The sequence below is a fragment of the Aeoliella straminimaris genome, assembly GCF_024054565.1.
Lineage (GTDB): Bacteria > Planctomycetota > Planctomycetia > Pirellulales > Lacipirellulaceae > Aeoliella > Aeoliella straminimaris.
Genome location: NZ_JAMXLR010000092.1, coordinates 634,387 through 808,781 on the forward strand (window position 1 = coordinate 634,387; position 174,395 = coordinate 808,781).

The following is a 174,395-nucleotide window of genomic DNA, read 5'->3' on the forward strand; positions in this document are numbered from 1 at the left end:
CGACCTGACGGCCGTCAGTCCGGCGGATATCGGCTGGCTGCAGGCGTTTCGGTCGGCGAATTCCAACCCCTTGGCTGTCAGCTCGGGTGCCTATGTCGACCTTGGCTACAGCGAGTTGCATCGCGAGTACATTCGTCGTACGACCGGCTCGAACCCTTCGGCGGAATTCCCCGTCACGCCGTTTTCCGGATTGCCTCATGGCAAATCGCAATTGGCCGACGCTGGTCTCACCCGCACGTACGACACCTGGAACTTCGCCTACGAGAACGATGCCGTGAATCAGGATGGCGACGTGGATGTGAACGGCAACCCGTTGATAGACGAAGGGACCGACGGCTTCGACACCCCCGAGGACTACGGTTCCGGACTCCAGGTGCGATACGGTGCAGACGATAACACCGAGCGCGAAACGTCGCCCCCCTACCCTGCTCCGATGCGTGCGGTGCAAGTGAAACTGCGCGTCTACGAACCCGACAGCCGGCAGATCCGCGAAGTGACCGTCCGTCAACACTTCGTTCCGGAATAAGCGGACAGGAGCTCCGACTCCTGAGCCCCGACCCCTGAATCCTCCCCCATGCACTGCATTCGTCTCCGCGGTCCCTGGCGATACGAAGTGCTTGAGCAGATCGCAGGCGACGAACCTCCCGCCCGCGAAGGCAAGCAGAAGATGCCGGGCGACTGGTCGCTGGTGCTCGGCGCGGGCTTTCGCGGCACGGTTCGCTATCGACGAGTGTTTCATGAGCCGACTGGGCTAGAAGAAGGGCAAGAAGTCTGGCTCAGCATCGAAGGTGTTCACTCGTCCGCCGAAGTTTCTCTTAACGGAACCACGCTACCTGCCGTCACAAGCGACCTCTGGCGGCACGTAGTTCGCGATTTGCTTTTACCCGAAAGCGAACTCATAATCGACGTCTCGCACCCGGCAACCGCGGGCGAGCCCGGCGGGCTGACTGGTTTGGTTCAGCTCGAAATCCAAACCGTGCGGCCGCGGCCGGTGGACTAAATTTCACTTCCGAACGATTGGTAGGCATTTTCATGTATCGCGTGACCTACACGGCGCTAGCCTGCTTGTTGCTCGGTTCACTCTCCGCACAGGCCGAAGTGCCACCGCCTCTTGGTTTCGAACGCGTGCAGGTCGACGAACTGAATACGCTCCAGAAAGTGTGGCTCGACGACGATTTGCTCGCGGAGGGTTGGATTCAGCTTACCGGCTCCAAGGAGCTATTCGGTTGGACCTCGACCAACGGCACTCCCTGGAACGTGTGTAGCGGAGCCGACGCCTTCCTATTCGACGAGGGCGAGTATTGGCTCATGAGCAACACCGAGTGGGGCGACTTCGAATTAATTGTCGACTTTTCGATTCGAGGCAAGAACTGCAATAGTGGAGTTTTCATCCGCAGTGCCGATGTGCCCACAGACCCCACGAAGGATTGCTACGAGATCAATATCGCACCGCCGACAAATGGCTATCCGACCGGCAGTCTGGTGGGGCGCCAGCGAGGCGAGTACAGCGAAGGTCAGCTCAAGACACTGGACAAACTGTACGCGACGCACCGTCTGCATATCATCGCCGAAGGGGGGCATATTCAGGCGAAGCTCGATGGCAAAGTGGTAACCGACTACACCGACCCCAATCCGATTCCCAAGGGTCGCATCGGGCTGCAGCACAAGGAAGGGAATGTGTTGTTCAAACGCGTCCTCCTCAAACCCCTCGGCGAAAAATCCATCTTCAATGGCAAAGACCTCACCGGCTGGAAGACCGACCTTGCTGGCCCTGCAAAGATCTCGGTGACCGATGCGGGTGAAATGCAAATCCTGGGCGGCTCGGGGCAGGTGGAGTCCGAAGGCGAGTACGGCGACTTTGTGATGCAGTTTGAGTGCAAGGTCAACGGCGACGGGGCCAACTCGGGCGTGTTCTTTCGTTCGATCCCTGGCGACAAGATGAACGGCTACGAGTGCCAGATTCAGAACTCCTATCTCGATGGCGACCGCACCAAGCCGAAGGATTGTGGCACCGGCGGCATCTACCGCCGTGTGAACGCCCGGTTGGTAAACGCCAAGGACCACGAGTGGTTTTATGTGACGCTAAACGCCAACGGCCCTCACTATGCTGTGTGGGTCAACGGTATCCAGGTCACCGACTGGACCGACACCCGCGAGCCGGACGAAAACCCCCGCCGCGGTCTGCGCCTCAAGCCCGGCACCTTCTGCCTACAGGCTCACGATCCGACGACCGACCTGCTGTTCCGCAACCTGCGGGTGGCGGAGCTGCCGTAGCTATAAAGCCGCGACTGTAGGTCGTGGTTCGGAGGGGCATTGCCATTACCTTCCCAGCGTAGCGACGTAGCCGCAACACTGGGCTGAAAGCCGAAATCCCTCCGGGATAAGCTCGCGATTCTCCTCCTATGCCGAAGGCACTCAGCCACCCAGCGAAGGGTCGCGGCTCCGCCGCTACCCGGGACGGATTGGTCGTTGGGTATTTCATCATTCGACCTTCCCAGGTCCTGCCGCTTGCCAATCGCCCCGTAGCGAACCACAATCGTGGGCGGAGCGTCGTACGTTTGGCGGCCGAATTCCCCACAATTTTCACGTTTGGCAGGTTTGAATCTCATGGCTAGTTGCGTGCTCGCTTACTCGGGCGGTTTGGACACCTCGGTCATTCTCGGTTGGCTGCAGGACGAAGGGTGGGACGTCCACTGCGTGTATGTCGATCTGGGCCAGCCCGGTGAAGACCGCGATGCCATGATCAAGAAGGCCAACGACTGCGGAGCGGCCTCGGCACGCATTGTCGACGTGCAGGAAGAGCTGTGCCGCGACTATGCCTTCCCCGTTCTGCAGTGGCAGGCCAAGTACGAGGGCATTTATCTGCTGGGTACCTCGATCGCCCGCCCGCTGATCAGTAAGGCCATCCTCGAAGTGGCCCGCGAGGTCGGCGCCGAGGCCTACGCTCATGGCGCCACGGGCAAGGGCAACGACCAGTGCCGCTTCCAGCTGGCGGCCGAAGCCCTGGAGCCGGATATCAAGATCATCGCTCCTTGGCGAATTAAGAAGTTCCGCGAGCTGTTCCCCGGCCGCACCGAGATGATCGAATACTGTGAGAGTAAGGGCATTCCGGTCAAAGCCTCGAAGGCCAAGCCGTACAGCAGCGACGAAAACTGCTTGCATATCAGCTACGAGGCGGGCGATCTGGAAGATCCCGCGGTCAATGGCGTGTCGATTGTCGACTTTGGCATGGGTGTTTCCCCCCAAGATGCGCCCGACAAGACCGAAGAAGTCACCATCGGGTTCGAAGCGGGCATTCCTGTTTCGGTAAATGGGAAGAAACTTTCGGCCCTGGAAATCGTCAAAACGATGAACGAAATCGCCGGCCGCAACGGTGTGGGCCGCATCGACATCATCGAAAACCGATTCGTCGGCATGAAGAGCCGTGGCGTGTACGAAGCCCCCGGTATGACCGCCCTGTACGCCGCGCACCTGCAGATGGAGCAACTGACCCTGGACCGCGACCTGGTACACCTTCGCGACCAACTGAGCCCCGAAGTGGCCGAGATGGTGTACTACGGGTTCTGGTTCGTGCCGAAGATGGACGCCCTGATGGCGTTCATCAAGGAAGCCCAGAAGCCGGTCACGGGCGAAGTAACGCTCGGACTGTACAAAGGCAACATCGAAATACATGGCCGCACCAGCCCGAATAGTCTGTACGACGCCGAAGTCGCCAGCATGGAAGGCGGCGGCAGCTACGACCAGGACGACGCCGAAGGCTTCCTGCGACTACATGGCCTACCGAGCCGAGTGCTGGGGAAGGTGCGACCAAGGGAGTACTAGGAACAAGGGGGTAGGATCGAGGATCGCGGGGCTAGGGATATCTGAGATTGCATCTGCACTTCGGGGGAAGTAGTTTTCATGGGGCGTATTGATAGCTACCGCGATCTCAAAGTTTGGCAGTTGGGCGTTGAGATCACCCTTTCGGTATACAACTTGACCAAGGAGTTCCCGACTGAAGAGCGATACGGGCTTTGTAGTCAGCTCCGTCGATGTGCGGTCTCCATCCCTTCCAATATCGCAGAGGGGCACGCACGGGACTCGAGCAAGGAATACCTTCACCACCTATCGATTGCGAGCGGCTCGCTCGCCGAACTAGAGACTCAACTTATTATCGCGAAGGAGTTGGGGTATTTGATCGCCGAGCACTTAGCTTCGCTATTGGACCGATGCGACGAGGAGAGTCGCATGCTCAGTGGACTTCAACGATCCATCCGCCACCGAATTTCTGCTGCTACTCGCCCCTAGCCCCTCGATCCTCGCCCCTTCTATGTATCTCACTCAAAACCCCGTCCTCCAGTACGAACTGCTCAGCAACCTCCGCTTGTTTCGGGCGTTTGTGCTGTTGTTTGCTTATATCGCTTTGTTGGGCGGCGTGGTTTATCTGGCCTGGCCGCAGACCGAGACTCTCGACTTCGCCCAGCCGGAGGAAGCGAAGCGGCTGGTGAACCTGTTTTTCTTTGGGCAGTACATGCTGGCCTCGCTGATGACGCCCAGCTTCGCCGCCGGGGCGATTACTGGCGAGAAAGAACGGCAAAGCTACGAGATGCTGCTGGCCAGTCCGCTGAAGCCCGGCGCCATTGTGCTGGGTAAGCTCCTGGCCGCTTTGTGCCACCTGGCGATCCTGATGCTCTGCTCGTTGCCGATTGTGATGCTCTGCCTGCCGCTGGGCGGGGTGTCGCCTCTGGAGGTGTTGGCCGCGTACATCGCCATGATCTCGTCGGTCACGCTCTCGGGCATGATCTGCCTGTGGGCCAGCAGTTTTTTCAGCCGCACTTCGGCGTCGCTGTTGGTGAGTTACCTGATGATCCTGCCGCTCGCGCTGCTGGGCGTGCTGGTGTGGAATGGTCTGGGGACCCAGGGTACCGCGCGGGTGTTCTTTGCCATAACTATTGTGCCGGCCGTCTGTTTCACGCTATCGGTCGTGTTCTGGTTTGCCACCACGCGGCGACTGTTGCATCCGGCCGACTTTGGCAGTGGCGGCAAGGACGTGGTGGATCTGGACAACGAAGCCCGCGAGGCGGTGGGCCTGTACATCAAACGCGACGAGTTCCCCGACCGGTTGTTCGCTCCGCCAAAACGGACCACGCTGCTGGAAGATGGCGCGAATCCCATCTACGACAAGGAGATGCGGAGTGAAATCTTCAGCCAGGGCACGTTGATGCTGCGGCTGGTGATTCAGATTTCGATGCTGCTGGCCCTGCCCATCATGGCGGTGTGCCTGTACATCTTCCCGCAGTACGCACCGTGGTATATCTGCTACGTGTTGTTGTTCAACGTGCTGGTCGGTCCTGTGTTCTCGGCCGGCAGCGTTTGTAACGAACGGGAACGCGAGACACTCGACCTACTGTTGACCACGCTCATCACACCGTGGCAAATGCTGTGGGGCAAACTGCTCAGCGGTCTGCGGGTTTCCAGCGTGCTGTCCAGCTTCCTGATGTGGCCGGTGCTGCTGGCGTGCCTGATGCCGGTCGGCTATTGGGCAAACATCGGCAGCATGGCCGGCTACTTTCTGATTTTTGGGCTCACCTGCCTTACCACAGCAATGACGGCCCTGTTCTGCTCGACCATCTTCCAGAAGACGTCGCAGAGCCTGATGGCCAGCTACCTGGTGATCGTCACGTTGTTTATTGCCCCGCTGGCCGCGCGGTACTTCTCCGAGACGTTCTTCGCCGGCACCCAAGGGGCGGCCGTCACCCGCATGGCGAGCGTCACCAGCCCCTTTGCGGCGACCTTCGCCTTGCCGCTGGAGTTCGACACCGATGTTCGCAGCGATGCCGACACGGGCCGCGACAGCAGCGACCTGGACATCTTCTTCGGCTACCTCATCGTTACACTGCTCTACAACGCCACGCTGTTGGCCATCATCGTGTGGCTGTTCCAAGCACGGTGGCGCGTGGCGGATTAGCTTGGCAAACGACGAACGACAAAGTGTCCAATGACCAAGGTTAGCGACCTTTGGTCATTGGGCACTTCGTCTTTCGACACAACCGGTTGACTCTCCCCCACGCCGTGTGCGATAACTTGCGGAGTGCAGCCCACACACCCTTCCAAGGCCCGCGCGATGACCGCCATCATGTCGCCCGCCAACAGCGAATCGACTCCCGCCCAGACTCAAGACGACCGCGATCTCCTATTTTACGAGGGTCGACTCAATCGGCCGACCAAGGCCAAGACACCCGAGCTCGAACGCTCCGGCCGCCTGCGGCACGTGATTTTTTCGGGGCAGTTTTCGGTCGACCTGCTCGAGGAACTGGCCGGTGTGGCCGACGCCATTCGCAAGCTCTCGAAGCATCGCAGCGGCCAGGATTTTCTGATCAACCTGCTGCACCACAAACGGGCGATGCTGTACTTCACGCAGCCCTCGACGCGCACCTTCCTGTCGTTTATGGCGGCCTGCCAGATTCTTGGCATCACCTGCAACGAGGTCCGCGATCCGCAAACTTCCAGCGAAACCAAGGGCGAAACGCGGTTCGATTCGATCCGCATGTTCAGCAGCTACTTCGACCTGATCATCATGCGGTCGCCCATCGCTCGGCTGGCCGAGAGTTGTGCGTACCTGATGAACGACCTGGAGCGCTCGGGCAATCGCAGCGTGCCGATCGTCAACGCAGGTTCGGGCGCCGATCAGCACCCCACGCAGGCGCTGTTGGACATTTACACGCTGCAGCGGACCTTCAATTTCTCCGGACCGAACGACTCGGAGCACAACTCCCGCTTCGATGACCTTCGCCGATTGCCGGGATGCGAGAACCTGAGCAAAGGGCTCGCCGGCAAGACTTACGCCTTCTGTGGCGACATTGGCCGCGGCCGCACGGTTCGCTCGTTGGCGCTGTTGCTGTCGAATTACCCCGATGTGCGGCTGGTGTTCATCGCCCCGAATCACCCGACGCTCGTCATGCGAGACGATTTGCGGCAAGCCCTGGCGGCCAAGAACGTGCGGTTCTACGAGTTCGACTCGTTCGAGCAACAGTTGGACGGCCGGCCGGTCATCGAAGCGCTCGACGCCCTGTACATGACCCGCATCCAGCGCGAGCACGACACAGGCGACGACGCCGAGCGATACGCCGCGCTCGATTTCTCGCGGTACTGCCTCGACATGGATCTGGTGTCGCGGATGAAACCGTACGCCCCGATCCTGCATCCTTTCCCTCGCGATCAACACTTCGGCGAGATCCCTCAAGAGATCGACAACGACCCGCGGGCGATGTACTTCCGCCAGGCCCGCAACGGCATGTGGATTCGCTCGGCCCTGTTGGCGCACCTATTCGACGTCGACGGGCAGATTCTGCGGTATTTCCACCGCGAATTTTCGGCGTAGCAGCCAATTGAGGCCCATCTGCTAGCGGCTAACCGGTCTGCACCTTCTCGGGCCATTGGCGTACAATACGCCCAACAGGCCCCGCCCCACCCGCCCCCTGTCCCCCCACCGGCCTTGCTGGCCACAAGAGTTTTTCGATGTCGACAGCTGCCGCGTTGCGCGCTGACGCAACCTACGAGAACAACGACCCCCGCTACGCCTGGGTAATGCTGCCTCTGGCGATGATGATGCAGATCGGTACCAGTCCCGGGCAGACGTTCGGCGTCTCGGTGTTCAAAGAGCAGATTCGCCAGTCGCTGGGGCTCAGCGAGACGCAGTTGGCCACTGCGTACCTGGTAGCCAGCTTGCTGGCCGCGGTGCCGCTGATGACCATTGGGCGGCGGATGGATCGGCATGGGTTGCGGCTGGTTTCCATCGCATTGGTCACCATGGTGGGCGTTGCCTGCATGGTGGTCGCCAGCGCCACGAGCCTGTTGGCGATTACGATCGGTTTTCTGATGCTTCGCACGTTTGGCCAGGGTGGCCTGTCGATGGCCGCTGGCAATACGCTCGGCATGTGGTTCAATCGTCGGCTGGGGCTCGCTTCGGGCATTGCCGGTGTCGGCATGTCGGGGGCCATTGCGGTCATGCCGATGGCCTATCTGTACTTGATTCACTCGGTTGGCTGGCGGACCGCTTACACGGCGATCGGGCTCGGTACGATCGCAGTGCTGCTGCCGGCTTTGTTGCTGTTCTATCGCAATAGTCCTGCGGTGGACGATGACGAAACCACCGAAGCGTCCAGCGCGCAGCTGGCCGCAATGGGCCTTGCTCCGGCGCCGAGCTTTACGCTTCGCGAAGCCATGCGAACGCCCGCCTATTGGATCGCCAGCATCTGCACGGCGCTGATGGGCATGATTTGTACGGCCGTGATCTTCAACCTGGTGACCATCTTCGAGCGGCACGGCATGACTGCCACGCAGGCGGCTTCCATTTTCCCTGTGATGGCTATCGCCATGGCCATGATGCAGGTGAACGGTGGCCTGTTGGCCGATCGACTGCCGCTGCGGTGGTTGCTGGCTGCGGCCATGGCCGCTCTGGCCGGTGGTATCACGTTTATGGGCAACGTCGATTCGATGCTGATGGCCCAGATCGGAGCGGCCATGCTCGGCTGGGGCCAAGGCATGATGGCCGTCACCGGCAACACGCTGTGGCCACGATTCTTTGGCCGCCGCCACCTGGGCAGCATCCGCAGTTCGGTCTGGACCGCCACGGTGGCGTCCTGCAGCATTGGCCCGTTCATCATGGGCGCAACGATGGACCTGACCGGCAGCTACGCCCCGGCTATCTGGCTGTTCGTAAGTCTGTTGGCCGTGGCGGCCGTGGCCGCTGCCATTGCCGCCAAGCGGCCAGTGGTGTCGCAAGACGTCGATCTGGCTGAACAGGACAACGTCGAGCAGCCGTGCGAAGCGGTCGCGGACGTGGCGTAAACTCGATCGTCGCTGCGTGCTACAATGCACCAATGCGACTGTTGATCGATGGCTACAACCTGCTGCACGTGACTTATCTGTTTGGCTCCGGCAAGACGGCCGGTACGCTGCAGGGTTCGCGCGACGCGTTGTTAGCCTATCTGGCCTCCGCCCTGTCCGCCGGCGAACGGCGCGAGACAACCATCGTGTTCGACGCCGCCGGCGCGCCGCCGGGCCTACCCAAAACGGTGCATCACGATCATCTGACGGTCCGCTACGCTCGCGAGTATGCCGACGCCGACGCGCTGCTGGAGGAGATCATCGAACGCCATCGCGCGCCGCGGGGCTTGGTGGTTGTTTCAGGCGACCACCGCGTCCAAAGGGCTGCCCGCTCGCGAGGGGCAAAGTACGTCGACAGCGACGTCTGGTACCGCGAACTCGGCGCCCGCCATGCCCGCCGGTCGGGGCAGAACCACCAAGCCAAGCCAAAACCTGGCGGCAGCGTCGACTACTGGGTGCAGCAGTTCGCCGATGACGAAGTGGCGAACTTGGAAGCCGAACTCCGCGCCATCGAGTCCCCAAAGCTCAAACCGAAGACCAGCAAACGCACGCCCCATGCCCCACCGACGGCCGAGGGGACGTTTGAGAATCCCTTCCCGCCGGGGTATGGGGAAGATTTACTGGAGGGGGATACGTAACTCGACCACGGCGGCTGCTAAGGCTAGGCGCGGGGCCTTCTGCTTGGGTGCTGCGTCGGCCGACGCGAATTTTTGCACGCTGAGCGTCAGAATTTGAGCCGCACACGAGTACGGTAGACGAGGGCCTCGTTGTCCAGAACCGGAAGCGGGCCGATCATCGCGCCGGGCATGTAATCTGTCTCGTATCGTCCCAATTCCACACCGATGTCGAGACTCTTCGTCGCATCCCAGATTAGATTGACGAAGGAGAATTGATTGCGCGACCTCATTCCGGGGCTGAGTGACGCATTGCGGGGATCGTCTATTCCGAATCCCAGGTGAGAATGCAGCGAGTCGGTCCAGTTGACGTAGAGTTCGCACCAGCCGCCCGTCGTGGGCACCGCCTCCAAAGTGACGGGGTTGAAGATCTGCAAGACCGCCGCGTTGTAGTTGCCGAGTGCCTGACCATGAAACGCCTCCGCTTTGACACCGCACCACTCGGACAACTCGATTCTCGCGTCGGCACCAATGGCCCACACGTCAAATATCGTCAGCTCCGCGCCAGTCCGACGAATCTGTCCCACAAGTCCCGACATGGCGATCTCAAACGGCCTCATCTTAAGCGGCCCCCGCTGGGTGAGTGGTCCCAAACCTAGCATGATGCGGCTTTCGAGGTTGGGCCATCCATTGTCTTCGACCAGGGTTCGAATATCGCCCACAAACGAGGTGGTGAGTGGGTTTCCCAATCCGGTTTGAACTGTCAGCTGAGCGTTTTCATCGAAGTGATAGTAGCGTTCGGCACGAAACTGCCCGCGAAAGGCTCCCAGGTTTCCGCCCCCTTGTCCCGTGACGAAGTCGAGGCTTCCCGGGATGCGGGGATTGATGATGTCTCCCAGGGCGCCGGCCGCGAACCGCCAGTCCTCGTTCTTCAACTCCGCGTAGCCGCGAGGAATAAACAGGCCTTGCTGGTCTTCCAGCAGGCTCTCTCCGTAGAAGTAAGTGAGCACGAATCCCCCCGACTGCATACCACAGATTTCCGGTCCCTGTAGCTCCAAGCCGAGGCTGCTTTGTTTGCCGTGGACGTCGATCGTCGGAGTGTTTCGACCCCCAGAGGGCGTAAGAAACAAGACGGCGGAGGGAATCACCGCTCGTTGTTCGGCGTAGATGATCTCCCCAGCCAGGGCCCCGAAGGCAGTCACCTTCCAGTCTTTGTCGCGAGTGGTGAGCGTAATGCTATCGCCGAGATCTTCGACCTCCGACTGCAACTGGTAGAGAGAGGTTTCGAGCTCCATCAACCGGAGATCGCCCGCAGAGTCGGTATCGTCACTGGCTGGGTGGGGCGCGGAATCGGCGAGCTCCAGGTCATTAACGGCCAGGGAGATCTCATCCGGCCAGCGGAGTGGATCTTGGCTATGAGCGGTCACTCCAACGGTGACTGCTGCTAGCAGTATCGCCAAGCGACTCCAGATTCGCATACGAACGCCCTCGATGCATGCATAACTTCCTCATCCCAATTCGATGCGCGGTAACATGTGTTTCTTCGGCTGTTAAATTGGGTTGACTTTAACGGTTCCGGAGTTTGTTGCGACAAGCGACCACGTGGTGGCCGCCGACAGGTTCACCCTTCATTGCCTCGTCCAACGCGAAAAGATGGCTGAATCCACTGGTGGCAACAGGCCTTGCAGCTGTAAACCTGTAAATGTCAGCGATTCGAAGTCGTTTCAGGCCGCGAATCGGGCTCCGCCTAAATCAGTCAGCCCGCTTATAAACCCGAATCCAATCCACCTCCATCCCCGCCGGATAGTCGGCCGGATCCGTCGCGCCGGTTTGGTTCACCCAGCCGCCGCCGATTTGCATCGACAGGATGAAGTAGAACTTCTGCTTGAACGGCCACTGCTCGTCGCCCAGCTTCTCGACGCGCGGATAGGTGTGCGACGGCTTGCCGTTGACGGTCATCACGATCTTGTCGGCGTCCCACTCGCAGCCATAGGTGTTCCAGTCGTCACGCTCGATCTTGGCGGTGGAGCCGTGCTTCGGTTCGTCTTTCACGCCGGGGGTGTGGGTGTATTTCGAGTGTACGGTCTGGTAGACGATCGAGTCGAAGTTCAAATGCTCCATCAGGTCGATCTCGCCACCAGCCGGCCAGCCACCGTTGTCGCCCAGCATCCAGAGGGCGGGCCAGGCACCTTGGGCCGACTTGAACCGGGCGCGAATCTGTACCTTGCCGTAGCGAAACGAAAATTTCTTCTCACTGGTGACGCCCGCGGTCAGGTAGGGCGCGGAGTCTTCCTGGGGCTTGTCGTTCTCGATGCCACGAAGGTGCAGGATGCCGTCCTTCAGCTCGAGCAGTCGTGGGTCGTCCGACATGGTGTTCATCCAGTCCGCCGTACCCCGTTTGCACCGCGACCATTTTGACGAGTGGAGCTCGTCGCCGTTGAACTCATCGTGCCAGATGAGTTTCCAACCCGCGAGGTCGAACTCTTCGGTGACAGGAGCTTGGGCGCCTGCCGGGGCGGTTGCCAGGATCAAAGCCGAAACGAGCGAGAGCGTGCGGAGTGTTGGGAGCATTGTCTTATCTTTACCGAGTAGGACCCAGGTGCGAACTACCAATCACCAATATAGACGATTCGTTGGCCCTATTGGACTGGTTTTACCGGCCACAACCACGACCTCTCTGTCAGCGTTGTCTGGATTAATTGCCCTAGTTAGCTAGTTGCGGTCGGCTCGGGACAACCCCATACTGAGGGGGACAGCGCCGAGGGTTTCGACGCATCATTTCCAAGTGGTAGGGAGTGAAGTCCGATGAAGATTATTGCACTGATCGCTGTTCTGACGGGTGCTTTCTGGCTATCGGGGAGCCAGGCCAATGCCCAATGTGGTTGTGAAGCATCCTACGCACCGGTGTATCAACCGACCGTTGTGTATCGCCCGGTCATGCCGGCGACCACGTACTACGCTCCGACCGCGCCCGTGTATGGTCCGGCTGTGGTTCCCACGACGTACTACACCACCCGCTATCGCCCCCGCCGCGCGGTGACTCGCGTGCGCTACGGTTATGCTCCCGCGTACTCAGCGTACTACCCCGTCTGGTAAGTCTAGCGCGATGTTGTGTTGCCCATCATCGAATCGGGTAGCACGGACAGCCGGCCGGAGTTGATCGGGCCACTTGGCAAGTTCTCCACGGCCGGTTGTCCGTGTGCGCAGCACAAGAGGTATTGGAGACGATCAAGTGAGCTTGTGCGATAGAAGCTCTCGCCCTACGTTGCAGTCTCGCGATCCAGGGCCTCGCCCCAAATGCAGATCTCACTGGCCAACTTCTTTGCCCCAGAAGCCTCGATCTTCACGGCCATGGGGACGAAACTGCGTCCTCTGTATTCAGGAGTCGCGGCATAATTTTCAATGTCGCCGGACTCAACCAAAGGCGCGATAATATTGAGGTCCGTGTCGCGCTTTACCTCTGCAATGCCAACTGGAACGTATACAACATTGCGTGGATCGTCAGGACCACCAAACTCTTGAGGCATGAGGTAGAGAGGCTCGAGCACCCCCTCTTCGACTAATTGAATCGCCTTTTCTCGACTATCCACATCGGAAAAATCAGGCCCATGTAATGGCGGTCCAGGTTCCTTCGGTTTGCGTTTCCAAAATGGCATAAGTTTGAACCCTCGTGGCGGGTAATGGGTCGCAACAGCTATACCTACTCTACCCGCTGCAAACTAAACTCGCCCGTTGCCCGCAGGTCGAGTTCGTAGGTTGCCCCCTCCTCCATGCGGATCGAGGGCGCCTGGGCGTGGGTGGCGCGGATGCCTAGTTCGGCCGCTTTTTCGCGGTCGTTGGCGATGGTCCAGAAGTCGTCCCAGATCTTTTGTTCGAATTCGCTCGTGACCGAACCTCGGGCGTAGGAGTTGGGCCGCGAGCCGACTTCGTCGATCACGAACCCTTCGTCCGGCTCCTGCTTCTCGCCAAAGATGCGTTCGAACAGGCAGATGGCTGTACCGCGCTCGAGGTCGGCGTCTTCGATGTACTGGTCGTCGAATTTTACCACCAGGTACTCGACGTAGATGCGGTCGCCTTCGATGTCGAACTCCGCCGGTTCGCCCACCGGCTTGCCATCGTCGGCCACCTCGGTGAAGCGAACCTTGGTGGTCACGGCCCCTGCCTCGTCGGTCGTCTGGTCGAGCACATCGATCTTGGCCAGGCGGCGACGGAGTTTCAGCAGACGGACGGCTGTTTCCACACGGTCGAGATTCTCAGCGAGCTCGTCGATCTTCACATCGCGTTCGGCGACGTCGTCTTGGAGCCCGGTAATCGTCTTGTCCTGCTGGACAACGGTGGCCTTGGTTTCGTTGAGGTCGGAAATCACTGACTCGAGCTCGCGCTCCCGATCCGCCAGCGCCCGCCGCGGCGCGTCGTAGGCCTGGTACGCCTGAAAACCACCAAGCCCAAGTAAACCCACCACCACGGCCATAATGATCGTGCGGACGGTGGAATTGAAGTGCGAGATGGCTTCGCCGGTCTTGCCCATGTGAACTTGCTCGAACGATAGGGGAACTGAAGGAAGTGTTTAGTTTACCCGCAACGGCACCAGGCCGCGACCTCGATGAAAGTGGCTGGAAATCGGTGGTGAATGAATACGAATGAATACGGATTCTCTTTGCTGGCCGACAATTGCTGCTAGTGGTTCTCGGCCTGAACCCACCGCCCCGGCGTTGGTCGTATTAGCCGGACGCCTGTACCAGGCGCTTGGCCAGCTCGCCCACGCGGACCGCGGCGTCCCAGCGGGCTTGATTTTCATTCCACAGGTCGCGCAGCCCGCTGCGTTTTTTGAATAGCATGCCCGCCAGTACGCCGGTCTTTCCGGCCAGCGATTGCTGGTGCTTGAGCGCGGCGGTTTCTTTGGATTGTAGTTCGGTGGGTGGCTGCAGGACCACGGCGGCTACCATTAGCGGCAGGCCAGTGGTACCACATGCCCTGGCAAGTGGCAGGCTCCACGTGTCTTCGCATTGCGGTGCGTGTTCGGGATCGGTCAGTTCGCCGCCGCGGGTGACGCCGGAGTGCAGGATGCTGCCGCGGATCAAACCGCTGCCGGTGGGCGACTGGCCGTCGATCCGCAAGGTGTGCCCCTGCCCGTCCATCACGCGGGTGGCCATCACCACGGTGGCGGGTGCAATATCCCGGTTCAGCGCGGTGGCTTCGGACAGCGTGAGGGCAAAGCGAGGATGATGCCCGTCCACGGTGGCGGCTACCAGGTGCGGCACGTCCGGCGAGCTCGCTTGTGACCGCACAATCACCACGGGCCGTCCGGTCAGCTTGCCGGTACAGACAACCAGGTGATTCGCCTCGAAGTGGCGTTTGCTGGCAAGTTCGTCGGCCACGGCGTCGAACAGAAACTTGGTCTGACACAGAAATGCCACTGGGTTTGGTGCGTCCTCTGCCTGCTCGTCGGGCTCTTCCTGGTCGCCCAGAAACTCGTTGGTCGCGGCACGCTTGGCTTCGTCCACGACGCGCGAAGTCGCCCACCGAATACCATGTTGCCAAAGCCAACGCACGCTCAGCTCTCCTCGATCACCAGGGGCAGCCGCGCGGCGAATAGACTGCCAGCGGGACTCGTGCTTTCGAGTTTCACGGTGCCGCCATGCAGCGTGACGATCCGCCAGCACTTCGAAAGGCCAAAGCCCAGCCCGCGGCCCGCTTCGCGACCGCTGTAGAAGGGCTCGAACATGTGCTGCCGGACCTCGTCGGCAATGCCCGGTCCGGTGTCGGCAACTCGAAGCACCACTTGATGGGCTTCACGAGCGAGCGACACGCTCACCCGACCGCCGTGCCCGATGGCGTCCATGGAGTTCTGCACCAGCGCTTGGATAGCGACCAGAATCTGCGTGGGGTCGATCGACGCGATCGGCGATTCGCAGGCGGGTTCGATCACCAGGTCGATGGCGCGATCGGCGGCTTGGCTGGCCAACTCGCTGACGACCTGGTCGACCAGCTTGGCCAATTCGGTTGGTTCCAGCTCGAGAGCCGGAGGGCGGGCGAACAGCATCAGGTCGGAGATCATCTCGTGCGCCCGCAGGGCTTGGGCGTCGATCGAGGCGAGCATTCGCCGCCGCTTCGAGTCGGTCTCGTCGCGTAGCAGTGCCTGGGCGCGGCCGGAGATATTGGCCAGCGGATTATTGACCTCGTGACTGGCACCATAGGCTAGTTCCTTCATGGCGTCGAGCTTCGCCTGCTCGAGTGCGGTGTCGAAGTCGCTCTCGAGCTGCTCGTACCACGCCAGACGCTGTACCAACCGAGGCAGCCGCCAGCCGATGCCGGCCGCCACGCGGAGGTAGTCGATGGAAGCCCCCATCGATTGGCTGGGGGCCTGAGTCACGGCGCGAAAGAAGTGCGGCGAGTGCACCGCAGCCTCGCCGTGCGGCAAAGACTGTGTTGCGCCAGCCAGCAGCCCCGCGGCCTGCGCGGCGAAGTCGCCAGCGGCCAGGTCGTCCACTTGGGTGTACGCCAGCGGATGCGCAGCAGCACTGGCCAGGCGACTCGAGAGCCGTTGGGACACGTGAGCGGCCAGTTCGGCCACGGTCGAAGCATGCGTCGTGGGGCAGCAGTTCGCCCACCGCACCAGCCATGGATCGATCAACAGCGCCGACGAAAGAATGTCGACGGCGCCGTCCGGTTCCAACAGCGCACTCTCCAACGCCACGGCCGAAGCATCCGCCACGGCGACGGGCAGGGTGCCCGTAGACGAACAAAGAGCGGGCAACCACAACATGGCTCAAGTCTACTCAGGTCTAACGGCCACCAGCGGTGGACTCATCGAGCAACAACAGCCGGACCGCCACGCGGCCCGCAAGACCTGCTGCTAGCTGGCTGCGGTTTCGAGTTCCAGCAGTTGGCACACGCGTGCCGACAGGGCGTCGATGTCGAACGGCTTCTTCATGAAGTCGTTGGCGCCGGCGTCGCGGAGTTGCTGAATGCGATCCTGCTCCACCATTCCGGAGATGCAGATAATCTTCACCTCGTCCATCGACTTGTCACTGCGGACCAGTTGGCAGACTTCCATGCCGTTGATGTCCGGCAGCATGACGTCGAGCACCACCAGGTCGGGGCCGAATTCCTTGATCAGCATGCCAGCACCAAAGCCGTTGTTGACGCTGCGAACGTCGAAGCGGCCGTCACGCTCGAAGTGGTCGACCAGCAGGTCTACCAGATCTTCGTCGTCGTCGACAATCAGAATCTTCCGCTTACCGCTATCCAGGGCATCGGTGGGAATGCCGTTGTCCCGCATGAAGGCGTACAGTTGGTCCCGCGGGATGCGGCGGAAGCGGCTACCCGGTACGCGGAAGCCCTTGAGCTGTCCCGAATCGAAGCAGCGAATGATAGTCTGCTGGCTAACTTTGCATATCTTCGCGGCTTCGCCGGTTGTGAACACGGTTTTCATACGCTCAACCACCTCTCTCCTTAGTCATGTGAGCGGAACGACTCCACCGTACATTGCTAGCCTCATGCGGGGCAACAACAATCGCGGTCGGTTTTCGTTCCTGTATTCTGCCGCAGCGACAAAGCCCCCTTAGCTCCTGTCTGCCGCAAAGTGCAAATGTTTCATGATTTGCACAATTCTACACGTCTCTGCAAACAACAACATCCGCCGCTTTCGCCGAGGTTGCCTGGTTTGCCAGGTGTGAGCGGATTATATCGGGTCAGGCGGGCCAGTCAAGATTGATTCTTTTATCCTAAGTGCATGCCAATAAATGACTTAAGAGGATGCTTGCCTTTCCAGAACTCATTCCGGTTTTTTTCCCGCTTGGTCGCTGCAGGTGGACGTTTGGGCGCGACAGGGAATCAAGACAATTCACCGAAACTGGGGATGCTGAGTTGATCGTTGTTCAATCGGGTTGCTCGCCCGGCGTTCTGGTCGGCTAGTGAGAGGGAGTTTACCCAAGTTGCTAGACCCTATAAATGCCGATGGATTTGCGATCCTATCCAATGGCAGAGCTATCGGCACGCCGCTTGCTTATAGCGGGTCGGCTCTGTGCCACTGCTGTTAATACTGGTGCAGACGAACGTCACCCCCGGAATTCCCTAGATGACCGCAGCCCCCACTTCGCAGACCAATCTGTTTACTTCGCTCACGCTGGAAAAGCACCACCACGGCATGGGGTGCATTAAGCACGAGAAGGGCGCCGCGTTTCGTGTATGGGCGCCGCACGCCGAAGAGCTTTACCTGATCGGCACCTTCAACGACTGGGACGAAACTGCCACGCCCATGCAGCCCGAAGGCAATGGCCATTGGTACGTCGACGTGCCGGGCGTGGAGTACGGCGCGGAGTACCTGTACTTGATTCATAACGGCGATGAGTCATTCAGGCGCATTGATCCGTATGCCCGCGAGGTAACCAACTCGGTGGGCAACGCCATGGTGCACGATCCATCGTTCGATTGGCAAGGGGACGACTTTCAGCTAGCACCGCTGAACGAGCTGGTGATCTACGAGATGCACGTCGGCACGTTCAACGCCACTGACGAGAGCGGTCCCGGCACCTTCGCCGAAGCGGCCAAGAAGCTCACCTACCTCAAGCGCCTGGGCGTGAACGCCATCCAGTTGATGCCGCTCGCCGAGTTCGCGGGCGACTACTCGTGGGGGTATAACCCGGCGCATATTTATGCGGTGGAGTCGGCCTACGGCGGACCCAAGGCGCTCAAGCAATTGGTGCGGCTCGCCCACCAGCATGGCATCGGTGTGATCCTGGACGTTGTCTACAACCACTTCGGCCCCAGCGACCTCGACATCTGGCAGTTCGACGGCTGGAACGAAAATGGCAAGGGTGGCATTTACTTTTACAACGACTGGCGGTGCAGCACCCCATGGGGCGACACGCGACCCGACTACGGCCGCGGCGAGGTTCGCAGCTACATCCACGACAACGCCATGATGTGGATGGAAGACTATCACATGGATGGGCTGCGATACGACATGACGCTGTTCATTCGCTCGGTCGACGGCACCGAGCAGTCGTCGATTCCCGAAGGCTGGTCGCTTGCCCAGTGGGTGAACCGCAGTATCGCCGACCGCTTTCCTGGCGCCATTACCATCGCCGAAGACCTGCAGAACAACGAGTGGCTGACCAAGCCGGTCGATTTTGGCGGCGCGGGATTCAACACGCAGTGGGACGCCGGCTTTGTGCACCCGGTCCGCGCCGCGGTGCAGGCGGCCAATGACAGCGATCGTTCGATGCAAGCGGTCCGCGACGCCGTGTGCCATCGCTACAACATCGACGTGTTCGAACGAGTCATCTACAGCGAATCGCACGACGAGGTCGCCAACGGCAAGCAGCGGGTGGTGTCGGAGATCGATCCCAACGACCCAACGGGGCTGTTCGCTCAGAAACGCTCGGTGCTGGCCGCCACGCTGGTGTTTACCGCGCCGGGCGTGCCGATGTTATTCCAGGGGCAGGAGTTCCTGCGTTACGGCTGGTTCGACGATAGCAATCCGATCGACTGGGATCAGGCCGAGGAGTTTAGCGGCATTGTCCGCCTGTATCACGATCTGATTCGATTGCGACTCGACCGCGATGGCAACTCGCATGGGCTTACCGGACAGTACGTGCATGTGAGCCACTTGAACGATAGCGACAAGGTGATCGCTTTCCGGCGGTGGCGGAACGACGATCCGCAGCGCGATGTGATGGTGGTGCTCAACTTTGCCAACATCAACCACCACGCCTATCGCATCGGTTTTCCCACGCCGGGCGAGTGGAAGTGCCGCTTCTCGAGCGACGCGAAGATCTACAGCGACGAGTTCGGCGACGCCCCGATTGGCGATGTGGTGACCGACGACGAGCCCTGGGACGGCATGTCCGCCAGCGCCGAGATTGTGCTTCCCCCCTACACGGCGGTGATGTTCAGTCGTGAAACAGCAACGGAGTAAATTGCCAAATCGCCTCACCAGCTGGCTGCCAGTGCCCTGAGCCAGCGTTCGGGCAGCGACAACTCTCGCCGCTCGAGCAGCACTTGTTCGGCCAGCGGGACGTCGTCGGTGATCACGTAGTCGACGCCGCGGCTGATCATCCGTTCGAGCGACTCGCGACTGTTCAAGGTCCAAGCGGCTACTTCGCGATCGCGAAAGTGCGCTCGGGCGATGAACGATGGCGTGGCCAGGTCCTTGCGCACCGCCAGCAGATTGGCGTCGACTCGCGTCAGATCGCCCAGCTTCACGGCCGTCAGTAAACCGACTCGCCACTGAGGGCGAAGCTGGCGGATCTTGGCGATCATCTTCGAGTCGAGCGAAATGATCATCACGTCGTCGGCCAGGTCGTACTGTTCGACCAGGTCGACCACTCGCTGTTCGAGTTGCTTGTCGAATCCGTACTGCTTCAGCTCGATGACGACCCCTACCCTGCCCTGGCACAGCTCGAGCACCGCGTCGAGCGTGGTGACCTGCTCGCCCTTGAAGTCGGGCGAGAAGCGATTGCCGATGTCGAGTTGCTCGAGCTGCTCGAGCGTCGAACTGTGCACTTCGAGCGCCGAGCCGGCAAGGCGTTTCAGATCGCGGTCGTGCACCACGGCCAGCCGGTCGTCGCTGGTTTCTTGTACGTCGATCTCCACCCACTGCGTGCGATCGAGAATTGCCTGGCGAATGGCGGCCAGCGAATTCTCTGGACCGTGTGCGCCGCCGCCGCGATGGGCGATGATCTGGACGTCGTCGGTCAGTTTGAGTCCGGCCAGCGACGCGGCGCCAATCAGACCGGCGATGCCGATGGCCACGATAGCCACAGCGCCAAAACGCCAGCGATTCCACACCAGCCAGGCTGCGTTGGTCGATTCCTCCTCGGGCGGCGTCTCGCCAATCACCTCGGTCGACGATTCGTCCAAATGCCGCCATAGCTTCCACACGATCAGGGCGAATCCAATCACGGTGATCAGGTGTACCACAAATGACAGAGCTAGGTGCACCATCGTCAACACGCCTACCACCACGGCCAGGGCCGCAAGCGATTCGAACTGCCCCGCTAGCCAGTTTCCCACGGCGAGGTAGATAGCGAACAACGCAGCCGGGGCGAGCACCACCACCGCCAGCCAGCCGAGCAACCAGCGGCCGATTTGCCACTGCTTGCCGGTGGTGAGCTTTCGGCTTTCGGCAATCGACTCGCGGACGCCGAGTCGCCGCACCACTAGTAGCGGGATGCTCATCACCCGCGCCGCAAACCACCAGCAGAGCATTACCGCCGCCGCCACCGCGATCACGCCACCCAGCGCGACCGCCACCCAGAACGCGGTGGGCTTTTCGGCCAGATAGAAGTTGATGTCGTGCCCGGTTAACAGCCACCAGTACACCAGCCCCAACGCCACCACGTACGGCAGCGCGAGCACCACGGCCGAGGCTACCAGCAGCGCGCCGAGCTTCACGGTGGTCCACGTGTCGGAAGCTGCGCCAGAGATAGCCGAGATGACGTGCGGCCGGCGTCCCGCCGCATCCGTCCACAGGATGCGCAGCAGCACGGCCTGCTCGAGCACCACGGTTGCGAGCACCAGGCCACCCACACACAGCAGGCACAACGCGCCGATGGGGCTGGCGACGAAATTCAGAATGTCTTCATCGGCCAGCACGGTCCGGCCCGAGGCTTCGACGAATGCGCGAAACGCCAGGGCCACGATGGGCGCGATCACGATTGTGGCTGCCAGCTTGAACACAATGTCCGCCACCACGAGGGGACGCCAGCAACGCAGGAACGTTTGAAATAATTCGGAGAACATGCCGCATAGTGTAACCGAAGAGTGGCGCGGATGCTCCCGGTGGCCGTAGCTGCTGTTGCCAGAGGGTGGTTGCGGTTCCACGAACATCGACCGATCACCACGCAGCCCGTGGCGATGAGTTCATCCACGCTCTGGCCAGCATAGCAACGGTCCGATGCCGGCTAATGCTGCGGCTGAGAACTTGTGATGGACTTGGAGTTGATGGCCAGTCGCGTGAAGGTCAGCCGCTGGTGATAGTTCTTGTCGCCCTGTTCGTACAAAAGACCTACGACTCCACTAGGCAGTTGAGCAAGCTCCGAGTAGCCCGCATGCGTGTTGTTGATCGACGTGAGGCGCTTCCATTTGACGCCGTCGGGGCTGTACCACAGTGCCAGGTTCTTTCGTCCCGGTCCTTCGGGGGCGGCGAGCACCAGACCGTTCAGGTCGCAGTCGCCTTTGGCCTCGATGGCAGCGAGTCCCGCCTTGATGGGTGTCATGTCGCTGTCGATATCGGGCACCAGTTGCGAGTCGGTCCACGTGGCCCCATCGTCGCGGCTGATGCTCATCGCGCGATGGGGCTCGCCTCCGTTGGTCCGCTGCGTCATATACAAGTCGCCTTTGGGAAGCGGTGCGACGGTGCTTTCGTTGATGCCGGCGATGGCCGGGGGCACGTGGGGGGCGCCGCCCACCTGCCAGGTGGTGCCTCGATCGTCGCTAAACACCACTCCTGCTCCGTACTCGTTTGCCACGCCAATGGTCCCGTTCACCCACACCGGCGCGAGCAGTCGCCCGCTGGCCGTCTGCAGTCCGGCGGTGGGGCCGGCGCCCATGCGTGTGATCTTGAATGGCACGTCGAGCGACTTGGCTACCGATGTGATATCGATGGGCTCGGCCAACAGGCCGGTCTCGCGGTCGAAATGCGTCGCGAACATCTCGCGGTTGTTCCGGCAGAACAGCAGATGCAGCGTGCCGGTGCGGCGATCGAGTATCGGCGTGGGCTGCCCCATCGTGTTCGCGCCATCGTCCAGCAGCACTTCCTTGGGCGACCAACTGACGCCGCCGTTGGTGCTGCGCCGCACGACAATGTCGATATCGCCCCGGTCGCTGTGCGATTTCTTGCGGCCTTCGGCGAAGGCGTGCAGCACCCCGTCGGGTGTTCGAACCATCGCCGGAATGCGATAGGTGTGGTACCCCCCTTCCCCGCCGATGAACAAGTCTTGCGAATCGAGTTCCAGTTCTGCGTCGCGAGGTTGAGCCGCAGCGCACGTTACCACGGCCATGGCGAAGAGCGAGAGTACAAAGACCTTAAGGCAACGAAGGCTCAAGTGTTGGCGATCCATGATGCTGCGAAACGACCCAATGAGGTGTAGGTGGAACGGTGACTACGCACCAATAGAACCTGCCCCAACGACCGTTTCAACAGAGTGAAGCGAGTGAACAAGCGGCAGAATTATTTCTGCTCCGCCTCATCGGCCGCGTCTAGCAGTTTGGTGGGCTCGTCCGCGTAGAACTCCACGAATCCGCAATCGCCACAAACCCAAGCCGACACGGTGCTGTTCTCCTGCCCTTTGAAGATCCACGCACTTGGATTGCGATCGACGCCCACACGCATGGTCTCTTGCACGCCGTAGTCGTAATAGTCAATCGCTTTGGCATCGTGGATGATGTTGGTCGAGCTGCACTTGGGGCATTGGCCGGATTGTTTCATGGCACTGTGTTGAGTGAAAGTCCAGCGAGCGGGGGCCGTGAGGCCCGTGGTCGTGTGAGTTTGCCGCTGCGTGTGGAAGTGTTTCGCTGGAGGAGGGTGGATCTTGGGAACTGCAAGTAAACGTAGAAACCGTCTCCAGACGGTGGATGCTCGTACATGTCCTCAAAGATCAGCCGCATCCAGTACGCCGAACATGAAATAGATCAGCGCTGCTTCTTCATGGTCCGTGATCGAATACTCGTCGAACCAATCGTCTAACAGCTTGTAAAGGCTCTCCTCTTTGCCAAGCGCAGCACGGACGGCCACGAGTTCCTCCCGCTGTTCGGCCGTCATCGACTCGACGAAGTCATATCGCTCGTCATCGAACTGGTACTTGCCGTACTTGATTGCTGGGTCTTTGAGAAAGGCCAGCTTTTCAGGCAGGTGGTCCCAATTGGGTTTGCGGTTTCGGGAGAGTAGTTGTAGGCGTTGGCTACTGAAGGGCTCTTTTGATTGTTCGTAGAGATAGTCCATCACCAGGAGCAGTCGGAAGCAGGCTCCGGCAAAGCTCCCGCTGCGGTTGGGGAGTGGGGACTCATAGTACCATTGGGATATTGCGGCCAAATCCTCCTTGCGGACGATTTCATGATGGGCGAGGGCAAGCACGCCGATATCAGTCCCATTGAAACTGTCCACCAGATCATCGCGTTTGGCCGGGTTTCCTAGATCTTGGTCCGCGCACAACAGCAGAGCGTCACGAAGGTACTCAAAGTCTTCGGGCAACTCTCCGGTCGGTGGTCTCATGGCATGGGGCTCCGGCATCTCGGTCCTAAAAACGCTCAGTCTACCACTCGTGGCAGGTCTATGTCCCAATTATTGCGAATCCGGCTATCCTCGTAGCACGGGATCTATTCCGTTGGATAACGTCCCGGCAAGTCAATTAACGGAATAAATTCCGTTCTACCAGTTTTTCCCCAATTTTCGTCCGGCGAGGTAGGAATTTTACACCCAGCGAGGGACAATGCTTGAGGTGGTGCTCTGCGCTCGTTTGCGGAGCAAACGGCCACTATCGTGACCCCTATTGGAGTTTTGATCATTTTGGCTCATTTAGCGCCCCAAAACTCGGGGAGTTTTGGTCCCCCTCGAATGGTGAGAGGCCTGTTTTTCTCGGCCAAACCAAACGGGGGGTGGTTCAAAACGCCTTGGGTTTTGGAACCTAAAATCGTTTTCCGTATTGGCGCGCCAAAACTATCAAAACCCAAGCTGGCTGAATTCAGCTGGGAGTGCGGGCAGAGCGTGCATGGAGCATCGCCCGGGCAGATTCCGCACTCCGAACTCCGGATTCCGAATTGGAAAAAGCCCCCCACCCTGGCCCTCCCCCAAACGATTTCGCAGTGGAGGTGGTGGGTAAGATGGAGCCCCCGAGCGCGAAATCGCCCGGGGGAGGGGAAATTCTGGCCACTAGCTGCGGAGGATGGCGTTCATGTTCTTCTTGTACGCCTCGACGCCGGGTTGGCCGTAGGGGTTGATGTCCAGCAGGCGGCCTTCGACCACGGTGGCCAGCATCAGCATTTGCAGCAGTTGGCCCAGGTGGTATTCGTCGAGCTTCGGCAGCATCAGGTCGGCTGTCGCGCGGTTGTCGTCGCGGTAGGCCTTGTTGGTGCCGGCGATGGCGGCCGACAGAACCTCGGGCAGCGTCTTCTTCGCCAGTTCGTTGAGCTGATCCTGATTGTGATCGCTCTCGCCGATGGCCAGCGGTTCGCGCGAACCTTCTTCGACGATCAGGTTCGTGATGTACTTGTCGCGTTTGCCTTCCTGGTGCTGCTGGCCGCGGGAGTGCAGGTCGCGAGTGTTGACGATCGTCAGCGGCATCGCGCCCTGCTCCTGCTTGCCGATGCTCTCGGCCAGCAGTTGGTCGTACCACAGACCGACCGCCTCGAGCCGCTTGCCCCAGGTCGACAGGATGCGGATGTCGGCGCCGTGCTTGGTTTCCATGGCGTGCGCGGCGGCCACGTACTGCAGCACGATGTTCTTGTCGAACGGCTGGCTCGCGAAGTGTTCGTTCATCTCGGTGGCCCCGTGCAGCAGGGCTTCGATGTCGAGACCCATGATCGCCGCCGGCAACAGTCCAACGGCCGACAGCACACTGAACCTGCCCCCCACGCCATCGGGCACGGGGAACAGTTCCTTGCAGCCGAGTGCCGTGGCCAGGTCGAACAGTTTGCCGCTCGAACCGGTGACCGGCACAACGTACTTGCCCACCGATTCCTCGCCCACCGATTGGGCCAGTTCGCGGAGGAAGATGCGGAAGGCGGCCGCGGTCTCCAGCGTGCCACCGCTCTTGCTGATCACCACGATACCCCAATCGCCCGACTCGCCAGCCAACAGGTCGAGCAGCCCCTGCGTGGCGTCGTTGTCGACGTTGTTGCCTTCGAAGTAGATTTCAGGGCGACCGTCACGCAGCGTGGGCGCGACCTGGTTGTAGTACGGATGGCAGCAAGCTTCGAGCAGCGCCCGAGCGCCCATGTAGGAACCGCCGATGCCGAGCACGACGACCTTGTCGACCAGCTCGGTCATGCGATCGGCCGTGGCTTGCAGTCGAGCGAGCTCGCTGGAATCGCCTTCGCTGGCGAGCTCGTCGAGCAGCCGGTTGGGCATCAAATGGAATCCGGCGTCCAAGGGTTGTTTTGCCTCGGGCACTTCGCCGCCTGCGGCCCACAGGTCGGCTTCGGCCAGCACCTCTTCGCGAATCGAAGTGAGCGGCTTGGCGAGTTTCTCCAAGTCGGCAGCTTTCAAACCACCGGTGCCAATAAGCGTGCCATCGAGATTGTATTTAAGCATGGGATGAGTGGGGTTCGGGGAACAAGAAGCCTGGAGAATCTACGACGTCCATCGTCGCGAACTTTTCCCGCTTGGCAAGTGCCCGCCCGTGGCCCCTGACGGTCTGCAAATCGCGCGGTAAAATCGGGGTCGCAATGTTGCCCTCCCCTCTCCCCTGAATCCTGACCCCCGACGTCTACTATGGACCCTCAAGACCTGCTCCGCGGCCTTCACACCAAGAACGACTCGAAGATTGTGCTATTGGTGGGCGATGGCCTGGGGGGCCTGCCGCAGCAGCCGGGCGGGAAGACGGAACTCGAAACGGCCGCGACGCCGAATCTGGACAAGCTGGCGAAAGAGGGCGTGCTGGGTAGCAGCATTCCGGTATTCCCAGGGATCAGCCCCGGTAGTGGCCCCGGTCACTTGGGACTGTTCGGCTACGACCCCATCAAGTACCTCATCGGTCGGGGTGCCCTGGAAGCGACCGGCATCGGGTTTGAACTGCAGCCAGGCGACGTGGCGATTCGGGCGAACTTCTGCACGCTGGACGCCGATGGCAAGATCAGCGACCGCCGCGCCGGCCGCATCCCCACCGAAGAGAGTGCCCCGCTGGCGATCAAGCTTCGCGAGGTCTCCATCCCTGGTATCGAGCTGTTCGTCGAGCCGGTCAAGGAGCATCGTTTCGTGATCGTGCTGCGTGGCGAAGGACTCGAAGACGACGTGGACGACACCGATCCGCAGGCCACGGGCGTACCGCCGCTCACCCCCACGGCCAACACCCCCGGCAGCAAGAAGACCGCCGAGGTGTGCCGCGAGTTCCTGAAGCAGGCGTTCGAGCTGCTGAAGGACGAGAAGAAGGCCAACGGCTGCACGCTGCGGGGCATCGCCGCCAAGCCGTCGCTGCCGAGCTACGAGGAAGTGTACGGCCTGAAGGCCGCCGCGATTGCCGTGTACCCGATGTACAAGGGCCTGGCCCGATTGGTGGGCATGGACATCGTGGGCGATGCCAAGACGCTCGACGAGCAGATGGAGGTGCTGAAGGAGAACTGGGACAAGTACGACTTCTTCTTCATCCACTTCAAGTACACCGACTCGACCGGCGAAGATGGCAACTTCGAAGCCAAGACCAAGCGGACCGAAGAGCTCGACACCTGCGTGCCGAAGATCATGGAGCTGGGCCCCGCGGTGTTCATCTGCACGGGCGACCACTCCACGCCGGCGATGCTGGCCAGTCACAGCTGGCACCCAGTACCCACGCTGCTGTGGGCCGAGAACTGCCGCACCGACCCGTGCGAAGCGTTCGGCGAAGCCGAATGCTTGAAGGGCGGACTCGGTCAGTTCGAAGCGAAGTTCCTGATGTCGCTGGCCCTGGCCAACGCCGGCCGGTTGGGCAAGTTCGGCGCTTAATAGAAAAAAGAGCTGGGGGTGGCCGGGGTCGAGTGTTGGTTGCAGCGTTTAGCGATTGTCGCGAAACTTCTCGTGGCACTGCTTGCAGCTCGCCTTGAGGCTGGCCACTTGTTGGGTGGCCGCCTCGAGATGGCCGGCTTCGATCTCGGTGCGGAGTTGGTTAGCCGCGGCGACAGACGACTGGAGCATCGACTCGAGCTGCTTGTGGCCATCATCATCGGCGGCGGCGAAGCGGGCCGACTCGCGGAAGCCTTCCCACAGGATCACGGCCTCCGGCTTCGGCGCCAGGTCGGGATGCTCGGCCAGCGGTTGCCACTTGTTGGCCGAGAGCAGCTGCAGGTGCTCCATCGCGGCGTCGATCGACGACATCGCCTGCACCATGTTGTTTACTTTGGCAGTCTCGACCAGCGGGGGGAGCTTTTCATCGGGCCCTGCTTGCTGGTACTCGGCCACGTCGCGCCACAGGCCGTGGTAGTTCGCGCCGGTGCCGGCGGTCTCCAGAATGTGCGCGGCTGCGGTGTGGTCGATCGCGCCGTTGGACATGCAGGCCACCGCCGCCGCAGCGGGACCGCGATGCTTGCCATGATGGCAGTGGATGTAGAGCGTTCCCTCGGTATCCTCGACCACCCGGCCCAGGGCCAGCTGCGCTTCGCGCGGCAGACCATCGTAGCCGATCGGGATGTGCACGTACCGCAGGCCATGTCGCTTGGCGAGTTCGACCTTGGGCCTCGCGCCATCGACGCTCACCACGGTCTTCACTCCTTGCTTGGCAAGCTCGGCGAAGTCCGCGTCGGTCTCCGGACCACTGCCGCTGGTGATTCGCTGGGTGTGCTGGAACACGTTGTGCAGCTCGCCCCAGTGTAGCGGTTCGGGGCTCTCCGGCGCCGATTCGTCTGGGGTGGATTCGGTGGATTGATCGGTCGGAGGCTCATCGGCAACCAGGCATGGCGTGAGAATCAGCAAGCCAACCAGCATCCCGCACGCGAGACAATATTGAGTGTTTTGAGTACGGGAGGTCGCCTGCAGCATCTCGATGGGTCCTTGGCGGGATGGCGTGGGTTCTCCTCGACAGTTTACCCGAGTGAGAACGCGACCGCCAATTCGGCGATCCACAAGCGGGATGGCTGCACAAAGGCGGAGCGACGGGCGTTACGGTACAAATCGGGCGTCGAGCCAGTTGGCGTGGTCTTGCTGGTCGCCATAGTCGGCGTAGTCAACCACCAGCACGATGGCCGCCGCATCGTCAAGCGGCACCTGCACTGGCTGGGGGGCGTCGCCGCTGCGGACGACTTCGCTCTCGAAAGCCTGCTCGGCTCCATCGGCGGAGACCCGGTAGATCCGGAACACTACGCTGCCCGACTGGCCGGCTGAATCGTCGAGGGCGATGTCCGCGGCGAACGTCGTCATACCCGCCGGTACGCGATAGACCGCGCGAGCAGCCGAGTGCATCGCCAGGCCTTTGGCGTACCGCTCACCGGCCACCTGCAGCGGCGAACCTTGCAGGCTGCGATCGCGGGCGAGCGGCCACTCGCCGGAGAAATAGGGCGTATGGCGAAAGTCGACCGCGTCGAGGTCCGAAAGGTACTGCACGCCGCCGGCGAGTGATTGCAGGAACACGAGCTTCTTTGGCGATTGGGAGGTCCACTCGCCGAGCGACTCAACGGATAGCTGCTCGGTGGTGAGCGTGCAGCCTGCGGCTTCGATCAGCGAACCATCGTCCAGGCCCACCAGGTACTTTGCGTCCAGGTTGGCCGGAGTCTCGTCGCCAGCGAACGCCACGGCCGCAATGGTGGAAGCCAGCACCGGAAGCGTCTGCCCGCTGAACTCGAGGTGGAGCGTCGTGCCGTCGAAGTCGACAACGGTACCCGCGAGCAAATCGCCCTCGACCAGCCACACACGGTCGTCGCTCGAATCGGTGGCTGCCTGGTCGAGTAACCGGGCGGCGGAACCGGGTTCCTTCGCGGCCGCCAGCAACAGGCACCGCACCTTGTCCCGGGGGAGATTTACCTTGCCGAACGCCGATGTGGCGATGGTCACGGTGCGGTCGTCGATCGTCATTGGTACCTTGCCGGTCCAGTCGGTCTTGGACACCAGCACCGACTGCTCGCCGAAGTACAACGCCGGCCGCGCATCGGGCTTCGTGGGGTGTCCCCAGCGGAACCACTGCCCGGCAGCGAACGACTGCTCTTCGCCGGCCGCGGTGGCGAATGTCAGCGCGCCGTCTTTCAGTTGGGTCGGCCGCCCTACGGCGCGCTGGCCATCGAGCAGCACCAGTTCTTGAGGTTCTGCACAGTTGGCCGGCGCGGCCAACGTGGCCAGCAGCAATCCCAGCAAGGTCAGACGCATCATCGTTGGAAAATGGGGAGAGCGTTATTGGGAATCTGCAGGATGATGCACGACATGGCCGTGGCGTACTCGGGACCCACCGAATCCTGCCAGGCGCCATCGGCCCGCTGCGAGCGAACCAGCGTGTCGCGAATGGCCGGGTACCAGCGTTGCCAGCGATTGCCTCCTGCGTGCCACATTGCTTGAATGGCGTAGTAGTGACCATAGAAGTAGTGCGATTCGCGGCCGGCCTGTGCGGCATTGGGTAGATGTCGATCGAGATACGCAAGGCCTCGCTCGATTTCGGGGCCCTCGTAAATGCCGGCGCTGTAGAGTGCCACCACGCCGGCCGCCGAGCGGGGAAACATGCTGCCGCGGTTGTCGAGCATGTAGCTGAACCCGCCGTCGGGCTCTTGGCATTTCTTGACGTACTCCTCGCACTTGTCGATGGTTTCCTTCGGCACGTGCAACCCCGCATTGCGGGCCGCTCGCAGGGCCATGATCTGGCAGATGGTTACCGAAAGGTCGGCGTCGGCGGGCACGGGATTGTATCGCCAGCCACCTTCGCTGTTTTGCGTCCGTACGATCAGCTCGATGGACCGCGACAGGCTGTCGCGCAGGTCTTCGCGGGGCGTCATGCCGTACACTTCGCCCAAGAACAACGTGGCGAACCCATGTCCGTACATGGGGCCGTGTCCCTGTCCGCCGGGCGGGCAGATGAATCCATCGGGGCGGGTATTGGCAATCAGGTAGTCGACCGCACGGCTTACTTCGCGACCGTAAGGACCGCGATCGGGCGTGCTGCCGCTGGCCAGAAAGGCCATGCCCCCCAGGCCCACCACGGCCGGGTTGCGTCCCATGCTGTTGGAACGAAACGAACCGTCTTCGTTCTGCTGCGAAGCCAGAAACTCCAGCCCCTTGTCGATGGCGCCGCCCGCCGGCCGCATCATTTCGGCGGCCGACTGTTCGGTGTCCTCTGGTTGGGCTCTAGCTCCGTTTGCGAAAAGTACCAGCGCAAGCACCAGCATTCCTCGACAGCTCTTCATCTCGCGCCTCCTGACTATTGCGAGCGTGCGGTCGTTATTCACTTGGTGCCTGGGTGCCCTGCTCTTCGGCCAGGCGGCGGAAGTACTGCTCCAGTTCGGCACGATACTTCGGCAAGAACTCATCGGCCGTCGATTGCAGCAATTGCTGACGCAGCCGCTCGGGCAGTTGTCCCCACAGTTGCTTGACGACTTCGCCGTCGGCTACTTCGCCAGGCTGGGCCTCGCCACCACCGCCGGCTGACACGCGCGACTCAGTAGCGCCGGCGCTCTTCGCCTGACTGGCGCTCGGTTTGCTTGCGCCTGGCTTGGGGGTCGAGCTCTGCGTCTGCTGACTGCCTGGCTTATTGCACTGGCCCCCCTTCTTGCAGTTTTGGCATTGCTTGTTGAGCTTCTCGATCAGTCGGTCGAGTTCCGAGACAATCTCCTCCTGCACCTCGCGGGTCTCGCCATTCAGGTTCTGCTTGGCGATCAACTGGCTGGCCGAGGCCATGCGTCCCGAGATGCGAGCCAGCGGCGATTCGCCCACGTCCTCGCCTTCGGCCGGCGCGGGCTGTTTCGGCGGATCGAGCATCCGCCGCAGTTCGTCGACCTTCGGCACCAGACGGGGGGAGCTCTCTTGGGGCTGGGGCTTGTTCTCGGTCTTCTTCGAGTCGCCCTTCTTGTCGCGGGCCGAGTCGATCAAGTCGCCCAAGATCGCATCGTCTAGCAGCGAGTCGCCAAGGTCCTCCAGCGCCTTCGGCTTGGCGGGCGTGGGGGCGGCCTGCAGACGTTCGCCGGCGGTGGCCAATCCGATGGCCAGGACGGCTGCAGTTAGAACGAGTTGTCGTGCACCTGATCGCATGGAGTTTCCTTTTCGCGATGGGACGTGAAGTTCGCCTGACATTATAGGTCGACCGGCCGCTGCATGTTTCTATTATTACGACGCATCATTTCGCGGACCAGTTCCTCCAGCCGCTGCTGTTCGTCAGCCAATCGGCGGGCGGCCTCCCGTTTTTCGGCCGCTGTATTGGGATTATCTGCCAAATCGGCCTCAAATTGCCGGGTGCGACTGTTCAGCTCCACCTGCAACCAACGTAGCATTTTTACCTCTGCCAGCTCAATCAGTGGCGGCTGCTGAGGGGGCTGCTCACCGCCGCCACTGCCTCCGCCTTCGGACGATTGGTCATCTTCGGGGGGCGGCGGAGGGGGATCTCGCAAGATATCCAGCACGTGACGCATGCGGGCCAGTGCGTTTAGCTCCAGGTTTTGCGTGACGCGGCCCGTTTCGGCGGATTCCAACGCACTGGCCGCTTGCCGCATATCTCCCGCCGCGCCACCCAGCGCGAGTTGGAACACGGCCCGCTTCTCGACATCGGCCATGGCATCTTCCAGTTCATGGGCGATTTGTGTTTCCGTGGTGGCCAGTTTGCCAGCCTGCTCGACTTGTTGCTGGTCGAGCGCCCCAGACGTATCGCGAGCTCCATCGAGCTTCAGCGTATCTTCGAGCGCGACCTGCTGGCGGGGAATCAGGTCGTCCAGCACTTGGGCCAGTCGTTCCAGCAAGCGTTGCTGCCGCTCGCCTTCCAGTTCCGCAATCCGCTGCGCGAGCTCTCGCTGAGCCTGCTCAATGTCCTTCTTCGCCTGCTCCATGTCTTGCTTCGACTGCTGTTTCGACTCACCCGGCTTGGGGGCCGAGTTGGCGCTGGCGCTTTGTGCACTTTGGCTGGCCGCCTGGGCAGTGAGGCGATTGAGTTCGCGGGAGAGTTGCTCCAATTTCTTGGCCAATTCGTCACGCTGCTGGTTCTGCTGCGCTTCGTTGGCTTGCTCCGCGGCATCGTTGGCTTGTTGAGCCAGTTCGTTGAGTTGTCGTTGCAGATCGCGAAGCCGCGAGGCCAGCTCGCCGGGATCCGTGGGGGCGCGGTCGCGCAAGCGATCCACCAGCTCGCGGAGGGCGTCGGCAGCCGACTCCTGTGTTTCGGCAGCGCGGCCAAACTGCTCCTGGTTCAGCTCGCGGGAAGCATCGGCCAGTTGAGCCGAAAGGTTGGCCGACTCGGCCGCCTGTACGGCATCCTGCAGCCGCGCGGCCAAGTCGCTGGTTACCGATTCGCTGCCGGCCATTTCGTTCATCGCCTGCGTCATCTTGTCAAACCGCCGGGCCAGGTCGGCCTGAGCGGCTGTCAGACGATCGATCTCCTGTTGGTCGGGCGGGGCGACGTCGCGGTTGGTTCGCGACTCGAAGCTCCGTCGTAACAACTCGAGTGATCGTTCGCGGAGTTCGCGCTCTTCCTGCTCCAGCCGCGCCAGCTCGCGGATAAACCGATCGGTGTCCGACCAGGCGTTCGCTTCGTCGATGAGCTGTTCGAGGGCCGCGATGATTTCTTGCTGCGTAGCGTCGAGCGAGTTGAATTCACTGGTGAGTTGTTGCTCCTCGTTGGCCGAGACTGCTCGATTGGCGAGCGACTCGACCGTTTTGCGAAGCTCGGTCAACTGTTGCTCGGCTGCCGGCAGCGGTCCCTTGCCCAACGTAGAGACCACGTCGATGATCCGCTGGAGCTGCGTGACCAACTCGGGGTGCGACACCCGATTCATCGCCAGGCGGTCGATGAGCGCATCACAGCGATCGACCACACCGGCCGACTTTTCGGTCAGCGTGCGGCGTACTCCTTGCTGGGTGAGGCGAGTGTTCAGCAGCCCATCGAGCGCGGGGCGGCTCGCTGGATCGCTCGCGGCCACATCAGAGGCTTGCTGCCGGGCGAGTCGCTCGTCGGCTAGCGCTTGCTCCAGCAGACGGAGAATCTCCGCCTGATCGCCAGCGAGTCGCGAATCGAGCTCGGCGGCCGTGATGATGCTCAGTCGCCGGGGCGTCGGTGTGCTGCCGGATTGGCCCGCAAAGTCCGTCGCCCGCACCGTCAGTTCCAGCACGGTGCCGGGCGCGAGTTCCAGCGGGGCGACCTCCAACGTGTACTCGGTCGTTTGCCTGTCGAGTGGTTGGCCATCGGCTGCCAGCGCATCGCGCTGCGGTGGCTGAGCTTTGGGGTCAAACAGCGGTGTTTCCCATGGCTCCGGTGGCGCCTCATCGCCGGTCATTGCGGCCGTGGCCGTTAGTTCGATGCGGGCGATGGACAGGTCGTCGCTCACTTGTGCTGCCACCGGCACCTGCGCCGTTGGCACGACGAACAAGTCTTCGCTGGGCTGCTGCCAGGCCACTTCGGGCGGCTGATCGGCCACAACCTCCAGCGGGGGCAGTGTCACCTCGCCGGAGAGCCCACTCTTCGCCACCAGCTTCAGCACGCCACGCAGTGGTCGGGTTCCAGATTCCGCCCGAGGCGTCCAGTTACCATTCGGCAAATGAACGTCTGCCGCGTCGTCGCCAGCAATCTCGACAGTAAGTGGTTCCTCGTCTTCAAGCTGCAGTTCGACCTTGGAGAGCGCTTCACTGGCAGAGGCCGTCAGCTCGATCGACGAGCCCGACAGCAGTCGCGTATTGGCACTCGCCACACCGGAATCGAGGCCGCTGTACGCGGGAGGATGCACCGTTACGACTAGCTGCCCGAGCGTAGGGCGATCGACCACCTCGACCTTGTTCCATTGCATCGAATGGTGGTCGCCCCCCGTGGCGCGGAACTCGAACGAGCGCCGCACGTTCTCGCGACGGGCCACCATGGTGTTGCCGACTCGTTGCATCCAGGTTTGTTCGGTACGCCGGCGGCCATCCACCTGGTAGCGGTACTCGATGGCCACGTCCGCCGGCAGGCTGTTGCCTTCGTCGACCAGCGACACCTCGAATGCGTCGCCGCGGGCCAATAGCGCGGGTGGATCGACAAATGCCAGGTCGTTCTGTCGTGGCCATTCCACATTGTTCCAAGGCCCAAGCAAGCGTTGCGTCGCCGTGAGGGTCGACTGCGGTGCGGCCACCGCTACGATCCCAGCGACCAGCAGCGCACCGATCGCGACGGCCACGGCGCGGTTGGTGCCGCGTCGTTGAGCCACTTGCTCGGCTGGCATCGTTTCCAGTTCGGAGGTTGCCTCGCTTACCACCGCCCGTCGCAGCGGGGCCGAGCCGGCCGTTGGGTCGTCTTCCTCCTGGCGGAGGAACTCCAGCGAGCTGGCCAGGCGGTCGCCCAACGCCGGAAATGCCCGCTGCAAGGCCTGGGCCGCGCCCATTTCGTTCCAGGTTTGCTTCCGCCACCAACGCATCAGTCGCACGGCAGCCGCACCAATGGCCAGCACCAGGGCCACGGATAGCAGCACGCGCAGCCCACGGTCCGTGGCTCGTACCAAGTAGTCGACCAGGCCCAACGCTAGCACGATCGCAATGGCCGTTGCCAGAATCCAGCAGCACACCTCCACCAGCGCGCGGCGGTTCCACCACTGACGTATCTGGCCGACGCGTTGCTGAAGTGGATGCATAAAGGGCTGGAGGGAGTCGTTAATCGGTTAGTGACGGCCGACCGCGTTTTACTATCATGCTACAGCATGGCGCGGCGTTTACGCAAAATCCATTCGGTCGACAGGCAGGCGGTGATGGCGGCCAGCATCCACCAGCGGTTCCATAGCTCTACCGGCGGCATGACTTCCAGCGGAACTCGATCGCCGACCGGCAGGTCGCCAGCCAACTCGGCGGCGGTGTCTGCGGTGTAAAACTTGCCATAGGTCGCATCGGCCAGTTGCTTGAGCGCTGCCTGGTTCATGGTGGTGTCGGCCAACTCGCCGGGCGGGGCCAGCACGGTGAACTCGCCGGCGGTCGGCAACTCGGTTAGTCCGCCCCCCGCTACCGAAACGCGATAGTGCCCGGGCGGAAGATCGCTGACCGTGGCCTGCAACTGCCCCGCCGAGATGCGGCTGGCGCTCAGTGGCACCCTGCGATTAGGCTGTCCCTCGGTTGTTAGCAACAGCTCGAGTTGCCGATCGAGCGTTGCCAGTTCTTTGCCATCGAGCCGCAGTCCAAGTCGCACGGGTTGTCCCAGGTCGTATTCTTCTCGGTCGACCAGGATCTCGGCTGCCTCGTTGCCCTCCAGCAGCTTGGTGCGCGCCAACTGCCGAAGTGTTTGCCCCCAGTAGCGAGCGAAGAACACGTCGCCCACGCGGAAACGCCACCGCCAGGTGGAGTCGACACCGTGATACAACACGCGCCCTGCGCCCACGTATTGTGTGGCCACCAGAGGCAGTGGCGACCCATCGGCCCCGCGGGCCGTTGGATGCACGGCCAGCGCCCGGGCGGCCGGCTTCAAGTTCTCGGCGCTCGCGTACCAGTAGAATGGTGGCAACTGCTGCCAGATGGCGGCCGACTCGGCCGGCGTGGCGCCTAGCTGCATGGCGGGCGTATCGAGCCCCAGTGGGGTAAGTTCGAGGTCGAAGCCCGCATCGTACATGCCGCCGGCCCGGCCTGCCGAGCGAAGTTCCACTGGCGAGAGCGTGGCGATCGGGCTGTTGCTGGCGTACTGCCAGGGGAAGTGCCGAGGCCCGGCCACCAGCACGAGTCCCCCGCCCTGCTCCGCCACGTGGCGTTCGACATTCTGCCACCATCGCGGAGGCAGCAACCGCGGATTGAGGTCGAGCAGCACCAGCACGTCGAAATCGTCGAGTGCTTGCTCATCTACCGGCAGCGTGGCAATCGCCGAGGCGTCTTGCGTGGCGTAGTCGAGATCGGCTTCCTGCATGTAGCTGGTCAGCTTGAACGACGAATCGCGATCCAGCAAGTTCTTGAGGTAGCGGAACTCGTAGTTGGGATAACCGCCGGCCAGCAGCACGCGGACCTGGTCGTCGCGGACGTCGACCACGTGCGTCAGGCGGTTGTTCTCGGTGTCGCGTTCGCCATCGACCACGTCCGCTTCAATGGCGTAGGTGGTCTCCCCCTGATGCTCGGGCTTCACCACCAGTTGCAGTGGGTCGATGGACGAATCGTCCGCAATGTTCACCGTCTGTTCGGCAGCGACATTGCCGGTGGCTGTATCGCGAACCTTCACGGTAATCGACTTGCCGGCCAGCGAGGTGGTCTCGAGCGTCACGCCAATGGCCACCAGGTCGTCCACAAACGCCCGGCGGTCGGCCAGCAGGTTGGTGAGCCGCGCATCGGGCGGGGCGTTGGTGGCACCGTAGCCCACCGCGTAGATTGGCACGCCCCGTCGCCGGGCCAGTTCGCGGACCTCGTCCAGCGATCGTCCGGCGGTGGTTCGGCCGTCGGTGGCGATCACCACGGCTGCTGGCAGCGTGCCCTGGCGGGCGTCGATTGCCCCGGCCACGGCATCGCCCAGTCGCGATTGAGACGCTTGCGTACCATCTGTCGTGAGGTTGGCCAGCGCCTCGGCAATTTCCGCCGTGTCGCCGGCTTCGATGCGCTGCGTGCCATCGGCCACCGCGGCGAAATCGACGACATAGGTCTGTTGCCACTGTTCGATCAGCTCGGCATTGTTGGTGAGAAACAGTTCGCGGGCTGCCTGCAAACGCGTTTCGCGACTGCGCGCATCGCCCGGCTGCTCGAGTCCCATGCTGGCCGAGGTATCCAGCAGCACCACCAGGCGTGGCAGGCCGCTGCGGGTGGCCGACAGCAACAGCTCGCTCAGCATCACCAGCACCAGGGCGATGGTTGTCAGTCGCAGTACACCCAGCAGGCCGCGATACACTGGGCCAGCGGGAGAGTTCTCACGCGAGTACAAATAGACCACGCCCAGCACCACGGCCACCACAAACAGCACCGTGAACCACGGCGCCCAGGTCCAGTGTGTCTCGAGTTGCCACTGCGTCTGCTGGGCAGCATCGATGGATTGGTCTGGCATCAGGCAGCCCTCCCGGCAAACGCCCAAGCCATGATCGGTTCGATGAGCAATAGCGCGAGCACTGCATAAAGCAGCGTGCGATGCAGCGTGGTATCGGTCACCAGCTCACCGCTCACGTCGCCCAGGTCGGTGGTCGCCGTGTGAACCGTGAAGGCCGACGGCAGCATCGTGGCGTCGATTCGCGTCAGGTCGCTCTCGCTTACCGGCACGTTCACCGCCACTTCGGCTAAGGTTTTCTCTCCCTGTTCGGCCGCCACGGTGTACACACCGGGCCGGTCGCTCGAGTTGTAATCCCACTTCGCTCCGCCGGAAGTCCGCTCGACGGGCACCGAATCGGTGCGATCGTCCGGCCGGGTGACGCGAATCATGTTCTCTGGCCAACTTGCCGGTAGCGTACCATCGAGCAATTCACCCACGGTCCGCGCGTTGTGGCCGCGACTCTCGCCAATGCCGTAGGCCACCAGCTCGCGGACGATGGGCAAAAAACTTGGCCAGGCTGGCAGCATGGTCCAGGGCTGCGATGTGGCCGCGTCCACCGTGTCGAGCGTTGCCGACGTCGCCACCACGGCCACCATACCGCGACCGTGGGCGGCAGTGACCAATAGCGGATCGCCCGTCGGCAGCGCGAGTGCCACCTCGGCATCTTCGTCCGGCACCAGTTCGAAGTATCGCGAGACGGGTGTCGAGAGCAGCCCGGCTCGTTCGCTACCGCGAAATGCCGCGGCGATAGGGTGCTGGTAGTCGAGCGGATTGATGCCGCTGGTGCCGGAGGACTTGAGTGGTCCAATCGTGGCGGGCAACAACCTATCGGTGGCCTCGTCCGCCGTGGGGTTGTTGGTGTTCTGGATGAGGTTCATCTGCGGAGCATCGCCCGTGTACAGTAGTGGCGATGTCCGCGGTGGCTGCGGACGATCTGCGCGAGCAAGCACTTCGTTGTACGCCTCGGGCAGCACGCGATCGCCCAAGAAGAATACCAGCGTGCCGCCCCGTTCGGTGTAGCGATTGAGCAGTTCGCTTTCGCTCTGGGTCAGTCGCGCCACGTTGCATAGAAAGATGGCTTCAAAGTCGTCCAGCGGCGTATCGACCAGCGCCCCTTCGGGCACGACGGTTGCCTCGATGGGCGAAGTACCGCCGCCCGGTTCCAAGGCGTGACGCAGGTAGCGGGCGGCACCGGGCTGGCCTTCGACCAGCAGGGCCCGCACCCGTTGGCGAACATCCACGGCCAGCCACGCCTCGTCGTCGGCCGCCAGGTTGTCGCCGGTGGTCCGCACGGCCACTGCCTGCCAACCGGGCTGCGAGAAGCGGGCGTCGAACGACAGGGTCGTATGGCCTCCGGCGGGTAGCGAGACGGTTTGTTCGTCGACGCTGGTGCCGCCGACGATGAGTTGCACCACCACATCGGAGGCGGCTGCGGGGCCGTGGTTGGTGATGTCGCACTCCACCAGCAGTGGCTCGACCGTCGTGGCCAAGGTGCCGGCGATGCGCAGGTCGCTGACCGCTACGTTGGCGGGATCCACCGCACCGACGTCCACCACGGTGAGCTTCGCCCGCTCGCCGAGTTTCTCCACCTGTTCGGCCGTGGCGGTGCCCGCGGTGGCCCCGCGCCAGGTGCCTGCGGTCAGGTCGGTGAACAGCAGCACTTCGTGGGCGGCCAGATCGCGCTGCGCCGCGGTGGCCTCGGAGACCAGGGTATCGACGGTGGTCAGCGTGTCGGCCAGCGTACCACTGCCATAGGTGGGCTCGAGCGATGCGAGCTGAGCGCTCACCCGGCGGGCATCGGCCACCGGGCCGGCGACGATGGTTTGCGGCGGATCGGATAGCACGACTAACGAGTAAACATCGCCTGGCCGACCTTCGTCCAGCGTTTCGGCCGCCAAACGCTTGGCACGTTCGAACACGCTTTGGTCGCCCGCGGTGTACTGCATCGACATCGATCCGTCGAGCACCAGGATGCGATGCACCTGGGGCCCTCCGGTCAGGATGTTCCAGCCACTCAAGTAAGGCTTGGCCGCTGCCAGGGCCAGTAGCAATAGCAGCAAGGTTCGCACGGCCAGCAGCAACCACTGCTGCAGCTTCAGCCGCCGGGCGTTACGTTTGATCGCCTCGCGCAGGAACTCCATCGCCGCCCACCGCGTGTCGCGATGCGTGTGCCGCATCCACAGGTGAATCAAAATCGGCGCAGCCGCCGCCCCCAACCAACCAAGCATGGCGAGGTTGCCGAATCCGAAGGCTAGGGGTGGTGAAGGGAGATTAACCACGGAGGGCACGGATTGGAGTAGTGGGGACGTTGTTCAATGACAGTCCCGTAGGGACGAACTTCGATAGCCCAGGGTAAGCGGAGGCGAGGGACGAGCCGAAGCGCCACCCTGGGTTGATGAAGGTGACAAACGGCGGTCGAGTGGGAGATTCTCCATTAGCCGGAGCGCAATCGAGACCGCAATTGTGCCGCGGTACAGATTCAGGAGATCCGTGTTTCATCCGTGTTCATCCGTGGCAAAAACTAAATGTTAACATTCGAGTTGATTCTGCAGTAGTTCCGCGGTTTCATCTGTGATCTCTGTGCCCTCCGTGGTTGATCAGCGAACCCGGCGGCGGCGATGGGCCAGGTAAGTTGATAGGGCCACGTCCAGCGGCATGTCGGTACGCACTTGGACGTAATCCGCGCCCTGGGCCAGGCAGCCGGCTCGCACCTTGGCCGTGAAGCGGTTGATTTCTTCCTGGTACGCCCGCCGCAGTTGGGCTGGTTCGACCAACAAGTCGCCCAGCTCCTCCATGCCGTGGAACATCGTGGCGTTCTGGAACGGGAACTCGAGTTCCGCTGGGTCCAGCGTGTGCAGCACCACCACGTCGTGCCGGCGGTGACGAAAGTGCTTCAGCCCGGCCAGCATCTCGTCGGCGTCGTCAAACAGGTCCGAAAGAATAAACACGATGCCGCGTCGGGTAAGCCGCTCGGCCAGTTCGTGAAAGATCGGCCCCGTGCGGGTCTTGCGGACCGGCTCGACCTGCTCCATCACACCAATCAGCTGCGACAGGTGCGTGGCGCTCGAACTGGGCCGCACCAGTTGCCGCACCGCGTCGTCGAACGTCACCAGGCCCACGCTATCGACTTGATGGATCACCAAGTACGCGAGCGAAGCCGCCGCGCACTGGGCGTACTCCAGCTTGCTCATCGCGGCCATTTCGCTCTGGTACTGCATGCTCTCGCTGGTGTCGAGCACCAGGTAGCAGATGAGGTTCGTCTCCTCCTCGTACTGCTTCAAGTAAACCTTGTCGGTCTTGCCAAACACCTTCCAGTCGACATACCGCAAATCGTCGCCCGGCACGTACTCGCGATGCTCGGCAAACTCGACCGAGAAGCCTTGGTAGGGACTGCGGTGCAGCCCCGACACGTACCCTTCCACGATCCGCGCAGCCCGGAGCTGCAAGCCTTCGAGCTTGGCCAGGACGGCGGGGTCGAGGAAGTTGAGGGTTTCGGGCATAGGGGAGAGACCAAATATGCAGTGAGGGATTAACCACGGAGGGCACGGAGTTCACGGAGCGAATTTCATAGCGGCGTCAGGCTGGGTTATTCGACTCGTCCTCCAAAGCACCATTCCTCCAGAATTGAAAGTCGACAGGGTGCTGAAACTCTAACCAGACTATCAGTGACTTCTCGTGGGGTGCTACACGGAAACTCCCTGCTCCAGGATCACCAATCGCTACTATTTCGATGTCGTCCTCTGGTTGCACGACATATTCATCCGCCCATGGCTCGAGAATCAGTAGGAACGATTCGTTGTCCCCAACCACATTGCTGCCGCTGATTCTCAGAGTATGCTGCGGGCGATTTTCCAACGCTTCCTCCTCACTGCTCCATGTGCTGCTATTATCCAAACCGCTTGCTTTGCACCTCGCAAGGATAGGCACTGCAATGCATATTGGAGACGGTACTCTTCCACGATCCGCGCAGCCCGGAGCTGCAAGCCTTCGAGCTTGGCCAGCACAGCGGGGTTGAGGAAGTTTAGGGTTTCGGGCATCTTTTGGTACTAACCAGGGAGGTCACAGAGGTCACAGAGTTTACTCGGCATCTTTCCAATTGTTCCAAGCTTCTAAAGCCAACATGGTACCTTGGCTGGGGTATCGGTCGAACATGACTTCCAGGAAGGCGGCAATTGCCTGACGTTCTTTGGGATTGAAAAGTTTTCCTCGCTCGGACACGGTAATCCGCTTCCTCTTGTGGCTTGGCTTTTCAGTGAGGAAGTATTGAATGGACTCACCAATGATGTCTGCTCCTCTCGGGTCGTCGAGCTCAGCTATCATGTAGGCTGGCAGGAAATAACGAAATGCTGCATTGCTGAAGAAGCAAAGCGACGAACTGTGTTGCCGCAATTGTTCCACGCTGTGATCTTCCCACTTCGTGAACCGAAAGTGCTCCGTAGTTCCCTCATCATCATAGGTTTCAACGGCAAGATCTTTGCGCCCATTCCCAGGATGCGGTGTGTCGGCAAACGCCTCTTGAATCAGTACTTTGGCTTCTTGAGGACTCATCAGCCTCTATCTTCTATTCCTCCCTGCATCCTCGGGAACTCGCGGCTCATTGCGGTCTCGGTCACACGCCGGCTGTTGGACGATCTTCCACTCGACCGCGAAGGCACCTATTTCTACTCCCCAGGGTGGCGCTTTGGCTCGTACCTCGCCGGCGCTTACCCTGGGCTATCATATTTCGCTCCTTCGGAGCTTCTCTCGGTCGACACAACTCCTGCTACAATCCGTGACCATCAGTGTTCATCCGTGGCCAATTCATGATCCCTCCAATGGCCACGTAGATCCTTCAGTCGCTTAGGCTCCCTCAGGATGACACAAGTTCGCGATCGCGGTTTTGTTTTCTCTGCTTCCTCCGTGCTCTCTGTGTCCTCTGTGGTTAATTCCAAAAACCCTAGGCCGCCGATTCGGCTTCGACGCTGGTCGTCTTCACCAGGTGGTCGATCACGTCGTCGGTGGTGATGCCGTCGGCTTCGGCGTTGAAGTTGGTGATCAGGCGGTGGCGGAGCACCGGGCGGGCGATGGCCTCCAGGTCGTCGCGCTCCACGCAGTGGCGGCCGGCTAGGGCCGCGCGGGCCTTGGCGGCCAGCACCAGGTACTGGCTGGCACGGGGGCCGGCGCCCCAGCTGATGTACTTGGTCACCAGTTCGTCGCCGGCGCCACGCGAGACGCGGGTCTTGCGAACCATGGCAATCGCATACTTGGCCAGGTGGTCCGCGATGGGCATCCGCCGTACGACGTGGCTGAACTTCAGGATCTCCTCGGCTGTCAGGGCCTCGGTCACGGTGGCTTCGAAGTCGGCCGTCGTCTGTTTGACGATGGCCAGCTCCTCGTCGGCGTCCGGGTAATCGACCTTGACCATGAACATGAACCGGTCGAGCTGCGCCTCGGGCAGCGGGTAGGTGCCTTCCTGCTCGATGGGGTTCTGGGTCGCCAGCACAAAGAACGGCTCGGGCAGCGCGTAGCGTTTGCCCCCAGCGGTGACCTGTTTCTCCTGCATCGCTTCGAGCAGCGCGGCTTGCGTCTTCGGCGGAGTGCGGTTGATCTCGTCGGCCAGCACGATGTTGGCGAACAGCGGGCCTTCCAGAAACCGGAACTCGCGCGTGCCGGTCGACTTGTCTTCCTGAATTACCTCGGTGCCGGTGATGTCGGCTGGCATCAGGTCGGGGGTGAACTGCACGCGGCTGAATTTGAGCGATAGCGCATCGGCCAGCGTGCGAATGAGCAGCGTCTTCGCCAGGCCCGGCACACCCACCAGCAGGCAGTGACCGCGGGCGAACATGGCGATCAGCAGTTGCTCGACGACGTCGTGCTGACCGACGATCACTTTGCCGAGCTCGGAGGTGAGTCGCTCGTAGGTTTGTCCCAGATGCCGAATGTCGTCGAGGTCGTTATCGCCAAGCATAGATTGGTTTTCTGAGTTTCTGAACTTATGAAGAATGATCGCTGGAGTGACTTCGATGGATTGCTCCATCAATCATAGATCATCAGTCATAAATGTCGGTAGGTGGGAGGGATTGGGAGAGTTTTGGTTCGGCAGGCGGAGTTTTCGGAGCGACCGGAGGTTTGTCGCCCAGCAGGATCAACTCCTTTTTGGTGGCCACCAGCAGTCCGTCGCCGCAGGGAATGAGATTGGCGCCACCGACGCCGCCCAAGTTGTCCAGGGCGATCGGATTGCGCGTCTGCTGGCCCGTGGCGGCGCTGAACACGTGGATGGAGCGCTCGGTGGGCCAGAACACTTCGTCGCCGGCCAGGCAGCCACGGCCGCTACCCGTCACACCGGCGGCGGGCGAATCGGGCCACTGGAATTCCGTTTGACCGGTCGCCGGATCGATCATCCACAGTTCGCGTCCGCTGGCGATCAACCGGCCGGCCGCCACGCCCAGCAATTGGTCTACGCTCCACGCCTGATCGTTCACCCACAGGGTGCGGCCACTTACCGGATCGAGCGCAAACAGCGACGGCGAGTCCGAAGGCATGCAAACCAGGGCGCCGGGGGCGAACATGGCCGTGCCGTGCTGCCGACTGGTGACCTGCGACAGGTCGTTGGGCTTGATGGAGTTCCATCGCTTGTAGGTGCGGGCCCACATCACGCGTCCGTCGCTCGCCCGCACGGCCACGATCACGCCCGCATCGGTCGACAGATACAGCATGCCTTCGCCCGCCACGAGTACGTCGCTCTGGTCCGCACCATCGGCTGTGATCGAAGCGACCTCCGAGTGCCAGAGCGGCCGCCCCGTAGTGCGGGCGTAACAAGCCATGGCTATCCGGCCACCGGCGGAAGCGTCGCGCAGCGGCAGATAGATGTGCTCCTCGGTGACAACTGGCGGACCGCTGAACTCTCTGCCTTCGCCGGCTTCAATCTGCAGTCGCAGTTTCCCCTCGGCCGACAGATCGGTCGCTTCGAGTCGGTACTGTGGTGCACCCGTCCGAGAGTCCTCTGAAGTGACGTGATACAGCAGCGAACCGGAGATGGCCGCCGGTGGTACGGGCTGAAGATACGTCGACTGAAACCCGCGAATTGCGTTGCCCAGCACCACAGGACCATTCACGGCCCGACCTTGGATGATGATGCGCTGCTGGGCGGGGCCATTCTGGATGATCACACCACCGCGGCCGCCGGCCTGAACGCGGAGCTGCAGCTGTGCTTGCCCCAGCGGGCGTTGCACGGGATTGTTGCGATTCTCCACTCGCGCTATGGGCTGGTCGGCTTGTTCGCCGGCCAGGGGCTCGTCCGTTTCGCCATACAGCAGCTTGCCCGTCTGGGGATCGAGGGCCAGCCACTCCCCCTGTTGCTCGATAGTAACGGCCGAGCCAGCAAATAGTGGGTAGACGAACAGTTGCTTCGGCGCCATCGCGACGGGGCGCGCAAACCGCTCGTTGAGGTTAATCAAGACTTGCGATTGGGCGACACGCGTGGGGGCTTCTACCAGCGGGCGACGCCACTCGACTTGGGATAGGTCGCCGAACGACTGGGCCACGCCACTGCGAGCGGCATTACCACCAAAAGTGGGCCAGTCGGATAGCGGCGCCGCAGCGGGCCACTCGCGGGCCGCCTGCAGCGTGGCCGTGAGGGCCTCGGCCAGGTTGGCTTGCCGGCCGCCAATCGTTGCCTCGGCAGTAGGATCCGCCAATTGCAGGACGGCCAGCTCTCGCGCGGCGCGATCGAACGCCCGTTCGCGAATCGACACCATCGCCAGTCGAGCCATGATTTCGGCCACCGGAATGTCCGTATCGGGGTAGACCAGCGATGAGTCGGTTGGAACCTTCGCTGAGGTTACCTGTGCGAGAACAGCGTCTCGCACCTTGTTGTCTTCGAGGTCGAGTTCGCCGAGGGCTACGCCCCACGGAAGACCGTTTGGCGCGAGCGTGGCGGCAGACAACTGGAGTAAATAGCCACGAGCTTCGTTCGTGCGCCCCGCTTCGAGCGCCATGTCGGCCAGGGCGAGTAGTGCGTCGTCGCCTGCACTGCTGGCGAAGTACTCGTCGACCACGGCCGCCAGTGCCTGAGAGTCTCGCTCGCGGATGCCCCGCTCGTAGAGGCTCCGGGCCGCTGCATCGGCGCGTTGGCGATATACTGCCAGCCCTGCGGCGGGCCACCGCGCGATTCGCATGCCGGTTGCCGTTTGCACGGGCAGGTAGTAGTTGTCGGTGATCGCCAGCATCTCGTCGGCCGATTCGTCCGACAGCCGCAGCAGAGCGTCGACCGCTTCGCCCCATGCGCCCGCCTCGACCAACGTGTCGATCTGCGCCAGCTCGCGCTCGACATTGCTCGTGACGGCCAGCACGCGAGCTTCGGTTGTCGACACCGGGGGCACAGGCCAGAACTCCTCGAAGGCGAGAACCTGCGAGGCCAGCAGCAGCAACGGCAGTGGCAGCAATCGGTGCATGCGGGGATTATATCAGGTTAGGGTCGGGAGGTTAGATGCGTGCAGCAAGTTCTTAGTTCCCGGGAAGTGCGTGGGAGATATGGGCGATTTAGGCCACCGTAGGCCATCGATTACAGAGTTTGCCGGAATTGGCCCTCCTCGAGTCCATCGGCTGCTTCACGGTTTCGGTCCCCCATTTGCATCAATCTGATCAATCGGTCGAGGGCTGGAGTTCTGACCTCTGGAATTCGTGCAATTGCTCGTGCGTCACCCGCAACGGGCACCACTCGACCACTCCATTGCTCAATTGCCGTACGGCGGCGAAAGGAGACTATGATGCCTCGAGCCTGGACCAACAAAGACGAACGTCAATTCAAGCACGTAAAACAAAGCGCCATGGATAGGGGCCGTAGCGAGGACCGAGCGGAGGAGATTGCCGCTCGGACCGTGAACAAGCATCGCAGGCAGTCTGGCGAAACTTCGAATCGCACGACCCAAGGCACAGGGAACCCGAACATCAAGTTGGAGGACCGCACCGTGGAGGAGCTCCGCAATCTGGCTTCGGAGCTCGATGTCGAGGGACGCAGCAAGATGAAGAAAGCCGAGCTGGTTTCCGCGATCCGAAAGCGACGATCGTAGGTGTTGTCATCCGCAGGACGGGCCACTGGCACGGCAAATCAGGCGTGGCGGCTGGGCATTCCGAGCATTTTCCCAGCGAACCTTGACCGGTCCCGGTGGGTCAGCTACCCTACTGACATGAATGCAGCCACCCTTCTCAACCTGGTTCTACTATTGCTTGCCCCGCGCACGCCTTAGGGTTCCTGCATACTTTCCACTGCAAACTCCCAAACCCTGAGGCCTCCCAGCCTCGGGGTTTTTTTGTTTAATGACCTTCTGTTTCCCACTCACCCTCAAAACCCGAATCCTTCCATGTCACGCAATATCGTTATCTTCGACACCACACTCCGCGACGGCGAACAATCTCCCGGTGCCAGTATGAACCTGGCCGAGAAGTTGGAGGTTGCCCAGGCGCTAGTGGATCTGAAGGTCGATGTGATCGAAGCGGGTTTTCCCATCGCCTCGCCAGGCGACTTCGAGGCCGTGCAGGCCATCGCCCGCTCGGTGAAGGGTGCCGCGGTCTGTGGACTCGCCCGGTGTAACGACAAAGACATCGACCGCGCCGCCGAAGCAGTGAAAGACGCCGACGATCCGCGGATTCACGTCTTCCTGGCCACCAGTGCCATCCATCGCGAGTTCAAACTCAAGATGGATAAGGACGAGATCATCCGCCGCGCCGTGGCAGGGGTCGAGCGGGCCAAGGGTTACACCTCGAACATTGAGTTCAGCCCCGAAGACGCCGCGCGGACCGAGTCGGATTTCCTCTGCAAAGTGGTCGAGGCCGCCATCACAGCGGGTGCCACCACGGTGAACATTCCCGACACGGTGGGCTATGCCACGCCCACGCATATGGGCGGGGTGATTCGCGACCTGGTGAATCGCGTGCCGAATATCGACAAGGCGGTCATCAGCGTGCACTGCCACAACGACCTCGGTCTGGCGGTGGCCAACAGCCTGGCCGCCGTGGAGAACGGCGCCGGGCAGATCGAATGCACCATCAACGGCATCGGCGAGCGGGCCGGCAACTGCTCGCTGGAAGAAATCACGATGGCCCTCAAGACTCGCAGCGACTACTACGGCCACACCACGCGAGTCGACACCACGCGCCTGGTGCCCACCAGTCGTTTGGTATCGAGCGTCACCGGCCTCGAGGTGCAGCGCAATAAAGCGATCGTCGGTCGCAACGCGTTCGCCCACGAGTCGGGCATCCATCAGGATGGCATGCTCAAGAATCCGACCACTTACGAAATCATGCGGCCCGAGGACGTCGGCTTCCACAAGACCGACCTGGTGATGGGCAAGCACAGCGGCCGCGCCGCCCTGGCCGACCGCGCCCGGGCGCTCGGCTATCACCTGGAGGGCGAGAAGCTGCAGGAGGTGTTCGACGCCTTCAAGAAGCTGGCCGACAAGAAGAAAGAGGTGTACGACTCGGACATCGCCGCGCTGATCGACAAACGCGTCAGCTCGGCCGACGACCAATGGAAGTTGGTGCGGTACGAACTGAAGCTCGAAGGCGAGGGCATCCCCTCGGCCACCGTCACCCTGAGCAAGGGGGACGAGGAGCAAACCGACACGTTCTTCGGCGGCGACGGTCCGCTCGATGCCCTGTTCCGCGTGATCGAAAAGATCACCGGCTCGCAGGTCGTGGTGCGCGACTACCGCGTGCACAGCGTGAGCCAGGGTAAAGATGCCCAAGGCGAATCGACCATCGAACTGGAGTACCAGAACCGCATCTACCGCGGCCGCGGCGTCTCCACCGACACCGTGGAAGCCAGCACGCTGGCGTTCCTGAACGCCGTGAACCGGATCTCACTGACGTCGGGCGAGCCGACCGAGGCCGTGTATCGGGATACGGTGTGACGGATTAACCACGGAGTCACAGAGGTCGCGGAGTCGCCCCCGGCCTTTGTGTCATCCTGAGGGAGCCTAAGCGACCGAAGGATCTACGTTGCCATTGGAAGCGTCGTGAACCCGCCACGCACGGACACTGGTGCGCACGGATTGAATTTGTGCCGCGATGTGGTTTCGGCATTCGGCCGGGATGTTACCCGGGGTGATCTTCAGGAGTTTGCCGTATCTGACAGCGGTTGTGACAACCGACGCAGGCTTTGAAGCATTAGCGCTTTGGGGTCGGAACGTTCCTATGCAGTCGCGAAGCAGCTAGCTTGAGAAGTCGTGCAGTAGCGCGATAGAATGGCACTCTGCTTACTGAAGGGGCTTCGGACGAAATGACAAGTTATCCCACCATGCCAGCTCCAATCCAATTCGACATCGTCCCGCACATCGGCATCGGCCCGGTTCATCTCGGGATGACGCCCGACGCCGTCGAGGCGGCGGTTGGCAGTGTGCCCGGTGCCCTCCCGCGGTTGGCCAAAGGTCGGAAAACCCACTGCTACTTCAAAGCAGCTCTGCAGGTCAGTTTCGGCGAGTCAGGATTGGTGAACTTCATCGGAGTGTCCGGAACGCCGTTACTCGAGTGTCGGTATGAGGACCGTGACGTCTTTGACCTGCCCGCGCCCGAATTGTTTGCTCTGATCGCCTCACGGGAGCGGAGCGGGCGACACGACTACTCGGCGGCGGAGTATGTGTTCCCGGAGCAGATCGTTACGCTGTACGAGGCCGACGAGCAGTACGACCGCAAAGGCGGGGAATCCCGGCCGGTTTTTGCGGAGGTCGGGGTCGGCAACGCCGAGTACTTGGCTGTCATCCGAGCCCTCCGCGGCACCCCGGAGGCGGGATAACGAGCCGCAACAGTGGACCGGTCCCCGACGTGTGGTCCGCCAGTCCAGTGTGCGCGTCCGGCCCGGCGACTGAACAACGTTGTGTGTGGGACTCGTCGGCAGCCCTTCAACCAACAGCGGTGTGCCCATCCGCTGTCACTTCCTGCAGTCGCAACCTCCCCGCGGTGACCATCATCTCAGCCGGTCTCAGCCGCACGGGTGCCACTCCAGGGTTTAGGACTGGTCGAAATAGTCCAAGGGTGGAGGGCACTGCTGGCTCTCGGCAACCTGTCGGCCACGATACATCACAGCCTGCGGTCATGCTTCCTGGAGTGGCAAAGGGCGATAAACCAGCAGTGGCACGCGGCGAAGCCCGCAACCTATCCCCGCCACACCGCCCTGGGCACCAAACTCTCTCCTATCCATTTGTAGCCACAACCTCTTGTGCTTCGCACACGGTTCGCTTCGATGTCCCTTCGCTCAGTGAAAGCTAAATTGAGGCCGATACTTGAAACCTCCGCCACTCACCTCGGGTAGAACCAACCAGAACCACGCTTGCGCTCACTCGCAGGCGCAACTGTCCTTTGGCGTCGGAGGCTCCAATGGCTTGTCTATTCATGCTGCTAGCCGCTATTGGTTTGGCAACCACCTGTGTCGCCAAAGAGCCGGTTTCGCTGGCCGAGAGTTTCCTGCACGAAGGAGACTTCGCCGAGGGCGAGACCGCTTTGCTGGTACATCTGGATGCCAACCCAGGTGACGACGAGGCTCGCTTCGGGCTGGGCGTGATTCAGTTTTTCCGGGCCGTCGAAAACCTGGGGCAAGCGCTGTACGAATACGGGGCCGTGTCCGAAAACGCGACCGAGCCCTTTCTAAGGCTTCCTGTCCCGCAAAACCCTGACCCGGCCGAAATCACTCACGCCGAGTTGGGTCGCGTGCTGGAACTGTTCGCCGCCGACCTGGCTCGCGCCGAAGCGACGCTGGCGGACATTGAGGACGACAACGTCAAGCTGCGCCTGCGGCTGGCGGACATCACGCTCGATTTCACCGGCACCGGCGAGCAGCAGACTCAGTTGCTCGAATTGCTCAATAAACTCAATGGTGGCCCGCTGGATCTTCAGAAGGCGAACCCCGACTTTCGCATTCACTTCGACCGAGGAGACGTCGCGTGGCTGCGGGCCTACTGCCACGCGCTGTCCGCCCTGGCAGAGGCCTACGGCGCCGTTGACGTCGAGCCGGGTTTCTCCGATCGTGTCGCGAGAGTTTTTCCCCGGGTGAGAGCGACTCCGGACCGAGAGGACGAAAAGCGGCCTAACGCCGTGAAGATTGCGGACGCACCCCACCTGCGCCGGATGCGCCTGCATTTGGTGGCCGTGTGCAAGCTGAATCGCGAAACGTGGCGACACATCCGCTCCGAGACCGACGACGACTTCGAGTGGCTTTCGCACGCCAAGCAGACGGACCAGCTTGGTTTACCCCTGAGCGAAGAGCAGGTCAACGCCTGGCTGGCGATGCTGGAGCAACTGGAAGGCCTGTTGACGGGGCAACGTCTAATGCCAAACATTTGGGTGCGAATGGTGGACCCCAACCTCGCAAAGGGCAAAGGCGTGAACTTTCGCAAGGTGCTCGACGATCCACCAACATTGCTGCTTGACTTTGACCGAATTCGCTCTGAAGGCGTCGACGAGAAGTACCTGGAAGACGAAGCGGCAAAACCGGCGTTCGACATGACGGTGATCTGGAGAATACCGCAACTCTTCTCGGGCCCCTTTGGCATCGCCAGGGCGGTTCGGTTGAATTGAGAGTTCGCCTACTCCCCGCGGTGACCATCACCTCAGCCGCTCTCGTCGATGCTTGCTGTGGTTGTTGGACGGCGATAAGCTATCACTCCAATGCTATGCGGCGCTGCGCCGTAGAATTCTCGTTTGTGCGGTGATATCGAGGACTGATAATGAGTGCTATGGCGGAATTGGCGAAGTCCAAGGTAGAAGCTTTAACCGTCGCGGTAACATCGGACAGCCGATGGCAACTCGAAGACGAACTGTTGTGTGAGGTTTTTGGATTCACGATGTATGGATATGTATTTGGGGTTGGTCGCATCGTCTGCTTCATGGATGTAGAGGAAATTCAGAAACTAGCTGCCGATCAACTCTCCGGGCTAGGTATAGGTCGGAAGTACGCCGAAGGAATGATGCAAGCTGCACACAATGAAATGATGCAGGAGGGTAATACTTCTCTCCACAATCAGCTAGTTGGAATTGGACATTCGCAGATTGGTTCAGAAGACCTCTCCGAACTGGTCGAGTCTGTGTTTCATAACAGCGAGCAGATCAGGAAATCCATGGGCAAGGGAGGGTAGTATTCAGCAATGCCATATTACACAGCGTTCCACCGGAGTGCACTCTCTCTTCGGCTTTCGAGCATCCTTTCCTTCGTCCTGCATTCTTTGTTCATTCAAGACTCTACCGTATACGGCCGCATGTCCGGTAAGCTTGGTCGTTCAGCGTCATGAACCTGAATGAAGTCGCATACGTTCTGAAGAATCGGCCGATTGGGCCTTGCGGTTTTGTCGAGTTCTATGCTCCCACTTGGCAATGTAGTCACGTTCGGTTTGTTCGTGGGCTTTGGGACGCGGATGACTATTCACGCGAAGACGCGCTGGCGTGGATCCTCCAACGTGGCGACGGAGCCTACAAGGAGAACTGGATCGAATCGATTAGCTGCTCACGCTGTGAAGCTGTGCCCTTGCGAGAGATTGCTTCCTCGATTGATGCACTTGCAAAAGAGATCGAAGAAAGCGACCATTTAGCAAATCCAGTACCGCTTCCAATCAAGTCGTCGGACCTGGACGCCGCCAGCATGCCGGTCAGAATCCAAGGGCTGGCCCTCTATGATTATGGCCCAACCGCTGTCTACGTCTGGCAACGTCAAGCTGAGTTCAACTACCTAGAGATTCACTACGAATCGTAAGGATGCAATACAATGCGAGGCACGTGGAGTCCCAGACGGCTTAGGTGGCATGCCCCGCGGCGTGCTGTGGCAACTGTATGTCCCCGATCCCCTCGAAGTAGTACCGCAGCTTCGCTCGGCCCGTAAGCGTTGCGGGGCAGCTAAAGATGAACCGCAGACGCATGGGGCCTGCAATTTTTCCAAAATCGTTATCGTCTTGCTCGATGCCATCCGGTCCTGTTAGCTTGACCGATTCTAGGCTGCCCTCGTCGTCTTCTGTGTCGCCGTCCATGTGCTCGATGCCCATCGGCTTGCCATACGGCGCGAGCGCGAAGTCGAAGGGGTCCCAGTGTGTCATGGGCCCTGCGTGCCGTGGGTCGGGCGTAATGGTACAGTCGACCAGCACGTAGCGATCGACTTTGGGTTCCAGGTCGCTACTGTCGTCGCCTTCTAATTCGCTGTCTTCATCATCATTCTCTGGGGCGGGGAGTTCGTCGCGCTCCGGCTTCGTCGTAAGCTCGCACGCGTGGATCTCCACCTGCGCGTTGCGGAGTACCTTCGACTTGGTTTCAAACAGGCCTTTGGCGAACTTCGTGATGACGTACTTCAGGAGCGCCGGTAGGCCAACGCCAAGCAGGACCACTTCGCCGATGATTACCAGCAACGTCCCCCACCAGGGCAAGAAGTAGCTCGCGACAAAGGGGACTGAAATGACGAGCGCGAGGAATGCCAGGATGAGGTATTTCAGCATGACGAGTTCAGGTGAAGGTTGAAGATGGACGAGTCACACAGGTTAGATCGTACCACGTCTGCTCGACCGCAAGTACCGGCGAACCTTTTGCTGATGGATGAATCGCCAATTCAAAGTGGTCGTCCATTACCGTCATCCAGCGTAAGGATTTCGGGTTCACTCGCAGTTACACAAAATCGCCGTTGTAAAAAAGTCGCGGTGGAAATTGCGCGGTCGTGTGATCCAATGGGGTTGCGTGGTGTTAGGTGTAGGTGATGGGGGTAGGTGAGTAGGTGAGTAGGTGAGTAGGTGGCTTGCTTGCCGAGGACCTACGGGTTGGCGGAGCGATCGGAAGACGCTGGCCGCGCTCGAGATGCGTCCTGCAAGCGAGCGTGGTGGTGACTGCTTCGCTCGATCGGCGGAGCGATCGGCCACAAGGAGGGTTTTGGGCCAAGTTCGAAGTTTTGGTCCACCGGGGGACATGCGGGGAACAACGCAGCCGGTTCTGGACCACTGCGCGGCGATGTAACCCTGGAATACAAGGAGTTTTTGAAATCGAGGTCGCCCAATGCTCCCGGGGTTTTGGGCCCACGAATCGCTTGTCCCCAAGACTGGCCCAAAACCAGGTTGGCCCAAAACTAGCTTGGTGCGAGATCCACCGTTTGGCGACGGTAGCTACGGGTAGCCGGATCGCCACGCGCTCCGCGAGAGTTCGAATGTCGCTGATGCAACCTCAGGCGACGAACGCCAGGTAGTAAAACACCCAGCCCGTAACGGCTGTCATGGTCATTTCCCCGGCGGCGATGCGGCCCCAGAGTTTGTGGCGGGCGCTGTAGGCGGCGGGTGTCGGGGGTTTGGGGAAGTGCTTGATGGCGCCAGTGATGACGTAGATCCAGATAAAGGCCGTTGGAACGGCGAAGAAGAGGTGGATAAGCAGCGAGACGCCCACCGGCGAGGACCACTTCTGTTCGATCGTGAAGAACGGCGAAGGCTCGGCCCGCAGTTCCCACTCGGTGAGGAACTGCATATCGACCTCGAACGCCACAACGGCCAGCAGCAAGATGGTGGCCAGGGTAAGCTGAATCTTCTTATGCAGGTCCCAGCGATGCTTGTACCGGGCAGCCGCGATGCTGAAGCCCATGACCGGGATCACGGCAAACATGGCCACGAAGACCACATCGAGCATCAGCGACGCCCGCGTGCCGAGAAATCCGTCGATGCCGGGAAACTCCATGGTGGCCTCCGCCCAATGAGATCTGAAAGTTCCCCGATTCTAGGCGACCGGCCGCGAGGGACGAACCCCATATTCTTGCCGAAAGCCTGCCTTGTGGATGGAAGATGGGACGGGGCCAATTGCGAATTCGGCCCACCGATGTATAGTTGGGGGCAAGGAGCTTTCTCTCCGAACCGTCGAGAGCACTGGATTGTCATGATTCAGCCCGGTTCGCGAGACGAGAGAAGCAGGCCTCACGAGCCCCAGTGGCGCAACTGGATAGCGCGCTGCCCTCCGAAGGCAGAGGTTACTGGTTCGAATCCAGTCTGGGGTATTTGCTCACGGAGCCAACCAACATGGTCGGGTCGCGCGTGCTCGCACGTTTCGGCTTTTCAGCGGGCAGAGGAACTGCTGAGCGTTCCGGAACGCCGGGGTTTTCAACGACTCGTCGACTCCTCGGCAGCCTGGCGATGCCAGGCCCTTGATTGGCGGCTTCTAGGCATTTTCCCACGCCACCGTGGTTTGCGACTGCTGACCAAGTCCGTCGATGCCGAGGGTCATGGTTTGGCCTGGCCGCAGATACACCGGCGGTTTCTGACCAAGGCCAACTCCTGGCGGCGTGCCGGTGGAGATGATGTCGCCGGGGTGCAGTGTCATGAACCGGCTGATGTAGCTAACCAGTTCCGCAACGCCAAACACCATGGTTTGCGTGCTGCCATCTTGGTAGCGATGTCCATCGACTTCGAGCCACAGCGCCAGGTCTTGCGGATTGGGGATTTCATCCCGGGTCACCAAATAAGGACCGAGCGGAGCGAACGTATCGCAGCTCTTGCCCTTCACCCATTGGCCGCAGCGTTCCAGTTGAAACTCGCGCTCCGACAGATCGTTCACCACGCAATAGCCAGCAACGTAGTTCAAGGCGTCTTGCTCCGACACGTGGGAAGCGGGCTCGCCAATGACGATGCCGAGTTCCACCTCCCAGTCGGTTTTGGTGGAATCCTTGGGAATCACCACGTCGTCGTTGGGGCCAACGATGGCACTGGTGGCCTTCATGAAGAGCACTGGCTCGGCGGGAACGTCCATGCCCGACTCGGCAGCGTGGTCCGAGTAGTTTAACCCGACGCACAAGAACTTGCCGACACCCGTGACGCACGGGCCCAGTCTCCCAGGGGCTTCGACCACCGGTAGATCGTCCAAGTTGCTTTGCCGCAACGACTCCAGCGAGCTGTTGCTCAAAGCGCTGCCCGCCAGATCGTCGACCATCTTGGCCAGCGAACGTACCGTGCCATCGGTATGCAGCAAGCCCGGCAGCTCGCCACCTGGTGGTCCGTATCGGAGGAGTTTCATGTTTCAATCCTCAGTGTTGAATCATCAGATGCACCATCCACCATCAATCACGTGAATGGCGCCGGTTGTGTAAGCCGACTCGTCCGACGCGAGATAGACAGCAAGAGCCGCGATCTCCTCGGGAGTTCCAATCCGCCCCATCGGTTGCCGGGCGACGAATGATTGGCGGATCTCTTCGTAGTCGCCCTGGGCGCGAATTCTGTCGTCGAGCGAGGGAGACTGAACGGTACCTGGGCAGATCGCATTGACGCGGATGCCTTGACCGACAAAGTCGGCGGCCACTGCTTTGGTAAGGCCAATGGCCGCTGCTTTGGTGGCTCCGTAGGCGAATCGGTTCGGCACGCCGGTTACGCTCGAGGCGACCGAAGCCACGTTGACGATCGAACCTCCGCCAAGGGAGAGCATGCCCGGAAGAAACGCCCGCGTCATGCGATACATGGACGTAATATTGATATCCAGCGAGCGCTGCCAGTCCTCGGGCGTGCAATCGAGAATCGTTCCATGGTGCACATAGCCGGCGCAGTTGAACAGCACATTGATGTCGCTACGCTCTTGAGCGAGTTTCTCAATGGCATCGGGGTTGCAGACATCCAGCACGGCCACTTCGATCCGAGGTTCTTCGCCCCTGAGTTGCTCGAGGGCCTGCTCGTTGATATCCGTGGCCAGCACCTGCGCACCTTCGCGGCAAAAGGCCAAAGCGGTTGATTTGCCAATGCCCTGCCCTGCTGCCGTGGCCAGCACGACCTTGCCTTGTAGTCGGTTACCCATGATTTCTTTCGTGTTCGAAGTCGCTAGAGGTCGCTAGTCACGCATTGGCAGCGAGCCGAAGCTGCCACTCGGACCCTTGGGGGTAGCTGTACTGCTCAATGCTCGCCTGATGGATTTCGGCACTGTACCCTGCATTGGTGGGTGGCATGTAGTGTCCGCTGCGCACCACAACCGGGTGCACAAAGTGCGAGTGGAGGTGATCCACGTACTCTGCGACCCGGTTATCCAGCGACGCACCGATGCGAATATAGTCGATCATGATCAGGTGGTTCACGTACTCGCACAAACCGACACCACCTGCATGCGGGCAGACCGGGACATTGAATTTTTTTGCCATCAACAGCACGCCAAGTATTTCGTTCACGCTGCCAAGGCGACAACTATCGATTTGGCAGAACGAGATCGCGTTCAGCTGGAGCAACTGCTTGAAGATGACGCGGTTTTGACACTGCTCGCCGGTGGCGACCCCGATAGGTGCGATCGCCTTGGCGATTTCGGCGTGGCCTACGACGTCGTCCGGCGAAGTTGGTTCTTCCACCCACCACAGGTCGAACCGGGATAGCTGTCTGACCCATTCAATCGCCTCGGCGACCTCCCATCGCTGGTTGGCGTCGACCATCAGTTTTCGGTTGGGCCCGATTTCCTCGCGGATGATGGCGGCACGGCGGATGTCATCTTCCAAGTCGGCGCCAACCTTCAGTTTAAAATGCTCCCATCCTTCGGAGAGCGCTTGGCGACACAGCTTGCGGATCAAGTCGTCCGAGTAGCCGAGCCAACCGGCTGACGTGGTGTAGGCCGGAAAACCTGTGGTGTGCAACTCCGATTCGCGGTCGGCGCGGGTGGAGTCGTTTGTCGCCAGAATCTCGAGAGCGTCTTGTTTGGTGAGGGCATTTCCCAAGTACCGAAAATCGACACAGTCGACGAGTTGTTCGGCGGGCAGGTCGGACACCAGTTTCCAAAGCGGTTTGTTCTCCACCCGCGCCCACAGATCCCAAATGGCGTTCAACAAGGCCGCCGCAGCTAGATGGACTACGCCTTTTTCAGGTCCAAGCCATCGCAGTTGGGAATCGTTAGCGATGGATTGGGCCGTTTGGCCAAACGTTTCCACCAAGCTTGCTAACGTCTTTCCGACGACCTTTTCGGCCAGCAACTCGATCGCACTGACGCAAAGATCGGTGCCGCGGCCAAGCGTAAAGGTCAACCCGTATCCAGCCAGGCCATCGCAACTGGTCGACAACTTGACGTAGGCGGCGGAGTAGTCGGGATCCGTATGCATGGCATCCGATCCGTGAGCTTCCTCCGAGGTAGGAAACCGCAGATCAACCACGCTGCACGCAGTGATTGTTAACGAGCTATCCATGTTCAACTATTGTTGGGAATGTCAATTTCGGAGGGAGCAAACAGTACTGCGGCATGGCTGGCAGTCAACAATTGGCCCGACAGACTAAGCAGATACTCGTGGTCCAGTGCGAGCAACCACAAATCCGTACACGGCGACGAATATGAAGCTGGCGGCCGGTAGCAAGAAAGAGGCACGCACTGCCGTGGTTGGGTCGCCCCAGAAGTTGGTCCCCACGTCGATGGCGTAACCTTGCAGTGGCGGCATCAAGGCGCCACCCACAATGGCAAAGATCAGACCCGCAGAGCCAAGCTTGGCGTCGTCCACACTTAGTCCATCCAAGGCGATCCCGTAAATGGTGGGGAACATGGCAGCCATGCACGACGAGACGCAAATTAGGCTCAGGATTCCGATTTGGGCCGGCAGGAACACGGTTCCCAAGCTAAACACCAACCCGCCTATCGCCAGGTTGGCGAGCAGCTTTCCGGGGCGAACGTACCCGAGTACATAGGTCCACACGAATCGGCTCAGCAAGAACAGGACCATACCGCCGATGTTGTACCATTGCGCGGTTGGGGCGTCGATTCCGACGACGCTCATGCCGTATTCGATGATGTTGGTCCAGCACATAATCTGTGCCCCCACGTAAAGCCCTTGCGCCAGAACCCCCCCGATGTACTTGAAAGTCGCCAGGTTCAACAGTGTTTCCGACAGGTGGATGGGGTCTTCGGTGTGGCCAGTGTGGGGCATCTTGGAGACCAAGAAAGCCGCCAGAATCGCCAGCGACACAAAAGCGAAGGCGATGTAAGGGATGCGTATAACACCCAAGTCGTGCGTTTTTAGGTCCGCGTAAGCGTCGGGTTGCTCGCCGGAAAATCTCTCCATGGCGGCGGACACATTCGCGCCAATTTCCCCCGGCGAAAGTCCTTGGCTTTTGTACTCGGGATGCGCCTGGATGTGACTTTCGCGAAACTTATTCACCTCAAGATGGGGCAGCACCAAAACGGCCGCCACGAACATACCGGTCAACGACCCGACGGGATTGAACGCCTGGGCCAGGTTGAGTCGGCGAGTCGCCGTTCGTATATCACCCATGGAAAGGATGTACGGATTGGCCGACGTTTCCAGGAACGCCAACCCGAACGTGATAACATAAAAACAGCCCAAAAACAGCCAATATTCCTGGCTAATACTGGCGGGAATGAACAGCAGCGCGCCGGTTACAGCCAGTATCAGACCGATGACGATGCCGGCCTTGAAGGAAACCTTGCGAATCACCAATGCCGCGGGTATCGCCATCGTGGCGTAGCCACCGTAGAAGGCGAACTGTACCAAGTTGCCTTGCCAGGCTTGGAGCTGAAAGATTTGCTGAAACGACTTCACCATGGGGTTCGTCACGTCGTTCGCAAAACCCCACAAGGCAAATAGCGATGTTACCAGAATGAAGGGGTAACGTAGCTCGCGGGCAACGATGACGGGCGAAGTTGGAGATGACGATTCCGAGTGTGCCGATGAGCCAGAGTCCGAAGAAGATGCGTTCAATGCTATCAACCAAATTGAAGAGGAGGGCTGGTGAGTCCGAAACTGCTCGCCGCGGTAGTATAGCAGCGGCCACCGCTGAATTGAAGAAACGCCCCACCGTATCACACAAGGGCGCGAAGCGTGCAGCCTGGAGCCACCAGAAGTTCAGCTTTTACCGGCTGGCGTCTCCAAAATTGCGTCGCGTCAGTCCGCCTGAGCGATTCCGCAGAAGTCGGCGACTAGCGAAGTGCCGGTGAGGACCGCAACTTCCGTGCGGCATCACCGCCCTGTTCGGCGAGAATTTTCCGTGCACGAAGGCCTAGGAGCCAAGCGGAGAGGCCAATTCTGGTTGAAACGTCTTATCGTCCAACCTGTCGATAAACCGGCTGACCGTTAGCAGGTAGTCAAATGGAGGAGCCCAATCGTGCTTGGCCCCTTTGATGGGCACAAACTGCTTGGGCTGATTGGCAGCTTCAAACAGGGCTCTGCCGTGGGACTGCGGAATTACCACATCGTCCGATCCATGGGCGATGAGCACCGGACCGTGGAAGTTTGGCAGCCGCTCGATGGACGGGAATTGGGTATCGAGTTTGCCCCCAACTCCCGAGTGAGGCAGTTTCCAATCCGCCAATTCGGGCAGCGAAGTGAACGTGCTTTCGAGGATCAGTCCTCGCGCACCGTCGTTGGCTGCCAGTTCGACCATCACGGCCCCGCCGAGCGACCGCCCGTAGAGCACAATGTCTTCTGGTGCTGTGCCAGTCTGTTGGGCCAGCCAGTCCCGCGCCCGGCGGGCATCGTCCACCAGCCCTGCTTCGGAGGGCGTGCCTTCGCTGCGGCCGTAGCCTCGATAGTCGAACACCAGCATCGAGACCTGCAGTTGCCTGGTCCATGTCTGCAACAGATGGGCTCGGTGCGACACATTGCCAGCATTGCCGTGGGCGAATAGCACCACCGCGCGGGGATTCTCCACGGGGCAGTACCAGCCATGGATTGTGGGAGAGCCCGCTGTGTGGATCTCGACGTCCTGGTATTCCAGGCCGGGAGGAACTCGGGTGTAGTCGAGCTCCCGAGTCGGCTGGTACAGCACGTGTTGCTCAAGCCCCGTGACCACCGAGGCCGGTATCGCGACGCAGCCGGTCGAACAGGCGGACACGATGGTCAGCCCCAGCATGACAAGCAGTGGTTGCGAGCGATGGAACAGAGCAGAGTGTCCTGCCGTGGATTGGTAAAAACAGGCGAGCTCTTCGCGCGAGTGCCCCCGCGCGAAGAGCTTCGTCCAGCATGTTGCTTAGTCCACGACGATCAAGCTGCCGTTATTGGCGACGTCGAACATCGGGCGATAGGGACGGTTGTTCCAGCTCTTGGCCCGGCAACCGTAGTGCCACACCAGGTTCAACCCGATGTTCCATCCTTCGTCGTGGGCGCCGGAGCCTTCCGAGCCCCCTTCGGCCACCAGGTAACGCCAGTTGCCTTCGAGTGCCCAACTGTTGGTGACGGGCAGGTGGAAATCGCTGCCGAGCACCGCGTTCGAGTCGCCAGTGAAACCAGCGAACGCACGGCAGTCGCCACCTTGTTGGCCCAGGAGGCGGTAGTAGAACAGGTACTGATTGGCGGCGTTATACGTAGTGGTGCCAATCTGATTCTCGTTGGTGTTGGCCGAGAACATGAAACCCCATTCGCGGCTCATGCAGTTCTTGAAGCCGAGCTGACCTCGCACCTGACCGAAGTCGTGGGAGCCCTGACGCTCGTCGGTCAGCCAGTCCCACACCACGCCGTACTGCAGACCCAGGCGATTGCGATGGAATAGACCCGCGGTGAGGAACTGTTGCGAGTGAGCGCCGTCGCTCTCGGTGGCAAAGTCGCCGCTCAATTGGTTTTGCGTCGCCTGCCAGCCGACCTGATAACCCAGGCCCGGCCAGGGCAGCCAGGCCATCTTGCCACCCAGGTTGAATCCTTCGTGGAAGCCGAAGTTGCCACCGTCGCGGCCGTTATCCAGCGGACCCTTGAAGCCTTGCACGCCACCGAACAAGGCGAACTCCTTGATGGGGGGGGCCCACAGGATGGGCACGCAGCCTCGCTGGTCGCAGCCAAACAGGGCTTGCGGCCAGGGGGGGCAATCGTCGCAGCAGCTGTCGCCACAGCAAGCGTCGCCACAGGTGCAGCAACCATCCACGCAATCGCCGCAGCATTCCGCGGCACAGTCTGGCTCGCTGTAGGGTACGCCACACACAGGTTCGTATCCGTAGCTGGCGGCACAGCCGGGTTCGCCCAGGTAGCAGCCATCGCCACAACCGCAAGGACCTACACAGCCGCAGCTTGGCTCGGGGCAACCACAGCCCGCTTCGCCGTAGTACATCGAACCCGATTGACATTCCTGACAGTCGCACATCGGACCGCCCTGCATCATCATCGGACCTTCATGCATCATGACCGGGCCCGAGTCCATGGGGGCGCCGGGATAGATCTCTTCGTACTGCTGTGGTTCCGGCTCCAGCGAACCTTCTTCATGCTGCACCCGGCGCACGGCCTTCGGCGGCACGGCTGCCACCCGCTGGGTATGCTGCGATGGCTCGGGGCCCACTTGCCGGGCGCTCATCTGGCGGTCGATCGTCTCGTGACGTGGCGCAACCTTCAGCGTCGTGAGCGGCTTGGCAGGTTCTGCCTGTCGAAACGACTGCGGCTGGCGGAAGGTCGGCTGCTTGGCGGGCAGCTGAACTTCTTTGGCCTGCCGTGGCTGAGGTGCCGACGCAACACGGACGGGTGTCTGTTGGCGGCTGGAGGACTTCAATTGCGAGTTATGCACCCACTGAAGTTGCTGTGCGTGAGCTGTGCTGAACACCAGGGCGGTAAGAACCGCCAGCGAGGTGGTCGCGATGCAGTTCGGGAGGCGTTGCATCTGTCCAATCCTTTCGGGAGGCAATCAAGGTCGTTGGGCTTCCGGCTGCTCAGGTAACAGCGTCGGTATGCCCGGGCCCCCCCAGGATTTCGTACCTGACAGATGGTATCGGCCACCGCACAACCGATACTTTCGGAAAAGTTTGACTAATTTTCGCAGCCCTCTCGCTAGCACTGCTAGAGCTTCGCAGCGATAGCGGGTAGGTTGAGCGGATTGTTGGGCGGGAGCCATGGACGAGCCTATCCAACTGCCGACCCGCCAGAAGCCTGCCGTAGAACGATGCTCAACTCACCAGACGCCTAGCGGCGTCCGCTCGCCTGATAGCTATGAATTGCGGAGTGACATGCCTGCTGTAATTGCCAACGTTGTTGATATCGCTAACCGCAAGATCACGCCCGCCGAGGTGGTGTGGGAAAACGGCCGCATTGCCAGCATTACCCCGGCTGAGGGGCAGAAGCCGACGACCTACCTGCTGCCAGGTTTCGTCGATGCCCACGTGCATATCGAGAGTTCGATGCTGGTGCCCACGGAGTTCGCCCGCACGGCCGTGCTGCACGGCACCGTGGCCACGGTGAGCGACCCGCACGAGATTGGCAACGTGCTGGGCGTCGCCGGCGTGGAGTACATGCTAGCGAACGCCGCCCACAGTCCGCTGAAGTTTTGCTTCGGTGCGCCATCCTGCGTGCCGGCCACCACCTTCGAAACCGCAGGGGCGAGCATCACCACCGCCGAAGTGGAGACGCTGCTGGCCGACCCGCGGATTGGCTACCTGAGCGAGATGATGAACTTCCCCGGCATCCTCCATGGCGATCCTGACTGCCTGGCCAAGGTTGCCGCGGCCAAGACGATCGGCAAGCCGGTCGATGGTCACGCTCCCGGACTGCGGGGCGAAGCGGCGGCCGCTTACGTTGGTGCAGGCATCACCACCGATCACGAGTGCTTTACCAAGGACGAGGCGCTCGACAAGCTGGCGGCCGGCTGCAAGATTTCGATTCGTGAAGGTTCGGCCGCGCGCAATTTCGACGCCCTGTACACGCTGATCGGCGAGTACCCCGGCATGACCATGCTGTGCAGCGACGACAAACATCCCGACGAGCTCTTGTTGGGACACATCAACCTGCTGGTCCGCCGCGCGGTGGCTGCAGGCATTGACCTGTTCGAGGTGCTCCGCGCCGCTTGCCTCACGCCGGTCCAACACTATTCGCTCGACGTCGGGCAACTGAAGGTCGGCGATCCGGCCGACTTTATCGAGGTCGATTCGCTCGAGGAGTTCAACGTGCTCCGCACCTGGATCGATGGCGAGTGCGTGGCCGAAGACGGCACCACTCCCCTGCCCCGCATTGAAGTGCACGAGGCCAATCAGTTCGAGTCGCGACAGGTGGTAGCCGAAGAGTTGGCAGTTGCCGCTGGCGATGCAAAATCGCTCAAGGTGATCGAAGCGATCGACGGACAATTGGTAACAAATTGTCTTGCCGAGAGTCCCAAGGTTGTCGATGGCAAGGTGGTACCTGACACCGAGCGCGACATCCTTAAACTGGTTGTCGTCAATCGCTACAGCCCGGCACCCGCGGCCGTGGCGTTCATCAAGAACTTTGGCATCAAGCAAGGTGCGCTGGCTTCGAGCGTGGCGCACGATTCGCATAACGTGATCGCGGTGGGCACTTCGGATGAGGACATCGTGGCCGCCATCAATCTGGTGATGGACAGCCGCGGCGGTTTGAGTGCTGCGTCGGTCGCCGATGGGGTGGCGGAGGTACTTCCCCTGCCCGTGGCCGGCTTGATGGCCACCGGCACCTGTGCCGAGGTAGGCGAGGCGTACGGCAAACTCGACCGCCAGGTGAAAGAGTGGGGATCGCCCCTTCGTGCCCCCTACATGACCCTGTCGTTCATGGCCCTGCTCGTGATTCCCGCATTAAAGCTCAGCGATTTGGGGTTGTTCGATGGCGGCAAGTTCGAGTTTGCCGATCTGCTGACGTAGAGTTTGCGTCAGCTTGCTGCCTTGTGGTATTCTCCAATCGCAAATTCTTCTTAGCCAGGCGGCATAGGGGGCTCTTGTATCCATGGGCGATGTGGTGCAACTCGTCGGCGACTTCGAAGTGCTGGAGACATTGGGATCCGGCGCGGCCGGTTCCGCATACAAGGCTCGCAACCGCGAGACGGGCGAAATGGTTGCTGTGAAGCTCATGCACGAGCGGATGGCCAGCCAGCCCGACATCCAGAATCGCTTCGTCCGCGAAGTATCGGTCCTGCAGAAACTCGATCATCCGAACGTCGTCCGCTATGTCGATTGTGGCTTGGACGATGGCCGCATCTATCTGGCCATGGAGTGGGTGGAGTTCGGCTCCCTCGACTCGGTGCTCAGCCGCCGGGGCACGTTGCCATGGCGCGAAGCGGTGGAGGTTGCCATGCAAATCTGCTCGGGTCTCGAGCACGCCCACAGCAAGGGGATCATCCATCGCGACCTGAAACCGGCCAACCTGTTTCTATCGTCGGACGGGCTCGTGAAGATCGGCGATTTCGGCCTGGCTCGCGACGCCGACCTGCACCGCCTGACGGTGACCGGCAACACCGTGGGATCGTGCCGGTATATGGCGCCGGAGCAAGTTCGTGGCGAAGACGTGCTGACCGGTGCCGTGGATATCTACGCGCTGGGGTGCCTGCTGTATCGCATGCTGTCGGGCCGGGCGCCATTCGACGGGGCGACCATCATCGAGATCTTCGAGGCCCACCTCTACACGGACATCCCCCTCATCGACGGACCACGCGGCGATCGCCCGCAGGCACTCGACGATCTGGTGACGCTGATGTTGACCAAAGACGTCAGCCAGCGACCGGGACAGGCCAGCGAGGTGCACGAAGCTTTGGCAGCCATCCTGGCCGGTGAGAAAGTGGCCGAGGAGTTCACCCCCGCCGTGCAGCCCGAATCTGCCGAGGCCACACCCGAAGAGCAACCTGCCGAGCCAACCGATCCCGAGCCCAACTTGACCCAGCGACTCATGTCGGGCCAGCCACCAGCCGAAGCGCGGACCCCCAACCTGCGAATCGTGTTGATTGTGGTCGGCCTGGCCGTGCTGATTGGCGTGGTGGTGTGGATTGCCCAGAACCGCTGAGGATCGAGTGCGCTCAATCCTTGGCCTTGAGTTCGCGGGCTTTCACGCGCAGTTCTTCGCTGGTCCATCCCTCGCGATCGGCGGCAGCCAGCAATCGGCGTTGCTCCGGCGAGTTCAATCGCGCCACCGCGGCGTGCGCCGACCACGACAGGTTGGGCCGCCGGTTCTCGAACGGTACCCGTCGCGCCACCGACGCGTAGCGGCTGAGCATCTCGGTCGACACCAGTCCTTCGCACATCTGCGAAAACGACTCGCCGAACCCGTCCTCGCCCGCGTTGATCAGGTCGCCAATCCACCACGGCCCCGCGCGTTGGCACCAGATGGCGAACTGCAGTGGGCCCTGCCATTCGTCGAGCGAAGGCCGGCCGCTGATGCGGATACCAGTGGAGAAAAAATGAAACGGACCGACGGATATTTTGGGGCGTTGAGTCATGCCGGGATGCGGGGACGGTGGTTCAAACGGCTCGAAGGTGCGGGACGCAGCTAGATTTTAGCGCTTTGCGCGAGGATAATGGAGCCCAGTTTCGCCCGAGTTCTTACCGCAACCAGGTTTCATGTCGAAGTCCAGCTCGAATTCCATCGGCCCTTGGGGCCAGTATCCCGATACGCGTCCCCGCCGCAATCGCCGCCACGATTGGTCCCGCCGGTTGGTGGCCGAAAGTTCCTTGTCGCCCAGCGACCTGATTTGGCCGCTGTTCGTGCAGGAGGGCGAAGGAGCGTCGACACCGATTTCGTCGATGCCAGGGGTTGAGCGGCTTTCTATCGATCGCGCCGTCGAGGCGGTTGGCCGGGCGGTGGAACTCAAGATTCCGGTGGTGGCGCTGTTCCCTGCCACGCCAACCGAGCTAAAAACCGACGACGCCCGCGAGGCGGTGAACCCCGACAACCTGATGTGCCGCGCGATCCGCGCCGTAAAAGAGGCGCATGGCGATGCGATTGGCGTACTGGCCGACGTGGCGCTCGACCCGTATTCGAGCCATGGTCAGGATGGACTGGTCCAGAATGGATATGTGGTGAACGACGAGACCGTCGAGGTGCTCATCGAGCAGGCCAAGGTGCAGGCGGCCGCGGGCTGCGACATCGTGGCTCCCTCCGACATGATGGACGGCCGCATCGGTGCGATCCGCCGTGGGCTGGATGCGTCGGGGTTCGAGCACGTGCAGTTGATGGCCTACGCGGCCAAGTACGCCTCGGCATTTTACGGCCCGTTTCGCGACGCGGTCGGCTCGTCGGCCAACCTCGGTACCGGCGACAAGCGAACCTACCAGATGGATCCCGCCAACACCGACGAGGCGCTCCGCGAAGTGGCCCTCGATCTGGCCGAAGGGGCCGACATGGTAATGGTGAAGCCGGGCATGCCATATCTGGACATCGTGACGCGGGTCAAACAAACCTTCGCCGCGCCGACGTTCGCCTACCAGGTGAGCGGCGAATACGCCATGCTCACGGCCGCCGCCCAGCAAGGCTGGCTCGACGGCCAAAAGGTGATGATGGAAAGCCTGCTAGCCTTCAAACGCGCCGGCGCCGACGGCATTCTGACCTACTTCGCGCTGGAAGCAGCGGAACTGCTCCGATAGTGGCGATTCGCTCCGCGAGTCAGCGCAAAAAACTCACGTACACGCATTCCAAGAAGAGAGACTCTCACGAATAGCCAACGTTCCCAATAAGGCACTGGCTCGTTTGCGGAGCAAACGGCCACTACTGTGGCGATTCGCTCCGCGAATCAGCGAATAGAGTCACGTACACGCATTCCAAGAAGAGAGACTCTCACGAATAACCAATGTTCCCAACAAGGCACTCGCTCGTTTGCGGAGCAAACGGCCACTATGACTCCGCGCATCAGCGTTGATACTAACCCGCAAGCATCCCACGGGGAAAATCCATGCTCGGCCAAGTGTTCGATCCCCGGCAGGAACTGCAAATTTCCGAGCAGTGCCGACCCCATTGGGCACAAAGCGGAACTATCGTCTTTGTCACGTTTCGCACATTCGATTCGATTCCTCGGAGGGTAGTCGAGCGTTGGGAGAAGGAAAAACGCGAGTGGCTTGAGGTACGCAACGTTTGCGGCGATCTCCATTGGCGCCAGGCTCTGGAGTTGTTGACGCTGGCTGACAGAGCCACCTTTACTAAGTATTTCAATCGAATTCGTGAAGAGTGGTTAGATAACTGCCATGGTAAGTGCGTGCTCCGCGATCCGGTAAATGCTAAAATCGTTGCCGAATCGTTGTTGCACTTTGATGGGGAGCGGTACCGCATGGGCGACTTCATTGTCATGCCCAACCACGTTCATTTGTTGTGTGCCTTTCATTCTGCTGAAGAGATGCAACGGCAATTTGATTCCTGGCAGCATTTCACGGCAGCCCACATCAACAATAGGCTTGGCACCAAAGGGAAGCTGTGGCAAGGAGAGCCGTTCGATCATCTCGTGCGCAGTCCGGAGCAATACGATTACTTGCGAAGCTATATTCGGGACAACCCTAAGAAGGGCAATCTTAGGGAAGGAGAGTTTCTTTACCGGCGGTACGAATCTCGATAGCGGAGCTCTGTCGAGTAGGCACTCGCTCGTTTGCGGAGCAAACGGCCACTATCGGTGCTCAAAACCTTCCGCCGCCAGCGGCGCTGTCTCACCCAATGCATCGCGCTGCAGCATCTGTTGCTCGGCGATAATCTCCCCCACGTCCGTTAAGCCGCAAGCGAGCGGTTGAGCGGCTAGCAGTTTTTCGGCCTCATCGGGCGCGACGACCAGCAGCAGCTCGAAGTCTTCGCCGTCGCTCAGGGCGTGGGACGTTGGCGTCTTGCCGGACTCGTGTGCCATCTGCTCGGCCGCCGGGCTGATGGGAACGCGGGGTACGTCGACCACCGCGCCAACGCCGCTGGCGGTGATCATTCGCGACAAGTCGAGTGCCAGTCCGTCGCTCAAGTCCAGCGCGGCGTGTACCTGATAGTCTCGTGCGAGCTGCAGAGCTTCGGCCACGCGCGGCGTGAAATCGAGGTGATGCCCCCGCAGGCTGCCGCCTAGCTTTCCGGTTACCAGTAGCCGGTCGCCCACCTGGGCTCCGCTTCGCAGCCAACCTTGGTCCGATTCCACCGTTCCCATGACCGTCACGCTCACGGCCAGCGGTCCCGCGGCCACGTTCGTGTCGCCGCCAACGACGGGGCAATCGAACTGTTGGGCGAGCATTGTCATGCCCGACGACAAACCTCGGGCCAGCGCGGAATTGGCCTGACTCCTCGGCAGGCTGAGCGAAACCACGGCCGCCAGGGGCTCCGCCGCCATGGCTGCCAGATCGCTGAGATTCACCGCCAGGGCTTTGCGACCTATCTGCTCGGCCGTGTGGTGTTCGAGTTCGAAGTGCGACCCTTCGATCAACATGTCGGTAGTGACCACTAGCTGACGATTAGCCGGTATCTGCAGTACGGCTGCGTCGTCGCCGATGCCAACTGCCACACGAGGGTCGGCAGCGGGTTGACGGGTCAGCCAGCGAACGAAGTCGAGTTCCACTGCGAGGTATCCTGCCTGATGGGTGAGCGTTGTACTCAACCCATTGGCGCAGGTTTCTCTGGCGGCTGCAAGTGGCGAGCGTCGCCTAGCGACGCACCGTGTTGCGAGTTGTGACCGAGGCGACGTTTACGTCGGTGTACAACGTTTCGTTGTTACGAACGATGTAGAACCGCACCTGGCTCATCCGAGGCAAGCTCGACTTGGTCAGGATGTAGTCGACATCGTCCAACGAAGCGGTTTGCCACTTGTGCAGACCCACCAGAATGTCGCCGGCTTCCAGCCCTTCACGCTGGGCGGGGCTGTTGGGACGCACCTCGGTGATGCGAAGTCCGCCACGGTACTGCGACTTCTTACCGGCGAAGGTGCTGGCCGGTTCCGGTTCGAGCTCCACGCCCAGCGTCTCCCAGGAGTCGGATCGATCGGCAATCAGTTGACGCGTGCCACCGGTGCGCCGGGTGCGGATCGACTCGGCCGCCAGGCGAAGCTCGTAGTCCTTACCATCGCGGTCCACCACAACGGGCAACGCCGCATTGGTGCCCAAGAGGGCCCTTTCCACATCCAGGCGGCGTTCGGTCTTCACGTCGCCAACCTGCGTGATCACGTCGCCGGTGCGGAAACCGTACTCGGCGGCAGGGCTGCCGTTGGCGACGTTCTCGACCACCACCTGACGCTCGGCGGGGTTGGTCCGCAGGGTCAGCCCGTGCCAGCGATTCTCGGTCTCTTCGACACCAATCAACCGGGCGGCCACTTCCATGGCGGCGTCCACCGGAATGGCAAATCCGATGCCCTGGGCTCCAGCGCGGACGGCCACGTTCACGCCAATCATCTGTCCGTCCACGTTCAGCAGCGGTCCGCCCGAATTACCCGGGTTGATGCTGGCGTCGGTTTGAATCAGGTCGTCGTACGATTGCGTTTCGCTGACCTGTACGTCGCGGTGCAATGCCGAGACGATGCCCACGGTCACGGTGTGCTCGTATCCAAAGGCGTTTCCGACGGCCACTACCGATTCGGCCGGCATCAGGTCGGACGAGGTGCCAATCTGGATGACCGGCAGCAGGTGCGAGGTCCGCACGCGAATCACAGCCAGATCGGTACGCGGGTCGAACGCCACAATCTTGGCGACGTACTTTCGTCGATCGGCAAAGGTGACATTAATCTGCTTGACGCCGTCGACCACATGGTGATTGGTCAGGATGTAGCCGCGTGGGTCGATCACCACGCCGGTACCCATGCCATTTACCTGGCGGGTGCCGTCGTGGTTGGGACCGCTGGCCATGTCGGCCACGGTTTTTTGACCTTGAATGTTCACCACCGACGGGCTAGCCATCCGCACCGCTTGGACCAGCGGGGTCAGGCGATTGGGCGAGACGTCTTTGGCCTGAGCCAAACAAGACGCCAGCATGCAGCAAGCCACGGTGGAAAATCTAATGAAGCCGCCCCTCAGGCGGTCGGTAGCGGTGTCGGGCATGGGTGGGCACTGGGGCAGAGGGGGCGTGCTTGCCAGGCAGGCGCGCCACCGTGTGACGGGTGGTTACGATTGCGGGTGCCTGCCCGAACCAAATGCTGGGCGTGCTTGGGTGTGATCGACCACTCGTTACGATTGGCTTAAAGCCTACAGGCTGGCGTCCGTAGACTCGCCCCAGTTTGACAGGGGTGTAGGCGCCTGCGGCGCACCCGTTGGATACCCATAAACGGAGGGCTGCGGGGAGAACACCGGGCGTGCTGGCACCGGGAAGAAGCGTGGGGGCGGACCCACCAGCGGAGGCGGCCCCATCGGTCCGCAGGCGCCAACGTTGCAAGCTTCGGGGGCCACCGCGGCGGGCGGCCCATCGTACCTGCCTGCATTTGTCGCAGTCAGCGATTGCGGAGGTGCAGGTGGTGGCTCAATCTGCTGGTTTGCCGCCGTGGGAGTCACCTGTGCGACGGGCCGCTTCTCTGCCGCCTGGCTGGTCTGCTGAGCAACAGGATGCGGTTTTTGCGGTGCGACCTTTCGTCCTGGCGGCCTGTCCTGCTGTGGTTCGGTGCCCAGCACCAGGCGACGAAAACCCTGGTTGAGGTCCTGCATGGCCTGCTGGTCCTCTTCCCATTGCTGCACGCATTTTGGGCACTGGCACGCGGGGCCCGGGTTCAAACTGGCGCAGCCACTGAACGTCGAGATGGCCCCGAGGAGGACCATCGCCACAAAACTCGCACGGCAATTTACGGATCTGGCTATCACGAAATTCGACGGCATCGACTAACAAGTTAGAATGGTAGCAGGCAGCCAGCGGCCCCCGCTCTGCAGCGTTCATCGGTACCGGCGGGGGCGGAACTGTTGCATAACCGGTAAAAACGGCGCAAACACCCCAGAGTTACAGCCGCGCTTCCACCATCACACCGACGTAGGCACCAGCGGCGAAATTCGCTAGAGTTCGCCGCCCTTGAAGCGAAACTCGCATGGAGAACGTGGTGAGATACGCCATCCTTAACTTTCGACTTGCGTTGCTGGCATTCGCCTGCTCGCTACCGATGCTGGCAACCGGCGAAGATCAGGCCTCGCAGCAGGCGAGCGCTACCGCGGGCGAAGCTGCCCCCAGCGAAGAACAGCTCACCACTTGGGTCCAAGAGCTCGATGCGCGGAAGTTCGCCATTCGCGAGCAGGCAACCGACAACCTGCTGGCCGCCGGCGCCCCGGCCGTGCCCTACCTGGCCAAGGCCCTGCATGGGCATTCGCTCGAAGCGGCCGATCGCGCGGTGTGGGTGCTGCAGCAGTTGGCCGAGTCCGGCGAGCAGCCATTGCAGCTCTCGGCACTCGAATTGTTGACCACCAGCAAACGATTCCCCAGCGTGGTTCGCACGGCCGAACTCGAATTGGCCGAACTGTACGAGGAGATCTGCCGGACCAACCTCGAGCAACTGGGCGCCGAGTTCACCATCGCTTCGGATGCGCGAACTCCGTACGACATTGGTGCCAAGATCGAGGTCAACACCAATCGCGAGGAGTGGAAAGGCACCAGCGACGACCTCATGCAGCTCGCCAAGTTGCGGCAGGTGGCAGAGCTGAAGGTCGCCTCGCAACAGGTCGACGACAAGTTGGCCAAGTGCCTGGCCGAGATCGATGGACTGCAGGTCCTCGAGCTAATCCAAACCAAGGCCACGCTCGAGGTGGTCGACGAACTCAAGCAGTCGCACCCCGAACTACGGGTGCGAATCAAGAACCGAGCGGCCCTCGGTATCGAACTCAGCGACAGCGGGGCGCCCATCGTCAGTCGAGTCTTTCCCGATTCTCCCGCCCAGAAGGCGGGCTTCCAGGCCGAAGACATTATTCTCTCGTTGGGCGGTCAAATGGTGGCCTCGTTCGACGAACTCACCAGCCACATCGCCCAACACAACCCGGGCGAAACCGTGGCCATCACCGTCCTCCGCCACGGCAAGGAAGTGGAGCTCAAAGCCACCCTCATCGAAGCCAACTGGCTGGGAGATCATCCACTCGGCGATCGCTGAGCGAGGTACCGACAACCGCCGCGGCCGCAAAGTCAGCCGTCATGGCGAGTCGGTTGAGTGTTGGGTGAACCTGCTCCGTTCGGCCACTCGCGAAGTCACGATGCTGAATCGAATGGTCCGGCTGCGCGCAAGAGTTACGCGTCTTCGGGTTGGATCCCGAGTCGTGAGGTCGGATTGTTCCCGTGCATGATGCAGGCTAACATCCAAAATGCCTGACAATCGCCTGCAGTGGAGCAACCCGCGTTCCGCCACTTTTATGGTGCGTCGCTTCGCTGCTTTTGACCACCAGAAGGGCTCCACGACGGTAGCCCACGGATGAGGGCGTTCGGCGCCCGATGGAGTTCGATAGGATGCCAGTACGACGCACACCGAGCACCAAGCAGCGAGACTGCCCCTACCACGCAGGCGAGGATGACGAATGGGCGGTGCACATCAACCTCCTTCGGCCGAGGCGCCGTCTGCAACAGGCGTGAGCTCAATCTCAATCTCGCGCTCTTCGCCTTCCTTGAGCGACAGCTCTTGAGCGGTTGCCTCGAAGCCCTCTTTCTGGACTATGACGGAGATAGTCTCGTCGGGAAGCAATTGCGACGAACGATGCCGACCGTCGCCCTGAGCTTCGAAGCTCACTTGGCTACCGGTTGTGAACATGGTCATCTCTTCTCCGTCGCCAGCCTGCTGAACGTAAGTGACTATCGGTGTGACGTCGGAAACGATGTCTCCCTCGGAGTTCACTGCCTTGACCAGCAAGATGGGGGCGGTATATCGAACCACCTCGAAACCGTGGATGTCGTCCTCTACCGTGCCAAGTTTCACGTTGCTGCCACGCTGTAGCGGCTCATCGGCGGATTTCCGCCAACGCAACGCGCTGTGCTCGTTCGTAATAAGATCGAGTTTCGTCTCCGTCAATCCGTGCGGCAGGCGGATATTGAACTTGCCGTCCTTGCCAGGCGTGGAGCTTTGCGTGAAGTAGAAATCTCCATCCAGCCGCCCGAACAGCATCACTTTGTGGCCCGAGCGTGGTTTGCCCTGGCTGTCGAGGTACGTCCCGTGCACTTCGACGTGGGGTACGGCTCGCACGGTGATATTCATTGGTTGGCCATCGACTACAGAAAACTTCTGACGGAGAAACACCTGCTCGAGTGGCGGGGGATCGTAGCTGTCGGTGTCCGCCCGGGTTTCTATGGTGTAATCGCCGTCGGGGAGGGAGGGAAGTCGGAACTCACCCGTCTCGTCGGACACTGTGGTCCGTCCGATATGATTGGCCACTGCGTTACTACGCAGGTACTCGTCCGCCTCTTCACCATCACCGTTGCGACGCGCCTCGATCTTGACCTTCGCGACCGGCTCGTCATTTACGTCGAGGACCTTTCCCACGATGTCCGCACCCTTTACCAAATTCAAAGTTCCCCAATTGCCGCGGCGATCTCGAATCCGATGAGCCTGTGGTTCATATTCCTCCGCTGTGATCCACAGGACGCCATCGCCTGGCGTGGGGGGCACAATGCGAAAGTAGCCGGATGCATCGGTCTGGGTTTTTCCAAAGGATCCCTTCGGGAAGCTGTCCGACGAGTCCGACGCGGCGTACATCAAGATTTCCACGCCTTCGACTGGTTCACCGTTGGGCGACACGACAGTGCCTTCAATCGCCTCGCCGGGCCACAACTTGATCTGCGTGTAGAATGGCAATTCGCCTAGTTCCAGGTTCTTGCGAATCATGCCGTGCGAGTATCCCGACCGGCCCTTCGCGGCGAAGTCCGGGTGATCTGCCTCGACCTCGATGTACAGGCTGCTTTCTTTGACCTGCTCGGGCGGCAGCTCGAAGCTGTACATGCCGATTGGATTCGTCTTGTGCTTCGTGACTTCCAGCGTGGTCCATCCCCCGGTCTTCGGATCGCGGCTCAGTTTGTGGTGAACGCTGACGGTAGCGCCGGCGATAGGCTTATCGGTGACCGCGTCGGTGACGAACCCAATGTACGTGAGACTGCCGTCCTCTTTTTCCTTCATCGTGCCCTTCAGCCACTCGGCAATCTGCGGTTTGGCGATGCTGACTGCTTCGCTGACCATCGGCCAGAATTCAGGCACTTCGATGTCGGCGGCTGGGGCAGCGTCCGGTTCGGCCGGCGACTCTGCAACTTCTGTAGACTCCGAGTTGCCTAAAGCCTCATTCGCGTTGACAGGTTCTGCTTCAAGTCGCACGGCCGATGTCGCGAAGCTCACTGCAAGGGCTGCGAGTCCGATCACCAAACTCCGCCACGTTGGGCATAGCATTCTGGTAGCCACGTTTGCGTGCAGAAGAGACTCGACCCGACTCCTGAGCGCCGCGCGGCTGTCGGTCACGCCGAGCGCCAACTTCGGGTGAGGCGCGCACTGTCTGCGGGCGAGTTGCACGAGGAAGGCTGCGTAGTCGGCCGGAGTATCGGCTTCGCCCGAGGCTTCCGCGTCGGCCAGCCGATCCATGCATAGCAGCAACTGGCGTCGTAGCAGCCATAAGAGCGGATGGTAATACAAAAACAGCTGGAGACAGACTGTCAGGGACCAAGTACGCGAATCTCCGCGACGCACATGCGACCATTCGTGAGCCAGGCAGAACCGCAGCGCGAGTGAGTCGTCGCCTTCCTGCAGACTTTGCGGCAGGGCAATTACCGGACGCCACGTTCCCCACGTGATAGGTGAGAGTATACTTCGGCTGTTGCACAGGCGCACTCTGCGCCCCTCCTCGCCGGCAATCAGATCGAATTCGCGCCGCGTCTGTGGCGGCACATCGTCTGAGTGGCGATAGAGGTTTTGCAGTTTTATGCGAGCAACGATCACTCTGACGATGTAGACAACGCAGCCAAGGAAATAAATGAGCACCAGCGACGTTGCAGCCCATGCGCGGTAGTCAATCGTGGCCGCCACTCGATCGTTCGAAAGCGGGAAATCGGGCGAAACAGCGACTTCGGCACTCATCTGGCCTGCATTTGGTGCTACCTGTGCTGGGGGGCTTACCTCCGAAATTTCCTCACCAACAGCGTGATTCGATTCCACGGGCATCCTATCCGCGTCGGGAACGCGTGCGACTGGTTCCTGCCGGATGGTTGGTACGGAAATTCCCAACTTCCACGTCGCGGGCACGGCGGCAAGCACCAACGACGCCACGACCGTTGCCATCGTCCACTGCAGCACGCGCAGTCGATCGATGGGTTGCCGGAAGACCCTGGTGGCTGCGCCGCCGATTGCCATTAGCACCGTGCTGACCACACAGCAATGGACGATCCAAGCAAGAATAGTGGACACGAGCATAACAACGCCCTCCCCTGAATACACGCGGTCGTAATTGAGTTAACAACGAGTCTCACTTGCGGCGCTGGCTCTTACGAGCCTTTTTGATCATCTCTTCCAACTCGTCCAGCGTCTCGGGTTTGATCTTCTCAGTGGCAAGCATGCTTAGCACGAGTTGGTCCAGCGATCCGTCGAAGACTTGCTTCAAGAAACGAGACGATTCCTGCTCGCGGGAGTACAAAGGCTTATAGATCATCGTGCGACCATCTCGGCGATGGGAAACCAATCCCTTGCGATCCATGATTCGCAGTTGCGTCTGCACTGTATTGAAGTGAATGCGACCATCGGGCGACATCCGCTCCAAGACTTCGCGCACACTCCCTTCGCCGATCTCCCAAAGGACTTTAAGGATTTCGATTTCTCGGTCAGTAGGATTCATGTTCATCGATCTCCATTTGGTGAGGCCTAACCTAATAGTTTAGGTGTTAGCTGTCAAGCAGATTTTTCCCTTGGCGATAGGCCACGCCGACTCACGAGGCCAGGACCCACTTGCGTCGGTCGGAAATACCTGCGCAACCTTTCATTTCCAGAGCATGTCTCCAGTAAAAAAATCACCATAGAATCCCCCCTCTCATTTGATCTAATGAGGAGGGCTGCTTCACAATTATTGGGGGCGGTGTGCGCGGTGGTTGGAATGCGGTGGTGGATTCGGGGGTTTTGTCCCCGCCGTGGAGTTTTGGCCTCCCTGAAAAACACCAGGGACAAAACTCCGCGGGCTCCCTTTGAGGGTGGCCAGCGTAACTCGTTGTCGCGAAACGACTTGCGGCGACGGGAAGAGGAGGCCGTCGGCGGAGTTTTGGTACCACTTATTCCGATGGTGGACCTACGCAGGGTGGGGGAAATCGTAAATCGCTATGAGGTAACGACTTACCGAACCGAATAATTCGCGTTTTGGGTCAGGTGGGGGATACTCGCCGTGGGGAGGGAACTGGGGGCGAGACCTGGTTTGACCCTCCCCGCGGCTGAGACCGCGACCCTCCCTGAGGGAGGGTGTAGAAGGGGGAGGGAAAATTGTGGAGGTGAAGATGGGCGGGAGTTGTTCAGCCGCGGCGGATTAGCTTTTTCAGCTTTGCCCAGTCGCGGGTGTTGGCCACGTCCTTCGCGGTGAGCCCCGCGCGGCGGGCTTGTTTGATGCCGAACCGCAGCACGTCGAGGCCGCCGATGCTGTGGGCGTCGCTATTGATCACGATTGGGATGCCGAGCTGTTTGGCTCTGGAGCAGTGCACGTCGTCGAGGTCCAGTCGCGCGGGGTTGGCGTTCAGCTCCAGCAGCTTGCCATTTTCCACCGCCGCCTGCATCACCGCTTCGAGGTCCACGGCGTAGCGTTCGCGTTTGTTGATCAGCCGACCGGTGGGATGGGCGACAACCGACACCCAAGGGTTTTCGAGCGCTCCGATGATGCGGTCGGTGATTTGCTGCCGCTCCTGGTTCTGCCCGTAGTGCACGCTGGCAATGACCCAGTCGGCCTCGGCCAGCACGTCGTCGGGCAGGTCCATTCCGCCCTTCTCGAGGATGTCGCACTCGATGCCCTTGAGCACGAGGAAGTCGTCGAGCTCGTCGTTGACGCGGTCGACCTCGTCCCACTGCGTCCGCAAGCGATCGGAGTCGAGCCCGCCGGCCATGGTGACCCGCTTGGAGTGATCGGTGATGGCGATGTAGCGGAGTTCCCGCTCCTGGGCGGCGGCCACCATTTCGCGAATGGTCTGTTTGCCGTCGCTGGCCGTGGTGTGCATGTGCAAGTCGCCCACCAGGTCGTCGAGCTCGATGAGCTTGGGAATGTCCTTGGCCTTTTTGTAGTCGAACTCGCCGCGGTTTTCGCGCAGCTCGGGCGGATAGCACGGCAGATCCATCTGCTTGTACACATCGGCCTCGGTCTTGCCGGCCAGGTACTCGTCTTCTTCGCCCTCGGCAACGCGGAACACGCCCCACTCGTTGATCTTCAGCCCGCGATCCTTCGCCATGCCGCGAAGCACCACGTTGTGTTCCTTCGAACCCGTGAAGTACTGCAGCGCCGCGCCGAACGACTTGGTCGGCACCACCCGCAGATCGACTTGCAGCCCGGAAGCCAGCCGCACCGACATCTTGGTGTCGCCACGGGCGATGGTGTCGGTGACGTCGCTGAATGCACCGAAATGATCCATGACTGCCGCTGTGTCCGTGGCGTCGACCAGAAAGTCGAGGTCGCCCACCGTTTCGCGGCCGCGGCGATAGCTGCCGGCGACTTCGAGTTGCTTGACAGCCTTCGACTCGGACAGATACTCCCGCAGCCGCTGCACCACTTCGTCGGCGGTGGCCCAGTAGATTCGTTCGCCAGCCCGCTCGGCCAGGTCTATGCCAGCCAGGATGCCTTCCTCGGTCTTGGCACCGAAGCCTTTCAGCTCGCGAACTTTGTGCTCCTGGCACGCGGTGCGCAAATCGGCCAGCGATTCGATGCCGAGTTCCTTGTAGATGACCGCCGCCTTCTTGGGGCCGAGTCCCGGAATCCGCAGCAGAGCGAGCACGCTCTCGGGCACTTGTTCGAGCAACTCGTCAAGCTGCTGGAGGGTGCCGGTCTTGACCAGTTGCGTGATCTTCTCGGCCAGGTCCTTGCCAATGCCGTCGAGCTTGGTGAGGTCTTCGCCCTGGGTGACGAGCGACTCGATCGAATCGGGCAGGTCCTGCAGACGCCGCGAACCGTTGCGGTACGCCCGCACGCGGAACGGGTTGGCTCCCTGGAACTCGAGGAGGTCCGCCATTTTGTCGAACTGCGCGGCAATCTCGCGATTCTCCATGGCGTGCTGTCCTTTCGTTACGCCGTGATCCAGTCGATCAGCGTCTTGGCATCTTCGAGCGTTTCGACGGCCAGGTCGGGCTCGGCGGCGCGGAGTTCGTCGATCGACGTCAGCCCCGTCGGCACCGCCACGGCGTACGCGCCGATGGCACGGGCACAGGTGATATCGTGCACCGTGTCGCCAATCACGGCCAGTCGCGAGTCGCCGTTCGGCGAAATGCCGAGATGCTCACCGGCGGCGACCACCGCGGCACGAGCGATCTCGTCGCGGCTGGTATGCGTGTCGCCAAATCCGCCAAAGGCAAAGTGGTGCCAGAGGTTGTAATGGGTCAACTTGGCCTCGGCCCCGCGAATCACGTTGCCCGTCAGCAAGCCGACCTCCACGCCGTCCGCGGCGGCGAACGTAGCGATCAGGGCCTCGACGCCAGGCAGGACGGTTCCTTCGTTGGCAGCGAGCGACTCGGGCAGCACCGCGATGTAGGCATCGTGGAACCGCCGCCAGTTTTCGTCCGATGGCTCCACGTCGTGCGCGGCCAGCAGGTCGAGGGTAATAGCGCGGTCGCTACGACCCGCGAACGACACGGCCTGCGAGATCTCGTCGACACCAAACTGCTCGCGAAACACCCGCGCAAAGGCCTTCTGCCCTGCCCCACCGCTGACGATGAGTGTCCCGTCGATATCAAAGAAGCATACTTTCATAAGATTGATTGTAGGCGGCCAGATGGCGATCGGTGAAGGTCCGGTCACTTTAGCCGCCGCAGACCCCGCTCGGCCCGCTCGCGTTGGAGCATTTCAAACGCTGCTGGCAACTTGCGAATCAAGTTCACCAGTTGGGTGGTGGAGACTCCTAGTTCCCCGGCCGCGGCGGCTGAGTCGAACTCGGCTTGCTGCAGATGGTCGAGGGCCTCGGCCAGCAGCGCCGGAAAGTCGTCGTGCGACGTACTCACGGCGATGCGACTTCCCGAGCGGCGGCGCTGCCACAGCTGGCTGGGGGGGCCGGCCGGGGTGCGGAAGTCGGTGGCCAGCCGCAGACGCAGCCGGGTAATGGCCTGCTGGCGGTTCGCCTCCTGGCTTCGCCGCTCGTTGGCTTCCGCTGCGATGCCGGTAGGCGTGTGCGTGATGGTCACCGCCGTTTCGACCTTGTTGCGATGCTGCCCGCCGGGCCCCGAACGCCGGTTGGTGGCCGTGGTGCAATGCTTCAGCAATTCGGCAACGTCGAGGCTCGCGGGATGCGTGGGCATGAGGTTTACTCTACTGGCCGGCCCTGCTGGTTGCTACGCCCTGCTGCTAAGGCCCAGCATGGCGGAACGGCCCGCCTTGCGGTATCATCGGCGGTTGTAAATCACCGTCATTTGGGACCTTGAGGTCATGGACACGACACCTGCAACCGCCAGTCGCGAAACCACTATCATGGCCGTGTGGCCGTCGATCGCCACGTTCCAACTGGGGCAGGCCCTCGGCCGGCTCTACAGTATCGGCCCGCGTGTCTCGCTGTTGGGCATTCCGGTGCGCCCGGGGTGGTTGATCGCCCTGGCCACTTTGCCGGTGCCGGTGCTGCTGTACGCCATGAAGATCGCCCCGCGCGTGGCTGTGGTGCTGGGGGGCAGCAATCCCTACTGCCGCCGCTACCGGTTGACCACCGAGCGAGTGCTGATCGAACACCCGTTCGACGCGCTCAGCAAATCACGTTCGGAACGCTCCACCGTGGCGAGTGTCAAGCTGGATGCGTTCGATGCCATCGACCAGGAAGTCCAGCCCGGCTACGAGTGGTATCGTGCCAGCGACCTGGTGCTTCGTCGCGATGGCAAGGAAGTGCTGAGGCTCACTGCGGTGCCACATGCCGAGGCGTTCCGGCAAACCTGCCTGAAGGCCCACCAGGGCTACCTGGGGGTACAGAAGTCCCGCGCGGGCACGCCGCCGGTTGCTCAGGGCGAGGCATGAGCCAGTTCCGATTCACCAGCCGTAGCCTGGCCGACACCGACCAGTTGGGACAGCACATCGCTGCGGTGGCTCAGCCGGGCGACGTGGTAGCGCTGGTGGGCACGCTTGGCGCGGGCAAGACTCGGCTCGTGCAATCCATTGCGACGGCGCTCGGCAATCCAGCAGAAGCGATCACCAGTCCCACATTCGTGCTCGTCAACGAATACACGGCCGGCCGACTGCCTGTGTATCACTTCGACGTCTATCGCCTGAAGGACGACGACGAGTTCCTGGAACTGGGCGCCGAAGAGTACTTCGACCGCGAAGGGGTGACGCTCATCGAATGGGGCGACCGCGTCGAGCACCTGCTGCCCGAGCGGGCGAGCATCGTCGCGATCGAACTTGCGGACGCCGACGAGCGACAAGTCGTCGTAACGGGCGCGATGGGCGATCGTCTGTAGCCGGATTCGCAAGAATTCGGAGCGTTTCTCGCAGATTTGGCCGGGATAGCGATGTTCCATGTGCGCATACTGAGGCCTGCATTTTCTTAGCAGGACTGATGGTGCCCCAAAGCGGAGCCCGGGCAATGCAGCGACCCACTGAGCGACGCGACTATTTGAAGCGATTGCCTCCCGGTTATTATCGAGCGCAGGCTTATGTTCACTGGTCGCTTACCGTAGAGGGGCGTCGCCAAGGTTGGCTGAAGCCAGTCTTCTACTACAGGTTTCGGGAACTGCTAACTCACACTGCTTTCCGCTATGAGATCTGCTGCCCGATCTTCTGCTGCATGCCGGACCATTTTCATCTGCTGTGGCTCGGTATCAGCGACGACACAGACCAAAGGGTTGCGATGAAGTTCTTTCGTCGACACTTGAACGCCACGCTCAAGGCAGTTGGTTTTGAGCTTCAATCCCAAGGCCACGACCATGTGCTGACCGAAGAGCAGCGGGAGAAAGATGCGTTTGAGACGGTGGTCGAATACGTAGCCCGCAACCCCGAACGTGCTGGACTGGTGCAAGTCGACGCGTTCAGAGACTATCCCTATACCAGTTGCTTGTTGCCAGGATACCCGGAGATTAAGCCCTTCACAGACAACCACTGGCCAACTTTTTGGCGAGTCTACTCGCACCTGCGACAGCATGGGGTGTCGCGTGGTGGTTGGAGCGAAGAGACCGCAGGTTAGCGGATTGGTCGTCCGAATTCTTGCGAATCCGGCTACGGACACCACCTGCTCACAGGATGAACTTGCTCAAGTCCTCGTCCGCCGTTACCGCTTCCAATCGTTCGCGGACGTAAGCGGCATTGATCTGTACCTTGCCCATCTTCATATCGGGCGCTTCGAAGCTCAGTTCTTCGAGCAGTCGTTCCATGATGGTGTACAGGCGCCTGGCACCGATGTTCTGTGTCGACTGATTCACCTGGTACGCGTAGTCGGCCAAGGTTTCGATGGCGTCGGGTTGAAAATCGACCTTCACGCCTTCGGTGTCCATGAGCGCGGCATACTGTTTGGTCAGCGCGCTCTTGGGCTCGGTGAGAATGCGGACGAAATCTTCCTTTGTAAGGTCGTTCAGTTCCACCCGAATCGGAAATCGGCCCTGCAGCTCCGGCATCAACTCGCTGGGCTTCGCGCGGTGGAACGCTCCGGCGGCGACGAACAGGATATGGTCGGTGCGAACATAGCCATAGCGAGTCTGCACCGTGGTGCCTTCGACGATCGGCAGCAGGTCGCGCTGCACACCTTGCCGCGAAACGTCCGCGCCGCGGCCACCTTCGGTGGCAACGACCTTGTCGATTTCGTCCAGGAAGATGATGCCCATGTTTTCGGCCAGTTCGATGGCCTTGGCATTCACCGTTTCCTGGTTAATCAGGGCCTCGCATTCCTGCTCGAACAGCACCCGCCGGGCCTCGGCCACGGTCATTTCGCGGCGGGCCACGTTCTTGGGCAGGATCTTGTCTAGCATGCCCTGGAAGTCGAAGTCCATCTGATCGCTGCCCGGACCCATGCCGGGGATCATCATCGCTTGGGCTTTTTGCTCGACCTTGATTTCGACCGTGCGGTTTTCCATCTCGCCGCCAGCCAGCATCGCCCGCATCTTTTCACGGGTGCGCTCGTATCGTTCGGGCGAATTCTCTGAGTCGACACCCACGTCGTAGCTGTGCGGGGCGGGAGCGAGCAGGTCGAGCAAGCGTTCTTCGACGCGGCGTTTGGCCTCTTCTTCGACCTTCGCCAGTTCCTCTTCGCGCACCAGGCTGATGGCGTTCTCTACCAACTCGCGGACCATGCTTTCCACATCGCGGCCGTAGTAGCCCACTTCGGTGTACTTGGTGGCTTCGACCTTGATGAACGGCGCGCCGGTCAACGTGGCCAGTCGGCGGGCGATCTCGGTTTTGCCGACGCCCGTGGGGCCCATCATCAGGATGTTCTTGGGCGCCACTTCTTTGCGCAGCTCTTCATCCAGTTGCTGGCGTCGCCAGCGGTTGCGAATGGCAATGGCCACCGCCCGCTTGGCGTCGGCCTGCCCGACAATGTGGCGATCGAGTTGTTCGACGATTTGGCGAGGGGTCAGGTCGTGCACTCGAGTTCCTCGATCACGATGTTGCGATTGGTGTACACACAGATGTCGCCAGCGATCTCGAGTCCCTTACGGACGATCTCGCTTGCCGACAAGTTGGAATGTTCGGCCAAGGCACGGGCCGCCGACAAGGCATAGTTTCCGCCCGAGCCAATGCCCAGGATGCCATCGGTGGGCTGAATCACGTCGCCCGTGCCGGAGACCAACAGCGTGTCCTTGGCATCGGCCACGGCGATCAGGGCCTCAAGCCGGCGCAGCGCGCGGTCGGTCCGCCACTCTTTGGCCAATTCGGTTGCTGCGCGGGGCATGTTGGCCGGGTAGTCGCGCAGCTTTTCTTCGAAGCGTTCCAATAGGGCGAAGGCGTCGGCCGCAGCGCCAGCGAAACCGGCCAGCACCTTGCCATCGACCAGGCGGCGGACCTTGCGGGCGTCGCCCTTCATTACGGTCTGTCCCAGGCTCACCTGGCCATCGCCCCCCATGGCGACCATACCACCGGAGCGAACGGTGAGAATGGTTGTCGAGCGAAATTTCATCGGCAGCGTTCTCCGGCGGCGTGTTATTGGCGTGCTATGCCTACCCATTGTCGCAGATCGTGCGGCTCGGGCCAGGGGTCCGTATTCGCAGACATGTTGGGCTGGGTGGGGACGCATTCAAGATCGACGGCGACTGCTGATGGACACTCGCTACTTGACCTTCGCCGGCTGAGGCAGCTTCTTGGATTTGCACAGCACGCGTTTGTCGTTGGCCACGCGGGCGCACTTGGCGCAGTAGTATCCGGCGTCGCGGACCAGTTCGGCCAGCTCTTCGGATCGCTTGGCGAGGTCGGATTTCGACCAGTCGCAGAGAGTTTTCGGGGAAGACAAGGCGGTCTTTCAGGGCAAGTTCGGCATCTGGGCTATAGATTGGCTTATTGCTATTCTAGACTGCCATGAACGCGAATGAAGCCATAAACTCGCAAGCCGCCTCCTTGCCCCGCAGTCCAGAACTGATGAATGCGGGCGACACCTTGCTGTGCCTGGTTGATCTGCAGGAGCGACTGGTGCCGGTAATTCAGCACCACGAGCGGATCGTCTGGAACATTCGGCGACTGCTCGATGGGGCAAAGGTGCTGGGCGTGGAAGTCGTGGCCACCGAGCAGTATCCCGAGAAACTGGGCCCCACTGTCGAACCGCTCGCCAGCCGAATCCCTTCACCTGCGGCGAGTAAACTCGCCTTCAGCTCCGCCGGCTGCACCGACGTTTTCGCCCGCCAGATCGAACAGTTGGACTCGGGTGGAAAGCACCGTGTGCTGCTCACCGGCATCGAAACGCATGTCTGCGTGCAGCAAACGGCTTATGACCTGTTGGCCGCGGGGTTTCAGGTACTGCTGGCAGTCGATGCCACGGGAACCCGATTCTCCGTCGACTACGAGACGGCTCTGCGGCGGATGGAGTCGGCCGGCGTCATGCTGACCACGACCGAGTCGGCCCTGTTCGAATGGTGCGTGGTTTCTGGCACGCCCGAGTTCAAGCAGGTCAGCCAATTGGTCCGCGAGCCGGCCCCCTGACTTGGAGGTTGGCGAGATTAGGGGGAATGGGAGTGGTCTGAATGCCCCCCCAGCTTGCGGGTTTCACCGTCCGTTATGGGCGCAGCCGCTTGCAATGCCAGCCTGGCACGGTTAAGTTGCGCCATATAGTCCTATTTTCTCGTGCCCGATTGACTGGACACGGAATTCCTCGGAGCCTCGATCAGTTTGCATCCCTTCACGCACCAGAAGGAACGACGGCGTGTTAGTGCTCTCTCGTAAATCAGGCCAACGAATCCAAATCGGTCCAGATATTTGCGTCACGGTGGTGAAGCTCAATTCCGGCGGCGTTCGCTTGGGCATCGAAGCTCCCCCCGAACTGGCCGTCGTACGCGGTGAACTGGCCGATCAAATCCAGGCCGAAGCTGAAGCCGTATCCGAACAAGCGGCCGACGCCCTGCGGATCTTCAATGGGGAAGAGCAAGAGTCCTAGAGGCGCACGTGGCTGCGTTTGGAGCGGTCACTCCATTGGACGCCTGCGCCCACCGGAGGCACCTTGCCTCCGCGGATCGTTCTTGAGGTAGCAGATTTGCCGAACTCCGGTACGCTTGCACTCACCACCGTCACCGACAAATATAGTCGGTGGCGAGTTGGTGCGGCCCCCTACCCTCTCTTGCGATTGAGCCTTCCATGATATTTCGCGTAGCCGTGTTCTGTCTGTTCGTGTGCACTTCGGTCATCAATTGGTCGTCGGCCGGGGCCGACGATGGAGTGCCGGTTATCTTGGCTCATCGAGGGGGCGCGTACGAGTATGAAGAAAACACCTTGCAGGGGTTCCGCGCCTGCTACGAGGCTGGCATTCGTGGGTTCGAGACCGACATTCGCATGACCAAAGATGGCGTGCTCGTCATCTTGCACGACGACGATCTGTAGCGCACCCACAACGGCACCGGCGCCATCGAGCAGATGACGGCCGCCGAGCTGAAGCAGATTACCACCAAGCAGGGGCAATCGTTCTTGTTTCTCGACGAGCTGCTCGAGTACTTTGCCGACAAGCCGGGCGTGATGATCGAATTGGAGATGAAGACCAAGAACCACGAACTCTATCCCGATAGCCGCATCGACGAGTACTGTGTCGCGCTGTACGAAGCGGCCAAGCGCTATCGGCCCGAGGGCTCAAAGTACGTGTTCACGTCGTTCGATAAGCGGCCGCTGCGGGCGATTCGAGCGCTCGACGCCAAGGCTCCTACGGCGTTCATCAAAAGCGCGCCGCTATCGGAGGAGTTCATGGCCGAGGCGAAGGAACTCGGAGCCAACCACATCGCTTGCCGTATCAGCGGCACTTCACGCGATCTGGTGGACAAGGCCCACGCGCAGGGCTTCAAGGTAAACTGCTGGCCGGGGCGCTCGCCGGAGGATTTCTATCTGGCCATTGGGCTGGGAGTCGACGTGCATTGCACCGACATTCCGACCGCCATCCAGAAGGTCAAAGAATTGCTGCCAAACCCGTAAGACGGAATTCATTCCGGACTGCGGAGAGTAGGCGCTGATTAACGGAATGAAATCCGTTCTTCGGTGTAGTTTTCTTACACACACTGTGGGAAAATGTGGGGTTCGATGCGCTGGCTGGTGCGCGTTCGCTTGTGGAGCGAATGGCCCAAAAGGAGTTTTGTCGCACCTGCGGCAAAACCGGCGCAACAACTCCCTGGCCCGCAAACCAGGTGCGATTTGCAACCTGTTTGCGATAAAGGACTTACGGGAATAGGCGTGGAAACGCAGCCGAGAGTTTTGTCGCAGCGGATCGTGTTGCCGCAGCACTGCGACATAACAGCTGCGACATAACGGAAAGACTACCGGACGAGGTCCTCCGATTCGGGTTGCTTGGCAATCCGTTTTTCGACGTACAGCGAATCGCGGACGTCGATCGATTGGGGCGAGTTAATCGAGTCGAGCGAGCCGTTCTGGTCAATCCAGTTGGTCAGCCGAGCAAGCTTCTCCTCGAACGGGCTTTCGCCGGGAGGGGCAAAACCGGGAGCCGCGCCCCAGTGGATGACGGTGCCGTAGTTCGAGCGGATGTCGTACACGTAGTAACGGTTCGAACGGAGCACTTCGGGATGGCCCGAGGGAACAATGTCGAGCAAGCTGAACTTCTCCCACACCGGGCCCAGTCGAGCGGCCAGCCTGGCGGCACCCAATACGCGAGCATCGCCCCACGTATCGCCTTCGAGGGGGCGTTGATGAATGTCGCTAATCCGGGGCAGGTACGATTTCTCAACCTCCGTCAGATGGCCATCGGGCAGTCGCACCGCCTCGGCGTCGATGGGCAGCAGGTCGGTTTGGCCCGCGGCCGAGACCTCGGCCACAGCGACCGGCTGACGATAGGCAACTGTCATTTCGATCTCGCCCGGCCTGGCGAGGACAACGCTGTCGACTTTGCGGATCCAAGGGTGCAGTTCGAAGGTGTCGACCAGTCGCTGTTGGATCACTTCGGGCGACTCGAGCAGCGAGAGCGAATCGGTAAGGCCCGAGTCGCGAAGCACCTCGGCTTTGACGTCCGTACGAATCCAGGGTGGAGTTTCCGGCGAGATGTGCAGCGTGGCGGCCGACAGCTTGTATCGTGGCGACGCGAGCAGGTTGGCGTGCATCGATTCCCACGCCTTGCGAGCGACCACTCCCACCGCGACCAACACGATCGCCGTGACGATCATGCGGAGACGGATCGGAGGAATTCGACGCGGGCTAGGATTGGCGTCGTCGCTGGTGGCCATCCCACATCCTTGAGGGCGAGCGCTGACAGAAGCATGAAGTACAAACCGCTTGGCTTGTTACCAGATTTCGAGCTGTGTTTCCAGCTCAACACCCAGGCGTTCCGCCACCCGGCTGCGAATCTGGTCGATGAGCTTCAGGACGTGGCTGCTGGTAGCATCGTCGCTGACGACCACAAAGTTCGAATGGCGGCCGCTAAGCTCGGCCCCACCAACGCTGGCGCCGGCCAGCCCAGCTTGCTCGATGAGCATGCTAGCACTCATGCCGCGTGGATTCTTGAACAAGCAGGCGGTTCGCTGATGCGACATCGGCTGTCCTGCCTTCTTGACGATCCACTGCTTCTGCATCCGCTTGGTGAGTTGTTCGGCGTCTTCCTGTTCGAGCTCGAAGGAGACATCGAGGATCGCGAGCTCGTCGAGGCTGCTCTCGCGGTAGGCGAACACCAGCTCGTCGCGCTTTCGCTCGCAAACTTCACCCGAACGAGTGAGCACGGTAGCACTGCTGGCCCACTGCCCGACATCGCCACCACGGCTGCCCGCATTGCCATGCAGAGCTCCGCCCACGGTGCCGGGGATGCCAACCAGCGGTTCAAGTCCGGCGAGCCCGGCGCGAACCGATTCGTTGATCACGTGGGCCAGCGACGCTCCCCCACCGGCCTTGAGCGTGGGGCCACTGACCGAAGTTTCGCCAAAGGCGGGGTCGGCCAGACTGATGACCATCCCGGCGACGCCTTCCTCGCGTACCAGCAGGTTCGATCCGCCTCCGAGCAGTCGCGTGGAAATTCCTTCGTCGCCGCAGCGGCCGACCAGTCCGATCAGCTCGTCGATATTTCGGGGTTCGGCATAGAACTCCGCGGCTCCGCCCAGGCCCAGCCATGTCCGCGGGGCGAGCGGGTAGGAAGTCTTGATGATGCTTTCGAATTCGCTTGCAATTGCCATGATGGGGGCTCTCCGTGTCTACCGCATCGTGATGGTTTGGGCCGCCGGCGTCAATCCAGACCTCGGCGGTTGCCGTGGCTATTCGGGCAGCGGAACGTCGGTGCCGGCTCGCCGCCACTGCCCCAGGGCCTCGTAACAGGCCACTGCGACGCTGTTCGAAAGGTTCAGGCTGCGGACCTCCGACCGACAGGCGATCCTCAGGCACCGTTCGGGGGCCGAGTTGCGGATCTCCTCGGGCAGGCCTTGCGACTCGCGACCAAAAACCAGGACATCCTCCGGCGTGAACTCGGCGTGTCCCAGATCGCGAGTGGCGAACTTGGTGAAGTACCAGAATCGCCGCTGGCCGAGCTCGTCCAGCAGGTGCTGCCAGTCGTCGACCACTTGCCAATTGAGGTGTTGCCAGTAATCGAGCCCGGCCCGTCGCAGGTGGTAATTATCTACCTGGAAGCCCAAGGGCCTCACCAACCACAACTTGGCCCCCACCGCCACGCAGGTGCGACCGACGCTTCCCGTGTTGTAGGGAATCTCGGGCTGATAGAGCACAATGTGCAGCAGCGGCTGGTAGGGTTCGGGGTTCATCGAGCCTTGAGGTTACTTTGGTTGGAATCAGCGGCATCGGCGTCCGTATTTTTGGAGCCGGCGTCGGTAGTGAGCCGCCACGATGCCTCTTATAATACGCGGTTCGTCCCGGTTTACTATCGTCAACAGCTCCTCTAACCCCCTCGGCATCACTATGGCTATCGGATTCGGAATGATTGGCTGCGGCATGATTAGCCGTTTTCATCACCGCGCACTGCAGGATGTCCGCGGCGGGAAACTGGTCGGCTGCTACGACCGCAATCCGGAGTCGGCCCAACGGTTTGCCGAGGAAGTGGGCATCAAGGCGTACGACACGCTGGAAGAAATGCTGGCCGACGACCAGATCGACGCCGTGTCGATTGGCACCCCCAGCGGCGCACACATGGAACCGGCCGTGGCTGCCGCCAAGGCCGGCAAGCATGTGATTGTGGAAAAGCCGCTGGAGATTACCCTCAAACGCTGCGACGCGGTGATCAAGGCCTGCGAGCAGAACGGCGTGAAGCTGGCCACGATCTTTCCTTCGCGATTCCATGACGCTCCGAAGACCTTGAAGAAGGCCATCGACGCCGGGCGGTTTGGTCGCGTGACGCTGGGCGATGCTTACATCAAGTGGTACCGCTCGCAAGAGTACTACGACAGCGGCGCCTGGCGTGGCACCTGGAAGCTCGACGGCGGTGGCGCCCTGATGAACCAGGCCATCCACACGGTCGATCTGCTGCAGTGGTTGATGGGCGATGTCACCGAAATCTGTGCCTTGACCGATACCCTTGCCCACGAACGCATCGAAGTGGAAGACGTTGCCGTCGCTACCTTGCGATTCGCTTCGGGCGCGCTGGGCGTAGTCGAAGCCACCACGGCCGCCTATCCCGGATACCTGAAGAAGGTGGAGATACACGGTTCCACCGGCTCGGCGTCCATCGAAGAGGAAGACATCAAGACTTGGGACTTCGCCAAGACCCGGGCCGCCGACAAACCGATCCACGAGGCGATGGCCAAGCGCAAGAGCGGCGGCGGCGGGGCCAGCGACCCCTCGGCCATCGGCCATCACGGCCACGCCATGCAGTTTGCCGACTTTATCAAGGCCATCAACAAAGACGGCACCCCCGTCGTCGATGGGCATGAAGGCCGCAAAGCGGTCGAGATCATTCTGGCGATATACAAGTCGGCCCAGAGCGGAAAACCGGTGAAATTGCCGCTGAAAAGCGACCCGGTGATGAAGGCGAAGAAGGGTTAGCTAGCAGGGGCCACGCTCTACCGGTGGGCCGCGAAACTGGCCTCCCCTCCGTTGCGTCAATTTGCCAAACTACGGCGGAATCAGAGGGCTCGCTACCACTCGCGACAAAGGACTGCCGCGTGACGTTTCGCAATGCAAAGGACTATGCCGGCTACGTGGTGCTGCGCGTACTGATTGCCATGGTGCAGGCGCTGCCGCCGCGGTTGTGCGAGCGGACTGCTGACCTGTTAGCATTGCTGTTCACCAAAGTAGTGCCGGTGCGACGCAAGGTGCTGTCGGAAAACCTGCGGATTGCGTTCCCCAACGCAACCGACGAGCAGGTCCGCCAGACTTCGCACCAAATGTGGCGTCATCTGTTCCTGATGGTAATGGAAATCGCCCACACGCCACGCAAGGTGCATCGCACCAACTGGCGTCAGATGTTCAACGTGCCCGACGACGAAGCGATCATCCGCACCATGTACACCAGTCGGCCCAGCGTGGTGATCAGTGGCCACTACGGCAACTTCGAACTTGGCGGCTACCTGATGGGGCTGTTCGGGTTCCCCACGCACACCGTGGCGCGGAAGCTCGACAACCCCTACGTCGATCGGTTCATCAACGAGTTTCGCGGACGCACTGGTCAACACATGCTGCCCAAACAGGGTAGCGGCGAGATGATTGAAGAACTGCTATCCAGTGGCGGTGCATTGACGTTGTTAGGCGACCAGGCCGCCGGGCACAAAGGATGCTGGGTGCCGTTCTTCGGAAAGCCGGCCTCCACGCACAAAGCAGTCGCTCTGTTCTCGCTGTCGTTCAAGGCTCCCACCTTGGTGGTGGGCGTGCGTCGCAAACGGCGAATGCTGCAGTACCACGTGGACGTGGCCGATTTGGTCGATCCGGCCGATGCGGACTTCACCCACGCCGGTGTCCAGCCGATGACAGAATGGTACACTGGTTGCCTGGAGCGATTGATCGTCGCCGCCCCCGAGCAGTATTGGTGGATCCACAAACGCTGGAAGGGTAATCCGCCGGAAAAAGTGCTGCGGAGGCTCGAGCGACGCCAGCAGGCGGCCGCTTAGTGCATCACTTTGCGTGATTTCCCGTAGTTGTAATTCAGCAGAAGTTATTCGATGGGCGAGTGGGTTGAAGTGGCGACCGTGGCCGATTGTCCACCAGGCTCGTGCATCGAGGCCGTGGTTGGCGAGTCGATCGTCGTGGTGGCCAACGTCGATGGCGACTATTACGCTCTGGACGGCATCTGTGCCCATCAGGGTGGCCCGCTGGCCGCTGGAGAGCTGTCAGGCTGCGTGCTAACCTGCCCCTGGCATGGCTGGCAGTACGACGTCCGTACCGGCAAACAGCTCCTCAGCGAGTCGATCCGGCAGACCGCCTACCGTGTCCGCGAGTCGGGCGGTACCATACAGGTTGAACTGCCAAAACCGTAAATTCGCCCGTTGGCCCAGCGCTGGCCCGTGGATCACTCGCCGCGTGTATTCCTTCCGTCCGTTCCGCAATTCCGATCCTCCGCGCATTGCCCAGTTGTGGTCATGCCAGCCTCCGCAACGCGGTTTGGCACAGCCAGTGTCTGCCAGCGTGCTGGAGCTGTGCCTATTTTCTAAACAGTACTTCGACCCCAAGGGGCTCACTGTCGCCTTCGAGGGAGACCAGCTGGTGGGGTTCTCCCACGCCGGGTTTGGGCCCAATAGCGAACTGGCCGGCCTCGACACCAGCATGGGCACCACCCACATGGTGATGGTTCGTGAGGACTTGTGGGGGTCCAGCTTGCCGGATGAGTTGCTCCAGCGGAGCGAGGCCTACTTGCGCGAGCAGGGGGCCAAAGTGCTGTATGGCGGCGGCATCAACCCACTGAACGGCTTTTACCTGGGACTGTACGGCGGCAGCGAACTGCCCGGCATTCTGCTTTCCGACACGAATCGGCGTGAGCTGCTGGCCCGCCACCAGTATCGCGAGCGTGGTCGGGTGGTAGTCCTGCAGCGCGACCTGGTTCGGTTCCGACCTATGGTCAACCGCGAGCAACGTAAAGTAGCCCGCGAGGTGAACTTCGAAACGCAGTACTCGCCACTGACGCGCAGCTGGTGGAACACCTCCGTGTACGGCAGCCTCGAGCGGATTCAGTTCTTGCTCCGCCGCCGTCGGCAAGACAAAGTCGTGGCCAGCGTCATGTTCTGGGACATCGAGCCACTGGCCAGCAGCTGGGGGCTCCGTGTCGCGGGTATGTACGACCTATGGGTCGATAGCGAGTCACGCCGCCATGGGTACGGCACGTATCTGCTGAGCGAGGCGTTCAAGGAACTCCACAAGCGTGGGATCTCAATGATCGAATCGCAAACCATGCTCACGAACGCCCCGGCCATCGAGTTCTACAAAAAACTGGGCTTCGCGCCGATCGACCATGGGCTGGTCTATCGCCGCGAAGCCCGTTAGCGTTCTCGACTGGTTTTCACGCAGGCTATTTGGCCTGACGCGGAATCTGCCGGCCCGGGCGGAAGAAGCCGTGCTTCTCCAGGGCGCCATATACTTCTTCAAGCGTTTTCTCGCCGAAGTTCGAAATCGAGAGCAGGTCGTCGCGGGTGCAGTTCAACAGGTCATGCACTGTGAACACGCCCTTCTCTTCGAGGCAGTTGGTCGTGCGGACCGCGAGGCCAATCTCTGCGGTGCTCATTTCGAGCCGGGTCTGCATTGCTTGACTGTCGGTTTCCGCACGATTCAGAGGAATGCGAGTCATGGCGGGGATTCCCTCCCTGGGTGAGTGAATAGCGGCAGGCTTACGCTACGCTGCCGCGGCACTCTGCTCGTGGCCATCACGGACACATCGGCCGCGTCCTTGGCCCTTTGCAGTCATCAAGCGGGAAGTATAGCAAATTGTGGCCTGCTGGCGCTTCGGATTGACGAAAAATTTTCTCGTATCATGACTGGAACGCTAGCGGTGGCACATAGAGCAATCGCTAGCGGACGCGTATAGTTAACTCAGCGACCCCAGTTCTTCCTGCAAATGTCAATTGTTATGTCCGCGCTGTTGGAAAACTTGAATGACGCACAACGCGAGGCGGTGCTTCACGTAGATGGGCCCCTGTTGATCCTGGCTGGCCCGGGCAGCGGTAAGACGCGCGTCGTGACGCACCGCGTCGCCCACCTGCTGGAGCAAGGCGTTCGCGCTCGCCAGGTGCTGGCCCTCACGTTCACCAACAAAGCCGCCAGCGAGATGCGGAACCGCATTCAATCGCTCGTGCCGGGCGAAGCCGTCTGGGTAAGCACATTTCACCGCTTCGGCGCCCGCATTCTTCGCGAATTCGGCGAGTTAGTCGGCCTTGCACCCAACTTCACCATTTACGACACGGCCGATAGTCGCCAGGTACTCAAACGCGTGCTCGAGGCCGAGAAGATACATGTCATGGGCTACTCGCCCGACCGCATCGCCGCAGCAATCAGTTCGGCCAAGAATAAATTGATCACGGCCACCGATTATCAGGCCCGCCGTGGTTCGCCGTTGTCGGAGATCGTGGCCCAGGTTTATCCGGCGTACCAGCAACGGATGCTGCAGTCGGCGGCCGTGGACTTCGACGATCTGCTGATGCACGTTGCCTCGCTGCTGTACCACAATCCAGAGGTGCGTGGGCAGCTGGATAATCGTTTTCGCTACGTGTTGGTCGACGAGTACCAGGACACCAACAAAGCGCAGTACGTGATCCTCAAGGCCCTGTCGGTCGATCATCCGAATCTGGCAGCCACAGGTGATCCCGATCAGTCGATTTATGGTTGGCGGGGCGCGGACATCACGAACATTTTGGAGTTCGAACGCGATTTCCCGCAGGTTCGCGTGGTCCGGCTCGAGCAGAATTACCGTAGCACCAAGTGCATCCTCCGCGTGGCGGATCAGCTCATTGCTCACAACACACGTCGCAAGAAGAAGTCGCTGTTCACCGACAACGAAGAAGGTCGTGCCGTGCGACTGGTGGCTTACGGCGACCAGGACCTGGAGGCGGCGGGCATTGCCGAAGAGATTCACGCCGCCATCGAACGGGGCGAGCGGCGGGCCAGCGACTTTGCCATCTTCTACCGGACGAACGCTCTCTCACGCTCGATGGAACGAGCACTCCGCGCTGCGGGGGTTCCCTACCAGATGGTCCGGGGGCAGGAGTTCTACGGCCGCAAGGAAATCAAGGACGTGCTGGCCTACTGCCAGTTGGCCAACAATCCGCACGATGACGTAGCGTTCGATCGTTCGGTCAACTCCCCCACCCGCGGCATCGGCAAGAAATCGATCGAGCGACTGAATTTGCATGCCTACCGCCACGGTACGTCGCTGTTGGAAGCAGCTCGGCAGTCGCCGTCGATCGATGGTCTGCAGAAGCGCGCAGTCAATGCGCTCACGTCCTACGTGCAACTCATTGACGAAGTTTCGTCTCTGGCTACCGATTCGGTCGAAGCCGTGATCGGCACTGTGATCGAAAAGAGCGGATACTCGAAGGCGCTGCGCGAAAGTGGCGACGTGGAGGATCAATCGCGGCTGGAGAATATCGAAGAATTGCTTACCGACGCCCGACAGTTTGATGAGCAAAGCGAAGACCTCAGCGATGGCGGTCTGGAAGCTTACCTCGAGCGCACCTGGCTGGTGAATGAGACCGACGACTGGGAAACCGAGGCCGATAAGGTCACTCTGATGACGCTACACGCTACCAAGGGGCTGGAATTCCCTGTGGTGTACCTCATTGCTTTGGAGGATGGCATCCTGCCGCATGAGCGATCGCGGGACACCGCCGAAGGGTTGGAGGAAGAGCGGCGGCTGGCCTTTGTCGGCATTACCCGCGCAGAAGACCTGCTGCAGATGAGCTATGTCCGAATGCGCGACTATCGCGGGCAGCGACGCATGGCCATCCCCAGCAGTTTCTTGATGGAGATGCCTCGCGACGAGCTGGAAATGGTCGATGCTCGCAGCAACGATCTCGACTTCTTTGTCGACGAGTACGATGCGTACGATGTCGACGAGCCGTACGAGGAACCGTCTACCCAGATCGATTTGCCCAAGCCCGCAACGCCCAAGACGCCAATCACTGCCCACCTGAAAACGGCCGCACAACTGGCCGGTAGTGGCGAGAGCGCCCAGCGTGCCAGAGTCTCGCCCGACGAATTCGCCCTGGGTATGACGGTCGTGCACCCGGAGTTCGGCCCCGGCAAAATCACGGCCCTAGGTGGCTCGGGTTCGGCGCGGAAGGCCACCGTGCAGTTCGCCGCTGCTGGCGAGCGCCGGTTCGTACTGGCTCATAGTCCGCTACGGCCGGCCAGCAGTTGAGCACTTTTTTCTCGCGATAGTCAGCCGGTCTGGAAAACGTCCGCGGAACCGTATTTACTGAGAGCCCATGAGCGATTCGCCCGCTACGCCAGACGACTCGTCGGCTACCAACCAGCCGGCCGACGATCCGCTGCGAAGTGTTCATACCACTTCGTTCCCCGAACTCCTCGCGCAAATTGGCGCGTCGGTGCTGGTGACAACTTACCAAGCCGGCAAGCTGGTTGTGCTGCGCAACGACGGGGGCGTGCTCAATACCCATTTTCGCAACCTGTTGAAACCGATGGGGCTGGCGGTCGAGGGCGGCCGCCTGGCCATTGGCTGCAGCGTCGACGTGTGGGAGTTTCACAACGTGCCAGCGGTTTGTGCAAAGCTGGACGAGTCGGACGACTACCCTACCGGCGGTGCGAAGCACGACACCTGCTACCTTCCGCGGCGGAGTCACTGTACCGGCGACGTACAAATCCACGAGATGGCTTGGGTGCAGGACCACACTGGCTCTTCTGAGCAGCGGGCAAGTGAGTTGATCTTCGTCAACACGGCTTTCAGTTGTTTGGCGATCCGCAGCCAGGAGAACAGCTTCGAGCCCGTCTGGCGGCCGAGATTCATCCAACACCTTTCGCCCGGCGACGCCTGCCATTTGAATGGTCTGGCGATTCGCGAAGGTCAAGTACGATATGTTACCGCGCTCGGCGAGACCACTCAGCCTGATGGATGGCGAGAGAAAAAATGCGACGGCGGCATCCTGATCGACGTGGAATCGGGCGAAACGATCGTGCGTGGATTGTCGATGCCACACTCGCCACGGTGGTACAACGGTCGGCTGTGGCTCTTGGAAAGTGGCCAAGGAACGCTCGGCACCATCGACCCCGCGACAGGCAAGTACGAACCGGTGGCCCAGTTTCCGGGCTTTACTCGAGGACTAAGCTTTTACGGCCCGCTGGCCTTCGTCGGTCTGTCTCAAGTCCGCGAGTCGGCCGTTTTCAGCGGTATTCCTCTGGTGGATCGCTTACAACAAGCCGAAGAACGCACCTGTGGCGTGTGGGTGGTCAACATCGAAACCGGGCAGACCATCGCCTTCTGTCGTTTCGAAGAAGGCGTACAGGAGATTTTTGCCGTCGAGGTGCTGCCGGGGGTTCGATTCCCCGACTTGGTGAACCACGACGCCGAATTGATTGGTCGTTCGTATGTTCTGGGAGACGCAGCGCTGGCCGATGTGCCTGCCGAGTTGCGGCAGTAAGAGCTTCTGCCCTTACTTCTCCTTCACGTCGAACGCGAAGAGCAACTCCTGGTCTCGGAGGTAGAGCTTCCCATTGGCGATTACCGGGTGGCACCAGATACGGCCCTTGGGGTTGCGGAACTCGGTCTGCGGGCTGAGCGTAAAGCGGCCATGTTCCTGCCAGCCATCGGGCGTAGCGTCCAGCAACACAACTTGGCCCGACTCTTCTTCCAGGCAATACAGCTTGCCGTCCGCGTAGCCAATCGAGCCTTTTTTGAGTTCGCCCTTCTCACTCCAGATACGCTTGCCAGTTTCAAACTCCTGGCAAGTCCAACCACCGCCATCGGAGTACCCGTACAGATACTTGTCGAGCAACACCAAGCCATCATGCTTGCTCTTCATCACCTTGCCGGCACGGTCATCGGTGTCGTACACGATGGTGGGATCTTCACCCGACTCGCCGAGATCGATCAGGCGACAACCAACGCCGTAGCCGCTGGTCACGTATACTTGATTGCCTTTGACCAGAGGTGTGGGTATCACCGCGACGCGGCCCGGCCAATCTTGTTGCCAAACGACGGCTCCGTTGGCGGGATTGAGACCGAACACTTTCTTCTGCAGCAGTTGCACATATTGTTTGTCGGCGCCGGACAGTGCTTGTACGACCGAAGAGTATTGTGCACCTTCGGTCATGCCCTCGCTTTGCCACTTCATCGAGCCGGTCATCTTGTCGAGCGCGGCCACGGACCCTTGGGGGCCACCGGGAGTACAAATTACCAGGTCGCCATCCACCAGCGGCGATTCGGCGTAACCCCATGCCGGGGTGCTGCCACCCATGTCCTGCATCTGTGCACGCCACAGTTCTTTGCCATCTGCCACCTGGCAGCAAATGAGCGTGCCGCCCGCGGCCATGGCGTAGACGCGGTCGCCATCGACGGTGGGCGTGCTCCGTGGTCCATCGCCCCAACCGTTGTCGAAGTCTTCGCCAATCTCGGCGGCCCATAGCTGTTTGCCCTGGTCGTTTTCGTCCAGTGCCATCAAGAAGGTCACTCCATCCACCGATCCGAGGATGAAGATCTTGCCATTGGCGATCGCAGGCCCTGCGTAACCAAATCCAACCGTGCGGACCATCCAGGCTAGTGGCGGTCCATCTTCGGGCCACTCCTGCAGTAGCCCGGTCTCTTGCGAGACCCCGTCGCGGTTCGGGCCCATCCACTGTGGCCAGTCGTACTCATCTGCCAATGCGGTGTTGACCAGCAGTGCAAGCGCTAGAGACGCAAAGCAAGAGCGAATGTGCAGCATGGGAGGCGATTCCTGATGGGGGGAGGGAATGTTGGGGGCGGGAATTTGCACCGATGATACCAAAAATACGACCGAAAGTCGCCCGCTATTTGGAGACATCGCTGCTGGTTGCCGTATCCGCGGTCGCCGGCTTGGAAGTGGGCTTTTGCGTCCCATCGTCCTTCAGAACCGGCTTGAAAGCCAACCGAACGGGCCAGCCCAGCGGCGGGATTTTCTCGGTCCAGGCTTCGTATGACAGCCCCGAGTTGTTGCTGGTCCGTTCAGCGGGAACGTCCAACATGGCCGTGCTGAAGTTGGCCACGCACACCAAGTCGCCATCTTCCGCCAGGTAGCCGCTGGTGCCAAGTTCCTCGTTCTTCCAGAAACCGCTGCCAGCAAACACCCAGGGCAAATCCATCGCTTTCTTGGTGCGGGTGTCGCGAATCCAATCCTGTGCGCGAACCTTGTGCTGTTTTCCCTCTTTGTCTTTCCAGATTACGTCGATGTCGATCTTGGTACCGGTGGGCGCCTTGTACTCGGGAGCGAACGCTACGGGCGTACCCGTCTCTGCGCCAACTGCCAACAGCCCAGCATGCAGAACGAATGCTTCGCTTTCTACCGATACAATGGACTCATGCTCTTTGGTGTTGGGCGGGCAGGCGAACATTTCCAACTGGCCCTTGCGCAGCGAAATGCGACCATCTACATATACGACATTCTTGTCGCGATCGATCCACGCGCGGCCGTTTTTTGCGAGCTGTTTGCCATTCTCGGGCGGCGGGAGATAGGACATTTTGCGAGCCTCCATTTCCCGCTGGCGACGGGTCTCGTAGTCCTCCTCTTCTGCGGCGGGCTCCGCTTGGGACTCAAGCGCCTGGCCGAGAGCATCCCCCTGCTCATTCTCGGTGGTTTTCTCGCTGGTGGCATCGTCTGTCGAGGTTTCGTCGGCACTGGCCGGAGTCGTGCAACAGAGCCCAATTAGTGCCAGAGTTATCGCCAAATACGCAGCCCAATGACTAGCAGTCGCGGGTTGCTTACGGTACGATGCTAGCGTTTGCATTTTTGGAGTCCTCTGTGTTTGTGTATCGGACATAGAGTATCGGACCCGATCGGAAACTGGACGCGGCGGGCAACGAGCGACCCGTGCCGCCCGATCGCTTGATTTTCTCACCAGGCATTGTATCAGGGAAGTGATGTCGACAACGACCGCAGTTCCGCGTGATTCTCACGCCGATGATAATGGATTCTTTCACGGAATGAACGACCTCGAGTTTACCAATCGGCTCGATGAGTGGCATGCAGGAAAGTTGTGGCACGATGAAGCGCCCAAGACACTCCGCAAAGGTTGGGCCGATCTGGAAACGCCCAAAGCCTGGCAGCGGTGGGCCGACTATCTGGCAACCCGCGAGTTAGCAGAGTTCTTCGACGACTATGGCTCGAAGATCGATCCAACGAGTTGGGGACTGCCAGTCGACGATTCGCCTGTGGGGCAGGTGGACATTTGGCGGAAAGAGTTCGATCACGCAGCAAAAAAGGGCTCGAAGTCGGAGCCATCCGCGCAGATCGAATCGCTTTTGGCCGAGTTGGTACACGAGCTCGAGAACTCCCCACCCAGCATCGCGGCCGCTCTCAAGACGCTGGTCGTTGCCTACCGTCTGCCCCAGTTGGCGGCATGCACCAGTTGCTCCGCTTGGTGGCGGGTGGTTACCACGTTCCAGAGCCTGGCCGAAGATGTCCAGAAATCCACCTTCGAAACACTCGATCCGGAAACCACCACAGTTTCCGTGCTATTGGGGGGGGAATTGCCCCTGGTGCTCAGCGTATCGCTGCCCGAGTTGACGCCGATCAGGTCGCTCCGAACTTCCGCACGCAAGTTGCTCGGCGAGAGTTTACTGGCGACCACCGATGGCGAAGGTTTGGTCGATGCAGCCTTGCTGCCAGTGCTGACTCTATTGTTTTCGAGTTGGACGCGTTCGCGCTCGATTGGTGAGGAACTGAAGAAAGGGTGCTGGTCGTCGTCGGCCGACACGCAGTACGAGTGGCTGGTGCGACAGACTATTGGTTTGCAGCGTGTCGACGGTACTCCTATGCTCTCCAAGACTCCCTTCGTCGCCTGGCCGGCGGGAGTACTCGATACGGCCCTGGAACTCGCTGGCGACGATCAGGACGATACGGCGGCCGCGGCACGCGTGGGCAAGCGGTTATTAACCATCGACCCTGATTTCGATGAAGACGAACTGCCCGAAGCAAGCGTCGAGTCGGAATGGTCCATGTTGGCCATGCTGGCCAACGGTTGGGACAAGAAGTCCTCACGTGTGCTGGTAGACTACTCACGCTCGGACATCCAGATTGAAGTCGAGGCTGAAGGTCGGACTTTGATCTCTGGCTCCTGGGGCATGGAAACCACCTACGCCGGCAAGCTGCTCGAGCCGGTGGATGAATGGGAACAGCAGTGTTGGTACAGCGATGATGAGTGCGATTACCTCGATTTGGTGATCGAACTCTCCGGCGGTGTGCGAGTCGAGCGGCAGATCTTCCTGGGCAAGGAAGACGGGTTCCTGCTCACACACGATATCCTGCACGGCCCATCCAGCCCCTCCGGCGAGTGGCGACACACCAACTGGTTGCCGCTGGCCGACGGTATTAAGTTCATGCCCGAGAAGAAGACTCGCGACGGGGTATTGGCAGATAGTAAGGGCGGATCCAGGGCAACCGTTCTGCCGTTAGCCCTGGCCGAATGGCGAAACGACCCTCGCTTCGGCGAGCTTTCCAGCAATAGCGGCAAACTGGAGCTGGCTCAGACTTCCCGAGGTGCCCGACTAAGCTGCCCGTTGTGGATCGATCTGAACTCCCGACGTACCGCGAAACCGCGAACCTGGAGGCAGTTGACCGTCGCCGCGTCGCTGGAAGTGGCCCCCAGCGACGTGGCGGTGGGCTACCGCGTGCAGTTGGGCGATCTACAGTGGCTCGCCTATCGTTCCCTCGCCGCGCCCGCCAACCGGACCGTCCTGGGGCAGAATACAGCGGCCGAGTTGATGATTGGTCGATTCTTTCGCACTGGCGAGTTCGACGAATTGCTGGCTGTCGATCCCGCGTAGGCTCCGCCAAGCTGAGTCGCATCGTTTGACGCTATCAACTGAATCATGCAAGTGATCCGCGATAACTTGGCGCGTGTCCGCGAGCGAGTAGCAGCCGCCGCCGAACGGGCGGGTCGCAAGCCGAGCGAGATTCTCTTGGTGGGGGTCAGCAAGTACGTCTCCGCGGCGTTGTCGGCCGAACTGGTTGCAGCCGGTTGCATCGATTTGGGCGAGAACCGACCCCAGCAACTTTGCGAGAAGGCGGCTGCCGATGAAGTTGCACCGCTCAATGTTCGCTGGCACATGATCGGTCATCTGCAGCGGAATAAAGTGGCCCGCACGGTACCGCTGGTCTCGATGATCCACAGTGTCGATAGTCCCCGATTGCTCAAGGCCATCGATCAAACGGCCAGCGAGTTGGGCAAATGTCAACCCGTGCTGCTGGAGGTGAATTGCTCGGGGGACGCGGAGAAGCACGGTTTTACCGAGTCGGAAGTTCGTGACTTCGTTCCCCAATTGTCGGAGTTCTCATCCGTCGAAGTGCGAGGGTTGATGACCATGGCCGCCGGCAGCCGGGACCTGACGACGGCCGCAGCCAACTTTGCGACGCTCCGTAATTTGCGGGACGAGTTGGGAACGCTGGCGCCCGCGGGTGTCGAAATCGCGGATTTATCGATGGGCATGACGGCCGATTTCGAAGTGGCGATTGCCGAGGGGGCGACGATCATTCGTGTCGGCTCGGCCCTGTGGGAAGGTGTCGTGTAAGGCTCGGTTGGGTAGAATGGACCGACCCCGCACGCAATTCCCGCACCCCCTGCCCTTTCTGCCCGTCAGGCGACAATTCTCCATGGTTCAAATCGAGCGAAATCCTACACGCAGCGTCCAGATCGGCACTGTGCTTATCGGCGCCGAACATCCAATTACCGTGCAAAGCATGACGGCCACGCAGACCCAGGATATCGACGCCACGGTAGCTCAAATTCTCGACCTCGAGCGGGCCGGCGCAGATGTGGTTCGCATCGCGGTGGACAGCAGCAAGGATGCGGCGGCAATCGCGGAGATTCGGCGGCAGACCAAGGCCAATCTGGCGATCGACCTGCAAGAGAACTACCGTCTGGCCGAGAAGGTTGCTCCGCACGTAGAAAAGCTTCGATACAATCCGGGCCACTTGTATCACCACGAGCGTGAAAAGCCGTGGCGTGAAAAAGTTGCCTACATCGCCCAGGTGGCGGCGGACAACGATTGTGCCATCCGCATCGGCGTGAATTGCGGAAGTGTTGATCCAGACAAGCGAGATAAGTATCCTGCGGACGACTCCATTTCGCCGATGATCGAAAGCGCGGTGGAACACTGCCAGGCGCTCGACGAGATGGGATTCACGCGCTACTGCGTGTCGCTCAAGGACTCCGACCCTCGGAAGGTGATCGAAGTCAACACTCGCTTTGCGGCAGAGCGTCCTGACGTTCCCCTGCACCTGGGCGTGACCGAAGCTGGACTGCCGCCCGATGGAGTGATCAAGACTCGCATTGCCTTCGAACAGCTGGTGAGTCGCGGCATTGGCGACACGATTCGCGTATCGCTAACGGTGCCCAATGATCGCAAGCACGAAGAGATCGAGGCTGGCCGAGCTATCCTGGAGGACATTCGCCAGGGGCGCGTCCGTTCGGTAGTGGACTACGGCCTGCAGACGCTGAACATTATTAGTTGCCCCAGTTGCAGCCGGGTGGAGAACGAGGCTTTTGTCGAGCTGGCCCAGGATGTGAAGGAGATGAGCAAGTATGCCGCCGAGCACGCCATTACGATTGCAGTAATGGGGTGCCGTGTTAACGGGCCTGGGGAAACGGATGATGCCGACCTGGGGCTGTGGTGCGGGCCCAACTACGTGAACCTCAAACGAGGCGAAGCGAGCCTTGGTCAGTACCCCTACGACGAAATCCTGCCCCGTCTGAAGCAGGAGCTGGATCAACTGATCGCTCAGAAGGCGACAGCGCAATAAAAAGGGTGGCGCAATAAAAAAGGTCAGGCTGCATGCAACCGCTCGCAGCCTGACCAAAGACTCTATTGCACTAAGCCTCGCTTAGTGGCCTGCGGACCAGCCCATCGTGGTTTTCGACGGCTTGCTGCTGGCCGAACTCACGTTGGTGATTTTTGCCGGTTGCTTGTAGACAGCGGTCCAGACGGGCGATGTCGGACGCTTGGTCAACTTGTCGTTGGGGTCCAGCAGCAGCGGCGGCGACAGGTCCAATACCTGCGATTCGGTACTTTCTTCCGCTGCAGGTGTCGGGTCGAGGCGATCTGTCTCCTGGAAGGTCCGCGGCGGCGCAGATCGATCGTTCAGCGAAGGCGCCATGTTCGACGATGGTGACGATTCCATATAGGCGCTGGTGTTGCAGGTTGGGCAGCTTGACGCGACGGGGGCATCATAGCTCGATTGCACCACGCCCGAGTTGCAGGTGCTGCAAGTGCCGCATCCACCACAGGTGCTGCATCCACTGGCCGGCTGCATGATGACCGGGCGGAATGTGGTTTGGGCGCAGCCACAAGGCGACGTGCCGCAAGTGCTGCAACTCGGTGCGTACGAAGTGGCATACGTCGGAGCGCTGGAGGCGAACGAAACAGACGGGGCATATCCAACTGCATAAGCGGGCGCGGGAGCGGGACCAAAAATGCGACGTCCCAAACGACCAACGTACTTGCCAAGGTACCAGCCGTCATAAGCGGGTTGCGTATTTACGACCACTGGCGACCACGTGACTTGTTGAACGGCACACGTCGAGCATTGTGCACTGGCGTCGCTGGCCACCAGGCCGATCGCTGCCAAAGTGGCACAAGCGATTGCGAATTTCATGTTGGATACTTTCATCGGAAGACTCGTTCGGGAAGAGACGTTTCACCCACCCCCATCTAACTCCGGTTGGCGTCTTTAAGCAACAGCCGCCTTCACCAAAGTTGGAAATTGGAAGCAACTTACTCTTGGGCAGACCTTAGGGGTTAGCCAAATTTTTCTTGTTCGGTCGGGCGCATGTCGTATCTGCGCTCGACACTTCAGTGTACTCTAACTGCTAGGGGCAAGCTGGGCATGTTGAGAAGAAACCACACACATGGCGCCCTGTTGCGTAAAGTATTCACCCCCCACGAGTTGCAGCGAACCGAAATGCCGGCAAGCTACGGGCTGACAGCAGCGGACAACTGGTATTTCAGGTTCAGATGGCTGCTTGTTCGCAGTTCGTTACGCGATACGAGTGCCGTTTGTTCGCAACATCCTCGGTTCGGTTGCGCTGTTCATGTAGATCGTATAGCTTATCGAACATCTGCCGCATGTCGCGATTGCTTGCATTGAAAGCATGCAACACGTCACCCCTGGTGACTGGTGTATCTGCATCTCCAGCTATCTGTTCGAAAACCGCCATTGCAGTTGCTTCGTTCGGTACGACTTGCAGAAGTGTCGGAAGATTGAATGGACGATGTGTGGTGATCAGCAGCCCTGCGCTAGCACGCCAGCATCGCCATTGAACAACCCAACGTTCGAGCAGGGTAAGTTGTTCGTATCCGTCGACGACCAGCAGCGCGCCGGCATCCAAACTGGCTGGTATCAACTGCCAGGCTGGCGGTCTTCCGGCTATTTGACGGAAACCGATCTCAACCCAGGGCCGCCCCAGCTTATTCACTTCGGGCTCCAGGGCTCGCAGCAAAGTCGACTTTCCCGCCCCGTGTGGACCAACAATCTGGCCCCGCCAACCAGTGGTCGCAAGGCGTGACGTGAGCACGGCGGGCGTATTGCCATTGGCGGCAATATACGGAGTTCCCAGCGGCCCGAGCCAGCAGGTCGCAAACGGGTTCGATCGGCGGGAAGGGATGCCACCGGCCACGCTAGCCTTCCTCCTCGGAGGGCACCAGTTTGGGAGGCAGTGCAGGAGTAACTTCGCCCAGTTGAAACGGTGCTTCCAGCACTTGCTGTCGGCCGCGGCTCAGAAACAGTCGCAGTCGCGCGCACCAACAAACCTTCACGATCAAACCGTCGTAACTCAAAGGTTGTTCGGGTAGCAAGGTGCGGAACTCCCGGCGTCGGGCGAGCTCGACACCTTCGGCACCTTCGGTGGTGTAACGCTTGAAATAGTGAACGCCGAAGTCTTCTTCCCCCTTGCCCGCGGTGTGCCACAGGATAGACAACTCCGCAGACTTGACGTCCTCTGCTTGCTCGAGATGAACGACAAAACTCCCCTTGAGTACATCGCCCGGTGCGAATGGCGAGTCTACCTGTTCGATCCGCAGGTCGGCGAGGTTCGTCGGTGTGGTGGATACCGCTCTCATGCCATGGGCTCCATATCGGCGGTATCACTGGCGGCAATCAGGCTCTCGTTTCCGCGTTGCCGTGGTGGCTGAACCAGCAGACCAAACTGGCGGTAGACCTCCTGGTGGCGACTGGTCTCGCCGCGAACCAGAAGCATCCAGCGGATCTGATTGTGGGGGCTGCGGAATGAGTGCATGGCCGAAGCGGGTATCGAAAACGACATCTCTGCCTCGAACGGTTGTGCAGCTTCGACCCGCAAGCCGCGCCACTTGCGCAACTCCTGGCGATAGACCACCTCGACGGATGTTCGCGAGTCGGTGCCCTGCTGATAGCTGGCCGACTCTTCGCAAACCAGTTCCACCAACAGCTTGCGGAGTGTCATATTACCGGTCTGCATCAGGTAGGCCTGGTACTCACATCCCAGCATCAATGGATGAGCCGAAATCTCAACGTGCGATTGCCCGATTCCGCGGCGATTCCAGAATTCTCGGATCAGATTGAATGCCAGCCACACGCCTACCATTCCCAGCAAGACAACCAGCCCAAGCGCTAGCCATGGTGACTTGCTATTCAAATACTGCAACGAAGCAACGTACACGAAAAATGCCAGAAGTGCATTCCAGATCGCGCATACTATCATCAGCCCCGCCATTCTCCATCCGGCGGTGCCCACAGCGGGCAGACGGTGAGCATAGCGAATGCCGGGACTTTCGTCCTCTCGTAAACCAGTTGGCAAAGTTTTCGACTCGTCGGGACTGTCGCGAAGCGGATCGAGTCGCATGGCCTTGACCGCCACCAAGCTGCGGCGCTCGGCGGAAGTGGCGACCTGCATCAGCGACGCGACGATGCCAAAAATGCCTACCGCTAGAAGCGAAGCAGGGATCAACGTGACCGGCCACACCCACCAGCGAATCGAACGACGCAGCACCAGTTGTGAAGGCTCGTCAGGGTTGTACCAACAGGCCAACTCTGTGCCCTCCTGGTAATCCTCGGCAATCTGCTCGGCGTCGTCACGGGTCGGAGAAAAGTACCCCATCTTGCGTTCGATCCAGACCGGTTTGCCCGTGGAACCATCGTCCAGAATGCGGGCAGCCTGGATCTCGATGTCGAACTGGGCCATATCCAGTGGTTGGTCCCATTCGTGGATGATTAGTCTGGTGACAACGCACTTGCCTGGCACGAACCCGGCCGGCGGGCGAGATTCCTGCCAGTCGGGCTTTAGGACTTGGAAAATGTGCAATCCAAGCGTCACGGTGCCAACCACCACCAAAGAAACGCTCAGGAACAGTTCGCTCCAATATCCCACGCTCCGAACGCCTGTGCTGCGGCCGCCGCGCTTTTTCTGGAGTAGTGGATTGCGCCAGGACATAAGTTGACCAAGGAGGTGGAGACAACTTAGCGAAAGTGATGCGGTGGCGTCATTCGAGTGGGGGCGTCGAATCGAATCTCATTTTCTTCGATAGTTTCGGACGACTCCATATCCGACGACTGCGTTGAATCAGATTTCCCGCGCGCGGTCGGCCGGCGACGAGAGCGTTTCATCCGTCGCTGACCACGGCTGTGCAGCGCAACCAGGCACAGTTCGTGACGGTTGTGAACCAGTTGCCGCAGGCGGACGTCGCGGAAACCCCACGACTGAACCCGTTTTATGTACTGTTTTAATAGCTCTGGACTGGCCACGTTCCAGTCGGCCAATTTCAGGGTCAGTACCAGTCCGCGTAGCGAAGTCGATGGATGCGCCACAACATCCTCGGCGGCATCCAGAGTGTACTGCGGTGCAACATTCAAGTCGGCGGCCAACCACTTGGCGGGAGCGAACTCAACGCGGCGTACATCCGCCGAGCGCTTGCGATGATGAGTGAACCGGGGGTGACTGGCGACGGGTTCTTCCACTTCGGCCGGATCGATTCCGATGACTTCGAATCCACGCTCCAGCAGCGCCTGGCTTGCTCCGCCCGGAGCGCAGCCCAACTCTACCCAGACATCACCTCGCGAAGCAGGGAGCGCCGACCATTTGAGAGCCTCCTCCATCTTCAAATACGCTCTTGAGACCATATCACTGGGCGCGGCGACAGGCAGCATTCCACCCGGCCAGCGTTCGGAGCGGGAGGTCGCCCGGTGCCAGCCAACGTACCACTCGTCGGGTTCCACCAGCACGACATCTAGCACCACTGCTCCTGGCGGGGCCACAGTCGCTTCGAGCATCGACAAGCGATCGGTCACTTCGGCGGTGCGGGCAGCCTCGATCAATGCACGCTTGGTTTCTTCGGCCAGTGGAGTGACGGATGGCTCGAAATCTCCTTCGCCCGGAAGCTGTGTATCGCGTTGCCAGACGTGCAGGCCGACCAGTTCTTGAGCGTCGATCAGCCGTCGTACACCCTCGATCTCCCATACCTCGGTCGCGGCCGCGGCTAATGAATCGCCCTTCACCCGACCCAGCGATACCGAGCGGGTTCGGGCAAATGTAGGCAGGGCTCCGTCGAGCGTCGCTCCCTGAGATTGGAGGCTTTTGAAACTCACAAAGCCGGGACGCGAAAAGGCCAGTCGCCACTCGCTCCTTCGTGCGGCAATTTCGCTCTTGAGCGGCTGCTCGGCGCCGGGCTGGCAGGTGCAAAAGACGAACGTGGTGGGCAGCGGAACGGGCATGGCGGGGTGGTTGTAGAGGGCGGCATACTAATACCAACCATTCTACACCAACGCCCCTCGACCGTCTTCGGGCAGTGGGACTCGATTTTTGCCGGGTGGAGTCTAGTACGTAAATGCGGCCCGCACGATCATCGTGTCGTCGATTTCCAGGTCGTGGCCCATCGAGTCGTAGCTCAATTCGCGGGCAAAGACGTATCCCACTTCCCAGCGTCGGCTGATACCGCCGATTTGCTTGCGTTCGGTCCCGAAGATCACCCGCAGGTCACTATAACTCAGAGTGTCCGGGCTGCCGTCCGCTCGCTCAACGGCCCATACGCCGCCTCCGAGGTCGCCCTGGACGTAGAACCACCGCTCGTTGTATCCAGAGCGGCCGTCGCTCCAGGTCCGCCAGGCGATCTTGGGCTGAGGCAGCACCACGTCGATTTGCAGGTCGTCGGTCCAGTACAAATATCCCGCGGCGGGCACTACGGTCGTCCCGGCGCGGTTTAGGTACACCACGCCCACGATCCATTTGCTGTGGGCCGAGGCTTCGTAGATGCCTAACGCCCGGCCCGACATGCGGAAGGCGTCCCCAGCGTCGAAGCTGTGGTCGTCGGCATAGCTGCCCATGGTCACGGCAGCGTTGAGCACCCAGCGGTCGGCAATGCGGCGAATATGGTTGAAGGTCACGTCGGCATCATGCAGCCGCGCCGGCACGTCGATGAAGTCGGGGCCGTCAAGGAAACGCACGGAGTACCGAGGCTTGATTGTGAGCGGCTGATGCCGGCGAGGGAACGGAATCGCTGTGACGATGCTCGTTTCGATTTTCGAGACGCCCACCGAATCGCTCTCGAATCGTGGCATCCAGGAGAAATCCAAGTTGGCCTTTTGGAAGAAGCCCGGTCGTGCTCCCGGCGGAATCAAGTTCCCCAAGTCCTGCTGCGCAGCCGATGGCTCGGGGTACAGAGCGCCAGTTTCTGGTAGACCTGGCGCGTCGACCAGCACCACGTCGTCCGGCGACGCGTTCGACCACGGATCGGCCTGGTAAGGCTCGACGTACACGGGAGCAATCTCACCCTGCTGCTCGGGTGGGAACTGCGCGTGTGCAGTCGCCACCCAAACCAGGCACAGCGACAACGTAGCGGACGCAATTTTCATGGGGCGATGGATGAGATGGGTGTTGTTCGTGGTCAAGGGCTTCATGACCTCAGAAGTCGAGCCCGGCGCGTAGCATCACGGAGTCACTCGGTTTGAATTCAGGAGGATCCCCGCTGTTGAATAGAATCTCGCGATCAAACACGTATCCCACTTCAAAGTGGCCCCGCACCATGGTGGGAGTCTCAAACTCGAGGCCAAAGATCGCTCGCAGGTCGTTGTAATCAATTCGGTCGCTTAAACCCACGCGGTCAACGGTCCACGAACCGCCACCGTATTCGCCGGCCACGTACCACCACCACTCGGTATTGCCTACCGACTGGAACCGTCGGCGCACCTTGGGATTGGGGAACACCAGATAAAGATCCCAGTCCTGGTTGGGACGCCAATGCAAACCACCGGCCGGAAGCAGTTTGATTCGCAGGCGGTCCAGGTACACCGCACCGATCAGAATGTCCATCTGCGGTGTGACCGAGATGACTCCCAAGCCGCGACCCAGGATTCGGACCGAGTTGCTATTCACTGCGTCGAAGTCGGTCCATACGCCGGTACGAACTCCCAGTTCGGCGCCGAACCACTCGAACGGCTGAGGATACCACGACATATCGAGATAAGCATCATACACTTGGCCCGGCAAGTCGGGGCCCCGAGGCACGGCCGTGGGATCGCCCACAGGACCTTCAAAGAAGTTGGCCGCGAAGCCCGGCGTGATCAGTAGCGGCGTGTCGATGTTGTGCATCACGGGGATGCCAAACGTAGCGGCGAGTTCAATGCGATTGATACCAAAGTCCTTCGCGCCCCCATCGCCTGCAATCCACGTGTATTCGGTACCAATCCGCTGCAGGAATTTCTGGAACCGCACCAAGCTGCCATCGGCACTTTGATAGCCGTAGGTGCCTTGCTGCCAGTCGTAAGGCAAGCCGTTGGAGTATAGGCTCTGAGATTGCGGTGCGCCGGCCGCAGGATAACCGCCAGGCGTCGAGGGGTACCCCTGCCAGGCGTTGGGCGCGGCAGTTTGCTGGGGAAATCCACCCGGTGCTTGCGGCGTGTACGAGTAGGGAACGCTAGCGGGCGGCATGGTGGTTGTACCACTTACCGATGGCGAAGCATACGAATCGAATGTTGGCGGGGGACCAATCGGAGGGCCGGAGCCATACGACGGGGTGGCGGTGCCATAGGATGGAGGCGCCATTCCGTTGGATGGAGCTAAACTGGGGGCTGTCATCCCCGGGGTGGGGCTAGCGTAGGTGGGTTGGGGGGCAAAGGTCTGGCCCTGCGTGGGCGTCGCGGGAATTTGTACATATTGTCCCAACGAAACTGGAGTTCCCAGTGTCGCCCAACCGATTCCCAATATAGCTAATGCCTGCAATCGCACGGCCACACTCCTCCCGCGGTTTGTCCAGACTTGGGAATACAAGTCACCGCGAAGAGGGTCAAGATCGACCTCTGAAGTGCTAGCGTGCTCTAAGGCGGACGATCAACCCTTCCGACCAGACGGCTAACTGCTTCGCAACTGGTTGTGGATCGATTGACAGCTCGACCTCCGTTCCATGGCGTCCGTCGTCTCGCACGGCGCCGTACAGCGTGACTGGCTCGCCATCGCGGTTGGTTTCCACCCGGAACTGCCAGACCTGCACCCAGCCCGGCCGCTCGATAGCTACCATTTGCGCGTCCTCGATGCGCGACGCCTGACGAGGATACCGGTGGCGAACCAACTCGTCTCGAATGGCTTGCTCCAGCTCGTGATCCCCGAGCCAGTTTTTCCAGCGTTCAAGCAGCTCTCGTAGCATTATTGTCTGGGGTTGAAGGACTGCTGCGCAAAAACTACTGCCACTTGGCTATTATTCGCACGGTGCTTGAGTTTGACCAATCTAGTGCGCCCGCGAAACAGTTGCGAGCAACTTGCTCGCCAGCTAGGTTGGCATCATACCGCCCCATGTACTTCAGGTGACTGGTACAACTTGCCATGAGGAGAATCTCGTGCTTCAGCGACTTGCCAACAGGTATTCCCTTTCTGTCTGCCTCCCCGGTCTATTCGCATCGGTGATGATGACATTCGCCGCGCAGGCCAAGGAGGTCGATCCCGCTTACGAGGAAGTCTTCGCTCGCATCGACGAGGTGCTGGAGCGAGAGCTGCCGCTCAAGCAGATTCCGTCGATCTCAGTCTGTCTGGTCGATGGCGACAAGATCGTCGGTTCGAAGGCCTACGGCTACTCCGATCTGGACGGTACCCAGCCGGCCGACGACAAGACGATGTACCGCATTGGGTCGGTTTCGAAGTTGTTTACCGATCTAGCCGTGATGCAATTGGTAGCGGCCGGCAAGATCGACCTCGACGCGCCAGTGCAGACCTACCTGCCGGATTTCCAGCCTGAAAACCCCTACGATGTGCCCATCACCCTGCGGCAGCTGATGTCGCATCAGTCGGGGTTGGTCCGCGAACCACCGGTGGGCAACTACTTCGACGGCACCGAGCCAACCTTGGCCGAGACCGTGGCCTCGCTCAATAGGACCAAGCTGGTTTACAAACCCGGCGAACGCACGAAGTACTCGAACGCTGCCATCTCGGTTGTAGGGCTGGTGGTCGAGAAGGTAAGCGGCCAGTCGTACAACGACTACATGCGCGAGCACATTCTGGCGCCAATGCAGATGAACAACAGCTCGATGCTGCACGAGGGGAAAACCCAAGAGCAACTGGCCGAGGCGATGATGTGGACCCACCACGCTCCGTCGTTCCAGGCCCCCGTTTTCGAACTCGGCACCGCGCCGGCGGGTAATCTGTACGCCACGGTGGACGATTTGGGTAACTTCCTGCTTGCCATCTTCGAAGGTGGCTCCTATCAGGGGCAGCAGGTTCTACCCGCCGAGACCCTGGCCACAATGCTCGGCGGTAACAAGGCGGCGGGCGAGGACGACCCGCTGTTTGGCATCGGTTTCAAGTTGGGCAAGATCGATGGTCATCCCACCTTTGGTCATGGCGGCGCTGTGTACGGCTTCTCGACGCAGTTCAGCGGTCTGCCGGAGGATAAGATCGGCGTAGCGGTTGCCGCTTCGCGCGACTGCAGCAATGGATTTACCACTCGCCTGGGCGACTACGCCACGCGGTTATTGCTCGCCAAGCATGCGGGCGAAGAGTTCCCTGAGTGGGAATTCAGCGAAGCAGTCGAAGACCCCAAGCAGTATGTCGGCAGCTATCAGTCGGGAGACGACAAGCTGGAGATCGAGGAGTTCAACGGTCGTTTGTATGTCCGACAAGGTTTCTCCCGTAACGAACTCCGCCAGGCGGACGATCACCTGGTGGTCGACAACGTCATGTCTTACGGGACCAAGTACGAGATCGGCCCCGAAGCTGGCACACTCAACGCACTCGGCAAGACCTGGAAGCGGCTATCCGACGAGTGCCCGCCCGGTGCTCCAGAAAAGTGGAAGGGACTGATCGGCGAGTACGGCTTCGATCACAACACGATGTACATCTACGAGCAGGATGGTCAGCTCTGGTCGCAGATCGAGTGGTTGTTCCTGTATCCGCTGACCGAAGTGGACGAGAACACCTTCGCGTTTCCCAAGAAGGGAGGGATGTACGAAAGCGAGTACATCGTCTTCCAACGGGACGAGAACGGCCGGGCCACCGAGGCAAACGCGGCCAACATTGTGCTGAAGCGGCGACCGGTAGGCGACGTTGGCGATGTATTTACCGTCGAGCCTACGCGGCCGGTGGATGAACTTCGCCAGCTGGCGCTGGCGGCCCAGCCTCCGAAGGAGACCCGCCCCACTCGTACCGCGAACCTGGTACCGCTCACCAAATACGACGACGGCATCAAGCTCGATATCCGCTATGCGACCAAACGCAACTTCATGCTCACACCGTTCTACACTTCGGCCCATGCCTTTATGCAGCGTCCTGCTGCGGAGGCGGTCGCGCGGGTGCAGAAGAAGCTCGCCGACCAGGGCTACGGTCTATTGATCCATGACGGATACCGCCCGTGGTACGTCACCAAGATGTTCTGGGACGGCACTCCCGTTCAGTATCACGATTTTGTGGCCGATCCTGAGAAGGGCTCCCGGCACAACCGCGGTTGCGCTGTCGACCTGACGCTTTACGACAAGGCCACCGGCGAGCCGATCGAGATGGTGGCCTCGTACGACGAGTTCTCACCACGTTCATTCCCGCTTTATCCGGGAGGAGACAGTCGTCAGCGTTGGCACCGACAGCTCTTGCGAGAGAGCATGGAAGCCGAAGGCTTTACGATCTACGAATTCGAGTGGTGGCACTTCGACTACAAGGACTGGCAGGAGTACCCGATCGGCAATCAGACGTTCGAGCAACTTCTCGAGAAGCCCAAAGCGGCTGCCGTTGGGCGGTAGCCGCTGTAGGCATCCAGCAGGGCGAACTACTTTCGCTCCATTGCCCGCTTGAGTGCGGTGCCCATGTCGGCGGGGCTCTCAGCTACTTCGATGCCAGCATCGGTAAGCGCAGCGATTTTGTCTTCGGCAGTTCCCTTGCCGCCGGAGATGATCGCTCCGGCGTGGCCCATCCGCTTGCCGGGAGGGGCTGTGCGGCCAGCGATGAAGGCGGCCACCGGCTTGGTGACGTGCTCCTTCACGTACGCGGCAGCTTCCTCTTCGGCGGTGCCGCCGATTTCGCCCATCATCATAATGGCCTCGGTCTTGCCGTCGGCCTCGTACATCTTCAACAGATCGATGAAGCTGGTGCCGACAATCGGGTCGCCTCCCAGGCCGACGCAAGTGCTTTGGCCCAGCTTCAGGTTGGTGAGTTGCCACACGGCCTCGTAGGTTAATGTGCCGCTGCGGCTCATCACGCCCACTGGACCGGGCGTGTGAATGTAGCCCGGCATGATGCCCATCTTGCACTCGCCGGGAGTGATTACGCCCGGACAGTTGGGGCCGACCAGCACCGCGTCGGGATACTCGTTCTCCAGCACCTTGTAGACGCGGGCCATATCCAGCACGGGCACGCCTTCGGTGATGGCGATGATGACCTTGATGCCGGCATCAGCAGCTTCGAGGATGGCGTCGGCCGTAAATGGTGGCGGCACGAAGATCATCGTGGCGTCGGCACCTTCCTTCTCAACCGATTCGGCCACGGTATCGTACACCGGTCGGTCGAGCACGGTTTGTCCGCCCTTGCCCGGCGTGACGCCCGCGACCAACTGTGTGCCGTACTCGATGCAGTTCTTGGAATGAAATTCCCCCGCCTTGCCGGTGATACCCTGGCAGATGACGCGAGTGCCTTTGTTGATCAGAATGCTCATCGTGATTCCTGAATTGAGTTAACCGCGGAGGCACGGAGGACACGGGGAAGGATGTTTCGACAATTGGCGGCGATGCCAATTCATCCTGCGGGTCACAAGCTCAGTGTCGTCTCCGTGATCTCGGTGATCTCTGTGATTTGGTTTCTCAAGCGGCACCGGCGGCAGCCACGACCTTCTTGGCCGCATCCGTCAGGCCTTCGGCAGTGATGATGTCGACGTCGCTTTCAGCCAGCATCTTACGGCCCTCTTCCACTTCGGTTCCTTCAAGGCGAACCACCAGCGGGACGTTGAAGCCCACCGTCTTGTACGCTTCAAGCACTGCGCTGGCGATCGTGGTGCACTGCATGATGCCGCCGAAAATGTTTACCAGCACGGCTTTCACGTTCGGGTCACCCAACAGGATGCGGAACGCCTCGGTGACTTGCTCGGTCTTGGCACCACCGCCGACGTCCAGGAAGTTGGACGGCTGGCCGCCGTGCAGTTTGATCAGGTCCATAGTGCTCATCGCCAGTCCGGCGCCGTTCACCAGACAGCCGATGTTGCCTTCCAGTTGCACGTAGCTCAGGCCAGCCTTGCCCGCTCGCAACTCGTTGGGGTTCTCTTCGCTCGTGTCGCGCAGCTCTGCGATGTCGGGGTGACGGAAGATGGCGTTGTCGTCGAAGTTGATTTTGCCATCCAGCGCCATCAGGTCGCCACTGCCGGTGACGACCAGCGGATTGACCTCGGCCAGGCTGCAGTCCAGTTTCACGAACAGCTTGCAGATCGCCCGGAACATCTTGTCAGCACTGCGGACACTTGCACCCGTGAGGCCCAGCTTTTGGGCCAGCACCCGCGACTGGTAAGGCATCAAGCCCCGATCGGCGTCGAATGGTGCCTTGAAGATCAACTCGGGGGTCTTCTCGGCCACTTCCTCGATGTCCATGCCCCCCTCGGTGCTGACCATCAGCACGGGCGACGCGCTTGCGCGGTCGACTACAATGCCGAGGTACAGTTCGCGGGCGATGTCGCAGCCTTCTTCCACGTATACTCGACGCACCGTCTGGCCTTCGGGACCGGTCTGAATGGTCACCAGTGGCTCGCCCAGCATGGCGGCGGCAGCCTTTTCGGCGGCCTCAGCGCTTTTGACCAACTCCACGCCATGCTGCGAAGGGTTGCTCTTGATGGTTCCCTTGCCCCGGCCGCCAGCGTGAATTTGGGCCTTCACCACTGCCAGCGGACCGCCCAATTCTTTGAATGCCGAGGCGGCCTCTTCGGGCGTTTCGACGACGATCCCCCGCGGTACGGCAATGCCGGCGTCGCGGAACAATTTTTTAGCTTGAAATTCGTGAATATTCATCGGTCGCCCGTCCTAACATCGCGGGAACATAAACTGGCCAATGGTGGAGTATAGGCCTCGCATCGCTCACCCTCAATGGGCGGCTACGCACACGACAGGCCTCACTATCAGGTCCTCGAAGGTCCTCCATCGATCGCGCTACTAGGAGTGCACATTCATTGCCGAGTTGAAGCGCAACTTGACTCTCATACGGCGTCGTGCAGACCCTCTGTCCATCTGCTAAAGCACACCGTTTTTCCGTTTCCCCCCAAATTCGGCCAAAACGATTGATGGGCCCAAAACCCCCAGCGTTTTGGTCCCCCCTACCGCAAAAAGTGCCTTGTTTTTTCAATCAGTTTTGCGGGCATGGGTCCAAAACCCGCCGCGTTGTTCCCCGCATGTTCGCTACCTGTCCCGAAAGTCGGCAGGTTGGGGGAAACAGGCGTCAGGAGTTAGGAAAGATAGAGAGTTCCGGAGGTGGAATTCCCCGTCGTTCGCTTTCCCTGTGATCCACGTGATCGGAGTAGCATGCCTGCATTAGACCACACCGGCAGGCGAGTTCAACAACGACTCTTTTACACAGGATGCCTGCGCGAATGGACAAATTGGGCGAGGCGAAATCGTCGCCCAAATCGATTTGCCGGTTGGTGCTACTACTCCAGACGCTCCACCGTCGCGTAAAAGGCCCCAGCGATGGAGTTGCCCTCGGGATCTAAGAGCCACGTCTGCAGCGATGTAGGTCCTGCCGGCAAGGTGACCTGGAACTCGATGGCTGGACTGCTGGGGTCGGCCGTTTGTTCGAGTTCGGTTTCACCGATGTGAATTCGGCCGTGGGCGATGTTCCACGCTGGCCCTGCCCCCATCGCGCCATCGACCAATTTGGTCCGCTCGACGGCATCGCCCAGGGCGAGTCCCGATTCGCTGGGAAAGCGACTGATGGCGATGCGATAGGACCCCGGCTCGGCAACATCGAGATGCCACACCCCGTTTTTGCGCACTCCGTGGCGGATTTGGCCCTGCTGGTCGACGAACACGTCGAACCACTCGGCGGCAGCCAGTCGTGTGGGATTCTCTGCATCGCTGCCGATGGTGACGCGCTGCGGCTCGGCAACAATGTCCTTCACGCCGGCCCACCATTCGTCGAGCTTAGTACGCAGCTTCTCAACGATTTCGGGGTGTTCGGCAGCAACGTCGTGCTCCTGGAGCGGGTCGGTCGACAGGTCGTACAGCCAGCGGTCTTCGACCAGCCGCCAACTTTGCCACATCACCACCGCGCCTTCACGCTGCGGAATAGCCGGATTGCCGTCGGTGTAGGTGACGTTGAACTGCGGCATGCGACTGTAGTTGATTACCAGCACCCGATCGTCGACTTTGGGTTTGTCGCCCCGCAGCACGGGGGCGAGGCTCGTGCCGTCCATCGGTTGCTGGGGACCCTCCACCCCCGTGAGTTCGATCAAGGTCGGCAGTAAATCCTGCACCTGAGTGAGCCCAGCGACTTCGCGCGGTTCGCCCAGGTTGCCTTGCGGCCAACGAATGAAGCAAGGTACGCGATGACCACCTTCCCACAGGGTGGTTTTGCCACCACGCATGCCGGCGTTGTAGTACATTGGGCCAAAAGTGCTACCGTTATCGGTGAGGAACACGACAATCGTGTTGTCGGCCAGCCCGCTTTCGGTGAGAAACTGCTCGAGCTTACCCATGTTCTCATCGATGTTGGCGCCCATCGCCAGATAAGAGACGAGCCGCCCCCGCTGCTGAGGTGTGAGCTTGTCGTACAGTTCCTTGTTCTGCTTCAGCGCCTTGCGAATTGGGGCGCGGTACTTTTCGGGCACGAAAAACGGAGCGTGGGCCGAGTTGAGAGGCAAATAAGTAAAGAACGGCGCATCGCCCTGCTGTTTCATCCAGGCAATGGCTTCGTCGAAGAAGATATCGGTGCAGTAGCCGTCGTGCCGCTGTTGGTCGCCATTGCGGAAGTACATGTCGGCGAAATAGTCGTTTTCCCAGTAGTCGGACATGCTGCCGATGTACGAAGAGCGAAACCACAGCGTCTCGTCGAAGCCCCGGTCCTGCGGACGATAAGGATAGTTGTCGCCCAGGTGCCACTTGCCGAACATGCCGGTGTGATAGCCGGCCGACTTGAACACGTCGGCCATCGTGTCGAGATCAGCCCGCAGTAGCGCGCGACCGCTGCTAACATTGCAGGCGGCGTTACGGAGTGCGTCGACTCCCGTCAGCAGTTGCCCACGAGTGGGGGTGCACATGGGCGCGACGTGGAAGTCGGTGAAGCTCACACTCTGGCTGGCGAGCTTGTCGATGTTCGGCGTCTGGGCCACCGGATTGCCATGACAACCAAACTCGCCATATCCCTGGTCGTCGGTCATGACGAGGATGACATTGGGACGTTCGTTCGCTGCCAGGAGGTTTGCGGTTGGCAGAAGCAGCAAGAACAATGCAGCACACAGACGCATGATGAACTCTCCAGTCGATCGCAAGGCAGTTGAAGCCGCCAATTATAAACGACGGGCCACCAACTGTGATCGACGATCGCCAACATAGTCGGACGATCGAACTGCCAACCGCGTACGATAGAGCGCAGCACGGTGTAAATCAGTGGCATTGAGGCGCCCGGCGACGATTACTCCTCGGAATCGCCAGCGTTAGACTCCTCTTCACCATCGGCGTCGCCTTCTTTGGCCTCGGCCTTTTCGTCCGCAGCTTCCTCTTTCGCCTTTGCTGCCTCGGCTGCTTCCTGCAGTTGGGCGATAGTGGTCAGAGTGAGTGTGGTAGTCGAGGTTTCATCGCCACGCTGATAGGTGACCTCGAGGGTATCGCCGGCATAATGAGGTTTGGCGGCCGCCTGCATTTCCACCTGGGTTGTGGCAGGCACGCCATTGATGGCTGTGACGGTGTCGCCCTTCTCGAGCCCAGCTTTCGCGGCAGGTCCATCGGGCGCAATGGTGGCAATTTTGGCAGGCGTTTCGCGGGCAACGCCTTCGACCAATCCGATGCCAATGTAGCCGAGTTGCAGGTCCTCGCCCTGCTTCAATCGTTCGAAAGCCGGCATCCACTCCGCCAGCGGCGCGGCGAACCCAATGCCCGAGTCGTACCATTCGACTCCAGCGATGGAACTCTCGGCCGACGGCGACATCGGAGCGATGATCCCCAGCACCCGGCCCTCGATGTCGACCAGAGGACCGCCATAATTGGCGGCTGAGACCGCGGCGTCCGTCTGCATCGCGCGGCCCTGAATACGACGCAGCGCGCTAACAATGCCTACCGACACATTCGGACGCTCCACTCGGTAAGTGCGGCCCACGGCGATGGCCCACTGCCCCACGCGGTAGCTGTCGGCGGGGGCGATTTCCGCTGCCGGCAGGTCTTCGGCGCCTGAGAGTTTCAGCAGCACGAGTTTACGGCTGTAGTCGTGAGCCACGACCTCGGTGGCGAATTGCCGACCGTCGGCCAACAACGCCACCACGGTGGCCGGTGCAGGCTCGAATCGATAGCGGCTCGTCACCACGTAACCATCGGGCGTTAAAATCACGCCGGTCGATGGGCCACTCGCCAGGCTCACGTCGTTTAGACGATCGGCGCCGCCGATGATCTGCAGTTGCACTACCGTAGGGCTAACATGTTCGATCGCGTCGCGAATCGCCTGTTGCTCGAGCTGGGCCACCGACTGTGCGAACGCAGACGAGGTGATCAGCGCGGCAGCAAAGCAGGCCACGAGGCGAAGGCAGCGAGTTGAGGCGGGATGGAACCGCATGGGGAAGCTATCCAGTTCGAGCTAGGGCAGATTCATTGGGACGAGTTCCACCTCGACCAGCATATTGCCTCGCAGCACCGTAAGCCGCACGGGCTGGTCGCCAGGCACTTGCATCAGTGCCTTCTCCACGTCGACGTGGGTACCGGTTCGCATGCCGGCCAGAGCGATGATTAGATCGTCCGGCATCAAACCAGCTGATGCGGCGGGCGAGCCGGGGAGCACCGTGTCGATGTAGGGAGGCGTTCGCGCCACGACGCTCGGCACCAGGCGAAAGCCCAGACCGGCAAATGTGGCGGGATTCTCAGGCAGTTGGTCCAAATCGACAATAGCCGAGCCTAGGTCGCCGCTCAGGATGCGGTCGACGCTTTGGCTCACTTGTTCCCAAGGCATCGCGTAGTTGAGCCAGGTGCCGGTCAGTTCACTCTTGAGTTCCTTGCCCAGCATGCCGAGCGGTTGCCCACTGGTGTCCAGCAGCACTCCGCCCGCCGCCCCGGGGTTGTTTGTGGCGGCGTCGACGATGTACACGTCGCCGCGATAGCGACTGCTGAACGAACCCCGGCGAGCTTCCAAGGGAGCGATTACCGACAGCACGCCGTGCAGCACGCTGACCGGTTCGTCGCCCGTGGCCACATTGTACAGGTTGGAGTAGGCCAGCACCCGCATGCCTTCGTAGGGCGATTGCTCGGCCGTAAGATCGAAATACGGAAAGTCGGTCTCTTCGGTGTCGAGCTTCAGCACGGCCACATCCAGCAGCGGATCGGTGCCTACCACCGAGGCTTCGAGCCGCTGTCCATTGTTTAGCAGCACGGTCACGGTGTCCTCATCGAGCACCAGGCTGGCAACCGTGGCGATATAACCTTCGGCCGACACCAGTACGCCCGATTGGTAGGCTTCGAGTTGGCGGAGGCCGCCGACACCGTAGATTTTGACCGATCGCTCCTGGGCGTAGCGGTTCACGTCGCCAAATGAGACGAGGTCCACGGCCTTCTGGGCATGCGTCATATTGGTGACGCACAGGAAGCTGCCAACCGCGAGAGCGAGAAGCCACTTATTCATCGTTGGCCTCCCCGTTGTCCGCTGCGTCGTCTTCCGCCGGTATTGACTCTTCGTCTGTCGACGCAGCGTTCGTGTACTTATCGACGTCAAATTCCATGTAGGCGTTATCGCCGAAGCGGACCACCCACCGACGCGGCAACTCGCTCGACTGCCAGGGCTGGAATCGACTGAAGTGAATCAGGCAGGGATCGCGATCGTCGGCCGTGAAATGCTCCATCCCTACCAGATTGCCCGAGTCGAGGTCGAAGTAGAACTGCGTCGTGTATCCTTCGTCGATCGCCATCAGGCAGTCGTGCAGTTGCAGCCCCTCGCCGAAGGGAAGCTGCCCGAAGTAGAAGACTTCGTCAAACCCTTCCCGCCCCTGATGCAGCAGCTTGTGCCACTGGTGCACCGCGGCGATCATGCCACCGGAACCTGGTGGGCCGTTGCCGGCGGTATCGAGTGAATCAAATTTGGCGAAGAACTGCCCACGCACCGAACGCAGGCTTGCCTCCTCAGCGGAGTCTTCGATGCGGACCTCGTGCTGCAGCGAGTCGCCGCCATCGATAACCAGTTGCGGCACCGACTCCAACGCCTTCCACTGGCGGCACCGGTCGATTAACCGCTGTTGTTGCTGCTCGTTAAAGTAGTAGTTCGCAAAACCACTTCGTTTTGCATAGAGCTTTTCAACCTCAGGCGGCAACTTGGGGGGCTCGAGCTGCTGGGCAGCACCGGGGAGTTGCGGCAGTTGGATTCGAGGAGGTTTCTGGTCCTTGTTGTCGTCGTCTTCTTGCCCCTGGTCGTCCTTGTCTTTGGGGCCGGGCGGTTCGATCTGCGGCGGCTTCTTCGCTTCCTCTTCGATGAGCGATTCCAGTTCGCCGACGTGATGCAGCGAGGCCAGGCGTACGTTGGCTTCGTAGATCTGCCCATCGCGAATGAACTCCACGGGCACGCGCCAGCCCGCGGGATAAATGCCCAGGGCATTCTTCAGCACATTGGCACTGGTGATGTCGCGACCCGCGAAGCTGCTCAAGTAGTCGCTATACCGCAAACCGCGGCGATAGGCGTCGCTGTCTTCCAGCAGGTCGTCGACAACTACGCGGCCATTACCTGCAGAAGCCACGGTCGCGCCGAGTGTGGCGTGGTCGACCACGCGGCCCGCCTTCAAGTGGCTGAGGAAGTGTTTGATCTGATTGATCGAAATCGCGTAGCCGACGCCTACGTTCACACGGCCACGCTTCTCAAAGGATCCACGTCCGTTAATACCGATCAGGCGTCCCTCGGCATCCCATAGCGGGCCACCGGAGTTGCCAGGATTAATCGAAGCATCGGTCTGCAGGCAGTCGGCGTACTCCAGCAGCGTGCCGGACGGATACTGGTAGCGATGCGTGCCCGACAGAATGCCGTAGGTGATGGTGGGGTGGTAGTCTTCGGCCAACAAGAAGGGATTGCCGGCCACGATCACCTTGTCGCCCACCTGCGCGGCATCGCTGTCGCCGAGCTCGGCGGCAGGGAAATCGTCGCGGCCCAGCAATTTGATGAGCGCTACGTCGCCCGGCGGATCGAGGCCCACCAGCACGGCGTCGTAGAGATTGCCGTCGTTCAGACCGCACTTCATCGCCGGTCCGCAGGGGGCCGTCACGTGGAAGTTTGTCAGGGCGTATCCATCCGGTGAGATAATTACCGCCGAGCCCCCCCCCTGCCCTTGGCTATCGAACACGGCCACGGTCGACCGCGAGATCTTCTCGACCACTGCGACGCGGGTGGCTTCGGCCTCCAACACTTCAGGCGGAACCACGGCCGACGCGAACGACGTCTGCAGAGCGATGATCAGAACTGGGAGCCAAACAGATTTCATTTCACAAACCTTGCTCCACCGAGATGGAGGATATCGCCGAAACCACGCGTCCAGGGAGCGCTGCCGGCCGAGCGAACCACAATGGTAAGTTGGCGGACACCCGTTACTTTGCATTCTAGCTCGACGGGCGCTGCGTCTCCAAGCAAAGTTTCCGATGCCAGCACTTTGCCATCGCCCTGGATGGTTAATTCCACCCTGGCCGTGTCACGAGAGCGGGGGTCGATGCCCACGGTAGCCCGAAAGTTGGTGAAATCGCGGGGCACGCGGAAGCCGATCTCCGCACCGTCGCGAATGGCCAGCCCTTTCGCGAACCGACGGCTCCCGGCCAGTCCCGAACTGCTTGCCTCTTCTGCCGAGAGACTCTCCACTGGATACGCCAGCGTTAGCTCCGGTTGGTAGAACGCGCGGTCGCGGGCGACATAACCCAATAGCGGGCTGATGGTCGCTGCGCCAGCGGGAGGATTCCAGTCGTCCTGTACCAGGTCGAGATCGCTCAGGTATTGCACGCGGGCCAACGAGTAGTCGACGGACGATACTTCCGACAGGGGCAAAGCAACTGTTCCCAGGGAGGGACTGCGGACTTCGAATTCCTGTTCCTTGAGCGATGTAACGGTAATTGGCAGCTTGAATCCTGGACCGCTGATCACCGCGTCCGGCGTTTTCGCGTCCGCTGCTACCCGGCGGAAGTAAATAATGCCAAAAACCTTGGCCCTGTTGACGTCGATCTCTTCCCCGTCGAGGTCAAACTTCACGGCTTGATCGGTCACGTCGCCCAGGGTGCCTTCGACAAAATTCAGATTGGCCGCACCGGGCTTGCGAATCACAATCAGATCCCCGGCCGGATCGCCAGCCAGTAAGTCACGCCATTCCTTCGCGAGCGAGGGAAGGCTGGGATCAAGGGGCATCATCCGGACCGCACGTACCGAAGCCAGTGTTACCCCCAACGGCTCGTCGCCTTCCTGATTCGACAGAGGTGTTCCCCCCAGGACGCATTGTGGGCCCGTGGCCAGGAAACTATCCACGGCTAGCCTCGCTCCGTCGGTCAGCAGCACTTCGCTCGAGGGCAATTCCCGCGGCGTGGGTTTGGTGATGGTGTCGACGCGCAGCACATCAGCCAGTGGCAGCGGCAGCGTGCCTTGGTCGGTGGTGTCGAGCTGTACCGTCTGCTCGCTCCACGACTGCACGGTGCCTATCGTTTCGCGCTGCTGCAAATCAGTAACGCGGACTTCCACTGCCGAGGTAGCGGCAATCAATACTAGAGCGAAAAGCGAATGCAAGGCAATCCAGCGGGGGGGCAAAGGTAGGCGGGGAACAAACAGCCAGCTACGGCTGCGACTCTTCACGCTCGTCGGTGGCCAGTCGCTTGAGGTACTCTTCCATCAGGTCGCGGTAGTGGCCCGGAAAGTCGCGACCAATCTGTTGCATCACCCGCTCACGCTCACGCGGGGGCAGATTGCCCCAACCCGAAGCATCCCCAATGTCTTTGATGTCGACTTTGCCTTCGCCTTTTTGTTCGACGGGCTGACTGTCTTCCATCGGAGTTCCCGATTGTTGACTGCCGGCTTGTTGCTGCTGTTGTTGCCGCTGCCGGGCCTGCTCCTCGAGTTTCTCGATCGTCTTATCGAGCGATGCCAGAATGCCCAGTTCTACTCCCTGGGTTTGGTCGCCGGCATCCGAAAGACTCAAGCGTCGCTCGACATCCGACATCCGCCTGGCAATGTGATCGAGCGAGTCCTCTTTTACCTTGGCAATGTCGGCTTGCATCAGCCTTGCAATCTGGGCGAAGCGTTCCGGCATTTCCTGCTCGGCATCCAGCAACGTGGCGAGCGTGCCTTTCGCTTCGTCGATTTGGACCAACTGGTGTTCGGCGATCGAACGATAGAACAATAGCGACGCTGGATCGAACACGTCGGACGGCTTCAAACCTTCGAGCACTTCGAGCGCTTGTCCATAGTAGTACTGCTGCACCAGGGCGCGACCGACGTACAGTCGCACGTTGCTACGGATCCAATACGGGACCTCGGCCGAGTCGAGCCAGTCGAGTTGCATGGCTTCGAGCGGAGTGGTGCGGCAAGCTTCGATGGTTTCGGCCACCTCTGGCAAGCTCATCGCCACCGCATGCATCACCGCGTCCAAACGATCGCCGGAGGTGAACAAGCGATCGAGCTCAGCACGCGCACCCGCTTCGCGTTCGGTGGCTTCCTGGGACGTGGCCGAGGAATCGACCATCCACTCGACGATACTCGCTTCGACGCTTTCGGGACTGGGCGTCGACCACGGAGTGATCGATTGCTCGACCGGCTCGTCGCTGGTCGCAAAGGCACCGGGAGCGAAGGTGGCGAGCGCCGCACAGGCGAAAATCGCACCTAGCAAGAATGGCACAAAGGAATACTTTTGCACGTCAGCGGGCCTCGTGTTGTGAGCGGACGCCTGTTTCGCTGCTACCATAGTATCGACGATTCTGCGGAATCGGACAACGCGTAAGCTCCGCAGGGGGCAGAAAATTGCGTAAATCACTGGTTGGCCTGCGTGTGGAGGTCGTGAGTTGCCTGGAAAATCCGTTCCTGACGCTCGGCCAGTTTATCTAACTCAACTTTCAATTCTGCAGGGTCGACCTGAGGATTATCGGCGAGCGCCCCCAGGTCCTGGGTCCGCTTATATACCCGGGCTTGCAGCGTCCGGATCATTTTCAGCTCCGAAATCAATTGCAGGAGACGTTCTTCGCCAGGGGGAAGCGGCTCTCCACTGCCGCCAGGCTGCGGGCTATCGCCTTGCTGTTGGGCCAATTCGTCGCGAGCTTGATCCAAGGCCTGAATCATGTCTTTCAGCCCGGTAATGATGTCAAGCTCTACCGTTTGGGTGATCGGACCCACATCGGCTGTCGCCAGGCGGGCCGCTGTGGAACGCATGTCTTCGGCAAGTTGTTCGGTTGCTTCCGGGAAGGCCACGGAGGTGCCATCTTCCCGTAGCAAAGTCAACGCCTTCTCGGCGTCGCGCACTAACTCCGATTCGCGACGCGACAGGCGAATCGATTGCAGCATCAAGTTGCGCGGTTTGCCGTCGGTCGATGCGGCGGATATTTCCATCGTGTCGTCGTAGATGCTTTCCTGCTTGGCGAGCATGTCGCGGAACCGCGAGACAAGCTTTGCCAGCAGGCGTTCCATCTCTTCTTCGCGAAGCTGACGGAGGATTCGTTCGAGTTCTGCTCGAGCAGCCTCTAGTTCACGCTGCGCTTCGCGCTGGTCCTCTTTGGCGTCCCGCTGCTGGGCGTCGCGAAGCTTCTTCTCGGCTTGTTCCATCCGTTGGCGAGCGCGTTCAACGCGCTGGGCCGCGTTCTTGATGGGATCGGAGTTCTGCTGCTCCGTTTGCTGGCTTTCTCCTTGCTGTCCTTCACCCTGTTGACCCTCACCCTGCTGACCTTCGCCCTGTTGGCCCTCCCCCTGCTGACCTTCTCCTTGCTGACCTTCTCCTTGCTGGCTCTCACCCTGTTGGCCTTCTTGAGACTCGCCTTCCTTGGGTTTGCCTTCCGGCGATTTGCCCTCGGCCGATTCCCCTTCTTGTGGTTGCCCTTCACCAAATTCGCTTTCGGCCTTGTCGCTTCCCTCTTCGAGCGCCTCTTGTACCTCACCAGCCGATTCGTTCACATCGTTCTGTTTGTCGGCCAGACGGTTGGTATCGGCCCCTTCCTCATTCTGGTTACGCAAGGAGCGTTGTTGGCGAATCAGCTTGTTGATCTCTCGGATCTGCGCCTTGAGGAACTTCTTCATCGCCTCGCGTTCGCTGTTGTCCGGATCTTCGAGCAGCACTTGCAGTAGCAGCTCCAACTCGGCCTGCAATTCGGTCTGATCCTTGGCAGCGGCCGACAGACGCTCGGTTTCCAGCAGATTAACGATGGTCCCGAATCGCTCGGCAATCCCTTTCTCGCGGCTGGCCTTGATGGCCCGGCGCAATTGCTCCGCTCGCTCGGGCTCGCTGTTGTTGGCCAGTTCGGCCAGTCGCGCGGCGACCGCTTCGAGCCGCTCGAAACGACTGGCCAGCCGTTGCTGTTCCAGACTCAGCCCTGAAGGAACGGATGTGGTCTCCGCTTCTTGCGCGCCAGTCAACTGAGCAGCGGATAGAGCAATGGCCATGAACAAGCAGACGGTCAACCAGTTGCCGCCAAAGCTGCGATGGTACATATCCGAATCCTCCTTTGCCGAACGAATGGGGCTCGACGGACGACACACGTCAACCGCTGGCCTTCTCCTGTTGGACGTCTGCTCAGTCCTGATTTATTGCATCAAGCGAATCTTTGCGTTCTCCGTGCACTGCGGCAAGCGCTTTCAAAGAGTGTCACGTGAGCGGCAAATGGGGCGAAAGGTTGTTTTAAACAAGGTGTGAGCAGGCGGGGTGGAAGTACCGCACCGCTTCGTCGATGTGGCTCGACCGAGTCGCCAACGTGCACGTTTCGCGCCCTGGCAGTTTGCACTAGTCTAGCAGCAAATCCTTCAAGTCGCTCTTCTGTTGATCCTTGGTTTTGGTGTTTATTTGCTCTTGTTGGCGGATGATTTCACGCAGCATGGCGACAATTTCGTTATAGTTCTCCAAGCCCTTCATCTCGCGAAGCAGTTCTTCGACCTCGATGATTGCTTGCCGCATTTCTTGTTTGGCAGCAGTGGTCGATTCGCCCGTGGCGACGCGGGCAATCTTATCGGCCACGCTCGTCATCCGCTGCTCGCCCAGCTTCCGCAAGGGAGCGGCGATGCGGTTGCCGATACGATTGGACATCTCGCCGTTGTCGACGCGGTTGTTGAACAGTTGGGCATGGATGTCCTCGAAGCCCGCCGCGACGCCCTGCACTTCGTCGGCAATCTGTCGCGCGGTCTCTGCGTCGCGAACAGCATCGCGGGCCAGGTGGCTTTGGGCTTCCGACTCGTCGATCGTCTCCGGGGCGATCTCGGCATTTTCTGGGGGCTCGGCCGAGGTATCGACAACCAGCAGATCGGCGTCTTCGGTGGCCGAAACACTGCCGCCGAGCGCTTGCTGTTCGAGTTTCTCGACTGAGTCGTACAGCAGTAGTAGCTTGTCGGCCACGGCTTCGAATGTCTGCCGCAGGTTCTGCTCGCTACCTGCCAGGCGGGACAGCAGTTCGTCTTCGGTTACGATCTCAAACGTCAGATTGCGCGCGGCCGTGGCGCGAGACTCGTCCGACAGATCGAACTTGTCGTTCGCGCTGGGGGCGATGGTCACCTGCCCACCGGGAGCGAAAGCGTACAGCGGATCGTTCGGGTGGGCTTGGGCCAGCTCTTCCAGGTCCACCGTGGCGAGGGCCAGCAGCTTGTTGCGGCTGCCTGCGGGTAGATTGACTGGCATGCGAGGCAGTTCATCATCGCCATGGCGGATATCGAGCCACGCGGTGTTGACGCCGTTGTCGTCGGTAATGTCAAGCTGCACCGGCAGCTGCGCCCGCTGGGTGACCGCCAGGCCAATGCCTTCTCGCGAGGCGAGCACCTGAGGTTTCTCATCCAGTCGCGAGGCGAGCGTCACTCGGAACGGCTCGGCACTGACGATGCCATCTTCGTCCAGCAACTCGACTTCGAGGTCGATGTCGTTGCGTTCCAATTTCAGGTGCGACTCAAAATCGCTGGTAGCATCGCTGGACATTTGGGGTTCGTCATCTTGCACGACCAAACGCCACCGCACTTCGGCCAGGGGCTTGTTGGCCTTGCCAACAGCAGTGATCACGGTTCCTTCTGGTAACTCGACGCGCGGACCAGCAGCAACAATGCGGTTGGAGCGGCCCAGGTACTCGGGGTATTCGCATTCAAACTGAAGCTGCGTGACTTTGGGACGCTCGACCACCTCGAGTCGCAAATGCCGCACGCGGTCGTCGCCACCGCGAATGTCGAACTCCACGTTGCCGGCAATTCGCTCGAACAGGTATTCGTAACGCTGGCTTTCGTCGCGGCCGGGTTCGGCATCGCCGATGCGAATCAAATCATCGCGGCCACGACGACCTTCTTCCCAGCGATAGCGAATGGTTACTCGCTCGGGAGCTTCGAGCTCTTCCGCCAGCGAAGCGTTCACTACGACCGGCACGTCCGAGTTGCGAGCCACTTTGCGGAACCAACCGCCCTCGCCATCGGGCTCGAATCCTTCGACGGTGAGACCCACCCTCCGCGGCCAGTCCTCGGGCGACAGGGCCAGTCGCTGGGTGTAGGTGTCCCAGATCTTTGGCATGCCCAGTGCCAGGGCGATCACCGAAATGGCGAGCCCGCCCACCAGCAGGGCGAAGCGATTGATTCGCAGTTGGTTGAGCAGATTTTCTGTATTGAGCGAACGGGCCGCATGGGCCGCTTCGCGAATGGTACGCGCGGCCAGTTCGGGATGGACATTCGCGGCATCGGCAGGGGATTCGTGCAGATCGACGGCAACCGAGAGGGCATCTTGAAGCTCGGGGTGTTTGCGTTCGATGAGCAATGCCAGGCTGCGATCGGACAGGCCTACCATCCAGCGGCGCAGACCCCACCAGATGAGAATGCCTAATACGCTTGCCACCAGCAGCAAGTGAACCGCCAGGCGGACTTGCGGAGGCGGCTCGAACATCCAGTCGAGTAACAACCCGCCCCAAAACACTACGCCCACCAGCACCAGCGCGAGCAGCACCGCTTCGGCCCACACAAACGTGCGGATGCGCTGCCGCACGTCGCTCAGCAGGTCGCTGATCGCTTGGTAGTCGAGGGTATGGTCGGTTGGTGCGGACATGAGAAGCTGGTTAGGGGGAACAATCAGGCGAGGTAACTGAGCCGGCGAATAATCCATTCCAGGCAAAGCGCGCCGGCCACCACGGCCAGCAGCCAGAACGATTGATCACGGGCGAATTGCTTGTCTATCGAGCCAATGACACGTTTGCTGCGGGATTGGCTCGGGGTGGCCGCTACCAGGTTGGGAAGTGTCTGGGTACCTGCCAAGGCGTGCTGCGAACTTGGGTAGTAGTAACCACCGGTCTGTTCGGCCAGGCTTTCGAGCAGTTTGGTGTCGCGAGTGGTTTGCCCCACTTCGAGTTGAGGGGTAGTTACGCGAATCGAGCGGCTAAGTTCATCTGTCGAGTCGGGCACGGGAAGCGACAACCGGTAGGTTCCTGGTAGTACGACGCGGAATTCGCCGGCGAAGTTCCCCGCGCGGGCATCGTCGGCGGCCAGTGTCAAACGATCGCTCCGCCCGCCTGGCATCTCGATGTCGAGTGTTACGCTGTCGGCTACCAGAGGCTCCATTTGCAGGTCGCTCAGCATCACTCGCACCGGCACCGTGGCACCGAGTTCGTATCGATCTTGCGAAACCAACAACTTGCCGCGGGGCGAGCCCTGCAGCAGGCGAGCCTGGCTGGTATGACGCAGCATTGAAGTCCACAACCGGTCGTAGTAGTTGGTGTCGAGTTTACGTAGCCGCCACATTTCGCCGCTGCCGATGAACAGCACCTGCCCGGCACCGTAGTAGTGCCCCACCAGGTAAGCGGGGCCATGGTCGTCGACCTCGGGGATGCCGGCATAGGCATACACCGTGGCACCCGGCTTGGGGCCATTGTGTTCCAACACGCTGTACACACCGTCGAACTCGTCCCAGGCCAGCGCGCTGTCATCAGAACTGTCGGCCAGCCACAGGAACTCCGCTTCCTCGCCTTCGCGGGTGAACTGGAGCGCCCGTGTAGTGTCGCGGTTGTCGTCGTCGCTGCGCAGATCGAGCAGTTGCTCAGGCACGCTTACTGGGTACAGGCCCCGGATGGTGCGCATGCGAGTATCGACTCCCCAGCGAGGCGTATTTACCCGGCCTGGGATCACGATCAATCCGCCCGCCTGCTGCGCCACCCATTGTTCCAGCCAACGAACCTGCTCGGCAGATAGCTGCGACCAATCGGGGTCGAAGGCGACGATGGCGTCGTACTTCGAAAGCTGTTCGGCGGTGGTTGGGAACTCGGTGAGTACTTCGTTTGCATCCTGCGAGATTCCTGGAGGGCTGCTGGCCAGCAGCACGTCGACCACGAAGCTGGCGTCGCGCATCAATTGGTTTCGCAAGAACCGGTAGTCGCGCGTCGGGCCGCCGGCGTACAGCAGCACACGGGTTTGGCGATCGATGACGGACACGTCCGCTTGCTGCGCATTGTCGTCGAGCATCGCTTCGCGCGGTGCAGGCAGGGCGCGGATTTCGTAAACGTAGTCGCCAGGCTCTGGCGGATCGGTTTCGATGCGGACCGTTTCGAGTGCGTCTGTGCCGACCACCGCCAGAGTGTGCGTCTCTACCACTTCCCAATCCCCTGGAGCCACCTCCTCGTTGTTGGCAGTGGCCGGACGGCGGGATAGCTGCAATTCGACTTGCTGCCCGGCCAGGTCCTGAGCGTGAACGATCGCTTGCAGCGTGAGTTTGTCACCTGGATAGGCCCGCTCGGGGGCAATGAGTTCGCGGACCACGATGTTGGCCGGTGCCGTGGTGGGGCCAAAGCCTACGGCATGGACTTTCACATTGGCATCGGTCGCTGCTTCCGCCGCCGCGGCCAGTTCGAGCCCACGGTTCTGTCCGCCGTCGGTCAACACGATGATGCCGGCCAGCGGCAGGCCCTGGTAACGCTCGAGCGTCGTGGCAATTGCATCGCCTAATCGGGTCTCGTGACCTTCGGGAACAATCTGCGAGGCCAGTTTGTCGTAGTCGAACGGCTCGGGCAAGTCGGCATCATCCTTCGACTGCTGGGCCGTACCTTCCTTCGATGCAGGCGACTGGGGCATGTAGGCCAGCGGGCGTGTCGCTTCGCCGAGCGCCACAATGTCGATATCGTGAGCCCTGCTCATGTCCTCGAGCAGTGGCGACTTGGTCAGCAGCGACTGCAATTTCTCGGCCCGGGTTGCCCTGTCGCTGGAAGTGGGTTCGGCGTCCGGCAGGTCCATGCTCAAACTAGTGTCAGCCAGCACTGCCACCCGCGAGGGCTCGACCACCTGCGAACTGCTGCGTTTTTCGAGACCGAGGAAGAACGCCACGAGTCCGGCAATGGCGATGGTTCGCAACAGTGCGAGCACAATTGCTTTGGTCACGGAGATGGTGCGTGCTTCGCGACGGTACACGCTCCAGACGTATGCGAGCAGCGCCAACAGACCGAGCACCAACGCTGGTCCCACCCACCAGGCGTCGCCCAGCGACTCCAGCCGCGCAAATTCATAGACCGCGTCGCCGGCCACTTTGGTGGCGGCCAGCGGCAGGCTGAACTGCGTCATGCTTGAGCTAAGGGGAAACATCAGGTTGGGTGGACTGCGAGGGGAGGATTATTCGTGGAAACTGCAAACGTAGGCCAGGGCTTGCTCAGCCACCAGTGCCAGGACCAGCGACGCGAGCAGGACTTCGGTCCAACTCGATTCGCTGGGATTCGCTTCGGTCGAGAGTTCATCGGCATAGCGCAGGGCGAACTCGTCGCCCGCGAATTTCTGACGCAGCGTCGTGTCGGCAGCCAGCGCCAGGTTGCCTTCGCCCGCGGCGGGGTTTACAGCGGCGAAGCGATCTTCGGTTCCGCCCGAATTGCGGTCGAGTCGCACACGGTACAAGCCGGCACGCTCGATCGGTTCGGAGGCGATTACCAGTTGATCGGCCGCCGGATCGCCCGACAGCGTGGCCTGGTAGGGAGTACCGCGACCGACCCGCTGGATGGAGCCCGAGCCGGCGAACATCGCTCGGTCGGCAGGAATGCGGAGTGCGTCGCCAACGGTCAGTACGTCGTCGGCGGCCGCGCCATACGCCAGGTACCCGAACAGCTCGTTGGTCAGCACGACGAACGCCGGATTGGGGCCGAAGTTCGACCAGCTGCCGAGCGTTCCTTCATCGGGCGAGACCTTGGTCAATTGCATGACGACCTTACCATTGCCGTAAGGTTTCTCCAGCACCAAGGGGGTGCCGTCCGCCAGAGAGGCAATGGCTTCGACGTCGTCGGTCTTGTCGTTTCGCCACCCTCGCTGCAGCGAGTAGTAGTAGTTCACCCGCATCAAGCCCAGCATGCTGTTTCGCTCGCCGCGAAAGACGCTGAATGCCGGGTGGTCGGTCACACGGATGTCCGCCGCAGGATTCTCCGTGTCGTCGGTTTCCGGAATCCATTGAGTGGGCAGGTCGGGCGGAGCTGGGAACAGGCCTTCGCCGCTGGCGAAGCCCGTGCCGGCGTAATAGTCGCGGCGGATCGTCTCGCCCAAAGTTACCAGTAGACCCCCACCCGCTTCGACGAACGCGGCGACCTGTGCCAGTTGCTCGTCCTTCAGGCGTGGCACATCCAGCAGCGCCACGGCCGCGTATTGCGAAAGGTCGCCTGCCTCGGCGAAATCGCTCGCCTTGACCACGACCGGGGCCCAACCACTTTTCACCGGTCCGCCCGGCGCTAGTGCGGTGCCGACGTAGTACGACTCCCACCCATTGGGCGAGCCATCCACCAGCAGCACCTTCTGCGCTTCGGGGACATGGGTAGCGTAAACGTAGCGGTTATCGAGCTCTACCGCATCGGCGTCGATGCTGCCGGCGACCCAGTGGGCGCCGCCAGCGACGAACGTTGCGCGGAATCGACGATCGACGGTTTCACCGGCCGGGATGTCGCCCACTGGAACAGAAACCAGTGGGCTGCCATCTTGCTCCAGTTCGACTACCACTTCGCGAGCGGTGGAGGTGCCGTAATTCTCCACCGCCAAACGCATCCACATTTCCACACCGGTGGCGCGAACACCCGATTCGGGCTCCAGGCTCACCAGGGCCAGGTTCTCGTGCGGCTGACGCACGGTGCGGATGAACTGCAGCCCGGTGGACCGCTTCTTCAACGAGTCGACCACCTCCTGAATGGCGTCGATCTGCTGGACGTCGTGTTGGCGGAAGTCGGACACGACGTGCACCACCAGATCTTGATCGGGCGGTTGCAGGTCGGCTAGCTCAACCGCGCGACGCAGCGCTGGCAACAGCCCGGATGCGGTGTCGGTAGGCTGCGCCGTTTCCATGCGGGAGATGAATTCCTGCCGCGACTTATCGTCGAGCTGCTGACGGAAGATTCCAGGGCGAGGGTCCTCTCCCCCCTGTTCCGCTTCGGAGAAACGCAAGATACTCACCACGCTGGCGGTCGATTGATCGGCGGCCGCTTGGGCGATGTCGTTCGCTGCGCCAATGCCTTCCTTCCAGGCGGAAGTTTCCGCCCAGCGGTCGGTGGTCGAGTAGCTGTCGTCCAGTACCACCAAGTGATGCACCGGCCGGTTCAACAGACGACCGATCCAACCGCTACGAGCCGTGGGGCGGGCGAGCATCACGATCAACAGGGCAATCGCTGCGGTACGCAACAGCAGCAGCAACAGCTCCTGGAGGCTGATCCACGTCTTGCTACGTTCCTGGCTCTCCAGCAAAAATTGCATGGCGGCCCACGGCACTCTGCGCTGGCGACGCAGGTTCAACAGATGGATCACCAGCGGCAAGGCCACTAGCGGCAATCCAAACCAGAACACCGAGGGATATAGGAACGACACGTCAGTCAGGCGGGCAGTTGTTGGGTGGGGTTAAATCTTGGCGCGTTGCGCAAGCGCGCGGCGGGCGATGATGGCGGTCAAGGCGGCGTCCAATGCGTCGCTGGTGCGGATCAACGAATAGTCGACCGCGTTTGCGGCACAGGCCTTGCGCACGCGGGTCAAATAACGTTCCAGGGCTTCCATGTAACCTTTGCGGAGCGCACGAGGGTTGCAGTCGACAATGTCGTCGACCTCCAGGCCTTCGAACCGTACGGGACCGCGAAACGTGAAATCGAGTTCCTCATCGTCCATCACGTGCAGCACCACTACATCGTGTCCCATTCGCCGCAGTGTGACCAGCCCTTTTAGCAGTTGGTCGGTGTCGCACAGCAGGTCCGAAATCAGGACGATCATCCCCTTGCGAGGATTGGATTTGGCCACGTGGGCGAGCACGCTGTCGATGTTGGTCTTGTCGCGTGGTTCAATCGATTCCAGTGCCCGGGCGATCCTTGTCAGGTGACTTCGTTGCGTGCGGAGCGGCACTTCGTGGCGGATTTGATCGTCGAACACCGTAACACCCACCGAATCGCTTTGCTTTAGCAGCAGGTAGGCGAACGCCGCGGCGGCAGTCGCAGCGTAGTCGTGCTTGGTCATGTCGGCCGAGCCGTAGTTCATGCTCGCCGAACCATCGACCACCAGGGTGCAACGCAGGTTGGTATCTTCTTCGTACCGCTTGATGTAAAGGCGGTCCTGCTTCCCCCACACCTTCCAGTCGATATGGCGCAAGTCGTCGCCCTTGGAGTACTCGCGGTGTTCGCGGAACTCGACCGACTGCCCGAAGTACGGGCTGCGATGCATACCGGAAAGCAGACCTTCGACAATGTACCGTGCCCGCAATTCGAGCCGGCCGATGCGACGGACGACCTCAGGAAGCAAAGACTTTTTGGAAGCGGGGGTCACCACTGAGTTGGTCCTCGCGGGCGGGTAGGTTTTCGATTAAGCGGCCGACCACGTCGTCGGACGTAATGCCTTCACTTTCGGCCGTGTAGTTCACCAGCAGCCGATGACGCAGGACGGGCGCGGCGAGTGCCTGGATGTCTTCCAGGGCTACATGCGGCCGTCCCATCATCAAGCTCCGCCCCTTGGCTCCCATCAGCAAGTACTGCACGGCCCGCGGTCCGGCGCCCCAGGACAGGTTTTCCACTGCGAAGGGATCGGCCTCCGGCTCGCCAATGCGGGTCGACCGCACCAGGGCCACCGCGTAGCGAATCAGGTGTTCGCTCACCGGCACCAGTCGTACCATGTGCTGTATCTCCAGCACCTCTTCGGGAGCGAGGACCGGCTCGACCTGGAAATCCTGCACGCTGGTCGTGCGGCGGGCGATTTCGACTTCGTCCTCCACCGAGGGATAGCGAACCAGTACCTTGAGCATGAACCGGTCCTGCTGCGCTTCGGGCAGCGGGTAGGTGCCTTCCTGTTCGATGGGGTTCTGCGTGGCGAGCACAAAGAACGGATCGCCGATCTGATGGCGAACCATGCCCACCGATACTTGTCGCTCCTGCATCGCTTCCAGCAGTGCCGCCTGCGTCTTGGGGGGCGTGCGATTAATTTCGTCCGCCAAAATCACGTGGGCAAAGATCGGCCCGCCCAGGAACCGCATCTCGCGCTGACCGGTCGACTTGTTCTCTTCAATGATGTCGGTGCCGATGATGTCGGCCGGCATCAAGTCGGGCGTGAACTGAATGCGGTTGAACGTCAGGTTCAGCGACTTGGCAAGCGTGCTGATGAGCAACGTCTTCGCAAGTCCCGGCACACCTTCCAGCAGGCAATGGCCTCGGCAGAATAGCGTAATCAACAGTTGGTCGATTACCTCTTGCTGGCCCACGATAACTTGAGAAAGTTGCTGGCGGATCCGGTCGGCTGCGGCATTGAGCCGATCAACGGCGGAGGGGTCTTGTTCGTGCATGCTTCGCAGGTGGTAAGTGAAAAAGTGATGCAGGCCTTACTTGCCAGGCGGCGGATGCGAGATCGCTACCGCTGGTAAATTGGCAAGGCTGCGTTGTCGAGTTGTAAGATGATCAAGTTGAGCGAGGTGGTATAGACCTGGCCGATGTAGCCCTGATCCCACACCACACCTTTTCCGTTCTCCAAGGTGACGGGCTTCGCCTCGCGGAGCAATTTCGCATAGGTCGTGTTGCGATAGTCCGTCCAGATCTCGCCCGCTTCGCGGTACTGTACCTGTGAGTAATAAAAGTGGGCGTAGTGCCAGTGTCCGTAGTTGTTTTGACGACCGCCGCCCAAGTGCTGCTCACAATACTTCAGCATGCGGGGCACGTAGTCGTCGTCGTATTCACCCGCATTGAACAGGCAGGCTACCGCCGCAGCGGTAATGGCGGGTCGGCCACCACCACCTTTGCTGCTGTATTGCACGCCACCATCGCGTAGCGTGCAGTCTTTAATGTACTTGACTGCTTTGTCGATGACCTCTTTGGGGACAGGAATTCCCGCGTTTCGGCAACTCCGCAGTCCCTGCACCTGGGTAATGGTCGTGGAACCTTCGTCAAAACCGTTGCCATCCTTTGCACTCACATAGCCCCATCCACCAGCATCGGTTTGGGCCTGGCCGGTAAAGCGGACCGCCTTGGTAAGTACCTGTACCAGTTCTTCTCGACGCTGCGCGTCTTCTTCTTCACCCAGCACCTGCGAAAGGAACAGCATGGCGAAACCATGGCCGTAGGTGTAGCGGTCGTCACGCAGGGGATCGCCAATCAGCCCATTGGGGCGGCTCTGGCTCACCAAGTAATCGACCGCTCGGCTGATGTTATCGGCGTAGCGTCCCTCGGTGGTGGTCGATCCCTCGCACAGCATGGCGAGTCCGGCCAGCGAGGTCATGGCGGCCGGATAGCGTCCTTGAGCGGTCCAGTGTCCTAGACGCTGTTGGCGAGAAGCGAGCCAATCAAGACCCTGCACTACCACGCGATCGACTTCCGGGTCGCTTCGGGCGGCAACCGCTGGACTGCACAAGGCAATCAGCGCAATCGACACCGCCAGCATTTTCCGTGAGGAACACATAGTGGCATCTCCATACACGAGGACCGTGGTCGCGCCTGGCCTGCATAATCGTTACTGCCGACAACTCGATTGCGTGGGTCGTTGGGATCAATCGTCGTCGTCGATAGGCGGATCACTCAGTGATCCGCCGGATAGCTTCCTTAGTATACCAAGTAAACCTGACCCTTGTCCTTTGGACACTCCTTCCACCTCCGCCAACGCCACCGGCTCGGGGGGCCTGGGGGAGTCCGTAAATTGCAAGGTTACCAGAGTATGCCTTAAATCCAGGGTCACGGTCGGTTCGGCCACATGATCGATGCGCATCGACCAGGGAGCCGGGTCGAGGGGGTACAGTTCGTCTTCCCGTAGCAGGCTGCGACCGGTCCGTTTGTCCAGGACGAGCACCCGCGTATGTCCGCTCTGGTTGCTGCCCTGGCGAGCTTCCTCGCGGCTAATAAACACCAGCGCCGGCGAGGCCGTGGGTTGCATACGCCAGAGGCCCTGCCCGCGAACGCTTGCCGGGCGGTTCCAGTGCGGCTTGCCAGTTTGTGCGTCGAGTGCGTAGACATGCCCCGAGATGATGGGCGAGTTTTCCAGCATCTCGTTGCCCGCCGTGTTGTGCTGGGCGGTAGTCCGCGTGTTAGTTGCCAGAATCAGCAGATCGTCCGAAGGCAACAGGTGAATGGTCTCGAGTTGCCGCTCGGGTTTCAGCTTCGCGGCAAATTTTATCTGCCCGGTGGCCGCGTCCACGGCCTCCAGTTCGCCCGTCGGCTCCATCACCAGTACCAGGTTCGACGACACAACTGGCTGAGTGGCCGAACCGCTGTAGGACCGCTCCAGCAACACCTTGCCAGATAGCACGTCCACAACGCGTATCAAACGGCGTCCGGCTCGCAGTTGCGTGACAACGACGTTCCGTCCGTAGGTCAGGATGGTCTTTCCTTCGGGGTTCTGCCATTCGCCCAAAGTCGATCCGTCGATCATCGACAGCACCACACCGGTCACTTCGCCATCGGCCTTCAGGAACAGGTATTCTGAATCTCCGAAGGCCGCTCCATCGGCGGGCGTATCGCGGCGCTGCCACAACAGTTCGCCGTCCACGGTGCCGTAGCAACGCAGCAGCTCTTCACCACGCAGCACCACCCCCTGCGGCGTGGCCGAACACAACTCGCCTGTGGGACCGTCCGTTTCTCCTTGGGTCGGCAGGGAGCGAATCACGGTGCGGCCACCCACTTGCACGGCTCGGAGCGTTCTTCGATTGCCGCGCGACGAGGGAGGACTGCTCCAGAGCAGCGGCCCCTCTTCCAACTCGCCCTGCCGCAGGTCGACCACGGCCACCTGATCCCCGGCACCAAGCACTGCAAAATGCCCGAACCGCATGCAGGCGAGTTCCGTGTTGGTATTGGAGTTTTGCAGGGCCACGAACTGCATTGGGATGCCGTGGGTCACTTCGCCGAACTGGTTCCAGGCGAACAACTGGTTTTGACTGCCATAGGAGAGTGCCAGAGTCACCGGCCCGTTGGTTGGCAGGCCGCACGAGTGTGGTTCGACCAGCAGTCTCGCGTTGGATCTCGATCGCAGGCCTCGACTGACGGTCGTATTGCGATTCGAGCCAGCGCGCCCTCGATCGATGGAGGTCTCCACCTTTCCATCGGGCCAGGTGCTGTGCGAAGTGAAGTACTGCTCCAAGGTGTCGCCCGACTCGAGCCCCGGTACCAGGGCTGCCACTTGCGCTCGCAACTCTTCCAGGCCACCGTTCGACGCAGCTTCTTTCGCCGACTGCAGCAACAGCAACTCGGCCTCGGCGTAACGTTGAGTCGCCACGTACTCGTCTGCCAGCCGGAGCCTGGCAATGCGTCCAGCAGGGATGCCGCCGAAGTAACGTACCAGTCGTGCCAGCTTGCTGGTGGAAGGATCCACCTGGGCGTCGTCGAACCATTGCTGGACATCTTTGGCGATGCGCTCTCGTAGCGGCTCGTCGGCCATGTCCCAAAGCTCGTTCAATCGCGCGGCGAACCACCTTTCGGCCTGGACCTCGTGGTTATCGTTGCGTTCCAACATCGCTTCGCGATCGATGAGGAATATCTTGTGAACGTATTCATAAGCTTCGGCGGGATCGGATGCTGCCAGCGAACCTTCGACGTTAAAGCGGTACAGTTCGAGCCGCTGCGGGGTATCGGTCGATAGCGAAGCCAGCAATTCGCTGTGTTGCTTGTACTGTTGGTAGTCATTGCGAAGTCCGGTGACCAACGCCTTGGTGAGCCGCATTTTCACTAATGAATCTTCCGCGTCCTGCTGGTGGGCTTCGAGCAGCAGGCGAATCGCCTGATCGAGATCTCCTTCGCCCCAAGCAAGTTCGCCTCGGACACGCAGCGTGTCGGCATTGGAAACCCCATCTTTTTCGTTTTGAGCCAACTGTTCACGCAGCAGCGACATCTGATCGAAACGTGCGAGCGATGTGGGCGATTGAGAAAGCAAGGCGCCACGGTGGAAGGCCAGGTTGCCAACCGATGCACCCTCGCGCAGCGCCAGCGCACGTTCGAACGTCCCGCTCGAGACGTTCACGATGCCAACCTGATTGTTGGACAAGGGCAACATCAAAGCGTCGTTGGTCAGCACTCCCAAGCCGGCTACCGTCAGTTCGTCAGGCAATTCCACGCGCGAGTTTTCGCTGGCCGGTTCGCCCGTTTCCAGATCCAGCAGCCCGACGTAGCGACCGGCGACCAGCACTACACGGTCTCCAGCCACTCCGGCCAGATAGTCGTAGTCTCCGCGCTCGATCGACCACCGTTTCTCGCCGGTGTGCCCGTCCAGGCAATATAGCTGTTCGCATTCCGGGGCGGTTACGAGCAACGCGTCGCCGCTGGCAATCACACGGTTGCGCTGCCAACGGCTGGTGAGTGCCGGTTGGTAAGCGCCGAACTGTTGCTGCCAGCCAGTGGTGGCTCGAGTCGCAAGATCTTCGTCGACTTCGAAACGAAAGGCCCATTCCAGTGAGTGCTTCACGGGATCAACAGCTACCACACTGCCAGCGCCAGTCGGACAAAGCACCAGCCCATTGGCATACGAAGGCGTTGCCCCGGCCAGCCGGCGACCGATATCGAACACCACGCTGCGTTCGAGGTTCGCCAGTGGTTGTTTCCATAGTAGCTTGCCGGTTTCGGCTTCCAGTTGCAGCAAATGGATCGAGTTGGCGAACTCGGCCAGCACGCACAGCGTGTCGCCCACCGCAATCGGAGCACCCAGGAAGAAACAGCCAGACAGCTCTTCGTTGTTCTCGCCATTAATTTCCCACAACCGCTTGCCTTCGGTTCGCAGGTCGTAGGCGGTAAGGGTATTGCCTGGCTCCTCGTACTCGCTGCCGGCCTGGCGTAGCAGTTGTAGGCGGAAACGCATGTTGTTCCGCAAGTGAATGCTGTCGAGATTGCGTATCGCGTACACCCGATCGCCATCGCTGCTCAGCGCCCCGTATACGGCGTCGACCCACAGGCGTTGCTCCAGGGCCTCCAAGGCCACGGCGCCTTGCTCACCACCATCGCCAAACGGCAGGTTGATGGTGTTTGTATCTTCTTCGACCGATTCGCCCCGCGTCTCCCACACGCGTCGCCCGGAGTTGAAGTCGACGGCCACCAGGTTGCTGGGCGTGCGGACAATCACGTAGTTGCCGACCGCGATTGGACTGGCGACCAGGCCCCAACTTACCCCACGACGATGCTGCCATTGCAGACGGGACTCAAGGCGTTGGGCGATGTGATATTCCTTCACCGTCCGTGCGTCCCAGGTTGGCCAGACGTGCGGCGCACCTCCGGCAACGTACAAGGGATTCCGTGAGGCGCTACGTCCTTCGACCAACCAGGCGTCGTCCTCCGATCGCTGCAGTTTGGAAGCGGCGCTCGACAGGCTCTGGAGCCACTGGCCCACGTCGTTGTTGCCGATCAGTTGTTCCACTTCGGCCCGGGCGGTCGGCGAGGGAATGTTCTGCAGACGCTTGGATGCTTCTTCCAGCGAGCCCTGCTTGTCCGTAGCCGCGTAGCACAGCACCAGTCGCACGTCGATCAACGCTTCGTACCTTGAGGCGGCCTTGGGCCAGGTGCGAAGTTCTTCATACAGAGCGGCCGCTCTTGAGTAACGGCCGGCGTCCATTTCGGCTTGAGCCAGCATCAGCATGGCTTGACCAGCGGCCTCGGTCACGGGGTACCGCTGCGCCACTTGGGCCAACCCGGCCAGCGAACACTGCTGGACGGCCTGGGCCAGTTCGCGTTGAGCTTTGACGCCTTGGTCCAATTCCATGGCGGCCACGCCGGCAGCCGGAAGATTGGCCAGCAGGTCCTTGGCGGCCGCCTTGAGGCTGGTGGCCACTTTGTTCGATTGCCGACGGTGAGCCAGTTCGAAGGTGTCCTCGCTTGCCTCGAGCACTCGATCCACCAACGGTAAGCCTTCGCTGTACCTGCCCGATTCGAAGAGCTGCCGAGCCTGATCGAGATCTTGCGCCAATCGACGATCGGTCGGCAGATGGGCCGAGTAGTACAGCGAATGTAAATCGCTGATCTGATCGGGGTCATCTTCCTCTGGAGCGGGGGTCGGTTCCGGCTGAGCCCAGCAGACTGGTTGCCACACAACTAGGCCCCACACAATCAGCGCACAGGTAGCCCACCGATGTCTCAGCAAGCAGGAGGCCAAAGCGTGCAAGGTGGATAGCAGGATCAAGGGTAGCCAGCGATGCAATCGAACTTCACGACGTCCACGACGTCCAGGAGGGTGGCTGCGGGCAATCATCCTTTACTCCCCGTCTCGCCTGCGGTGTGTAGAGGAAGGCAGTTACCGTCCCTCGGCTCCATCATACCGGCGGAGTAAGGATTCGGCGACTTCCTTGCTCGCCAAGTTGGCCGATGTGGACAACCGGACGGGCCGATCCTGTGCATATCTGGGCCGTTTAACCCGGGGCGAGCTTAGTGTTCTTGGGATTTTTCTACAAGCGGTTTCTCCGCACCCTTTATTGGCACTTGGTGCGAATCGCTTGAGGCAGCTTGCCGCCTCGCATCGAGGCGTGTTCGGCTGTTGTTTAGTACTCAGAGGTCCCCAAGAGGTTCCGGGGGACTTGGACAATTTTCCCCAAGTCGTTTGATTCCATTGATTTGCAACCTAGATTGTGTTGCAGCCTTCCGCTTGAGCGGGGCGCTGTACGCCCCCTCTGCAGAAGGGGTGAGTGGTGGGTTTCCTGGCACGGAACACCGGGGGGAACCAGCCGAACGGCGTGTGACGATGAGAGCCTGAGAGGGGCGGAGTGCTCCAAAACCCTAGTTTTGTCGGGGTTTGCGATCCATTCCGCACTTGTTTTTTTCCCCCACCAGCGCTCTAATCAGCACGTTCGTTAACGGAGGACGATCCTACTCGACCCTTCCAGCCCAGTATTTCAGACTTTTTTTCGGAGGAATCAGACCCATGGCGAAAGCCGCTCCCAAGCCGCCTACCAAGACGGAAGTCTTCGCAAACATTGCCGAGAAGACCGACTTGACCAAACGCCAAGTTGCTTCCGTGTTCGAGGCCCTGAGCGAAGAGATCGAAAAGTCTCTGGTTGGCCGTAACGCTCCCAAGACCTTCACTCTTCACGGCCTGTGCAAAATCGTTGTTCAACACAAGCCGGCCAAGCCAGCTCGCAAGAACGTACCTAACCCCTTCCGTCCGGGCGAGACCATGGACGTTGCCGCCAAGCCGGCCAAGAACGTCGTGAAGATCCGTCCGCTCAAGCGTCTGAAGGACATGGTTGGTTAATCACACCATCCAACAGACACGAGCCTGCCACTCGGCGATCGAGTGAGCCGCTCAAGGCGCGATTTTAAAAAGGGTCGGTGTGCCACACAAGGCATTCCGGCCCTTTTTGTGTAACACCCCACCTGCAATCCCCAGTAGGACGAGTGCCCACGACGTGGGTTCGGGGATTTCCAGTTGACTACTTGCGCTGCTGGCGTCGGCCGTTCGGAGTCCGAAGTTGCGCTTCCACACGTTGTAATCGCCAGCATCGATGTGCAGGTTGCCATTGCCATCGGCCGCTAGCTTCGAGGTGCTGCCTAGCGTGTTGCGCCACAGCGTGAAGTCGGCAAGATCCACGATTCCGTCGTCGTTGTAGTCACCCTGCTCGGTGGCGGTGGGGCCTGCGTCGAGGATGTACGAATGCGCCTCGCGAAAATTCATGCTACCCGCACCCAAGTCGGTGAGTGAACCAAACTCGAACTTGTTCGGGTGATTCTCGGCGACACCACTCCAGGTGTACTTCACCTCGCCATCGTAAAAGAACGATACCAGCTGCGTATTTGGGGCCGAACGAAGTTCGTAGGCGTGGTAATCACCAGCGCCCGACGGCGGCGAGAGCTCCAGCACGGTGCTTGATGTGGCGGTGGTTGGTATCGAGGCAATCAGCGCGCCGCTGGCGTCTGTATCAATGGCCACTCCGTAGTAGCGACCATCAAACGTCACGGCCAGGCCCTGGTTAGCGATGCCCTGCTCCATGGCTACGAATTGGGCATTCGCTTGCAAGTTCCATCCATTCTCCCTGGCGGCGGCAACGTACTGGGGTTGCTGCAGGAAGAAGAAGTAGTGCGGTTCGACACCGGAAATACCTGGGTTATGAATCTGCCAGGCGGTGCTACCTCCACCTGCTGAGCCTGTGACACTACTGACGTAGCCATCGATGTATTGCGGCGGGTCGAAGTACGAAGGGTCGTACCACCCCCATTGCGAGGGAGACCATGCCACGGAGTAGTCGCCGGCGTAGTACTCGGCCAAGGTGATCGGTGCCGCTTCAGCTGGCAACGTGCCGAGACAGACCAGGCAAATCATACTGTGCCACAGGCACTTAGTGGTCAGTTTGAATGGAACTGTGCGGTGCATACTTCTCGCAGCCCTGCGATTAGCCACTGGGTTGGTTCATTGCTATGTTCCTGCCGCTGCCTACATCAGGGCAGGAACGGGCTGCGAATGGTACTTCATTGCGACGCGAGAGAATACATCGATCCGTGCAAGCCACAAACTTTGGCTTCGTACTTCAATCCCAGGACGAACCGATGGCAATCGAAGTAGTGCTGGTATTGCTGAGCATCCAGCTCCAGATTCGAACGTACTTCCCGCAGATGGTTCGCGAGTCGCTCGCAGGCCTCTTCTATCCGAGTTGCAATATAACCTGTATCGGCCGGTGGTGCGGCGGCCAACTCCAAAAACAGCTTCTCCAGCACGTACGTGTCGGCTGAAAAGCTAGCGTGGTCAAACGCCGATGGCCAGTAGATTTCGCCGCTGCGGCGGTCGAGTTGCTCTGGCGACAAGCGGTATTCCGCGTATCGCACGGGTACCCGAGCTGCTTCTAATTGCTGCCCGAGCAGTTCGTTTTCCATTTTCAGCTGCCGCTGCTGTTGTCGCTCGGCTTCGATTAGCCGCCGGCGGGTTTGCGCGGCCTCGGTGTTGATGACCCGCAGCTGAATCTCGCGGGCACGGGCCTCGGCGAGCAGAATGCGAGCCTGGGCGTGCGATATTTGCCCATTGTAGTACGCCTGAATTACCGAAGCCGTGCCCCGGAGCACCCCTTCCTGTAGCGTCGAGCTGTGGAACTGAGGGGCATTGGGCGGCGACACCGGGTAGCTGGCCGTGGTGTGCGAGCCGCCAGGTCCATACGGCGAAGCGGTTGGCTCGGAGATCTGTCCCCAAGCGGAGAGGGTGGGCAGCAGTGCTGCCGCAGCTATCAAGGCGGTTGGGCGAATCATGGCGTGGGCCCCGCTATTGGATGTGGGTTTCTGGTCGGCCGACTGGGCCGGCTCACCATTGCAAGCGGAGCAAGCCACAGCGGTGGGCAGCACTATTTTCAGAAATCACATTTCGATGCGGGAGGCCTCAGAAATCGTCCGGCAGATCGAACGTCTCTCCCCGCAGATCGTCGCGCCACACGTCCAGGGCATTTTGGATCCGCTCGTGGAACAAGGTCCGCTGGGCTTTGATCATCCGCCGCTGCGCGTAGAGGATCGGCCAGAAGATCGGAATAACGGCAAACGCTACCTGCACGCAGCCGAACGCCTGCATTGAGGTCTCCATCGCCTTGTACTCGGAGATGGCGTTGCGAATGTAAAGTGATTTCGCCTTCCGCACCTCGTCTTCCGGCAGTCCCGACAGGCCTGCCAAAAACAGCTGCATACGTTCCGGCGATAGGGAACTGGCCGGGTCGTGGTGGTGATGGTTCATGAAAAAGGTTCGACTCGGAAAGATGATTGTTGGTTGGCCGTTGTCTCGATCGTCACGAGCCATCTACAGCCCTGGTCGGTAGACAAGGGGCTCATTACCGACTGCATGGGATTTGCGCGACTAGTTTTGTCGCAGTTAGTTCTGTCGCAGCGCTGCGACAAATCGATTCACTGCGGCAAAACTCGCGTCGGTCAACTCCGGGGGCTCGATGTAAGTGCTTTCTTGGTAGTGGCTTGCGTCTTGTGTCTCGTTGGGAGCTGATCGGGTTGTTGCGCGCGATATGCCGCAGGTGCGACAAAACTCTGTTGAAGGCCTTCCGCCAGTCACCACGACCGGTCGCCACCACAACCAGCTTGGCTCCTAGTTTCGCACCCCCTATTTTCCCCCATCGAGTGTAAAATTCCTACCTGAACCTGAAAACAAGTAGACACTCGGCACTTCGGCCTTTCCGACGCGATGGGCTGCCCTCGAGCCAGGTTGCCATCTGGAATCGAGAAGGATCCGTGTCCTTTTCGGCGGCTGATGCATGAATGAACTCGCTCGGCGATTCTAGTCGCCGGTGGTCCTTCCGATGCGGATCGATTCGCGGGGGGCACCCTCCTCGACCCGGGAGAAGTCCCACTACTTCTCGACCTGTTTCCTCGGCCACGTTCGATGCCCTGTTTCCCTCCTCATCCACAATAGCAACGCACCACCTGCAATTGCCAACAGCAGTGCGTTCGGTTCGGGCACCACGCGGCGAAGTAGGTGCTCTCCGGGTTCGAGGAGGATCGTCGAACCGCGATAGCTGATGGCCGGGCTGCCGCTGTCCGGCATGGCCATCAGTTCATAACGGACGTCCTCGGTAGTAGGGTCCAGCGCCGCGTACAAAAACCTGAAGCCAAAAAAGCCGACCTCGGGAGCTACTGTGTCCTCGACCACGGATGCGAATGGATACGGCCCGATAGGCAGCATGAAGGGATTCCGCTGATACAAATCGCTTTCGGTTGCGACCAGCAGACCATGCTCGGTGGTGGTCGTTTCGGGCACGGCAAAGGCGAACAGCAGCGGTTGGTACAGCACCTCCAGGTCTTGCGACTCTCCGTCTAACTGCGCCGGAATGCTGCCGCGGTGGGTCCATTCGTTGGAGTTGAAAACGGCTGCCAAAGTGAGACCGAACACTAAACATGAAGCACTCATGCGTCACCTCCCAGGCTATTCGCCCAGCGTGTGAGATAGCGAGCCACACGCCTCTCGAGCCAGTGAGTTGCGTGCGCTCGTGCGCCAACTGCCGCTCGTACGCTCACGCGCACTCCCCGCTTAGCGATGTTGCCGCCCATCACCCCGATTGAGGAGGCGTGGAAACGCAGCGGCACGTACCTGTGAGAACCAGGCGGCAAACGATATGCCGTCGATGATTTCGCTTGAAGAGAGCGATTTCCTGCGAATCTGCCCTCTCGTCAGCAATGCAAGTGTGCTGCCTGGTTCATCAATGTGCCGACCGGCACATGACAAGGGTCGTGACGCACCGTGCACTGCGATTGCAAGAAGTCCAACATCAAGGTTATAAAGACGCACATCAACAATCTGCCGGCTGTAAGGGGGGAACCACATGGCTGCGGTACGTATCACCGAGGGGCGCGTCGCCCGCTACGAACTTGAGATCGCCATCAAGGCGTCCAGCGAGTCTGTTTGGAAGGCAATCGTCGAACAGACAAACTCCTGGTGGCTGCCCGATTTTCATATGCTGGGACCGGAATCGATGGTCTCACTCCAGGCTCGTGCAGGGGGAAGTCTGCTCGAGCAAACAGAAGACCAGGGAAGTTTGTTGTGGGCCACCGTGCAGATGTGCTTGCCCGAGCAGTTCACCCTCTATCTATTGTTGCACACCGCCCCCGACTGGGGCGGGCCGACCACCAGCAGCATGAAGATCGCCCTCGAACCGGTCGATCAGACAAGTTGTGTCTTGAAGCTGGCCGACGCCCTCGTGGGGCACATCAGCGAACAGAACGTGCAAGAACTTCGCCGCGGCTGGGAATCGCTGTTTGCCGGCGGGCTGAAACAGTTTGTAGAGGCCAACTCGAACTGAGTGTTCGCCTGACGAGCGAACGTTGCGCGACAAACCAGTCGCCCAACCCCGGTGTGTTCCAGGTTATTCGCTCTCGATCTCGCGGATCTCGATGTTGCGGAACCAGACCTTGTTACCGTGGTCTTGCAGTTGGATACGGCCTTTCGGATTCTGGAAGATGTTTTTGACGGGGCCAAACTTCGTCTTCTTGATCTGCTGCGCCCACTCCGGAGTGTCCGTATCGACGTCGAGAACTTTCTCGCCATTGAGCCAGTGTTCCAGATGGGAACCAACGGCGACGATGCGACCGGTGTTAAACTCATCAGTCGGTTTCAACTTCTTGTCTTTCTTGGGCGCCTGCAGCATGTAGATGGCGGCAGTGCTGGTGTCGGCCGAGCTGTTTCGATTGGCGTCGTCCCAAATCTGGTACTCGTATCCCAGCCAGCCGGGCCGGCCGAAAGTGCCTTTGTCGTAGTGAGCGATACGGTACTTGATACCACTATTACCGCGGCGAGAGATCCGCCACTCGAAGCGGAGTTCGAAGTTGCCGTAGTCCTTCTCCGTATAGATGCTGCCCCCGCTACCGGTGCGAACGAGCAGACCGTCCTCGGCCTGCCAGCCTCGCGTTACGGGCTTGCCGTCGGCAGTCGTCCAGCCCTGGAGAGTCTTGCCATCGAACAGCGGGACGAACTCACCTTCGTTGGCGGAGTCGGCAGCAATTGCCTGGTGGCCAAAAAGCAGGATGGCGATGAACGAAAGAACAATCCGCGCAGCGCGCGGGCAGCTTTGGATCGAAAGCATGGCACTTATCGGGGGGAGGCGGGAGGATGAATGGGAAGGATGCCGGCCGTTTTCGTGAACGATTTAGCCGACGTGCTGCTTCTCAGCATACATCCGCTGGTCCGCCGCGTTAATAAGCTCCGCGATAGAAGTCCAGCCTTCGCTGGAAAGTGCCGCCCCGATGCTGGCGGAAACATGAAGACTGGTATTGTCGTGTTTTACCGGCTCGGCGGCTGCCAGCCGCAGGCGGGTGAGGACCGGTTCGAGGTCGCGACGTCGCTGGATGCCGTCGACCAGCACCACGAATTCGTCCCCACCGTAGCGGGCGATGAGGTCTCGATCGCGGATTGCACCGGCCAATCTGGACGCCAGCACCGCCAGGACGCGGTCGCCAGCAGAGTGCCCCCATTGATCGTTGACCTGTTTGAAGCCATTGAGGTCGAGAAACAGCAAGGCAAACGGCGCCGCCGAGTGAGGCGTGTGGGTGAATTGGCGCAAACGAACTTCGATTGCACCCCGCCCCGGCAGCCCAGTCAGTGGGTCGCGGTGGTGGCTGTCGTTGGCGTGGGGCAGCGACACCGCTGGCCGGGGGCCCATGGCCAGCACCGCCACCAATCGCCGGCCATTGCCGTGATAGGGCCGCAGCAGCAAGGGGGTTTGAAATACCTCGTCACCGCCGTGGCACCACTTGAGCGGTTGTCGCATCGGCACTTCGGACAGGCCAGCAAGAAATTGCGCGAGTTGCTGGTCCATAAATCCGTGCGACTCGGTTCCCAGCAACCGTTCCAGCTGCTGCAGGGAGTCCGACAGATGACCCCAAGCCGCGTTCTGCCACAGACAAGTGGTCGTGTCGCGGTCAAACACGGCACAAGCGTCGCTGGCGTCTTCCAGCAACGCGAGGGCAGTCTCACCTGGCAATGGGGGAAGCATTGTGAAGAGGAGCAGATCGGGATTCGAGGCGGATTGTGATGTGATGAGGGGTCGTTGCTGTGGAACAAATATCTAGCTGCATCGTGTGACGGCTGTCATTCGCCAGTCGATTCAAGTCCATGGATCGCCAAAGCCTGGCGAGCGTGTGCAGTCTGTGCGGGACGTTCCGCCTGGCGGAACGCTTGCCAAGGTGCACGATCGATGAGGAATGAGCACCCTAGTTACCCGCCGGTAGCCCACGCCAACGCAAAACGCTGTCTGTTTGGAGTTTACCGCAAGATCTGGCCTCATGCGCTGTTCGTGCATCGCTTTTGCCAATTGCCGAACTAATAAGGGCCGCAGATTATGGCCATGCCAGGCAAGTTCTCCGCCACTTCGAAGGGCCCGCCTCGACGCGATTTTGGAGCCTTCCGGGCAGTTTTTGCTTGAATACTCGCACTTCGCCTGCAAGGCCGGTTGGCTGCCGAGGAAATTCCGCCCGCGACGCCGAACGCCAACGGATTGGAAGAAATGCTCCGGTTCTAGCAGTTCTTCGTGTTGAACTGCCTCATCGGAACACGGAAACTCGGCGCAGGGCTGCCGTTCGGTAAGAATTGTCTTCTCCAGGCGATGGTTGGCTCGCGGGACGCCACCATCGACCAGAGCTCCTGGGCAACTCGCAATTTCGTCTACGAGCTACTCTCCACCGGCTCTTGGTTCTGAGGATTGCCACTGCAGGTGGGCGAGGGATTGCTGCACAATTCGCACGCCGTTTTGCCATCGCTGCCCTGCAGATTGGCAATGCCTCCGCAGGTGCCTTTGATGCAGCGATTGCTCAAAATCACTCCAATGGCCATCCCGCCAATGGCTAGTAAAAAAGCCACCAGACTGATTACCACATAGGTGAGCAAGCCCGACGATTCCGATTGCTGGCCGGGATCAGAAGCGGTGGCCTCGGCGTTTGGCTGTTGGCCTCTCAATTCTTCCGTTGCCTGCCAGGCAGGCGTGATGAGCTCGCGGGGTTGGCCATTGGCTCGTTCGCCCAGGATCGCTGCCACGTTGTTCGCTTCAGCCCAGGCGTACCCCTGTTCGGGGCCCATCACCGAAAGCGCGGTCGCCAGGGCGTCGGCCTCCATGCAGGTGGGGCAACGAACGGTCACCGTGGCCAGGTCGTGCGTGACGGGCCGACCGGTTTTCGGATCGATGGTGTGCGAGTACCGCTGACCGTGATCGGCAAAGAAGTTCCGGTAGTCGCCCGACGTCGCCAAGGCAGCATTGTTGTCGATCTCGACAACGTGAGTCATGGTGCCCTCATCGGAGTCGGGACGCTGAATGCCCAGTTTCCACGGCTCATCTCCATGAGCGCCACGGGTGCGGATCTCGCCACCGATTTCAACCATGGAGTAGGTGTTAGCCAACTCCGCGTGCCCTTTCAGCATCTCGGACACGGCATCGGCCGCGTATCCCTTGGCAATGGCCGATAGATCGAGATACACCTCGGGATTCGACTTGCGAATCGCTGGCGGATCGAGTTGTACCTCGACTTGCTGATAGCCAACCCGCTGAAAGGCCTCTTGGATCTGCTCGTCCGTGGGCGGCTCCTTCCGACGGCCGTCCGGGCCGAAGCCCCACAGGTTCACCAGTGGGCCGACGGTCGGGTCGAACGCGCCCTCGGAGCTCTTCGCCACGCCGAGCGCCGCGGCCACTACGTTGGCCGTCTCGGCCGACACTTCGAACCACTCGGTGGATTTCGAGGTGTTGAAACGCGAGAGTTCCGAACCCGGATCGTACGTCGACATCAACGAGTTGATCTCGTTGAGCCGGTTTTGGATCAACTGCTGGACCTGCGCTTCAGTGAAGTCGTCGGCATTGTAGTCCAGCGTGGCGTGCCAGGTGGTACCCATGGTGGCACCGGCCAGTTTGGCCTCGGTGGGCGAGCCATCGGCATGACAACAGGGAGCAACAGCGGCGCTCAGCAGCAGGCAAACCGCGACAATGGCTGCCTGCAGGCCGCGAGGTACACTCGTGGTTGGAGTATTGGACATGGGTGCTTGGGTGCGTGGGAGTTGCTACTCCCAATCTTACCCGCCGAAGTCGTCGAAGGCGATGTTTTCCTTCTCAACGCCCAAGTCGTCCAGCATCTTGAACACGGCCGCATTCATCATCGGAGGACCGCAGATGTAGTACTCGATATCTTCGGGGGCGGGGTGCGTGCTCAGGTAGTTGTCCAAGAGCACTTGGTGAATAAAGCCGGTGTAGCCGTCCCAGTTGTCCTCGGGCAGCGGTTCGGAAAGCGCGATGTTGAACTTGAAGTTGGGGAACTCTTTTTCGATCTCACGGAACTGATCGACGTAGAACAATTCCCGCATGCTCCGGCCACCATACCAGTAAGATACCTTGCGGTTGGACTTGCGTTCCTTGAACAGCTCGAAGATGTGGCTACGCAATGGTGCCATGCCGGCACCGCCGCCGATGTAAACCATCTCGGCATCGGTATCCTTGATGAAGAATTCGCCGTAAGGACCGCTGATCGTGACCTTGTCGCCAGGCTTCTTCGAGAAGATGTACGACGACATCTTTCCTGGCGGAACGTTCGGCAGGCGGGGGGGCGGGCTCGCCACGCGGACATTGAGCATGATGATGCCCTTCTCGCCCGGGTAATTGGCCATCGAGTAGGCCCGAACCACCGGTTCGTCGACCTTCGAAACGTATTGCCAGACGTTGTATTTGTCCCAGTCTTCGCGGAACCGCTCTTCGATATCGAAGTCCTTGTAGTTCACTTCGTGTGGCGGGCACTCGATCTGGATGTAACCGCCGGGCTTGAAGTTCACTTCTTCGCCTGGGGGGAGCTTCAGTTTGAATTCCTTGATGAAGGTGGCCACGTTGTGGTTCGAGATGACCTCGCATTCCCACTTCTTGGTCTCAAACGCCTCGGGCGGAACCTCGACCTTCATGTCTTGCTTGACCGCCACCTGGCACGACAGTCGGCAACCCTCGCGGGCTTCCTTCTTGGTGATGTGAGTCTTTTCGGTGGGCAGGATGTCGCCGCCACCTTCGAGCACCTTCACTTCACACTGCGCACAAGTGCCACCGCCACCACAGGCACTGGAGACAAAAATGCCCTCCTCGGCGAGAGCCCCCAAAAGCTTACCGCCGGCCGGGACATGGATCGTCTTTTGTTCGTTGATCACGATTTCCACATCGCCCGATGCCACCAGCTGGCTCTTGGCAAACAGGATCAACAGCACCAACACCAGTACCACACCGGTGAACATGGCGACGCCGCAGAGGATGGTAATAGGTTCCATGGCGGATACCTCGTTTAGGAACGGAGTTCAACCCGTTATGTATTTTAGTAAGAACTCTAGTCTGGCAACGGAATAAATCCCGTTATACGTCTACTCGGGCAGATCGATTCCACCGAAGGCCATGAAGGCCATCGCCATCAGACCAACCGTGATGAACGTGATGCCGAGACCCCGCAGGCCGTGCGGCACGTCACTGTATTTCAATTTTTCGCGAATACCGGCCAGTGCGACAATGGCCAGGGCCCAACCCAAGCCGGCGCCGAAGCCGTAGGCCAGGCTTTCGCTGAAGTTGTAGTTGCGTTCGACCATGAACAGCGATCCACCCAGGATGGCACAGTTCACGGTGATTAGCGGCAGGAAGATGCCCAGCGTGTTGTAGAGAGCTGGGAAAAAACGATCGAGCGTCATCTCCAGAATCTGTACCATGGCGGCGATGGTACCGATGTAGCAAATAAGCCCCAGGAACTCGAGGTTCACGTCCGACAGGCTCGATCCGAGCCACTTTCCGAGCGCTCCCTTCTTCAGCAGTTCGGTGTAAATCAGGTTGTTCACCGGCACCGTGATCCCCAGGATCACGATCACGGCGATGCCCAGACCGAAGGCGTTCTTCACGTTCTTCGAAACGGCCAGGAACGTGCACATGCCTAGAAAGAAGGCGAGTGCCAGATTCTGGATGAACACGGCGTTCAGGATAATGTTGACGTAATGCATCGAATTGTCCTGGTTCGAATTAACCCTGCTGGGGAGATTCTTGCTTAGAGGGTTGGGTCGTTATTTGTCTGGCCTGGTTTGAAAGCTCTGAGCACCCAAATGAAGATGCCTATCAGGAAGAAGGCACTCGGCGAGAGCAGCATCAGGCCGTTGGGGGTGTACCAGCCGCTGGCGGGATCGGTCTCGGTGGCGGCCTGGTAGACCGGCAGTACCTCGATGCCCCAGAGTTTGCCGGAACCAAACAGTTCGCGAATTACGCCCACCACGATCAGAATGACGCTGTAGCCGAGGCCATTGCCGATACCATCGAGGAACGACAGCCAGGGCGTTTCTTTCATAGCGAAGCCTTCGGCGCGACCCATCACAATGCAGTTGGTGATGATCAGGCCGACGAAAACGCTCATCGTTTTGCTGATCTCAAATGCAAACGCCTTGAGCACCTGGTCGACGATAATCACCAGCGAAGCGATGATTGTCATCTGGACAATAATACGGATGCTGCCTGGTATGAATTTGCGGATTGCGCTCACCGAAGCACTAGCCAGCCCCGTGACCAACGTCACCGCGATGGCCATCGTGACGGATGTCTCCAACTTGGTCGTCACCGCCAGGGCACTACAAATGCCAAGCACCTGCAACGCAATGGGGTTGTTGTTGAAGATCGGGTTGAACAAAACGTCTTTGGGAGTTGGCTTAGCCATCGAGTTGATCCAAAGTCGGTTCGGTATGCGGAGGACGATACGGTTTGTTTAGCTTTTGGCGTGCTTCTCGAGGAACGGCTGGAAGCCGTCCTTGCCGAGCCAGTATTCCACGAAGTCGGACACGCCCTTGGTGGTGATCGTGGCACCGGACAATCCGTCGACGGTGTAAGCTTTGTTGTCTGGGTTCGCGGTGCCTTTGACCACCTGGACGATCACCTCGCCGCCGTCGTCGTAGGCCAGCTTACCATCCCACTGGTCTTGCCATTTGGGGTTCTCTACTTCGCCACCCAGGCCCGGGGTCTCGCCATGTTCGTAGAAGGTGATGCCGCGGATGGTTTCGCCGTCCGCATCGATGGCCAAGAAACCATAGAGCGTCGACCAGAGGCCTTTGCCATACACGGGGAGCACGAACTTCTCGACTTTTTCGCTGTCGCCCTTGGCAGTCACTTCATAGACGAATTGATACTTGGGCCGGCGGTCGACGCCTGGGGTGGGATTCACCTCGGGCCCAATCTCTTTGCTTTGCTCCGGGTTGTTGACGGCCTCTTTCGGATCGTACTCGTCGTAATTTACTTCATCTGGATCGACGATAGAGCCATCTTCCAGGTTGACCAGCACTTTCTTGACTCGGCTTTCGAACAGCGAATTCAGCTCTTTGTTGCTGAAGTCGCCAGCCAGGAGAGCTTCGGAATCATATTCCGAAGCTTCCGAGTTCTTGGGGCGAATCAGTCCGGCCGCCTTCAGGATGTTTTCCTTTTGGTAGCGCAGCTTGTTCGCTTCCTGCCGGTCGTGCAGTACATAGGCCGCACCCGACACCAGCACCGAACAGGCGACGCAGAGCACCAAGGCGACAATAATTGTTCCCAGAAACGAATCACGTCCCATAGCGGGCGAGCCTCCGTTTGATGTTCGCTTGAATCACAAGGTAGTCGATGGTGGGGGCCATGACGTTACCGAACAGAATGGCCAGCATGATGCCTTCGGGGAACGCCGGGTTCACGACGCGGATCAGTACTGTCATTCCCCCAATTAGTCCGCCGTACCACCATTTGCCGGTCTCGGTCATCGCCGCCGACACAGGGTCCGTGGCCATGAACACGGTGCCGAAGGCGAAGCCGCCGATCAGCAGCTGCCAGACTGGCGAGATGTAGGCCACCGAGTTTTCGCCGGCGAAGCCGTAGGTCAGGCCCCCGATGGCCAGTGCACCGAGCACGCAGCCGGTCATGATCCGCCACGAGCCAATGCCGGTGGCGATCAGGATGGCGGCGCCGATCAGGCAGGCGAGCGTTGAGGTCTCGCCCATCGAGCCCTGGATGAACCCAATGAAGGGATCCCACCAGGTGAAGGCATGCCCAGTGATGCCCTGGGTCACTTCAGTCATGGCCTCGGCGGGAGAGTTACCCGTCTCGGTGTTCACCATCGCGGCCAGCGTCGTGGCACCGGTGAAGCCATCCAGCTTGATGCTCTTTTGCACAGCGACCCAGACGCCCTGCCCCAGCGGATTGGTTTCGCCCGATAGGTAGTTGGCGAAGGCAAAGTACACAAACGCCCGGGCGGTGAGCGCCGGGTTGAGGAAGTTCTTACCGGTGCCGCCGAACACTTCCTTGCCGATGAACACGCCAAACGCGATGCCAGCGGCCACCACCAGCAGGGGTGTTGTGGGTGGGAGCGTTAACGGGTAGAGCATGCCGGTGACGAGGAAGCCCTCGTTGATCTCGTGTCCCCGTACCAGGGAGAAGACCAGTTCGATGGTGCCACCCACGGCCATCGTGACGGCATACACCGGTAGGAACCACAACGCCCCGTAGACGAAGCAGCCCAGGATGCTGCTGGGGTCGTGCTTGAGTCCCAGCCAGTCGCTGTAGACCACTTCGCGCCAGTCGTCGATCGCCAACGCGGTGCCGGCATCGATTTGCAGGTTGGCCTGGTAACCAGTGTTGTACAAGGCCATCAGGATGCATGGTCCAAGGGCGACGATGACCGTGGACATCATTCGCTTCATGTCCAGGCTGTCGCGGACGTGCGGGCCGTTTTTGGTGACTTCGCCCGGCGTGAACAAGAACGTATCGCCCGCTTCATAGAGCGGATAGAACCGTTCGAGCTTGCCGCCCTTGGTGAACAGCGGCTCTACTTTGTCCAGCAGATTGCGTAGGAATTTCATAACTGCCAGTGGTCAGGATTCAGGGTTCGGGGGCGAGTGTGGACGCCAGTCGAACTCGTGATTGAAAGTTCGACATATAAGTCCTGCTCGCGCTATCCTTCTCGTTCAATGGTCGTAAGGTTGCGGCGCAGGTAAGGGCCGAAGTCGTGCTTGCCGGTGTCGACGAACGTGCACAGGGCCAAGTCTTCTTCGTCCAACTCCAGACAACCCAGCGCCTGGGCTTGCTCCGAGTCTTCGACCACCAGCGACTTCAACAGCGGCGTGGCGATGATATCCAGCGGCATGACCTTCTCGAACGAGCCCAGCGGTACAATTGCCCGGTGGCTGCCTTCGGTAGAAGTGGTCATGGCGAATTTCTTGCCGGCCGAAAGTGCCGAGGCGAAGATTGGCTTGATCGAGAACTTGTTGAAGCCAGGCCCCGACCAGCCCATGAGTTCGCGTTGTCGGCCTTCGGGCACCAGCGAGACGCAGTTGTGGTACCGGCTGAGGTAGTTAACGGGAGCGACCGACTTGCGTCCCGACAGCACCGAGCCCGAAATCACGCGGACGCCAAACTCGGTATCCTCGCACTCCCCGGCCGTAAGTTCGGTGAGATTGGCTCCCAGTTGGGTCCGTAGCAGCCGGGGATTCTTGGCTGCCGGTCCGGCCAGCGACACCACGCGTTCGGTATTGAGCTGACCGGTGTTGAACAGGTGGCCAACGGCCAACACATCCTGGTAGTTGATATACCAGGCATGTCGCTCGAGGTTTACGGGCGACAGGAAGTGAATGTGCGTACCGGGCAGTCCTGCGGGATGCGGGCCCGAGAATGAAGCGACTTCCACACAGTCGAGGTCCTCGCCAGGCAGGCTTACTCCGGTGGCTTTGCACAGATAGGTCTTGCCGTCGGTGAGCGTGCTGAGCGCCTGCAGACCTGACACGAAGTCCGCTTCGCGCCGGTCGATCACCACTTTGGGGTCGGCAGCCAGCGGATCGGTATCGATCGCGGTGATGAACAAGGCGTGCGGCACCGTTTCGGGATCGGGCACCTTGCTGAACGGACGCACTCGCAACGCGGTCCACAGCCCCGAGGCCAACAATTGTTCACGCACCTTGGCCGAAGGAAGTTGTGACAAGTTGCTGTCGACAAACGACTCGAACTCCACGGCGTCTTCGCCTTCGAGATCGATGATCAGCGACAGGAATTTTCGCTTGGCGCCGCGCTCGATTGACTTCACGCGACCCGGAGCTGGGGCCACATAGTTTACGGTGGGCAACTTCTTTTCGGTGAACAGCACCTGCCCTCTCTTCACCACATCGCCTTCGGCAACCAGCATGGTAGGCTTCATGCCGACGTAGTCGTCACCCACGATGGCCACGGACGAGATGGGAGGAGCTTCGCCGATCTCCTGATAAGGTTCGCCGGCGATCGGCACATCGAGACCCCGTTTGATTTGGTGTTGCTGTGTCATGTTTGGCCAGTGCGCCCTTGGTGGGCGACAAACAGGTAGGCGATGTAAGGGGTGGGGGGAGTAAGGGGGATCGGCATTCGTTGCCGAGATTGTGAATTTTTTCACAAAATCGACGCTACGTCAATGCTGGTAATGGTTTAGGGTAGCCTAATCCGCCCTCAGTCGGGTGCCGAGGTTAGTTGACGCGGGTCATCAGGACGGAACGAAGGCCTCGGCAGCAAGGTGGGCGCGAACGCACACCGCGCCATATTGTTACTGGCATCGCCGCGAATGGGAATGGGGCACTTGGCTAAAAGCAAACCATTGCAGGGAATGAAATTCGTGGCACGGCCAAAAACTTCCTGACGGGTGGCAATGCCCGTTTTCCCCACGATTTCGCGATCGGCAACCACGTCGCGGTATCCCCCGCAATCGCATCGCCGGGATCAATGCATTTTGCTCGCCGAGATTGCGGGAAGTTCGGCCAAAGGAGTGGCGTTTCACCGAAATCACCTGAACTCCCGGCCGTCGGGATTGTGTCGACCCGTTGACGCCCTCGGGGGGACCCCAAGCAGGCGAAAGAGTCGGCCGTCACACACACGCTGGCTTTTCGGAAAACTCGCTACAAACCGAGCGAACCTCGACGGCAATTTTTGTGGTCTTGGAGATAGCCCCTAGGCCATTGGGCGGCCACTGTTTATGATGCAAATTCTCTTGAGGACAGGTAGCTCAGTTGGTAGAGCACGGCCCTGAAAAGGCCGGTGTCGCTGGTTCGATCCCAGTCCTGTCCACTTTTTTTTGCGCTTTGCCGAAATGTTGCCGATGGCACTCTCTCGGTATCCAGTCGCGTAGGCAAAGTGCGTCAGGCAAGCTGGTGCCTTGCCGCCATCTGCTGGGCGTCGCTTAGAGCGAAGTTAGCCTGCACCATTCGATGGCGAGCGTCTGGGCGACTTCCTCGTTGCTGTCGGGTTCTGAATGGTGATGCCCCGATGATGGCGACAGCGAGTCTCCATCCTCCGAACTCGCCAGCAACAGCAATTCCGGGCCTGGCGGTGATGTGGCTTCGCTGGCCTCTGATGAAGTTGACGAAGTTTGTTGCTTCGACGAATTGGCTTCCGGCGATTCGTACAGGGCAAATGCGGCGTCGCTTGTAGCCGCGGAAATGGGACTTTCGGCGGAAGGACTGCTCAGTGCAGTGCTGGGTGCCTCCTGTTGAGCGGGAATACTGGCACCCAGGTGATTGCGCCAGATGGTGTAGTCGGCGAGGTCGATCAGGCCATCTGCGTTGCCATCGGCACCAGCACCGGCCGTAAACAGCGATCTGCCAAAGTAGCTGCGCCATACGCCGTAGTCGGCTGTTTCCACGATCCCATTGCCATCGTAGTCGCCTGGCAGCTCTGGCATCGCGAGCCCCGCCGCTCCAGGCGAGCCGCCAATTAGCGCGCTGGCACGCCAATTTGCCGGGTCGGATGGATCGCCCCAGGGATCGACGATTTCGAGTGAAGGCCCATCGCCATCGGCCGCTGACGGCCACGGGGCAGAATCGTCGTAGGTGAAACTCAGGAACGTGGCACCCGATGCGGTCAGTAGGCTAATGGTCTCGCCACTATTGCTAAGATTGGCGTCGCCAAATCCTTCCGCAGCAATGTTCACGCTAGTGCCATAGTACGACTGAAGCTCTTCTGGCGAGCGAGCAACGACCAGGTACTCACCCGGTCCAAGCATCAGGTCGTCGGCGAAAATGTAGGGCTCGGATGTGAAGTCGGCAATTTGCACGCCGGAGAGGTCGATTGCCACCTCACCAGTGTTCAGCAGTTCGATGAATTCCAGGTCGCTTTCGTCTGGCAGCCCGGCGTCCGCAGGGTGATAGTGCAGCTCAGTGATGGCCAGACTCGGAGCCAACGTAGGAGGGCCGGCGAGGAACTCGATGGGGTCTGACCAATGGCTCCAATTGCCGGTGTCGTCTTGCATTCGCACGCGGGCACGGTACGTTTGGCCGGCAGCGATCGCATCGGCGGGCACCTGCAGTTGGCTGTCGAACGTCGACAACTCGCCCGATTCCCAAGAGCCTTCGATCTCGTAGACGTACGGTTGGCCTTGATCGAAATTTGCCACCGACGAGTTAAGCACCTCAGCAATCCGCCACTCCATGTTTGCGAAGGTGCCCGCGCCTTGCGGATCGCTAAACGAAGTCGTCTCAAAAACGAGTTGATCGATGCCGTAGCCTGGGACGCCTGCATAAGTGATGCTGGGCGTGTTCGGTATGTTGGCATCGGACCCCTGAGTTTGCAGTAGATTGTAACCGTAGCCTCCGGGGCTGGCGAAATCCTGCATGTAGTCGACCAGTCCGTCGAAGGTCTTGCTTTCGAGCAAGCTGGGATTAAAGTTCTCGTACCAGATGCCCTTCTTTATCTTGCGGGGGTGGTAGTCCCACATCGCCTGGTTCGCCTCGACGATCGTCAAATCGTCGCTACTAAGCGTGAGCACGTTGGCAAGTTCCTCTACCACTTTCGCGGCATCGCCACTGTCAAGCAGCAAGTCGGTCACCTCACGGAGGCGGTTGTCGTACGCAAGCTTGGCCACCGGATGGTCTTCCAGCAACGTGCGGATGTTCTCGCGATTGGTGACCGGGTTGCCCCAATGCGGGGCGTCTTCAAACGTGAGGTCGAGATCCCACGGGATGACGTACCACTGGCCAGTGACCTGGTTGCGGTAGTAGTTAACGTTTTCGTTGGCACGTATGTCTGAATTGTTCACGACGTGGTTGATGATGTTCCACGCGAAGTAGACGTCCCAATTGAGGTTTGCTTCCCACCACGCGAGCGTTTCGTAACCGCCGTCGATGCCGGCCAGAAAGGCGGAGAGATCAGAGCGATCTGTAGGCGACTCGGAACCCTGGTGGCGTTGATTGGTCGCGCCGAAAACACCTCCATGCATGTTGTACATGTTGCCGTCCTCGAGCCCCCGCTCGTCGAGGAAACTGCCGTCGGGCTGCTCGATGCCGATGTAGAGCCCCCAGAAGTCGCCCCCGTATTGATCGCTGCCGGTTTCCGAAGCACCGTCGATCACTCGGAAGTTGAAGTAGTTGGTGAGGGGCGCTGGAGCGCCGGCCAAATCGTAGAGCTTGAATGCCGCGGGCTCGTACAGTACGGTTCCTTCGGTGGAGACGTCATTTCGCCACCACGGATTGGTGCCCGGAAGAATGTTGATCTCGTCCCACAGTTCCTTATAGGGTTGGCCATAGTTGTCGTAGGCCTGGAAGTGATGGCCCTGTAGGAACTCGATCTTCCACTTGTTCTTTCCAACCCGGTAGGTAGAGGCCACGCCGCGATTGCGGAATTCGACGTGATCGTACACCTCGCCGTCGTAGATCAGGGTGCCGCGAAAAAGCACTTCGTTGTATTGCCCGTTGTACTGACTATTGAAGACGTCGGTGCTGTTGGCGAGCAGGTGATAGGTGGCAATGTCGTCCAGCTTGTCCCCACTATAGGTGACCGTCGGTTCGACACCCGGGCGGAGCGATGCCTCGTAGTCGGGTACGCCGTCGTACACAAAGTAGGCGAAGTTCGGTTGCGGATCGTCCGCATAAGGTCCGCGGATCGATGCTCCCAGGGTGTCGGAGGCTGTGATGCGATACCGGACCAGCCGGCGATGCATTTGCAGCGAGCCCGGCAGCGTGACCGAATAGGTGTCGTCGCCGGCCAACTCGTCGCCGCCGAGCCCATCGTCGGTCATCACCAAGGTGGTCCAGTTAGCGCCGTACGCCGCGTCAGTCAGGCGGACGTAGCTGCCGGGATCCACCAATTGGTACTCCAGGGTCACGTCCTGCACGCCATCGGGGTCGGTGGCTTTGATCGAGATGACGACGTCCTCTCCGGACTGCGGTTGCAGCACGGACTGCTTCAGTTGCCGCATTTGCGGAGCAGAGTTGGTCGACCACACCGAGTTTTGTGCGCCGGGTGACGGTAGAGCAATGGTGCCGTCGGGAACGGACAATTGAAGATTGAACGACAGGTCGCTGCTCGATATCGTTCCGTTGATGATGTGCACCGCCAGCGTGTTCTCGCCCAACACCAGGTACTGCGATACGCCCGTCAGTAGCTCGGTTTCCCATTCGGCCTCGTGACTGGTGCCCGATACGCTGTTGTAGTTCTTGTCACCAGCGGTGACATGCAGCCGAGACACCTCGACGCCGTTCAGATAAATGATGGCCCCATCATCCACATAGGCCCTCAGCTGCAGTGTGTCGGGAACCTCTCCACTGACTTCAAAGGTCTGGCGAGCGTAGATCGTCGAGTAGCTGTTCCGCATATCGCCCAGCACGGTGGCGTCGTCCCCGTCGCCGTACCCGATGGTCGTCACCCCGCTTTGCCACGCCACGGAGTCGTTCACCTCGACGAAGTCGGTCAGCCGCCAGTCCTCTCCCGCGGTGCCGGGTTCGGAGGGCGGGTTCTCGACAAGTCCCTTGCGGTAACGCCACGAGCTGCCCGACGAAATGAGGTCCTGGCCGGCATTCGGGTTGGAGGAGAGGCCCGACGAACGCCAGCTTCCAGCCAGGTCGTTATCAAGGCTCGGGTTGATCAACTCAAGTGAGCTGCCGTACTCGCCCGTCGTTGGCCAGGGGAAGCCCGGCTTGTAGCTCACCACGTCGACCAAAGTGTTTGTCGCATCGAGCAACTCGATTCTTTCCCCATCGTTGCTAAGCTTATCTCCGGTTTCCCACTCACCAAACGGGGAGAAACCAAACTTGGCCTGAAAGTCACTGGCGTTTTGGGTCACTACCAGGTAGCCGCCAGCCGCGATGGATGCACCAATAGGAAAAGTGTAGTCGACCGCCTCGTCGATACGCCAGTTGGATAGATCGACCGCCGATTCGCCCTGGTTCAGCAGTTCCAGGAACTCGACCTGCTCGGTGTTTACATCGGGGTCGTAATGAATTTCATTGATGACCACCGCCAGGAGGTGCCGTGGCTCGAGCGCCTCGACTCCATTTCCTAGTCGCCTTACAGGTGGGTTTCGTCTAGAGTAGTTCTTGCGATGCATCAACTGTCCAAAATGCGAATTTGAAAGAAACAAGCTGACCTGCTACAGGTTTTCGCGAGTCTCCAGACCGGAGTGTTGAAGAGGTTACGCCCGCCGCGCCGTTGAGAGACAGCATGTCCGAGTGCTGGCTCGCAGGCGCGCTTCATTGATTATGAAGGCGGGAAGCTTCCAATGCAAGAATTCTGCAGAACCACTAGGAGACACGGGAAACCGACTAGGATGTCCTGTAAAACGGTAGGATCATCTCAGCGGGCTAGTCGTTCAACAAGGGGCGGCACCTCTACACTTCCTCGGCCCGCAACACGAACCCCATGGTGTAGCTTTCTCCGGGGGGCAGAACCCGCAATCCGCTGGCGATCCCTTTCTCTTCCAGGCGAAACGGGTCAGGCACGCAACTGTACGGCTCGATGCACACCGCCTGGCGATCGCCAGGCGTATAGATCACCGCTTGGGGGAAATGCTCGGTCGCAAACTCCTGCACCACCCGGCGACCACTCGCGGGATCCGCGACTACGGTGGTCACCTCACCTTCGGTAACTGACAAACGGTAGGGAGTATCGAACTGGAGATCACCAAGTTGCTGGCCGGCCGACAAGGACAGCTCGGCCGGCAGCTCGACGAGTTCGCCCGTTGGCAGCATGTCGTCCAGTTTCCATTCGCCATCCACCGGAGCCGTCAGCACCGATTCCCCCACCTGCGAGTTCTCGTGCAGCGGCAGCCGGAAGTAGGCATGCGTTCCAAAGCCCCACGGCAACGGGTCGTACCCGGTGTTGCGGAAGGTGATGCTGAATCGCAACTCGGGGCCCACCACTTCGTAAGTAGCCTCGACAGCAAAGTCGCTCGGCCAGCAGTTGAGTATCGATGGATCGTCCACCGATGCTTGGAACGCAGCGGTGACCTTGGCATCACTTTCTTCCACCAATCGCCAGGGACGATCGAAGATGAATCCGTGCAATGCATGGGGCCGGGAGGGGTCGTGCGGAATGATGTAGGTTCTTCCGTCGTACTTGAACTGTGCGTGTCCGATTCGGCCAGGAAACGGAAACAGTAGCGGGATGCCGCTTCCACTGGGGCGCTTCTCGCCCGTACTGAAGCCTTCCTCTGCCCACAGCAGGTCGCGCGTTCCGTCGTCGAACTGGACATTCCACTCGTAGCAGTTAAATCCGAGGCCGAGTAGCACCTTGGCCGAGTTGCCCGACTGGGCATCGCGAATCTCGATGGTTTGCATAGCTGGAAGGAACCTGAGGTTGTGGGAGCTGGCGGCCTTGGTTCGAATGGCCTGTCACAGTCGTGCTGCGAGCGACATCAGCAGCATAACACTTGCGGCACTGGTTATCATCATGCCCGTCTTCGCCGGCATTTCCGGGCGGAGTGCCAGCTTGGCGAACAACATCAGCATATGGATCGCTAGTAGCACGCCGATCACCAGCAACGTGGTGGCAACGGCCGAGCCGCCCGTAATACGCTGCGTCTGGCCCGCAGGCAAGCAGGCGAGCACCACCACGCCACTGAGCAGCTGTAATGCCAGGGCCACAATTCCCACAACGCCAGCCGAGCGGCGGAGCGGCAAATGCGGAGTGGAACGGGAAACCGATTCGGCCAACATTAGCCCACACGCGGCGGCCAGTATGCTCATTGCCCAGATGTGCGAAGCTTTGGCGAGCACCAATGGCGTATGGAATAGCGGAACTAGTAGCGAGCGAGAGATGGTCGGCTCGGCCACCAGACCGGGTTGCTCCACCAGCAGATTCTGAGAGATCATCAGCAGCGGGAAATGGTAGAGCAGGTTGGTCGCCCCCAGCAGCACAAGCAACCCGTGCCGCCATGGCTTCTGCCGCCAGCGGTTCCACAGTACGAGCCACCCGGCGTAGCACGCCACTGAAAACACCCACTCGGCGGCCACCATCCAATAGTCCCGCTGGGGAAACCGGGCCAGCATGGCCAGGTAGTCCCCCTGCCCTGCCCCGGCCCGCCAGGTTCCCGCCATCAAGCCCACGATGGTCGCCAGCACGAGCGCGGCGATGGACCAAATGGCCAACTGATGCAGCACTTCGTCATTGGCCGGTTCACGCGAACTCTTCCGCAGCCGGAGCCCTGCCACCAACAGCGGCCCACCCCCCGCCAACCCCGCCAAGGCGAGGTGCAAAGCGGCAAAAACAGCGTCAATCACGTGAAAAATCATACTTCCTTGCCCGCCGTACCGCAGAGCTACAACAAGAATCCAAGCCACCCACGTTGACACAGACCCTATCAAATGTCTAGCATCGTCCACTTGAGCGAACCACCGACTCCGCCACCGGGTCCTAAAGTTCGCACCCGGGCGATTAGCTCAGTTGGCTAGAGCGCCACGTTTACACCGTGGATGTCGGGGGTTCGAGTCCCTCATCGCCCACTCGACAAGTGTTCACTATGTCGGTTTTCTCCGACAGATTCGACAAAACAACGGGTTTCTGTTCCGTCGTCTTTTTGTCGTGCGGCTCCGTGCTGCTTTCCACGTGTGCGTGCTGCGCCGCATTCTGCGCCGCGCGATAATGTTCGTCGGTCACCTGAAGGTAGTGACGCGCGGCGATCGCTTGGGTGTTGCCCAGCCACTCGCAGACTACGTGGATGGGGAACTCTTCGGCGAGCTCAGTCTCGCGGGTGCTCCGCAGGTTGTGGAACAGCTTGGGCCAGGGATCGATACCAGCGCGGCCAATGATCCGCAGCAGTTGTGTTCGCAGATTGGCGTTCGTGTCCCGGTAGCGGGTAATTAGGTGGACGCGGTCGGTGACCTCTTCGTTCTCGTGAGTATCCCACACTGCATCGAGCTCCTTGCGCAGCTCGGGGAACAGCGGGATGATCCGCGACTCTTTGCCCTCGTGGTGCGCCGTTTTGGGGCTTGTAACACGCAGTAGGCCCTTCTCCCAGTCGACATCGTCCCAAGTGAGGGTCAGATGCTCGCTGGGGCACCGTAGGCCACCATAGCGGCTCAGGGCGAAGATCAGCCGCCACTGGGCGTCGGGGCAGGCGTCCAGGACTTTGGCGGCAACGTCGCGGCTCACAAAGTGGAACCGCTCGCGGTTGGCCTTGATCGTCAGACCTTTCAGATCGGCGAATGGGTTCTCGGCGATTAGCTTCGACCGTAGGGCAGCCCGGAAGAACTGCTTGGCAATACCACAGCGTCTGCGCGCCGTGTTGGCGGCCAAACCTTGACCATCCTTCTTGTCGGCCAGCCACAGTCGAAACTTGTCGGCATCGCCCGGTGTAACGCTGGCGAGCTTCGCGTCCTTGCCGAAGAACTCTAGCAGGCAGCGCCGAGTGTGGCCGTAGACCGTGGCCGTGCTCCTTTTAACATCGCTCCGCGAGGCAATGTAGTCGTCGAGGAAGGTTTCCAGGGTATGGACATTCCGAGGCTTGCGCGACTCGATCAATTCGACGCGGGCCAACTTCTCGGCCAGATCGTCCGGGATATTGGCGACCCAACTCGCAGTATCGGCGTCGATCGAATGCCCGGTGGCTTTTGCCGCAATCAAGTGCTCGACCCGACCTTTTACACCCTCGGCGAACCGCTGAGACTTCTTGCCCAAGCGAATGGTGCGCCGCTTGCTCTTGTCGAGCGGATCGACAAACAGGATGCGTCGTTTGCCACCAGGGTCTTTCGCGATGCTAGCCATCTTGTTACCTCGTAAGGGTTGTTTGTCGTAGGACATTGTCTCACGTTGCACGCAATCGCGCAAGATTGCAGGGCGTGGAAATTAGAAGATGTTGGAGGGGTATCGATTTGTTGCGTAATGTTGCGGCGACTTTGGTTTATTTCTCAATGTCGCTAGTCGTAGCCATTTGCAGGACTAGGCAGGTTGCCACACCGAGAAGTCGACCGTTTTGCCGCAACACGAGCAATCGCGACGGATCGACCTACCATCGTGGATAGGAACTTCGCGTAGGACTATTGAGCCACATCGACTGCAAGCAGGGACGTCGGTTTCGCCAGAGTGCGCCACAGTCTCCCCAGTGTGCGCCAAGGCATTTTCCTTGGCGTACTCTGTAGACTCTGGCGCATTGTTGGCGCAATCTGTGGCGGGATCGTCGGGCAATCGCCACACCCAGGGACCACCGAATCCATCGGGTTCAGCTATCACACGCAGCTTGCCACGGGCACGGTCGAGGGTCCGGTTGGCGATGCCATCAGCCTCGGCGGCCTTGCGGACAGCTTTCCCCGGGTGAGGACCCGTGGCCAGGTACTCGGCGAGCCACGCCACCGCCTCGTCGAGCGCGGACATCTCGCCCGTGGCGTTGCCAGTCTCCCGGGCCAGGGCATCGTCGGCCGACATTTGCACGGGCTCGTCGTCCCAGTGAACCGAAGCAGGCTCGCCTGCGATGGTAAACGCCAGCCCCGTCGTCGAGGCGGCCAGGTTGCTCTTGCCGGGCAGCAGCAAACGGCGCTGGTCGTCGTCGGGATCGCGGGAAAGGTGCCACACGCTACGGGCGAGGCCCGTGAAAGCGCGGCTACCAAGCGCCGTGTCGTCGGCCGATTGCGCTGTACCCTTTCGACGATGGGCAACCATCAGCACCGCCGCGCCACGCTGTTCGGCCAGTTTCGCGATCGGAGCCAGCACGCTGCGGACTTCATTGTCGCGGTGGGCATCGCATCGACCACCCAAAAAGCTACCGATCGGATCGATCACAATCAGGCGGCAGTCGGGCACTTGGCGGAGGGCTTGCTCCAGAATCTCGACGTCCGACAGAGTGAAGATCAGCTCGGTCGTCTTGCCGTTCTCGACGCGCTGCGATCCCTTCAGTAGGTGGATGTTGTTTACATCCGCCGAGTGAGCGTCCAAACGGGGACGGATCGTATCGTGCGGATCGTCCTCCGCCGTGATGAAGATCACGGTCCCACGCTCACACGGCTCACCATCTGGCCAGGGAGTGCCGGTCGAGATGCGGCTCGCCAGATCGCAAGTGACGAAGCTTTTGCCCTCACCCGGCCGGCCAACCAACAAGGTGATCCGACCGCGTGCGATGCGCCCCCGCCACAGCCAGTTGATCGGCCGCGGGTCGACGTCGGCGAAGCAAACGAGCGACGGCCCATAGCCATCAGCCGGCGACATCGGACTGTCTGGCAACTGGGCCTCGTCGGGCTCACCTTTCAAGTGCCGCAGGATAGCCGGCTTGTGAGGGCGCAGCTTGGCGAGCCAGTGCCGCTTGTCCTCGTCCGCTTCGATCTCCAGTTCACTGTCGACGACATGGACGACCACGCCATCGGCCTGAGCCTTGTGTAGCAGCTCTACAGCGTCCATACCTTCGCCCTCCGTGGCTTACTGGGTGTGAAACGTTGCTCGACAGCATCGAGTCCCTGCAGGAGGGCCAGATCGTGTTGGCGGCGCACCAGATCGCTCGGCCGCACGATTCGCAATTTGTCGGCCGCGCGGCGTTTGATGGGCCAGTGCAGGTCGCGATAGCGTAGCGGGAGAGTCTGGTCGAGAAACTCCTCGGCCACTACCTCACCCGCAACGGTACCCGTCGTGGGGACCATCACGATCAGGACGTCGATGTTCCGTTCAGCGAAAGCTTCGAGCCACCCATCGGCGTGGGCGAGGACGAGGACCGCTTGGCGGGGCGGTGGCGCTGGTGGTCCGTTCTGCTGGGACCGGTGGGGATTTTTTGCTATACTTTTCATTGGGAAGTCCGTTTCGGATTCATGAACGCCCGGCCATCACGGTCGGGCGTTCGGCTTTTGGAAAATGTGGAGCGCCCGGGAGTTGAACCCGGCAAGACAGAATGGGAAGTCCGTCTCGGAACCCACGCGCCCCACAAAATGGGCGATGGGTTACGACTTCGTGCCGGCAGTGGCGCGTTCTGAGATGAACTTTCGGATACTGGCTGCAGGGTATCTCACCAAACGGCCGATACGGACGTGGCTGATCTCGCCGGTGTCCTTCAACTCCCACAATTTGCGGGCGCTGATGCGGAGCGCCTGGGCGGCCTCGTGCGGGGTCAGCAATTGGTTGGCCTCACCGGCTGCGTTAGAGGCGTCTTGACCTTGGTAGCGGGGGGACATAATCGCGATGCTCCAAAAAGGGGTAGTGGGTACCGCAACGTCGCGGTGGCCCGAGCATCGCATGAGATCACGTGGGTCACGCCCGGAAAATCAATGGTCTATCAATTGTTAGGCCGCAAGAACCCGCATTTGCCGGCCGGAAATCGTAGAAAAAAGTACGGCCTAACAGTGGCATAACAAATTGCTACGCCGAATCATCTCGCTTATAACGCTTGGCGATCTTAAGAATGGCGGGATCACTCGCCTTGTAAAGAAACGTGGGAGTGTTGGGCCGGCGGTTTTCAGACTCGATCCAGACATCATCGCCGAGCGAATTCCGTTTTCGTGTGAGTTGGTTCATAAACGCTTGCTCCTTCTTGGGATCTATGTCCAGCTCTGCGATCAGGTCACTTCCTCCGAAGAACCCCCTTGGTGAGGTCTGCACCGGAGGTTGCGGCTTGGTCGGCGATTCCCCGGAATCTGCCCCACCGTTCACGGTAAGGCACTCATGGTGAGTCCGACCGCCATCGCGCTGGGACTCGGCCCAATCGATTAACGCCAACGTCACATCAGAAGCCTCATCGACTCGCTTACGATCGTCCAGCTCGTGGCGGCAGATACGTTGCAGCTTGATCCACAAGCGTTTACCCGCTACAGGGAGTTTGCGATCCAAGAAACACCCTTGAAGAGCTACAACAGCTTTGTGAACAGCTCCATCGGGCTCTACATCCTCGACCGCAAAACCATCAGGGTCGTCCCCCTCGGAAGTCTCGCCAGTGTCGATCATCCCATTCAGCGCTGAAAACCAAACAGGCACCCGAGAAGTCCAGCGGGGGCAGAAAAGCGTCTTGAAGTCGCTGCCCGACGAACCCCTCGAATCCGTGAGCATTAAAGAGTTGCGGGAAGCATCTTTCAACATTCAGCAACTGCCCTTTTTGATGAATGGGGCGCGAGAGAGACTGTGCCACCTATTGGACTGCATTGATCCTTCCACGAAGTCCTTTTGGCGAGAGAAGGGGGAGGGGCTTGAACTGATCAGCAACGAATGGAATCGAATAAATGAAGAGATAAAAACGCGCTCGAAGCTGCCGCGAATAATAGAGCGACTCTTCGAGGAAGTTCTGGCAGATCGAAATGATATTGGGATAATATTTCCAGGTGGTTATGAGAATGCGTTGGCATTGATTCTTCCGCGAGAAGAATCCGATGAAGGGGTGCTAGTTGCGGCCACCAAAGCACGACACCGGGCTGGTGATAAGCTGCAATACGGAATGGATTATTCACTCTTGGAGCATGGCATAGCTTCTATCGGTCCAATACAGGTCCACCGCCACACTGAAGAAGGTCTCGTCTTGGAAGCTTCCAGCGTGGGCGAAGTTCCACTAGTTTCCAAACCACCGAAGTTGCAGGCGGATGCGGGGAAACAGTTGAGTGATACAGGCGATGGCCTAAGGATAAGTCCAGGCTACTTGACCAATTCAGGTGTAGACTCGGCGTCGCCTGGGTTCTTCGTGTACCCCACCGCGCACGAAGCAATCTACATGGCAGCACGACACTTTACGTCGCATCTCGATTTGGACGAGAAGGTAACCAGTAGGGCACTAGGCCATCCCAAAATCCGTGCGCGTCTTATCACAATCTTGACGAACTGGTTTGACGATTTGGAAACGTGCGCCCGGATGCTTCCAGGTGAGCTTGCGACCGCAACCAGTTGGCTTGAAGCTCGCCAGCGACTCAATGCGAAAAACATGGATGGACAACGCAGCGACGAACTTGACTCAAGATTGACCGATTTGGTTAGCGCCGCTTCCGCCTCGTCGAGCCATTCCACAAGCCGCTCCTCCCAAGCCCCACAGCTATCAATGTTCTCGCGCACGCGGAGGCACAGATATTCATAGTTCCCAAACCGCTCTCGTGCTTCGTCTTCCTCCTCAGATTGCCCAGTCGGTCCGAACACTTCGGAGACGACCAATTCCTCGAATGGTCGATCGCGTGTATTACAGAGCTCGTCATGATAGGCCGCCAATCCGGCGCACTTGCCGACCAAAGTGAGTCGTCGTTGCCCCATTGCATCGGGAGGGGGGAGCGGCATGGTTGGCCGTTGCCGCCACTTCTCATCTGTAAGCGGGGCCATGCTAAGGCGGCCTGCCAAGGTATTGCAGTTGTACTCCTCGTAGAGTTCATCCGGGATTCGGGCCTTGTCGAGCCCTGCAGAGAACTCCTGCAACCACTCTTCCACCTGCGCTCGCAACCAATCGCAGTTCCCATCCACAAACCGGACTAGCCGGTCACGAAATGCGCTCGCCACAGATACCGCCTCCGTGTCGCGGTGTTATCGAATCCTGATATGGCAAAGGGGGGAAAGTGGCCAGGAAAACCACCGTTCGGGAGCTACCCTATCCCCATTCCAATTCTATCGCGGAGGAATACTCCGTCCACTTCGTGCAGCGGTGGTGAAACAGGGTGGCGAAAGGTTCAGAATACTCACAAGAACACCCCAACCAACGACTGCAAGCGAAGGTCGATTGACCGTATGGTTCTGGTCCAATCACACCTAATCACACCCGGAGTGCGTCTCCTTCGGCAGACCCAATAGCCATCAAACGCGAAGATTGGCGTTACGGAAACCGCCCTCGAACGTCAAATTGTGTCGACAAAACAAGTGGTTTGCACACTATTCCATGTAGAGGGTAATGCGAGCGGTGCGACTTTCCAATGGGTCATCCACTCCCCCAGCAACTCACGCAGGCCATCCTGCCAGTCGCCGATGCAATCGAGAAACGCCATCATCCGTTCGCGCTGGTGGGCTTCTTGGCAGCTACGGTACGTCAGCCGGTGGCAGTGGCGACAGCCGAAGTAGCGGGCACCGTTGGGCAGGTACAGTTTACCCACCCGCCGCTGGCAGGGAGTGTCGCCGACCATCAGCGGGCAGGTGAACCACCACCGCACGCCCCCAAAGTTCGCTGGCGTGCTCTGCATTTGGATGGGAATCTCGATACTCTCCGTATCGTTTCGGCGGTAGTGCAGCGTGATGGTCGGCCCCACCCCGGCTATGCCGTTACTGCTGGCGACGTAGTAACCGATCGAAGATTCCCATCCACCGTATCGGGTCCAGGTAAACGAGCCCGACGCGCCGTGACACATCCGCCCACGAAAGTCGCCCACGCATAACGCCAGCGACTGTTCGACAGTATGCTTTTTCTCGAACCGGTACCAAGTTCCGCTGCCGATTCCACCCATGCGTCTTCCAATCTGCCCAGTGAGATTTTGCCAAAATCAATAGGCATCTGGGGCTATTGTAGCGGGCTCAGTCGATAGTCGGCGCGGAACTGGATCGCACGGAATCGCAATATGGAACTTATTCAAGCAAATACGGCATCCGCGGCGGTGCCGTCTTCCACATCAGGGCCACTTCCTCGGTTGACAATCCATAGGCTTCGTTTACCAAGTCGCCTAACTGCCGTTCCAATTGCAGGGCCTCAGCCGCCTGCCTACGGGCTGGTTCGATCGTCCGGGCGTGCTCGTCTCGCAGGCTCCTAAGGCCAGCAGCGGAAAGTGGGTTCTTCCTGCCTCGCAGACGTTTCACCTCCGTCACGAACTCGTCAGAGTCGAGGTCCGTCGGTAACTCGAGTTTTCTGCTAGGTTTTTCGATTTCGTATTCAACACGCAACCAATCTTGGATTGTCTGGCTCACTTGGCGATGTTGGGTGTTCCACTCGACCAACGAGCAGACGCGATCTTCTATTGTCGCGCGAAGTTGTTCGGTTGGCTGTGCGATCGGAAGGTTCCTTAGCACAGTAGGATTTGGTGCCAATGCCTCGTCTTTCATGTGCGGTAGGAATCGCCAGTTATACCACCAAGCCAGAGGAGAGTTTAATACGGCCAATAAGTATGGGTCACCAGACAGGATAAATGCCGTCTTGTTGTTTCCGTACATACCCGTGGTATCCAATGCATAACATGGGTGATATTGGATCAACTGGTAATAGATCTTTGGCTCATTGAATCGTTCCCAGTAGGCGCACGACCGCAACTCCCACCAATAGTGCCCCTGATCGGAGCGTTTTCGTAATGCCGCTTCGTGCCCCTTCATGTGAGTGAAGAGCGACGGATATGTCTGGCTGAAGACCTGCTCTGCGTCGTCGGAATCAGACCAAGGCCATTTGAAGTCCCCGCTAGACGGAATCGCAATCATCCAATAGTTGGCGTATTCCAGACACCAACGGCCAATGTCTGCTCGGGGGCAAACAGTCCGCCGTTGTAGGCATGGATCGAGAGCGCCGCGTTTCCTCGATTGATTGAATCGAACAAGCCGCGAAAGTTCTCCCAGATCGGCCGTGGATGGTACGGGTCGCGGTGCTCGTAGGCTTTGCGAATGGTCTCTGCGGGCAGCAAGCCGCGATCCTCGCAGAACGCCACGAATAGAATGCGGTCGAGTAGCTTTTGAGTAGCCGACAGTACGTCGTGACGCGGCACCTCGGGATTGTCTTGGCTAAGTTGCTCAAAGGCATCTTGCCGCATATCCGCGTAATTAACATAGAACTCTTTTGTAAGTTCGCGGCCTACTCTCTCCGATTCGGCGAACAGGTTGTAAAAGTGGCACTTCCCCGATTCTGGCACAACGCGGTCTGCACCCAGCAGAAAGAGGAAGCGACGCAACGCGTTCTCGTTGGCGGCCAATTCTTCGGTATCGAATCTCTCGTAGGTTTGCTGGTCAGACCCCTTGTGATAGAGCCGGGTTTGTCGAATCGAAGTAACGATAATCCAATCGCAGGGGAGATTGATGGCGTAGCGGTATGCTTGATCTACGGCCGACATTCGCCGGCCGGCGTAAGGACGCTCCAGCGGGTCGCGCGGCCCCTTACCTTCAACTGCAACCACGTAACGTTGGTGCCCGTTGAAGTCACCCAAAACGGCATCGGCGAATTCTCCCTCGGCCTCTACGAATCGCTCGAAACCGATCGTATAGCGGTCTTGGCCGGCCGGCCCTTTGTAACCAAGAATCCCCACAAAAAAATCGGACAGAAAGTGGGGCAGAATCTCTTGCTCGCCAAACCGATCGACACGGCCGGATGAAATCTCGTCGGCCCAATGGTCTATCTTCGCGGAGTCGATCTCCGGCAACTCGAAACCCGACAGGTGCGATCGAAGTACATCTGGTCGGAAAAGCGGTTTAGCTTCAACTGGCATTGTTCGGCACCGGCGGTCAAAGCCGGTAGTTTAACCAGTTTTGCGATGGCCCAACAGGCGAGGGATGCCAGGCCGGCGAACCGGATTCGCCCTGATCTTGTCGTCGGAGGCTGCTTGGGGCAACGTAACCTCTGACGTCAGCTAGCCAAATAGTGCTTGTACCCATACAGCATATACGTGAGACTATTGTGTGGGCTACAGATTAGCGGAACTTGGCACAAGTTGATAACCGCTGTTTCTCTGATGGCGTCTAACTTTCCTCGAAGCAGGAACCATGACCTATGTATACGCTTAGGATGCGGATTGGGATTTGGCTATTCGTTACCGCCCTGTTGCCGGTTTCCTGTAATCATGTTCTAGCCGCGAATCCGATAGTCATCGCTGGAGATACCTCGAATGCGTTCCTAGGGCAATCGGTCGAAGTTGATGGCGACTCCGTTATAATCGGAGTTCCCTGGAGTATATCAGCTTGGGGAATCGCGGTTTCTCCACAATCGTCACTCATTGTTGATGGGGACACTGGTGAGCCACTGCGGATACTGCCAAGTGGTGAATCAGGTGAAGCGTTCGGAATAGCCGTTGCGCTTCGTGGGAATTACGCTGTTGTTGGAGCGAACGACACAGAGTGGATAGATCCGTCAACAGGGGAGACTCGACTTGGAGTTGGAGCAGCATACCTAATTGACGTGCAATCGAATGAGGTCATTCTAGATATTGATGCTCCAAATCCTTACGACGAATACTCGTTTGGCGCAAGCGTAGCTATCGATGATCAGATAGTCGTGGTAGGCTCAAAATCGGCTGCTCACATATTTGATTTGGCTACGGGGTTACCAATTGCAAGGCAACCCATAAAAATGAGTAGTGTCCTATTCGATAGCAACTACGTGGACACGGACGGAGGAGTTTCCATCGTAGGGTCTCCCTTGGAAGTGGTTGATGGGCTTTCGTCCGCTGGAGTAGTACACATCATAGATACTACCGATACCGGCTTGAGTACGGTGCTTAAATCACCTAACCCTCAACCGGGGTCCGAGTTCGGCGGTTCTGTCGCGATACTTGGCCACCTAGCGCTGGTTGGTGCGGCCAATGACGATGGAGGGGCTAAGACTGGAGCCGCCTATCTATTCAATCTCCAGTCACGCGAATTACTAAATCGCTTCGTAGCACCAGTGGAGAACTCCAGCGATTATTTTGGTCACTCTGTAGCCTTGCATGGCAACGTGGCTGCCATCTATGGGAATGGTTCGATTTGCCTATTTGACACGGTCAGTTTTGACCTGTTAACTGTGCTTGACCTGCAGGCCGATCGAGGCGATTTGGTCAGAATCGCAGCCTCGGATCGATGGCTAGTAGCCGGCAGCCCTTTAGCTAGTTCGAGTAGTGGTTTCGCCAGCGGTGTGGTCAATATCTTCGATATTTCCTATTACGCAAGCGGACTGCCTGGCGACTTCAATGCGGATGGAACTGTGAACATCGCTGACTACACTGTGTGGCGAAACAACAGCCTGTCCGTTGAGGATTACCAACGGTGGAAGGACAACTTCGGCCGCACGCTATCGGGAGCATCATCGACCGAATCGACTGTTCCCGAGCCAAGGTCGTCTATCCTTATACTTGCGCAGATTCTCTTTGGGTTTGCGGTACTCCGTTCATCTAGCCGTCTTTTCGCTCATAGAACTCTGTCCCTGGTTCATAGTCGCGAACATCGCCCACCTGGGGA

Annotated in this window: 141 protein-coding genes, 3 tRNA genes and 1 pseudogene (1 of these 145 running past the window's edge); 48 read left to right on the plus strand and 97 right to left on the minus strand. The window is 60.3% G+C overall.

Going from position 1 to position 174,395, the window contains the following annotated elements; genetic code table 11:
* The 9 genes from NG895_RS28275 to NG895_RS28315 form a co-directional block, all read left to right on the plus strand.
* A protein-coding gene (locus tag NG895_RS28275; RefSeq protein ID WP_252855926.1) for a PulJ/GspJ family protein crosses the window boundary here: on the plus strand, positions 1–526 show its 3' portion. The gene continues 1,415 nt to the left of window position 1, outside the view; only the last 526 of its 1,941 coding nucleotides appear in the window; its start codon lies beyond the left edge, outside the window; the stop codon is at positions 524–526.
* 48 nt (positions 527–574) lie between these two features.
* Positions 575–1,000 carry a hypothetical protein gene (locus NG895_RS28280; RefSeq protein WP_252855927.1) on the plus strand — a complete coding sequence of 142 codons (426 nt, stop codon included), beginning with the start codon at positions 575–577 and terminating at the stop codon, positions 998–1,000.
* A gap of 32 nt (positions 1,001–1,032) precedes the next feature.
* A complete protein-coding gene (locus NG895_RS28285; RefSeq protein ID WP_252855928.1) occupies positions 1,033–2,274 on the plus strand; it encodes a 3-keto-disaccharide hydrolase in 1,242 nt (413 codons plus the stop codon).
* 333 nt (positions 2,275–2,607) lie between these two features.
* Entirely contained in the window at positions 2,608–3,822 is a 1,215-nt protein-coding gene (locus NG895_RS28290) for an argininosuccinate synthase (protein WP_252855929.1), read from the plus strand.
* A 78-nt stretch (positions 3,823–3,900) separates the two neighbouring features.
* Positions 3,901–4,287, plus strand: a complete 387-nt coding sequence (locus NG895_RS28295; protein WP_252855930.1) for a four helix bundle protein — start codon at positions 3,901–3,903, stop codon at positions 4,285–4,287.
* Positions 4,288–4,309: 22 nt separating this feature from the next.
* Positions 4,310–5,947, plus strand: a complete 1,638-nt coding sequence (locus tag NG895_RS28300) for an ABC transporter permease subunit (RefSeq protein ID WP_252855931.1) — start codon at positions 4,310–4,312, stop codon at positions 5,945–5,947.
* A gap of 156 nt (positions 5,948–6,103) precedes the next feature.
* Positions 6,104–7,360 carry an aspartate/ornithine carbamoyltransferase family protein gene (locus tag NG895_RS28305; RefSeq protein ID WP_252855932.1) on the plus strand — a complete coding sequence of 419 codons (1,257 nt, stop codon included), beginning with the start codon at positions 6,104–6,106 and terminating at the stop codon, positions 7,358–7,360.
* Between the two features lie 137 nt (positions 7,361–7,497).
* Entirely contained in the window at positions 7,498–8,829 is a 1,332-nt protein-coding gene (locus NG895_RS28310) for an MFS transporter (RefSeq protein ID WP_252855933.1), read from the plus strand.
* Between the two features lie 32 nt (positions 8,830–8,861).
* Positions 8,862–9,506, plus strand: coding sequence for an NYN domain-containing protein (locus NG895_RS28315; protein WP_252855934.1), 645 nt, complete (start codon positions 8,862–8,864; stop codon positions 9,504–9,506).
* 86 nt (positions 9,507–9,592) lie between these two features.
* Here the strand turns inward: NG895_RS28315 and NG895_RS28320 are convergent, their stop codons facing one another.
* Positions 9,593–10,960: a hypothetical protein gene (locus NG895_RS28320; RefSeq protein WP_252855935.1), complete on the minus strand. Its 1,368-nt coding sequence runs from the start codon at positions 10,958–10,960 to the stop codon at positions 9,593–9,595.
* 274 nt (positions 10,961–11,234) lie between these two features.
* The gene (locus NG895_RS28325) at positions 11,235–12,053 is read right to left on the minus strand and encodes a glycoside hydrolase family 16 protein (RefSeq protein ID WP_252855936.1); all 819 of its coding nucleotides are present in this window, start codon (positions 12,051–12,053) and stop codon (positions 11,235–11,237) included.
* A gap of 234 nt (positions 12,054–12,287) precedes the next feature.
* On the opposite strand from NG895_RS28325, the gene NG895_RS28330 reads away from it, so the two are divergent.
* Positions 12,288–12,578, plus strand: coding sequence for a hypothetical protein (locus NG895_RS28330; RefSeq protein ID WP_252855937.1), 291 nt, complete (start codon positions 12,288–12,290; stop codon positions 12,576–12,578).
* Between the two features lie 164 nt (positions 12,579–12,742).
* Here NG895_RS28330 and NG895_RS28335 read toward each other — a convergent pair whose 3' ends face one another.
* From NG895_RS28335 to NG895_RS28355, 5 genes are all read right to left on the minus strand, one after another.
* Entirely contained in the window at positions 12,743–13,138 is a 396-nt protein-coding gene (locus NG895_RS28335) for a hypothetical protein (protein ID WP_252855938.1), read from the minus strand.
* Between the two features lie 44 nt (positions 13,139–13,182).
* The gene (locus NG895_RS28340; RefSeq protein WP_252855939.1) at positions 13,183–14,010 is read right to left on the minus strand and encodes a hypothetical protein; all 828 of its coding nucleotides are present in this window, start codon (positions 14,008–14,010) and stop codon (positions 13,183–13,185) included.
* 193 nt (positions 14,011–14,203) lie between these two features.
* Positions 14,204–15,034, minus strand: coding sequence for a hypothetical protein (locus tag NG895_RS28345; protein ID WP_252855940.1), 831 nt, complete (start codon positions 15,032–15,034; stop codon positions 14,204–14,206).
* A gap of 2 nt (positions 15,035–15,036) precedes the next feature.
* Entirely contained in the window at positions 15,037–16,248 is a 1,212-nt protein-coding gene (locus tag NG895_RS28350) for a sensor histidine kinase (protein ID WP_252855941.1), read from the minus strand.
* 90 nt (positions 16,249–16,338) lie between these two features.
* Positions 16,339–16,917: a response regulator gene (locus NG895_RS28355; protein WP_252855942.1), complete on the minus strand. Its 579-nt coding sequence runs from the start codon at positions 16,915–16,917 to the stop codon at positions 16,339–16,341.
* A gap of 645 nt (positions 16,918–17,562) precedes the next feature.
* Here NG895_RS28355 and NG895_RS28360 point away from each other — a divergent pair.
* Complete coding sequence (locus tag NG895_RS28360) at positions 17,563–19,404, plus strand: alpha-amylase family glycosyl hydrolase (RefSeq protein ID WP_425267269.1); 1,842 nt, start codon at positions 17,563–17,565, stop codon at positions 19,402–19,404.
* A 14-nt stretch (positions 19,405–19,418) separates the two neighbouring features.
* On the opposite strand, the gene NG895_RS28365 is transcribed toward NG895_RS28360, so the two are convergent.
* The 5 genes from NG895_RS28365 to NG895_RS28385 form a co-directional block, all read right to left on the minus strand.
* On the minus strand, positions 19,419–21,230 hold the full coding sequence (locus NG895_RS28365; protein ID WP_252855943.1) for a glycerophosphodiester phosphodiesterase family protein: 1,812 nt from the start codon (positions 21,228–21,230) through the stop codon (positions 19,419–19,421).
* A gap of 161 nt (positions 21,231–21,391) precedes the next feature.
* Complete coding sequence (locus tag NG895_RS28370; RefSeq protein WP_252855944.1) at positions 21,392–22,534, minus strand: sialidase family protein; 1,143 nt, start codon at positions 22,532–22,534, stop codon at positions 21,392–21,394.
* A gap of 125 nt (positions 22,535–22,659) precedes the next feature.
* Positions 22,660–22,917: a hypothetical protein gene (locus NG895_RS28375; protein ID WP_252855945.1), complete on the minus strand. Its 258-nt coding sequence runs from the start codon at positions 22,915–22,917 to the stop codon at positions 22,660–22,662.
* 162 nt (positions 22,918–23,079) lie between these two features.
* Entirely contained in the window at positions 23,080–23,700 is a 621-nt protein-coding gene (locus NG895_RS28380; RefSeq protein ID WP_252855946.1) for a hypothetical protein, read from the minus strand.
* Positions 23,701–24,357: 657 nt separating this feature from the next.
* Positions 24,358–25,737: a glucose-6-phosphate isomerase gene (locus NG895_RS28385; protein WP_252855947.1), complete on the minus strand. Its 1,380-nt coding sequence runs from the start codon at positions 25,735–25,737 to the stop codon at positions 24,358–24,360.
* Between the two features lie 180 nt (positions 25,738–25,917).
* Between NG895_RS28385 and NG895_RS28390 the strand changes: the two genes are divergently transcribed.
* Positions 25,918–27,123 (plus strand): 2,3-bisphosphoglycerate-independent phosphoglycerate mutase, encoded by a 1,206-nt coding sequence (locus NG895_RS28390; protein WP_252855948.1) that lies wholly within the window; start codon positions 25,918–25,920, stop codon positions 27,121–27,123.
* 48 nt (positions 27,124–27,171) lie between these two features.
* On the opposite strand, the gene NG895_RS28395 is transcribed toward NG895_RS28390, so the two are convergent.
* From NG895_RS28395 to NG895_RS28450, 12 genes are all read right to left on the minus strand, one after another.
* A complete protein-coding gene (locus tag NG895_RS28395) occupies positions 27,172–28,098 on the minus strand; it encodes a cytochrome c (RefSeq protein ID WP_252855949.1) in 927 nt (308 codons plus the stop codon).
* 174 nt (positions 28,099–28,272) lie between these two features.
* Positions 28,273–29,472 (minus strand): NPCBM/NEW2 domain-containing protein, encoded by a 1,200-nt coding sequence (locus NG895_RS28400; RefSeq protein WP_252855950.1) that lies wholly within the window; start codon positions 29,470–29,472, stop codon positions 28,273–28,275.
* Positions 29,469–30,494 carry a prenyltransferase/squalene oxidase repeat-containing protein gene (locus tag NG895_RS28405; RefSeq protein ID WP_252855951.1) on the minus strand — a complete coding sequence of 342 codons (1,026 nt, stop codon included), beginning with the start codon at positions 30,492–30,494 and terminating at the stop codon, positions 29,469–29,471. The genes NG895_RS28400 and NG895_RS28405 overlap by 4 nt, the downstream gene beginning before the upstream one ends.
* A gap of 34 nt (positions 30,495–30,528) precedes the next feature.
* Positions 30,529–31,335, minus strand: coding sequence for a hypothetical protein (locus NG895_RS28410; RefSeq protein ID WP_252855952.1), 807 nt, complete (start codon positions 31,333–31,335; stop codon positions 30,529–30,531).
* A gap of 41 nt (positions 31,336–31,376) precedes the next feature.
* Positions 31,377–34,883, minus strand: coding sequence for a coiled-coil domain-containing protein (locus NG895_RS28415; RefSeq protein WP_252855953.1), 3,507 nt, complete (start codon positions 34,881–34,883; stop codon positions 31,377–31,379).
* A 59-nt stretch (positions 34,884–34,942) separates the two neighbouring features.
* Positions 34,943–37,249 (minus strand): vWA domain-containing protein, encoded by a 2,307-nt coding sequence (locus NG895_RS28420; RefSeq protein ID WP_252855954.1) that lies wholly within the window; start codon positions 37,247–37,249, stop codon positions 34,943–34,945.
* Positions 37,249–39,516 carry a BatA domain-containing protein gene (locus NG895_RS28425; protein ID WP_341871482.1) on the minus strand — a complete coding sequence of 756 codons (2,268 nt, stop codon included), beginning with the start codon at positions 39,514–39,516 and terminating at the stop codon, positions 37,249–37,251. Before NG895_RS28425 ends, NG895_RS28420 begins: the two co-directional genes overlap by 1 nt.
* Before the next feature lie 309 nt (positions 39,517–39,825).
* Positions 39,826–40,728 carry a DUF58 domain-containing protein gene (locus NG895_RS28430; RefSeq protein WP_252855956.1) on the minus strand — a complete coding sequence of 301 codons (903 nt, stop codon included), beginning with the start codon at positions 40,726–40,728 and terminating at the stop codon, positions 39,826–39,828.
* Between the two features lie 76 nt (positions 40,729–40,804).
* On the minus strand, positions 40,805–41,083 hold the full coding sequence (locus NG895_RS28435) for a hypothetical protein (RefSeq protein WP_252855957.1): 279 nt from the start codon (positions 41,081–41,083) through the stop codon (positions 40,805–40,807).
* A gap of 222 nt (positions 41,084–41,305) precedes the next feature.
* Positions 41,306–41,776, minus strand: a complete 471-nt coding sequence (locus NG895_RS28440; protein WP_252855958.1) for a DUF6714 family protein — start codon at positions 41,774–41,776, stop codon at positions 41,306–41,308.
* A 388-nt stretch (positions 41,777–42,164) separates the two neighbouring features.
* Entirely contained in the window at positions 42,165–43,175 is a 1,011-nt protein-coding gene (locus NG895_RS28445; protein ID WP_252855959.1) for an AAA family ATPase, read from the minus strand.
* Positions 43,176–43,257: 82 nt separating this feature from the next.
* On the minus strand, positions 43,258–45,660 hold the full coding sequence (locus NG895_RS28450; RefSeq protein ID WP_252855960.1) for an outer membrane protein assembly factor BamB family protein: 2,403 nt from the start codon (positions 45,658–45,660) through the stop codon (positions 43,258–43,260).
* A 315-nt stretch (positions 45,661–45,975) separates the two neighbouring features.
* Between NG895_RS28450 and NG895_RS28455 the strand changes: the two genes are divergently transcribed.
* From NG895_RS28455 to NG895_RS28480, 6 genes are all read left to right on the plus strand, one after another.
* The gene (locus tag NG895_RS28455; protein ID WP_252855961.1) at positions 45,976–46,278 is read left to right on the plus strand and encodes a Rho termination factor N-terminal domain-containing protein; all 303 of its coding nucleotides are present in this window, start codon (positions 45,976–45,978) and stop codon (positions 46,276–46,278) included.
* Positions 46,279–46,569: 291 nt separating this feature from the next.
* Positions 46,570–48,117 carry a 2-isopropylmalate synthase gene (locus NG895_RS28460; RefSeq protein WP_252855962.1) on the plus strand — a complete coding sequence of 516 codons (1,548 nt, stop codon included), beginning with the start codon at positions 46,570–46,572 and terminating at the stop codon, positions 48,115–48,117.
* 386 nt (positions 48,118–48,503) lie between these two features.
* The gene (locus NG895_RS28465) at positions 48,504–48,998 is read left to right on the plus strand and encodes a hypothetical protein (RefSeq protein WP_252855963.1); all 495 of its coding nucleotides are present in this window, start codon (positions 48,504–48,506) and stop codon (positions 48,996–48,998) included.
* A 581-nt stretch (positions 48,999–49,579) separates the two neighbouring features.
* On the plus strand, positions 49,580–50,776 hold the full coding sequence (locus tag NG895_RS28470; protein ID WP_252855964.1) for a hypothetical protein: 1,197 nt from the start codon (positions 49,580–49,582) through the stop codon (positions 50,774–50,776).
* Between the two features lie 149 nt (positions 50,777–50,925).
* Positions 50,926–51,333, plus strand: a complete 408-nt coding sequence (locus tag NG895_RS28475; protein WP_252855965.1) for a hypothetical protein — start codon at positions 50,926–50,928, stop codon at positions 51,331–51,333.
* Positions 51,334–51,482: 149 nt separating this feature from the next.
* Entirely contained in the window at positions 51,483–51,944 is a 462-nt protein-coding gene (locus tag NG895_RS28480; protein ID WP_252855966.1) for a hypothetical protein, read from the plus strand.
* 40 nt (positions 51,945–51,984) lie between these two features.
* On the opposite strand, the gene NG895_RS28485 is transcribed toward NG895_RS28480, so the two are convergent.
* Entirely contained in the window at positions 51,985–52,674 is a 690-nt protein-coding gene (locus NG895_RS28485) for a hypothetical protein (protein ID WP_252855967.1), read from the minus strand.
* A 712-nt stretch (positions 52,675–53,386) separates the two neighbouring features.
* Entirely contained in the window at positions 53,387–53,887 is a 501-nt protein-coding gene (locus tag NG895_RS28490; RefSeq protein WP_252855968.1) for a DUF420 domain-containing protein, read from the minus strand.
* Positions 53,888–54,126: 239 nt separating this feature from the next.
* On the opposite strand from NG895_RS28490, the gene NG895_RS28495 reads away from it, so the two are divergent.
* A tRNA-Arg gene (locus tag NG895_RS28495) sits at positions 54,127–54,200 on the plus strand.
* A gap of 161 nt (positions 54,201–54,361) precedes the next feature.
* On the opposite strand, the gene NG895_RS28500 is transcribed toward NG895_RS28495, so the two are convergent.
* The 6 genes from NG895_RS28500 to NG895_RS28525 form a co-directional block, all read right to left on the minus strand.
* The gene (locus tag NG895_RS28500; protein WP_252855969.1) at positions 54,362–55,213 is read right to left on the minus strand and encodes a fumarylacetoacetate hydrolase family protein; all 852 of its coding nucleotides are present in this window, start codon (positions 55,211–55,213) and stop codon (positions 54,362–54,364) included.
* A 24-nt stretch (positions 55,214–55,237) separates the two neighbouring features.
* The gene (locus NG895_RS28505; RefSeq protein WP_252855970.1) at positions 55,238–55,981 is read right to left on the minus strand and encodes an SDR family oxidoreductase; all 744 of its coding nucleotides are present in this window, start codon (positions 55,979–55,981) and stop codon (positions 55,238–55,240) included.
* A gap of 37 nt (positions 55,982–56,018) precedes the next feature.
* Positions 56,019–57,257 carry an enolase C-terminal domain-like protein gene (locus tag NG895_RS28510; protein WP_252855971.1) on the minus strand — a complete coding sequence of 413 codons (1,239 nt, stop codon included), beginning with the start codon at positions 57,255–57,257 and terminating at the stop codon, positions 56,019–56,021.
* Positions 57,258–57,425: 168 nt separating this feature from the next.
* Positions 57,426–58,871 carry an L-fucose:H+ symporter permease gene (gene fucP, locus NG895_RS28515; protein ID WP_341871483.1) on the minus strand — a complete coding sequence of 482 codons (1,446 nt, stop codon included), beginning with the start codon at positions 58,869–58,871 and terminating at the stop codon, positions 57,426–57,428.
* 289 nt (positions 58,872–59,160) lie between these two features.
* Positions 59,161–60,012 (minus strand): alpha/beta hydrolase, encoded by an 852-nt coding sequence (locus NG895_RS28520; protein WP_252855973.1) that lies wholly within the window; start codon positions 60,010–60,012, stop codon positions 59,161–59,163.
* A 117-nt stretch (positions 60,013–60,129) separates the two neighbouring features.
* Positions 60,130–61,737 carry a DUF6666 family protein gene (locus NG895_RS28525; RefSeq protein ID WP_252855974.1) on the minus strand — a complete coding sequence of 536 codons (1,608 nt, stop codon included), beginning with the start codon at positions 61,735–61,737 and terminating at the stop codon, positions 60,130–60,132.
* Positions 61,738–62,080: 343 nt separating this feature from the next.
* Between NG895_RS28525 and ade the strand changes: the two genes are divergently transcribed.
* Positions 62,081–63,715 carry an adenine deaminase gene (gene ade, locus NG895_RS28530; protein ID WP_252855975.1) on the plus strand — a complete coding sequence of 545 codons (1,635 nt, stop codon included), beginning with the start codon at positions 62,081–62,083 and terminating at the stop codon, positions 63,713–63,715.
* An 82-nt stretch (positions 63,716–63,797) separates the two neighbouring features.
* Positions 63,798–64,847, plus strand: coding sequence for a serine/threonine-protein kinase (locus NG895_RS28535; protein WP_252855976.1), 1,050 nt, complete (start codon positions 63,798–63,800; stop codon positions 64,845–64,847).
* Positions 64,848–64,860: 13 nt separating this feature from the next.
* On the opposite strand, the gene NG895_RS28540 is transcribed toward NG895_RS28535, so the two are convergent.
* Positions 64,861–65,280 carry a hypothetical protein gene (locus tag NG895_RS28540; protein WP_252855977.1) on the minus strand — a complete coding sequence of 140 codons (420 nt, stop codon included), beginning with the start codon at positions 65,278–65,280 and terminating at the stop codon, positions 64,861–64,863.
* A 121-nt stretch (positions 65,281–65,401) separates the two neighbouring features.
* Between NG895_RS28540 and hemB the strand changes: the two genes are divergently transcribed.
* Together hemB and NG895_RS28550 are read left to right on the plus strand one after the other, a co-directional pair.
* Positions 65,402–66,424 carry a porphobilinogen synthase gene (gene hemB / locus NG895_RS28545; RefSeq protein WP_252855978.1) on the plus strand — a complete coding sequence of 341 codons (1,023 nt, stop codon included), beginning with the start codon at positions 65,402–65,404 and terminating at the stop codon, positions 66,422–66,424.
* Between the two features lie 305 nt (positions 66,425–66,729).
* Entirely contained in the window at positions 66,730–67,383 is a 654-nt protein-coding gene (locus tag NG895_RS28550) for a transposase (protein ID WP_252855979.1), read from the plus strand.
* 48 nt (positions 67,384–67,431) lie between these two features.
* Here the strand turns inward: NG895_RS28550 and NG895_RS28555 are convergent, their stop codons facing one another.
* The 3 genes from NG895_RS28555 to NG895_RS28565 form a co-directional block, all read right to left on the minus strand.
* Positions 67,432–68,349, minus strand: a complete 918-nt coding sequence (locus NG895_RS28555; RefSeq protein ID WP_252855980.1) for a thiamine-phosphate kinase — start codon at positions 68,347–68,349, stop codon at positions 67,432–67,434.
* A gap of 85 nt (positions 68,350–68,434) precedes the next feature.
* Entirely contained in the window at positions 68,435–69,817 is a 1,383-nt protein-coding gene (locus NG895_RS28560) for a trypsin-like peptidase domain-containing protein (protein WP_252855981.1), read from the minus strand.
* Positions 69,818–69,961: 144 nt separating this feature from the next.
* Positions 69,962–70,525: a hypothetical protein gene (locus NG895_RS28565; protein ID WP_252855982.1), complete on the minus strand. Its 564-nt coding sequence runs from the start codon at positions 70,523–70,525 to the stop codon at positions 69,962–69,964.
* 272 nt (positions 70,526–70,797) lie between these two features.
* On the opposite strand from NG895_RS28565, the gene NG895_RS30720 reads away from it, so the two are divergent.
* Positions 70,798–71,832, plus strand: coding sequence for a S1C family serine protease (locus NG895_RS30720; protein ID WP_252855983.1), 1,035 nt, complete (start codon positions 70,798–70,800; stop codon positions 71,830–71,832).
* Between the two features lie 432 nt (positions 71,833–72,264).
* Here the strand turns inward: NG895_RS30720 and NG895_RS28575 are convergent, their stop codons facing one another.
* From NG895_RS28575 to NG895_RS28595, 5 genes are all read right to left on the minus strand, one after another.
* Positions 72,265–75,114 carry a carboxypeptidase regulatory-like domain-containing protein gene (locus tag NG895_RS28575; protein WP_252855984.1) on the minus strand — a complete coding sequence of 950 codons (2,850 nt, stop codon included), beginning with the start codon at positions 75,112–75,114 and terminating at the stop codon, positions 72,265–72,267.
* 52 nt (positions 75,115–75,166) lie between these two features.
* Entirely contained in the window at positions 75,167–75,532 is a 366-nt protein-coding gene (locus NG895_RS28580; RefSeq protein WP_252855985.1) for a BlaI/MecI/CopY family transcriptional regulator, read from the minus strand.
* A gap of 661 nt (positions 75,533–76,193) precedes the next feature.
* Positions 76,194–77,924, minus strand: coding sequence for a DNA polymerase/3'-5' exonuclease PolX (polX, locus tag NG895_RS28585; protein ID WP_252855986.1), 1,731 nt, complete (start codon positions 77,922–77,924; stop codon positions 76,194–76,196).
* A 17-nt stretch (positions 77,925–77,941) separates the two neighbouring features.
* The gene (locus NG895_RS28590; RefSeq protein WP_252855987.1) at positions 77,942–78,622 is read right to left on the minus strand and encodes an HAD family hydrolase; all 681 of its coding nucleotides are present in this window, start codon (positions 78,620–78,622) and stop codon (positions 77,942–77,944) included.
* 44 nt (positions 78,623–78,666) lie between these two features.
* Positions 78,667–79,164 carry a peptide chain release factor family protein gene (locus NG895_RS28595; protein WP_252855988.1) on the minus strand — a complete coding sequence of 166 codons (498 nt, stop codon included), beginning with the start codon at positions 79,162–79,164 and terminating at the stop codon, positions 78,667–78,669.
* Between the two features lie 127 nt (positions 79,165–79,291).
* On the opposite strand from NG895_RS28595, the gene NG895_RS28600 reads away from it, so the two are divergent.
* The 3 genes from NG895_RS28600 to NG895_RS28610 all read left to right on the plus strand — a co-directional run bounded on the left by NG895_RS28600 (position 79,292) and on the right by NG895_RS28610 (position 81,026).
* Positions 79,292–79,864, plus strand: a complete 573-nt coding sequence (locus NG895_RS28600) for a hypothetical protein (protein WP_252855989.1) — start codon at positions 79,292–79,294, stop codon at positions 79,862–79,864.
* Positions 79,861–80,304 (plus strand): tRNA (adenosine(37)-N6)-threonylcarbamoyltransferase complex ATPase subunit type 1 TsaE, encoded by a 444-nt coding sequence (gene tsaE, locus NG895_RS28605; protein WP_252855990.1) that lies wholly within the window; start codon positions 79,861–79,863, stop codon positions 80,302–80,304. Before NG895_RS28600 ends, tsaE begins: the two co-directional genes overlap by 4 nt.
* A gap of 125 nt (positions 80,305–80,429) precedes the next feature.
* Positions 80,430–81,026 (plus strand): hypothetical protein, encoded by a 597-nt coding sequence (locus NG895_RS28610; protein ID WP_252855991.1) that lies wholly within the window; start codon positions 80,430–80,432, stop codon positions 81,024–81,026.
* 49 nt (positions 81,027–81,075) lie between these two features.
* Here the strand turns inward: NG895_RS28610 and hslU are convergent, their stop codons facing one another.
* The 3 genes from hslU to NG895_RS28625 form a co-directional block, all read right to left on the minus strand.
* Positions 81,076–82,419 (minus strand): ATP-dependent protease ATPase subunit HslU, encoded by a 1,344-nt coding sequence (gene hslU / locus NG895_RS28615; protein WP_252855992.1) that lies wholly within the window; start codon positions 82,417–82,419, stop codon positions 81,076–81,078.
* Positions 82,407–82,949 carry an ATP-dependent protease subunit HslV gene (hslV, locus tag NG895_RS28620; RefSeq protein WP_252855993.1) on the minus strand — a complete coding sequence of 181 codons (543 nt, stop codon included), beginning with the start codon at positions 82,947–82,949 and terminating at the stop codon, positions 82,407–82,409. The genes hslU and hslV overlap by 13 nt, the downstream gene beginning before the upstream one ends.
* Positions 82,950–83,099: 150 nt before the next feature.
* A complete protein-coding gene (locus NG895_RS28625; RefSeq protein ID WP_252855994.1) occupies positions 83,100–83,279 on the minus strand; it encodes a hypothetical protein in 180 nt (59 codons plus the stop codon).
* 65 nt (positions 83,280–83,344) lie between these two features.
* Between NG895_RS28625 and NG895_RS28630 the strand changes: the two genes are divergently transcribed.
* The 3 genes and pseudogenes from NG895_RS28630 (at position 83,345) to NG895_RS28640 (ending at position 85,432) form a co-directional block, all read left to right on the plus strand.
* Positions 83,345–83,962, plus strand: a complete 618-nt coding sequence (locus NG895_RS28630; protein WP_252855995.1) for an isochorismatase family protein — start codon at positions 83,345–83,347, stop codon at positions 83,960–83,962.
* A gap of 220 nt (positions 83,963–84,182) precedes the next feature.
* The gene (locus NG895_RS28635) at positions 84,183–84,413 is read left to right on the plus strand and encodes a carbon storage regulator (RefSeq protein WP_252855996.1); all 231 of its coding nucleotides are present in this window, start codon (positions 84,183–84,185) and stop codon (positions 84,411–84,413) included.
* 197 nt (positions 84,414–84,610) lie between these two features.
* Positions 84,611–85,432: pseudogene (locus NG895_RS28640) on the plus strand (glycerophosphodiester phosphodiesterase).
* Positions 85,433–85,770: 338 nt separating this feature from the next.
* Here NG895_RS28640 and NG895_RS28645 read toward each other — a convergent pair.
* The 3 genes from NG895_RS28645 to NG895_RS28655 all read right to left on the minus strand — a co-directional run bounded on the left by NG895_RS28645 (position 85,771) and on the right by NG895_RS28655 (position 88,203).
* Positions 85,771–86,688 (minus strand): cell division protein FtsQ/DivIB, encoded by a 918-nt coding sequence (locus NG895_RS28645; protein WP_252855997.1) that lies wholly within the window; start codon positions 86,686–86,688, stop codon positions 85,771–85,773.
* Between the two features lie 57 nt (positions 86,689–86,745).
* Positions 86,746–87,624: a UDP-N-acetylmuramate dehydrogenase gene (gene murB / locus NG895_RS28650; protein WP_252855998.1), complete on the minus strand. Its 879-nt coding sequence runs from the start codon at positions 87,622–87,624 to the stop codon at positions 86,746–86,748.
* Between the two features lie 78 nt (positions 87,625–87,702).
* Positions 87,703–88,203, minus strand: coding sequence for a tRNA (cytidine(34)-2'-O)-methyltransferase (locus NG895_RS28655; RefSeq protein WP_252855999.1), 501 nt, complete (start codon positions 88,201–88,203; stop codon positions 87,703–87,705).
* Positions 88,204–88,357: 154 nt separating this feature from the next.
* Here NG895_RS28655 and NG895_RS28660 point away from each other — a divergent pair, with 154 nt between their 5' ends.
* From NG895_RS28660 to NG895_RS30725, 4 genes are all read left to right on the plus strand, one after another.
* Complete coding sequence (locus NG895_RS28660; RefSeq protein ID WP_252856000.1) at positions 88,358–89,437, plus strand: Gfo/Idh/MocA family protein; 1,080 nt, start codon at positions 88,358–88,360, stop codon at positions 89,435–89,437.
* 119 nt (positions 89,438–89,556) lie between these two features.
* A complete protein-coding gene (locus tag NG895_RS28665) occupies positions 89,557–90,498 on the plus strand; it encodes a lysophospholipid acyltransferase family protein (RefSeq protein WP_252856001.1) in 942 nt (313 codons plus the stop codon).
* 51 nt (positions 90,499–90,549) lie between these two features.
* On the plus strand, positions 90,550–90,864 hold the full coding sequence (locus NG895_RS28670) for a Rieske (2Fe-2S) protein (protein WP_252856002.1): 315 nt from the start codon (positions 90,550–90,552) through the stop codon (positions 90,862–90,864).
* 43 nt (positions 90,865–90,907) lie between these two features.
* Complete coding sequence (locus NG895_RS30725) at positions 90,908–91,864, plus strand: GNAT family N-acetyltransferase (protein WP_252856003.1); 957 nt, start codon at positions 90,908–90,910, stop codon at positions 91,862–91,864.
* Between the two features lie 25 nt (positions 91,865–91,889).
* Here NG895_RS30725 and NG895_RS28680 read toward each other — a convergent pair whose 3' ends face one another.
* A complete protein-coding gene (locus NG895_RS28680) occupies positions 91,890–92,165 on the minus strand; it encodes a DNA-directed RNA polymerase subunit alpha C-terminal domain-containing protein (RefSeq protein WP_252856004.1) in 276 nt (91 codons plus the stop codon).
* A 279-nt stretch (positions 92,166–92,444) separates the two neighbouring features.
* Between NG895_RS28680 and NG895_RS28685 the strand changes: the two genes are divergently transcribed.
* Both NG895_RS28685 and NG895_RS28690 read left to right on the plus strand, forming a co-directional pair.
* Complete coding sequence (locus tag NG895_RS28685; protein WP_252856005.1) at positions 92,445–94,730, plus strand: ATP-dependent helicase; 2,286 nt, start codon at positions 92,445–92,447, stop codon at positions 94,728–94,730.
* 67 nt (positions 94,731–94,797) lie between these two features.
* Entirely contained in the window at positions 94,798–95,967 is a 1,170-nt protein-coding gene (locus NG895_RS28690; protein ID WP_252856006.1) for a TIGR03032 family protein, read from the plus strand.
* 12 nt (positions 95,968–95,979) lie between these two features.
* On the opposite strand, the gene NG895_RS28695 is transcribed toward NG895_RS28690, so the two are convergent.
* Together NG895_RS28695 and NG895_RS28700 are read right to left on the minus strand one after the other, a co-directional pair.
* On the minus strand, positions 95,980–97,248 hold the full coding sequence (locus NG895_RS28695) for an outer membrane protein assembly factor BamB family protein (RefSeq protein WP_252856007.1): 1,269 nt from the start codon (positions 97,246–97,248) through the stop codon (positions 95,980–95,982).
* An 85-nt stretch (positions 97,249–97,333) separates the two neighbouring features.
* Positions 97,334–98,287, minus strand: coding sequence for a YdjY domain-containing protein (locus NG895_RS28700; protein WP_252856008.1), 954 nt, complete (start codon positions 98,285–98,287; stop codon positions 97,334–97,336).
* Between the two features lie 196 nt (positions 98,288–98,483).
* Here NG895_RS28700 and NG895_RS28705 point away from each other — a divergent pair, with 196 nt between their 5' ends.
* From NG895_RS28705 to ispG, 3 genes are all read left to right on the plus strand, one after another.
* Positions 98,484–100,325 carry a hypothetical protein gene (locus tag NG895_RS28705; protein WP_252856009.1) on the plus strand — a complete coding sequence of 614 codons (1,842 nt, stop codon included), beginning with the start codon at positions 98,484–98,486 and terminating at the stop codon, positions 100,323–100,325.
* A gap of 45 nt (positions 100,326–100,370) precedes the next feature.
* Positions 100,371–101,069 (plus strand): YggS family pyridoxal phosphate-dependent enzyme, encoded by a 699-nt coding sequence (locus tag NG895_RS28710; protein ID WP_252856010.1) that lies wholly within the window; start codon positions 100,371–100,373, stop codon positions 101,067–101,069.
* A gap of 82 nt (positions 101,070–101,151) precedes the next feature.
* Positions 101,152–102,300 carry a (E)-4-hydroxy-3-methylbut-2-enyl-diphosphate synthase gene (gene ispG, locus NG895_RS28715; RefSeq protein ID WP_252856011.1) on the plus strand — a complete coding sequence of 383 codons (1,149 nt, stop codon included), beginning with the start codon at positions 101,152–101,154 and terminating at the stop codon, positions 102,298–102,300.
* Between the two features lie 81 nt (positions 102,301–102,381).
* On the opposite strand, the gene NG895_RS28720 is transcribed toward ispG, so the two are convergent.
* Positions 102,382–103,152, minus strand: coding sequence for a hypothetical protein (locus NG895_RS28720; protein WP_252856012.1), 771 nt, complete (start codon positions 103,150–103,152; stop codon positions 102,382–102,384).
* A gap of 496 nt (positions 103,153–103,648) precedes the next feature.
* Here NG895_RS28720 and NG895_RS28725 point away from each other — a divergent pair, with 496 nt between their 5' ends.
* The gene (locus NG895_RS28725; RefSeq protein WP_252856013.1) at positions 103,649–104,062 is read left to right on the plus strand and encodes a hypothetical protein; all 414 of its coding nucleotides are present in this window, start codon (positions 103,649–103,651) and stop codon (positions 104,060–104,062) included.
* Positions 104,063–104,174: 112 nt separating this feature from the next.
* Here the strand turns inward: NG895_RS28725 and NG895_RS28730 are convergent, their stop codons facing one another.
* The 6 genes from NG895_RS28730 to NG895_RS28755 form a co-directional block, all read right to left on the minus strand.
* Positions 104,175–104,615, minus strand: coding sequence for a hypothetical protein (locus NG895_RS28730; protein ID WP_252856014.1), 441 nt, complete (start codon positions 104,613–104,615; stop codon positions 104,175–104,177).
* Positions 104,612–105,901, minus strand: coding sequence for a DUF3592 domain-containing protein (locus tag NG895_RS28735; protein WP_252856015.1), 1,290 nt, complete (start codon positions 105,899–105,901; stop codon positions 104,612–104,614). Before NG895_RS28735 ends, NG895_RS28730 begins: the two co-directional genes overlap by 4 nt.
* Positions 105,902–105,990: 89 nt before the next feature.
* Positions 105,991–107,241, minus strand: a complete 1,251-nt coding sequence (locus NG895_RS28740) for an SAM-dependent methyltransferase (RefSeq protein ID WP_252856016.1) — start codon at positions 107,239–107,241, stop codon at positions 105,991–105,993.
* Between the two features lie 102 nt (positions 107,242–107,343).
* Complete coding sequence (locus NG895_RS28745; RefSeq protein ID WP_252856017.1) at positions 107,344–108,423, minus strand: DUF6268 family outer membrane beta-barrel protein; 1,080 nt, start codon at positions 108,421–108,423, stop codon at positions 107,344–107,346.
* A gap of 4 nt (positions 108,424–108,427) precedes the next feature.
* Positions 108,428–109,453 carry a hypothetical protein gene (locus NG895_RS28750; protein ID WP_252856018.1) on the minus strand — a complete coding sequence of 342 codons (1,026 nt, stop codon included), beginning with the start codon at positions 109,451–109,453 and terminating at the stop codon, positions 108,428–108,430.
* Positions 109,454–109,829: 376 nt separating this feature from the next.
* Positions 109,830–110,165, minus strand: coding sequence for a hypothetical protein (locus NG895_RS28755; protein WP_252856019.1), 336 nt, complete (start codon positions 110,163–110,165; stop codon positions 109,830–109,832).
* Positions 110,166–110,355: 190 nt separating this feature from the next.
* Here NG895_RS28755 and NG895_RS28760 point away from each other — a divergent pair, with 190 nt between their 5' ends.
* On the plus strand, positions 110,356–112,740 hold the full coding sequence (locus NG895_RS28760) for a serine hydrolase (RefSeq protein ID WP_252856020.1): 2,385 nt from the start codon (positions 110,356–110,358) through the stop codon (positions 112,738–112,740).
* A 26-nt stretch (positions 112,741–112,766) separates the two neighbouring features.
* Here NG895_RS28760 and sucD read toward each other — a convergent pair whose 3' ends face one another.
* The 16 genes from sucD to NG895_RS28840 form a co-directional block, all read right to left on the minus strand.
* Entirely contained in the window at positions 112,767–113,648 is an 882-nt protein-coding gene (sucD, locus tag NG895_RS28765; RefSeq protein ID WP_252856021.1) for a succinate--CoA ligase subunit alpha, read from the minus strand.
* A gap of 145 nt (positions 113,649–113,793) precedes the next feature.
* Positions 113,794–114,984 (minus strand): ADP-forming succinate--CoA ligase subunit beta, encoded by a 1,191-nt coding sequence (sucC, locus tag NG895_RS28770; protein WP_252856022.1) that lies wholly within the window; start codon positions 114,982–114,984, stop codon positions 113,794–113,796.
* 632 nt (positions 114,985–115,616) lie between these two features.
* Positions 115,617–117,431 carry an arylsulfatase gene (locus NG895_RS28775; protein WP_252856023.1) on the minus strand — a complete coding sequence of 605 codons (1,815 nt, stop codon included), beginning with the start codon at positions 117,429–117,431 and terminating at the stop codon, positions 115,617–115,619.
* Between the two features lie 167 nt (positions 117,432–117,598).
* Positions 117,599–118,729: a S1C family serine protease gene (locus NG895_RS28780; protein WP_252856024.1), complete on the minus strand. Its 1,131-nt coding sequence runs from the start codon at positions 118,727–118,729 to the stop codon at positions 117,599–117,601.
* Between the two features lie 21 nt (positions 118,730–118,750).
* Positions 118,751–119,785: a S1C family serine protease gene (locus NG895_RS28785; RefSeq protein ID WP_252856025.1), complete on the minus strand. Its 1,035-nt coding sequence runs from the start codon at positions 119,783–119,785 to the stop codon at positions 118,751–118,753.
* Positions 119,778–121,622 (minus strand): S1C family serine protease, encoded by a 1,845-nt coding sequence (locus NG895_RS28790; RefSeq protein WP_252856026.1) that lies wholly within the window; start codon positions 121,620–121,622, stop codon positions 119,778–119,780. Before NG895_RS28790 ends, NG895_RS28785 begins: the two co-directional genes overlap by 8 nt.
* On the minus strand, positions 121,619–122,899 hold the full coding sequence (locus NG895_RS28795) for an NPCBM/NEW2 domain-containing protein (protein ID WP_252856027.1): 1,281 nt from the start codon (positions 122,897–122,899) through the stop codon (positions 121,619–121,621). The genes NG895_RS28790 and NG895_RS28795 overlap by 4 nt, the downstream gene beginning before the upstream one ends.
* Before the next feature lie 46 nt (positions 122,900–122,945).
* The gene (locus NG895_RS28800) at positions 122,946–124,022 is read right to left on the minus strand and encodes a hypothetical protein (RefSeq protein ID WP_252856028.1); all 1,077 of its coding nucleotides are present in this window, start codon (positions 124,020–124,022) and stop codon (positions 122,946–122,948) included.
* 113 nt (positions 124,023–124,135) lie between these two features.
* Positions 124,136–125,800 (minus strand): coiled-coil domain-containing protein, encoded by a 1,665-nt coding sequence (locus NG895_RS28805; protein WP_252856029.1) that lies wholly within the window; start codon positions 125,798–125,800, stop codon positions 124,136–124,138.
* A gap of 289 nt (positions 125,801–126,089) precedes the next feature.
* Entirely contained in the window at positions 126,090–128,366 is a 2,277-nt protein-coding gene (locus NG895_RS28810; RefSeq protein ID WP_252856030.1) for a hypothetical protein, read from the minus strand.
* A gap of 23 nt (positions 128,367–128,389) precedes the next feature.
* Positions 128,390–130,861, minus strand: a complete 2,472-nt coding sequence (locus tag NG895_RS28815) for a hypothetical protein (RefSeq protein WP_252856031.1) — start codon at positions 130,859–130,861, stop codon at positions 128,390–128,392.
* A gap of 48 nt (positions 130,862–130,909) precedes the next feature.
* Positions 130,910–133,123 (minus strand): BatA domain-containing protein, encoded by a 2,214-nt coding sequence (locus NG895_RS28820; protein ID WP_252856032.1) that lies wholly within the window; start codon positions 133,121–133,123, stop codon positions 130,910–130,912.
* Between the two features lie 30 nt (positions 133,124–133,153).
* Positions 133,154–134,038 carry a DUF58 domain-containing protein gene (locus NG895_RS28825; protein WP_252856033.1) on the minus strand — a complete coding sequence of 295 codons (885 nt, stop codon included), beginning with the start codon at positions 134,036–134,038 and terminating at the stop codon, positions 133,154–133,156.
* Entirely contained in the window at positions 134,028–135,068 is a 1,041-nt protein-coding gene (locus NG895_RS28830) for an AAA family ATPase (protein ID WP_252856034.1), read from the minus strand. Before NG895_RS28830 ends, NG895_RS28825 begins: the two co-directional genes overlap by 11 nt.
* Positions 135,069–135,133: 65 nt before the next feature.
* The gene (locus NG895_RS28835) at positions 135,134–136,174 is read right to left on the minus strand and encodes a prenyltransferase/squalene oxidase repeat-containing protein (RefSeq protein ID WP_252856035.1); all 1,041 of its coding nucleotides are present in this window, start codon (positions 136,172–136,174) and stop codon (positions 135,134–135,136) included.
* Positions 136,175–136,261: 87 nt separating this feature from the next.
* The gene (locus tag NG895_RS28840; protein WP_252856036.1) at positions 136,262–140,785 is read right to left on the minus strand and encodes an outer membrane protein assembly factor BamB family protein; all 4,524 of its coding nucleotides are present in this window, start codon (positions 140,783–140,785) and stop codon (positions 136,262–136,264) included.
* An 810-nt stretch (positions 140,786–141,595) separates the two neighbouring features.
* On the opposite strand from NG895_RS28840, the gene NG895_RS28845 reads away from it, so the two are divergent.
* Positions 141,596–141,925: an HU family DNA-binding protein gene (locus tag NG895_RS28845; RefSeq protein ID WP_252856037.1), complete on the plus strand. Its 330-nt coding sequence runs from the start codon at positions 141,596–141,598 to the stop codon at positions 141,923–141,925.
* 51 nt (positions 141,926–141,976) lie between these two features.
* Here NG895_RS28845 and NG895_RS28850 read toward each other — a convergent pair whose 3' ends face one another.
* From NG895_RS28850 to NG895_RS28865, 4 genes are all read right to left on the minus strand, one after another.
* Entirely contained in the window at positions 141,977–143,041 is a 1,065-nt protein-coding gene (locus tag NG895_RS28850; protein ID WP_252856038.1) for a dockerin type I domain-containing protein, read from the minus strand.
* Positions 143,042–143,136: 95 nt separating this feature from the next.
* On the minus strand, positions 143,137–143,904 hold the full coding sequence (locus NG895_RS28855) for a hypothetical protein (protein WP_252856039.1): 768 nt from the start codon (positions 143,902–143,904) through the stop codon (positions 143,137–143,139).
* A gap of 127 nt (positions 143,905–144,031) precedes the next feature.
* The gene (locus tag NG895_RS28860) at positions 144,032–144,376 is read right to left on the minus strand and encodes a hypothetical protein (protein WP_252856040.1); all 345 of its coding nucleotides are present in this window, start codon (positions 144,374–144,376) and stop codon (positions 144,032–144,034) included.
* Positions 144,377–144,997: 621 nt separating this feature from the next.
* Positions 144,998–145,555 (minus strand): hypothetical protein, encoded by a 558-nt coding sequence (locus NG895_RS28865; protein WP_252856041.1) that lies wholly within the window; start codon positions 145,553–145,555, stop codon positions 144,998–145,000.
* 412 nt (positions 145,556–145,967) lie between these two features.
* Here NG895_RS28865 and NG895_RS28870 point away from each other — a divergent pair, with 412 nt between their 5' ends.
* Entirely contained in the window at positions 145,968–146,444 is a 477-nt protein-coding gene (locus NG895_RS28870) for an SRPBCC family protein (protein ID WP_252856042.1), read from the plus strand.
* Positions 146,445–146,507: 63 nt separating this feature from the next.
* Here the strand turns inward: NG895_RS28870 and NG895_RS28875 are convergent, their stop codons facing one another.
* The 9 genes from NG895_RS28875 to NG895_RS28915 all read right to left on the minus strand — a co-directional run bounded on the left by NG895_RS28875 (position 146,508) and on the right by NG895_RS28915 (position 156,444).
* Positions 146,508–147,224: a 3-keto-disaccharide hydrolase gene (locus NG895_RS28875; RefSeq protein ID WP_252856043.1), complete on the minus strand. Its 717-nt coding sequence runs from the start codon at positions 147,222–147,224 to the stop codon at positions 146,508–146,510.
* A gap of 63 nt (positions 147,225–147,287) precedes the next feature.
* Positions 147,288–148,133, minus strand: coding sequence for a GGDEF domain-containing protein (locus NG895_RS28880; protein ID WP_252856044.1), 846 nt, complete (start codon positions 148,131–148,133; stop codon positions 147,288–147,290).
* Positions 148,134–148,801: 668 nt separating this feature from the next.
* Positions 148,802–150,157 (minus strand): FAD:protein FMN transferase, encoded by a 1,356-nt coding sequence (locus NG895_RS28885; RefSeq protein ID WP_252856045.1) that lies wholly within the window; start codon positions 150,155–150,157, stop codon positions 148,802–148,804.
* A 36-nt stretch (positions 150,158–150,193) separates the two neighbouring features.
* On the minus strand, positions 150,194–151,420 hold the full coding sequence (gene nqrF, locus NG895_RS28890) for an NADH:ubiquinone reductase (Na(+)-transporting) subunit F (protein WP_252856046.1): 1,227 nt from the start codon (positions 151,418–151,420) through the stop codon (positions 150,194–150,196).
* Positions 151,421–151,510: 90 nt separating this feature from the next.
* Positions 151,511–152,131, minus strand: coding sequence for an NADH:ubiquinone reductase (Na(+)-transporting) subunit E (gene nqrE / locus NG895_RS28895; RefSeq protein ID WP_252856047.1), 621 nt, complete (start codon positions 152,129–152,131; stop codon positions 151,511–151,513).
* 44 nt (positions 152,132–152,175) lie between these two features.
* On the minus strand, positions 152,176–152,832 hold the full coding sequence (locus tag NG895_RS28900; RefSeq protein WP_252856048.1) for an NADH:ubiquinone reductase (Na(+)-transporting) subunit D: 657 nt from the start codon (positions 152,830–152,832) through the stop codon (positions 152,176–152,178).
* A gap of 48 nt (positions 152,833–152,880) precedes the next feature.
* A complete protein-coding gene (locus NG895_RS28905) occupies positions 152,881–153,717 on the minus strand; it encodes a Na(+)-translocating NADH-quinone reductase subunit C (protein ID WP_252856049.1) in 837 nt (278 codons plus the stop codon).
* Complete coding sequence (locus NG895_RS28910; RefSeq protein ID WP_252856050.1) at positions 153,707–154,993, minus strand: NADH:ubiquinone reductase (Na(+)-transporting) subunit B; 1,287 nt, start codon at positions 154,991–154,993, stop codon at positions 153,707–153,709. Before NG895_RS28910 ends, NG895_RS28905 begins: the two co-directional genes overlap by 11 nt.
* A 92-nt stretch (positions 154,994–155,085) precedes the next feature.
* Positions 155,086–156,444: a Na(+)-translocating NADH-quinone reductase subunit A gene (locus tag NG895_RS28915; protein ID WP_252856051.1), complete on the minus strand. Its 1,359-nt coding sequence runs from the start codon at positions 156,442–156,444 to the stop codon at positions 155,086–155,088.
* A gap of 697 nt (positions 156,445–157,141) precedes the next feature.
* Here NG895_RS28915 and NG895_RS28920 point away from each other — a divergent pair.
* Positions 157,142–157,214, plus strand: a tRNA-Phe gene (locus tag NG895_RS28920).
* Positions 157,215–157,326: 112 nt separating this feature from the next.
* On the opposite strand, the gene NG895_RS28925 is transcribed toward NG895_RS28920, so the two are convergent.
* From NG895_RS28925 to NG895_RS28935, 3 genes are all read right to left on the minus strand, one after another.
* On the minus strand, positions 157,327–161,466 hold the full coding sequence (locus NG895_RS28925; RefSeq protein ID WP_252856052.1) for a lamin tail domain-containing protein: 4,140 nt from the start codon (positions 161,464–161,466) through the stop codon (positions 157,327–157,329).
* Between the two features lie 280 nt (positions 161,467–161,746).
* A complete protein-coding gene (locus NG895_RS28930; RefSeq protein ID WP_252856053.1) occupies positions 161,747–162,694 on the minus strand; it encodes an aldose 1-epimerase in 948 nt (315 codons plus the stop codon).
* A 54-nt stretch (positions 162,695–162,748) separates the two neighbouring features.
* Positions 162,749–163,636, minus strand: a complete 888-nt coding sequence (locus tag NG895_RS28935; RefSeq protein ID WP_252856054.1) for a hypothetical protein — start codon at positions 163,634–163,636, stop codon at positions 162,749–162,751.
* 148 nt (positions 163,637–163,784) lie between these two features.
* On the opposite strand from NG895_RS28935, the gene NG895_RS28940 reads away from it, so the two are divergent.
* Positions 163,785–163,858, plus strand: a tRNA-Val gene (locus NG895_RS28940).
* On the opposite strand, the gene NG895_RS31010 is transcribed toward NG895_RS28940, so the two are convergent.
* Positions 163,818–164,891, minus strand: coding sequence for a tyrosine-type recombinase/integrase (locus NG895_RS31010; protein ID WP_425267272.1), 1,074 nt, complete (start codon positions 164,889–164,891; stop codon positions 163,818–163,820). The genes NG895_RS28940 and NG895_RS31010 overlap by 41 nt on opposite strands.
* Here NG895_RS31010 and NG895_RS28950 point away from each other — a divergent pair.
* On the plus strand, positions 164,844–165,134 hold the full coding sequence (locus NG895_RS28950) for a hypothetical protein (protein ID WP_252856056.1): 291 nt from the start codon (positions 164,844–164,846) through the stop codon (positions 165,132–165,134). The genes NG895_RS31010 and NG895_RS28950 overlap by 48 nt on opposite strands.
* A 159-nt stretch (positions 165,135–165,293) precedes the next feature.
* On the opposite strand, the gene NG895_RS28955 is transcribed toward NG895_RS28950, so the two are convergent.
* From NG895_RS28955 to NG895_RS28970, 4 genes are all read right to left on the minus strand, one after another.
* Complete coding sequence (locus NG895_RS28955; protein ID WP_252856057.1) at positions 165,294–166,742, minus strand: AAA family ATPase; 1,449 nt, start codon at positions 166,740–166,742, stop codon at positions 165,294–165,296.
* Positions 166,730–167,122 carry a hypothetical protein gene (locus NG895_RS28960; protein ID WP_252856058.1) on the minus strand — a complete coding sequence of 131 codons (393 nt, stop codon included), beginning with the start codon at positions 167,120–167,122 and terminating at the stop codon, positions 166,730–166,732. The genes NG895_RS28955 and NG895_RS28960 overlap by 13 nt, the downstream gene beginning before the upstream one ends.
* Positions 167,123–167,272: 150 nt before the next feature.
* Positions 167,273–167,503: a helix-turn-helix domain-containing protein gene (locus tag NG895_RS28965; protein WP_252856059.1), complete on the minus strand. Its 231-nt coding sequence runs from the start codon at positions 167,501–167,503 to the stop codon at positions 167,273–167,275.
* Positions 167,504–167,687: 184 nt separating this feature from the next.
* Positions 167,688–168,269: a hypothetical protein gene (locus tag NG895_RS28970; protein WP_252856060.1), complete on the minus strand. Its 582-nt coding sequence runs from the start codon at positions 168,267–168,269 to the stop codon at positions 167,688–167,690.
* Here NG895_RS28970 and NG895_RS28975 point away from each other — a divergent pair.
* Complete coding sequence (locus tag NG895_RS28975) at positions 168,259–169,380, plus strand: hypothetical protein (protein ID WP_252856061.1); 1,122 nt, start codon at positions 168,259–168,261, stop codon at positions 169,378–169,380. The two genes, NG895_RS28970 and NG895_RS28975, sit on opposite strands and share 11 nt — an antisense overlap.
* 742 nt (positions 169,381–170,122) lie before the next feature.
* On the opposite strand, the gene NG895_RS28980 is transcribed toward NG895_RS28975, so the two are convergent.
* The 3 genes from NG895_RS28980 to NG895_RS28990 all read right to left on the minus strand — a co-directional run bounded on the left by NG895_RS28980 (position 170,123) and on the right by NG895_RS28990 (position 172,672).
* Positions 170,123–170,722, minus strand: coding sequence for a hypothetical protein (locus tag NG895_RS28980; protein WP_252856062.1), 600 nt, complete (start codon positions 170,720–170,722; stop codon positions 170,123–170,125).
* A gap of 118 nt (positions 170,723–170,840) precedes the next feature.
* Positions 170,841–171,677 carry a BREX-1 system adenine-specific DNA-methyltransferase PglX gene (locus NG895_RS28985; RefSeq protein ID WP_252856063.1) on the minus strand — a complete coding sequence of 279 codons (837 nt, stop codon included), beginning with the start codon at positions 171,675–171,677 and terminating at the stop codon, positions 170,841–170,843.
* On the minus strand, positions 171,674–172,672 hold the full coding sequence (locus NG895_RS28990; RefSeq protein WP_252856064.1) for a type I restriction enzyme HsdR N-terminal domain-containing protein: 999 nt from the start codon (positions 172,670–172,672) through the stop codon (positions 171,674–171,676). The genes NG895_RS28985 and NG895_RS28990 overlap by 4 nt, the downstream gene beginning before the upstream one ends.
* A 281-nt stretch (positions 172,673–172,953) precedes the next feature.
* Here NG895_RS28990 and NG895_RS28995 point away from each other — a divergent pair.
* A partial coding sequence (locus NG895_RS28995) for an FG-GAP repeat protein (RefSeq protein ID WP_252856065.1) occupies positions 172,954–174,395 on the plus strand: 1,442 nt, incomplete at its 3' end.

Excerpts from the sequence above, each read along its gene's own strand:
- NG895_RS28280 (WP_252855927.1), top strand. The coding sequence starts at position 575 with ATGCACTGCATTCGTCTCCGCGGTCCCTGGCGATACGAAGTGCTTGAG.
- NG895_RS28285 (WP_252855928.1), top strand. The coding sequence starts at position 1,033 with ATGTATCGCGTGACCTACACGGCGCTAGCCTGCTTGTTGCTCGGTTCA.
- NG895_RS28290 (WP_252855929.1), top strand. The coding sequence starts at position 2,608 with ATGGCTAGTTGCGTGCTCGCTTACTCGGGCGGTTTGGACACCTCGGTC.
- NG895_RS28295 (WP_252855930.1), top strand. The coding sequence starts at position 3,901 with ATGGGGCGTATTGATAGCTACCGCGATCTCAAAGTTTGGCAGTTGGGC.
- NG895_RS28300 (WP_252855931.1), top strand. The coding sequence starts at position 4,310 with ATGTATCTCACTCAAAACCCCGTCCTCCAGTACGAACTGCTCAGCAAC.
- NG895_RS28305 (WP_252855932.1), top strand. The coding sequence starts at position 6,104 with ATGACCGCCATCATGTCGCCCGCCAACAGCGAATCGACTCCCGCCCAG.
- NG895_RS28310 (WP_252855933.1), top strand. The coding sequence starts at position 7,498 with ATGTCGACAGCTGCCGCGTTGCGCGCTGACGCAACCTACGAGAACAAC.
- NG895_RS28315 (WP_252855934.1), top strand. The coding sequence starts at position 8,862 with ATGCGACTGTTGATCGATGGCTACAACCTGCTGCACGTGACTTATCTG.
- NG895_RS28320 (WP_252855935.1), bottom strand. The coding sequence starts at position 10,960 with ATGCGAATCTGGAGTCGCTTGGCGATACTGCTAGCAGCAGTCACCGTT.
- NG895_RS28325 (WP_252855936.1), bottom strand. The coding sequence starts at position 12,053 with ATGCTCCCAACACTCCGCACGCTCTCGCTCGTTTCGGCTTTGATCCTG.
- NG895_RS28330 (WP_252855937.1), top strand. The coding sequence starts at position 12,288 with ATGAAGATTATTGCACTGATCGCTGTTCTGACGGGTGCTTTCTGGCTA.
- NG895_RS28335 (WP_252855938.1), bottom strand. The coding sequence starts at position 13,138 with ATGCCATTTTGGAAACGCAAACCGAAGGAACCTGGACCGCCATTACAT.
- NG895_RS28340 (WP_252855939.1), bottom strand. The coding sequence starts at position 14,010 with ATGGGCAAGACCGGCGAAGCCATCTCGCACTTCAATTCCACCGTCCGC.
- NG895_RS28350 (WP_252855941.1), bottom strand. The coding sequence starts at position 16,248 with ATGTTGTGGTTGCCCGCTCTTTGTTCGTCTACGGGCACCCTGCCCGTC.
- NG895_RS28355 (WP_252855942.1), bottom strand. The coding sequence starts at position 16,917 with ATGAAAACCGTGTTCACAACCGGCGAAGCCGCGAAGATATGCAAAGTT.
- NG895_RS28360 (WP_425267269.1), top strand. The coding sequence starts at position 17,563 with ATGACCGCAGCCCCCACTTCGCAGACCAATCTGTTTACTTCGCTCACG.
- NG895_RS28365 (WP_252855943.1), bottom strand. The coding sequence starts at position 21,230 with ATGTTCTCCGAATTATTTCAAACGTTCCTGCGTTGCTGGCGTCCCCTC.
- NG895_RS28375 (WP_252855945.1), bottom strand. The coding sequence starts at position 22,917 with ATGAAACAATCCGGCCAATGCCCCAAGTGCAGCTCGACCAACATCATC.
- NG895_RS28380 (WP_252855946.1), bottom strand. The coding sequence starts at position 23,700 with ATGAGACCACCGACCGGAGAGTTGCCCGAAGACTTTGAGTACCTTCGT.
- NG895_RS28385 (WP_252855947.1), bottom strand. The coding sequence starts at position 25,737 with ATGCTTAAATACAATCTCGATGGCACGCTTATTGGCACCGGTGGTTTG.
- NG895_RS28390 (WP_252855948.1), top strand. The coding sequence starts at position 25,918 with ATGGACCCTCAAGACCTGCTCCGCGGCCTTCACACCAAGAACGACTCG.
- NG895_RS28395 (WP_252855949.1), bottom strand. The coding sequence starts at position 28,098 with ATGCTGGTTGGCTTGCTGATTCTCACGCCATGCCTGGTTGCCGATGAG.
- NG895_RS28400 (WP_252855950.1), bottom strand. The coding sequence starts at position 29,472 with ATGATGCGTCTGACCTTGCTGGGATTGCTGCTGGCCACGTTGGCCGCG.
- NG895_RS28405 (WP_252855951.1), bottom strand. The coding sequence starts at position 30,494 with ATGAAGAGCTGTCGAGGAATGCTGGTGCTTGCGCTGGTACTTTTCGCA.
- NG895_RS28410 (WP_252855952.1), bottom strand. The coding sequence starts at position 31,335 with ATGCGATCAGGTGCACGACAACTCGTTCTAACTGCAGCCGTCCTGGCC.
- NG895_RS28415 (WP_252855953.1), bottom strand. The coding sequence starts at position 34,883 with ATGCATCCACTTCAGCAACGCGTCGGCCAGATACGTCAGTGGTGGAAC.
- NG895_RS28420 (WP_252855954.1), bottom strand. The coding sequence starts at position 37,249 with ATGCCAGACCAATCCATCGATGCTGCCCAGCAGACGCAGTGGCAACTC.
- NG895_RS28430 (WP_252855956.1), bottom strand. The coding sequence starts at position 40,728 with ATGCCCGAAACCCTCAACTTCCTCGACCCCGCCGTCCTGGCCAAGCTC.
- NG895_RS28440 (WP_252855958.1), bottom strand. The coding sequence starts at position 41,776 with ATGAGTCCTCAAGAAGCCAAAGTACTGATTCAAGAGGCGTTTGCCGAC.
- NG895_RS28445 (WP_252855959.1), bottom strand. The coding sequence starts at position 43,175 with ATGCTTGGCGATAACGACCTCGACGACATTCGGCATCTGGGACAAACC.
- NG895_RS28450 (WP_252855960.1), bottom strand. The coding sequence starts at position 45,660 with ATGCACCGATTGCTGCCACTGCCGTTGCTGCTGCTGGCCTCGCAGGTT.
- NG895_RS28455 (WP_252855961.1), top strand. The coding sequence starts at position 45,976 with ATGCCTCGAGCCTGGACCAACAAAGACGAACGTCAATTCAAGCACGTA.
- NG895_RS28460 (WP_252855962.1), top strand. The coding sequence starts at position 46,570 with ATGTCACGCAATATCGTTATCTTCGACACCACACTCCGCGACGGCGAA.
- NG895_RS28465 (WP_252855963.1), top strand. The coding sequence starts at position 48,504 with ATGCCAGCTCCAATCCAATTCGACATCGTCCCGCACATCGGCATCGGC.
- NG895_RS28470 (WP_252855964.1), top strand. The coding sequence starts at position 49,580 with ATGGCTTGTCTATTCATGCTGCTAGCCGCTATTGGTTTGGCAACCACC.
- NG895_RS28475 (WP_252855965.1), top strand. The coding sequence starts at position 50,926 with ATGAGTGCTATGGCGGAATTGGCGAAGTCCAAGGTAGAAGCTTTAACC.
- NG895_RS28480 (WP_252855966.1), top strand. The coding sequence starts at position 51,483 with ATGAACCTGAATGAAGTCGCATACGTTCTGAAGAATCGGCCGATTGGG.
- NG895_RS28485 (WP_252855967.1), bottom strand. The coding sequence starts at position 52,674 with ATGCTGAAATACCTCATCCTGGCATTCCTCGCGCTCGTCATTTCAGTC.
- NG895_RS28490 (WP_252855968.1), bottom strand. The coding sequence starts at position 53,887 with ATGGAGTTTCCCGGCATCGACGGATTTCTCGGCACGCGGGCGTCGCTG.
- NG895_RS28500 (WP_252855969.1), bottom strand. The coding sequence starts at position 55,213 with ATGAAACTCCTCCGATACGGACCACCAGGTGGCGAGCTGCCGGGCTTG.
- NG895_RS28505 (WP_252855970.1), bottom strand. The coding sequence starts at position 55,981 with ATGGGTAACCGACTACAAGGCAAGGTCGTGCTGGCCACGGCAGCAGGG.
- NG895_RS28510 (WP_252855971.1), bottom strand. The coding sequence starts at position 57,257 with ATGCATACGGATCCCGACTACTCCGCCGCCTACGTCAAGTTGTCGACC.
- NG895_RS28520 (WP_252855973.1), bottom strand. The coding sequence starts at position 60,012 with ATGCTGGGGCTGACCATCGTGTCCGCCTGTTCGACCGGCTGCGTCGCG.
- NG895_RS28525 (WP_252855974.1), bottom strand. The coding sequence starts at position 61,737 with ATGCAACGCCTCCCGAACTGCATCGCGACCACCTCGCTGGCGGTTCTT.
- ade (WP_252855975.1), top strand. The coding sequence starts at position 62,081 with ATGCCTGCTGTAATTGCCAACGTTGTTGATATCGCTAACCGCAAGATC.
- NG895_RS28535 (WP_252855976.1), top strand. The coding sequence starts at position 63,798 with ATGGGCGATGTGGTGCAACTCGTCGGCGACTTCGAAGTGCTGGAGACA.
- NG895_RS28540 (WP_252855977.1), bottom strand. The coding sequence starts at position 65,280 with ATGACTCAACGCCCCAAAATATCCGTCGGTCCGTTTCATTTTTTCTCC.
- hemB (WP_252855978.1), top strand. The coding sequence starts at position 65,402 with ATGTCGAAGTCCAGCTCGAATTCCATCGGCCCTTGGGGCCAGTATCCC.
- NG895_RS28550 (WP_252855979.1), top strand. The coding sequence starts at position 66,730 with ATGCTCGGCCAAGTGTTCGATCCCCGGCAGGAACTGCAAATTTCCGAG.
- NG895_RS28560 (WP_252855981.1), bottom strand. The coding sequence starts at position 69,817 with ATGCCCGACACCGCTACCGACCGCCTGAGGGGCGGCTTCATTAGATTT.
- NG895_RS28565 (WP_252855982.1), bottom strand. The coding sequence starts at position 70,525 with ATGGTCCTCCTCGGGGCCATCTCGACGTTCAGTGGCTGCGCCAGTTTG.
- NG895_RS28575 (WP_252855984.1), bottom strand. The coding sequence starts at position 75,114 with ATGCTCGTGTCCACTATTCTTGCTTGGATCGTCCATTGCTGTGTGGTC.
- NG895_RS28580 (WP_252855985.1), bottom strand. The coding sequence starts at position 75,532 with ATGAATCCTACTGACCGAGAAATCGAAATCCTTAAAGTCCTTTGGGAG.
- polX (WP_252855986.1), bottom strand. The coding sequence starts at position 77,924 with ATGGAGAATCGCGAGATTGCCGCGCAGTTCGACAAAATGGCGGACCTC.
- NG895_RS28590 (WP_252855987.1), bottom strand. The coding sequence starts at position 78,622 with ATGAAAGTATGCTTCTTTGATATCGACGGGACACTCATCGTCAGCGGT.
- NG895_RS28595 (WP_252855988.1), bottom strand. The coding sequence starts at position 79,164 with ATGCCCACGCATCCCGCGAGCCTCGACGTTGCCGAATTGCTGAAGCAT.
- NG895_RS28600 (WP_252855989.1), top strand. The coding sequence starts at position 79,292 with ATGGACACGACACCTGCAACCGCCAGTCGCGAAACCACTATCATGGCC.
- tsaE (WP_252855990.1), top strand. The coding sequence starts at position 79,861 with ATGAGCCAGTTCCGATTCACCAGCCGTAGCCTGGCCGACACCGACCAG.
- NG895_RS28610 (WP_252855991.1), top strand. The coding sequence starts at position 80,430 with ATGCAGCGACCCACTGAGCGACGCGACTATTTGAAGCGATTGCCTCCC.
- hslV (WP_252855993.1), bottom strand. The coding sequence starts at position 82,949 with ATGAAATTTCGCTCGACAACCATTCTCACCGTTCGCTCCGGTGGTATG.
- NG895_RS28630 (WP_252855995.1), top strand. The coding sequence starts at position 83,345 with ATGAACGCGAATGAAGCCATAAACTCGCAAGCCGCCTCCTTGCCCCGC.
- NG895_RS28645 (WP_252855997.1), bottom strand. The coding sequence starts at position 86,688 with ATGGCCACCAGCGACGACGCCAATCCTAGCCCGCGTCGAATTCCTCCG.
- murB (WP_252855998.1), bottom strand. The coding sequence starts at position 87,624 with ATGGCAATTGCAAGCGAATTCGAAAGCATCATCAAGACTTCCTACCCG.
- NG895_RS28655 (WP_252855999.1), bottom strand. The coding sequence starts at position 88,203 with ATGAACCCCGAACCCTACCAGCCGCTGCTGCACATTGTGCTCTATCAG.
- NG895_RS28660 (WP_252856000.1), top strand. The coding sequence starts at position 88,358 with ATGGCTATCGGATTCGGAATGATTGGCTGCGGCATGATTAGCCGTTTT.
- NG895_RS28670 (WP_252856002.1), top strand. The coding sequence starts at position 90,550 with ATGGGCGAGTGGGTTGAAGTGGCGACCGTGGCCGATTGTCCACCAGGC.
- NG895_RS28680 (WP_252856004.1), bottom strand. The coding sequence starts at position 92,165 with ATGACTCGCATTCCTCTGAATCGTGCGGAAACCGACAGTCAAGCAATG.
- NG895_RS28685 (WP_252856005.1), top strand. The coding sequence starts at position 92,445 with ATGTCCGCGCTGTTGGAAAACTTGAATGACGCACAACGCGAGGCGGTG.
- NG895_RS28690 (WP_252856006.1), top strand. The coding sequence starts at position 94,798 with ATGAGCGATTCGCCCGCTACGCCAGACGACTCGTCGGCTACCAACCAG.
- NG895_RS28695 (WP_252856007.1), bottom strand. The coding sequence starts at position 97,248 with ATGCTGCACATTCGCTCTTGCTTTGCGTCTCTAGCGCTTGCACTGCTG.
- NG895_RS28700 (WP_252856008.1), bottom strand. The coding sequence starts at position 98,287 with ATGCAAACGCTAGCATCGTACCGTAAGCAACCCGCGACTGCTAGTCAT.
- NG895_RS28705 (WP_252856009.1), top strand. The coding sequence starts at position 98,484 with ATGAACGACCTCGAGTTTACCAATCGGCTCGATGAGTGGCATGCAGGA.
- NG895_RS28710 (WP_252856010.1), top strand. The coding sequence starts at position 100,371 with ATGCAAGTGATCCGCGATAACTTGGCGCGTGTCCGCGAGCGAGTAGCA.
- ispG (WP_252856011.1), top strand. The coding sequence starts at position 101,152 with ATGGTTCAAATCGAGCGAAATCCTACACGCAGCGTCCAGATCGGCACT.
- NG895_RS28720 (WP_252856012.1), bottom strand. The coding sequence starts at position 103,152 with ATGAAATTCGCAATCGCTTGTGCCACTTTGGCAGCGATCGGCCTGGTG.
- NG895_RS28725 (WP_252856013.1), top strand. The coding sequence starts at position 103,649 with ATGCAACACGTCACCCCTGGTGACTGGTGTATCTGCATCTCCAGCTAT.
- NG895_RS28730 (WP_252856014.1), bottom strand. The coding sequence starts at position 104,615 with ATGAGAGCGGTATCCACCACACCGACGAACCTCGCCGACCTGCGGATC.
- NG895_RS28740 (WP_252856016.1), bottom strand. The coding sequence starts at position 107,241 with ATGCCCGTTCCGCTGCCCACCACGTTCGTCTTTTGCACCTGCCAGCCC.
- NG895_RS28745 (WP_252856017.1), bottom strand. The coding sequence starts at position 108,423 with ATGAAGCCCTTGACCACGAACAACACCCATCTCATCCATCGCCCCATG.
- NG895_RS28750 (WP_252856018.1), bottom strand. The coding sequence starts at position 109,453 with ATGCCGCCCGCTAGCGTTCCCTACTCGTACACGCCGCAAGCACCGGGT.
- NG895_RS28755 (WP_252856019.1), bottom strand. The coding sequence starts at position 110,165 with ATGCTACGAGAGCTGCTTGAACGCTGGAAAAACTGGCTCGGGGATCAC.
- sucD (WP_252856021.1), bottom strand. The coding sequence starts at position 113,648 with ATGAGCATTCTGATCAACAAAGGCACTCGCGTCATCTGCCAGGGTATC.
- sucC (WP_252856022.1), bottom strand. The coding sequence starts at position 114,984 with ATGAATATTCACGAATTTCAAGCTAAAAAATTGTTCCGCGACGCCGGC.
- NG895_RS28775 (WP_252856023.1), bottom strand. The coding sequence starts at position 117,431 with ATGCGTCTGTGTGCTGCATTGTTCTTGCTGCTTCTGCCAACCGCAAAC.
- NG895_RS28780 (WP_252856024.1), bottom strand. The coding sequence starts at position 118,729 with ATGCGGTTCCATCCCGCCTCAACTCGCTGCCTTCGCCTCGTGGCCTGC.
- NG895_RS28785 (WP_252856025.1), bottom strand. The coding sequence starts at position 119,785 with ATGAATAAGTGGCTTCTCGCTCTCGCGGTTGGCAGCTTCCTGTGCGTC.
- NG895_RS28790 (WP_252856026.1), bottom strand. The coding sequence starts at position 121,622 with ATGAAATCTGTTTGGCTCCCAGTTCTGATCATCGCTCTGCAGACGTCG.
- NG895_RS28805 (WP_252856029.1), bottom strand. The coding sequence starts at position 125,800 with ATGTACCATCGCAGCTTTGGCGGCAACTGGTTGACCGTCTGCTTGTTC.
- NG895_RS28810 (WP_252856030.1), bottom strand. The coding sequence starts at position 128,366 with ATGTCCGCACCAACCGACCATACCCTCGACTACCAAGCGATCAGCGAC.
- NG895_RS28815 (WP_252856031.1), bottom strand. The coding sequence starts at position 130,861 with ATGACGCAGTTCAGCCTGCCGCTGGCCGCCACCAAAGTGGCCGGCGAC.
- NG895_RS28830 (WP_252856034.1), bottom strand. The coding sequence starts at position 135,068 with ATGCACGAACAAGACCCCTCCGCCGTTGATCGGCTCAATGCCGCAGCC.
- NG895_RS28835 (WP_252856035.1), bottom strand. The coding sequence starts at position 136,174 with ATGTGTTCCTCACGGAAAATGCTGGCGGTGTCGATTGCGCTGATTGCC.
- NG895_RS28845 (WP_252856037.1), top strand. The coding sequence starts at position 141,596 with ATGGCGAAAGCCGCTCCCAAGCCGCCTACCAAGACGGAAGTCTTCGCA.
- NG895_RS28850 (WP_252856038.1), bottom strand. The coding sequence starts at position 143,041 with ATGCACCGCACAGTTCCATTCAAACTGACCACTAAGTGCCTGTGGCAC.
- NG895_RS28855 (WP_252856039.1), bottom strand. The coding sequence starts at position 143,904 with ATGATTCGCCCAACCGCCTTGATAGCTGCGGCAGCACTGCTGCCCACC.
- NG895_RS28860 (WP_252856040.1), bottom strand. The coding sequence starts at position 144,376 with ATGAACCATCACCACCACGACCCGGCCAGTTCCCTATCGCCGGAACGT.
- NG895_RS28865 (WP_252856041.1), bottom strand. The coding sequence starts at position 145,555 with ATGAGTGCTTCATGTTTAGTGTTCGGTCTCACTTTGGCAGCCGTTTTC.
- NG895_RS28870 (WP_252856042.1), top strand. The coding sequence starts at position 145,968 with ATGGCTGCGGTACGTATCACCGAGGGGCGCGTCGCCCGCTACGAACTT.
- NG895_RS28875 (WP_252856043.1), bottom strand. The coding sequence starts at position 147,224 with ATGCTTTCGATCCAAAGCTGCCCGCGCGCTGCGCGGATTGTTCTTTCG.
- NG895_RS28880 (WP_252856044.1), bottom strand. The coding sequence starts at position 148,133 with ATGCTTCCCCCATTGCCAGGTGAGACTGCCCTCGCGTTGCTGGAAGAC.
- NG895_RS28885 (WP_252856045.1), bottom strand. The coding sequence starts at position 150,157 with ATGTCCAATACTCCAACCACGAGTGTACCTCGCGGCCTGCAGGCAGCC.
- nqrF (WP_252856046.1), bottom strand. The coding sequence starts at position 151,420 with ATGGAACCTATTACCATCCTCTGCGGCGTCGCCATGTTCACCGGTGTG.
- nqrE (WP_252856047.1), bottom strand. The coding sequence starts at position 152,131 with ATGCATTACGTCAACATTATCCTGAACGCCGTGTTCATCCAGAATCTG.
- NG895_RS28900 (WP_252856048.1), bottom strand. The coding sequence starts at position 152,832 with ATGGCTAAGCCAACTCCCAAAGACGTTTTGTTCAACCCGATCTTCAAC.
- NG895_RS28905 (WP_252856049.1), bottom strand. The coding sequence starts at position 153,717 with ATGGGACGTGATTCGTTTCTGGGAACAATTATTGTCGCCTTGGTGCTC.
- NG895_RS28910 (WP_252856050.1), bottom strand. The coding sequence starts at position 154,993 with ATGAAATTCCTACGCAATCTGCTGGACAAAGTAGAGCCGCTGTTCACC.
- NG895_RS28915 (WP_252856051.1), bottom strand. The coding sequence starts at position 156,444 with ATGACACAGCAACACCAAATCAAACGGGGTCTCGATGTGCCGATCGCC.
- NG895_RS28925 (WP_252856052.1), bottom strand. The coding sequence starts at position 161,466 with ATGCATCGCAAGAACTACTCTAGACGAAACCCACCTGTAAGGCGACTA.
- NG895_RS28930 (WP_252856053.1), bottom strand. The coding sequence starts at position 162,694 with ATGCAAACCATCGAGATTCGCGATGCCCAGTCGGGCAACTCGGCCAAG.
- NG895_RS28950 (WP_252856056.1), top strand. The coding sequence starts at position 164,844 with ATGGACATTCCGAGGCTTGCGCGACTCGATCAATTCGACGCGGGCCAA.
- NG895_RS28955 (WP_252856057.1), bottom strand. The coding sequence starts at position 166,742 with ATGGACGCTGTAGAGCTGCTACACAAGGCTCAGGCCGATGGCGTGGTC.
- NG895_RS28960 (WP_252856058.1), bottom strand. The coding sequence starts at position 167,122 with ATGAAAAGTATAGCAAAAAATCCCCACCGGTCCCAGCAGAACGGACCA.
- NG895_RS28965 (WP_252856059.1), bottom strand. The coding sequence starts at position 167,503 with ATGTCCCCCCGCTACCAAGGTCAAGACGCCTCTAACGCAGCCGGTGAG.
- NG895_RS28970 (WP_252856060.1), bottom strand. The coding sequence starts at position 168,269 with ATGATCGACACTGGCGAGACTTCCGAGGGGGACGACCCTGATGGTTTT.
- NG895_RS28980 (WP_252856062.1), bottom strand. The coding sequence starts at position 170,722 with ATGGGTGGAATCGGCAGCGGAACTTGGTACCGGTTCGAGAAAAAGCAT.
- NG895_RS28985 (WP_252856063.1), bottom strand. The coding sequence starts at position 171,677 with ATGATTGCGATTCCGTCTAGCGGGGACTTCAAATGGCCTTGGTCTGAT.
- NG895_RS28990 (WP_252856064.1), bottom strand. The coding sequence starts at position 172,672 with ATGCCAGTTGAAGCTAAACCGCTTTTCCGACCAGATGTACTTCGATCG.